This window comes from Rhizobium sp. CCGE531 (genome assembly GCF_003627795.1).
In the GTDB taxonomy this organism is placed as follows: Bacteria; Pseudomonadota; Alphaproteobacteria; order Rhizobiales; family Rhizobiaceae; genus Rhizobium.
In genome coordinates, this window is sequence record NZ_CP032684.1 from 225,001 (window position 1) to 449,264 (window position 224,264).

The 224,264-nt window shown below is 61.2% G+C and carries 216 protein-coding genes, 3 tRNA genes, 2 rRNA genes, 1 pseudogene and 1 riboswitch (1 of these 223 running past the window's edge); of the genes and pseudogenes, 100 read left to right on the forward strand and 122 right to left on the reverse strand.

Annotated features, from left to right (window positions below; all coding sequences use genetic code 11):
* The 5 genes from CCGE531_RS01085 to CCGE531_RS01105 form a co-directional block, all read left to right on the forward strand.
* Positions 1–2,617, forward strand: a 23S ribosomal RNA gene (locus tag CCGE531_RS01085) (it extends 316 nt beyond the left edge of the window).
* A gap of 281 nt (positions 2,618–2,898) precedes the next feature.
* Positions 2,899–3,013: ribosomal RNA gene (gene rrf / locus CCGE531_RS01090) — 5S ribosomal RNA — on the forward strand.
* Between the two features lie 381 nt (positions 3,014–3,394).
* Positions 3,395–3,471: transfer RNA gene (locus tag CCGE531_RS01095), tRNA-Met, on the forward strand.
* A gap of 740 nt (positions 3,472–4,211) precedes the next feature.
* The gene (locus CCGE531_RS01100) at positions 4,212–4,628 is read left to right on the forward strand and encodes an acyltransferase family protein (protein WP_120662529.1); all 417 of its coding nucleotides are present in this window, start codon (positions 4,212–4,214) and stop codon (positions 4,626–4,628) included.
* 101 nt (positions 4,629–4,729) lie between these two features.
* Positions 4,730–5,170 (forward strand): hypothetical protein, encoded by a 441-nt coding sequence (locus tag CCGE531_RS01105; protein WP_120662530.1) that lies wholly within the window; start codon positions 4,730–4,732, stop codon positions 5,168–5,170.
* A gap of 456 nt (positions 5,171–5,626) precedes the next feature.
* On the opposite strand, the gene CCGE531_RS01110 is transcribed toward CCGE531_RS01105, so the two are convergent.
* From CCGE531_RS01110 to CCGE531_RS01125, 4 genes are read right to left on the reverse strand one after another with little or no spacing between them, the layout of a single operon-like run.
* Complete coding sequence (locus CCGE531_RS01110) at positions 5,627–6,685, reverse strand: ABC transporter ATP-binding protein (protein WP_120662531.1); 1,059 nt, start codon at positions 6,683–6,685, stop codon at positions 5,627–5,629.
* Positions 6,686–6,691: 6 nt separating this feature from the next.
* Positions 6,692–7,480: an ABC transporter permease gene (locus CCGE531_RS01115; protein ID WP_120662532.1), complete on the reverse strand. Its 789-nt coding sequence runs from the start codon at positions 7,478–7,480 to the stop codon at positions 6,692–6,694.
* A gap of 1 nt (position 7,481) precedes the next feature.
* Positions 7,482–8,306: an ABC transporter permease gene (locus CCGE531_RS01120; protein ID WP_120662533.1), complete on the reverse strand. Its 825-nt coding sequence runs from the start codon at positions 8,304–8,306 to the stop codon at positions 7,482–7,484.
* A gap of 46 nt (positions 8,307–8,352) precedes the next feature.
* A complete protein-coding gene (locus tag CCGE531_RS01125; RefSeq protein ID WP_245459043.1) occupies positions 8,353–9,330 on the reverse strand; it encodes an ABC transporter substrate-binding protein in 978 nt (325 codons plus the stop codon).
* Between the two features lie 332 nt (positions 9,331–9,662).
* On the opposite strand from CCGE531_RS01125, the gene CCGE531_RS01130 reads away from it, so the two are divergent.
* From CCGE531_RS01130 to CCGE531_RS01145, 4 genes are all read left to right on the forward strand, one after another.
* Positions 9,663–11,540 carry an adenine deaminase C-terminal domain-containing protein gene (locus tag CCGE531_RS01130; protein ID WP_120666354.1) on the forward strand — a complete coding sequence of 626 codons (1,878 nt, stop codon included), beginning with the start codon at positions 9,663–9,665 and terminating at the stop codon, positions 11,538–11,540.
* A gap of 225 nt (positions 11,541–11,765) precedes the next feature.
* Positions 11,766–12,611, forward strand: coding sequence for a TIM barrel protein (locus tag CCGE531_RS01135; protein ID WP_245458950.1), 846 nt, complete (start codon positions 11,766–11,768; stop codon positions 12,609–12,611).
* Positions 12,612–12,945: 334 nt separating this feature from the next.
* On the forward strand, positions 12,946–13,734 hold the full coding sequence (locus CCGE531_RS01140; RefSeq protein ID WP_120662536.1) for an EAL domain-containing protein: 789 nt from the start codon (positions 12,946–12,948) through the stop codon (positions 13,732–13,734).
* Positions 13,735–13,893: 159 nt separating this feature from the next.
* Positions 13,894–14,340, forward strand: a complete 447-nt coding sequence (locus CCGE531_RS01145; RefSeq protein ID WP_120662537.1) for a MucR family transcriptional regulator — start codon at positions 13,894–13,896, stop codon at positions 14,338–14,340.
* A gap of 101 nt (positions 14,341–14,441) precedes the next feature.
* Here the strand turns inward: CCGE531_RS01145 and CCGE531_RS01150 are convergent, their stop codons facing one another.
* Positions 14,442–16,049 carry an inorganic phosphate transporter gene (locus tag CCGE531_RS01150; protein ID WP_120662538.1) on the reverse strand — a complete coding sequence of 536 codons (1,608 nt, stop codon included), beginning with the start codon at positions 16,047–16,049 and terminating at the stop codon, positions 14,442–14,444.
* Between the two features lie 240 nt (positions 16,050–16,289).
* Here CCGE531_RS01150 and CCGE531_RS34715 point away from each other — a divergent pair, with 240 nt between their 5' ends.
* Positions 16,290–16,592, forward strand: coding sequence for a hypothetical protein (locus CCGE531_RS34715; protein WP_120662539.1), 303 nt, complete (start codon positions 16,290–16,292; stop codon positions 16,590–16,592).
* 138 nt (positions 16,593–16,730) lie between these two features.
* Here CCGE531_RS34715 and CCGE531_RS01160 read toward each other — a convergent pair whose 3' ends face one another.
* The 3 genes from CCGE531_RS01160 to CCGE531_RS01170 all read right to left on the reverse strand — a co-directional run bounded on the left by CCGE531_RS01160 (position 16,731) and on the right by CCGE531_RS01170 (position 18,454).
* Positions 16,731–17,357 carry a hypothetical protein gene (locus CCGE531_RS01160; RefSeq protein ID WP_120662540.1) on the reverse strand — a complete coding sequence of 209 codons (627 nt, stop codon included), beginning with the start codon at positions 17,355–17,357 and terminating at the stop codon, positions 16,731–16,733.
* Between the two features lie 31 nt (positions 17,358–17,388).
* Positions 17,389–18,129 carry a CbtA family protein gene (locus tag CCGE531_RS01165; protein ID WP_120662541.1) on the reverse strand — a complete coding sequence of 247 codons (741 nt, stop codon included), beginning with the start codon at positions 18,127–18,129 and terminating at the stop codon, positions 17,389–17,391.
* 115 nt (positions 18,130–18,244) lie between these two features.
* Positions 18,245–18,454 (reverse strand): CbtB-domain containing protein, encoded by a 210-nt coding sequence (locus CCGE531_RS01170; protein WP_120662542.1) that lies wholly within the window; start codon positions 18,452–18,454, stop codon positions 18,245–18,247.
* Positions 18,455–18,511: 57 nt separating this feature from the next.
* A riboswitch (cobalamin riboswitch) is annotated at positions 18,512–18,584 on the reverse strand.
* Between the two features lie 109 nt (positions 18,585–18,693).
* On the opposite strand from CCGE531_RS01170, the gene CCGE531_RS01175 reads away from it, so the two are divergent.
* A complete protein-coding gene (locus tag CCGE531_RS01175; RefSeq protein WP_120662543.1) occupies positions 18,694–19,260 on the forward strand; it encodes a histidine phosphatase family protein in 567 nt (188 codons plus the stop codon).
* An 80-nt stretch (positions 19,261–19,340) separates the two neighbouring features.
* Here the strand turns inward: CCGE531_RS01175 and CCGE531_RS01180 are convergent, their stop codons facing one another.
* The 5 genes from CCGE531_RS01180 to cyoA form a co-directional block, all read right to left on the reverse strand.
* The gene (locus CCGE531_RS01180; protein ID WP_120662544.1) at positions 19,341–20,105 is read right to left on the reverse strand and encodes an SURF1 family protein; all 765 of its coding nucleotides are present in this window, start codon (positions 20,103–20,105) and stop codon (positions 19,341–19,343) included.
* Positions 20,106–20,296: 191 nt separating this feature from the next.
* Positions 20,297–20,701: a cytochrome o ubiquinol oxidase subunit IV gene (gene cyoD / locus CCGE531_RS01185; RefSeq protein WP_120662545.1), complete on the reverse strand. Its 405-nt coding sequence runs from the start codon at positions 20,699–20,701 to the stop codon at positions 20,297–20,299.
* Positions 20,698–21,327: a cytochrome o ubiquinol oxidase subunit III gene (gene cyoC / locus CCGE531_RS01190; protein ID WP_120662546.1), complete on the reverse strand. Its 630-nt coding sequence runs from the start codon at positions 21,325–21,327 to the stop codon at positions 20,698–20,700. The genes cyoD and cyoC overlap by 4 nt, the downstream gene beginning before the upstream one ends.
* Before the next feature lie 5 nt (positions 21,328–21,332).
* Positions 21,333–23,336, reverse strand: a complete 2,004-nt coding sequence (gene cyoB, locus CCGE531_RS01195; protein WP_120662547.1) for a cytochrome o ubiquinol oxidase subunit I — start codon at positions 23,334–23,336, stop codon at positions 21,333–21,335.
* Between the two features lie 47 nt (positions 23,337–23,383).
* Positions 23,384–24,502: a ubiquinol oxidase subunit II gene (cyoA, locus tag CCGE531_RS01200; protein WP_120662548.1), complete on the reverse strand. Its 1,119-nt coding sequence runs from the start codon at positions 24,500–24,502 to the stop codon at positions 23,384–23,386.
* 392 nt (positions 24,503–24,894) lie between these two features.
* Between cyoA and CCGE531_RS01205 the strand changes: the two genes are divergently transcribed.
* From CCGE531_RS01205 to CCGE531_RS01225, 5 genes are all read left to right on the forward strand, one after another.
* On the forward strand, positions 24,895–26,232 hold the full coding sequence (locus CCGE531_RS01205; protein WP_120662549.1) for an MFS transporter: 1,338 nt from the start codon (positions 24,895–24,897) through the stop codon (positions 26,230–26,232).
* Between the two features lie 6 nt (positions 26,233–26,238).
* Positions 26,239–26,454 (forward strand): hypothetical protein, encoded by a 216-nt coding sequence (locus CCGE531_RS01210; RefSeq protein WP_120662550.1) that lies wholly within the window; start codon positions 26,239–26,241, stop codon positions 26,452–26,454.
* A 98-nt stretch (positions 26,455–26,552) separates the two neighbouring features.
* The gene (locus CCGE531_RS01215; protein WP_120662551.1) at positions 26,553–27,569 is read left to right on the forward strand and encodes an iron ABC transporter substrate-binding protein; all 1,017 of its coding nucleotides are present in this window, start codon (positions 26,553–26,555) and stop codon (positions 27,567–27,569) included.
* Positions 27,570–27,779: 210 nt separating this feature from the next.
* A complete protein-coding gene (locus CCGE531_RS01220) occupies positions 27,780–29,333 on the forward strand; it encodes an iron ABC transporter permease (protein WP_245459045.1) in 1,554 nt (517 codons plus the stop codon).
* Entirely contained in the window at positions 29,330–30,391 is a 1,062-nt protein-coding gene (locus tag CCGE531_RS01225; protein ID WP_120662552.1) for an ABC transporter ATP-binding protein, read from the forward strand. The genes CCGE531_RS01220 and CCGE531_RS01225 overlap by 4 nt, the downstream gene beginning before the upstream one ends.
* Before the next feature lie 380 nt (positions 30,392–30,771).
* Here the strand turns inward: CCGE531_RS01225 and CCGE531_RS01230 are convergent, their stop codons facing one another.
* From CCGE531_RS01230 to CCGE531_RS01240, 3 genes are all read right to left on the reverse strand, one after another.
* The gene (locus CCGE531_RS01230) at positions 30,772–32,556 is read right to left on the reverse strand and encodes an adenine deaminase C-terminal domain-containing protein (RefSeq protein WP_120662553.1); all 1,785 of its coding nucleotides are present in this window, start codon (positions 32,554–32,556) and stop codon (positions 30,772–30,774) included.
* On the reverse strand, positions 32,553–33,476 hold the full coding sequence (locus CCGE531_RS01235; protein ID WP_120662554.1) for a nucleoside hydrolase: 924 nt from the start codon (positions 33,474–33,476) through the stop codon (positions 32,553–32,555). The genes CCGE531_RS01230 and CCGE531_RS01235 overlap by 4 nt, the downstream gene beginning before the upstream one ends.
* Before the next feature lie 135 nt (positions 33,477–33,611).
* A complete protein-coding gene (locus tag CCGE531_RS01240; protein WP_120662555.1) occupies positions 33,612–35,000 on the reverse strand; it encodes a M20/M25/M40 family metallo-hydrolase in 1,389 nt (462 codons plus the stop codon).
* Between the two features lie 199 nt (positions 35,001–35,199).
* On the opposite strand from CCGE531_RS01240, the gene CCGE531_RS01245 reads away from it, so the two are divergent.
* Positions 35,200–37,539, forward strand: coding sequence for an EAL domain-containing protein (locus CCGE531_RS01245; RefSeq protein WP_120662556.1), 2,340 nt, complete (start codon positions 35,200–35,202; stop codon positions 37,537–37,539).
* Positions 37,540–37,640: 101 nt separating this feature from the next.
* On the opposite strand, the gene CCGE531_RS01250 is transcribed toward CCGE531_RS01245, so the two are convergent.
* Complete coding sequence (locus CCGE531_RS01250) at positions 37,641–38,057, reverse strand: MarR family transcriptional regulator (RefSeq protein ID WP_120662557.1); 417 nt, start codon at positions 38,055–38,057, stop codon at positions 37,641–37,643.
* 439 nt (positions 38,058–38,496) lie between these two features.
* Here CCGE531_RS01250 and polA point away from each other — a divergent pair, with 439 nt between their 5' ends.
* Positions 38,497–41,499: a DNA polymerase I gene (polA, locus tag CCGE531_RS01255; protein ID WP_120662558.1), complete on the forward strand. Its 3,003-nt coding sequence runs from the start codon at positions 38,497–38,499 to the stop codon at positions 41,497–41,499.
* 223 nt (positions 41,500–41,722) lie between these two features.
* Here polA and phnN read toward each other — a convergent pair whose 3' ends face one another.
* The 15 genes from phnN to phnG all read right to left on the reverse strand — a co-directional run bounded on the left by phnN (position 41,723) and on the right by phnG (position 54,747).
* The gene (phnN, locus tag CCGE531_RS01260; RefSeq protein ID WP_120662559.1) at positions 41,723–42,328 is read right to left on the reverse strand and encodes a phosphonate metabolism protein/1,5-bisphosphokinase (PRPP-forming) PhnN; all 606 of its coding nucleotides are present in this window, start codon (positions 42,326–42,328) and stop codon (positions 41,723–41,725) included.
* Positions 42,325–43,464 carry an alpha-D-ribose 1-methylphosphonate 5-triphosphate diphosphatase gene (locus CCGE531_RS01265; RefSeq protein WP_120662560.1) on the reverse strand — a complete coding sequence of 380 codons (1,140 nt, stop codon included), beginning with the start codon at positions 43,462–43,464 and terminating at the stop codon, positions 42,325–42,327. The genes phnN and CCGE531_RS01265 overlap by 4 nt, the downstream gene beginning before the upstream one ends.
* A 16-nt stretch (positions 43,465–43,480) precedes the next feature.
* Complete coding sequence (locus CCGE531_RS01270) at positions 43,481–44,167, reverse strand: DUF1045 domain-containing protein (protein WP_120662561.1); 687 nt, start codon at positions 44,165–44,167, stop codon at positions 43,481–43,483.
* 188 nt (positions 44,168–44,355) lie between these two features.
* The gene (phnE, locus tag CCGE531_RS01275; protein ID WP_120662562.1) at positions 44,356–45,702 is read right to left on the reverse strand and encodes a phosphonate ABC transporter, permease protein PhnE; all 1,347 of its coding nucleotides are present in this window, start codon (positions 45,700–45,702) and stop codon (positions 44,356–44,358) included.
* A gap of 8 nt (positions 45,703–45,710) precedes the next feature.
* Positions 45,711–46,691, reverse strand: coding sequence for a phosphonate ABC transporter, permease protein PhnE (gene phnE / locus CCGE531_RS01280; protein WP_120662563.1), 981 nt, complete (start codon positions 46,689–46,691; stop codon positions 45,711–45,713).
* Between the two features lie 66 nt (positions 46,692–46,757).
* Complete coding sequence (phnD, locus tag CCGE531_RS01285; RefSeq protein WP_120662564.1) at positions 46,758–47,669, reverse strand: phosphonate ABC transporter substrate-binding protein; 912 nt, start codon at positions 47,667–47,669, stop codon at positions 46,758–46,760.
* A 95-nt stretch (positions 47,670–47,764) separates the two neighbouring features.
* The gene (gene phnC, locus CCGE531_RS01290; RefSeq protein WP_120662565.1) at positions 47,765–48,619 is read right to left on the reverse strand and encodes a phosphonate ABC transporter ATP-binding protein; all 855 of its coding nucleotides are present in this window, start codon (positions 48,617–48,619) and stop codon (positions 47,765–47,767) included.
* A 224-nt stretch (positions 48,620–48,843) separates the two neighbouring features.
* Positions 48,844–49,398, reverse strand: coding sequence for a pyridoxamine 5'-phosphate oxidase family protein (locus CCGE531_RS01295; RefSeq protein ID WP_120662566.1), 555 nt, complete (start codon positions 49,396–49,398; stop codon positions 48,844–48,846).
* Positions 49,399–49,504: 106 nt separating this feature from the next.
* Positions 49,505–50,122: a DapH/DapD/GlmU-related protein gene (locus tag CCGE531_RS01300; RefSeq protein ID WP_120662567.1), complete on the reverse strand. Its 618-nt coding sequence runs from the start codon at positions 50,120–50,122 to the stop codon at positions 49,505–49,507.
* Positions 50,119–50,826: a phosphonate C-P lyase system protein PhnL gene (gene phnL, locus CCGE531_RS01305; RefSeq protein WP_120662568.1), complete on the reverse strand. Its 708-nt coding sequence runs from the start codon at positions 50,824–50,826 to the stop codon at positions 50,119–50,121. The genes CCGE531_RS01300 and phnL overlap by 4 nt, the downstream gene beginning before the upstream one ends.
* 9 nt (positions 50,827–50,835) lie before the next feature.
* On the reverse strand, positions 50,836–51,612 hold the full coding sequence (gene phnK, locus CCGE531_RS01310; RefSeq protein WP_120662569.1) for a phosphonate C-P lyase system protein PhnK: 777 nt from the start codon (positions 51,610–51,612) through the stop codon (positions 50,836–50,838).
* Positions 51,609–52,535 carry an alpha-D-ribose 1-methylphosphonate 5-phosphate C-P-lyase PhnJ gene (locus CCGE531_RS01315; RefSeq protein ID WP_120662570.1) on the reverse strand — a complete coding sequence of 309 codons (927 nt, stop codon included), beginning with the start codon at positions 52,533–52,535 and terminating at the stop codon, positions 51,609–51,611. Before CCGE531_RS01315 ends, phnK begins: the two co-directional genes overlap by 4 nt.
* Entirely contained in the window at positions 52,532–53,641 is a 1,110-nt protein-coding gene (locus CCGE531_RS01320; RefSeq protein WP_120662571.1) for a carbon-phosphorus lyase complex subunit PhnI, read from the reverse strand. Before CCGE531_RS01320 ends, CCGE531_RS01315 begins: the two co-directional genes overlap by 4 nt.
* Positions 53,642–53,644: 3 nt before the next feature.
* Positions 53,645–54,271, reverse strand: coding sequence for a phosphonate C-P lyase system protein PhnH (gene phnH / locus CCGE531_RS01325; protein WP_120662572.1), 627 nt, complete (start codon positions 54,269–54,271; stop codon positions 53,645–53,647).
* Entirely contained in the window at positions 54,271–54,747 is a 477-nt protein-coding gene (gene phnG / locus CCGE531_RS01330; RefSeq protein WP_120662573.1) for a phosphonate C-P lyase system protein PhnG, read from the reverse strand. Before phnG ends, phnH begins: the two co-directional genes overlap by 1 nt.
* A gap of 101 nt (positions 54,748–54,848) precedes the next feature.
* Between phnG and phnF the strand changes: the two genes are divergently transcribed.
* Positions 54,849–55,583 (forward strand): phosphonate metabolism transcriptional regulator PhnF, encoded by a 735-nt coding sequence (gene phnF, locus CCGE531_RS01335; RefSeq protein ID WP_120662574.1) that lies wholly within the window; start codon positions 54,849–54,851, stop codon positions 55,581–55,583.
* A 7-nt stretch (positions 55,584–55,590) separates the two neighbouring features.
* Here the strand turns inward: phnF and CCGE531_RS01340 are convergent, their stop codons facing one another.
* The 9 genes from CCGE531_RS01340 to CCGE531_RS01380 all read right to left on the reverse strand — a co-directional run bounded on the left by CCGE531_RS01340 (position 55,591) and on the right by CCGE531_RS01380 (position 63,411).
* Positions 55,591–55,887 carry a type II toxin-antitoxin system RelE/ParE family toxin gene (locus tag CCGE531_RS01340; protein WP_120662575.1) on the reverse strand — a complete coding sequence of 99 codons (297 nt, stop codon included), beginning with the start codon at positions 55,885–55,887 and terminating at the stop codon, positions 55,591–55,593.
* Positions 55,884–56,174: a hypothetical protein gene (locus tag CCGE531_RS01345; protein WP_120662576.1), complete on the reverse strand. Its 291-nt coding sequence runs from the start codon at positions 56,172–56,174 to the stop codon at positions 55,884–55,886. Before CCGE531_RS01345 ends, CCGE531_RS01340 begins: the two co-directional genes overlap by 4 nt.
* Positions 56,175–56,387: 213 nt before the next feature.
* Positions 56,388–57,023, reverse strand: coding sequence for a 2,3-bisphosphoglycerate-dependent phosphoglycerate mutase (locus CCGE531_RS01350; RefSeq protein WP_120662577.1), 636 nt, complete (start codon positions 57,021–57,023; stop codon positions 56,388–56,390).
* Between the two features lie 122 nt (positions 57,024–57,145).
* Positions 57,146–57,970: a 4-hydroxy-tetrahydrodipicolinate reductase gene (dapB, locus tag CCGE531_RS01355; RefSeq protein ID WP_120662578.1), complete on the reverse strand. Its 825-nt coding sequence runs from the start codon at positions 57,968–57,970 to the stop codon at positions 57,146–57,148.
* 14 nt (positions 57,971–57,984) lie between these two features.
* Positions 57,985–59,778: an ABC transporter ATP-binding protein gene (locus CCGE531_RS01360; RefSeq protein ID WP_120662579.1), complete on the reverse strand. Its 1,794-nt coding sequence runs from the start codon at positions 59,776–59,778 to the stop codon at positions 57,985–57,987.
* Between the two features lie 211 nt (positions 59,779–59,989).
* Positions 59,990–61,012, reverse strand: a complete 1,023-nt coding sequence (locus CCGE531_RS01365; protein ID WP_120662580.1) for a glucokinase — start codon at positions 61,010–61,012, stop codon at positions 59,990–59,992.
* A 34-nt stretch (positions 61,013–61,046) separates the two neighbouring features.
* The gene (locus tag CCGE531_RS01370; protein WP_120662581.1) at positions 61,047–61,427 is read right to left on the reverse strand and encodes a methylglyoxal synthase; all 381 of its coding nucleotides are present in this window, start codon (positions 61,425–61,427) and stop codon (positions 61,047–61,049) included.
* Positions 61,428–61,523: 96 nt separating this feature from the next.
* Entirely contained in the window at positions 61,524–62,582 is a 1,059-nt protein-coding gene (mepA, locus tag CCGE531_RS01375; RefSeq protein ID WP_120662582.1) for a penicillin-insensitive murein endopeptidase, read from the reverse strand.
* Positions 62,583–62,841: 259 nt separating this feature from the next.
* Positions 62,842–63,411, reverse strand: a complete 570-nt coding sequence (locus tag CCGE531_RS01380) for an isochorismatase family protein (protein WP_120666358.1) — start codon at positions 63,409–63,411, stop codon at positions 62,842–62,844.
* A 36-nt stretch (positions 63,412–63,447) separates the two neighbouring features.
* On the opposite strand from CCGE531_RS01380, the gene CCGE531_RS01385 reads away from it, so the two are divergent.
* The 9 genes from CCGE531_RS01385 (at position 63,448) to pncB (ending at position 73,403) form a co-directional block, all read left to right on the forward strand.
* On the forward strand, positions 63,448–64,083 hold the full coding sequence (locus tag CCGE531_RS01385) for a TetR/AcrR family transcriptional regulator (RefSeq protein ID WP_120662583.1): 636 nt from the start codon (positions 63,448–63,450) through the stop codon (positions 64,081–64,083).
* Positions 64,084–64,192: 109 nt separating this feature from the next.
* Positions 64,193–66,031: an extracellular solute-binding protein gene (locus CCGE531_RS01390; protein WP_120662584.1), complete on the forward strand. Its 1,839-nt coding sequence runs from the start codon at positions 64,193–64,195 to the stop codon at positions 66,029–66,031.
* A gap of 170 nt (positions 66,032–66,201) precedes the next feature.
* On the forward strand, positions 66,202–67,293 hold the full coding sequence (locus CCGE531_RS01395; RefSeq protein ID WP_120662585.1) for a microcin C ABC transporter permease YejB: 1,092 nt from the start codon (positions 66,202–66,204) through the stop codon (positions 67,291–67,293).
* Positions 67,293–68,447: an ABC transporter permease gene (locus CCGE531_RS01400; protein ID WP_120666360.1), complete on the forward strand. Its 1,155-nt coding sequence runs from the start codon at positions 67,293–67,295 to the stop codon at positions 68,445–68,447. Before CCGE531_RS01395 ends, CCGE531_RS01400 begins: the two co-directional genes overlap by 1 nt.
* A 69-nt stretch (positions 68,448–68,516) precedes the next feature.
* Positions 68,517–68,807, forward strand: a complete 291-nt coding sequence (locus CCGE531_RS01405) for a hypothetical protein (protein WP_120764086.1) — start codon at positions 68,517–68,519, stop codon at positions 68,805–68,807.
* Positions 68,804–69,301 (forward strand): PIN domain-containing protein, encoded by a 498-nt coding sequence (locus CCGE531_RS01410; protein WP_120662587.1) that lies wholly within the window; start codon positions 68,804–68,806, stop codon positions 69,299–69,301. Before CCGE531_RS01405 ends, CCGE531_RS01410 begins: the two co-directional genes overlap by 4 nt.
* Entirely contained in the window at positions 69,298–70,926 is a 1,629-nt protein-coding gene (locus tag CCGE531_RS01415; RefSeq protein WP_120662588.1) for an ABC transporter ATP-binding protein, read from the forward strand. The genes CCGE531_RS01410 and CCGE531_RS01415 overlap by 4 nt, the downstream gene beginning before the upstream one ends.
* 11 nt (positions 70,927–70,937) lie before the next feature.
* Positions 70,938–71,897 (forward strand): glyoxylate/hydroxypyruvate reductase A, encoded by a 960-nt coding sequence (locus CCGE531_RS01420; protein WP_120662589.1) that lies wholly within the window; start codon positions 70,938–70,940, stop codon positions 71,895–71,897.
* 201 nt (positions 71,898–72,098) lie between these two features.
* Positions 72,099–73,403, forward strand: a complete 1,305-nt coding sequence (gene pncB / locus CCGE531_RS01425; protein ID WP_120662590.1) for a nicotinate phosphoribosyltransferase — start codon at positions 72,099–72,101, stop codon at positions 73,401–73,403.
* Positions 73,404–73,428: 25 nt separating this feature from the next.
* On the opposite strand, the gene CCGE531_RS01430 is transcribed toward pncB, so the two are convergent.
* A complete protein-coding gene (locus tag CCGE531_RS01430) occupies positions 73,429–74,391 on the reverse strand; it encodes a hypothetical protein (protein ID WP_120662591.1) in 963 nt (320 codons plus the stop codon).
* A 173-nt stretch (positions 74,392–74,564) separates the two neighbouring features.
* Between CCGE531_RS01430 and CCGE531_RS01435 the strand changes: the two genes are divergently transcribed.
* A complete protein-coding gene (locus CCGE531_RS01435; protein ID WP_120662592.1) occupies positions 74,565–76,742 on the forward strand; it encodes a mechanosensitive ion channel family protein in 2,178 nt (725 codons plus the stop codon).
* Positions 76,743–76,818: 76 nt separating this feature from the next.
* Here the strand turns inward: CCGE531_RS01435 and CCGE531_RS01440 are convergent.
* The 4 genes from CCGE531_RS01440 to CCGE531_RS01455 all read right to left on the reverse strand — a co-directional run bounded on the left by CCGE531_RS01440 (position 76,819) and on the right by CCGE531_RS01455 (position 81,410).
* Positions 76,819–77,767, reverse strand: a protein-coding gene (locus tag CCGE531_RS01440) for an IS630 family transposase (RefSeq protein WP_120662593.1) whose coding sequence is annotated in 2 segments (ribosomal slippage) — positions 76,819–77,430 and positions 77,432–77,767 — 948 coding nt in all. Because the reading frame shifts where the segments join, the coding sequence is not laid out codon by codon here.
* A gap of 393 nt (positions 77,768–78,160) precedes the next feature.
* Positions 78,161–79,348 carry an IS91 family transposase gene (locus CCGE531_RS01445; protein ID WP_120662594.1) on the reverse strand — a complete coding sequence of 396 codons (1,188 nt, stop codon included), beginning with the start codon at positions 79,346–79,348 and terminating at the stop codon, positions 78,161–78,163.
* 5 nt (positions 79,349–79,353) lie between these two features.
* Positions 79,354–80,217 carry a tyrosine-type recombinase/integrase gene (locus CCGE531_RS01450; RefSeq protein ID WP_120662595.1) on the reverse strand — a complete coding sequence of 288 codons (864 nt, stop codon included), beginning with the start codon at positions 80,215–80,217 and terminating at the stop codon, positions 79,354–79,356.
* A 134-nt stretch (positions 80,218–80,351) separates the two neighbouring features.
* Entirely contained in the window at positions 80,352–81,410 is a 1,059-nt protein-coding gene (locus CCGE531_RS01455; RefSeq protein ID WP_120662596.1) for a LacI family DNA-binding transcriptional regulator, read from the reverse strand.
* Positions 81,411–81,562: 152 nt separating this feature from the next.
* Here CCGE531_RS01455 and CCGE531_RS01460 point away from each other — a divergent pair, with 152 nt between their 5' ends.
* Positions 81,563–81,856, forward strand: a complete 294-nt coding sequence (locus CCGE531_RS01460) for a hypothetical protein (protein WP_120662597.1) — start codon at positions 81,563–81,565, stop codon at positions 81,854–81,856.
* Positions 81,857–81,990: 134 nt separating this feature from the next.
* Here CCGE531_RS01460 and CCGE531_RS01465 read toward each other — a convergent pair whose 3' ends face one another.
* The 4 genes from CCGE531_RS01465 to CCGE531_RS01480 all read right to left on the reverse strand — a co-directional run bounded on the left by CCGE531_RS01465 (position 81,991) and on the right by CCGE531_RS01480 (position 85,747).
* A complete protein-coding gene (locus CCGE531_RS01465; RefSeq protein ID WP_120662598.1) occupies positions 81,991–82,719 on the reverse strand; it encodes an SDR family NAD(P)-dependent oxidoreductase in 729 nt (242 codons plus the stop codon).
* The gene (locus CCGE531_RS01470) at positions 82,716–83,837 is read right to left on the reverse strand and encodes an alkene reductase (protein ID WP_120662599.1); all 1,122 of its coding nucleotides are present in this window, start codon (positions 83,835–83,837) and stop codon (positions 82,716–82,718) included. The genes CCGE531_RS01465 and CCGE531_RS01470 overlap by 4 nt, the downstream gene beginning before the upstream one ends.
* Before the next feature lie 136 nt (positions 83,838–83,973).
* Positions 83,974–84,780, reverse strand: coding sequence for an alpha/beta hydrolase (locus CCGE531_RS01475; protein ID WP_120662600.1), 807 nt, complete (start codon positions 84,778–84,780; stop codon positions 83,974–83,976).
* A gap of 85 nt (positions 84,781–84,865) precedes the next feature.
* Positions 84,866–85,747, reverse strand: a complete 882-nt coding sequence (locus tag CCGE531_RS01480; protein WP_120662601.1) for a LysR family transcriptional regulator — start codon at positions 85,745–85,747, stop codon at positions 84,866–84,868.
* A 98-nt stretch (positions 85,748–85,845) separates the two neighbouring features.
* Here CCGE531_RS01480 and CCGE531_RS01485 point away from each other — a divergent pair, with 98 nt between their 5' ends.
* The 3 genes from CCGE531_RS01485 (at position 85,846) to CCGE531_RS01495 (ending at position 87,993) form a co-directional block, all read left to right on the forward strand.
* On the forward strand, positions 85,846–86,595 hold the full coding sequence (locus CCGE531_RS01485; RefSeq protein ID WP_120662602.1) for a sulfite exporter TauE/SafE family protein: 750 nt from the start codon (positions 85,846–85,848) through the stop codon (positions 86,593–86,595).
* A gap of 70 nt (positions 86,596–86,665) precedes the next feature.
* Positions 86,666–87,115 (forward strand): Rrf2 family transcriptional regulator, encoded by a 450-nt coding sequence (locus CCGE531_RS01490; protein ID WP_120662603.1) that lies wholly within the window; start codon positions 86,666–86,668, stop codon positions 87,113–87,115.
* Positions 87,112–87,993, forward strand: a complete 882-nt coding sequence (locus tag CCGE531_RS01495) for an NAD(P)/FAD-dependent oxidoreductase (protein WP_120662604.1) — start codon at positions 87,112–87,114, stop codon at positions 87,991–87,993. Before CCGE531_RS01490 ends, CCGE531_RS01495 begins: the two co-directional genes overlap by 4 nt.
* A gap of 2 nt (positions 87,994–87,995) precedes the next feature.
* Here CCGE531_RS01495 and CCGE531_RS01500 read toward each other — a convergent pair whose 3' ends face one another.
* Both CCGE531_RS01500 and CCGE531_RS01505 read right to left on the reverse strand, forming a co-directional pair.
* Entirely contained in the window at positions 87,996–88,442 is a 447-nt protein-coding gene (locus CCGE531_RS01500; RefSeq protein WP_120662605.1) for a DUF1772 domain-containing protein, read from the reverse strand.
* A 62-nt stretch (positions 88,443–88,504) separates the two neighbouring features.
* Entirely contained in the window at positions 88,505–88,873 is a 369-nt protein-coding gene (locus tag CCGE531_RS01505) for an antibiotic biosynthesis monooxygenase family protein (protein ID WP_205586459.1), read from the reverse strand.
* A gap of 97 nt (positions 88,874–88,970) precedes the next feature.
* Here CCGE531_RS01505 and CCGE531_RS01510 point away from each other — a divergent pair, with 97 nt between their 5' ends.
* Entirely contained in the window at positions 88,971–89,447 is a 477-nt protein-coding gene (locus CCGE531_RS01510) for a MarR family transcriptional regulator (protein WP_120662607.1), read from the forward strand.
* 35 nt (positions 89,448–89,482) lie between these two features.
* Here the strand turns inward: CCGE531_RS01510 and CCGE531_RS01515 are convergent, their stop codons facing one another.
* On the reverse strand, positions 89,483–89,935 hold the full coding sequence (locus CCGE531_RS01515) for a helix-turn-helix domain-containing protein (protein WP_120662608.1): 453 nt from the start codon (positions 89,933–89,935) through the stop codon (positions 89,483–89,485).
* A 109-nt stretch (positions 89,936–90,044) separates the two neighbouring features.
* Here CCGE531_RS01515 and CCGE531_RS01520 point away from each other — a divergent pair, with 109 nt between their 5' ends.
* A complete protein-coding gene (locus CCGE531_RS01520; RefSeq protein ID WP_120662609.1) occupies positions 90,045–91,343 on the forward strand; it encodes an MFS transporter in 1,299 nt (432 codons plus the stop codon).
* Between the two features lie 33 nt (positions 91,344–91,376).
* Here the strand turns inward: CCGE531_RS01520 and CCGE531_RS01525 are convergent, their stop codons facing one another.
* Complete coding sequence (locus tag CCGE531_RS01525; RefSeq protein ID WP_120662610.1) at positions 91,377–92,210, reverse strand: helix-turn-helix transcriptional regulator; 834 nt, start codon at positions 92,208–92,210, stop codon at positions 91,377–91,379.
* A 93-nt stretch (positions 92,211–92,303) separates the two neighbouring features.
* Between CCGE531_RS01525 and CCGE531_RS01530 the strand changes: the two genes are divergently transcribed.
* A complete protein-coding gene (locus CCGE531_RS01530) occupies positions 92,304–93,200 on the forward strand; it encodes an SDR family oxidoreductase (RefSeq protein ID WP_120662611.1) in 897 nt (298 codons plus the stop codon).
* A 104-nt stretch (positions 93,201–93,304) separates the two neighbouring features.
* On the opposite strand, the gene CCGE531_RS01535 is transcribed toward CCGE531_RS01530, so the two are convergent.
* Positions 93,305–93,931 carry a TetR/AcrR family transcriptional regulator gene (locus CCGE531_RS01535; RefSeq protein ID WP_120662612.1) on the reverse strand — a complete coding sequence of 209 codons (627 nt, stop codon included), beginning with the start codon at positions 93,929–93,931 and terminating at the stop codon, positions 93,305–93,307.
* 171 nt (positions 93,932–94,102) lie between these two features.
* On the opposite strand from CCGE531_RS01535, the gene CCGE531_RS01540 reads away from it, so the two are divergent.
* Positions 94,103–95,650, forward strand: coding sequence for an FAD-dependent monooxygenase (locus tag CCGE531_RS01540; RefSeq protein ID WP_120662613.1), 1,548 nt, complete (start codon positions 94,103–94,105; stop codon positions 95,648–95,650).
* 26 nt (positions 95,651–95,676) lie between these two features.
* On the opposite strand, the gene CCGE531_RS01545 is transcribed toward CCGE531_RS01540, so the two are convergent.
* On the reverse strand, positions 95,677–96,570 hold the full coding sequence (locus CCGE531_RS01545; protein WP_120662614.1) for a LysR family transcriptional regulator: 894 nt from the start codon (positions 96,568–96,570) through the stop codon (positions 95,677–95,679).
* Positions 96,571–96,723: 153 nt separating this feature from the next.
* Here CCGE531_RS01545 and CCGE531_RS01550 point away from each other — a divergent pair, with 153 nt between their 5' ends.
* Positions 96,724–97,377, forward strand: a complete 654-nt coding sequence (locus CCGE531_RS01550) for a hydrolase (RefSeq protein WP_120662615.1) — start codon at positions 96,724–96,726, stop codon at positions 97,375–97,377.
* Between the two features lie 517 nt (positions 97,378–97,894).
* Here CCGE531_RS01550 and arr read toward each other — a convergent pair.
* The gene (gene arr / locus CCGE531_RS01555; protein ID WP_120662616.1) at positions 97,895–98,317 is read right to left on the reverse strand and encodes an NAD(+)--rifampin ADP-ribosyltransferase; all 423 of its coding nucleotides are present in this window, start codon (positions 98,315–98,317) and stop codon (positions 97,895–97,897) included.
* A 197-nt stretch (positions 98,318–98,514) separates the two neighbouring features.
* Positions 98,515–98,604, reverse strand: a tRNA-Ser gene (locus CCGE531_RS01560).
* Positions 98,605–98,836: 232 nt separating this feature from the next.
* Here CCGE531_RS01560 and CCGE531_RS01565 point away from each other — a divergent pair.
* From CCGE531_RS01565 to deoA, 9 genes are all read left to right on the forward strand, one after another.
* Positions 98,837–99,154, forward strand: coding sequence for a hypothetical protein (locus tag CCGE531_RS01565; protein WP_120662617.1), 318 nt, complete (start codon positions 98,837–98,839; stop codon positions 99,152–99,154).
* 371 nt (positions 99,155–99,525) lie between these two features.
* Positions 99,526–100,521 carry a BMP family ABC transporter substrate-binding protein gene (locus CCGE531_RS01570; protein WP_120662618.1) on the forward strand — a complete coding sequence of 332 codons (996 nt, stop codon included), beginning with the start codon at positions 99,526–99,528 and terminating at the stop codon, positions 100,519–100,521.
* Between the two features lie 80 nt (positions 100,522–100,601).
* A complete protein-coding gene (locus CCGE531_RS01575) occupies positions 100,602–102,113 on the forward strand; it encodes an ABC transporter ATP-binding protein (RefSeq protein WP_120662619.1) in 1,512 nt (503 codons plus the stop codon).
* Positions 102,114–102,120: 7 nt separating this feature from the next.
* Entirely contained in the window at positions 102,121–103,224 is a 1,104-nt protein-coding gene (locus CCGE531_RS01580; RefSeq protein WP_120662620.1) for an ABC transporter permease, read from the forward strand.
* A gap of 10 nt (positions 103,225–103,234) precedes the next feature.
* Complete coding sequence (locus CCGE531_RS01585; RefSeq protein WP_120662621.1) at positions 103,235–104,206, forward strand: ABC transporter permease; 972 nt, start codon at positions 103,235–103,237, stop codon at positions 104,204–104,206.
* Positions 104,207–104,209: 3 nt separating this feature from the next.
* Positions 104,210–104,602, forward strand: a complete 393-nt coding sequence (locus CCGE531_RS01590) for a cytidine deaminase (RefSeq protein WP_120662622.1) — start codon at positions 104,210–104,212, stop codon at positions 104,600–104,602.
* Positions 104,599–105,405 (forward strand): purine-nucleoside phosphorylase, encoded by an 807-nt coding sequence (locus CCGE531_RS01595; protein ID WP_120662623.1) that lies wholly within the window; start codon positions 104,599–104,601, stop codon positions 105,403–105,405. Before CCGE531_RS01590 ends, CCGE531_RS01595 begins: the two co-directional genes overlap by 4 nt.
* A complete protein-coding gene (deoC, locus tag CCGE531_RS01600) occupies positions 105,402–106,175 on the forward strand; it encodes a deoxyribose-phosphate aldolase (protein ID WP_120662624.1) in 774 nt (257 codons plus the stop codon). Before CCGE531_RS01595 ends, deoC begins: the two co-directional genes overlap by 4 nt.
* A 3-nt stretch (positions 106,176–106,178) precedes the next feature.
* Positions 106,179–107,486 carry a thymidine phosphorylase gene (gene deoA, locus CCGE531_RS01605; protein ID WP_120662625.1) on the forward strand — a complete coding sequence of 436 codons (1,308 nt, stop codon included), beginning with the start codon at positions 106,179–106,181 and terminating at the stop codon, positions 107,484–107,486.
* Positions 107,487–107,539: 53 nt separating this feature from the next.
* On the opposite strand, the gene CCGE531_RS01610 is transcribed toward deoA, so the two are convergent.
* The 9 genes from CCGE531_RS01610 to CCGE531_RS01650 form a co-directional block, all read right to left on the reverse strand.
* Complete coding sequence (locus tag CCGE531_RS01610; RefSeq protein WP_120662626.1) at positions 107,540–108,064, reverse strand: TIGR02281 family clan AA aspartic protease; 525 nt, start codon at positions 108,062–108,064, stop codon at positions 107,540–107,542.
* Between the two features lie 127 nt (positions 108,065–108,191).
* Positions 108,192–108,821 carry a uracil phosphoribosyltransferase gene (gene upp / locus CCGE531_RS01615; protein WP_120662627.1) on the reverse strand — a complete coding sequence of 210 codons (630 nt, stop codon included), beginning with the start codon at positions 108,819–108,821 and terminating at the stop codon, positions 108,192–108,194.
* A gap of 102 nt (positions 108,822–108,923) precedes the next feature.
* Complete coding sequence (locus tag CCGE531_RS01620; protein ID WP_120662628.1) at positions 108,924–109,229, reverse strand: HigA family addiction module antitoxin; 306 nt, start codon at positions 109,227–109,229, stop codon at positions 108,924–108,926.
* 10 nt (positions 109,230–109,239) lie between these two features.
* Complete coding sequence (locus CCGE531_RS01625; RefSeq protein WP_120662629.1) at positions 109,240–109,536, reverse strand: type II toxin-antitoxin system RelE/ParE family toxin; 297 nt, start codon at positions 109,534–109,536, stop codon at positions 109,240–109,242.
* 64 nt (positions 109,537–109,600) lie between these two features.
* Entirely contained in the window at positions 109,601–110,572 is a 972-nt protein-coding gene (locus CCGE531_RS01630; RefSeq protein ID WP_120662630.1) for an adenosine deaminase, read from the reverse strand.
* Positions 110,569–111,789 carry a phosphopentomutase gene (locus CCGE531_RS01635; protein WP_120662631.1) on the reverse strand — a complete coding sequence of 407 codons (1,221 nt, stop codon included), beginning with the start codon at positions 111,787–111,789 and terminating at the stop codon, positions 110,569–110,571. The genes CCGE531_RS01630 and CCGE531_RS01635 overlap by 4 nt, the downstream gene beginning before the upstream one ends.
* A gap of 152 nt (positions 111,790–111,941) precedes the next feature.
* The gene (locus tag CCGE531_RS01640) at positions 111,942–112,514 is read right to left on the reverse strand and encodes a TadE/TadG family type IV pilus assembly protein (RefSeq protein ID WP_120666362.1); all 573 of its coding nucleotides are present in this window, start codon (positions 112,512–112,514) and stop codon (positions 111,942–111,944) included.
* Positions 112,515–112,528: 14 nt separating this feature from the next.
* Positions 112,529–113,164, reverse strand: coding sequence for a TadE/TadG family type IV pilus assembly protein (locus CCGE531_RS01645; protein WP_120662632.1), 636 nt, complete (start codon positions 113,162–113,164; stop codon positions 112,529–112,531).
* 154 nt (positions 113,165–113,318) lie between these two features.
* Complete coding sequence (locus CCGE531_RS01650) at positions 113,319–113,741, reverse strand: pilus assembly protein N-terminal domain-containing protein (RefSeq protein WP_120662633.1); 423 nt, start codon at positions 113,739–113,741, stop codon at positions 113,319–113,321.
* Between the two features lie 404 nt (positions 113,742–114,145).
* Here CCGE531_RS01650 and CCGE531_RS01660 point away from each other — a divergent pair, with 404 nt between their 5' ends.
* The 10 genes from CCGE531_RS01660 to CCGE531_RS01705 all read left to right on the forward strand — a co-directional run bounded on the left by CCGE531_RS01660 (position 114,146) and on the right by CCGE531_RS01705 (position 123,891).
* Entirely contained in the window at positions 114,146–114,328 is a 183-nt protein-coding gene (locus CCGE531_RS01660) for a Flp family type IVb pilin (protein ID WP_120666366.1), read from the forward strand.
* 93 nt (positions 114,329–114,421) lie between these two features.
* A complete protein-coding gene (locus CCGE531_RS01665; protein WP_120662634.1) occupies positions 114,422–114,934 on the forward strand; it encodes a prepilin peptidase in 513 nt (170 codons plus the stop codon).
* Between the two features lie 161 nt (positions 114,935–115,095).
* A complete protein-coding gene (gene cpaB, locus CCGE531_RS01670) occupies positions 115,096–115,911 on the forward strand; it encodes a Flp pilus assembly protein CpaB (protein ID WP_120666368.1) in 816 nt (271 codons plus the stop codon).
* Between the two features lie 14 nt (positions 115,912–115,925).
* Positions 115,926–117,431, forward strand: a complete 1,506-nt coding sequence (locus CCGE531_RS01675; RefSeq protein ID WP_120662635.1) for a type II and III secretion system protein family protein — start codon at positions 115,926–115,928, stop codon at positions 117,429–117,431.
* Between the two features lie 54 nt (positions 117,432–117,485).
* On the forward strand, positions 117,486–118,220 hold the full coding sequence (locus tag CCGE531_RS01680; protein ID WP_120662636.1) for a CpaD family pilus assembly lipoprotein: 735 nt from the start codon (positions 117,486–117,488) through the stop codon (positions 118,218–118,220).
* A 37-nt stretch (positions 118,221–118,257) separates the two neighbouring features.
* Positions 118,258–119,529 (forward strand): CtpF protein, encoded by a 1,272-nt coding sequence (locus CCGE531_RS01685; RefSeq protein ID WP_120666370.1) that lies wholly within the window; start codon positions 118,258–118,260, stop codon positions 119,527–119,529.
* Positions 119,530–119,607: 78 nt separating this feature from the next.
* Entirely contained in the window at positions 119,608–121,089 is a 1,482-nt protein-coding gene (locus CCGE531_RS01690) for a CpaF family protein (RefSeq protein ID WP_120662637.1), read from the forward strand.
* A 9-nt stretch (positions 121,090–121,098) separates the two neighbouring features.
* Positions 121,099–122,106 (forward strand): type II secretion system F family protein, encoded by a 1,008-nt coding sequence (locus CCGE531_RS01695; protein WP_120662638.1) that lies wholly within the window; start codon positions 121,099–121,101, stop codon positions 122,104–122,106.
* Positions 122,107–122,127: 21 nt separating this feature from the next.
* A complete protein-coding gene (locus CCGE531_RS01700; protein WP_120662639.1) occupies positions 122,128–123,105 on the forward strand; it encodes a type II secretion system F family protein in 978 nt (325 codons plus the stop codon).
* 141 nt (positions 123,106–123,246) lie between these two features.
* Complete coding sequence (locus tag CCGE531_RS01705) at positions 123,247–123,891, forward strand: LysE family transporter (RefSeq protein ID WP_120662640.1); 645 nt, start codon at positions 123,247–123,249, stop codon at positions 123,889–123,891.
* Positions 123,892–123,925: 34 nt separating this feature from the next.
* Here the strand turns inward: CCGE531_RS01705 and CCGE531_RS01710 are convergent, their stop codons facing one another.
* On the reverse strand, positions 123,926–124,753 hold the full coding sequence (locus CCGE531_RS01710) for a tetratricopeptide repeat protein (RefSeq protein ID WP_120662641.1): 828 nt from the start codon (positions 124,751–124,753) through the stop codon (positions 123,926–123,928).
* Between the two features lie 149 nt (positions 124,754–124,902).
* On the opposite strand from CCGE531_RS01710, the gene CCGE531_RS01715 reads away from it, so the two are divergent.
* The 4 genes from CCGE531_RS01715 (at position 124,903) to CCGE531_RS01730 (ending at position 128,088) form a co-directional block, all read left to right on the forward strand.
* On the forward strand, positions 124,903–126,294 hold the full coding sequence (locus tag CCGE531_RS01715; RefSeq protein ID WP_120662642.1) for a M17 family metallopeptidase: 1,392 nt from the start codon (positions 124,903–124,905) through the stop codon (positions 126,292–126,294).
* 265 nt (positions 126,295–126,559) lie between these two features.
* Complete coding sequence (locus CCGE531_RS01720; RefSeq protein ID WP_092714672.1) at positions 126,560–126,904, forward strand: MarR family winged helix-turn-helix transcriptional regulator; 345 nt, start codon at positions 126,560–126,562, stop codon at positions 126,902–126,904.
* A gap of 16 nt (positions 126,905–126,920) precedes the next feature.
* Positions 126,921–127,775 (forward strand): NlpC/P60 family protein, encoded by an 855-nt coding sequence (locus CCGE531_RS01725; RefSeq protein WP_120662643.1) that lies wholly within the window; start codon positions 126,921–126,923, stop codon positions 127,773–127,775.
* 73 nt (positions 127,776–127,848) lie between these two features.
* Positions 127,849–128,088, forward strand: a complete 240-nt coding sequence (locus CCGE531_RS01730; protein ID WP_120662644.1) for a hypothetical protein — start codon at positions 127,849–127,851, stop codon at positions 128,086–128,088.
* 23 nt (positions 128,089–128,111) lie between these two features.
* Here the strand turns inward: CCGE531_RS01730 and CCGE531_RS01735 are convergent, their stop codons facing one another.
* A complete protein-coding gene (locus CCGE531_RS01735) occupies positions 128,112–129,077 on the reverse strand; it encodes a DMT family transporter (RefSeq protein ID WP_120662645.1) in 966 nt (321 codons plus the stop codon).
* A gap of 124 nt (positions 129,078–129,201) precedes the next feature.
* Here CCGE531_RS01735 and CCGE531_RS01740 point away from each other — a divergent pair, with 124 nt between their 5' ends.
* Positions 129,202–129,681, forward strand: coding sequence for an Lrp/AsnC family transcriptional regulator (locus CCGE531_RS01740; RefSeq protein ID WP_120662646.1), 480 nt, complete (start codon positions 129,202–129,204; stop codon positions 129,679–129,681).
* A 22-nt stretch (positions 129,682–129,703) separates the two neighbouring features.
* Here CCGE531_RS01740 and CCGE531_RS01745 read toward each other — a convergent pair whose 3' ends face one another.
* From CCGE531_RS01745 to CCGE531_RS01805, 13 genes are all read right to left on the reverse strand, one after another.
* Positions 129,704–130,231, reverse strand: a complete 528-nt coding sequence (locus tag CCGE531_RS01745) for a hypothetical protein (protein WP_120662647.1) — start codon at positions 130,229–130,231, stop codon at positions 129,704–129,706.
* A gap of 394 nt (positions 130,232–130,625) precedes the next feature.
* Entirely contained in the window at positions 130,626–132,017 is a 1,392-nt protein-coding gene (locus tag CCGE531_RS01750; RefSeq protein ID WP_120662648.1) for an amidase, read from the reverse strand.
* Between the two features lie 23 nt (positions 132,018–132,040).
* Entirely contained in the window at positions 132,041–132,907 is an 867-nt protein-coding gene (locus CCGE531_RS01755) for an ABC transporter permease (protein WP_120662649.1), read from the reverse strand.
* The gene (locus CCGE531_RS01760; protein WP_120662650.1) at positions 132,904–133,857 is read right to left on the reverse strand and encodes an ABC transporter permease; all 954 of its coding nucleotides are present in this window, start codon (positions 133,855–133,857) and stop codon (positions 132,904–132,906) included. The genes CCGE531_RS01755 and CCGE531_RS01760 overlap by 4 nt, the downstream gene beginning before the upstream one ends.
* A gap of 85 nt (positions 133,858–133,942) precedes the next feature.
* Complete coding sequence (locus tag CCGE531_RS01765) at positions 133,943–135,472, reverse strand: ABC transporter substrate-binding protein (protein WP_120662651.1); 1,530 nt, start codon at positions 135,470–135,472, stop codon at positions 133,943–133,945.
* 114 nt (positions 135,473–135,586) lie between these two features.
* A complete protein-coding gene (locus CCGE531_RS01770; RefSeq protein WP_120666372.1) occupies positions 135,587–136,588 on the reverse strand; it encodes a P1 family peptidase in 1,002 nt (333 codons plus the stop codon).
* 293 nt (positions 136,589–136,881) lie between these two features.
* Positions 136,882–137,076: a hypothetical protein gene (locus CCGE531_RS01775; RefSeq protein WP_112511403.1), complete on the reverse strand. Its 195-nt coding sequence runs from the start codon at positions 137,074–137,076 to the stop codon at positions 136,882–136,884.
* 512 nt (positions 137,077–137,588) lie between these two features.
* Entirely contained in the window at positions 137,589–140,516 is a 2,928-nt protein-coding gene (locus CCGE531_RS01780) for an aminotransferase (RefSeq protein ID WP_120666374.1), read from the reverse strand.
* A 134-nt stretch (positions 140,517–140,650) separates the two neighbouring features.
* The gene (locus tag CCGE531_RS01785; RefSeq protein WP_120662652.1) at positions 140,651–141,202 is read right to left on the reverse strand and encodes a hypothetical protein; all 552 of its coding nucleotides are present in this window, start codon (positions 141,200–141,202) and stop codon (positions 140,651–140,653) included.
* 114 nt (positions 141,203–141,316) lie between these two features.
* A complete protein-coding gene (gene purU, locus CCGE531_RS01790; RefSeq protein WP_120662653.1) occupies positions 141,317–142,201 on the reverse strand; it encodes a formyltetrahydrofolate deformylase in 885 nt (294 codons plus the stop codon).
* A 211-nt stretch (positions 142,202–142,412) separates the two neighbouring features.
* Positions 142,413–143,438 carry an acyltransferase gene (locus CCGE531_RS01795; protein ID WP_120662654.1) on the reverse strand — a complete coding sequence of 342 codons (1,026 nt, stop codon included), beginning with the start codon at positions 143,436–143,438 and terminating at the stop codon, positions 142,413–142,415.
* 38 nt (positions 143,439–143,476) lie between these two features.
* Positions 143,477–144,721, reverse strand: coding sequence for a hypothetical protein (locus CCGE531_RS01800; protein ID WP_120662655.1), 1,245 nt, complete (start codon positions 144,719–144,721; stop codon positions 143,477–143,479).
* A 106-nt stretch (positions 144,722–144,827) separates the two neighbouring features.
* Positions 144,828–145,910, reverse strand: a complete 1,083-nt coding sequence (locus CCGE531_RS01805) for a glycoside hydrolase family 5 protein (protein WP_120662656.1) — start codon at positions 145,908–145,910, stop codon at positions 144,828–144,830.
* 193 nt (positions 145,911–146,103) lie between these two features.
* Between CCGE531_RS01805 and CCGE531_RS01810 the strand changes: the two genes are divergently transcribed.
* On the forward strand, positions 146,104–147,774 hold the full coding sequence (locus CCGE531_RS01810) for a GumC family protein (protein WP_120662657.1): 1,671 nt from the start codon (positions 146,104–146,106) through the stop codon (positions 147,772–147,774).
* 213 nt (positions 147,775–147,987) lie between these two features.
* Positions 147,988–149,970, forward strand: coding sequence for a nucleoside-diphosphate sugar epimerase/dehydratase (locus CCGE531_RS01815; RefSeq protein WP_120662658.1), 1,983 nt, complete (start codon positions 147,988–147,990; stop codon positions 149,968–149,970).
* Between the two features lie 103 nt (positions 149,971–150,073).
* Here CCGE531_RS01815 and CCGE531_RS01820 read toward each other — a convergent pair whose 3' ends face one another.
* Positions 150,074–150,940: a glycosyltransferase family 25 protein gene (locus tag CCGE531_RS01820; protein WP_205586460.1), complete on the reverse strand. Its 867-nt coding sequence runs from the start codon at positions 150,938–150,940 to the stop codon at positions 150,074–150,076.
* Between the two features lie 233 nt (positions 150,941–151,173).
* On the opposite strand from CCGE531_RS01820, the gene CCGE531_RS01825 reads away from it, so the two are divergent.
* From CCGE531_RS01825 to ugpC, 6 genes are all read left to right on the forward strand, one after another.
* A complete protein-coding gene (locus CCGE531_RS01825) occupies positions 151,174–151,530 on the forward strand; it encodes a hypothetical protein (RefSeq protein WP_245458952.1) in 357 nt (118 codons plus the stop codon).
* A gap of 195 nt (positions 151,531–151,725) precedes the next feature.
* On the forward strand, positions 151,726–152,886 hold the full coding sequence (locus tag CCGE531_RS01830) for a Gfo/Idh/MocA family oxidoreductase (protein ID WP_120662659.1): 1,161 nt from the start codon (positions 151,726–151,728) through the stop codon (positions 152,884–152,886).
* A 13-nt stretch (positions 152,887–152,899) separates the two neighbouring features.
* Positions 152,900–153,784 (forward strand): sugar ABC transporter permease, encoded by an 885-nt coding sequence (locus CCGE531_RS01835; RefSeq protein WP_120662660.1) that lies wholly within the window; start codon positions 152,900–152,902, stop codon positions 153,782–153,784.
* Complete coding sequence (locus CCGE531_RS01840) at positions 153,781–154,638, forward strand: carbohydrate ABC transporter permease (RefSeq protein ID WP_120662661.1); 858 nt, start codon at positions 153,781–153,783, stop codon at positions 154,636–154,638. Before CCGE531_RS01835 ends, CCGE531_RS01840 begins: the two co-directional genes overlap by 4 nt.
* Positions 154,639–154,674: 36 nt before the next feature.
* Positions 154,675–155,904, forward strand: coding sequence for an extracellular solute-binding protein (locus CCGE531_RS01845; RefSeq protein WP_120662662.1), 1,230 nt, complete (start codon positions 154,675–154,677; stop codon positions 155,902–155,904).
* Positions 155,905–155,988: 84 nt separating this feature from the next.
* Positions 155,989–157,122 (forward strand): sn-glycerol-3-phosphate ABC transporter ATP-binding protein UgpC, encoded by a 1,134-nt coding sequence (ugpC, locus tag CCGE531_RS01850; protein ID WP_120662663.1) that lies wholly within the window; start codon positions 155,989–155,991, stop codon positions 157,120–157,122.
* A 175-nt stretch (positions 157,123–157,297) separates the two neighbouring features.
* Here the strand turns inward: ugpC and CCGE531_RS01855 are convergent, their stop codons facing one another.
* From CCGE531_RS01855 to CCGE531_RS01865, 3 genes are read right to left on the reverse strand one after another with little or no spacing between them, the layout of a single operon-like run.
* Positions 157,298–158,413 carry a D-TA family PLP-dependent enzyme gene (locus CCGE531_RS01855; protein ID WP_245458954.1) on the reverse strand — a complete coding sequence of 372 codons (1,116 nt, stop codon included), beginning with the start codon at positions 158,411–158,413 and terminating at the stop codon, positions 157,298–157,300.
* Between the two features lies 1 nt (position 158,414).
* The gene (locus tag CCGE531_RS01860) at positions 158,415–159,890 is read right to left on the reverse strand and encodes a M81 family metallopeptidase (protein WP_120662664.1); all 1,476 of its coding nucleotides are present in this window, start codon (positions 159,888–159,890) and stop codon (positions 158,415–158,417) included.
* Positions 159,891–159,901: 11 nt separating this feature from the next.
* A complete protein-coding gene (locus CCGE531_RS01865; protein ID WP_120666381.1) occupies positions 159,902–160,387 on the reverse strand; it encodes a hypothetical protein in 486 nt (161 codons plus the stop codon).
* A 274-nt stretch (positions 160,388–160,661) separates the two neighbouring features.
* On the opposite strand from CCGE531_RS01865, the gene CCGE531_RS01870 reads away from it, so the two are divergent.
* From CCGE531_RS01870 to CCGE531_RS01890, 4 genes are all read left to right on the forward strand, one after another.
* Entirely contained in the window at positions 160,662–161,525 is an 864-nt protein-coding gene (locus CCGE531_RS01870; RefSeq protein ID WP_120662665.1) for a MurR/RpiR family transcriptional regulator, read from the forward strand.
* 77 nt (positions 161,526–161,602) lie between these two features.
* Positions 161,603–162,379 (forward strand): SDR family oxidoreductase, encoded by a 777-nt coding sequence (locus CCGE531_RS01875; protein WP_120662666.1) that lies wholly within the window; start codon positions 161,603–161,605, stop codon positions 162,377–162,379.
* A 24-nt stretch (positions 162,380–162,403) separates the two neighbouring features.
* Positions 162,404–164,323, forward strand: a complete 1,920-nt coding sequence (locus CCGE531_RS01880) for a beta-N-acetylhexosaminidase (RefSeq protein WP_120662667.1) — start codon at positions 162,404–162,406, stop codon at positions 164,321–164,323.
* Positions 164,324–164,693: 370 nt separating this feature from the next.
* Complete coding sequence (locus tag CCGE531_RS01890) at positions 164,694–164,960, forward strand: DUF982 domain-containing protein (RefSeq protein ID WP_162943832.1); 267 nt, start codon at positions 164,694–164,696, stop codon at positions 164,958–164,960.
* 61 nt (positions 164,961–165,021) lie between these two features.
* On the opposite strand, the gene CCGE531_RS35165 is transcribed toward CCGE531_RS01890, so the two are convergent.
* The 3 genes from CCGE531_RS35165 to CCGE531_RS01900 form a co-directional block, all read right to left on the reverse strand.
* The gene (locus CCGE531_RS35165) at positions 165,022–165,150 is read right to left on the reverse strand and encodes a hypothetical protein (protein WP_281024439.1); all 129 of its coding nucleotides are present in this window, start codon (positions 165,148–165,150) and stop codon (positions 165,022–165,024) included.
* Positions 165,151–165,447: 297 nt separating this feature from the next.
* Positions 165,448–165,534, reverse strand: a tRNA-Leu gene (locus tag CCGE531_RS01895).
* A gap of 92 nt (positions 165,535–165,626) precedes the next feature.
* Positions 165,627–167,048, reverse strand: a complete 1,422-nt coding sequence (locus CCGE531_RS01900; RefSeq protein WP_205586487.1) for a phosphomannomutase — start codon at positions 167,046–167,048, stop codon at positions 165,627–165,629.
* 189 nt (positions 167,049–167,237) lie between these two features.
* On the opposite strand from CCGE531_RS01900, the gene CCGE531_RS01905 reads away from it, so the two are divergent.
* Positions 167,238–167,666, forward strand: coding sequence for a BA14K family protein (locus CCGE531_RS01905; RefSeq protein WP_120662671.1), 429 nt, complete (start codon positions 167,238–167,240; stop codon positions 167,664–167,666).
* Positions 167,667–167,691: 25 nt separating this feature from the next.
* Here the strand turns inward: CCGE531_RS01905 and CCGE531_RS01910 are convergent, their stop codons facing one another.
* Positions 167,692–167,985 (reverse strand): SelT/SelW/SelH family protein, encoded by a 294-nt coding sequence (locus tag CCGE531_RS01910; RefSeq protein ID WP_034514177.1) that lies wholly within the window; start codon positions 167,983–167,985, stop codon positions 167,692–167,694.
* 132 nt (positions 167,986–168,117) lie between these two features.
* Here CCGE531_RS01910 and CCGE531_RS01915 point away from each other — a divergent pair, with 132 nt between their 5' ends.
* A complete protein-coding gene (locus CCGE531_RS01915) occupies positions 168,118–168,852 on the forward strand; it encodes a type 1 glutamine amidotransferase (protein ID WP_120662672.1) in 735 nt (244 codons plus the stop codon).
* A gap of 86 nt (positions 168,853–168,938) precedes the next feature.
* A complete protein-coding gene (locus CCGE531_RS01920) occupies positions 168,939–169,394 on the forward strand; it encodes a GFA family protein (protein ID WP_120662673.1) in 456 nt (151 codons plus the stop codon).
* Between the two features lie 9 nt (positions 169,395–169,403).
* On the opposite strand, the gene lepA is transcribed toward CCGE531_RS01920, so the two are convergent.
* Positions 169,404–171,236 carry a translation elongation factor 4 gene (gene lepA / locus CCGE531_RS01925; protein ID WP_120662674.1) on the reverse strand — a complete coding sequence of 611 codons (1,833 nt, stop codon included), beginning with the start codon at positions 171,234–171,236 and terminating at the stop codon, positions 169,404–169,406.
* A gap of 171 nt (positions 171,237–171,407) precedes the next feature.
* On the opposite strand from lepA, the gene CCGE531_RS01930 reads away from it, so the two are divergent.
* Both CCGE531_RS01930 and CCGE531_RS01935 read left to right on the forward strand, forming a co-directional pair.
* The gene (locus CCGE531_RS01930; protein WP_120662675.1) at positions 171,408–171,980 is read left to right on the forward strand and encodes a helix-turn-helix transcriptional regulator; all 573 of its coding nucleotides are present in this window, start codon (positions 171,408–171,410) and stop codon (positions 171,978–171,980) included.
* A gap of 18 nt (positions 171,981–171,998) precedes the next feature.
* Positions 171,999–172,520, forward strand: a complete 522-nt coding sequence (locus CCGE531_RS01935) for a GNAT family N-acetyltransferase (RefSeq protein WP_120662676.1) — start codon at positions 171,999–172,001, stop codon at positions 172,518–172,520.
* Positions 172,521–172,887: 367 nt separating this feature from the next.
* On the opposite strand, the pseudogene CCGE531_RS01945 reads toward CCGE531_RS01935, so the two are convergent.
* A pseudogene (locus tag CCGE531_RS01945) lies at positions 172,888–172,959 on the reverse strand (HAD family phosphatase); the annotation flags it as partial.
* A 149-nt stretch (positions 172,960–173,108) separates the two neighbouring features.
* Here CCGE531_RS01945 and CCGE531_RS01950 point away from each other — a divergent pair.
* Positions 173,109–174,134: a histone deacetylase family protein gene (locus tag CCGE531_RS01950; RefSeq protein WP_120666382.1), complete on the forward strand. Its 1,026-nt coding sequence runs from the start codon at positions 173,109–173,111 to the stop codon at positions 174,132–174,134.
* Between the two features lie 98 nt (positions 174,135–174,232).
* Positions 174,233–175,147, forward strand: a complete 915-nt coding sequence (locus tag CCGE531_RS01955) for an EamA family transporter (protein WP_120662677.1) — start codon at positions 174,233–174,235, stop codon at positions 175,145–175,147.
* A gap of 93 nt (positions 175,148–175,240) precedes the next feature.
* Here the strand turns inward: CCGE531_RS01955 and CCGE531_RS01960 are convergent, their stop codons facing one another.
* Both CCGE531_RS01960 and CCGE531_RS01965 read right to left on the reverse strand, forming a co-directional pair.
* Positions 175,241–175,945, reverse strand: coding sequence for a CDP-diacylglycerol diphosphatase (locus CCGE531_RS01960; RefSeq protein WP_245458955.1), 705 nt, complete (start codon positions 175,943–175,945; stop codon positions 175,241–175,243).
* A gap of 276 nt (positions 175,946–176,221) precedes the next feature.
* On the reverse strand, positions 176,222–176,689 hold the full coding sequence (locus tag CCGE531_RS01965; protein WP_120662679.1) for a truncated hemoglobin: 468 nt from the start codon (positions 176,687–176,689) through the stop codon (positions 176,222–176,224).
* Between the two features lie 262 nt (positions 176,690–176,951).
* Between CCGE531_RS01965 and mbfA the strand changes: the two genes are divergently transcribed.
* Both mbfA and CCGE531_RS01975 read left to right on the forward strand, forming a co-directional pair.
* A complete protein-coding gene (gene mbfA / locus CCGE531_RS01970; protein ID WP_120662680.1) occupies positions 176,952–177,935 on the forward strand; it encodes an iron exporter MbfA in 984 nt (327 codons plus the stop codon).
* 233 nt (positions 177,936–178,168) lie between these two features.
* Positions 178,169–178,354 (forward strand): hypothetical protein, encoded by a 186-nt coding sequence (locus CCGE531_RS01975; protein WP_120666384.1) that lies wholly within the window; start codon positions 178,169–178,171, stop codon positions 178,352–178,354.
* A gap of 122 nt (positions 178,355–178,476) precedes the next feature.
* Here CCGE531_RS01975 and CCGE531_RS01980 read toward each other — a convergent pair whose 3' ends face one another.
* Complete coding sequence (locus CCGE531_RS01980) at positions 178,477–179,076, reverse strand: transglutaminase-like cysteine peptidase (RefSeq protein WP_120662681.1); 600 nt, start codon at positions 179,074–179,076, stop codon at positions 178,477–178,479.
* A 235-nt stretch (positions 179,077–179,311) separates the two neighbouring features.
* Positions 179,312–180,124, reverse strand: a complete 813-nt coding sequence (locus tag CCGE531_RS01985) for an alpha/beta hydrolase (RefSeq protein WP_120662682.1) — start codon at positions 180,122–180,124, stop codon at positions 179,312–179,314.
* A gap of 277 nt (positions 180,125–180,401) precedes the next feature.
* Here CCGE531_RS01985 and infC point away from each other — a divergent pair, with 277 nt between their 5' ends.
* The 5 genes from infC (at position 180,402) to pheT (ending at position 185,756) form a co-directional block, all read left to right on the forward strand.
* On the forward strand, positions 180,402–180,938 hold the full coding sequence (gene infC / locus CCGE531_RS01990) for a translation initiation factor IF-3 (RefSeq protein WP_184461881.1): 537 nt from the start codon (positions 180,402–180,404) through the stop codon (positions 180,936–180,938).
* Positions 180,939–181,259: 321 nt separating this feature from the next.
* The gene (gene rpmI, locus CCGE531_RS01995; protein ID WP_003544621.1) at positions 181,260–181,463 is read left to right on the forward strand and encodes a 50S ribosomal protein L35; all 204 of its coding nucleotides are present in this window, start codon (positions 181,260–181,262) and stop codon (positions 181,461–181,463) included.
* A gap of 37 nt (positions 181,464–181,500) precedes the next feature.
* Positions 181,501–181,905, forward strand: a complete 405-nt coding sequence (gene rplT / locus CCGE531_RS02000; RefSeq protein ID WP_120662683.1) for a 50S ribosomal protein L20 — start codon at positions 181,501–181,503, stop codon at positions 181,903–181,905.
* Between the two features lie 328 nt (positions 181,906–182,233).
* The gene (gene pheS, locus CCGE531_RS02010; RefSeq protein ID WP_120662684.1) at positions 182,234–183,316 is read left to right on the forward strand and encodes a phenylalanine--tRNA ligase subunit alpha; all 1,083 of its coding nucleotides are present in this window, start codon (positions 182,234–182,236) and stop codon (positions 183,314–183,316) included.
* 16 nt (positions 183,317–183,332) lie between these two features.
* Entirely contained in the window at positions 183,333–185,756 is a 2,424-nt protein-coding gene (gene pheT, locus CCGE531_RS02015; protein ID WP_120662685.1) for a phenylalanine--tRNA ligase subunit beta, read from the forward strand.
* Between the two features lie 256 nt (positions 185,757–186,012).
* Here pheT and CCGE531_RS02020 read toward each other — a convergent pair whose 3' ends face one another.
* The 4 genes from CCGE531_RS02020 to CCGE531_RS02035 form a co-directional block, all read right to left on the reverse strand.
* Positions 186,013–186,372, reverse strand: coding sequence for a nuclear transport factor 2 family protein (locus CCGE531_RS02020; RefSeq protein WP_120662686.1), 360 nt, complete (start codon positions 186,370–186,372; stop codon positions 186,013–186,015).
* Positions 186,373–186,449: 77 nt separating this feature from the next.
* Positions 186,450–188,534: a penicillin-binding protein 1C gene (pbpC, locus tag CCGE531_RS02025; protein ID WP_120662687.1), complete on the reverse strand. Its 2,085-nt coding sequence runs from the start codon at positions 188,532–188,534 to the stop codon at positions 186,450–186,452.
* Between the two features lie 8 nt (positions 188,535–188,542).
* A complete protein-coding gene (locus tag CCGE531_RS02030; protein WP_120662688.1) occupies positions 188,543–194,065 on the reverse strand; it encodes an alpha-2-macroglobulin family protein in 5,523 nt (1,840 codons plus the stop codon).
* Positions 194,066–194,319: 254 nt separating this feature from the next.
* Complete coding sequence (locus CCGE531_RS02035) at positions 194,320–195,315, reverse strand: aldo/keto reductase (protein ID WP_120662689.1); 996 nt, start codon at positions 195,313–195,315, stop codon at positions 194,320–194,322.
* Positions 195,316–195,445: 130 nt separating this feature from the next.
* On the opposite strand from CCGE531_RS02035, the gene CCGE531_RS02040 reads away from it, so the two are divergent.
* Positions 195,446–196,336: a LysR family transcriptional regulator gene (locus CCGE531_RS02040; protein ID WP_120662690.1), complete on the forward strand. Its 891-nt coding sequence runs from the start codon at positions 195,446–195,448 to the stop codon at positions 196,334–196,336.
* Positions 196,337–196,385: 49 nt separating this feature from the next.
* Here CCGE531_RS02040 and CCGE531_RS02045 read toward each other — a convergent pair whose 3' ends face one another.
* Entirely contained in the window at positions 196,386–196,880 is a 495-nt protein-coding gene (locus tag CCGE531_RS02045) for a ferritin-like domain-containing protein (RefSeq protein ID WP_120666388.1), read from the reverse strand.
* 148 nt (positions 196,881–197,028) lie between these two features.
* Between CCGE531_RS02045 and CCGE531_RS02050 the strand changes: the two genes are divergently transcribed.
* Positions 197,029–197,646 (forward strand): hypothetical protein, encoded by a 618-nt coding sequence (locus tag CCGE531_RS02050; RefSeq protein WP_120662691.1) that lies wholly within the window; start codon positions 197,029–197,031, stop codon positions 197,644–197,646.
* On the opposite strand, the gene CCGE531_RS02055 is transcribed toward CCGE531_RS02050, so the two are convergent.
* The gene (locus CCGE531_RS02055; protein WP_120662692.1) at positions 197,636–198,079 is read right to left on the reverse strand and encodes a GNAT family N-acetyltransferase; all 444 of its coding nucleotides are present in this window, start codon (positions 198,077–198,079) and stop codon (positions 197,636–197,638) included. The two genes, CCGE531_RS02050 and CCGE531_RS02055, sit on opposite strands and share 11 nt — an antisense overlap.
* Positions 198,080–198,093: 14 nt before the next feature.
* Positions 198,094–199,044, reverse strand: coding sequence for an aldo/keto reductase (locus CCGE531_RS02060; RefSeq protein WP_120662693.1), 951 nt, complete (start codon positions 199,042–199,044; stop codon positions 198,094–198,096).
* 272 nt (positions 199,045–199,316) lie between these two features.
* Between CCGE531_RS02060 and CCGE531_RS02065 the strand changes: the two genes are divergently transcribed.
* Entirely contained in the window at positions 199,317–200,303 is a 987-nt protein-coding gene (locus CCGE531_RS02065; protein WP_120662694.1) for a Gfo/Idh/MocA family oxidoreductase, read from the forward strand.
* Between the two features lie 8 nt (positions 200,304–200,311).
* Here the strand turns inward: CCGE531_RS02065 and CCGE531_RS02070 are convergent, their stop codons facing one another.
* Both CCGE531_RS02070 and CCGE531_RS02075 read right to left on the reverse strand, forming a co-directional pair.
* Positions 200,312–200,698: a GtrA family protein gene (locus CCGE531_RS02070; protein ID WP_120662695.1), complete on the reverse strand. Its 387-nt coding sequence runs from the start codon at positions 200,696–200,698 to the stop codon at positions 200,312–200,314.
* Entirely contained in the window at positions 200,695–201,708 is a 1,014-nt protein-coding gene (locus CCGE531_RS02075; RefSeq protein WP_120662696.1) for a glycosyltransferase, read from the reverse strand. The genes CCGE531_RS02070 and CCGE531_RS02075 overlap by 4 nt, the downstream gene beginning before the upstream one ends.
* 241 nt (positions 201,709–201,949) lie before the next feature.
* On the opposite strand from CCGE531_RS02075, the gene CCGE531_RS02080 reads away from it, so the two are divergent.
* Positions 201,950–203,788 (forward strand): hypothetical protein, encoded by a 1,839-nt coding sequence (locus CCGE531_RS02080; RefSeq protein WP_120666389.1) that lies wholly within the window; start codon positions 201,950–201,952, stop codon positions 203,786–203,788.
* Between the two features lie 106 nt (positions 203,789–203,894).
* On the opposite strand, the gene CCGE531_RS02085 is transcribed toward CCGE531_RS02080, so the two are convergent.
* A complete protein-coding gene (locus tag CCGE531_RS02085; RefSeq protein ID WP_120662697.1) occupies positions 203,895–204,122 on the reverse strand; it encodes a homogentisate export protein in 228 nt (75 codons plus the stop codon).
* 237 nt (positions 204,123–204,359) lie between these two features.
* Between CCGE531_RS02085 and xseA the strand changes: the two genes are divergently transcribed.
* Positions 204,360–205,970: an exodeoxyribonuclease VII large subunit gene (xseA, locus tag CCGE531_RS02090; RefSeq protein WP_120662698.1), complete on the forward strand. Its 1,611-nt coding sequence runs from the start codon at positions 204,360–204,362 to the stop codon at positions 205,968–205,970.
* Complete coding sequence (locus CCGE531_RS02095; protein WP_120662699.1) at positions 205,970–206,560, forward strand: NAD(P)H-dependent oxidoreductase; 591 nt, start codon at positions 205,970–205,972, stop codon at positions 206,558–206,560. Before xseA ends, CCGE531_RS02095 begins: the two co-directional genes overlap by 1 nt.
* Before the next feature lie 78 nt (positions 206,561–206,638).
* Here the strand turns inward: CCGE531_RS02095 and CCGE531_RS02100 are convergent, their stop codons facing one another.
* The 4 genes from CCGE531_RS02100 to CCGE531_RS02115 all read right to left on the reverse strand — a co-directional run bounded on the left by CCGE531_RS02100 (position 206,639) and on the right by CCGE531_RS02115 (position 209,106).
* Positions 206,639–207,892 carry an aminopeptidase gene (locus tag CCGE531_RS02100; protein WP_120662700.1) on the reverse strand — a complete coding sequence of 418 codons (1,254 nt, stop codon included), beginning with the start codon at positions 207,890–207,892 and terminating at the stop codon, positions 206,639–206,641.
* Between the two features lie 96 nt (positions 207,893–207,988).
* Positions 207,989–208,462 (reverse strand): Cys-tRNA(Pro) deacylase, encoded by a 474-nt coding sequence (ybaK, locus tag CCGE531_RS02105; protein WP_120662701.1) that lies wholly within the window; start codon positions 208,460–208,462, stop codon positions 207,989–207,991.
* Positions 208,463–208,489: 27 nt separating this feature from the next.
* On the reverse strand, positions 208,490–208,717 hold the full coding sequence (locus CCGE531_RS02110) for a toxin-antitoxin system HicB family antitoxin (RefSeq protein ID WP_120662702.1): 228 nt from the start codon (positions 208,715–208,717) through the stop codon (positions 208,490–208,492).
* 35 nt (positions 208,718–208,752) lie between these two features.
* On the reverse strand, positions 208,753–209,106 hold the full coding sequence (locus CCGE531_RS02115; RefSeq protein WP_120662703.1) for an ArsC family reductase: 354 nt from the start codon (positions 209,104–209,106) through the stop codon (positions 208,753–208,755).
* A gap of 153 nt (positions 209,107–209,259) precedes the next feature.
* Here CCGE531_RS02115 and CCGE531_RS02120 point away from each other — a divergent pair, with 153 nt between their 5' ends.
* The gene (locus CCGE531_RS02120) at positions 209,260–209,781 is read left to right on the forward strand and encodes a MarR family transcriptional regulator (protein ID WP_120662704.1); all 522 of its coding nucleotides are present in this window, start codon (positions 209,260–209,262) and stop codon (positions 209,779–209,781) included.
* Between the two features lie 158 nt (positions 209,782–209,939).
* Here CCGE531_RS02120 and CCGE531_RS35170 read toward each other — a convergent pair whose 3' ends face one another.
* The 4 genes from CCGE531_RS35170 to CCGE531_RS02135 all read right to left on the reverse strand — a co-directional run bounded on the left by CCGE531_RS35170 (position 209,940) and on the right by CCGE531_RS02135 (position 213,664).
* Complete coding sequence (locus tag CCGE531_RS35170; protein ID WP_281024440.1) at positions 209,940–210,062, reverse strand: hypothetical protein; 123 nt, start codon at positions 210,060–210,062, stop codon at positions 209,940–209,942.
* 9 nt (positions 210,063–210,071) lie between these two features.
* Positions 210,072–211,169 carry a succinylglutamate desuccinylase/aspartoacylase family protein gene (locus tag CCGE531_RS02125; RefSeq protein WP_120662705.1) on the reverse strand — a complete coding sequence of 366 codons (1,098 nt, stop codon included), beginning with the start codon at positions 211,167–211,169 and terminating at the stop codon, positions 210,072–210,074.
* Positions 211,170–211,246: 77 nt separating this feature from the next.
* Entirely contained in the window at positions 211,247–212,428 is a 1,182-nt protein-coding gene (locus CCGE531_RS02130) for an MFS transporter (protein ID WP_120666391.1), read from the reverse strand.
* A gap of 261 nt (positions 212,429–212,689) precedes the next feature.
* The gene (locus CCGE531_RS02135) at positions 212,690–213,664 is read right to left on the reverse strand and encodes a quinone oxidoreductase (protein ID WP_120662706.1); all 975 of its coding nucleotides are present in this window, start codon (positions 213,662–213,664) and stop codon (positions 212,690–212,692) included.
* A gap of 91 nt (positions 213,665–213,755) precedes the next feature.
* Between CCGE531_RS02135 and CCGE531_RS02140 the strand changes: the two genes are divergently transcribed.
* The gene (locus tag CCGE531_RS02140; protein WP_120666393.1) at positions 213,756–214,637 is read left to right on the forward strand and encodes a LysR family transcriptional regulator; all 882 of its coding nucleotides are present in this window, start codon (positions 213,756–213,758) and stop codon (positions 214,635–214,637) included.
* A gap of 103 nt (positions 214,638–214,740) precedes the next feature.
* Entirely contained in the window at positions 214,741–216,375 is a 1,635-nt protein-coding gene (locus CCGE531_RS02145; RefSeq protein WP_120662707.1) for a SulP family inorganic anion transporter, read from the forward strand.
* A gap of 28 nt (positions 216,376–216,403) precedes the next feature.
* On the opposite strand, the gene CCGE531_RS02150 is transcribed toward CCGE531_RS02145, so the two are convergent.
* Both CCGE531_RS02150 and CCGE531_RS34100 read right to left on the reverse strand, forming a co-directional pair.
* A complete protein-coding gene (locus CCGE531_RS02150; RefSeq protein ID WP_162943833.1) occupies positions 216,404–217,027 on the reverse strand; it encodes a 2'-5' RNA ligase family protein in 624 nt (207 codons plus the stop codon).
* A 66-nt stretch (positions 217,028–217,093) separates the two neighbouring features.
* Complete coding sequence (locus tag CCGE531_RS34100) at positions 217,094–217,501, reverse strand: hypothetical protein (protein WP_162943834.1); 408 nt, start codon at positions 217,499–217,501, stop codon at positions 217,094–217,096.
* A 13-nt stretch (positions 217,502–217,514) separates the two neighbouring features.
* Between CCGE531_RS34100 and CCGE531_RS02155 the strand changes: the two genes are divergently transcribed.
* Entirely contained in the window at positions 217,515–218,078 is a 564-nt protein-coding gene (locus CCGE531_RS02155; RefSeq protein WP_120662709.1) for a methylated-DNA--[protein]-cysteine S-methyltransferase, read from the forward strand.
* A 118-nt stretch (positions 218,079–218,196) separates the two neighbouring features.
* Here the strand turns inward: CCGE531_RS02155 and CCGE531_RS02160 are convergent, their stop codons facing one another.
* Both CCGE531_RS02160 and CCGE531_RS02165 read right to left on the reverse strand, forming a co-directional pair.
* Positions 218,197–218,700 carry a hypothetical protein gene (locus CCGE531_RS02160; protein WP_120662710.1) on the reverse strand — a complete coding sequence of 168 codons (504 nt, stop codon included), beginning with the start codon at positions 218,698–218,700 and terminating at the stop codon, positions 218,197–218,199.
* Positions 218,701–218,749: 49 nt separating this feature from the next.
* Positions 218,750–219,091 (reverse strand): hypothetical protein, encoded by a 342-nt coding sequence (locus CCGE531_RS02165; RefSeq protein ID WP_205586461.1) that lies wholly within the window; start codon positions 219,089–219,091, stop codon positions 218,750–218,752.
* Positions 219,092–219,228: 137 nt separating this feature from the next.
* Here CCGE531_RS02165 and CCGE531_RS02170 point away from each other — a divergent pair, with 137 nt between their 5' ends.
* Complete coding sequence (locus CCGE531_RS02170) at positions 219,229–220,140, forward strand: LysR family transcriptional regulator (RefSeq protein WP_120662711.1); 912 nt, start codon at positions 219,229–219,231, stop codon at positions 220,138–220,140.
* Between the two features lie 236 nt (positions 220,141–220,376).
* Positions 220,377–220,817, forward strand: a complete 441-nt coding sequence (locus tag CCGE531_RS02175) for a hypothetical protein (protein ID WP_120662712.1) — start codon at positions 220,377–220,379, stop codon at positions 220,815–220,817.
* A 263-nt stretch (positions 220,818–221,080) separates the two neighbouring features.
* Here the strand turns inward: CCGE531_RS02175 and CCGE531_RS02180 are convergent, their stop codons facing one another.
* The 4 genes from CCGE531_RS02180 to CCGE531_RS02200 form a co-directional block, all read right to left on the reverse strand.
* On the reverse strand, positions 221,081–221,308 hold the full coding sequence (locus CCGE531_RS02180) for a hypothetical protein (RefSeq protein ID WP_120662713.1): 228 nt from the start codon (positions 221,306–221,308) through the stop codon (positions 221,081–221,083).
* Between the two features lie 56 nt (positions 221,309–221,364).
* Positions 221,365–222,066 carry a hypothetical protein gene (locus CCGE531_RS02185; protein WP_120662714.1) on the reverse strand — a complete coding sequence of 234 codons (702 nt, stop codon included), beginning with the start codon at positions 222,064–222,066 and terminating at the stop codon, positions 221,365–221,367.
* A gap of 226 nt (positions 222,067–222,292) precedes the next feature.
* Positions 222,293–222,817: a hypothetical protein gene (locus CCGE531_RS02195; RefSeq protein ID WP_120662716.1), complete on the reverse strand. Its 525-nt coding sequence runs from the start codon at positions 222,815–222,817 to the stop codon at positions 222,293–222,295.
* Positions 222,818–222,899: 82 nt separating this feature from the next.
* Positions 222,900–224,012 carry an alpha/beta hydrolase gene (locus CCGE531_RS02200; RefSeq protein ID WP_245458957.1) on the reverse strand — a complete coding sequence of 371 codons (1,113 nt, stop codon included), beginning with the start codon at positions 224,010–224,012 and terminating at the stop codon, positions 222,900–222,902.
* Positions 224,013–224,264: the final 252 nt, after the last annotated feature.

Genomic DNA, 224,264 nt, shown 5'->3' on the forward strand with positions numbered 1-224,264 from the left:
GGTATTGTTATGAGGTATCTTCACCTGAATAAAATAGGGTGTAAGAAGCGAACGCAGGGAACTGAAACATCTAAGTACCTGCAGGAAAGGACATCAACCGAGACTCCGCAAGTAGTGGCGAGCGAACGCGGACCAGGCCAGTGGCAATGAGTGTTAAAGTGGAAGAACCTGGAAAGGTTTGCCGTAGAGGGTGACAGCCCCGTACGCGTAGATACACTTATTGTCCTAGAGTAGGGCGGGACACGTGAAATCCTGTCTGAACATGGGGAGACCACTCTCCAAGCCTAAGTACTCGTGCATGACCGATAGCGAACCAGTACCGTGAGGGAAAGGTGAAAAGCACCCCGACAAGGGGAGTGAAATAGAACCTGAAACTGGATGCCTACAAACAGTCGGAGCCCGCAAGGGTGACGGCGTACCTTTTGTATAATGGGTCAACGACTTAGTGTAACAAGCAAGCTTAAGCCGGTAGGTGTAGGCGAAGCGAAAGCGAGTCTGAATAGGGCGATATAGTTTGTTGCATTAGACCCGAAACCGAGTGATCTAGCCATGAGCAGGTTGAAGGTTGGGTAACACCAACTGGAGGACCGAACCCGCATCTGTTGCAATAGATTGGGATGACTTGTGGCTAGGGGTGAAAGGCCAATCAAACTCGGAAATAGCTGGTTCTCCGCGAAATCTATTTAGGTAGAGCGTCTGACGAATACCCCGGGGGTAGAGCACTGGATGGGCTATGGGGACTCACCGTCTTACTGATCCTAACCAAACTCCGAATACCGGGGAGTACTATCAGGCAGACACACGGCGGGTGCTAACGTCCGTCGTGAAAAGGGCAACAACCCTAACCTCCAGCTAAGGTCCCCAAGTCATGGCTAAGTGGGAAAGGATGTGAGGATCCCAAAACAACCAGGATGTTGGCTTAGAAGCAGCCATCATTTAAAGAAAGCGTAACAGCTCACTGGTCTAGTCAAGGGTCTTTGCGCCGAAAATGTAACGGGGCTGAAGCCATGCACCGAAGCTGAGGATTTGCAGCAATGCAAGTGGTAGCGGAGCGTTCCGTAAGCCTGTGAAGGGGTACCTGTGAGGGGCCCTGGAGGTATCGGAAGTGCGAATGTTGACATGAGTAACGATAAAGAGGGTGAGAGACCCTCTCGCCGAAAGACCAAGGGTTCCTGCTTAAAGTTAATCTGAGCAGGGTTAGCCGGCCCCTAAGACGAGGCGGACACGCGTAGTCGATGGGAACCACGTTAATATTCGTGGGCCTGGTGGTAGTGACGGATTGCTTAACTTGTTCACACTTATTGGATTGTGTGGGCGGGGACGCGGTTCCAGGAAATAGCTCCACCGTATAGACCGTACCCGAAACCGACACAGGTGGTCAGGTAGAGTATACCAAGGCGCTTGAGAGAACTATGTTGAAGGAACTCGGCAAATTGCACGCGTAACTTCGGAAGAAGCGTGACCCTTATGTACGCAAGTATGTGAGGGTGGCACAGACCAGGGGGTAGCGACTGTTTACCAAAAACACAGGGCTCTGCGAAGTCGCAAGACGACGTATAGGGTCTGACGCCTGCCCGGTGCTGGAAGGTTAAGAGGAGGGGTGCAAGCTCTGAATCGAAGCCCCAGTAAACGGCGGCCGTAACTATAACGGTCCTAAGGTAGCGAAATTCCTTGTCGGGTAAGTTCCGACCTGCACGAATGGCGTAACGACTTCCCCGCTGTCTCCAACATAGACTCAGTGAAATTGAATTCCCCGTGAAGATGCGGGGTTCCTGCGGTCAGACGGAAAGACCCCGTGCACCTTTACTATAGCTTTACACTGGCATTCGTGTCGGCATGTGTAGGATAGGTGGTAGGCTTTGAAGCAGGGACGCCAGTTCTTGTGGAGCCATCCTTGAAATACCACCCTTATCGTCATGGATGTCTAACCGCGGTCCGTCATCCGGATCCGGGACAGTGTATGGTGGGTAGTTTGACTGGGGCGGTCGCCTCCGAAAGAGTAACGGAGGCGCGCGATGGTGGGCTCAGACCGGTCGGAAATCGGTCGTCGAGTGCAATGGCATAAGCCCGCCTGACTGCGAGACTGACAAGTCGAGCAGAGACGAAAGTCGGTCATAGTGATCCGGTGGTCCCGCGTGGAAGGGCCATCGCTCAACGGATAAAAGGTACGCCGGGGATAACAGGCTGATGACCCCCAAGAGTCCATATCGACGGGGTTGTTTGGCACCTCGATGTCGGCTCATCGCATCCTGGGGCTGGAGCAGGTCCCAAGGGTTTGGCTGTTCGCCAATTAAAGCGGTACGTGAGCTGGGTTCAGAACGTCGTGAGACAGTTCGGTCCCTATCTGCCGTGGGTGTAGGAATATTGACAGGATCTGTCCCTAGTACGAGAGGACCGGGATGGACATATCTCTGGTGGACCTGTTGTCCTGCCAAGGGCATAGCAGGGTAGCTACATATGGAATGGATAACCGCTGAAGGCATCTAAGCGGGAAACCAACCTGAAAACGAGTGTTCCCTATCAGAGCCGTGGAAGACGACCACGTTGATAGGCCGGGTGTGGAAGTGCGGCAACGCATGAAGCTTACCGGTACTAATAGCTCGATTGGCTTGATCGTTCCCATTGCCAGTGCTCATCAGACGAACGTAAACGTTCATCTGCATTGAGTTTTGTCCTCACGCTGTCGCGATCTTCGATCGCTACGCTGCGGACGGCGCGCCGGACGTCCGGCGACGCGCTTTGCGCTTGCGGACTTTGTCCGGAAACGCACCAAAGACGTGTTCAAATAGACAAACGAAGTGAAAACTTCACCAGCTTCTCATCGCGCTAAACCCGCAAGGTTTAGCGTGCAGGGCATAAACCGCTGGCGCGGTTTAGCCCGAAGTTGCGCTTTGCCGACCTGGTGGTTATGGCGGGGTGGCCGCACCCGTTCCCTTTCCGAACACGGCCGTGAAACGCCCCTGCGCCCATGGTACTTCGTCTTAAGACGCGGGAGAGTAGGTCGCTGCCAGGTCTGCCAAACGCAACTTCACGCTAAACCGCATCGGCGGTTTATGCGTCGCTAAATTGCATAAGCAATTTATGCCTCACACAATCTTCTCATCACAAACGCGATAAACCCAAAAGGGTTACGCTGAAACGGCCTAGCCGTGTTACAATAGGCCGCTTCAAGCGGCCTTTGTCGCTTCTGAAAAGCAAGACATTACCCCTTACACACCTGAAATACGGTGCCACGGGCGCGACAAATCCTCCGGATTTGCGCTGAGAATACACGATAAACGGCTGAAGCGGTTTACGTGGATAAAGCATGAACCGCTTTGCGGTTCACGCAAGCGCGATAAACCCTTCGGGTTTACGCTGACGCGACAAACCGCAAAGCGGTTTGCGCTGGTGACGCGGGGTGGAGCAGCCCGGTAGCTCGTCAGGCTCATAACCTGAAGGCCGCAGGTTCAAATCCTGCCCCCGCAACCAATATCACCAAAGCCCGCCATCGCGCGGGCGTTCGTGTATTTGCTAACGGGTCGAGGATTTAACGCCTCATCACAAGCCCGTAAGCAGCCGGAGCCGACGCCGCGGCTTTTGCCGATATTGGATACGGCACGATCCGCCAGCACACCCTCCGAAACTTCAACAGTTTGTGAGCTGGGCAATCTGATATCGCGCTTCAGGTTCGTCTATCGAGGCCATGGAGGGAGAGTAGTAACCTCTCTTTGTTCCGTGCATAGGTTGAGCTATAAAAGGTAATTCAGAAATGAGAGCCGTAGCTCCTATAATATCTCGTTGATAAAATGATGAAAAATATCCGATTGTGGCCACGTATATTAAAACTTTTCGGAGAATAGTCTTTAAATTATTGAAAGATATAGAGGGCGACGGCCCGCATGGTCGCGGTCGGAAAAAGCGTACATAAAATATATTGGCAAATCTGAGCGTTACATTATCCTCCAGCCGCGCGACCGAGGGGGCGGGAGGGCGAGCAGAGTACACTTTAAACGGACGACTACAGCCGTTTTAAGAGCGCTGCCCGATGATAGCACCATCAACAACGTCATATTGCGTAACTCTAAAATAATGTCTGGAACTCTCATGTTGGGAGCGAATGAGCGTGGCTGTCCGCCTGGGCAGCACGCTGGTTAATCTGCTGCATCTTATCAAAGAATGCCTACCACATAGAAGATGACAGAGGAGAATTGGGAGGAGGGCTTTCCCAAATGCGGTATCATTCGTTGGACGCGATACGCGGTCTAGCCGCGATCGCAGTCGTGCATTTTCACATGGGCTTGATTTGGCACGTTGCGCCGTTTGGCTATCTGGCAGTGGACTTCTTCTTCGCGCTGTCGGGCTTTGTCACCGAAGTGGTTTACGGTCCAAGGTTCATGACCGGCATGACGACATCGCGTTTCGTCGTCACACGGCTTGAACGGCTTTATCCGGTTTTTCTCGTTGGCATTTTCCTTGGCGCCTTCGTAATAGTAGCGAAGGTGTTTGTGGGCGTTGACCGTCCACCGGCATGGGTCGTTCCGCTCAATCTGGCAATTCTGCCCGCGCCTGTTGCCGGCGACTATTTTCCGGTAAACGTTCCGTGCTGGACGCTCTTCCTGGAATTTACCGCCTACTTCCTTTACTGAGCGTGTCGACGCTACCTGACGGCACCGGTGCTCCTGGCAACGATTGCGGTTTCGGGTGTTGCGCTGCTGATCTCTGGTGAGGATCTGAATGGCGGCAGCACATGGAACACCATCCATATCGGTTTGGCGCGGCTTGGCTTTGCCTTCCTTTCGGCGTGCTGCTGGCGCGTCTTGGCGTCAGGCCCCGCTGGCAGACATGGCTCGCATTATTGCCGCCTGTTTGGCTTATGTTGATTTTCTATCAATCGAAGGCCAGCACCGACGTTGCGCTGTTGACCTTACCCATGTTGCTCGTCTGGTCCATCGCACTCGAAGTGCCGACGAAGTTGCAAGCACTGGCGCGTTGGCTCGGGGCAATTTCTTATCCGCTCTATGTTGTGCACTACCCTCTGCTTTCTGTTTTTCAGTTCCTTTGTCGCGAGATCGGTGCGGCAGGACCAGTCGCCCAGTTGGTCGGCACGGCGGTCCTTCTCTTAGCCGCGCATATGGTGGCATTTTGGAATGACCATTCTCGCACTCTGGTAGAGAGGGGCGGAGGTTGATCAGTGGAAATGACCTGAAGCTGTGATGCACCGGGTGGCCGGCGGCCCAGTGCCGCTAACGACCGCTTATTGCTGGATAAAACCCGCTTGAATGAATTGGCAAGGCAATGGCTTGGGATTTCGAAGTCGTGGTAGCCGTTATTGGCAGCCTTGGTGCGGCTGGCCTTGTCCTGTGGCAGTTTAGGGAGCTGCGCCGCAACAGAAGGGAGAAGCAAGAGCATAGCGACGGCACCAATGTGAGGGATGTGCGGCAAACTCGTATAGAAGGTGAGTAGAGCAATCCAGGAAAAGCGCGCAGCGATTTTCCTGGATTGCTCTCTAGGCCCGCGTCGCCCACCGGACTGGCGACACCACGAACAGCATAAAGCCTGCACGCAAAACCGATACAAAAAGCCCGTGCCGTACGAGCTTTTGTATCTGGTAACCGGTTCACCCGCGATGGCACGCGCCGCGCGACTACCCCTCCGGAGCAAGTATGCAGCATTGCTCGGGTACAGGCACGAGCACGGCGCTGCTTCCCGCCGCCATCGGCTCCGACAAAGCACCATTGGCGACGATAGCACCGGCCGCCGTTTCGCATTGATACTGATAGGAGCGGCCGAGATAGGTGCGTGTTCCCAAAAGCGCCGGCAAGCCGTTGCCTTCCCGCTGGACCGAGAGCCCGTCCGCGCGGCAGCCGAGAACGAAGCCGTCCGGAATGGGGCCGAAATCGTCCTGCGACAGCGCAATCCTGGCGCCGCCTGTGGCCTCGGCCACGATCAAGGCGCCGTCGCGCTCAACGGTTCGCAGCGGCAGCAGGTTTTCGAAGCCGACGAAACGGGCGACGAAGCTGTTGGCCGGTTTGCGGTAGAGAATCTCGGGCGTATCGAGCTGCATGATGCGGCCGGCATTCATGATGGCGACGCGATCGGAGATCGAGAAGGCTTCCTCCTGATCATGCGTCACATAAAGCGAGGTCGTGCCGTTGGCGCGCTGCAGCTGGCGGATTTCGACGCGCATATCGATCCTGAGCTTGGCATCGAGATTGGATAGCGGCTCGTCGAACATCAGGAGCGGCGGCTCGATGACGAGGGCGCGCGCCAGCGCGACACGCTGCTTCTGGCCGCCGGAAAGTGCCGAGGGCAGGCGGTCGCCGAGGCCGGAAAGGCCGACACGTTCCAGCATGCTGGCCGCCTTCTTCCGGCGCTCCTGCGTCGGCGTGCGGCGCTGCTTCAGGCCGAAGGCCACGTTTTCCATTACGGTGAGATGTGGAAACAGCGCATAGTTCTGGAACACCAGGCCGATATCCCTGGCATGCGCCGGCAGCGTCGTCAGATCGCGATCGCCGAGCTTGATGGTGCCGCTTGTCGGCTGCAGGAAGCCGGCCACGAGCCGCAGCGTCGTTGTCTTGCCGCAGCCGCTGGAGCCGAGCAGCGAGACCAGCTCGCCGGCGGCGACGGAAAGCGAAAGATCCTGCAGGACGGCCGTTTTGCCGTAATGGGCGCTGATGGAATCGATGGAGAGCGATACGGTCACGGGCGGCTACTTTGTCAGGAAGGTGAGGCCCAGGGTCGCCTCGACGATCGCCATGACGGCGACGGTCACGAGCATCAGCAGCACGGAAACCGAGGCGATGGTCGGGTCGAAGAACTGCTCCATATGGGCGAGGATCTGGATCGGAAGGGTGGAGATGCCGGGACCGGTCAGGAAGACCGAGACCGAGACATCGTTGATCGAGGTGATGAAGGCGAGAATGAAGGCGGCAATGACGCCGGCGCGGATGTTCGGCAGTACCACCGTCAGGAAGGCCTTCAAGGGCGGGCAGCCGAGGCTGATCGCGGCTTCCTCGATCGAGAAATCGAAGCTTGCGAGGCTGGCGCTGACGACCCGCACCGAATAGGGCAGCACCAGCAGCGCATGGCCGATCAGCAGGCTCGGGAAGATCGGCAGTCCGAGCCCGATGGTGATCGATTTCATCAGCGAAAAGCCGAAGACGATTTCCGGAACGAGGATCGGCAGGACGAAGAGCGTCGAAAGCCAGCGTGGGAGTTCGATCCTGTGCCGGCTGATGGCATAGGCTGCGGGGATGCCGATCAGCAGAGAAAGCGCCGTTCCGAGGAGAGCAAGCTCCAGGCTGGTGATCGCCGTCGTGCGGAAGGCCTCGATCTGGAAAATGTTGGAGAACCAGCGCAGCGTCAGGCCCTGTGGCGGGAAGGTGAGATAGGTCGTGTCGCTGAAGGCGGCGCCGATAATGATAAGGAGCGGCGCCAGCAGAAACAGGAAGACGAGAGCCGTGAAAGCGATGAGCGCGGGGTGGACTGTTCTTGTCATATCACACCGCCATCGGGTTCAGCCGGCGCGCGATGCGGCTCATGATCGCGACAATGCCGATCGTCACGACGACCATGATGGCGGCGATCGTCGAGGCGCCGACCCAGTCGAAGGTGACCATGGCGCGCTGATAGAGGAAGGTGCCCATCATCATCTGCTTTTCGCCGCCGAGCAGCTGCGGCGTGGCATAGGAGGTGAAACTGCCGGTGAAAACCAGCACCGCGCCGACGATGAGGCCGGGTGTTGCCAGCGGCAGGATGACTTGTCGGAACGTCGCGGCCGGCGTGGCACCGAGCGAGGTCGCCGCCTGGATGAGATCCTCCGGTATGCCCTCGAGCACGCCGACGAGGGTCAGGATCATCAAGGGCACGAAAAGATAGACCATCGCGACGATCACCGAGCCCTCGGTATAGAGCATCGAGAGCGGTTCGTTGATGACGCCGATCGAGAGCAGCATGGTGTTGAGAATGCCGTTCTTGCCGAGAATGATCAGCCACGCAAAGGAGCGCACGACGACGCCGGTCAACAAGGGGAACACGGCGGCGATGATCATCAGGCTTTTGGCGCGGCCCGGCATCTGCGCGATTACATAGGCGGCGATGAAGCCGATGATCAATGAGATCGCCGTCGTGATCAGGGCGATCTCGACGGTCCTGAAGAGGACCGTGCGGCGAAAGCCGCTGCTGAAGAAGGCGATATAGGGAGCAAACACGCCCTTGGCTTCGCCGAAGGTCGCCGCGATCGTAATGATGACGGGAACGAGCAGGAACAGCGTTACGGCCAGGATTGCCGGCGTCGCCAAACCCCATTTGACTAGATGCTTCATCAACCGAATTCCGCAAGAATGCCGCATGATTTTGCGGCATGGCCTGTTACATGCCGAAGATCTCGTTCCAGCGATCAACCCAGTCCGATTGCGCTTCGATCAGCTTTTGATAGTCGATGCGGCTGAGCTTGGCGATCATGTCGGCGCCGTAGGTCCAGAGCTTGGCCTTTTCGGGTGGCAGCACCACCTTGGTCGAGACCGGGGCGTCAACGCCCCGTTCGGCTTCCGCCTGCTGCACGTCCTTCGACAGGATGAAATTAATGAACTGGTGCGCAAGCTCGACGTTTTCGGAGCCTTTGGGGATATTGACCGTGTTGAGCACGGCGATATCGCCCTCCTTCAGGTCGGCCCAGGCCATCGTCGGAACGGCTGATCGCAGGGATGTCAGAACAAAATCCTGTGTCATCGCCACCTTGGCCTCGCCTGTCGAGATCAGGTTCACCAGCTCGGAGCCGGTATTGTAATTCTTGACGACATTCGGCTTCAGCGCCTCGATGGCTTCGAAGGCCTTGTCGGCGTCCTCGTAAGGATCGACGCCGGCATGCTTGCCGGCTTCGAGCACTGTCAGCGGTCCGCCCGTCGTTGTGATGCCCGGCAGCGAAATGGTGCCCTTCAGGTCGTCGCGCCAGAGATCGCTCCAGGACGTGATCGGCGGGTTCACTTTCGCCGTATCGTAGACGATACCAATGCGGCCGATCGTGTAGGCCGGGCCGTAGTTGCCCTGCGGTGCACGAGCGATGTCGTAGAGATCGGCGAGATTGGGGATCTTGCTGCGGTCGATTTCCTGAAACAGGCCCTGTTGGATGCCGGCCTGCGAGTAGCTGTCAGTGAGGTAGATGACATCGACGCCCTTACCCCCGCGCAATTTCAGCTTGTTGAGACGGTCCGCATTGTTGCCGGTCTCGAAGACGACATCGCAGCCGCAGATCTTCTTGAACGGCTCGATGATGTTGGCCTGCATCTTTTCGCCATTATAGCCCCACCAGGAAATGGTCAGCGTCTTTGCCTGGGCGTAGGCCGGCATGGCGGTCGCCGCGGCAAGGATGGCAAATCCCGCGGCGCGGGCAAGGGTGAGGCCTTTCATTCTCGAAATCCTTTTGGTCAATGAAATCGGGCATATGTTTCAAGCTTGCAGGATACTATTTTTCGAGCACCGGCTTTACAAGCCCAACAAATGGGCAGGATGGTGGTTTTTGCCTTTGGTGGGATGAAAATCCTGCGGCGTCATATTGCAGTGTTTGGCTGTTGCAAATGCTTGAGATCATTCGGCTTCCAGCGAACGAGCCAGCCGGCTTTACAGGCCGGTCCGCCATCTCTACCCTCGACCGATCGATTTTCCTGGCAGGCATGCGTCTCATGACATCCCCGAAAACAACCCTTCCCGACGATCTGCTTGTCAATGCAGCGGACGAAGTGCTGGTCCGTCAGGATCTGACTCTGACTGCGCTCGGCCGGCGGCCGGCGGATCGCCTGCTGCGTGTCGGACGGCTGCTGGATGTGCATAGCCGCAGCTGGCTGGAAGATCAGGAAATCGTCATCAAGGGCAGGCGGATCGCCTATGTCGGCCCGGCCGGCAGTTACGAGGGCGAGGTGAGCGAGCGGGTGCACGAGCCGCATCTGGCGGCTGTTCCCGGCTTCGGCGAGGCTCACAAGCATATCGAAAGCTCGCATTTGACACCGGAATGGGAAGCGGCTCTGGTCATGCCGCATGGCGTCACCTGGACTTGCGAGGCGAGCCACGAGTTTTCCAATGTAAACGGTGCGCGCAATCTGGAATTCTGGCTGGAGGCCCGACGCCGCGGCTCGCCGATGAAGATATTTCCCCTGCCCGGATCGGCCGTGCCGCCGACCGCCTATGAATGGGGCGGCGGTCATTTCGGCTATGACGAGCAGAAGGCCTTCTTGAGCGAAAGCCTGATGGTGGCCGGTCTCGACGAGGTCATGGACTGGCCCTCGGTCAGCAATCCGGAGAATCCGGCTTATGATCGCCTCTGGGGCATGATCCGCGCCACGTTCGAACAGCGAGGCGTCGTCGAAGGTCATGGCGCGGGCCTTCGCGATCTGGCGTCGATCAACGCCTTTGCCGGCGCCGGCCTTGCCTCCGATCATGAGGGCTGGTTCCTGGACGAGATCTGGGAAAAACTGACGCATGGCCTGTTCATCGAACTCAGGCCGCATTCCCTGCCTGAGGTCATCAAGGGGCTGATCGACAAGAGATTGTCCGATTGGTCGCAGATCGCCTTCGTCACCGACGATCGCAGCGCCACCGATACGCTGAAGATCGGCGCGACGGACTATAATGTCCGGCTTGCGATCGAGAATGGACTGGCGCCCGAAATCGCCATTCAATGCGTGACGATCAATCCCGCCCGGCATATGCGTCTCACGCCCTGGGTCGGCTCGATTGCGCCCGGCCGCTTCGCCGATATCGTTCTTCTTGATGATGTGAAGACGCTGTCGATCGCCAAGGTCTGGGCTGACGGCAGGCCGGCATCCGAAGGCAGGGCCTTCGTCGGCGTTCGGCCGGAGATCGACTGGCCGGACTGGGCGACGCGGACGGTCCGCATCGACAGGATCGTCACGCCGGAAGATTTCCGAATTGCCGCTCCATCGGATGCAACCATGGCAAAGGCGGCGCTGCTGCGGCCGTTCCACTGGGCTGATGATTTCATCACCATGGACCTGCCCATCAGCGATGGCGCGGTCCAGCGTGACCACGATCGCAACGTCACGAAATTCGCGATCGTCGACCGCTTCTCCGGCGAAGCCAAGGTCGCCCGTATGTTCTGGCTGGGCACGGGTCCGCGCACGCCGGATACCGCGCTCGGCGCCACGCTCGGCCATGACAAGCACAATATCTGGGTCGTCGGCTCCTCCGATGAAGCCATGGCGATGGTCGCCAATGCGCTGAAGGAACAGCAGGGCGGTTGGGTGCTGGTCTCAGGCGGCAAGGTCGTCGCCCGCGTCCGCTATGAGGTCGGCGGCCTGATGACGGCGCGATCGGCGGAAAAGCTGGATGCGGAGATGCAGGCGCTGTATAAGGCCGGGGCCGAGATCGACTGGATGTATGAGCCGACTTTCTCGCCGCGCTGGTGGCCCGGATTTCCCGAGCGGCTTTCCTTTGCGACGCTCACTTGCGCGCCCTGGCGCTGGGTTTTGGTCGCTCCCTCCGAAAGGGTGCCGGAAGGCTTCGTCAATGTCGCGACGGGTGAAACCCATCCCATCGTCTGGTGAGGATATCCGCCTATATTCGATTGGATATCCAATCTCTTAGATCGCCGTTTGGCTGGAATTGCCTCACCACGCAAGACGCGGGTGATCGAGCCTTGACGGCACGGGTCTGCTCCTTAATTATCCGTTTGGTTACTTGCGGCGCATTGCGATCGTGCAAGAGGACGGAGGATAATCGTCGACGCACATAGGCGGGCGCTATCGGGAAACCAGACGGAGGAGGGAACAGTGGTTACCGTTAACAACGAGGTGCCGCGGATCATGTCGGCATTTTCCACGCTAGGATGCGCGGAATTCGAATTGGAGGAAGCTCTCGGATTGGCGGCGCGCCGTGGTCTGGATGCCATCGAAATCCGCGCTCTTGGCGGGACGATCGACCTTTCTGCCTATTTCACCGACAGGTTCGGCTTTCCCGCCGGCCTCGCCAAGGCACTGAAAGCCTCTCCCGTAAGCGTATGCGCCTTCAATACCTCGCTGCGTCTTGTCGGTGCGACATCGCAGGCGAAGGAAGAGTTCCTGCGCTATCTTCCCTGGGCGGAAGCGGCCGGCGTCAGGTCACTGCGGGTTTTCGATGGTGGCGAAACCGGCGACGAGGGCGAAATTGCTGAAGCGCTGTCGACGCTGCAATGGTGGCGCGAGACTGCCAGGCGCGAAGGATTCCGTGCCGACATGATCATCGAGACACATGATTTCCTCGCGCTGCCGGATGCCATTCCCCGTTTCCTCGAAATGGCGCCCGATTGCGCGCTTCTTTGGGACACGCATCACACCTGGCGCAAGGGCGGGCAGGATCCTGTCGAGACCTGGAAGCAGGTTCGCAACAATACCCGGCATCTTCATGTGAAGGACAGCATCTCGAAGCCGGGGCCGAGGCTGCCATATAGCTATGTGCTGCCGGGCGAGGGTGAGTTCCCCATGGCTGCGCTGCGCGCCGTGCTTGCTGCGGATGCTTATGCCGGCGTCATGAGCCTGGAGTGGGAAAGACTATGGCATCCGGATTTACCGCCTCTGGATTTAGCCCTGCAGTCCGCACAGCATAATGAATGGTGGTTCCAAGCGCCGCGCGGTGAATAGTTGTTGAAGTTCACTAATATTTTAGCCTGACTTCATATAAGAAGGTCACGCGGTAGTTGACTTTATCGCGACTCGCTAATTAATATATTAGAAATAGTTAAATAATAGCCTGTCGTCATACAAGTGCCGGCTTGACTAAGATTTTCGGCGCAATGTTTCCAGCTCGATGAAGGGGACCTCGGTCATTTGGGGTTTGAGGGTTTCTGGAAGATGGAAGAAGCGGATTTTAGATACCGGAAATCCAATGCCTTGGGGGCATGCGCGCTGTTGTCAGCCGTCGCGCCCTATTTCCGAAGCGTCGACCATGGCCGGCTCCCCTGCGAAGGGAAATCTTATGAACGGTAATGCGAGCCGCGGAGACGAGGGGCATAGAGCCCTGATTTTGAAGGCGATCGCCGAAGGCGGCCTGGGTTTTGCGGCGCAATGGATCCATGACGCTGCAAATGCCGGCGAGGCCTTCTATGCGGAAAGCCTCGCGCGCGTAACAGATTCGGACGGCACCGTGCACACAGCCGGCACATTTGTCTCGTTCCTCGAGCGGCAGGATCGCTGGTTTGATCTTGATCTGCGTATTCTTGACATGGTGCTTTCCGCTTTGGCGGAGGATGAGACGCTGGTGCTGGGGTTCAACCTGAATGCCGCCAGCCTGTCCCGCTCGGATCGGTTTTCCGATGTTTTCGGTCGCATCAGCCGCAAGCCGGAGCTCGCCGCAAGGCTCGTCGTCGAGATCACGGAAAGCTATCCGGTCATCGGCGCCTCCATCGAGCGCATGAAGATGATCCGCGCTCTTGGCTGCCGCATCGCGATAGACGATTTCGGGTCCGGCTTTGCCACGCCGGCCTCGCTGCTGCAGGTGGCCGCCGATATCGTCAAGATCGACGCCGCCTTCGTACGGGACAACAGGCGCGGCCGCGACGGAAGCGACAGCCTCTCCCATCTTGTCGGCTTTGCCGCCTGCTTTGCACCTTTCGTCGTCGTCGAAGGCATCGAAACGAACTCTCAGCTCGAAGCTGCGCGAGAGGCTGGCGCAACGCATGCGCAAGGCTTTTTCCTGTCGCAGCCGGTGTCGTTGGCACAGCTTCGGCGCAGCAAGGGGAAGGCCGTTCTGCGGGGGGTGGGATGAGCATTGCTGCCATTATCCTGCCCGGTCACTGAACCGGGAAGCGAGCGCCCGAAAGACGGCGCAATTTGAAACGGCGGGATGTCCGGCAGCGGGCGTCACGTATGATGCAATTCGAGCGGGGCGGCGCGCGAGGAACCAAATGAAATCCGGGAAAAGATCATGGATTCTTTTAGCGAGAGAAAAGTCCCAGCCCAGCCACCGGCGCGTTACCTGTTCGAGGGCTGCGTAAAGATCGTTTCGGCCTATGTCAGTCACAATGCGATCCCGCTTCACAGCGTTCCCAGGCTGATCAAGGATATTCACGAAGCGCTGCAAGCCTTGGACACAGGCTCGGCTGTCGACCGCGGCAATCTGGTGCCGGCGGTGGAACTGAAGAAATCGGTGACGAACGACTACATCGTCTGTCTCGAAGACGGCAAGCGATTCAAAACGCTGAAGCGTCACCTGCGGGTGCATTATGGGATGACGCCGGAAGAATATCGCCAGAAATGGGGCCTGGCGCCCAATTATCCGATGGTTGCGCAGAACTATGCGCACCGCCGTTCGGAGCTGGCGAAACTTTCCGGTCTCGGCGCCAACGGCAGCAAGAGGGAAAGCATAAGTTAAAGCATGTCGCGCAAACCTGTGCGGCGGTTTTGCGATGCTGCAAGAATAATGGCGCCCTGTGAGGGGCGCCATCGCTTTCCGGTATGGTTCGATGCGGCAGGTCAGAAGACCTGACGCAGCACGATGAACAGCACGAAGGCCAGCGTGATCGAGGCCGGCAACGTCAGGATCCAGGCCATCAGCATGTTGCGCACGGTCGACCATTGCAGGCCGGAACCGTTTGCCGCCATGGTGCCGGCGACGCCGGAGGACAGGACATGCGTGGTGGAAACCGGCAGGCCGAGATGGTCGGCCGCGCCGATCGTCAGCATGGCGACGACTTCGGCGGCGGCACCCTGGCCATAGGTCAGATGCGTCTTGCCGATCTTTTCTCCGACGGTGACGACGATGCGCTTCCAGCCGACCATGGTGCCGAGGCCGAGTGCGAGAGCGACGGCGACCTTCACCCAGAGGGGAATGAACTTGGTCGCGTGATCGACGGCGGCGTGATAGCTGGTCACGGCCTTCAGGTCGTCGGCGCTCATCGGCAGCAGCTTCTGCTTGTCGATCAGCTTCAGCGATTCACCGATCAGGTAGATGTCGTTACGAACGTTGCCGACGAGGCCGTTCGGCAGCTTTTCGACGCTCGGATAAGCGGCGATCTCGGCGCTGGTGGCGTGGATATAGGCCTGGAGTGCCGGCGTCGTCGAGTCCGTCCAGGTCTTGCTCTTGACGGCGTCGCTGACCGCGGCCTTCGGATCGGCCGGCGCGGCAACGCCCGGCTTCACATATTTGCCGAGCACCGTCTCGACCTGTGCCGAGGCGGCCTTGTACGCATCGAGATAGTTGATGTCGGGCGTCTTGTTCAGCGCGAAAGCCGTCGGCACGAGGCCGATGAGGATGAGCATGATCAGACCCATGCCCTTCTGGCCGTCATTGGAACCATGGGCGAAGCTGACGCCGGTGCAGGTGAAGATCAGCAGACCGCGAATCCAGGCCGGCGGCGGTGCATTGCCCTTCGGCGCTTCATAGAGCTCCTTGTTGCGGATCAGCACCTTGGCGACCAAAAGCAGGATCGCGGCCATGGCAAAACCGATAATCGGCGACAGCAGCAGCGACATGCCGACGTTGCTTGCCTGCGCCCAGTCGACGCCGCTTGTGGCGGAGCCGGCGGGCGCCAGGAACTGGTTGGCGAGACCGACACCGATGATGGAGCCGACGAGTGTGTGCGAGCTCGATGCCGGCAGGCCCAGATACCAGGTGCCGAGATTCCAGATGATCGCGGCGATCAAAAGCGCGAAAACCATGGCGAGGCCGGAGCCGGAACCGACCTGGAGGATCAGTTCGACCGGCAGTAGCGCCAGGATGCCGAAGGCGACCGCGCCCGACGAGGTCAGAACGCCCAGGAAGTTGAAGAAGCCCGACCAGATGACGGCGAACTCAGCCGGTAGCGAACGTGTATAGATGACGGTGGCAACGGCATTAGCGGTGTCGTGGAAGCCGTTGACGAATTCGAAGCCGAGCGCGATCAACAGCGCAAGGCCGAGGAGGATCCACGGAACAGCGGCCGCATCGGCAAGGTCGCTGCCGAGGGCATAACCGACATAGGCGAGGCCGCCGAGCACGACCAGGCCGAAGAGCGGCAGAAACCACTTTGCCGAGCTTCCGGCGCCGTGAATTGGGTGATTGGCGTTGCCACCCTCGGAAGTGTTTGAAGCGAGGTCGACCATCCCAAACTCCTTTATGGTCATTGATATTGCCGGTGTAAGCCTCCTTCATGAAACTCTCGTGACGCGCGAGAAGGCGGATACCGGCCCTATTGGCGGGGATGCCGGGCGCTCTTTGCGGATATATGGCCGCGAATGTCCATCTTGATTTTGCCCCCAAAACGCCTTTTTCGGTTCAGCCGGCGTTCATGCGTCTAGGTGCTAAATCCTGCATGTAAGGGACTTGGATAGAGGGCCATCAAAATGAGATCGTCCGTGATTGCCATCGCTGCCTTGTTCGGCAGCCTGGTTGTATCTTCGGCAGAGGCAATGCCTATCCCAACCGTTGGGACAACAGCCTCCGTGCCGGTCGTGAAAGTTGATTATGCTTGCGGTCGTGGCTGGCATGTGACGCGTTGGGGCGAATGCCGCCCGAATCGCTGGGGTCCGCCGCCGCGGCGTTGGGGTTACTACAGACCGCCACCGCCGCCGCCATGGGGCTGGCGGGGCCGTCATCGCCATTGGCGCGACGATGACGGCTGGCGCGGCCGGCCAGGCTACTGGTGAAAAGACAAGCACCGCCGCGTTTTGCGGCGGTGTTTCCTTAGGGCGGTTCAGCTTTTTACGGAATCCCGGAACCGCCCTATCTCCTTGTTGTCTCGCAATTCCGGACGGAAAACCGGAGCGCACTTTTCCTGGATCGCTCTAAGGACGCGGCTGAGGCCTTAATGCGCGTGCCGCGAGCCATAATCCTGCGATAGCGGCAAGCCCCGCAGCCAGAATAGTCATGAGGCTCCCGGCGTGCAGCATGATGTCGGCGGGTTTGGGGCGGATGAGATCGGCCGTATTGAAGCTCTCGCCGCTGAATTTGCACAGGATGAGTGAGAGATTGTTGCGCACCAGCGCGGTGTCGATATCGGAGACGATGTCGCCGACGGCGGTCTTTTCCTCCTTCATCGTTCGCATCTGGAGCAGCACCGCCTTTACCGCCGCGAGATAGGCGTGCGAACACTCGTTGAACGGGCTTTCCTCGTCGCTGACGCTGCCGGGCATCATGCCCCAGAGGCAATAGGCCCGCTGAATCTGGGCGAAATTCAAGAGGCGCCGGAAGGTTTCGTCGGTGTCGGATGCGCTCTCGGCAAGCGAGACGATCCGCCCGTAGTAAGGCGCGATCACAGCCATTTCGCCATGGGTGAGGCTTGGTATCGGGATGCCGGCCTGGCTTCCGGAGGAGCCGCCGCCATGGGCGGCAACCATCGTCGGCCAGGTCGATAGCATGAGGCAGAGGACTGCGAGCAGGACGCCGCCTGCATGGTGGCGTTTCCCGCGCATGTGGTGCGCGGGAGGTGGTTTGCTTGACATCTCAGGCCCGACGCAGGGCCGCATTGCCGTAGCGTGACTGCGGCAGCTGGCGTTCCGCCCAGGCTCCGAAGGCAAGCCCGAGAGTGGCCCAGAGGATGGCGTGCATCCCCAGCGAGGCGATGCGGAAGCGCCAGAGCACGACGGCCGAGAATTGTTCCGGCACTTCGTTGATCGGCGGCAGCAGATACTGGATGAGCACGACGAAGACAATGTAGCCGATGCCGGCGATGATCGCACCGTTCCAGGAACCATATCGGACCGCCAGACGGCGGCCGAAGCCGACGGCAACGATAATGCCGACCACGGATGCGACCATCATGATGAAGAACAGTTCGGTTCTTGCGCCGATCGTGTCGGGATTGCCGACCGCCGGCGGGTTTGCCGGGTATTTGATGTAGGGGACCAGCGAAATCGTCACGAAGGCTGCAATTGCGAGCAGCGCTGCCGTGCCGCGCGCCCCGAGCGGGCTGACGCGGCCATAGACGAAGGAGAAGACCAGCGCGAACAATCCGCCGATCGCCGTCGAAAAGATCATGATGCCGGTAAAGAGGCCGATGCCGGACTGCGTGGCGCGGCTGACGATTTCCGGCTCCGGTGCCTCGCCGGCGGCCTGCGCGGCCTTTTCCTCAAAACCGATGGCCCAATCGACCAGCGGCTCGCCGAAAGTGTGGGCAAAGGCAAAAACGAGAATACCGGCAAAGGCCCCGACGATCATGCCGCGGAGCAAAAGACGTCCAACCATGTGTGCTCCCTTAAAGCATGTCGCGCAAAACTGTGCAGCGGTTTTGCGATAACGACATGCGCAAAATCAAAGATCTAAAGCGCGAGACGCGAATCTGAAAAGATCGCGACGCGCCTTAGTGGCAGGGGAAGCCGAGCAGGTGTCGGGCGTCATGCACGAACTCGTGCACGTACATGCCTGATATCAGAGAGGTTGCGCCTTCTTCCGCGCCGATAAAGTAGATCGCCAGCAGCATCAGCAGGCCGGCAAAGACGGCCCAGGGCAGAATCTGGCCGAGCGGGATCGGCTGCGGAATTGCGGACGGTGCGAAAGTGGTGTCAGACATTGTATTCCCTCTTCAAGAAAAGCGCGTTCCAATTACGGAAGGGTTCTTACGGGAAGGGTCTGGCTCTCAAGGGCGAAACTTTCGCCATCGATTACAGTGGCGCGACCGCGCCGGGATTACACCGGCTTCCACACCCGTACGCGTAAGTTTATATCTGTCTGTAAAGATAGTTGTCAATCAAGCGCCATTGCGATGTGAAATTGCGACAAGAGCGCGACGGGGATGGAGTTGGGAGCCTCATGAAGACACATCTGAGCTGGATTTGCCATGGGGCGACGCAAGCCAATCGAACGGGCTGTTTTCCGGATGACGAACCACTGGAAGTCAAGGCGGCACAGCAGGCTCAATCATTGTCCTTCGGGCTTGGTGCGATCGATCGGGTTTGGACGAGCCCGGCCTTGCGTGCCCGCCAGACGGCCAGCGTCCTTGGTCTCGACGCCATTCCGGACGTCGCCTTGCGCGAATGCGATTACGGCGACTGGCGCGGCCAATCGCTTGCCGAACTGCATGAAAGGGATGCGGAATCTCTGACGCTATGGATGACGGATACATCGGTCGCGCCGCATGGCGGCGAATCCCTGTCGGCGGTCATGAGGCGTGTCGGCGAATGGATGGGAAATCACCTTGACGATACCGGTCATATCGTCGTCGTTACCCATGCGAGCGTCATCCGCGCCGCCGTTCAGCATGTCCTGCAGGCACCGGCAGCCGCATTCTGGGCCGTCGACGTCGAGCCGTTCGGCATCGTCGAAATGACAAGCGATGGCCGCCGCTGGCAGCTTCGTTTCCCGAAGATGGCGGCATAGAGCAATTCCGTCCGGAATTGCTTGAAATAAAGAAACAGAGCATTTCCGTGATTCCGTTTAAAAACGGAAATGCTCTGGGGTCAGCGGGCAGCCTTCGTCCGCTGCCGTTCCAAATAGACGAGATAGACGGCCATGCCGAACGTCATCGCGGCCAGCCCGTACCAGGTGATGGCATAGACGAGATGGCTGTTCGGGAAGCTGATCTGCGTCAGCCCGCCCACGGGCAGTCCGCCCGGGTTCTTCGTATCGTCGGCATCGATGAAATAGGGCGCCACGTTCCGCAGGCCGCGGGCCTCGGCGATCGCAGCCACGTCGCGTGAATACCAGCGCTCTTGCGCCGGCAGGTTCGAGCGGATCAACGTGCCCTTCGGCTCGTCGATCCGCAACAGGCCGGTAACGGTCGTTTCGCCGCCGATCTGGCCCTCGGGGCGCGCGCCCGGATTGCGCTTCTCGGTCGGCACGAAGCCGCGGTTGACGATGACGATCGTGTCATCGGTGAGTTTCAGCGGCGTCAGAACCCAATAGCCCGCGCCGAGCGCGGTCGAGGCATAGACCTGCGCTTCCTTGTCGTTGAGGAAAGTGCCGTTCGCCTGCACATGCTTGTATTCGGAGCTTTCGGCGTTGATGCCAGCCCATTGCGCCGCACCAGGCGCCTCAACAGCAGGGGCATGCACGCGCGCATCGACCCGGGCGATCAGATCCAGCTTCCAGTGCAGCCGCTTCACCTGCCAGGTGCCGAGCCCGATGAGAAGCGCGGTCAAGAGCAGAAGTGACAAAACCCAGATGGCAAGCGTGAGCGCCGAGCGCGGCTTGCCCTGAGATGTGGTCGGGGGAATATCGGTCATGGCGCTGGTCTCCGGGGACGCGCTGCCGCATGATTTCGGGAGGATCGGCTCTCTTCGCTGAAGATCATGCGCGGTCTTAGAAAAAATCGGCTGCGATTTCGGGCGCTTTCAAGCATGCGCCATGCAGCGTCCGGCGGAACTCTCACCGGAAAGAGAGGGCGGGCCTTCGGCTGAAGGCCCGCCGCTCGGTCTTATGGCATGTTGCGCATCATCTCGGGCGACATGGGCATCATGTTCGCATTGAGGTGATGCATGACCCAGAGCGAGCCGGAGAGAGCGATGATGACAAGCACGATGGTGAAGATCAGTGCCATCATGTTCCAGCCGCCTTCCGAGCGGGTGTTCATGTGCAGGAAGTAGATCATGTGTACGATGATCTGGATCGCGCCGAGGATCATGACGATCGCGCCGGTGACGGCCGGATCGGAGAAGACCTTGCCCATGACCAGCCAGAAGGGGATGGCGGTCAGGATAACGGAGAGGATGAACCCCGTCATGTAGCTCTTGAAGGTGCCGTGCGCGGCCTCGTGGCCGCCATGATGGCCATGATCGTGGGCGGAGCCGGATTGATGCGAATGGTCTGCGTTCGAGCTCATCCGAGAACTCCCATGAGGTAGACGAGGGAAAACACGCCGATCCAGACGACGTCCAGGAAGTGCCAGAACATCGAAAGGCACATCAGGCGACGCTTGTTTTCCGCGATCAGGCCGTACCGGCCAACCTGCACCATCAGCGTGATCAGCCAGACGATACCGGTGGTGACGTGCAGACCGTGCGTGCCGACCAGCGTGAAGAAGGCCGAAAGGAACGCGCTGCGCTGCGGGCCGGCGCCGTCGAGGATCAGGTGATAGAACTCGTAAAGTTCGAAGAAGATGAAGAGCGCGCCGAAGATGCCTGTGATCGTCAGCCACATCAGCGTTCCCGACTTGTTGTCCTTCTCCATCGCCAGCATGGCGAAGCCGTAGGTGATGGAGGAGAAGAGCAGCATCGCCGTGTTGACGGCGACGAGCGGCAGCTCGAACAGGTCGGCCGGAGACGGGCCGGCCGCATAGCTGTGGCCGAGCACGGCAAAGGTCGCGAAGAGGACTGCGAAGATCAGGCAGTCGCTCATGATGTAGAGCCAGAAGCCCAGCAGCGTGCTGCCTTCCGGATGATGCTCTTCCGTCAGGTAGAAAGCGGGCGTTTCGCCATCCTTGGGAGCGTGTGCGGTTTGAGAGGTCATGGGTCTTATACCTGTCCTGCGAGCTGCTTCGTACGCTCGTTCTCGGTCTCCACGACCTCGTCGGCGGGAATGTAGAAGTCGCGCTTATAGTTGAAGGTATGGCCGATCGTGATGACGATCATCGCGGCGAAGGTAATGGCGGCAAGCCACCACATGTACCAGATCATGCCGAATGCGAAGCCGATGGAGAGAACGCCGAGGATGATGCCCGTGCCGGTGTTCTTCGGCATGTGGATCGGGATGAACCCCTCGGTCGGCCTGGCATAGCCGCGTTTCTTCATGTCCCACCAGGCGTCGTGATCGTAGACGATCGGCGTGAAGGCGAAGTTGTAGGCCGGCGGCGGCGACGAGGTGGACCATTCCAGCGTGCGGCCGTTCCACGGGTCGCCGGTGTGGTCGCGAAGTTCTTCGCGCTTCATGAAGCTGACGGCGAGCTGGATGAGGAAGCAGGCGATGCCAATGGCGATCAGGCCGGCGCCGAAGGCGGCGATGATGAACCAGATCTGCAGCGACGGATCGTCGAACTGGTTGACGCGGCGGGTGACGCCCATCAGGCCGAGGATATAGAGCGGCATGAAGGCGAACCAGAAGCCGATCTGCCAGAACCAGAAGCTCATCTTGCCCCAGAAAGGATCGAGCTTGAAGCCGAAGGCCTTCGGGAACCAGTAGTTGACGCCCGCGAACATGCCGAAGAGCACGCCGCCGATGATCACGTTATGGAAATGGGCGATCAGGAACAGGGAGTTGTGCAGCACGAAGTCGGCCGGCGGAATTGCAAGCATGACGCCGGTCATGCCGCCGATGGTGAAGGTCACCATGAAACCGACGGTCCACAGCATCGGCACCTCGTAGCGGATGCGGCCGTGATACATCGTGAACAGCCAGTTGAACAGCTTCGCCCCCGTCGGGATCGAGATGATCATCGTCGTGATGCCGAAGAAGGAGTTGACGCTGGCGCCCGAGCCCATCGTGAAGAAGTGGTGCAGCCAGACGAGGTAGGAGAGGATCATGATCACGCAGGTGGCGTAAACCATCGAGGCGTAGCCGAAGAGGCGCTTGCCGCAGAAGGTGGCGACGACTTCCGAGAAGACGCCGAAGGCCGGCAGGACCAGGATGTAGACTTCCGGGTGGCCCCAGATCCAGATGAGGTTGACATACATCATCGGATTGCCGCCAAGGTCGTTCGTGAAGAAGTTCGTGCCGGCGTAGCGATCGAGCGTCAGCAGCACGAGCGTCGCGGTCAGGATCGGGAAGCTCGCGACGATCAGGATGTTGGTGCAGAGCGACGTCCAGGTGAAAACAGGCATTTTCATGAAGGTCATGCCCGGCGCGCGCATCTTGACGATGGTGGCGATCAGGTTGATGCCCGAAAGCGTCGTCCCGATACCCGCGACCTGCAGGCCCCAGATGTAATAGTCGACGCCGACGTCGGGGCTGTAGGCGATGCCGGAGAGCGGCGGATAGGCCAGCCAGCCGGTCTTCGCGAATTCGCCGATGAACAGCGAGATCATGACGATGATCGCGCCCGCCGTCGTCATCCAGAACGAAAAATTGTTGAGGAAGGGGAAGGAGACGTCGCGTGCGCCGATCTGCAGCGGCACGACGAGGTTCATCAGGCCGGTGACGAAGGGCATCGCCACGAAGAAGATCATGATGACGCCGTGGGCGGTGAAGATCTGGTCGTAGTGATGCGGCGGCAGGAAGCCATCGGAACCATTGAAGGCGAATGCCTGCTGCATACGCATCAGCAACGCGTCGGAAAAGCCGCGCAGCAGCATGATCAGCGCCAGCACGACGTACATGATGCCGATCTTCTTGTGATCGATGCTGGTGAACCATTCCGTCCAGAGATAGCCCCAGAGGCGGAAATAGGTCAGCAGGCCGAGAAGGGCGATACCTCCGATGGCGACGCCGATGAAGGTCACGACGAGGATCGGCTCGTGATAGGGGATCGCGTCGAGCGTCAGCCGACCGAAGATGAATTTATAGAGGTCCGGGTTGGAAAACATGGATTGCCTCTGTCCCTTATGAATGTCTTGTTATGGAGCGGACCGGATCAATGACCCTGATGCTGTGCCGAACCGGTCGACGAATCGGAAGAAGAGCCGTTGCCCATATCCATGCCCTGCATCGAATTGTCTCCATGCTGCATGGTGTGGCCGGCGGCGCCATCAGCCTTGACGGGCGTGACTTCGGCCGAGCTGTTATCGCGATTGTCGTAGATCAGGCGCTCGCGGTTTTCGTGGCTCTCCTTGCCGCCGCCGCCCTTGGCGTCGATATGCATCATTTCGCTCATGCACATCTTGCTCGGATCGGCGCACATGTTGAGGATGGCGTTGTAGAGACCATCGTCGACGGCGTTGAAGTACTGCACCGGGTTGCGCTCGCTCGGCTTGGCAAGCGTCAGGTATTCCTGGCGGCCGAGCGCCGTGCCCTGGCCCTTGGCCTTCTGGACCCACTGGTCGAAATCGGCCTGGCCGAAACCGTGGAACTTGAAGCGCATGTTCGAGAAGCCGGCGCCGCTGTAATTGGCCGACATGCCCTGGAATTCGCCGGGATGGTTGATCACGGCATGCAGCTTCGTCTCCATGCCCGGCATGGCGTAGATCTGGCCTGCCAGCGCCGGGATGAAGAAGGAGTTCATGACAGCCGAAGCCGTGATCTTGAAGTTGATCGGCCGGTCGACCGGAGCGGCCATCTCGTTGACCGTGGCAATGCCGTATTCCGGATAGAAGAACAGCCATTTCCAGTCGAGCGCGACCACTTCCACCGTCAGCGGCTTCACGTCGGCGCTGAGCGGCTTGTCGGCGGCGATGCGGTCGAGGGGCCGATAGGGGTCGAGCTGATGGGTGCTGATCCAGGTCACCGCGCCGAGCGCGATGATGATGGCGAGCGGAGCGGACCAGATGACCAGCTCGAGACGCGTCGAATGATGCCAATCCGGCTCGTAAGTCGCCTCTTTGTTCGACTGGCGGTATCTCCAGGCGAAGAACAGCGTCAGGAAGATCACCGGGATGATGATGATCAGCATCAGCACGACCGAGACGATGATGAGGTCTCGCTGCTGCATGGCGATATCGCCGGAGGGAGCCATCACCACAAGATCGCAGCCGGAAAGCAGCAAAAACAATGGAATGACGGATAAACGGCTGAAAATCTTCGATAGTCTTAGCACGTCTTAAAGCTCTTTTTGTTTCGACCTTACCGCGACTAAAGGACGGCGGTCATGAACGATATGAGGTGTTTCGTCGCACCGCAGCAAGTCGGGTGCAATGCGGTATGGAATGCTGTCCCACCTATCGGGAAAACCCTGAGAAATCCAGAAGGTTTTCCGTGGGGCCCCTCGCTTTTGTCGCCGCCAATATACCCGGAACGGAACAAATGGCTATCGCTGGCGGTTCATGCTTGATCCTGAATGCGGCGCCGACGGCCGAAAAAGCCCGGCTTAATCGCCAATTTGCGAATTATTTCATGCTCGAGACTTGATATGTTCGCACGTTTGATCGACATTTTCATTACGCGCGAATTCGTGGAGGAATTCGTGCTCGGAGAGGGAGGCTCCCGCGCATGGTCAGCGTTACGCATGAAACATTAAATCCCACATCTTCAACGCTTGAGAGCGATGCCCGCAGCTTGCATGCGAACGGCAATGTCGCTCCCGGCAACATTGCCATCGGCGTGATCATCGGTCGCACGTCCGAGTTTTTCGATTTCTTCGTCTACGCCATTGCATCGGTCCTGGTCTTCCCGAAGCTGATGTTCCCCTTCGCGGACCCGCTGCATGGCACGCTCCTTTCCTTCCTGGTCTTCGCGCTCGCCTTCATCGCGCGTCCGATCGGCTCGTTCATCTTCATGGCGATCGACCGCGCCTATGGCCGTGGCGTCAAGCTGACGATCGCACTGTTTCTGCTCGGCGGGTCCACGGCGTCCATGAGCTTCCTGCCCGGCTATAGCGAAGTCGGCGTCTATGCGATCATCCTGCTCGCCTTCTTCCGCATCGGGCAGGGCCTTGCGCTCGGTGGCGCCTGGGATGGTCTCGCCTCGCTCCTCGCGCTCAATGCCCCGACGAAGCACCGCGGCTGGTATGCGATGATTCCCCAGCTCGGCGCGCCGATCGGCTTCATGCTGGCCAGCGCCCTGTTCGCCTATTTCGTCACGAGCCTCACGACGGCGGACTTCCTGGATTGGGGCTGGCGCTATCCCTTCTTCTGCGCCTTCGCGGTTAACGTCGTCGCGCTCTTCGCCCGCCTGCGTCTGGTGGCAACGGAAGAATTCGGCACTCTGCTGGAACGCCATGAGCTTGAGCCCGTGAAGATGACGGAACTGCTGCGCGTGCATGGCCGTGACGTCCTGATAGGCGCCTTCGTGCCGCTGGCAAGCTTTGCGACCTTCCATCTGGTTACGGTCTTTCCGCTCGGCTGGGTAACGCTCTACAGCGAGCAGAGCCCCGGTTCGTTCCTGCTGATGGAATTCCTGGGCGCGATCTGCGGCATCCTCGCCATCATCTGTTCCGGCATGCTCGCCGACCGGATCGGCCGCCGCAACCAGCTTGCCATCGGCGCGGTGCTGATCGCCTGCTTCGCTTTCGTCGCGCCCTGGCTGCTCGATGGCGGCGTCACCGGCCGTCATATCTACGTGGTTCTCGGCTTCACGCTGCTCGGCCTCTCCTTCGGCCAGGCGGCCGGTGCAAGTGCCTCGCGCTTCAGCCATAACTATCGCTACAGCGGCTCGGCCCTCGTGTCGGATCTGTCCTGGCTGATTGGCGCCGGCTTCGCCCCCTTCGTGGCGCTTGCCCTCTCCAGCCAATTCGGTCTCGTCTATACCAGCCTCTATCTGCTGTCCGGCGTGGTCTGCACGCTGGTCGCGATCTTCTTCAGCAAGACGCTGGAGACGCGAGACAACTGAGACCGAATGATCGAAATTGAAAAGGCCGCGGCGCGAAAGTGCTGCGGCCTTTTTGTTCAGATCGAATGTATGAGGCACGCAATCAGCGATGCCGCGTCAACATTCTTCAATCCCGCCGCCGGTATGGATTTGCCGGCTCGTAGCTTCATAAAGCTCGTCGGGCCGAGCATGCCTCGAAACTGCCTGTCATCAAAACTTGACTCTGTTTTCAAACTTTTGTGATAACTAGACCCAAGTGTAAACTTGAAAATAATGCTCAGGAAAAATATAGGCTACCGCATTGCCGCCCGGTGGTGGCGCTTTCCAAGCGAGAGGACTTAATGACTTTTTCCTTTTCTCATCTCACCAGCGCGCTGGCGCTTGCCGCGGGCCTTGCCGTAGCTCCGATGATGGCGAACGCCGCCGATGCCGAAGGTATCGTGGTCTACAATGCCCAGCACGAGGCGCTGACGCGGGCATGGGCGGATGGCTTCACCAAGGAAACCGGTATCAACGTCACGATCCGCAATGGTAGCGACATGCAGTTCGCCAACCAGATCGTTCAGGAAGGCGCGGCCTCTCCGGCAGACGTCTATCTGACGGAAAACTCTCCGGGCATGGCACTGGTCGGCGCCAACAAACTCTTTGCTCCGGTCGATGCAGCTACGCTGGCTCAGGTGCCGGAAACCTTCAAGGCTGCCGATGGCAACTGGGTCGGCGTTGCCGCCCGCTCCACCGTCTTTGCCTATGACAAGACCAAGCTGAAGGAAGCCGATCTGCCGAAGTCGATGCTCGATCTGGCCGATGCCAAGTGGAAGGGCCGCTGGGGCGCTTCGCCGGCCGGCGCCGATTTCCAGGCGATCGTCAGCGCGCTTCTGGAATTGAAGGGCGAGGATGCCACCCGCGCCTGGCTGAAGGCGATGAAGGAAAATGCCAGCTTCTACAAGGGCAACAGCGTTGCCATGAAGGCCGTCAATGCCGGCGAGGTCGAAGGCGCGGTGATCTATCACTATTATTGGTTCGGCGATCAGGCCAAGACCGGCGAGAACAGCAAGAACGTCGGCCTGCATTACTTCAAGAACCAGGATCCGGGCGCCTTCGTCAGTATTTCCGGCGGCGGCGTCCTGGCATCCAGCCAGCATCAGAAGGAAGCCCAGGCATTCCTGAAGTGGATCACCGGCAAGGGCGGTCAGGCCGTTCTGCGTGATGGCGACTCCTACGAATATGCCGTCGGCAATGGCGCTGCTTCCAACCCGAAGCTGGTGCCGCTCTCCGACCTGCAGGCACCGAAGGTCGAACCTTCGAAGCTGAACAGCAAGAAGGTCACCGACCTGATGACGGAAGCAGGGCTCATCTAAGATGAGAGCCCGCGCCGCAGCGCGTTTCGAGCGCTTTGGCACGGGCTTGCTCTTGCATCCCGGTCGCATGCCCTGCTAGGGGCATCCGAATGGCCTGAAGGCCGATCGATTGGGCAATTGCCGTCAGCGGCGGTTGCCTTCCTATTTCAGGGCGTGAAAGGCAGCTCGGATTTGCTGCAGAAGAACACATATGCCGGCGAAGCCGCCGCCATGCGAATGCCCCAGTTGACGGCTGCTCCCCGCGGCCGCGTTCGGCATGCCTCCGTCGTCGCCCTTGCTTCCATCGTTGCGCTCCTGAGCCTGGTGCCGCTTGGCTTCATCGTCTGGATCACGATCGATACCGGCTGGGCCGAAGTCATCGCCCTGATCTTCCGCAATCGCGTCGGCGAGCTGCTCGTCAACACGGTTCTGCTCGAAATCTGCACCATCCCGCTGTGCATCCTGCTGGCCGTCTCGCTTGCCTGGTTGACGGAGCGTACGAACATTCCCGGTGCCCGCCTTTGGTCCTGGCTGGCCGCGGCGCCGCTTGCCGTGCCCGCCTTCGTGCACAGCTATGCCTGGGTCAGCCTCGTGCCCGGCATGCGCGGGCTCTGGAGCGGCGTGCTGGTATCGGTGCTCGCCTACTACCCCTTTCTCTATCTGCCCGTCGCGGCCGCCCTGCGCCGGCTCGATCCGGCGATCGAGGATGCGGCGGCCTCGCTCGGCCTCGGCCCCTGGCGTGTCTTCTTCCGCGCGATCCTGCCGCAGCTTCGCCTTGCCATCTGTGGCGGCTCGCTGCTGATCGGCCTGCATCTCCTGGCTGAATACGGCCTCTACGTGATGATCCGCTTCGATACGTTCTCCACCGCCATCGTCGACCAGTTCCAGTCGGCCTATAACAGCCCGGCCGCCAACATGCTCGGCGGCGTCCTCGTCTTCTGCTGCCTGCTGCTGCTCGGCATCGAGGTGCTGGTGCGCGGCAACGAGCGCTATGCCCGCATCGGTTCGGGTGCCGCCCGCCCGGCCGATCGCCGCCGTCTCGGCTGGTTCGTCGGCCCGGCCGTCGTGCTGCCGGTCGTGACCGCCGTGCTGGCGCTCGGCATTCCCTTCGTGACCCTGGCACGCTGGCTTTATCTTGGCGGCACGGATATCTGGCGGATCGATACGGTCGGCTCCGCCCTGCTGCAGACCATTGCCCTGGCCATCGCCGGCGGCCTGCTCGCTACCATTGCCGCAACTCCCATGGCCTGGTTGTCGGTGCGCGCGCCGGGCCGGCTGCAGCGCGTTCTCGAAGCCTGCCATTATTATGTCGGCTCGCTGCCGGGGGTCGTCGTCGCGCTCGCCCTGGTGTCCATCACCGTCCGGCTGATCCTACCGCTCTATCAGACCTTCGCGACGCTGCTGCTCGCCTATGTCCTGCTGTTCCTGCCGCGCGCCATGGTCGGTCTGCGCGCCAGCATCGCCCAGGCGCCCGTCGAGCTCGAGCGCGCCGCCATGGCGCTCGGCCGCACGCCGGCGCAGGCCGTGCGGCAGATCACCATGCGCCTTGCCGCTCCCGGCTTTGCCGCCAGCGTGGCGCTTGTCGCGCTCGGCATCACCAATGAGCTGACGGCAACGCTGATGCTCTCTCCCAACGGCACGGAAACGCTGGCAACCAAATTCTGGTCGCTGACCAGCGAGATCGACTATGTTTCGGCGGCACCCTACGCCTTCATGATGGTCGTCCTGTCGCTGCCGCTCACCCTTCTTCTTTATGTGCAATCCAAGCGGACGGCCGGACAATGACCTTTCTGGCGATCAAGAATATCAGCAAGCACTATGGCCCCGTGCATGCGCTTGACAATATCGACCTCACCGTCGCCGCCGGTAGCCGCACGGCGATCGTCGGCCCGTCCGGTTCGGGCAAGACGACGCTGTTGCGCATCATCGCCGGCTTCGAGGTTCCCGATGCGGGGCAGGTGGTGTTGGAAGGCGAGACCCTTGCGGATGGAGAGGCGATCGTACCCGCGCATCGCCGCGGCATCGGCATCGTCTCGCAGGACGGCGCCCTGTTTCCGCATCTGAGCGTATCGGAAAATATCGGCTTCGGCATGGAGCGCGGCGCGCGTGACCGCGACCAGCGCATCAACGCCCTCATCGATATGGTCGAACTCGACCGCGGCATGCTTGACCGCCGCCCGCATCAGCTTTCGGGCGGCCAGCAGCAGCGCGTCGCACTTGCGCGGGCGCTCGGGCGCAAGCCGAAGCTGATGCTGCTCGACGAGCCTTTTTCCGCTCTCGATACCGGCCTGCGCGAGAATATGCGCAAGGCGGTCGCCCGCGTGCTGCAGATTGCCGGCATCACCGCGGTTCTGGTGACGCATGATCAGGCGGAGGCTCTGTCCTTCGCGGATCAGGTTGCCGTCTTGCGCGGGGGCGCGCTCATACAGGCGGGGACGCCGCAAGCCGTCTATCTCAGCCCCAAGGATCGCGAAACCGCGCTCTTCCTCGGTGACGCCCTCGTGCTGCCGGCCGATGTCGGCAGTGGATCGGCCAAATGCGCACTCGGGCACATTCCGGTTGCCGCCGAGAGCCGACACGGACACACCGACATCATGTTGCGGCCCGAGCAATTGCGCCTGACGGCCCTCGATGACGCCGGTGCGGGTGCGGCTTGCATCGGCAAGGTGACTGAAATCGAATTCGGCGGCGCCGTCTGCGCGGTGACGGTTGTCTTGTCCAATGCCAACGGTTCGGAGACATTGAACATCAAAAGCTCCGGCGTCGGCCTGCCCGAAATCGGCAGCATGGTTTCGGTGACCGTCATCGGAAATGCACATGTCTTCAACAAGCTCGGCGCTTGAGCCTCATTTGGGTTGAAGCCGGTGATTCCCGCCATCGACCGCCGGCGATGATTTAAACGGCGATGCGATCGCCTCGGAGGTGGCCTTCTGGAGGACGCTGGTTGAGCAGGAGTGGGGGCTGAAGCTGCTCCGAATATGACGCGCCTTCGTCACCCCCCTCTGTCGCTATCGCGACATCTCCCCCACAAAGGGGGAGATCGTTGGGAGTGTGCAGCCGTCACTCGTAAGCCAATGGATCGCAATTTCAGCATACTCGATGTTTGCTTGAGACGAGAGAGCGCCACGCGGTACCAATCTCCCCCCTTGTGGGGGAGATGTCGCGACAGCGACAGAGGGGGTGTGCACCATCCACGAACGCTTAGCCTACACACCCGAAGAACCTAAACCACCCCAAGCACCGGCGTCTCCGAAACCTTGCCGGTCGCCACATCGGCAATGCCGCGATCCGTCTGGTGTGGCCCGGCATTGCAGGCAAGCGTCGCGCCGAAGCAGGCCTTGAAGACGAGGTAGGGCGGGTTCCAGTCGACGATGGCGTCGATCGCCTCGCGAACGGCGCGGAAGGCGTTGGCGGTTTCCGCAAGCGGCGCATCGCTGACCAGTCCGGAGAGCGGCAGTGGCAGCAGCGCCTCGATCCTGCCGTTGCGTGCGACCGCAAGTCCGCCGCCGGCCGCGATGACGGCGTTGGCGGCAATCGCCATATCCGCTGCATTTCCGCCGAAAACCGTCAGGTTGTGGCTGTCATGCGAAACCGTCGTGCAGAAGGCGCCGCGCCATTCGCCCCAGCCCGTCAGGAAGCCGACGCGCGGCCGGCCGTCCGCCTTGCCATGACGATGGGCGACGGCGATCATCGCCGTTTCCGGCGGCGGCACGACAAAGCCGTCTTCCACGTCGGCCTCGATTTCACCCCATTGCGTGAAGCGAGGCTGATCGATGGTCGCAAGCCGCACGCGGTTGCCGGCGGCCGCCACACGGAAATCGTTTTCGCTGAACGATGTCAGCTTGACCGAATTGCGCAGCAATGCGGCGTCGGCCGGCTCGATCGGACCGATCATCCGGCCGGTCTCGGCGACTGCGGCGCCGTTGACGATCACATGCCGCGCCTTGAACCCCTGCAGATCTTCGAAGAGCACGATGTCGGCGCGCCGTCCGGCGGCGATCAGGCCCAGATCGCTGCGTCCTAGCCGCATGGCGGCATTCAGGGTTGCCGCCCGCAAGGCCCATTCGGGCTTGAGGCCACAGCCGACGAGACGGCGCACCACATCATCGAGGCCGCCGCCCTCGTGAAGCTCGTCGGGAAAGACGTCATCGGTGCAGAGCGTCACGGTCTGCGGCAGAAAGCCGAGATCGTTGATGACGTCGACGAATTCCGGCAGCAGATAATCGTGCGAGCCGCGCAGCTCGATGGCAAGGCCGGCCGAAAGTTTTGCCAAAAGGTCGGCGCCGGACGTCAACTCGTGGTCGGAGGAGACGCCGGCAGCCATGAAGGCATTGAGATCGGCGCCCTCGAGACTGCGCGCATGGCCGCAGACGATCTTGCCCGCATGCAATCCGGCATTGACGATATCGGTGGCGCGCGGATCGCCGTCGATGACGCCGCGCATGGTCATGACCTCGGCCACGCCGCCGATATCGGGCCATGCCAGCATCTCCGCCATATCAGCCGCGTCGAAATCGGCGCCCGCCAGCTCCAGTCCCGGCGCGGAAGGCACGCAGGATGGCGCCAGCGGTATCACCCGCAGCAGCAGTCGCCGTGTCGCCTCGATCGCCCAGCGCACGCCGTCGAGGCCGTGGACGTTGCCGAATTCATGCGGATCCCAGACGATGGTCGTCACGCCGCGCGGCAAAACGGCCTCGGCATAGGTCGCCGGCGTCACCATCGAGCTTTCGACATGCATATGCGTGTCGATCAGGCCGGGCGAAAGGAAGCAGCCTTCGGCATCGATCCTCCGCGTCGCATCGATGCAGCTGCCGGGCGCATGCACGCTTGCAATCAGCGGGCCGACGATGCCGATATCGGCGGCGCGGATCTGGCCGGTCACCATGTCGACAAGACGGCCGCCGGCAATCAGCAGGTCGAAGGGTTGATCGCCGCGCGCGGCGGTGACTGCACGTAAACGCAGTTCCGGAGCATTCAGGTCTGCCGGTTCGTCGCCATCCCTGTTCATTGGCCGGCCTCCCGCAGCAGCGCGTCGAATATGATCCGGCGTGCCTTCTCCGCATCGATTTCGGCGGCGAAATGGGCGTTGAACTCAGCATGCGAGGCGCGCGTTTCGACGACGGTACGTCCGCGCGTATGCTGCCCGTATAGTTCCGCGTCGATCCGGGCATGCCGGAGGGTTGCGATCCCCGGCTCGACGAAAATCGCCGCCGCCGTTGGATCGTAGATCGCCATGGCCGGCCTGCCGCGGCTGATGGCGATGTTGACATAGCCCTCCAGCAGGTCGGCGAGCAGCCGCGCGTTTTCGCCAGCGGTCTCGCGGAGGCGGGCGACATCTTCGGGCCAGGCCAGCACCTTGCGGCAGATGTCGAGATCGATCATGCGCAACGGCAGGTCATGCGCCAGCACGATCGCGAGCGCCTCCGGATCGGCAAAGGCGTTGAATTCGGCCGATGCCGTGTGATTGCCGGAAGTGACGCCTCCGCCCATCCAGGTCAGCTCATCGATGCGAGCGGCGAGGTCCGGACGCGCCAGCGCCACGGCGGCGATATTCGTCAGCGGACCAAGCGCGAGGATGCGTTTCGGCCCCGCGCCATCGGCAAGCCAGTCGCAGAGAGCGGCAAAGGCGTTGCTGAACGGAAGCGGATCGGCCGGCGGCAGGCTCCTGCCTGTCGTGGGGATGCCGGTCTGGCCGAGAATGCCCTGCGCCGTTTCCAGCTTGCAAAGAACGGGCAGTTCGCGGCCGGCATGGATCGGAAACGTCCAGCCGAAGACGGCGGCAGCACTCGCCGCATTGGCCTGAACATGGGACAGTGGCGCATTGCCGCTGACAAGCGAAACGCCGTCGATGGCGAGATCCGAATGCGCCACCACCAGGATGGCGGCGATATCATCGAATCCCATGTCGGTATCGATCCAGATTCCCATGTTTTATCTCAGAGATCGTGGCCAAAAGGCCGAAGGGCAGGCTTGCAGCCGCTCGTCCTTGGGCGATGGCTTAGACGCCATCGAAGCGGGAGTGGGTGCGGGGCGCGCAAGGGGATGCGCGCGCCCACTGATTGGTCAGGCAGCGAGCGCGTCGAGGACGCGGATCCAGGAGCGGATGCCCTTGTGGTAGGATCGCAGCTCGTATTTCTCGTTCGGCGAATGAATGCGGTCGTCGGAGAGACCGAAGCCGATCAGCAGCGATTCCATGCCGAGCATCTTCTGGAAATCGCCGACGATCGGGATCGAGCCGCCCATGCCGATGACGATGGCAGGCTTCGGCCATTCGTTGGAAAGCGCCGTCTTCGCCTTGGTCAGTGCCGGCGAATCGTAGGAAAGCTGGATGGCCGGCGAGCCGCCGTGCTTGTGGAATTCCACCGAGCAATCGGCTGGGATCTTCGAGCGCACATAGGCGCGGAAGCTCTCGCGGATCGCCGCAGGGTTCTGCTGGCCGACGAGACGGAACGAAACCTTCGCCGATGCCTTGGCGGCGATCACGGTCTTGAAGCCGGCGCCGGTATAGCCGCCCCAGATGCCGTTCACTTCGGCCGTCGGCCGCGCCCAGGTGAGCTCCATCACCGAGCGGCCCTTTTCGCCTGATGGGATCGACAGGCCCACTTCGCCGAGGAATTTTTCGGCTGTCAGCCCGAGCTTCTCCCATGATGCCTTGATGTTGGCCGGTGTTTCCTCGACGCCGTCGTAGAAGCCGGAAAGCGTCACGCCGCCGGTCTCGTCATGCAGGCCGGCGAGGATATCGGTGAGGATATGGATCGGATTGGCGGCAGCGCCGCCGAAAACGCCCGAATGCAGGTCGCGGTCGGCCGCGGTGATGACGATCTCCTCGCCCACAAGTCCGCGCAGGCCGGCGGAGATCGCCGGCGTTTCGCCATCCCACATGCCGGTATCGCAGACGAGGGCGAAGTCCGCCTTCAGCTCGGCGGCATTGGCTTCGAGGAAGGGCTTGAGCGAGGGCGAACCGGATTCCTCCTCGCCTTCGAACAGGATGGTGATGCGCACTGGAAGCGTGCCCCTGGTTTCCTTGTAGGCGCGCACCGCCTCGACGAAGGTCATCAGCTGGCCCTTGTCGTCCGAGGTGCCGCGGCCGGTCAGGATCTTGCGGCCATTGCCCATGTCCTTGATCTCAGGCGCGAAGGGATCGCTGTCCCAGAGCTCGATTGGATCGACCGGCTGCACGTCGTAATGACCGTAGAAGAGCAGATGCGGCGCATCGGTGCTGCCGGCATCGTGATGGGCGACCACCATCGGATGTCCGGGCGTGTCGCGCACGGAGGCCTTGAAGCCGAGGGAGTTCAGGTAGGCGACCAGCCATTCCGCCGCCTTGCGGCATTCCGCATTGTACTCCGGATCTGTCGAAATGGACTTGATGCGCAGCAGCTCGAAGAGATTGTCGAGGCTGGACGGGAGGTTCTGATCGGCGCGATCGAGAACGGGCGATAGATCGGTCATATCCGACTCCTTACATGAGATTTGGAGGGACGATAGACCAAAGCCCGGCTGGTTTCGAGGCGTTGAAACTGAAAATTTACCGCAGCTTGCCGCTTTGGATCGAGGTTCGCTGTTATGTGATTAGTTGCGTATGTAGTTTACAAGTTTTTTAGAGTATTAGAAATAACGTCAGTCCAGAAGAGTATTCTGGGGACGCGTAATGTTTTCAGTGATTGCATGCATTCGTGACGATCATGACTTCAGGCTTATTCTCGTTGCAGCGGTCATTTGCCTCATCGGCAGCCTTGCCACCATGCTTCTGTTATCCCGTGCGCAGGAATGCCAGTCGCATCAGCGTCGCTATTGGATCGCCGCCGCAGCCTTTGCCAGCGGCGTCGGCATATGGGCGACGCATTTCATCGCCGTGCTGGCCTATCAGAGCAGCCTTCCCATCTACTACGGTCTTTCGCTGACCGTGCTTTCTGTGGTTCTCGCAATCATTGGTTCCTGGCTTGCCATTGCCATCGCCTTCGAGTGGGATAACGGCGGTTCCTTTGCTGTTGGTGGCATCTTGATGGCGTTTGGCATTGGCGCCATGCACTTTAGCGGCATGCAGGCCATCGAGGCCTCGGCACAGCTTTCCTACGACTTGCAGCGCGTCGTCATTTCCATCGCCGTCGGTGCCGTTTTCTCCTCGCTGGCTTTCCTTGCATTTCGCAGCCTTCATGGCGTCAGGCGCATCATTGTCGGCGCCTTTCTCCTGCTGCTGGCAATTTGCTCGCTGCATTTCACTGCGATGAGCGGTGTGACGCTGACACCGGAAGCGGATGTGTCCGCCGCCGTCTCTATCGATCGAAGCATCCTTGCCGGCATCGTCACGGCTGCCGCGATGGGTCTCATTCTCATCGCCCTCGGCGCGATCTTCATCGATCGCCATCTTACCGACCTCCGCGGCTTCGCCAACGCTTCGCTCGAGGGATTGCTCATCATCCGCGACGGCCGAATAATCGATGCGAATGAGCGCTTCTTTGCCATTTCCGGATGGTCCGCCCAGCAGGTGACCGGCATGGCGCCCGACGCATTCCTGACGCTCGACATGGATGCTCATGCCGAGGCGGCCATTCCGCTCGAGACGACGCTTTCGGGATGCGACGGCAAATCGATCCCTGTCGAAACCGTGCGGCGCTCCATCACCTATCGCGGCCATGAATGCAGCGTGCTGGTCGTGCGCGACCTGACGGAACGGCGCCAAGCGCAGCAGATGATCGAGCATCTGGCCCATCACGATATCCTGACGGACCTGCCCAATCGCTCGCTGTTCGACCAGCGCATGCGCCAGGCGCTGCAGATGGCCAACCGCAAGGGCGGCGAAGTCGCCATTTTCTGCCTGGACCTCGACCGCTTCAAGGCGATCAACGACGTCTTCGGCCATGCCGAAGGAGATCGTATCCTTTGCAAGGTCGCCGGCATCCTGCAACGCATCATCGAAGAGGGCGATACGGTGGCGAGGCTCGGCGGCGACGAATTCGCCATCATCCAGCCCAAGCGCCAGCAGCCCGTAGGCGCCACGCGTCTCGCCGAGCGCATTCTTGCCGAATTCGCCATGGAGATGGATACGGCGCGCGATCCGACGGCCGTCGGCGTCAGTCTCGGCATCGCCATCTATCCGCGTGACGGCGCCAGCGCCGAGCAGCTGTATGCCAATGCGGATACGGCGCTTTATCGCGCCAAGCGCGCCGGCCGGGGCCACGCCTGTTTCTTCGACGCCGAAATGGACAAGGCCGTGCGCACGCGCCGCCAACTTGAGAACGATCTGCGCCAGGCCATTCTTCGCAGGCAGCTCTTCCTGGAATACCAGCCGATCTACGATGTCGGCAGCGACAGCGTCAGCGGCTACGAAGCGCTGTTGCGCTGGGCGCATCCGGATCGGGGCGTGATCGATCCGGAGACCTTCATTCCCATCGCCGAGGAGAGCGGGTCGATAGTGCCGATCGGTGAATGGGTGCTGCAGCAGGCATGCCAGGAGGCGATGCGCTGGAGCGAGCCTGCGAATATCGCCGTCAACCTCTCGCCGCTGCAATTCATGATCCCCACCCTCTATGACCAGATCGAACGGATTCTGCGAAAAACCGGGCTCGAGCCGCAGCGCCTCGAACTGGAGATCACCGAGGCGGCCCTGATGCGCGAACGGACAGTTGTCATCGCGACATTGCAGCGGCTGCACCGTCTTGGCGTCCGCGTGGTCATGGATGATTTCGGCACCGGCTTCTCCTCGCTCAGCAACCTGCGCGCCTTCCCCTTCGATAAGATCAAGGTCGATCGCAGCTTTACCGGCGCCCTTGAACACGATCCCGCGGCGCGTTCGATCGTCCGCGCCATCATAGGCCTCGGGCACAGCCTGAACATGCCCGTCGTGACCGAAGGCGTGGAAACGGAAATCCAGCGCCGCATCGTCATCGAGGAAGGTTGCGCACAGCTTCAAGGGATATTCTTCGGCAAGCCGGATGTCGGCCCCAGCCAGCACCACCCTGTCCTGGACAAGGCGGTCGGGCAGTCCTAGAGCTGCGTCGCGATCTTTCGGATTCGCTTCTCGCGCTCTAGGTCTTCGATTTTGCGCATATCGCTATCGCAAAACCGCTGCACACTTTTGCGCGACATGCTTCAGAGCTGCCTGGCGTTGTCCAGGACGCGCCGGATATATTCCAGCAGAAGCTCGCGCTCGAAATGGCGGAAATCTTTCAGGAGGTCCTTATCCGCGGCCATCGCGGCTTCGATAGCCTCCGCCTCCATCGCAGCCGCCCGGCTCGTCAGGAAAATCAGTTGCGCCCGCTTGTCCGAGGGATGCGGACGGCGCTCCACCAGCCCGTCGCGTTCCATGCGCGACAGGGTATTGGCCATCGTCGCCTGCTCGATATCGACCCGTTCCAGCAATTGTTTCTGCGTGAGCCCGTCTTCGGACCATAATTCCAGCAGGATCGGAAACTGACCGGGGGAAAAACCGAGTTTCGCCGCGCGTTGGTGTAACGAGCGAGCAAATCCCTTTGCCATCTGACTGGCAAGGTAGGCGGCGGAGTCCATCCGATTAAATCCCATGATTGCAAATATGCCGATAATTCAGAATCAAGACAATCGGCAATTTCTTGGGAAGGGGTGCTCGAAAATCAGCAACTTCAGGCGCTTTTTCCACGTTCCAAGGTTGCATTTTTCGGCATGAAAAAGCCGCCATGGCCTGGAGGTTCGCCATGGCGGCTCGTAAAAGGGGGGACAAAGGCCCGGAGAGGGGATAGGCCTTTGTCCAAGTCTGACATGGCGGGGGACAGGCCGGTTGTCAGACCCTCGGCAAATCAATCGCCGGTGAGTAAGATTTGTGAATCCAAATGTGGTTTTTCAAGGGAATGCGCAGATTAGATTGATTAAAACTTAGTAACGTTTCGGTGAGAGATTTGGCTCTTTCACAAGGCGGCAAAAACAGAAGTTTATATGGACGTTGGAAGTGCGCCACGCTATCCATGCTTCCATGAAAAAAGGTGATCATCTCTTTCTCGTCGACGGCTCCGGCTTCATTTTCCGGGCCTTTCACGCCCTGCCGCCGCTGACGCGCAAGTCCGATGGATTGCCTGTCGGCGCCGTTTCCGGTTTCTGCAACATGCTGTGGAAGCTGCTGACCTCGGCGCGCGATACCTCCGTGGGTGTGACGCCGACGCATTTCGCTGTCATCTTCGACTATTCCTCGAAGACCTTCCGCAAGGATATATTTCCGGAATACAAGGCCAATCGCTCGGCGCCGCCGGAGGAACTGATCCCGCAATTCGGGCTCATCCGCCAGGCGACGCGCGCCTTCAATCTGCCTTGCATCGAGACCGACGGCTTCGAGGCTGACGACATCATCGCCACCTATGCCCGTCAGGCCGAGGCGACCGGCGCCGATGTGACGATCATCTCGTCCGACAAGGACCTGATGCAGCTCGTCACCTCAATGGTCCACATGTATGACAGCATGAAGGACAAGCAGATCGGCATTCCCGACGTCGTCGAGAAATGGGGCGTGCCGCCGGACAAGATGATCGACCTGCAGGCGATGACCGGCGACTCCGTCGACAATGTCCCCGGCATTCCCGGTATCGGGCCGAAGACGGCGGCGCAGCTTCTGGAGGAGTTCGGCGATCTCGACACGCTGCTTGCCCGCGCGAGCGAGATCAAGCAGCAGAAGCGCCGTGAAAACATCATCGCCAATGCCGAGCTTGCCCGCATTTCCCGCCAGCTGGTGACGCTCAGAACCGATGTGCCGCTGGATTTGGCGCTTGATACGCTGATGCTGGAACCGCAGGACGGCCCGAAGCTGATCGGCTTCCTGAAGACCATGGAATTCACCACGCTGACGCGGCGCGTGGCGGAAGCCTGCGACTGCGATGCGGCGGCGATCGAGCCGTCCGTCGTCAAGATCGAATGGGGAGAAGCCGCCCATGGCCCCGATCTCGATATCGGCGAAAATGTCGATCTCGTCGCCGGCAGCACGGTCGAGGCCGAGGGCGCGACCGTCCCTGCACCATCCGCCAAGGCGCGTCTGGCTTTGGATGGCACGGCTGAACCCGAAGACCTCGCCAAGGCCCGCGCCGCGAGTTTCGCGAACGCGCCGATCGATCATTCGAAATATGTCACCATTCGCGATATCGCCGTTCTCGATCAATGGATCGCGGACGCGCGCGAGACGGGCATCGTCGCCTTCGACACGGAAACGACGTCGCTCGATGTGATGCAGGCGGAGATCGTCGGCTTCTCGCTGGCGATCGCCGATAACCGCGACGATCCCACAGGGGCGTCGATTCGCGCCGCCTATGTTCCGCTCGGCCACAAGACCGGCGTCGGCGACCTGCTCGGTGGCGGCATGGCCGACAATCAGATTCCGCTTCGCGATGCGCTGGCTCGCCTGAAGGATCTGCTCGAGGATACTTCTATCCTGAAGATCGCGCAGAACCTCAAATACGACTATCTGCTGATGAAGCGCTACGGCATCGAGACGCGATCGTTCGATGACACGATGCTCCTGTCCTATGTGCTCGACGGCGGCTCCAACGCCACGCACGGCATGGACAGCCTTTCCGAGCGCTGGCTCGGCCACAAGCCGATCGCCTACAAGGATGTTGCCGGCAGCGGCAAGTCCAACGTCACTTTCGACCTCGTCGATATCGACCGCGCCACGGCCTATGCCGCCGAGGATGCCGACGTGACCCTGCGTCTTTGGCTGGTGTTGAAACCACGACTTGCGGCAGAAAAACTTTCAGTCGTCTACGAGCGGTTGGAGCGGCCCCTGGTGCCCGTGCTCGCCCATATGGAGGAGCGAGGCATTACCATCGACCGGCAGATCCTCTCTCGCCTTTCCGGCGAGCTGGCGCAGGGCGCGGCGCGGCTGGAAGATGAAATCTACACGTTGGCCGGCGAACGCTTCAACATCGGCTCCCCGAAGCAGCTCGGCGACATCCTGTTTGGCAGGATGGGCCTGGCCGGCGGCAGCAAGACGAAGACGGGCCAATGGTCGACCTCGGCGCAGGTGCTGGAGGATCTGGCGGCCGCCGGCTTCGAACTGCCGCGCAAGATCGTCGACTGGCGCCAGCTCACCAAGCTGAAATCCACCTATACGGATGCTCTGCCAAGCTACGTCCATCCCGAAACGAAACGCGTTCACACCTCCTATTCGCTGGCATCGACCACGACCGGACGCCTGTCCTCCTCCGAGCCGAACCTGCAGAATATTCCGGTGCGCACGGCGGAAGGTCGCAAGATCCGCACGGCCTTCATTTCGACGCCGGGCCACAAGCTCGTCTCCGCCGACTACAGCCAGATCGAACTACGCGTGCTGGCGCATGTCGCCAACATCCCGCAGCTGAAGCAGGCCTTCGAAGACGGCATCGACATTCATGCGATGACGGCATCCGAAATGTTCGGCGTGCCGGTGGATGGCATGCCGAGCGAGGTGCGCCGCCGCGCCAAGGCGATCAACTTCGGCATCATCTACGGCATCTCCGCCTTCGGCCTCGCCAATCAGCTCTCGATCGAGCGTTCGGAAGCCGGCGACTATATCAAGAAGTATTTCGAGCGCTTCCCCGGCATCCGCGACTACATGGAAGGCGCCAAGCAGGCCGCACGCGACAGCGGCTATGTCGAGACGATCTTCGGTCGCCGCATCCATTTCCCGGAGATACGCTCGTCCAACCCTTCCGTCCGCGCCTTCAACGAGCGGGCCTCGATCAACGCCCCGATCCAGGGTTCGGCCGCCGACGTCATCCGTCGCGCCATGATCAAGATGGAGCCGGCGCTGACGGCGTCGGGGCTCGGTGATCGCGTGCGCATGCTTTTACAGGTGCACGACGAACTGATATTCGAAGTCGAGGATGCCGATGTCGAGCGCACGACGCCGATCATCGTCTCTGTCATGGAAAATGCCGCCATGCCGGCGGTGGACATGGCCGTGCCGCTGAAGGTCGATGCGCGCGCCGCACACAATTGGGATGAGGCGCACTGAGGTAGTCCGGGCATGGCGAGGAGATCAGCCCTCATGGTGAGGTGCGCAGGCCAGAATGGCCGGAGCCTCGAACCAAGAGGGCGGATAGGCTACTGTTGGGCCACCTCGTGCTTCGAGGCCTTGACGCTTGCGCGCCAAGGCACCTCAGCATGAGGCGGTGAGAGATCGGCGATTTGGCATGGATAGAGATACGTCTCGATGATCCGGGCCGGACACCGGATGCTTACTTCCCAATCAACGCTTCCAGCACCGAAACGATCGCGCGTTCGGCCTCTTCGAGCGTGCCGCTATTGTCGATATCGGCGACGTCGTAGCTGCCTTGAACCGTCAGCGCGCTTCTTTCCAGGCGCTTCAGCACATCTTCGCGGCTCTCGCGTCCGCGCGCCATCAGGCGCTCGGCCAACACCTCACGTGTAGCCGTGATATTAATGACCTTCAGCCGTGGAAATGCGGCCTGGAAGTGGTGCAAGGCCGAGCGCGAGCCATTGGCGATGACCAGATTGCCACGAGCAAGCTCATCGAAGACATCAGCTGGAATGCCGTATTTCAAGCCGTGTGCTTCCCAGGAGACGGCAAATGCGCCGGCCTGTTCCATCGCATCGAAGTCGGCCTCGGAAACGCTTCTGTGGTCCTCGTTGCCGGCATCGCCGTCACGCGTGATCACACGGCGGACGAAATGGACGTCGGGCCGGCCAGCAAAATGCCGGGCGGCGAGGTTCATCAGTGTATCCTTGCCGGCGCCGCTCGGGCCGACGACCACGGCGAGCGTGCCCGCCGTCGTATTCGCCAGGCCGACATTAGCCGGCTTGATATTGACGTCCGCGCTCATGCGACCCGCCGACCTTCCCGCCAGACAGACCGCGTGACGGGCACGCCATGATCGCGACGGACGCGCACGAGATCGGCGCGCAGGCCCTCGGCAATGCGGCCACGGTCGTTCAGGCTGACGGTCCTTGCCGGCGTCGCCGTGACCATGGCGATCGCCCGCGGCAGCGAAATGCCCTCGACTTCGTCCGCGAGGATGAAGGGCGCATGCAGCAGGCTGAGCGGCACGTAGTCGGAGGAAAGCACGTCCAGCACGTCGAGCTCGGCCAGATCGCGGGCGGCGATATTGCCGGAATGCGACTTGCCGCGCACGATGTTCGGCGCGCCCATCAGCACGCTCATGCCGGCGCCGTGCGAAGCCTTCGCAGCATCGATGCTGGTCGGGAATTCCGCCAGGCGAACGCCGTAATTGATCGCTTCGTCGACATGGGCGAGCGTCGCGTCGTCATGGCTGGCAACCGTAATGCCGCGCTCGGCACAGACCTTGGAGATCGCGTCGCGATGCGGCGTCGCGTATTTGGCCGATTCTTCCTGGCGCTTGGCCACGAAACGGGCGAAAGCCTCGTCGCTGAGCCCGCGCTTCTTCTGATAGTAGAAAATGTACTGATCCATGGTCTGGAACTGGCGCTGGCCCGGCGCATGGTCCATCAGCGAGACCAAGCGCACATACGGATCCTTCTCGAAATCCTGGAAATGATCGAGAACGTTGTCGGAGGAGACTTCGCAGCGCAGATGGATCAGGTGATCGGCGCGCAGGCGATCTTCGCTTTGAGCCGCCTGGATGGCGTCGGCCATATCACGCATCTCGCCTTTTTCGAAACCGCCGTCCTCGTCCGAGCCCATGCGCAGGCAGTCGAACACGGTCGTGATGCCCGAGGTGACGATCTGGGCGTCATGCGCCTGGATCGCCGCCGTCTTGTTCCAGCGCACGCCCGGGCGCGGCGAATAATGCGCTTCCAGATGGTCGGTATGCAGCTCGACCAGACCGGGGATCAGATAATCGCCCTCGAAATCCTCGCCGATAGCGGATTTGCCTTCGGAAATGCCGGCGATGCGACCGTCACGGATCAGCACGGAACCTTCGACGATCCTGTCTTCGAGGACGATGCGGGCGTTGGAAAGGACGGTTTCTTTGGTCATGTCGGGTCTTTCACTGTTAGGCGCCGGAGAGCGGCAGCCAGGAACGGACGGTAAAGGGAGCGCCACGCTCTTCTTCGATAAAGACGGCGAGGCCGGAAACGTCGAGCGGCTTGCCGGTATGGTCGGCGAAGCGCTCGCGCAGCACGTCGTGCATCTCGGCCTGGCGCTCGGCCGGAACGCGCCCGGTCAAGGTCATGTGGAAACGGAACTCGTCATTGACGTAAGGATAGCCCCAACGCAGCAGATTGGCACGCTGCGGCTCGGTCAGGCCCTCCGGCTGGCGCCGGCCGATATCATGATCCGAAAGCGGTGCGCGGAATGGTTCGAAGGTCTTGACCACGCGCGAGGCGAAATCCTGCAGCGGCTGGTAGAGCGAGCCCGGCACGAGCGCGAAGAAATGGCCGAGCTGGCCAAGCACCAGCTGCGGAATGGTGAAAGCCTTGGTCTGCGCGGCGAATTCGGCTGCCACCTCAAGGAGATCGCGCTCGGTCACCGAGCCGGCAAGCTCGAAGGGTGCCTTCAACGTGGCATGAAAGCCGTAGCGGCGCGGATCGGCCGTCAGTTCGGCATGGCCTGCCGGCACGGGGCCGATGGCCTTGTCGGAAAAAATCTCGTCGGAAAATGCGTCGCGTCCCAGCCAGAGAGCGGCAAGCGAAGTCAAAGGATCGTCTTTGGGCGGCGTGAAATAGAGAGCATAGCGCAAGGCTGCATTCCTTGGAAAAATCGGCTGCGCGGGACACTGTTGGGTGATTTGCGACAAACCGCAAGAGCAGCAAGGCAGCAACGGTTCGAATCCGGCTAAAGCCGGCTCGAACGCTACGGTCTTGCCGGCCTGCGCTACCGGATTCCCGTGACAGAATGATGATGCGTAAAGATTTTTCTTGGCTCTTTTTATCTCACCCGCGTACCCATCAGCCGCGAGCGCAAGGCGTTGGATGCGGCGTCGAACAGGAAGACGACGATCAGGATCAAAAGCACCATGTAGGCGACGTTTTCCCAGTTGGCGTTGGTGCGCATCGCTTCCCAAAGTTTGAGGCCGATACCGCCGGCACCGACGGCGCCGATGATGGTCGCGCCGCGTACGTTCGATTCCCACTGGTAGAGCGTCTGGCTGACGATGACGGGCACGATCTGCGGCACGATGCCGTAGCGATGCACGAGGATCGCCGACGAACCGGTGGATTTCACGCCTTCGCGCGGCTTGTTGTCGATATTCTCGAGGCCTTCGGAATAGAGCTTGCCGAGCGTGCCTGTTTCGGTGAGGAAGATCGCGCCGCTGCCGGCAAGCGGGCCGGGGCCGAAGGCGCGGGTGAGGAACAGCGCCCAGATCAGCATATCCACCGAGCGCAGGAAATCGAAGAAGCGCTTCAGCACCTGATTGAGCAGCCGGTTCGGCGTGATGTTGCGGGCGGCCAGGAAGGCGAGCGGGAAGGCGACCAGCGAGCCGAGCAGCGTGCCGAGGAAGGCCATGACGACGGTCTGGAACAGCTTGGTCCAGACGTCGCCATGCTGCCATGCGCCATTGTTCCAGATATTGTCGAAGGCCAGCGAGAGATTGGATTGGTCGGGCTCAAGCCGCGGCCCGGAGACGATCAGGCCGATGACCTCGCTCGCCGGCTTGTCGAAGAAGGGCGAATGCGTGTCGAAGACGAAATTGGCCCAGCCGATGAAACGCTTGCGGATCTTCACGCGGTCCGTGGAGATGCTGACATCGCCGGCGAAGCCCATGTTGGCAAGGATGTTGTCGTCATAGACGGTCATCCAGTTCGGCACAGGCTCAGAGCCGACGATCTTCGGCACGTCGCCGGTGATATCGATCGGGATGGTGGCGCCATGCGCCGTCAGAATGGCCTGGGTCTTGGTAATCGTAACGGTGCGGCTCGTGCCGCTGACCGAAACAGTCATGCTGCCGTCAGGCGCGGTCTTCACCCAATCGGGGTGCGGGTTGTCGCCCAGCGGCGAAAAGCGCGGATATTTGATGCTGATCTTGTCGCCGGAGATGCGGAATTCCGGCTGCACGTCATAGCTGATCCATTCGCTGAGATAGATGCCGACGCGCTCCCAATGCGCTTCCGCAATGACTTTCGGCAGGTTGAAGAACCACACGGCATAGAAGCCGTAGAGGATCACGCCGATGAGGATCATCAGCGCGCCGAAGCGCTGGCGGAAGGACCGGTGAAGCATCTCCGGATAACGCGCTTCGATTTCCTGCATACGGCTGGCGTCGATGACGGACATGGGCAACCTCAATGCTGCAAAAGGAAGGCATGTTCGCCGACGAGACGGCGGCGGAGCCATGCGGAAAACTGGTCGACGGCAATGATCGTCAGGAAGAGAAGCAGCACCAGCGCCAACGTCTTGGCGCCGAAGCCGCGCGAGATCGAAAGCTTCAGCTCCTCGCCGATGCCGCCGCCGCCGACGGCGCCGATGATGGTGGAGGCGCGAACGTTGATCTCGAGCCGCAGCAGCGCGTAGGACATGAAATTCGGCAGCACCTGCGGCAGGGCGGCAAAGCGGGCGCGCTCCGTCCAGCTCGCGCCGACGGCGCGCATGCCCTCGTCAGGCTTCATGTCGATATTTTCGACGACTTCGTAGAACAGCTTGCCGAGCGCTCCGATCGTATGCAGGCCGACGGCGATGATGGCGGCGATCGGGCCGATCGACAGGATCGCGGAAAACAGGCCGGCGATGACGATCTCCGGGAAGGCGCGCAGAAATTCCATGATGCGCTTCGTCACCAGGCGGACCGGATTGGACGGCGACATGTTGCGGGCGGCGAAGAAGCTCAGAGGCACCGCAAACACGAAGCCGATGATGGTCGATACCAGCGCCACGTTGATTGTAATGATCATCAGCTCGAAATATTCTGGAATATAAAAATCGCCCCAGACGTAGATGCGCCCCAGCGGAAAGTTGAACTCCTCGCCGCCGGCGCCGTTCGCGCCGTTGGGGCTCGCCAGGTCGAAGAGCGCCCGGTAGACATCGCTCCAATCCTTGGGGATGAGCCAGCTCAGGAAATCGAAGAGATGCGGCAGGCGGTCAAAGAAGTGTCCGGCATTGTTTTCGTCGGCGAAGCGGACGGAACTGACGAAGGCAACGAGCAGGACAACCAGGCCAATGCCGGTGTAGAGGCGGCGCTTGGCCACCATCTTGCTCCAGGCGTCACCGATATCCCTGGCACTCTGGGGCGCGCTTTGCATCTTCAGCTGCGTATCGGCGATCGTCATGAAATCTTGCCTCTGTGAATAGCAAAAGGGCGGCCGTCGCCGGCCGCCCAATTTTCGGAATGCGGATCAGCCGCCGATGGCAGCCTTACGAACTTCGATGACGGCGTTGTAGAATTCCGGCTTGACCTTGACGTAGCCCTTGAAGTCGCCGCCTTCGACGGCGTTGAAGCACTTGGCGTCGGTGGCCGGCAGCTTCAGGAAGAAGTCGGCCAGCTTGGCCTGCCATTCGGTGCCGAGCGCATTGCGAACGACGAGCGGGCCGTTCGGGATCAGCGGCGAACGCCAGACTTCGACGAGCTTGTTCGGATCGACTGCGCCCTTGTCGACTTCCTTGCGGAAGGTGCCGGAGGTGTAGCCGTCCTTGAAATCACCGATGCCCGAGGAATCGTCGACGGCGACGTCGACCTTGCCGTCATAGGCGGCGAGCAGGTTGTTTTCATGGCCGCCGTTGAACTGCGTCGAGGCGAAGAACTTGTCGTTCGGAGCGCCTGTGTCCTTCGGGATCTGCGTCAGCGGAACGAGATAGCCCGAGGTGGAGTCCGGATCGGCGTAGCCGAGCTTCTTGCCCTTGGCATCCTTGATGGTCTTGATGCCGGAGGACTTGAGCGCCAGGCCGATAGAGTAATAGCCGGTCGAGCCGTCGGATTGCTGCGTGGTCAGGATCGGGGTGACGGCCTTCGGATCCTTGATGGCGACGGCTGCATAACCGGAAGCGCCGAGTTCGGCGAAGTCGAGCGTGCCGCCGAGCAGGCCCTGGATAACGCCGTTATAGTCGGCGGCCGGGAACAGCGATACCTTTTCGAAGCCGAATTCCTTCTTCAGGTGATCGGAAAGGCAGGCATAGTTGCGCAGGCGGTCGGCTTCGTTTTCGCCGCCGAGAATGCCGACGCGGAATTCCTTGAGGTCTGCAGCGTTGGCAGCAGCGCCGGCTGCGAGCGCGACGAGCGCCGTAGCGGCAAAGAGTGCTTTCTTCAACATGGGTTCGTCTCCTGATTAACCGGTGTCCCCGGATGCCTTCGGTCTGGTAGAAGAAATGCGCCCTTGACGCGGGCCCTCGATCCCGGCCGTCCCTCTCAGAGACCGGCCAGTGCCAGCGGTTGCGGGCCGGCGGATTCAGTCGCCGCGGCTTGCGCGGCCGGATCGGCAATGGTGATGGAGGTCGACGTCATGGTTTCGTCGATGCCGGCGCCGTCCTTGTCGGTGCCGTAGATTTCCTTGACGGCGGCGGCCGTCAGATCGGCCGGCTTGCCGTCGAAGACGACGCGGCCGGCTGCCATGCCGACGATTCGTTCGCAATAGTTGCGGGCCGTATCCAGCGTGTGCAGGTTAGTGATGACGGTGATGCCTTCGCGCTCGTTGATATCGCGCAGCGCATCCATGACGATCTTGGCGTTCAGCGGGTCGAGGGAGGCGATCGGCTCATCGGCCAGCATCATCTTCGGCTGCTGCATCAGCGCGCGGCAGATGGCGACGCGTTGCTGCTGGCCGCCGGAAAGCGTGCCGGCCATCTGCAGCGCCGTCTGCTCGATGCCGAGGCGTTCCAGCGCGGCGATGGCCTCGATGCGCTCCTCGCGGGTGAAGACGGAAAGAAGGCTCAGCACGGTAGAGCGCTGGTTCAGGCGGCCGAGCATGACGTTGGTGAGCACGTCGAGGCGCGGAACCAGGTTGAACTGCTGGAAGATCATGGCGCAATCGCGTTGCCAGCTGCGCAGCGCGCGGCCGGTCAGCTTGGAGACTTCGACGCCGGAGAAATGGATGGAGCCGGAGCTCGGGTCGGCCAGGCGGTTGATCATGCGCAGCAGCGTGGATTTGCCCGCGCCGGAACGGCCGATGACACCGACCATCTGTCCCTGCGGTATGTCCAAAGTCACGGAATCGACAGCGAGCTTGTTGCCAAACCGGCGCGAGACATTCCTGAGTTCGAACATAGTGTTTCCCTTTCGCGGCTGCCTGGCTGCAAAATTTTAGCGGTACCGAATGCTAAGAATGGGCGCGTGCCCCTGTCTCGAAAGGAGTTTCGAGGGGGCTGGCGCCGACCACAAGGCAACCGATTAGTCCCGCTTCATGAAGCTCCAATGTCAGTTTTATGTAACTGCTGTTACAATTCCCGGCGATTCTGCAAGATTAGCCGGCTGAGAGCTTTCCCTTAAGTTTAGCCGTCAAACATGCCTGTCGGCAGGCCGTCCATGCTGAAGGCATTCTTCTCACGCCGGTATTCCTCAATGCCGTCGGGACCCTTGGCTCTGGCCCATTGATCAAGGCTCGACCTTTCGCCTTCATGGGTAAAGAGCGGCACGCCGAAACCGCAGGAAGTTTGTACGAGATCGATGTCCAGTCGCACGATCTGCCGCGCGCCCAACGGCTCTTCGTCGGCATAGTGATCATGCAGCAATTCCCGGTATTCGGCGGAGGGGCGATGGATGATCCGCCCGCGGCCGTAGAGGCGCAGGATCATCGGCGGTCCCTCGACGGCGCAGAACATGATGGTCAGCCGGCCGTCCGCCTTCATATGGGCCGAGGTCTCGTTGCCGCTGCCGGTGCGGTCGAGATAGATGGCGATGTTCGGGGAGATGATGCGCAGGCACAGCGTTTCGCGCGGCGAAACGTTGACACGGGAATCCGATGTTGCGGATGCCGTGAAGAAGATGTGCTGCCGCGCGATGAAATCGCGCAGCCGGTCGTCGATGCTGGAAAACTGCTTCGCCATGAAAACTCCTCTCGATCCCCAACTACAGGGATCGTCTGAAAGCTGGATCGCCCGTCAGTGCCTTGCAAGCGCGATTTGGATGGCCGGGTTTGGATGAAAACCGTTCTCAAGCGGCGTGGCGATCCAGAAAATCCTCCGCCGAGAGGGCGCGGAAATCCGCAAGCGCGGTGCGCAGGCGGTCGTGATCCCAATCCCACCAGGCAAGCTTGTCCATGCGCGCGCCGACCTCGGGCGTGAAACGCTCGCGGATCAGCTTGGCGGGCACGCCGCCGACGATCGCGTAGGGAGCGACATCCTTGGAGACGACCGCGCCCGCGCCGATGACGGCGCCATTGCCGACCTTGACGCCCGGCAGGATGGTGGCGCCGTGGCCGATCCAGACGTCATGGCCGATGACGACGCGATGGTCGCGCCGCCAGGTAAAGAAATCGCTCTCCATATCGGCATCCGGCCAATAGTCGGCGGCGCGATAGGTAAAGTGATGCAGCGTGGCGCGCCATGTCGGATGATTGGTGGCGTTGATGCGCACGGCGGCGGCAATGTTGACGAACTTGCCGATGGTCGCACACCAGACCGCGCCATCCTGCATGATGTAGGAATAATCGCCGATCTCGACCTCGTCGATGCGGCAGCGGTCGGAGACCTCGGTGTAACGGCCGAGCGCCGAATTGTTGACGCTCGCGGACGGGCTGATGTAGGGCGTCTCGCCCAATTTTCGGCTCATGCGGCGGCCTTCCGCGGCGAGAATTGCGAGACATCGAGAATGCGGCTGCCGACAGCCTCGCGCACCTCTTCGTCGTGGAAGATGCCGAGAAGGGCGACGCCCCCCTGCTTCTTCCGTTCGATCATCTCGACGACGACGGCCCGGTTGCGGGCATCGAGCGAGGCCGTGGGCTCATCGAGCAGCAGGATGCCGTGGTCGGTGATGAAGCCGCGCGCAATGTTGACGCGTTGCTGCTCGCCACCGGAGAAGGTGGCGGGCGGCAATTGCCAGAGCTCTTCTGGCAGGTTCAGCTGTGCCAGCAGTTCGGCCGCCCTGTCGCGGGCATCGCTCACCGATACGCCGCGCGCCAGCAGCGGTTCGGCGACGACATCGATGGCGGCGACGCGCGGCACGGTGCGCAGGAACTGGCTGACATAGCCCATCGTATGGCGACGGACGTCGAGCACGGTGCGCGGGTCGGCCGTGGCGAGATCGACGATCCTGCCCTTGTGCGTCACGAGGATCTGGCCGCTGTCGACGGCATAGTTGCCGTAGATCATCTTCAGGAGCGAGCTCTTGCCGATGCCGGACGGGCCGCCGAGCACGACGCATTCGCCCGAGGCGACGGAAAAGGAGACATCGGCGACGACGGGCAGGCGAAGGCCATCGCGCAGATGCATGGTGAAGCTTTTGAAGACTTCGGAAACGACGAGTGGGGTTGCCATGTTTCTTCCTCAGACCTGCAGGATCGAAGAGACCAGCAGTTGCGTATAGGGTTCGCGGGGGTCGTCGAGCACGCGGTCGGTGAGACCGTGTTCGATCACCTGTCCGTCCTTCATCACCATCATGCGATGCGACAGAAGCCGGGCGACGGCAAGGTCGTGCGTCACGATGATCGCCGACAGGCCGAGATCGTTGACGAGGCCGCGCACGAGATCGAGCAGGCGCGCCTGCACCGAAACGTCGAGGCCGCCGGTCGGCTCGTCCATGAAGACGAGGCGCGGGCCGGTCACCAGATTGCGAGCGATCTGCAGACGCTGGCGCATGCCGCCGGAAAAGGCGCGGGGCTGGTCGTCGATGCGGTCGGCGTCGATTTCGACCCGCCCCAGCCAGTCGATGGCCGTGTTGCGGATGTTGCCGTAGTGGCGGTTGCCGATGGCCATCAGCCGCTCGCCGACATTGGCGCCGGCCGAAACCGTCATGCGAAGGCCGTCGGCCGGGTTCTGATGCACGAAGCCCCAGTCGGTACGCATCAGGAAGCGGCGCTCGGCCTCGTTCATGCGGAAGAGATCGCGATAGGTCTCGTCGCGCATGTGATATTCGACGCTGCCTGTGGTCGGCAGCAGTCGCGTCGATATGCAGTTGAGCAGCGTCGTCTTGCCGGAGCCGGATTCACCGACGATGGCGAGAACTTCGCCGGGCCAGAGTTCGAAGGACACGTCGCGGCAGCCGATGCGGCTGCCGTAGAACTTCGAGATGTCCTTGACTTTCAGAAGGGGTGTGTCGGTCATTCGGCGGCCTCCTTGCTACCAGGCAGTCCATCGGCTGCAAGCCCATTTGGAGCCAGCCCATTTGACGCCAGCATGGTGCCGGCATGGCCGTGGGCGCGACGGTCCTCGCAGAAATCGGTATCGGAGCAGACGAACATGCGGCCGCCCTTGTCGTCGAGGATCACCTCGTCGAGATAGACCTGCTCGGCGCCGCAGAGCGCGCAGGGCTTGTCGAAGCGCTGTACCTCGAACGGATGGTCTTCGAAATCGAGGCTGACGACTTCGGTGTATGGCGGCACGGCATAGATGCGCTTTTCACGGCCGGCGCCGAAAAGCTGCAGCGCATCCGAAAGATGCATTTTCGGGTTGTCGAACTTCGGCGTCGGCGACGGGTCCATCACATAGCGGCCGGCAACCTTGACCGGATAGGCATAGGTGGTGGCGATGCGGCCGTTGCGGGCGATATCCTCGTAGAGCTTCACATGCATGAGGCCGTATTCCTCGAGCGCATGCATCTTGCGCGTCTCGGTCTCGCGCGGCTCCAGATAGCGCAATGGCTCGGGGATCGGCACCTGATAGACCAGCACCTGGTTGGGGCCGAGCTTGGCTTCCGGGATGCGGTGGCGCGTCTGGATGATCGTCGCCTCGTCGGTGCGGGTGGTCACGGCGACATTGGCGACCTTCTGGAAGAAGGCGCGGATGGAGACGGCGTTGGTCGTATCGTCAGCACCCTGGTCGATGACCTTCAGCACGTCTTCCGGACCGATGATGGCGGCCGTCAGCTGCACGCCGCCGGTGCCCCAGCCGTAAGGCATCGGCATTTCGCGGGAGGCGAAGGGCACCTGATAGCCGGGAATGGCGATCGCCTTCAGGATGGCGCGGCGGATCATCCGCTTGGTCTGTTCGTCGAGGTAGGCGAAGTTGTAGGTGGCGAGTTCGGTCATTCGGCTGCCTCCGTCATGGGGTCCATGCCGCTATCGCGGGCGACTTCGAATTCGCGGCGCATGCGCCGCACCAGGTCGAGTTCGGCCTGGAAGTCGACATAGTGCGGCAGCTTCAGATGTTCGACGAAGCCGGTCGCCTGCACGTTGTCGGAGTGCGAAATGACGAATTCCTCGTCCTGCGCCGGCGCGGTGATGTCTTCACCGAGCTCTTCGGCGCGCAGCGCGCGGTCGACCAACGACATCGCCATGGCCTTGCGTTCGCTCTGGCCGAAGACGAGACCGTAGCCGCGGGTGAACTGCGGCGGCACCTTGGCTGAACCCTTGAACTGGTTGACCATCTGGCACTCGGTCACCTGGATGCGTCCGAGCGAGACCGCAAAGCCGAGTTCCGGCACCTCGAATTCCACTTCCACTTCGCCGATGCGGATTTCGCCGGTGAAGGGATGGGTGCGGCCGTAGCCACGCTGCGTCGAATAGCCGAGCGCCAGCAGGAAGCCTTCGTCGCCGCGGGCGAGCGCCTGCAGGCGAAGATCGCGGGTCATCGGGAACTCTAGCGGTTCGCGCGTCAGATCGCCGATTTCATGATCGACTGGCATGATGCCGTCGCCTTCGATCAACCCTTCCTGGTCGAGAATTTCGGAAACGCGGATGACGCGGGCTTCTTCCGCCGGCCGCTGCATCGGCTCGTCCACCGGCTCATCGGTCAGAAGACTCGGATCGAGCAGGCGGTGCGTATAGTCGAAGGTCGGGCCGAGAAGCTGGCCGCCGGGCAGGTCCTTGTAGGTCGCGGAGATGCGGCGTTCGATCTTCATGACGGCGGTGTCGAGCGGCTGGGAATAGCCGAAGCGCGGCAGCGTCGTGCGATAGGCTCTGAGCAGGAAGATCGCCTCGATCATATCGCCGCGCGCCTGGCGGACGGCAAGCGCTGCCAGCGTGCGGTCAAAAAGCGAGGCTTCGGCCATGACACGATCGACGGCAAGCGCGAGCTGCGCGACGATCTGGTCGATACCGACAGCCGGCAGCGAGCGGTCGCCGCGGCGACGGTCGGCCAGAAGGCGGTGAGCATTGGCGATGGCGGCTTCGCCGCCCTTTACGGCAACATACATATGTCACATCTCCGTCGCGGTGATCTTGGTGGTGCGCGGCAGGCAGAGGAATTGCCGGCCCGCCGTCAGAACGAGATCGACGCCGCGCGGGAAAAGCGCGCGATTGTCGTTCCAGATGCGCAGCAGCGCATCCGGCAGTCCGATCGGGGCGATCATGGTCACATCCTTGATGCCCGGGCCGGAAAGCGCCAGGTCCTTGCCGCCTTCCAGGTTTTCGATCTCCAGCACGATCGTCGTCGAACGATCCGGATATTCCTGGGTTCCGATGCCGAACTGGCTGAAGGAGGAAAGCGCCATGCCGGCTTCGACGAAGGCGAAATGCGCCTCCAGCCTTTCCGAGATGACGGGCGCGCCCGTGTGGAAGGCCAGCCATTCCGGCAGGCTCGATCTTGCAAGGCTGGTGGAAAGCCAGACCGGCGTGTCATGGTCGCAAAGCGTGAGACCAATCGCACCGGCGGCGATACCGAGCGGTGCAGGCGGTGCGATGTCGGCCGTGACGGTCTGCAGGGTGCCTGGACGCGCCATGGCGTCCATCGTCATCTTGAAGACGCTCTGTGCGTCGAAGACCGGGTCGCTGAAGCCGCCGGTCAGGGCCTCGTTGCCGAAGGTTGGGGTGCTGAAAAGGCTCATCAATCTTCTCCGCGAACCATGGTGAAGAAATCGACGCGGGTCGCGGCCGTCTCTTCGGCGCGCTTGCGGTCATATTCGGCGATGCGCTCGGCGACTGGCTGCAGGATTGCCTTCTCGACGAAGTCCCTCGTGGCCGATTGCTGCCACAGGGCGTCGAAGACGGCCGAAAGCCTGGCTTTTTCCCGATCGGTACCGAGGGCATGCGAATGACCGATGGCGCCGGATGCCAGCCGGACAGTGGCGCGCGTCACCGTGACTTCGCCGAGGTTGAAGGGGGAACCGCCGCCGCCGATGCGGCCGCGCACCATGACAAGCCCCGTCTCAGGTCCGCGCACCGGCTGTGCCGCCGGCTTGCTCGGCAATGCTTCCCAGGCTGCCTCTAGCTCGTCGCGCTCTGCCTGCGCCAGAAGATCGGCGACGCGCTTGCGTTCCCGACGCTCCTGGGCGGCCGCTTCCTGCCTTTGTGCTGAATTCATCGCGCCTTCCTTCAAATGTCTATTGATATAGACAACCATACAAGATAGTCTTATATCTATTAGCGAGTCGTGACAAGCGTGTGACAGGGCAAGTGGGCGAGATGGCGGGGCAGAAGATACAGAGGCAGACGGGCGTGGCGCTCTGGCGGCAGATCGCCGACCGGATTCGCGTCTCCATCAATCACGGGGATTTCGACGAGACGGGCATGGTGCCGCCGGAAACGGCGCTGGCGCTGCAGTTCGGCGTCAACCGGCACACCATCCGAAGCGCGCTTGCGGCACTGGCGCAGGAAGGCATCGTCAGGGCCGTGCAGGGACGCGGCACGCTGATCGAGCGCAAGGAACGCCTGAGCTTCCCCATCTCGAAGCGGACGCGGTTCTCGCAAGGGATCGGCGATCAGGTGCGCGAGACCCGCAGCGTCCTGCTTGCCACGGGCGAAGAGGCGGCGAGCACGGAATTGGCTCGGCAGCTCAAGATCAAAACCGGCGCTCCCCTCGTGCGGCTGGAGACGCTCGGTCAGGCGGATCATCGCCCGGTATCGCGCGCCACCAGCTGGTTTCCGGCCGATCGCTTCGGTGACATCGCCGAGATCTATCGGACCACCGGATCGATCACGAAGGCGTTTCGGGAGCTTGGCGTTCCGGATTATGTGCGCGTCATCACCGAAATCACCGCGACGCATGCCGACGAGAGCGATCTCGCCGATCTGCAATTATCTCCAGGCGCCATTGTCCTGATTACGCAGGCGCTGAACACCGATCTCGACAATGTGCCGGTGCAATATTCGATTTCCCGCTTCGCCGCCGACAGGGTACGTTTTACGATCGAGAATTGACGCCGAGCTAGGAAATCGGCTGAAAATCGTTCGGCGGCCATTGCTGTGCTGCATGAAGAATACGGATTATGCGCACCATCTCGTCTGTGAGGTCGTAAACCAGCAGATAGTTTCTATGTACGACGAGTTCTCGTGTCCCGGATATGCGGCCGGGTCGGCCCGCCATTGGATGGGCAAGGAGCTGTTTCGACCGTTTGGCGAAGAGCTCGTCCAGAGCGATTGCCGCGGAGGCGTTCTCCGCCTCGATATAGGTATAGATGGCGCGTCGGTCAGCCCTTGCCTCGGGAGTCCAAGCAAGTTTCACGAAGAGTGCCCGCTGAGTTTGCGGCGTGTTTCCTCTCGCAAGGCTGCAAATTCAGCGTCTACGTCGTCGTCAGGAATGAGGTTGCCAGCATTGGCGGAAATTAGACCGGCCTGAACCTGCTGGCGAAACCAGGCGTCATATTCGGCCGCATTCTGCTGCTGTTTCACATAATCGCGCATAAAAGCCCGGAGCAACTGCGCGCCGGTTTGATCGTGCGCTTTCGCAGCTTCGCTGAAGGCCGCCTTCAGGTCTTCTTCAACCCGGAAAGTAAATGTCGCGTCTGTCATGTTCAGCCTATGTGTTACGTGCGAACTACAATGTAACACATCTCGGTCAGCTTTCTACCCTCATGCGACTGTCGAGGAGGAAAGACGCACCATCGTCGCATCTCAACCTCACAAGATTCGAGAGCTCTCCGTAGAAGAGGTCGTCCCCTCTCCCCGTTTACGGGGAGAGGGCTAGGGTGAGGGGCTATTCCGGGGATAGCTAGTCTGATGCGCTCAATGTGCGCCGGACATGTCGCCGAGGACTTCCTTCGAGGCGACGGTGGAATCGGCCTTGAGCTTGTAGACCATGGGCACGCCGGTCGCGAGGTTCAGCGCTAGGATCTGCTCCTTGTTCAGCCGGTCGAGAACCATGACGAGCGAGCGCAGCGAATTGCCGTGGGCGGCCACCAGCACGTTCTGGCCGGCAAGCACGCGTGGCAGGATTTCCGTCAGGTAATAGGGCCAGACGCGGGCGCCGGTGTCGCGCAGGCTCTCGCCGCCGGGCGGCGGAACATCGTAGGAGCGGCGCCAGACGTGAACCTGCTCTTCGCCCCACTTGGCGCGGGCGTCATCCTTGTTGAGGCCGGAGAGATCACCGTAATCGCGCTCGTTCAGCGCCTGGTCTTTGATGGTTTCGAGGCCCTGCTGGCTGATTTCATCGAGGATGATGTCAAGCGTGTGCTGGGCGCGCGTCAGCACCGAGGTGAAGGCGACGTCGTACTTGATGCCGTAGCCGGCCAGTGCCTTGCCGCCCGTTTTGGCTTCTTCGATGCCGAGCGCGGTCAGATCGGGATCCTTCCAGCCGGTAAAGAGATTCTTCAAATTCCAGTCGCTCTGCCCGTGGCGAACGAGAACGAGAGTGCCGCTCATAAAATTTCTCCTTGCTAGAGCAATTCCAGGAAAGGTGCGTAGCGGTTTTCCGTCCGGAATTGCGAGACAATAAAAGGCTGGAGCGGTTCAGCGGTTCCGTGCCGAACCGCTCCAGGATTGGATCAACGTGTGGAAAGCCCGAGGACATCGAGCATGGAATAGAAGCCGGGTTTCTTGTCGCGCGCCCAGAGTGCTGCCTGCAGCGCGCCCCGCGCGAAGAGAGAGCGGTCGCCGGCATTGTGCGACAGCGTCAGCCGTTCGCTCTCGCTGGCGAAGATCACTGAGTGATCGCCGACCACGCCGCCGCCGCGCAGCGTCGCAAAGCCGATCGTACCGGCGGGACGCGCACCCGTATGACCGTCGCGCACGTGCACCGAATTGTCGTTGAGATCGACACCGCGGCCTTTCGCGGCTGCCTTGCCGAGCAGCAGCGCCGTGCCCGAGGGCGCATCGACCTTGTGGCGATGATGCATCTCCAGCACTTCGATATCCCAATCGTTCGAGGGGAGTGCGCGCGCCGCCTGCTCGACAAGCACGCTCAGGAGATTGATGCCGAGGCCCATATTGCCCGATTTGACGATGCGGGCATGGCGTGCAGCCGCCGTGAGCTTCGTTTCGTCCTCGTCCGAACAGCCGGTCGTGCCGATGATATGGACGATGCGCGCCTGCGCGGCAAGGCCGGCAAAAGTGACGCTGGTTGCCGGCGTCGTGAAATCGATGACGCCCTCGGCATGGAGGAAAGCGGCAAGCGGATCGTCCGTCACGGAAACGCCGATCGGCCCCAGCCCGGCGATCTCGCCGGCGTCCTTGCCGATGAAGGGGGAGCCGGGACGGGCGACAGCTGCATGCAGGGCTACACCGTCGGTCGCGTGGATGAGGCGGATGAGAGCCTGTCCCATGCGGCCCGCCGCGCCAACCACCACCAGCTTCATCGCATCGTCGCTCATGTCGTCTCTATCGTCTATTTGCGGGAGTTGCTTGATATGGCCGGTAGCTGCAGGTTGTTGAGCCGAGCGTAGAGGCCATTGTCGGCCGTCGCAAGCGTCTCGTGGTTGCCTTCCTCGACAACCCGGCCGTTCTGCATGACGACGATCTTCTCGGCGCGGACAACCGTCGACAGGCGGTGCGCGATAACGACGACGGTGCGGCCGCTCATCGCCTCTTCCAGCGCCTTCTGCACGGCCGCCTCGGATTCCGTGTCGAGCGCCGAGGTCGCCTCGTCCAGAAGCAGGATCGGCGCGTTGCGCACAAGGGCGCGCGCGATCGACAGGCGCTGCCGCTGGCCGCCGGAAAGCGTCACGCCGTTTTCGCCGACAGGCGTATCGTAGCCCATCGGCTGCGCCTCGATGAAATCATGCGCATAGGCGAGGCGAGCCGCCTCCTTGATCTCGGCATCGGTCGCTTCCGGGCGCCCGTAGCGGATATTGTCGCGGATCGTGCCTTCGAAGAGATAGGGCTGCTGCGAAACATAGGCGAGCTGCTCTCGCAACGATTGTTTCGTCACATGCGCGATATCCTGCCCATCGATGAAGATGCTGCCGGCTTTCGGATCGTAGAAGCGTGGAATGAGATTGATGACGGTGGACTTGCCGGCGCCGGAAGGGCCGACCAGCGCCGTCGTCTGCCCGCCCTCGGCGGTGAAATTGACACCGGACAGGACGGCTTCGTCGCCATAGGCGAAATGAACGTCTTTGAATTCGATGCGGGCGTCGGTTACGACCAATGGCTTGGCATCGGGCAGATCGCGCTGGCGCGGTTCCATGTCGAGCAGTTCGTAGATCATCCGCGCATTGACGACCGCGCGTTCCAGCTGCACCTGCAGCTTGGCAAGGCGCCGCGCCGGATCGTAGGCGAGCAGCAGCGATACGATGAAAGAGAAAACGGCGCCCGGCGGTACGTTTTGGTAGATCGAACGATAGGCTGCATAAGCAAATACACCGGCAACGGCAAAGCCGGCGACGGTTTCGATCAACGGACCGTTACGCTCGGAAATACGGGCGATGCGGTTTTGCCGATTTTCCGCCGCCGTAATCAGCTTGTCGACCTTGCGCTCGAGCTCGCGTTCCATCGTGAAAGCTTTGACGATGGAAACCCCTTGAATCGTCTCCTGCATCGCGCCGAGGACGCGGCTGTTGAGGATGACCGCCTCGCGCGTGACGGCGCGCAGGCGCCTGGAAATGTGGCGCAAGGCAAGAAATACAGGTGGCGCAATGACGAAGAATATCAGGCTCAGCATCGGATCTTGATAGACCATATTGCCGAGTAGAAAGACGAATGACAAAAAGTCTCGCGCCGTAGATGTGATGACAAGGTTCATCACATCGCGGATACCGGAAACGTTCTGGCTTACCCGCGCGGCAACCTGGGCCGAACGGGCTTCGCTGAAGAAGCCCACCGACAGCGTCATCAGATGCGCATAGAGGCGCCTTTGATAGCGGGCAATGATGTCATTGCCGATCTTGGACAGAATGACCGATTGAAAATAACCCGCAAAACCACGTGCGATAAAAGCTGCGAGGATCGCGAGGCAAATTAGCCACATGACTTCGGCGCGGCGCTCGTAGAAAGCTCCGTTGACGATCGGCCTCATGACCGCGGCCATAGTCACCGTGGACGCCGCGACGACAACGAGGCAAAATATCGCGACCGAATAGCCCCAGATGTGATCGCGGCCGTTCTCAGCGACAATGCGCTTCAGCATCCCGGTGATGGCTTCGCTGTCGACGCTTTTGCTTTTCGGGTCAGGCAATTTCAATAATCGGCTTCCTGTCTTGAACCAAGCGAGCCGCATATGGCACGTGCTTCCGCGGCTCTATTAAAGAGTTAGCACGGCTTTGGCTAGACACGGCTTGCCGCGCTGGTTAAGGCCGATCACGGAGCCGAACCCATTATAGAGGAAGGCGGCCCCTTCAAAAAGGCATGGCGCGCCGGATGTTTTGGCGGGCCATCGGCTGTTTGGCAAGCGGTTAACCTCGCCAGCGACGGCCCTCTGTGGCAAGGCCGAAGCTCGTCGGCTTGCGGGCATAGGTCGCAAGGCCGGAAAGCGCCGCCAGCGGATTGATGACCACATGGGTCGGGATCGTCCTCATCATTTCCGTGTGCGGCGCCTTGTCCTCGAAGGCGGCGCGGAATTCCGGCCTCTGAAGCGCCGGCAGGATCTTCTGCGGGATGCCGCCGGAAAGATAGACGCCGCCGCGCGCCATGAAGATCATGGCGATATCGCCGGCGACGCGGCCAAGATAGGTGACGAACAGCGTCAGCGTCTCATCGGCCTGTGCATTGGTGCCGGCAAGCGCGTGGTCGGTGATATCAGCCGGTTCCTTCAGGCTCGGCTCGACGCCGTCAGCCGCGCAGATGGCATGATAAAGGTTCTGCAGGCCGCGGCCGCAGATCACCTGCTCGGCCGAGATTCGGCCTTCGATGGGTTCCAGATGCGGCCAGATCTGCAGGTCGCGTTCCGTGCGCGGCCCGAGATCGATATGGCCGCCTTCGCCCGGCACGGGCACCCATTGATGCTGGGTATGAACCAGGCCGCCAACGCCAAGCCCCGTGCCCGGCCCGAGTACGGCGCGCGAGGCGGTCATGTTGCCAGAGGCTTCGCCGATTGTCTGGCGATGTTCGTCGGAAATCTCGGCAATCGCCAGGGCCTGCGCCTCGAAGTCGTTGATGACGAGTACGTCCTCGATGCCGAGATTGGCGATCATCGTCTTCGGACGGATTACCCAGTCGCAGTTGGTCAGCGGAATTTCATCGCCCTGAACAGGCCCGGCCATGGCAAGGATCGCGGCGCGGGGGCGTATCTTGGTCTTCTCGAGAATCTGCTTGATCGCATCGTCGATCGTCTCGAAATTCGCCGTCTGGACGACCGGAAAATGCTCCTGTTCGGAGCCCGCATCGGCAAGGATCGAGAAACGCGCATTGGTTCCGCCGATATCGCCGATCAGGATTGGGAAAGGCAGGGGGGCATCGCTGTGATTGAGCTCGGGCATGGCCAGGTCCGTGGTCTGCCGCCGGCAAGGCGGATTAATGGTTCAGTGTTTTGATCAGCCGCTCGGCGGTGGATTCGTTGAGCGCCATCGGAATGTCGTAGAGAACGGCAAGCCGCGTCAATGCCTTCACGTCGACGTCGTGCGGCAATGGGGTGAGGGGATCGATGAAGAAGACGAGCATGTCGATCTCGCCGGTGGCGATGAGCGCGCCGATCTGCTGGTCGCCGCCGAGCGGCCCGCTTTTCAGGCGGGTGACCTTGAGGTCGGGGCAGGCATCAAGCACGCGACCGCCCGTCGTGCCGGTCGCAACGATCTTCCAATCGGCAAGGGTTGCCTGGTAGCGCCGCGCGAACTCCGCCATCGCATCCTTTTTCTGATCATGCGCGATCAGTGCGATGCATTTGCTGCCGGCCATGAATCTTGCTCCGCCCGTATTTTCAATCGATTTATCCGCCTTCTATACCAAGGAGGCCCTTTTTAAAAGACTACACCGGCAAGGAGGTTTCCGGCCTCATTGCTGCGGGATTTGGCCGGGCGGCATGTCGCCGGAGACAGATCCGGAGGCAGGCCCAGAGACAGGCAATGCGTCCGTTTCCGCTGCTGCATCGGCAGCTTTGGCGCCAAAGGTGGCGGCGCGAGCCGACGCGACCGATGGTGCCGCCACTATCGCCTGGCAGGCCTTGGGCAGATCGGAAACCATGACCTCGCGCGGCTTGACCGGAGGTTTCGTGCTTGGCTTTGGTTTTGCCCAGGGCTCGGGACCGAACCACCAGGCGAGCGGCTTGTCGCAGCCGTCGCCGGCGGCAACCGGCGCCTGCGGCGTGCAGCCGACGGAGCCGGCCGGGCAGCGGATGCGGATGTGGAAATGCGAGTCGTGCCCATATTCCGGCCGCAGCTTGCCGAGATTGGTGCGGTCACCCGTCCAGGTCTCGCACATCTTCCTCTTGATCGCCGGGTTGACGAAGATGCGCTCGACTTCGGGATAGCTCGCCGCCCGCATGAGCAGGCGGGCATGCGCCGGCGTCCATACCTTGTCGTTGATCGTCAGGAACTTGTCCTTGGCGAGCATGGTGGTGAAGGGCAGGGCTTCGCGCTCGTCGGCCGTCATCTTGCGCCGTGGCATCGGCGTCAGCCAAACGTCGGCATCGAGGCCGATCTGATGCGAGGCATGGCCGTTGAACATCGGGCCGCCGCGCGGCTGCGAGATGTCGCCGACGAGCAGACCCGGCCAGCCGTCATTCTTGGCCGCATCGCGCGACAGGCGCTCCAAGAGGTCGATCATCTCGGGCCGACCCCAGCGACGATTGCGCGACAGGCGCATGGTCTGCCAGGTCGGGCCGTCGGCGGGCAGCGCAACCGCGCCGCTAAGGCAACCCTTGGCATAGAAACCGATCGATTGCGGCGCCCCCTGCGTCGGCAGCGTCACGGCTCCGAAGACCGCCTTGGCGCTGCCGGGCGAGGGTGTTGCCTGCTGCGCCAGCGCATCGCCGGCGATAAGACCCATTCCAATCATGGTCGCGAGAGAGAATGTGCCGATTGTTCGAAGGGAGCGAGCCAGAGGTGAAGTCATGCATATCCTTGAAAGGCGGTCGGCGTGATCCGAAGTGATTTGGGCCGAAGTGATTTGCGGCGAGATTATCCTGAAAAAGGATGGAAGTTAATCCGCGGCAATCGCTAGAGTATCTCCGCTTTTCTTCGAATCGCGAAAACACTCTATCGTCTTGTTTTTACGCATTCCGGACAGAAAACCGCTGCGCACTTTTCCTGGAAATGCTCCAGTGGCCGACAAGCGACCACCTTCTCATGACCCTGCCGTCGCTTCGGACCGATCAGTTCTCCAGGATCTCCGCCGTCTTGCGAATGCGCGACAGCCGGGGCAGCACTCTCGTGCAGGCGAAATCCTGCATCTCCTGCGAAAGGGTCGTCACCGCATCTTCGGCGACGATCACGGCATAATTTGCCGCATAGCCGTCTCGCACGGTTGCTTCCACGCCGAAATTGGTGGCGACGCCCGTCAGGATCAGCGTCCTGATGCCACGGCGGCGAAGCTGCAGATCGAGTTCAGTGCCGTAGAAGGCGCTCCACTGGCGCTTGACGATGGCGACATCAGGCGTCAGCGCCGCCATCTCTGGGGGAGCTTCGAGCGCGGCCGGCGGCAAACCTCCTGGGGGAAGCGCGAAGGTTTCGTCAGTCGGCTGATTGACAGCGTCGGCATAGTCCGAGGAAAATCCGACCGTTACGAAAACGGTCGTCCCGCCATCGGCCTTCAGCTTGTTTGCGATGGCGACCGTATTGGCGACGATCTGCTCGGCAGGGTAGGGCGCGAGCGGCCGGCTGAGAACGAGACCTTGCAGGTCGATGGAAACGAGAGCGGTGGTTTTGGGATCGTAAAGTGACATCTGGGGCTCCGAGATAAACATGAGGGTATCCTCACAATGGAAAATATGAGGGCAACCTCACAAAAATCAAGTGAAGAATTGAAGACGCGCACGCCGAAGCGGCAGCGCGGCCATGAGCGCGTCGTCATTCTGCTGGACGCGGCGGCAAAGGTCATTGCGCGCAAGGGCTATGACGCGGCAACGATGACGGAGATTGCCGCCGAGGCGAATTCTTCCATCGGCTCGTTGTATCAGTTCTTTCCAACCAAGCCGCTGCTTGCCGAGGCGCTGCATATCGAACGCCTGGAGCGATTGAAGACCAGGCTTCGGGAAGTGGCGGAAAGCAGCGCCGGCCTTTCGGCAGCCGATTGCGGCGAGGCGATCTTCGATGCGCTCGGTGTCTTCATGGAGAAGTATCCAGAACTTTCGGTGCTTGCCGGCCGCCGCGATATTCCCAAGGAGCGCAAGGCACGTTCGCGCCTCGAGTTGAAGGAACTGATCGCGGGTGTCCTGCGGCAGGCCAAGCCGTCGATATCGGACGATGTTGCGCTGATGTCGGGCATCGTTCTCGAACTGCTGCGCATCGCCGTCGTCGTCGCCAACGAGCCGGAAGCTGGGGAGGATCGGCGCGTCGTCGGCGAATTGCGCCTGATGCTGCGCCGGCGCCTTGAAGAAGCCGCCTCCAAAACCTGATTTCGCCAATGGTCGATCGGTTGCGTGGCGAAGAGATGAGCAATTGCGTCCTGCTTTTTGCCCTCATTTGCCTTATGCTGATTCTCGGAAAAGCATCAGGAGATCATGAATGGCATCGACACGATTGAAAGCAGGCTTGGTAGTTTCTCTTATTTGCCTGCTGGCATTGCCCGTGTCCTCGAAAGCCGAAGAGCCGCAATTCCGCATCGGCACCGCCATTCTCGGTGACCTCAAATACCAGCCAGGCTTCAAACACTTCGATTATGTCAATCCGGATGCGCCGAAGGGCGGCGAGGTGAAGCTGTCGAGCAGTGGTACCTTCGATACCCTCAATCCGGTGCTGTCGAAGGGCAATGTCGCCGAAGGGATAGGGCTGGTCTACGATACGCTGTTGAAGAAAGCCGATGACGAGGCCAATTCTTCCTATGGCCTGCTTGCCGAAGGTGTTTCTTATCCCGACGACGTTTCAAGCGCCACCTTCCGGCTGCGCGCCGAGGCGAAGTGGGCCGATGGCACGCCGGTAACGCCCGAGGACGTCATCTTCGGCTTCGAGAAGTTCAAAGAACTCAATCCCTTGGGGGCAAGCTACTACGCGCATGTCGTGAGCGCCGAAAAGACCGGCGAGCGCGATGTCACCTTCCATTTCGATGAAAAGGACAACCGCGAGCTGCCCTCGATCCTGGGCCAGCTTACCATCCTGCCGAAACATTGGTGGGAGGCAACGGGTCCCGACGGCAAGCCGCGCGATATCTCCCGCACCACGCTCGAGCCGATCATGGGGTCCGGCCCCTACAAGATCGCTTCCCTGCAGCCCGGCTCTTCGATCCGCTACGAACTGCGTGACGACTACTGGGGCAAGAACCTGCCGGTCAATGTCGGCGAGAATAATTTCGGCGTGATGAATTATATCTATTTTGCCGACTACGACGTCGCCTTCGAGGCGTTTCGCAGCGGCACCATCGATTACTGGCAGGACAATTCGACAAGCCATTGGGTGACCGGCTATGATTTTCCAGCCGCCAAGGACGGCCGCGTCAAGCGCGAGGAGTTGCCCAACACGCTGCGCTCGGTCGGCATCATGCAGGCGCTCGTTCCCAATATGCGGCGTGATCGGTTCAAGGACGAGCGCGTCCGCGAGGCGCTGAACTACGCCTATGATTTCGAGGAACTGAACCGGACCCTTTCCTTCGGGAAGTTGACGCGCGTCGACAGCTTCTTTTTCGGCACGAAATTCGCCTCCTCGGGCCTGCCGCAAGCGGAGGAACTCAACGTTCTGAACGGCATCAAGGACAAGGTGCCCGCCGAGGTCTTCACGGCGCCCTATGCCAATCCCGTCGGCGGCGATCCGCAGAAGGCGCGCGACAATTTTCGCAAGGCGCTCGCCTTGTTCAAGGAGGCGGGCTGGGTCCTCAAGGGCAACAAGATGGTGAACGCGCAGACCGGACAGCCGTTCTCGCTGGAACTCCTGCTGAACAATCCATCGCTGGAAAGGTCGGTGCTGCCCTATATTCAGAACCTGAAGCGCATCGGCATCGATGCCAGCGTCAGGACGGTCGACCCCTCGCAATATATCAACCGCATCCGCAGCTTCGATTATGACATGATCTGGGTCGTGTGGGCGCAGACGTTGAACCCCGGCAATGAGCAGCTCGATTTCTGGGGCTCGACTTCCGTCGGCCGTCAGGGATCCCGGAACTATGCCGGCATAGCCGATCCCGGCATCGACGCGCTCATCCAGAAGGTGATCTTCGCGAAGGACGTGCCGGAAAAGGAAGCGACGGTCAAAGCGCTCGACCGCGTGCTGCTCGCCCATCACTATGTTCTGCCGACCTTCTATGGAACGACGACCAGGATAGCCTATTGGGACAAGTTCGAGCATCTGGCGGAACTGCCCTATTACTCCATCGGCTTCCCCGAAGTCTGGTGGTCGAAAAGCGCCGGAAAATGAGCCTCTCTTGCAATAAGGGGTTCGCTGGCTCCAAATGCTCGGGCTGATTCGGATAGTTTCAAGCTGAAATGACTGCGCCGGTTCGTATCCGGCGGAAGGGAATGTGATTTGATCGATAGATGGGTTGAGGCGAGGCGGAATATACCCCTCTTCGAGGGAGCGGCCGGCTGATGGGCGCCTATATCCTGAGACGCCTCCTGCTGATGATCCCGACCATCGTCGGCATCATGGCCATTTCCTTCACCATCGTGCAGTTTGCGCCGGGCGGCCCGGTCGAGCAGGTCATTGCGCAGCTGACGGGTCAGGGCGACAATGCCAACGGCCGCTTGTCCGGCGGCACCGACATGTCGTCGCAGCCGACTTTCGACGACAGCAGCTCGAAATATCGCGGCGCGCAGGGGCTTGATCCGGAACTGATCGCCAAGCTCGACAAACAGTTCGGCTTCGACAAGCCGCCGCTCGAGCGCTTCGGCCAGATGATGTGGAATTATATCCGCTTCGACTTCGGCGAGAGCTTCTTCCGCAACACCACGGTCATCGATCTTATCGGCCAGAAGCTGCCGGTGTCGATCTCGCTCGGCATCTGGATCCTGATCTTCTCCTATGCCATTTCCATCCCGCTCGGCATCCGCAAGGCGGTGCAGGACGGATCGACCTTCGATGTCTGGACGTCGGGCATTATCATCATCGGCTATGCCGTCCCGAGCTTCCTGTTCGGCATCATGCTGATCGTGCTGTTCGCCGGCGGCTCCTTCTTCGATTGGTTCCCGCTGCGCGGTCTCGTCTCGGATAATTTCGCCGACCTCAGCTGGTGGCGGAAGATCCTCGATTATCTCTGGCATCTGGTGCTGCCGCTGATTTCGCTGTCGCTGGCCGCCTTCGCCACCACGACGCTGCTCACCAAAAATTCCTTCATCGAAGAGATCAAGAAGCAATATGTCGTTACCGCTCGCGCCAAGGGGCTTTCCGAACGGCGCGTGCTCTATGGCCATGTCTTCCGCAACGCCATGTTGATCGTCATCGCCGGCTTTCCCGGCGCCTTCATCTCCGCCTTCTTCACCGGCTCGCTGCTGATCGAGAACATCTTCTCTCTCGATGGCTTGGGGCGCTTGAGCTATCTCTCCGTCGTCCAGCGCGATTATCCGGTGGTGTTTGCGACACTTTTCATCTTCTCGCTGCTCGGCCTCTTCGTCAGCCTCGTTTCCGACCTGATCTACACCTGGATCGATCCGCGCATCGATTTTGAGCGGAGGGAGGTATGATGGACGCCGCCAGCCATCCGGCATCTCCCGTAGTGGTGAAGCCGCCGCGCAAGGGCCTGTTCTCGCCGACCAATCTGCGCCGCTGGGAGAATTTCAAGGCAAATCGCCGCGGCTACTGGTCGCTCTGGATCTTCCTCGTTCTGTTCGTCCTCAGCCTTGGTGCCGAGTTCATCGTCAACGATCGGCCGATCCTCGTCTCCTATAAGGGCGAGATCCTGACGCCGATCTTCGTCGATTACCCGGAAGAGAAATTCGGTGGCTTCCTGGCGCAGACGGATTATCGCGCCCAGGACATTCAGGACGAGATCAATGCCAATGGCTGGATGATCTGGCCGCCGATCCACTATTCCTACCAGACCGCCAATTCCAACCTTCCCAAGGGACTGTCGGCGCCGACGCCGCCTTTCTGGGCGGTGAGCAAGGAACAGCGCTGCTCGGGCTATGCGCAAGGCGTTGCCGATCCGAACTGCAACTGGAGCAATTTCAACTGGCTCGGCACCGATGACCAGGCGCGTGACGTGCTCTCCCGCCTGATATACGGCTTCCGTATCTCGGTGCTGTTCGGCCTCGCGCTCACCATCTGCTCTGCCGTCGTCGGCGTCTGCGCCGGTGCGATACAGGGCTATTTCGGCGGATGGACCGATCTTTTGATGCAGCGTTTCATCGAGATCTGGTCGTCCATGCCGGTGCTCTATATCCTGCTGATCATCGCATCCGTCCTGCCGCCCGGCTTCTTCATTCTGCTCGGCATATTGCTCTTGTTTTCCTGGGTGGGGCTCGTCGGCGTCGTGCGCGCCGAATTCCTGCGGGCGCGCAATTTCGAATATGTCCGCGCCGCCCGCGCGCTCGGCGTCAACAACCGCACCATCATGTATCGCCACCTGCTGCCGAACGCGATGGTCGCGACGCTGACCTTCGTCCCCTTCATCCTGTCAGGCTCGATCTCCACGCTGACCTCGCTGGACTTCTTAGGGTTTGGCATGCCGCCAGGCTCGCCGTCGCTGGGCGAGATGATCGCCCAGGGCAAATCCAACCTGCAGGCTCCCTGGCTGGGGCTCTCGGCCTTCTTCACCATGTCGATCATGCTGTCGCTGCTGATTTTCATCGGCGAGGCCGTGCGCGATGCCTTCGATCCGAGGAAGACGTTCCGATGAGGAATGCTCGCAATTGGTCAGCGCACAAGGTAAACTGCGGTTGGCGACGACAGGCAACGGATGGATGCGATGAATAAGGTGGTATTGGAACATTATCCGGCGTCAAGGTTGCCGGACGATATTCGCGGCGATCTTCCCAAGGAGGCACTCGTGCGCGTTGTGGTAGAGGCGGAAGAGAAGGCCACCACCGACAGCCTTTCGCCATTTGCTTCGCTATCTCCGAAAAGTGCACTCTCCGCGAATCTCAAGGCTCTCTTGCGAGATCGCAAGGCGCACCCCGACAGATACGCCGGAAATGCCACGACTGAAGAGATTGTTGCCCGTATTCGCGAACTGCGCGATGAATGGGATGATAGATGACCGCACCACGGGGCATCTATTGGGACACGAATGTCGTTGTCGCGCTGATGGAGCAAAGCGGCATCGTTCACGATCTTCTCTGGGCTATTTTAGAAGTGATCGAGAAGAAACCCGTCTACGTCTCCACCAGTGCGCTGACTTTTGCCGAATTGAAGGTCAAGCCGCTGCAGCAGCGGAATTTCGAGCTTTTGCGAGCCTATGAAGAATGGTCGTCGTCGCGCTCATGGCTGGACATCTGGTCGATCACGCCGCCGATCCTTGATGGTGCGGCCTTGTTGCGGGCAACGCGTGCCGGCTTGAAATTGCCGGATGCGATCCACCTCGCCACCGCGCTTCATAGCCGTTGCACTCACTTCCTGACTGCGGACAAGGGGATCAGCGATATCACAGATCTTGTTCATCCCGTCTCGGGGCCTTTGGATATCACTCGCCTGACAATCCTCCGCCCCGATGAGCCCACTCTGGCATCCCTCCTGAAAAGCTTGGCCGAATGACCGAACCGCTACTCTCCGTCCGCAATCTGTCCGTCGCCTTTCACCAGGGCGGGCAGACATCGACCGCGGTCGATGGCGTTTCCTTCGATATCGCCAAGGGTGAAGTCTTGGCGCTGGTCGGCGAATCCGGCTCCGGCAAGTCGGTCTCGGCCAATTCGATTCTGAAGCTGCTGCCTTATCCAACCGCGAGCCACCCTTCCGGCGAAATCCTGTTCAAGGGCAAGGACCTGCTGAAGTCATCGGACAACGAGCTGCGTGGCGTGCGTGGCAACGACATCACGATGATCTTCCAGGAGCCGATGACCTCGCTCAATCCGCTCCACTCGATCGAAAAGCAGATCAGCGAGATTCTAGCTTTACATCAGGGCATGACCGGCGAGGCTGCCCGCAACCGAACGCTGGAACTCCTGAACCAGGTCGGCATCCGCGAACCGGAGAAGCGCCTCAAGGCCTATCCGCATGAACTATCAGGCGGCCAGCGCCAGCGCGTGATGATCGCCATGGCGCTTGCCAACCGTCCCGAACTGCTGATCGCCGACGAGCCGACGACGGCGCTCGATGTCACCGTGCAGGCGCAGATCCTCGAGCTGCTGCGCGATCTCAAGGGCACGCACGGCATGTCGATGCTGTTCATCACCCATGACCTTGGCATCGTCCGCAAGTTCGCCGACCGTGTTTGCGTGATGACCAAGGGCCACATCGTCGAAACCGGCACGGTGGAAGACGTCTTCACCAATCCGCGGCATGATTATACCCGCCATCTGCTGGCCGCCGAGCCGCGCGGCGAGCCGCCGGTAAGCGACGCCGGCAAGCCTGTCGTCATGGAAGGCAGCGATATCCGCGTCTGGTTCCCGATCAAGGCCGGCTTCATGCGCAAGGTCGTCGATCATGTGAAGGCGGTAGACGGTATCGATCTGAAGCTCAGGGCCGGCCAGACGCTCGGCGTCGTCGGCGAATCCGGCTCGGGCAAGACAACGCTCGGTCTCGCGCTCGCCAGGCTCATCTCCTCTCGCGGCCGGATCGCCTTTGTCGGCAAGGATATAGCCGGCTATTCGTTCCGCGAGATGCGGCCGCTCCGCAACCAGTTGCAGGTGGTCTTCCAGGACCCTTACGGCTCGCTGAGCCCGAGAATGTCGGTCGGCGAGATCATCGCTGAAGGGCTCAAGGTGCATGAGCGGTCGCTTTCGGCAGACGAGCGCGACAAGCGCGTCTGCTGGGCGCTGGAGGAAGTGGGCCTCGATCCGTCCACTCGCTGGCGTTTCCCGCATGAATTCTCCGGCGGCCAGCGCCAGCGCGTCGCCATCGCCCGCGCCATGGTGCTGAAGCCGCGTTTCGTCATGCTGGACGAGCCGACCTCGGCGCTCGACATGAGCGTACAGGCACAGGTTGTGGATTTGCTGCGCGACCTGCAGAAGAAGCACGATCTTGCCTACCTTTTCATCAGCCACGACCTGAAGGTGGTGAAGGCACTCGCCAACGAGCTGATCGTCATGCGCTTCGGCAAGGTCGTCGAGCAGGGCGCCTCCGCCGATATTTTCCGGGCGCCGAAAGAGGATTATACCAAGGCGCTTCTCGCCGCCGCATTCAACATCGAGGCGGTGCCGACCGCCGCCATCCAGCAATAAAGGCCACCGCCATGCCGGCCAAAAGCCCCGTTCTTGTCGACCTCAAATTCGATCCGGCGACCGTCGCCAGGTCGCTCGAGGCGGCCTTTGCCGATCGCGGCAGCATCAATCTCGCCGATCCTGCCAACAAGGGCGCGGATCTCTCCGGTGTCGATTATGCGCTTGTGTGGAAACCGGATGCCGATCTTTTTGAGCGTGCGCGCAATCTCAAGGTCATCTTCTCGGGCGGCGCTGGCGTGGATTCGATGATGTCGATTGCCGACCTGCCCGATATTCCGATCGTCCGCTTCGTCGATCGCAGCCTGACGGTGCGCATGAGCGAATGGGTGGTCATGCAGTGCCTGATGCATCTGCGCGACGTGCAAGGGCATTTCAGGAATCAGCGTCAACACGTCTGGGCACCGCAGAATGGCCCGGAAGCCGCCGACGTCACCGTCGGCGTCATGGGCCTCGGCGTTCTCGGCTGCGATGCCGCCGCCAAGCTGAAGGTGATGGGCTTCAACGTCATCGGCTGGTCGCGCGGCAAGAAAGAGATTGACGGCATGGAAACGTTCGACGCCAGCGGGCTGGATGCGTTTCTGGCACGCACCGATATTCTGGTCGGCCTGCTGCCGCTGACGCCGGAAACGACCGGGATTTACAATGCTTCGCTTTTCTCCAGGCTGCACCGCAACGGTCCGCTTGGCAAGCCGGTCCTCATCAATGCCGGCCGTGGCAAGAGCCAGGTGCAGGCCGATATCGCCTCGGCTGTTCGCACCGGCATTCTCGGCGGCGCCTCGCTCGATGTCTTCGCCGTCGAACCGCTCTCGGCTGACGATCCGCTCTGGGACCTGGAAAATGTCATCATCACGCCGCATGATTCCGCGGTGTCGGAGGAAAAGGCGCTCATGCGCCATGTCGAGGAGCAGATCGCCCGCTTCGAACGCGGCGAACCACTGCAGCATCTGGTGGATCGCGGCCGGGGTTACTAACTCTGATAGGGCGTGGAGTTAAGATGCTTCGCTTCGATTGCCGGCAGTCGAATGTAGCACATTTGCTCTGACATCAATTTTCTTTCAGTGACTGGACTTTCGCTCAACATTTTTTGATAACAAGGCGCTATACACGCACGCCGGCACATCGGCCGGCGAGAAGCATGACGTGTGCAGGGCAGGAGACGGGGCAGGAACGACATGACCAAGACGGATATTGCCACCCGCGTCTATAATCATACCTGGAAGCTCGATCCGATCGTCCGCAGCCTGATCGATACGGATTTCTACAAGCTTCTCATGCTGCAGATGATCTGGAAGCTCTATCCGGACGTCGATGCCACCTTCTCCCTGATCAATCGCACCAAAAGCGTTCGCCTTGCGGAAGTGATCGACGAGAAGGAATTGCGCGAACAGCTCGATCACGCCCGCACGCTCCGCCTCGCCAAGAAGGAAATGATCTGGCTTGCGGGTAACAGCTTTTATGGCCGCGCCCAGATCTTCGAACCCGAATTCCTCACCTGGCTGTCGAATTTCCAGCTGCCGGAATATGAGCTGTCGAAGCGCGACGGCCAATATATTCTCGACTTCCACGGTTCGTGGAAGGAAACGACGATGTGGGAAATTCCCGCGCTCGCCATCATCAACGAGCTTCGCTCGCGCACGGCGCTGAAGGCGCTCGGTCCCTTCACGCTCGATGTGCTCTATGCCCGCGCCAAGGCCAAGATGTGGGAAAAGGTGGAGCGGCTGAGGGAACTGCCTGACCTCCGTATCTCCGATTTCGGCACCCGCCGCCGCCACAGCTTCCTCTGGCAGCGCTGGTGCGTCGAGGCGCTGAAGGAAGGCGTGCCCCACGCTTTCACCGGCACCAGCAACGTGCTGCTCGCCATGGATTCCGATCTCGAAGCCGTCGGCACCAATGCGCATGAGCTGCCGATGGTCGCCGCGGCACTTGCGAAAAACGACGAAGAGCTTGGCAAGGCGCCCTACAAGGTGCTGCGCGACTGGAACCGACTCTATGGCGGCAATCTGCTTGTCGTGCTGCCCGATGCCTTCGGCACAGCCTCCTTCCTGCGCAATGCGCCGGAATGGGTGGCCGACTGGACCGGCTTCCGCCCGGACAGCGCCCCGCCCATCGAAGGTGGCGAAAAGATCATCGAGTGGTGGAAGAAGATGGGCCGCGACCCGCGCCAGAAGCTGTTGATCTTCTCCGACGGTCTCGATGTCGATGCGATCATCGATACCTACAAGCATTTCGACGGTCGCGTGCGCATGAGCTTCGGCTGGGGCACCAATCTCACCAACGATTTCGCCGGCTGCGCGCCCACCGAACTCAAGGGCCTCAGCCCGATTTCGATCGTCTGCAAGGTGATCGAGGCAAACGGCCGCCCGGCCGTCAAGCTTTCGGACAATCCGCAGAAGGCGACCGGCGAGCCGGCGGAAGTCGAGCGCTATCTGAAGTTCTTCGGCGCGGAAGATCGCGTCGATCAGGAAGTGCTGGTGTAATTTCCGGGAGGAATGTCCAGTTGCCTTAGTGGCGGACGTTGATCGCTTCCACTCGGGCGACGCGCCTGAACAGCGTCCATCGTCCATTTTCCCAGCGATACTGATCCGGCGAAATAACGTAGGGAACGTCGCTGAGATCGGCGCTGATCAGCTCCAAGAGCTGCAGGCCCTGGGTGTCGTTCTCATGCGTGAAGAACACCTTGTCGCGTGACAGGAACGCCGCGATCGGGGCGGCGCCGCCGGATTGTTCCTGCACCTGCGCCCAGAAATTCGGCAGGAAGGCGATGCTGGATTCGAACTGCCCGTCTACCTCGACATATTGGAACCGGCTGCGTTTGGCGATCTGAACGCCGGTCTTGGCGAGGAACTTCTGCAGGTTGGCCTGCGCCGTCTCGGCAAGCTCCCGGGCATCGATGCCCCAATCGTCCAGCGTGGTCGACATGACATAGCTGACGGTGGTCTCGCCGTTGACGACGAAAAGCTTGATCAGGTTTTCCGCTTCGTCGAGATAGACGAATTGCGGCGGGCTGGGTTCGTCCTTGACGGCATGCATCATCTGCTGGCGCGCCACCTCGACGAAATCGCGCGTTTTCAGCACCGGCAGGACCTTGGAGAGTTCGCTATTGCCCTCCATGGCTTCCGTCATGTTGAGATAGTTGAGCAGAGCCTGCGCGCGCGCCGGCCCTTTCTTTTCGCGCAATGCCAGCAACGCATTGCTGAGGAATTTCGTCATCGTATCGCCGTTGCGGCTATGCAGCGTCAGGCTGCCGGCTGAAGCGTCGTAATCGACGCGGATCAGGTCGCCGAAGAACGGCAGGCGCTCCTGCAGATAGGCAGCAAAGGTCGCCTCATCCTGCAAGGCTTCATCCGGAATGTTCAGATCGAGCGTCTTGACGGTCGTCGTGCTTTCGGGTTCGGGCAGTGTCTGCCCGCCGCGCGTGTCGGATCGACTGTCTCTACCGAAGAGCCTTTTCAGGAAATTGAACACGCGCGTCCCCGAGTACCGACCGGTATTGCGGCAGAACCTAGCGCGGCCACGGCTCCGGGGCAATGCCGGCCGGGCGATGGATTTGTCCGGTAAGCGCCTGCTTGCCCGGATAAAAAACGCGTATAGTCTGCGGGAACGGACCGGATGGTCCGATTGCGGGAAGGGCAGCGCATATGAGAAATTTTGGGGGTGGCAGGCTGTGGATCGGGGCTTTGCTTTTATGTCTTCTTGCTCCGGCCGCGCCCTTCACGGCGCTCGCGCAGCCCGCGCCGGCATCACAGCCCGCACCGCCGCCCGACAAGGTCCGTGAACTGATCCAGTTGATGAACGAGCCCGACGTCAAGCAATGGCTTGCCGCGCAGCTCAACAATCAGCCCACTTCCACCCCGACCTCCACGGCTGATGATCCAGAAGCCTCGGGAAGCGACCAGATGTCGGCGTTGTCCGGTTTGCTTGGCCACACACGTCACCACCTCGAAGTGGTGTCAGGCGCGGCGATGACGCTGCCCTACGAAGTCATGACGGCATCGGAAAAGCTCGAGGGCGAGGGCAGGGCGGTCGGCCTGCTCCGCATCATCATCCAGATCGTGATCCTCTTCTTCCTCGGGCTCGTGGCCGAGCTCGCTGCCGCGCGCTTCATCAATACCAAGCACATGCGGCGCACCGAACGGGCAGCCGGCGTCGAGACCGAGCTGCAGGCGGCGCGGTTCCAGTTCCTGGGCGGCGTTGTGCCCGCCATCATTCATGGTCTGGTGACGCTGGTTCCGCTTCTCGCTTTCGACTGGCCGCCGGTGATCGAAAACTTTGCCATCGCCTGCGTCATCGCGATTGTGTCGATCAGATTGGCGATCTCCATCGGCAAGCTTTTGATGGAACTGATCTCCATGCGCCGGACGGATGATGTTCTGGACGAGGATGGCGGTGCTGCCCGCATCGCGGAACGGCGGCTTGTCGCAAAATACTGGTATCGGCGATGCACGCTGTTTGCCACTTACTTTGCTTGCGGCTGGGCCATCATACAGGCTGTCGCGTCGCTCGGCTTTTCCGCCGGCGCGCGTGACTTCATCGGCTACGCGCTCGGCATCGGCCTGTTCGTGATCGCTGTGGAGGCCGTGTGGTCGAGGCCCGCCGTTCCGGGAAGCCGGGGAAAGCGGACGATCTCCTGGTTGCTGACGATCTACTTCGCAGCGCTTTGGGGCCTGTGGGTGGCCGGCTTCGATGGCCTGCTTTGGGTCGGTATCTATGCGATATTGCTGCCGCGCATTCTTTCGGTGTCCACCCGTGCGATCGAGGCGTTGCACGATGCGGCCGAGGGCATTTTCGGTGCCGGAAAATTGGCGACCGTTCTTCTCGATCGTGGCGTGCGTGCGGTGATCATTACATTCGCAGCCCTCTGGCTCGGTCGGATGCTGGGGGTCGAAGCTCATGCGATGATGAGCGGCAGTGAATCGAATGTCGGGCGTATCGCTCGCGGCATTCTTGGTGGCATCGTCATTCTGCTGATTGCCGATCTCGTCTGGCAGCTGGCGAAAACCTATATCGACGCCAAGCTGATGCAATCCCTGCCCGCCGTTAGCGATTCCGAGGAGATGAGGGCGAGCCGCGCACGGCTGCAGACGCTGCTGCCGATCTTCCGCAATATCCTGGCCGTCATCATCGGCATCATCGCCGTCATGATGGTGCTGTCCGGTCTCGGCGTTCAGATCGGGCCGCTGATCGCCGGTGCCGGGGTTGTCGGCGTTGCGGTCGGCTTCGGCGCGCAGACCATCGTCAAGGATGTTATCAGCGGCGTCTTCTACCTCTGGGACGATGCCTTCCGCATCGGCGAATATATCGAAAGCGGCAACCACAAGGGCGTGGTGGAATCCTTCAGCCTGCGCTCGGTAAAGCTACGCCACCAGCGCGGCCCGCTGGCGACGATCCCCTTCGGCTCGCTCGGCGCGGTCAACAACATGAACCGCGACTGGGCGATCGACAAGATCATCATCAAGGTCACCTACGATACCGATCTGGTGAAGCTGAAGCGGATCATCAAGGACATCGGCCAGCGCCTGCTCGAAGATGAGGACCTGGCGCCGAACATCATCCAGACGCTAAAGATGAAGGGCGTCGAGCAGTTCGGCGATTTTGCGATCGAGATCAGACTGGCGATTACCGCCAAGCCGAACGAACTCTCCGTCATCCGCCGCGGCGCGCTGGCGCTGATCAAGCAGTCCTTCGACGAGAACGGCATCCAGTTCGCCTTCCCGACCGTGCAGGTGGCAGGCGACAAGGATGCGGCCGCCGCCGCTGCCCGGCAGCTTATCGAGATGCGGGCGGCAAACGTGGAAGGCGCCCAACAGGCGGGTTAACGCCCGGAATATAACCAGGGCAATCCAACGCCGCCATGAATTTCTCGGGCTTTGCCGGCAGCGAGCCTAGAGTGTTTCATGTTTTGTTTGAAGCATAGCCAGCGTTGGCAAGATAGTTGGCACACTCGTCTGGGCCGATTGTCTGGACGAGTGAGCCAAGATATCGCCAGGTGTCGTCGATGGTTCTCATCTGTGCTTTTCGCATCCAATGCTTGATCTTGGCGAAGGCCTGTTCGATCGGATTGAGGTCTGGTGAATAGGGCGGCAGAAACCAGAGCCTTGCACCGGCGGCCTTGATCAACTGGCGTATCTGCCCGGATTTGTGGCTGCCCAGATTGTCCATGATGACGATGTCGCCTGGCTGCAGCGTCGGGACGAGTTGTTGTTCGACATAGGCCCTGAAGCACTGGCCATTGATCGGGCCGTCGAAGACGCAGGGTGCGGTGAGACAATCGGCCCGGAGCGCGCCGACGAAGGTCAATGTCCGCCAATGGCCGTGCGGGGCAAAGCCTCGCAGTCGCTTGCCCTTAACACCCCAGCCGTAAAGGGGAGCCATGTTGGTCTTGATCCAGGTTTCGTCGATGAACACGAGCCTTTGAGGGTCGAGCCGCGTCTGCCATGACTGCCAGCGCTTGCGTCGACGGGCGATATCAGTGCGCGCCTGCTCGAGGGCAAACATCGTTTTTTTTGAAGCGCAGCCCCTCGCGGCGCAGAAAACGCCAAACGGCGTCATGCGAGACGATGATGCCTCTCACCGCCAGTTCGTCCTTGAGGCCGTGCAGGCTGATCTGCGGCGTCTGAGCAATCCGCTCGGCTATAAAAGCACGATGCGGTTCCAAAAGGCGCTTGCGATGCCCTCCCATCTGACCGGGCGCAACCGAACCGCTGCGGCGATACCGCTGCGACCACTTCACGACAGACGACACCGAGACGCCGAACCGCGCGGCCACCGAGCGACAGCTCTCTCCCGCCGTGACAGCAGCCACGACACGTTCACGCAGATCATTCGAAAGAGGTGCGACCATCGATGCTGACCTCCTCTCAGCCAGCATCTTGAATCACATTCGAACCCAAAAGGGAATCTGGAGGGTTATTTGAGGGCGCATCAGGCGGTCCGGCGAATTCGGGCGACCTCATGTAAGCCGGATTGAACTAAGGCGCGGGTAGTTTGACGCTGCTATGGGGAATTTTAGAGCACGCCCGCCGGAGCGGTACCGGGAACAATTTAGCCACGGCCGGTCCATCGGGAAGATAGGTCGAATGTACGCTTTCAGGAGCGGTTTGCCGTACGTTTCGGGGATCTATTTGCGAAATGGGTCGGTACCGGCGGTCTTTTGACCTGGCTAAGGTCAAGCGATATCGCACGCTGGAGATGCGCTGGGTCTGTGGTCGTATAACGTGGCGCGGATTGTCGGGCGTCATGATGTATCGCACCGGAAGGATGAAGGTCGGAGGGGCGCAACTGGTGCAACGTTGACGCCTGTCCTACGCATGGGGCGCCGGCAGTCGGGGCATTCGTAGGAGTGCGTTTGCTGCGATTTGGCTGAATGGGGTTGCCCGCCTGTTGGTGATGGCTGGCCGAGGAGGCTTCTGCAGAGACTGATACGATCCCGCCGATGACAATTGGCGAGAAAGCCGAAGTGGCGCATGCGGTGGAAACCATCCGGAATTACATGAAGGAGAAAGCGCCGAATGAACTCGTAGGGACGAAGGCGCATGATCTTGTCACGGTCGCGACCATTGCCACGATAATCCTTCCATCGGAAGGCGACGTGGTCGCCATCGGCATGAACGATACGGCTGTTTGCGATAGCGACACGATGGGTGTAGCGGCCGAGATAGGCAAGCACCTGGTCCGGCCCACCGAAGGGCGGCTTGGCATAGACGACCCATTCGATGCTGCGAGCGCGCGAGAGATGGCAGGTGAATGTGTTGTCGTCGTTGAGATGAGCGAGTTCGTTGACGAAGTGCAGCTCACCTTGGGCGAAAGCTTCAGCGAGGGCGGTCAGAAAGAGTCGCCGAAACAGGCGTGACAACACCCGAACGGGTAGAAAGAAGCCCGGTCGGCACGCGACCCACCTTGATCTGTCTGGTGAAAGACCGCCGCCCGGCACGAGACAATGGGCATGGGGATGGTGGGTCATCGCCTGGCCCCAAGTGTGAAGGACGGCGGTGACGCCGATCTCGGCGCCCAGCCATTTGGGGTTGGCCGCGATGGTCTGCAGCGTCTCGGCTGAGATCCGCATCAGCAATGCATAGACGACCGCCTTGTTCTGGAAGGCGATCTCGGCGACGCCACGCGGTAGCGTGAAGACCACATGGAAGTATGGGACTGGCAAGAGATCGGCGACGCGTGCGTCGACCCACTCCTTGCGAGCCGCGCCCTGACACTTCGGGCAGTGGCGGTTACGGCAGGAATTGTAAGAGATGCGGGTCTTGCCGCACTCGTCGCAGGCATCGACGTGACCCCCGAGCCTGGGTGTCCGGCAAGCTTCTATCGCGCCCATGACGCGTCGTTCGCCGCGGCCAAGATGACCGACGTTCTCCCACCTATAAGAGTCCCCATGTCGCCGGAAGATGTCGGCGACTTCGAAGGTCGGGCGCAACCGATTTACGATCCCGGCGGCGTCACCTCCAGCTGCAACAGATCAAGTGGGCTGGCTGTTGATCGGATCGTGTCGGTGGAAACCTGCGTATAGTGTGCCGTGCTCGACAGATGGGCATGGCCGAGCAGGACCTGGATGATCCGGATGTCAGTGCCATTCTCCAGTAGGTGAGTGGCAAAGGAATGCCGCAACGTATGAACGGTGACGCGTTTTGAAAGACCCGTTGCGGCAACCGCCGATCGGCAAGCGGCATTCAAGACTGTCGGTTCGATCGGTTTGTCGGCATCACGCCCTGGAAAAAGGAATGCCGTGGGGCGCGATAGACGCCAATAGCTGCGCAGGATGCCGAGCAGTTCTGTCGACAGCATAACGTATCGGGCTTTGGCGCCTTTACCATGGCGAACATGCATCACCATGCGGGAGCTGTCGACATCCTCGACCTTCAGTCCGCAGACCTCACCGACCCTGAGGCCAGCAGCATAAGCCGTAGTCAGCGCCACGCGCGCCTTCAGACTGGAGACGGCCTCAAGAAATTGCACCACTTCGTCCGCCGACAGAATAACAGGAAGTTTCCGTGGCTCGCGCGCGTACGGGATCCGCTCGGGGACATCGTCCTGACCCAGAGTGATCCCATAGAAAAACCGAAGAGCGCATACAATCTGGTTCAACGATGCCCAGGATATCCCGGTTGAGACGAGGTAAACCTGGAAGCTACGAATATCGTCAAGATCGAGCCGATCAGGCGATCGGGCGAAATAGCGGCTGAACTTCCGGACTGCACTGATGTAGGATCGTTGGGTCGCCGGGGACAAATTGCGGACCGTCATGTCCTCAATCATCCGGCGGCGAAGAGGGCTCATCTCAGCCATCGGGGCCTCCTGTCTGAAGGGTGGGTTGCAACACAACCATCCTCTCAGTCAGGGCGCTCTCGTCAAAGCCTGCCTCAAATCGCCGCGATCAGCGGCTTAGTTCAATCCACGATTCTAACAAAGTCAGAAACGCTCTAGTGCTTCGGCGCGGCGGTGCTGCCGCGCACGACCAGGGTGACGTCGATCATCTCGCGCTCGGTGGGTATGGCGTCGGCAAGGACTGCTTCTACCGCGCGCTGCGCGATCTCGGCAAAAGGCTGGGCCATCGTCGTCAGGCCGGGCTCCACCATGCCGCCTTCCGGCACGCCATCGAAGCCGATGACGGAAATGTCTTGCGGAACCGAAAGGCCACGGGCGCGCAGCCAATTGATCGCCAGAAGCGCGATATTGTCGGACATGGCAAGGATCGCCGTCGGCGGTTCGGGCGCGGAAAACAGGTAGGCGAGCCCGGCTTCGACGCTTGGCTTGTCGTTGAGCGTCTCATAGACCGGCACGTCCTCGCGACTTATCCCGAACACTTCGAGCGCCTGCCAATAGCCGAGCGCACGATCGCGCGAGGTGGAATAGATCGCCCGCCCGATGTCGTCGACGCCGACCGGCCCGACATGATCGTCCGAGAGTTCGGTTGCGAGCACGCCGAAACGCCGGTGGCCCAATTCCGCCAGATGGCGTGCCGCGACGGCGGCACCTCCCAGATTGTCGACGCTGATCGAGGGGATCGACCCGTCCTCGTCATTCAAGGCGAGAGCGATGAAGGGCAATTGCCGTTCGCGCGTCAACTGCACCAGCTTTTCGCCGCCTTCCACGCAGAGCAGGATGAAACCATCGACAAGAGCGCTCTTGATGTTCCAGTCCAGCTTCTGCCGGTCCTTGGCGGAGACCAGGGCGAGGCCCGTGCCGCTGGCATCGCAGACCTGGGACACGGCCGCCAGGAGCGCTCTCGCCCAGGGATCGTCGAAGAAATAGGCAAGCGGCTCGACGGCGGCGACGCCGATGGCATTGACCTTTCCGGCCCGCAGCAGCCGCCCTGTCAGGCTCGGGCCGGCATAGCCGAGCCGTTTGGCCGTCTCGAGCACATGCTCGCGCACTTCCTCGCGCACCACTTCCGGCCGGTTGAAAACATTGGAGGCGGTTCCCTGCGATACGCCCGCCGCCTTGGCGACATCCGCGAGCCTGATGGTCCCCTTGGCCAATGAAATCCTCCATCTGTTTCAGGTGGATATTAGCACGAAGTTGTATCGGTTCAATTCTGCTTGACAGCAGATTTTTGAGGCGTACGATTGAACCGATTCAAGAAGTCAATCCGAGTCGAAATTGAATCGATTCAAAACGGAAAGATGAACCGATGCTGACCAACTATCTCTTCAAGGATCTCTATGATGATCGATGGGGCGATCCTGCCAATCCAAACGCGGTCGATCCGCCTTCATCCGGGGACAATCGCGGTGCTGGCGGGAAAGGTATCCTGAGCCGCGTGGCAGGGCTCTTCCGCCGCCGTCGCGCTCGTCCGTCGGCGTGGTCCTTCACGATTCCGAGCGAGACATCGGACACGGAAGGCGAGCCCGAAATCCGGCATCGCATCTGTGACGAAGACCCGAAATTCCTTGCCATCGCCAAGGCCCTGTCGCGGAATTGCTAGGGCAACGCCATGAGTTGCTCCAGAGTATTTCCGCTTTTCTTCGAATCGCGAAAACACTCTTTCTTCTTGTTTCGCTACGCATTCTGGACGGAAAACCGCTGCGCATTTTTCCTAGAACTGCTCCAACGCCGGCCTCAGAAGCTTTCCTTGTAGGGCCTGAGATCGAGCTCTTGGGTCCAGGCCGAAGGATGCTGGCGATGAATGTGCCAGTAACTCTCGGCAATGGCGTCGATGTTCAGCAGCCCGTCGGCATCCATATCCGGCCGGCGCGAGCGCAGCCGCTCGCCGTCTATGCCGCCATCGATGATGGTGTGGGCGACATGCAGGCCAAGCGGTCCGAACTCCCGCGCCATGCTCTGGCTGATCATGCGAAGACCCGCCTTGGCGGCGGCGAATTGCGCAAAGCCGGCCTTGCCGCGCAGGCTGGCGGAAGCGCCGGTGAAGATCACGGTGCCGCGGCCAAGCGGCGCCAGATGACGCGCCGCCTCGCGCCCGACCAGGAAGCCGCCGAAGCAGCAGACGCGCCAGAATTCTTCGAATTGTGCGGCCGTCAGATCGCGAAAGCCGATCTGACGATTGATGCCGGCGTTGAAAACGACCAGATCGGGCGGCGCGATGTCGTCACGCGGCGCGAAGGCGTGTTCGAACAGCCGGATGACCGCCGCTTCATCTGTAGCGTCGGTTTCGATTGCCTCGGCACTGCCGCCGGATGCCTTGATGGTGGTTGCCACCTGATCGATCTTTGCCGGTGTCCGCCCGGCGATGACGACATGGTAGCCCTTGACGGCCAGGAGCCGGCAGAGCGCAGCACCCAGGCCTTGCTCTGCTCCTACTCCGACGATGACGGCGCTCGGCGAGCTCATTCGGCGGCCTCCCTGGCATCGAGCCTCGGATAGTCGGTGTAACCCTCGGCGCCGCCGCCGTAGAAGGTGGGGCGGTGATAGGGGTTGAGGGGTGCACCCCGGCGGATGCGCTCCGGCAGATCGGGATTGGCGATGAAGAGACGGCCGAAGGCGATGGCGTCGGCATGGCCGGCGGCGAGCGTGGCTTCGGCAGTCTCCGGCCGGAAATTGCCCGCGGCGATCAGCGTACCCGACCACGCCGGCCGGAACAATTCCGCGGCCGATGGCACGTTCTTGTGGTCGACTTCGGCCTGGCCCGCACCGCTGGCGCGCGGCTCGATCAGATGCAGATAGGCGAGATTGAGCTGGTCCAGCTCGCGAATGACATGCCCGTAGAGACGCAACGGATCGTCCTCGCCGCTGTCATTGGCAATGCCGAAGGGTGAGAGACGAACGCCGACACGATCCGAACCCCAGACATCGGAAACCGCCTCGACCACTTCCAGCAGCAGCCGCGTGCGGTTCTCGATCGAGCCGCCATATTGGTCGGTGCGCTGGTTCGTGCGGGCCTGCAGGAATTGCTCGATCAGATAGCCGTTGGCGCCGTGGATTTCGACACCGTCAAAGCCGGCCTGCTTGGCATTGGCGGCGGCCTGGGCATAGACTTCGATTAGAAGCGGCATGAGATCGATATCGATCGCCTGCGGCGTCTCGAAGGGCACGCGGTCGAACGTAGCAGTAAAGGCTTCGCCCTTGGCGGCGATCGCGGAAGGGGCAATCGGCGGAGCGCTATCAGGCTGATGCGAGGAATGGGAGATGCGGCCGACATGCCAAAGCTGCAGGAAGATCCTGCCGCCCTTGCCATGAACGGCATCCGTTACGGCCTTCCAGCCGGCGATCTGCTCGGCCGTATGGATGCCTGGCGTTGCCGGCATGCCCTGGCCGGCACGGGAAATCTGCGAACCCTCGGAAATGATCAGCCCGCCCTTGCTGGCGCGCTGGGCGTAATATTCGGCATTCAGCGCCGAGGGCACGTTGCCCGGCTGGCCCGCCCGCATGCGGGTCAGCGGCGCCATGACGATGCGATGCGCCAGTTCATAGGGGCCGACGGAAAGCGGCGAAAACAAATCGATTGTCATAAAATTCTCCTGCCTGGAGCCAAAATTGCTCCCCGGAGCGGAAGGGCCTGTCAGCGGCGATTCGGTCTCGGGAGTTCGAATAAGATGATGGTCATCATTTATTCCAACAATCGGACGTGCGCAACTGAATCTGATGTCAGGCCGGAATCCGAGCGAGGAAGGCGAGTAGGGCGGCGTTGAACTGCGCCGGTCGCTGTAACGGGGCGAAGTGGCTGACGCCGGGCAGGAGGATCAGCTCTGCGCCGGGAATGTGCCGCACGAGATAATCGGCGTGTTCCCGCTTGATGAATTCGTCATGCTCACTCTGAACGATGGCGACGGGCACATCGATCTCAGCGAGATCGGCACTGGTGTAGTTCGGCTCCGTCCGCTGCATCAGCCCGACGGCCTCGACGAAGGCATCGAACTCGTCGGGCGTGGCGGAGAGGGCGGCATAATCCTTCGTGTGGCGGGAGAAGCAGCGCTCGATGATCGGCGTTGCCACGAATTCCTTCGTGCCGCTCGGATCCATGTTGCACGCAAAGAAGAAGACGCCGGAAATGCGCTCCGGGTGGCTTCGTCCAAGGATCATGCCCGTGCAGGCGCCGTCACTCCATCCGGCAATGGCCGCCTTGTCGATCTTCAGCCTGTCCATGACGGCGAGAACGTCTGAGGCCATCAGCTCATAGCTATAGGGCCGCTCGTCGCGTGTGCTGCGGCCATGACCTCGGCTGTCGATGGCGACAACCTGATGGCCGGCATCGACCAGGGGTTCTATCTGATAGCCCCAATTGCCGCTGTTTCCGAGCCCGCCATGCAGGAGGATCACCGGAGCGCCGCTGCCATAGGAGGCATACCAGATGCTGATACCATCATGATCGACATGGCCCTCCATCTCGGCATGCGGCAAGGGTGCAGCCCCTTCGGCTTCGAAGCGATGAAGCTCGTCGTCGTGAAATTCCATATCCACCTCCCATTGCGCCGTCTCCTCCCGACAGCCATGCGGCGAGACTAATCGATCCGACCCCATTTTTCCAACAGGGCAGAGGTCATCCAGTTGCCAGATGCTCGAAAAGATCCCGAGCCGGCGTCGGCACGTCTTCGAGCGAGCGGACACAGACCGAAAGCCGGCGGGTAGCCCAGCCGTCGGTAAGGCGCACAGCCGTGATTTTTGCGGATCGGCCGCAGCGGCGTGCCGCCGTTTCCGGCACGATGCCGAGACCGATGCCCTGGCCGGCCATATCGCAGATGCTCTCGAACGTCCGCATCCGCACGCGCATTTTCAACCGGGTGCCGAGCCGGGCGGCCTGTGCATCGATGTGATCCTGCAGAGCCCCGCCTGCCAAGCCGACAAAATGCTCATGCAGGATTTCCGCGAAGGCGATCTGCCTTGCCGCCGCAAGCGCATGATCGCGAGGCATCACCACCACCAGCCGATCGATCGCGAAGGGCCGCAATATCAGGCCCGGCGTGTCGACAGCGCTGGAGAGAATGCCGATCTCGGCCAGCCCGGCCGAAACAGCGCGCGCGATCTCGAAGCTTTGGCGCTCCTTGAGGTCGATATCCGTCCGAGGGTGTTTTGCCATCCATTCGGCAAGGCGCGTCGGCAGGTATTCGGCGATCGCGGCGGTGTTGGCAACAAGCCGGATCGTTGCCCTGAGGCCGCTCGCATGTTCGCCGAGCTCGCCGCGCATCTGCGCCAGCTGCCGCTGGATCAGCCGGGCATGATGGGCCAGCGCCTCGCCCGCCGGTGTCGAACGGATGCCGCGCCGGCCACGTTCCAGAAGCTGCACGCCGCCATTCGCCTCCATGTCGCGCAGCCGCTCGCTGGCGGCCGGCAGCGAAAGACCGACATCGGCCGCCCCATGGGTGATGCTGCCGGCATCGACGACGGCAAGGAAAAGGCGAAGGTCGGTCAGGTCGAAGCGCATGGAGTGGAGAATACCGTATCTCCAGCCTTCGGAATAGCCGAAGTCTCTCTTCGCATCATCCGCATTGTGCCCGACCTCGCATCTGCTAGTGAAAGGGCATGATGGATCATTCGATATGGCTTGTCGCGGCGATCTTCGCGACATTCTTCGTGGCCGGCATGGTCAAGGGCGTCACCGGCATGGGGCTGCCGACCGTGGCGATGGGCGTCCTGGGGGCGCTGATCTCGCCGCTCACGGCGGCCAGCCTGCTGATCGTCCCGTCCTTCGTGACCAATGTCTGGCAGCTTCTGGCAGGCCCGAGCTTCGGTGCGCTTGCCCGTCGCTTCTTCCTCTTGGCACTGGCCGTGTTCGTCGGAACCTTCGCCGGCTCATATTTTCTTGCCGCGGGGGATACGCGCGTGACGACGGCTGGGCTGGGTACCGCGCTCGTCGTCTATGCCGGCCACGCCCTTCTTGCCCGCCAACTCCATGTGCCCCCGGCGCTGGAGCCGCTGCTATCGCCGGTTATCGGCTTGATCACTGGCTTGTTGACTGGAGCGACCGGCGTCTTCGTCGTGCCGGCGGTGCCCTATCTGCAGGCGCTTGGACTGGAGAAGGAAGAGCTGGTCCAGGCGCTCGGCCTTTCCTTCACCGTTTCGACGGTGGCGCTGGCCGCCGCGCTCGCCTGGCATGGCGCCTTCCGCCTCGACAATCTCGCCCTATCAGCCCTTGCGATCGTCCCGGCACTCGCCGGCATGTGGTCCGGCCAGATCATCCGCAATCGCGTCAGCCCGGCCACGTTCCGCCGCTGGTTTCTGATCTGTCTCCTCGTGCTTGGCGCTGAGATGATCGTCAAAGCTTCTTTCTGAGGCGGTCTAAGGTCCCGCCTCTGCCGGGTTGTCCTTGAACGGCGCGCCGAATCGTAATAATTGAAGTTACATGAAACGCGATAGCCGACTTTCCTCCGTCCTCCATGCTCTGCTCCATATGGCCGGGCAGGATGGGCCGCTGACTTCCGAAACCCTGGCGCAATGCATGCACACCAATCCCGTCGTCGTGCGGCGCACCATGGGGCTCTTGCGCGAGGTCGGCATCGTCCGTTCCGCCAAGGGACATACCGGCGGCTGGACGATTGCGGCGGATCTTAAAACCGTCACGCTCCGCCAGCTGCACGAGGCGCTCGGCGAGCCTGCCGTCTTCGCCATCGGCAATCGCAACGAGACGCCGGAGTGCCTTGTCGAACAATCGGTCAATTCCGTGCTCGATGATGCTTTTGCCGAGGCCGAGGCGCTGCTGCTGAAGCGCTTCGAAAACATCACGCTTGCCGATCTCGTCGCCGAATTTGCGCGGCGCCATGCGCAATGGCGCGCAGAAAGGACCCTGTCATGAGCCATGACGTCATCGTCATCGGGGGCAGTTACGCCGGAATGGCGGCCGCCCTCCAGCTTCTCCGTGCCCGCCGCAAGGTGCTGGTGATCGATGCCGGCAAGCGCCGCAATCGTTTCGCGGATGCCTCCCACGGCTTTCTCGGCCAGGATGGTGTCCACCCCGGCGAGATCGCCCGCAAGGCGCGAGAGCAGCTTTCCGCCTATCCGACACTGACCTGGATCGACGGGACAGCCGAGCAGGCCGAGGGCGAGAAGGATGCCTTTGTCGTGACCACGGCAGACGGCGCGCGCCACCACGGCCGGCGTCTTCTCTTCGCGACCGGCGTCTCCGATGCATTGCCCGAGATCGAGGGCCTTGGCGAACGTTGGGGCCGAAGCGTTTTCCATTGCCCTTATTGCCATGGCTACGAGCTCGATCAGGGCCGCATCGGCTGCATCGCCACCGGCCCGATGTCGTTGCATCAGGCGCAGTTGCTGCCGGAATGGGGCAAGGTGACGCTCTTCCTCAACGGCGCCTTCACCCCCGACGGGGCACAGCGCGCCGATCTTGCCGCGCGCGGTGTCACGATCGAGGAAACACCGGTCGCAAGGCTCGAGGGAGATGCCGACGTGCGGCTTACCGATGGACGCCTGCTGTCATTTGCCGGGCTCTTCACCGCCTCGCGCGTGTCGCCCTCAAGCCCGATTGCCGAACGGCTTGGCTGCGTGCTCGAGGAAACGCCCTTCGGCATGCAGATCCAGACCGACGCCATGAAGGAAACGACCGTCTCCGGCGCCTTTGCCTGCGGCGATGCCGCGCGTATCCCGCATTCGGTGTCACTGGCCGTCGGCGACGGCGCCTGGGCCGGCGCGCAGCTGCACCGGTCGCTGGTGTTCTGACACTACCGGCTGACTGCGGCGATCCCGAGCACCGAGGCGATCGTGGCGAGTGCGATCCGCACATTGTGGATCATCAGCCATGTGTCGAGCCTGGCGGAAACCTCGTCCACGGGAATCAGCCTTGACGCGAATTGTGCGTTGGTCGGCAGGAACCAGGCGGCGGTGAGAACCAGAACGCCCGCGATGCACACCGTCGCGCCGATCCATAATGTTCTTGCCCCGCTCTCGCTCCAGCCCAACAACAGCGAGCCGGCCAGGCCGATGAGCGTCGGGACGACGACAAGGGGAATCGTGCGCGCGATGAACTTGCCGTTTTGGCCGAACCAGTCGAGGAAATCGGACGCCGGAAGGCTTTTCCAATATCCGCCGAGCGTAACCGCAATCGTCAGCATGACGCCGGCAAACATCGCCGAGCCCGTGATGGCGAGAATGTTGAATAGGAGCCGCATCGGAATTTTCCTGGTTTTCCTTTGAGTTCGATCCAATAGTTTGGGATCTTGCAGATGCGCGTTCATGCCACGCAGATGCCGGGGACCGCGACCTTCTGGAACAGGTGCGGGGAAGCAACGGCCGAGGACGGATAATCCGAGATCTTTGCCCTGAATTCCGGATGCGTGAACGCGGTGCGGAAATCCGCCATTGTCTCCCATACGGCATAGTTGAGATAGGTCGGGCTTTCGCCCACCGCCCTGTGAAGTTGCGTCGAGATGAAGCCCGGCTGCTGTTTCATGAACGCGGCGTCGTCGCGCCATGCGTCGAGAAAGATCTCTTCGTCTGCCTTATCGAGGGCGAAGATATTCACGAGAATGACAGGAGCGGCATCGATGCCGACCTGCCGCTCGATCGGGAAATCTGGGTCCATGGGGCGCATATGAGGCATGGTACACTCCATTCAATATGGTTATATGATGTCAATATGGTGCGGCGCAGACATAGTAAATTGACATGATGATGTCAAATACATTATATGGTGACAAATGAATGATATCGAACAAACTCCGGTCGGGCGTGCCTTGACAGCTCTCATTCTCGATCTGTTCAGGCTGCACAGTCGGGTACTCACAGCCGGTGATAAGCTCGTTGCCCCCCTTGGTCTGACAAGTGCACGTTGGCAAATCCTGGGTGCCATCATCGCAGCCGGTCGTCCGCAGCCGGTCGCGTGGTTGGCGCGCGACATGGGCGCCAACCGCCAGAACGTCCAGCGCATCGTCAATGATCTAGAAAAGGAAGGCCTCGTGGCCTTTGAAACCAATCCGCATCACCGGCGGGCGCAGCTCGTTGTGCTGACGGATAAGGGAAAGCAAACTTTCGATGCTGCCATGCGGCTGCAGGCGCCATGGGTCAATGAACTGTCGGACGGGCTGCGGATCGAGGATATCGAAACGATGCACAAGGTCATGCTGGCTTTGCGCGGCAAGCTGGAAGGAAACGGAGATGCCGAGGAGCAGGATTGACCGCTACGGCGCGGTTGCAGTCCTGCAGCTTTGCATCATTCCCCTTCGGGCACCTTCAGGATAACCGTTTCGTCCGGGCCTATCGACCGGCCGTCCTGTGCTCTGATGTCGAGGTGGACGGGCTGTCCGCTCGCTCGATCCACCAGCAGCGAATGGTCTTCCGCCGGAGCGAAGAGGTGGCGCTCGCCGAATTGCCTTAGCGCCACCATGACCGGGAAGAGATCCTTTCCCATCGCCGTCAGGCGGTATTCCATGCGCGTGCCGCCGTCGCTTGTCGGAGCCAGCTCCAGGATGCCGCTCGCGACAAGCGTCCGCAGACGGTCGGTGAGAATATTCTTGGCGATGCCGAGGCTTTTCTGAAACTCCCCGAAGCGCGTCAGCCCGTCGAAGGCGTCGCGGACGATCAAGAGTGACCACCAGTCGCCGATGACATCGAGCGAGCGGGCACTTGGGCAATAATCGCCTTTCAGGCTTTTTCGCGCCACCATCCGCTCAGCCTTCCCAATCTTTTGCCTGCGTAAATGGTTGCATGATTAAACCAATGATGTTAGCCGATTGATGGTTTCATTATTAAACCGAAGAATCGGGAGTTTTGCAATGACGATCGACCAGGACGCGCCGCCGGCTGGCAGCGCGAAGGATATTGCGCGTCTTCATTCCTCGCAAGAAAGCGCCGAATTCTCCCGAGAGGCCAAATCCCCGCTAACGCGTGCGACGATTCTCCTGTTTGCGGTCGCGAGCGGTCTCGCCGTAGCCAATGCCTATTTCGCCCATCCGCTTCTCGATGTCATGGCCGATGATCTCAAGCTGTCGCGCATGGTTGCCGGCCTGATCGTCGGCGCGACGCAGCTCGGTTACGGGCTCGGCCTCATCCTGCTGGTGCCGCTTGGCGATCTGGTCGACCGGCGCAAGCTCATCATCGTGCAATCGCTGCTGAGCGTGGCCGCACTCGTCTGTGTCGGCTATTCTTCCAGCGCTGCCATGCTGCTCGCCTCCATGGCCGCCGTCGGCTTTCTGGCCGTGGTGACGCAGGCGCTGGTTGCCTATGCGGCGAGCCTCGCGCATCCTGCTGAGCGGGGCCATATCGTCGGCATGGTCACGAGCGGCATCGTGTTCGGCATCCTTCTGGCGCGCAGCGTCGCGGGAACGCTGACTGATCTCTCCGGCTGGCGGACTGTCTATATCGTCTCCGCCGTGCTGACGCTGGTGATCGCGCTTCTCCTCTGGCGGGCGCTGCCGCGCCAGCAAAAGCCGAAGGGCGGTCTTTCCTATTACGGTCTCATCCGATCGCTCGGCACCCTGCTTGCCGAAGAACCGGTCCTTCGCATCCGCGCCGTGATTGCCATGCTGATCTTCGCCGATATCACCACGCTGCTGGCACCTCTGGTGCTACCGCTGACCGCGCCGCCTTACTCCTTGTCGCACACCGAAGTCGGCCTGTTCGGCCTTGCCGGCGCGGCGGGCGCGCTTGGCGCCGTGCGGGCGGGACGCTGGGCCGACCGGGGCCGCGGTCAGCAAACGACGGGCATTGCGCTTGTTCTGATGCTCCTTGCCTGGCTACCGATCTCGCTGCTGGACCGTTCGATCCTGTGGCTTATCGCCGGCGTTCTCGTCATCGATTTCGGCCTGCAGGCGACGCATGTCACCAATCAAGGCATGATCTATCGTGTGAGGCCGGAGGCGCAGAACAGGCTGACCGCCGCCTATATGGTGTTCTATTCCATCGGCAGCGCCGTGGGATCATCGACATCGACCATCATCTATGCCCATGCGGGCTGGCCGGGTGTCTGCCTGTCCGGCGCAGGCATAAGCCTGGCCGCGCTTCTTTTCTGGGCGCTGACCTTGCGCGCGACGCCCGAGGTGGCGACACGAAAGATTACTCAAGGTGACGTCTAGCTGTGGCCGCGATTTGTTGCCATCATCTCTGCCCTAAAGTTTGGGCAGCAGGGATTTGATCCGTTCGACGTCATCGGGCGTCGCAGGATTGTAGACGACCATGCTGAGATCCGTCCGGCCATCGACCGAGAAGGCCGAATATTCGAATGCGAGCGTGCCGAGAACCGGATGGCGTATATGCTTGACGGCTTCGGTATGGGTGCCGGGAACGTCGTTGTCGCGCCACATCGCCCTGAATTCCGGGCTGATGCGGCAAAGCTCGGCCACGAAAGGCTCGATCTCGGTTGCGGCACCTGCCCGAGCCGCGTCGACGCGGAATGCGCCCAGGGCGAAGCGCGCCACGCTTTCCCAATCATATTGCGCGGCGCGGGCACGCGGATCGAGGAAGATGTAGCGCAGGATGTTGCGCTCTTCCGGCGGCAGCGATCCGTAATCTATCAGCATGATGGTCGCCGCCTTGTTCCAGGCGATCACGTCCCAGGTGGCGGTTCGGATGAGGGCTGGGCAGGGGGTGAGGGCATCCAGCACGCGCTGCAGCCGCGGCGTTACGCCGTCATTTTTCCGATAACACGCTTCCGGCGGGCGGCCGAGGCCGAGCAGGAACAGGTGCTCACGCTCTACCTCGGTCAGCATGAGCGCCCGGGCAATCCGGTCGAGCACGTCGGCGGAGGGCGCCCCGCCGCGCCCCTGCTCCAGCCATGTATACCATGTCGGGCTGATATTGGCGCGCTGCGCCACTTCCTCGCGCCGCAGTCCGGGCGTACGCCGCCTTTCCCCAGCAAAGCCGAGGGCCGACGGATCAAGCTTGGCGCGCCGGTCCCTCAGATAGGTCCCGAGCAGGTTTTCCGTTTCGAGAAGATCAATCATCCTGTTAGTGCTTTTACTATGATAATGTCACTACTTTACCAGAATAACCGATAGGCTCAGATTTGTCTCCAACGAAATAAGGAGACAGTGCTTATGCGTGTATTCGTTACTGGCGCGACCGGAAACATCGGCTCGAATGTCGTGAGGGAGTTGATTGCCGCAGGCCACCAGGTGCTCGGCCTTTCCCGCTCGAAAGAGAAGGCGGTGGCGCTTGCCGCCGCCGGCGCCGAGGTCCTTCATGGCACGATCGAAGATCCCGAAATCCTGAAACGCGGCGCCTCGCAATCGGACGGCGTCATTCATCTTGCCTTCAACCACGACTTTTCGAGATTCGCCGAAAATTGCGAGGATGACCGCCGCGTCATCGCAACGCTTGCCTCGGCGCTTGCCGGTTCGGCCCGGCCGCTGGTCATCACGTCAGGCACGCCGATTGCCAATACGGTGCCGGGCGAGCCTGCCAGGGAAGACAATGCAATCATCGGTTCCGACGTGCACCCGCGCGCGGCCTCCGAGGAGGCGGGGATCCTCGCCAGCGCCATCGGCGTCAATGTCTCGGTCGTGCGGCTGCCGCAGGTGCATGATCTGGTCAGCCAGGGTCTCATTACGCCCCTGATCGAGATATTCAGGCAAAAGGGCGTCTGCGCCTATATCGGAGATGGGCTCCATCGCTGGCCGGCCGCGCATTTTTCCGACGTCGCCCGCCTCTATCGCCTCGTCGTCGAACGCGCCGAACCGAATGCCAGATATCATGCGGTTGCCGAGGAAGGCGTGCCGATACGCGATATCGCCGAAACGATCGGCCGGCGCCTGAACCTACCGGTCAAGTCCGTCGGCGCGGAGGAGGCCCAGGACCATTTCGGCTGGCTCTCCATGTTCGCAACGCGCGACATGCCGGCCTCCAGCGCCAAGACGCGGCAAAAGCTCGGCTGGGAACCGACCGGTCCGAAGCTGCTCGCCGATCTTGCCGAGTTGCAGATTTCCGGGATGTGATGCCGGCGTTAAGCATCTGAATTGCAAGTATTCAAAGGCCTGGCCGGCCCTGTCGGCCGAGTCTTGATCCGTTGTAGGCTATATTCTGGGGAATTCTTTCTGCATCAGATGTATGGCGTCCCCGCAAGTGCCGCCTCGACGCCCGCAAAGCCGCGCTCCATGACGCTCGACAAAGCCGTCTCGGGCTTTCCGTTCTCGCGAAAGACGCGAAGCGCCTCGCTGTAGGCGACCACCAGTGTTGCCATCAGCATGGCTCCCGCCAGACGCGCGTCGGGATCGGCGCGCGGTCGCCCCACCGTGTCGGACAGCATCCCCGAGAGATCATCGGCGAGCGTCACCTGCAGCGCGCGCGCATGCGCCGTCAGCGTCGGGCTATCCGCCACCATGCGCCAGAACTGGATGGGCCGCTCGGTGATCCTGAACAGCGGATGCTGTGTCTCCACCAGCATGCGCATCAGCGCCTGGAAAGCACCGATCGGCGATTGCCCGCCGCGCTCGGCGAGCGCTTTGCGCACCAGATCCCGCACTTCGTCCTCGCGATCGAAGACCAGGTCCTCCTTGCGGCGGAAATAGTTGAACACCGTTTTCCTGGCGACATCAGCCTCGTGGGCGATATCGGCGACGGAAATTTTGTCGAAGCCGTGTTCGACGAACAGGCGCGTTGCAATGTCGGAGATCGCCTGACGCGTCGCCTCCTTCTTGCGGTCTCGGAGTTTGATTCGGTTTGACATGAAGATATTTATACCATAAGTAAATTTATACTGGGTGTAAAAATCGTACCGCGATGATGAAGCCGATGAAATCTACACAGGCTGGACGGATGGTTCTCGTGATCGACCATCGTTTGCTTGAAGCCAAGATGCCGGACGCCCTGGAAGCGCCCCCGCTTGAGGAATTCTGCCTTGAAATATGATGTCCTGATTGCCGGAGGCGGACCTGTCGGCTTGTTTCTGGCCTGCGAGCTGCGCCTCGCAGACCTCTCGGTTCTGGTGCTGGAGCAAGCCGAAGACCCGCGCTCGCCCTTGAAGCGCCTTCCGTTCGGCATGCGCGGCCTTTCGGCTCCCACCATCGACGCATTTTATCGTCGCGGCCTGCTGAATGACATCGCGGCACTGCAACCTACCAAGGACGGATCGGGCGGCAGCGGCGCTTCGTCCGCCGCGCATTGGATGCGGCAGTCGCGCCGGCCGGGCGGTCATTTCGCCGGCATCCAGTTCTTTCACGACACCATCGACACCTCGAAGTGGCAATATCGCCTGCCAAGTCCGGCCGGCACCAGCATGATGGTCGAGATGGAGGCCCTTGAAGCCGTCCTGGCCGCGCGTGCAGGCGCCATGGGTGTCGAGATCAGGCGCGGCCTTAGCGTCGAGGATCTCGATCAGTCGGAGGAGGAGGTCGTTGTCCGCGCTGGGGGTGAGACTTTTCGCGGATCCTGGCTCGTCGGCTGCGATGGCGGCCGCAGCACCGTTCGCAAGGCCGGCGGCTTCGAATTCACCGGCACCGATCCCGAATTCACCGGCTATTCCGTCGAAATCGAAATGGCGGAACCCGATAGGCTTCGTTTGGGTCGCCATTATACCGCGACGGGCATGTACACCTATTCGCCGCCCGGGACGATCGGCATGGTCGAGTTCGACGGAGGTGCTTTCCATCGAACGCAGCCGATCACGCTTGACCATGTGCAGGCCGTGCTGCGGCGCATCTCCGGCACCGCTGTCACCGTGACGGCGCTCAAGCTCGCCACCACCTGGACGGATCGGGCCTATCAGGCGACCGCTTACCGCAAAGGGCGCGTATTGCTCGCCGGCGACGCGGCGCACATCCATTCCCCGCTGGGTGGCCAGGGCCTCAACCTCGGGCTCGGCGATGCGATGAATCTTGGATGGAAGCTTGCCGCCACCATCCGTGGCGAAGCGCCGGATGGCCTGCTCGATAGCTATTCGAGCGAGCGCCACCCGGTCGGGGCGCAGGTCCTCGACTGGTCGCGCGCGCAGGTCGGGCTCATGCGGCCAAGCCGGAGTTCGCGCGCGCTCGAAGCCATCATCCGTGATCTGATGGACACGCGCGACGGCGCGACCTATTTCGCCGAACGGGTATGGGGTGTTTCCCTCCGCTATGATCTTGGCGCCAGCCACCCGCTCGTCGGCCGCAGCGCTCCCGATTTCGAATTGGCCGACGGGAAGAGGCTCGGCGATCTCCTGAGAACGGGCAGGGGCCTGCTGCTGGATTTTGATGCCGGCGCGCCGCTTGAAGCGCTTGCAGGCTGCTGGGGTGGCCGCATCGGCTATGTCGCCGGCAAAGCCAAGGATCAGCTGGGCTTGAGTGCTCTGCTTATAAGGCCCGACGGCGTCGTCGCCTGGGCCGGCGAGGCTGCTGCCAGCATCGAGGACGTTGTTCGCGTAGCGTCGCAATGGTTCGGCGAACCCGATAAGGCGCACGGCGCTGTCTGAGACGGATGCCGTTTGATTGATAGCTTTCAGCGATCGACACCCGCGAGGTGCGGAGCCGGTGCGCAATACTCAATCAGCAATTCGGTGAGGACCCTTATCTTCCGTGCGGGATGCTGACCTGGCGGGCGGATGACATATGCGCCGGCCGGAGGTGGTGGATGACGCGTCATGACCGGGATGAGCGCACCGGACGCTATATGTTCATGGGTTAGGCAATCGGGCAGGTAGGCGATCCCTAATCCTGCTGTCGCGGCGGCAACCAGAGCTATGCCGTTGTCGGCCTTGAAGCGCCCCTGTGGACGAACCGTGATGATCTTGTCGCCATCCATGAGCTGCCAGCTTTCGGTGCCTTGCATGAGAGCCTCGTGCGCGACGAGTTCCTCCGGCGTTTCGGGCGACCCATGCGCCTTGATGTAGTCCGGGCTCGCGACGAGCTTCCCATGGATTGGTCCGACGCGCCTTGCGATCAAGTTGGAGTCCTGGAGATAGCCAACCCGTATCGCACAATCATAACCCTCGGTGATGAGATCGACGAAGCGATCACTGTAGCAGGTGTGGATCTGGAGCTGGGGGTGGCGCCGCGCCATTTCCGCGAGGATGGGAGCGAAATGAGTCGGGCCGAAAGAAAGCGGCACGGCAACGCGCAAGCGGCCGCGAAGCTCACCGGCGGGCAGGATCGTTTCCCTGGCCATGTCGATCTCGGCGCAGACTCTGGCTGCATAATCTCGGAAAGTGGCCCCGGCTTCCGTGAGAGCGGCGCCCCGGGTGGTCCGTGCAAGAAGCTGGACACCAAGTTCCGCCTCAAGCCGGAAGAGCCGCCGGCTGACGATTGACTTGGAGACGCCGAGCCGGAGCGCAGCAGGCGAAACTCCCCCAGCATCAGCCACTTCTACAAATGTCCGCAGCTCTTCGATGTCCATTTGGCGTTCCCCTTTTCGCGACACAGCTTGCCGTAGAAGGGTGCTACCGCATCTCGAACAGGAACGGCAATACTGGTTCCAGGCAACGTCGCACCTGGCGCATGTCTCCCGCAAAACCAATGCCGCTCATATGCGGCAGCAAAGGATGTGATAATGACCTTTCGTAACGGCCTTGCTTCGCTTCTTCGTCCCGAAGACTCGGTACTCGTTCTCATCGATCACCAGCCTTACCAGCTTGCGAACCTGAACAGCCACGATCCACAGATGGTGGTGAACAATACAACGGCGCTGGCGAAGGTGGCCAAGGCCTTCGGCGTCCCCACCATCCTGACCAGCGTGATTGCCGACCGGGGCGGTCTGCTCTTTCCCCAGATCACCGATGTGTTTCCTGGACAGGAGGTGATCGACCGGACGTTCATCAACACCTGGGAGGATCGGAAGGTCGTGGACGCGGTCAAGGCGACGGGCCGCAAGCAGCTGATCATCGCCGGCCTTTGGACCGAGATATGCGTCGCGATGCCGACGATCCAGGCTCTCGGCGAAGGATGGGACGTGACGGTCATCACCGACGCTTCGGGAGGGACTTCGGTCGAGGCCCATGAGGTCGCCATCCAACGGATGATCGCGGCCGGCGCGAACATGATGACCTGGCTGGCGCTGGCGTCCGAATGGCAGCGTGACTGGGCGCGCACCGAGCATGCCGCCGAGCTGACGGACGTGCTCAAGCACCATGTCGCCGGCAGCGGTATCGCGTATCTGTGGGAACAGCAGTTGCTCAACACGCCGGTGCCGAACACGGCGGGCTGATCTTCCGGGCTGATCTTGGCGGGGATGACGAGCGCTTGGAACGATCTGTTGCGAACGGAATGATTGTTCATCGAGTTGCGCCGTCCCCGTCCAACAAGCTGGCTGCCTATGCCTGAACGCGGGGCGGCCGGTGCGATCGACGGCCACTTTCCAGCCATTCCCGCACCGTCGATCTATCGCAGGCCGTTCACTAGCAGCCCGGCCTAATCGTCGTCATTCGCGGCTCAGCAGATGAACCGCAAGTAGTGATCGATCTCGAACAAAGGACCTTGCAAACCATCGACAACCGTTCGGCACGAGGTTGTCACCCATGTCTTAGGTACGTTCTGTTACCTATCTCTTCAGTATGGACAAAGGCCGATATGGCCGGCCAAAGCCGACGAAACGGAGAGCTACGTCTACGCCATAGCCCTACAAAATTAAGGCAAGAGCGAATGGCTACAATGGGGTGGTTTGCTGATCGTCTCCTTTTGGCGATTCGATCGCGTCATGGGCACAAGATGCGTGGGGCCACGCATCAGTTGATGATTTCGCCTCGTTCGTCTGAGCGCAGTGCGGTCAGTCGTTCTCTCCACACCTGTAGTGCTTCGGGCGTCAATCTGGTCCAATGCGTGATTTCGCCAATGACCCTGAGCGGTGCGCTGCTGCGATACGACCGAGTGGGATTACCGGGAAATTTCTTGTCGGTCACGTTCGGGTCGTTCTCGAATGTCCCGGTCGGCTCTACGACATAAACACGCGGGACTGCGCCGCCTACGATGAGTTCTACCGCGATTTCAGCGGCAAGCCCGGCACCGTCCATAATGGCAGTGAAGTAGATGTGGTTCATCACCACTTCAGGACGATAGTTCGACCGGTATCCTGCGGTGAGGAAATCACCCACGTGCAAATCCGCAATTGTGCCGTGAAAGAACGGTCCCTCGTCCAGCACTTCGGCCATTGTCACCGTCCTTATATTGTGAGTCTGCTTGTAGTCAGTGAGCTAAGCGGTGCCAACGTCCGCGATGAGGTCGCTTGCTACCGTTGCTGATCTTCAAGTCATGTCAGGTCGCAGCGGTAGAATCATCGGTTTTCAGCGCCGCTTGGTGATGCGGTGATCGGCGGCAATATCGCGCTATAGAGGGGAGTCGCGGTGAATGGCGGACAAGGTGGGATTCGAACCCACGGTACGCTTTCACGCACACACGCGTTCCAGGCGTGCGCCTTAAACCACTCGGCCACCTGTCCATCTGCACTTTCGCATCCGATAAAGGAGCTATTGTGGGAACGGCGCGATATATACCGATGAATTTTCTAGGATCAACCCGAATCTGACAGTTTTTTGACTTCTGGACAAAAAACTCTGCGTCTCATCCCCATTGCGCTTATTTCGCGCACAAATTATCTAAAGAGAAGATGAGGCGGCGTAAGACCGGCTGGCCCGAAAAGGCCGGGCATAGTTGAGTATCCGGAGGTGTTCATGCGTTTCCTGTTGCGGTTTGCCAGCCTTGTCGCGCTGGTGGTGGCGGTCATCGCCGGCACCATCGATTCCATTCAATCCGTTGCTGCTTCCGCCGTGGTGCTGACCCCGATGGGCGATGCGTGGAACGATGTCAGCCCTTCGTCGCTGGCAAGGGTTCGCTCGGTGATCGCCTATTACGTCCATCCCCGCTTCTACGACATGGCGATGCAGTGGCTGCTGTTTCAGCCGGCTTTCGCTGTCTTCCTGGTCCTCTCGCTGCTGCTGTGGATGGTCGCCTACAAGCGCCAGCCGGCAGCCGGGCGCTTCAGCGCATGACGGGATCGCGGAGCCAGTTTCGGCCTGTGCCATTCAGGGAAATCGACATTGTCGGAGAGCATCTGGCAACCGGCCTATAGCGTCGTCACAAACGGTAGAGCTCGGGATTGCACAGCGCCGATTGGCTGTTCTTCTGACCAATAAAATTGCAGTTTCAGGCCGAAATTGTTTAAAAAACGGGTCGTTCGAATGGGTTTTCGGCAATTCCCACAAATCTTTACCAACTGAAAAATTTCTCGTGAATTTTTCGTGCAGCCATGCAAGGATGCGCGCCAGCTTGGCCTCGGGGGAGGCCGGCAGTTCCGCAGACATGCCCGGTCAACGGGCTTGCGGGAGGACCCAACAAGATAGAAACAATAGGGCTGCAACTCATGAAAAAATCCCTTTTGACCCTTTTCGCCCTGGCTGCCATGTCGGCAACGGCGCTTGCGGCCGACATCAAGCCGGCAATCGTCTATGGAACCGGCGGTAAGTTCGACAAGTCCTTCAACGAGGCTGCCTATAATGGCGCCGAAAAGTTCAAGAAGGAAACCGGTATCGCTTATCGCGATTTCGAGCCGACGGGCGACACCCAGGGCGAACAGGCGCTGCGCAACTTCGCCAGCAAGGGCTTCAACCCGGTCATCGCCGTCTCCTTCGCTTGGACCTCCGCGCTTCAGAAGGTCGCAGCCGAATATCCGAAGACCGAATTCGTCCTGATCGACGACAGCCTCGACCTGCCGAACGTCCGCTCGGTCAAGTTCAAGGAAAACGAGGGCTCCTATCTCGCTGGCGTCATGGCCGCCATGGCTTCGAAGACCGGTAAGGTCGGCTTCGTCGGCGGCATGGATATCCCGCTGATCCGCAAGTTCGAGTGCGGCTATGAGCTGGGCGCACGCGCCACCAACGCAAAGATCGAAGTCTTCCAGAACATGACCGGCACGACGGGTGCGGCTTGGAATGACCCGGTTCGCGGCGGCGAGCTCACCAAGAACCAGATCGACCAGGGCGCCGACGTCGTTTACGCCGCTGCTGGTGCTACCGGTCTCGGCGTGCTGCAGACGGCTGCCGACAACAAGAAGCTGTCGATCGGCGTCGACAGCAACCAGAACTACCTGCATCCGGGCTCGGTTCTGACTTCCGTCGTCAAGCGCGTCGATCTCGCCGTCTACAACGCCTTCAGCGACGCCAAGAACGGCAAGTTCACGCCGGGCACGCTGGAGCTCGGCCTGAAGGAAGACGGCGTCACCGTTGCCATGGACGACAACAACAAGCCGCTGGTCACGCCGGAAATCCAGGCTGCCGTCGACAAGGCGCGTGCCGGTATCGTCGGTGGTACCATCAAGGTCCACGACTATACGACCGACAACGCCTGCCCGAAGAGCTGATATGAAACAAGGGCGTATGACGTAGCAAACCGTCATACGCCCTTTTCTTATCCGGAATCCGGTTTCTGGAGCCCCCTATAGTGAGCCAAGCGCCTGCCATCGAACTCGTGGGCATCGACAAAAAGTTCGGTGCCGTTCACGCCAACAAAGATATCAACCTGACCGTCGCCAAAGGCTCGATCCACGGGATCATCGGCGAGAACGGAGCCGGGAAATCGACTCTGATGTCGATCATCTACGGTTTTTATCACGCCGACGCCGGCGAGATCCGCGTCAACGGCACGCCGATCTCGATCCGCGACAGCCAGACGGCCATCGCCGCCGGCATCGGCATGGTGCACCAGCACTTCATGCTGGTCGATAATTTCACCGTCCTCGAAAACGTCATGCTGGGCGCCGAAGGCGGCGCGCTGCTCGCCAGGGGCGTAGCCGCCACCCGCGCCGAGCTGGACCGGCTGGAGAAGGACTACGGCCTGGAGGTCGATCCGGACGCGTTGATCGAAGAGCTGCCCGTCGGGCAGCAGCAGCGCGTCGAGATCCTGAAGGCGATGTATCGCGGCGCCGAGATCCTCATCCTCGATGAACCCACCGGCGTTCTGACGCCGGCCGAGGCCGACAATCTGTTCCGCATTCTCCGCGTGCTGCGCGACCAGGGCAAGACGATCATCCTCATCACCCATAAGCTGCGCGAGATCATGGCGATCACCGATACGGTGTCCGTCATGCGCCGCGGCGAAATGGTCGCCACCCGCAAGACGACGGAAACCACCGTCGAGGAACTGGCCGAACTGATGGTCGGCCGCCGCGTGCTGCTGCGCGTCGAAAAGGGCGCCCCCAATCCCGGCGAAGTTCTGCTGTCGGTGCGCAACCTCACCGTCAAGGACGGCCGCGGCGTCACCATGGTCGATAATGTCACCTTCGATATCCGCGCCGGCGAGATCGTCGGCATTGCCGGCGTTGCCGGAAACGGCCAGTCGGAATTGCTGGAAGCGATCGCCGGCATCCGCAAGCCTGCCTCGGGCGAGATCTACCTGCATGGCAAGCCGATCGGCACGGCCGATCCGGCCGCCCTTCGCGAACTCGGCCTTGCCCATATTCCCGAGGATCGCCATCACATGGGCCTCGTCCTCCAGTTCGAGGAATACGAGAATTCCATGCTCGGCTATCACCGCGACGTCAAATACGGGCGCGGTGGCATGCTCGATCTCGATGCCATGCGCAAGGATGCGATCGAGAAGATCGAGAAATACGATATCCGCCCGCCGAATGCGCGGCTGAAAACAGCCAATTTCTCCGGCGGCAATCAGCAGAAGATCGTCGTCGCCCGCGAAATCGAACGCGATCCCGAGGCTCTGCTGATCGGCCAGCCGACGCGCGGCGTCGATATCGGCGCCATCGAATTCATCCACCGCCGCATCATAGAGATGCGCGACGCCGGCAAGGCGATCCTGCTGGTGTCGGTGGAGCTGGATGAGATCCGTGCGCTCTCGGATCGTATCCTCGTCATGTTCGCCGGCCATATCGTCGGTGAGAAGTCGGCTGAAGCCGGTGAACAAACGCTCGGCCTGATGATGGCCGGCATTGCCGCGTGAGGCCTCGATGAGCACCGCTTCCGTTCCACTCCCCAATTGGATCAACTATGGTCTGATCCCCATTCTCAACCTGATCGTTGCCTTCCTGATATCAGGCCTTGTCGTCTGGTTCATCGGCGAGAGCCCGCTCGATGCGCTGATCCTGCTGCTGCAGGGCGCGCTCGGCAGCGGCGAAGGCATCGGCTTCACCCTCTATTACGCCACGAGCTTTATCTTCACCGGCCTTTCGGTCGCGGTTGCCATTCATGCCGGCCTGTTCAACATCGGCTCGGAAGGCCAGGCCTATGTCGGCGGTCTCGGCTGTGCTCTCGTGGCGCTGGCGCTCGATAAATACGTACCCTGGTATGTGACCATGCCGTTCGCGGTCATCGGCGCGGCGATCTTCGGCGCGCTGTGGGCCTTCATCCCGGCCTGGCTGCAGGCCAAGCGCGGCAGCCACGTCGTCATCACGACAATCATGTTCAACTTCATCGCATCGGCGATGATGAACTTCCTGCTGGTGCATGTGCTGATCGTGCCGGGCAAGATGGCGCCTGAAACCCGCACCTTCCTGGCGGGCGGTCAGCTGCCCAAGCTTGATTGGCTGATGGGCATTTTCGGCTCGACCATCGGTGCCGCTCCGCTCAACGTGTCCTTCCTGATCGCGCTGGTCATGTGCTTCCTCGTCTGGGTGCTCGTCTGGCGCACCAAGCTCGGCTATGAGATGCGGACGTTGGGCTTGAGCCCGACGGCCGCGGTTTATGCCGGCATTCCCTATGCCCGCACCGTGATCATCGCCATGCTGATTTCGGGTGGCCTTGCCGGCATGATGGCGCTCAATCCCGTCATGGGCGCGTCCGCGCGCCTGCAGGTGGAGTTCGTGCTCGGCGCGGGCTTCGTCGGCATCGCCGTGTCGCTGATGGGACGTAATCATCCGCTCGGCATCATCCTGGCGGCGATCCTGTTCGGCATTCTCTATCAGGGCGGCGATGCGCTTTCGTTCGATATGCCCAACATCACGCGCGACATGATCGTGGTGATCCAGGGTCTCGTCATCCTGTTTGCCGGCGCGCTTGAATACATGTTCCGGCCGGCACTCGTGCGCATCTACCAGCAATTCGCCAGGGCGTGAGGATCAGACCATGGAATATTACGATCTTCTCATCAGCATTCTTGGCTCGACCATCCGTCTGTCGATCCCGCTGATCTTCACCGCGCTGGCGGGCCTCTTTTCCGAGCGCGCCGGCATTTTCGATATCGGTCTCGAAGGCAAGATGCTGGCCTCCGCCTTCGCGGCCGCCTGCGTCGCCTCGATCAGCGGCTCGCCCTGGGCCGGCCTCGGCGCCGGTATCGTCATCTCGGTGATCTTCGGTCTGCTGCACGGTTTCGCATCGATCACCAACCGCGGCAACCAGATCGTCTCCGGCGTCGCGATCAACTTCCTGACGGCGGGCTTGACCATCGTTCTCGGTCAGGCCTGGTTCGGGCAGGGCGGCCGCACGCCGACTTTGCCCGGCACGGCCCGCTTTTCCGGCATCACCCTGCCGGGTGTCGACGCGGTGCGCAATGTGCCGTTCATCGGGCCGCTCTATGCCAATGTCATCTCCGGCAATAACATTCTGACCTATCTCGCCTTCCTCGCCGTGCCGATTTCCTGGTGGATCCTCTATCGCACCCGTTTCGGCCTGCGGCTGCGCGCCGTCGGTGAAAATCCCGGCGCGGTCGATACCGCCGGCATCTCGGTCGAATGGCTGCGCTACCGCTCGCTGATAGCAGCCGGCATCCTTTGCGGCTTCTCCGGTACCTATCTCGCCATCGCCCAGTCGGCCGCCTTCATCAACAACATGTCGGCGGGCAAGGGTTATATCGCGCTGGCCGCGCTGATCTTCGCCAAATGGAAGCCGGTGCCGGTCATGTTCACCTGCCTGCTCTTCGGCTTCCTCGATGCCTTCGCCAATTTCATGCAGGGCAAGGCGGTTCCGGGCATCGGCGAGGTGCCGGTACAGATTTTCCAGGCGCTGCCCTATATCCTCACCTGCGTCCTGCTTGCAGGCTTTATCGGCGTCGCCAAGCCTCCGAAGGCCGGTGGCGTGCCCTATACCAAGGAGCGCTAGTCCATGTCGCACGATCTGTTCGAGGCTGCTCGCGGGGCGATGGCTTTCGCCCATGCTCCCTATTCGAAATTTCCCGTCGGCGCGGCGATCCGCGCCGAGGACGGCAAGATCTATACCGGCGCCAATATCGAGAACCTGTCCTTTCCCCAAGGCTGGTGCGCTGAACCCACGGCGATCAGCCAAATGGTCATGGCCGGCGCCAAGAAGATCGTCGAAATGGCCGTCATTGCGGAGAAGCTGCCGCTCTGCCCGCCCTGCGGCGGCTGCCGGCAGAAGATCGCCGAATTTGCCAGCAAGGACACACGCATCTATCTTTGCGACGAAACCGGCGTGAGGAAGACCATGACCATGGACGAGATGCTCCCCTTCAGCTTCGAAACCGAGATGCTCGGATGAACGGGGCCGTCGACATCCTCACCGAAAAGCTTGGCGATCTGAAGCCGCGCTACGGCATCATCCTCGGCTCCGGCCTGGGTTCGCTCGTCGATCAGGTTGGTGATGCCCTGCGCATCCCCTATGCCGATCTGCCCGGCTTTCCGGTCAGCGCCGTCTCCGGCCATGCCGGCACGCTGGTCGCGGGCAAGCTCGGTGATGTGCCTGTCATCATGCTGTCTGGCCGGGTGCATTATTACGAAAAGGGCGACGCCAATGCCATGCGCACGCCGATCGAGACCCTGAAGGCCCTCGGCGTCGATACGCTGATCCTGACGAATTCGGCCGGATCGCTGCGGGAGGAAATGCCGCCGGGATCGGTGATGCAGATCACCGACCACATCAACTATTCCGGCATGAACCCGCTGATCGGCGAGGAAAGCGACAAGCGCTTCGTTGGCATGACCAGTGCCTATGATACCGACCTCATCATGCGCATGCGCAAGGCGGCGGAAAAGGCCGAGATCAAGCTGTCGCACGGCGTCTATATGTGGTTTTCGGGGCCGAGCTTCGAAACGCCGGCGGAGATCCGCATGGCACGCATCCTCGGCGCCGATGCCGTCGGCATGTCGACCGTGCCGGAAGTCATTCTGGCGCGTCTTTTCGGCTTAAGGGTTGCCGCTGCCTCCGTCATCACTAACTATGGTGCTGGCATGACCGGCTCCGAACTGTCGCATGACGAGACGAAGGATATGGCTCCGGTCGGCGGCGCGCGTCTCGCCGCCATTTTGAAAGAAATGATTGCGAACGAAGGAGATTCACAATGACGGGCCATTCCCTCAGAGAAACGGCAGCTGTTGCGCTTTCCCTTCTCGACCTCACCAATCTCAAGGATGACTGCACGCCGGCGCAGATCGAGACGCTGTGCGCCCGCGCGCAATCGCCCTATGGCAATACGGCCGCCATCTGCATCTGGCCGCGTTTCGTCGCTCAGGCTCGCGGCATTCTCGGAACCGATCATGCCGTGAAGATCGCGACCGTGGTGAACTTCCCGGCCGGCGATATGGAGGTGGCCGATGTAGCAGCCGAAGCGCGTGAGGCGATTGCCGACGGCGCCGACGAGATCGATCTGGTCATTCCCTATCGTGCCTTTCTGGCCGGCAACGAGCAGGCCGTCACCGATATGGTCGCGGCAGTGCGGGCCGAATGCAAGGGACCGGTTCTCCTGAAGACCATTCTCGAAACCGGCGAAATCAAGGATACCGCGCTGATCCGGCGTGCCTCCGAACTGACGATCGAGGCTGGCTCCGATTTCATCAAGACCTCGACGGGCAAGGTTGCCATCAACGCAACGCTCGAGACTGCCGACATCATGCTGCGGGCAATTCGTGCCAGTGGACGCAAGGTCGGCTTCAAGCCAGCGGGCGGCATCGGTTCCGTCGCGGATGCCGCGCTTTATCTGAGCCTTGCCGAAACTATCATGGCGCCCGACTGGGCCATGCCCTCGACCTTCCGCTTCGGTGCATCGAGCCTGCTCGACGACATTCTGAGCGTGCTGGCCGGTGGCGAATCCAAGGCGGCGTCCTCGGGCTATTGATCCATGATTCCGCAGGAAATCATCCGGAAAAAGCGTAACGGTGCCGCCCTTTCGACCGCCGACATCGATGGCTTCATCGGCGCGCTGGCACAGGGCGAACTGGCCGAAAGCCAGATTGGTGCCTTTGCCATGGCCGTCTGGTTTCGCGGCATGACGCGCGAGGAGACGGTGGCGCTGACGCTGGCCATGGCCCGCTCCGGCGATACCCTGTCCTGGGAAGGCATCGGCCGGCCGGTGGCCGACAAGCATTCGACGGGCGGCGTCGGCGACAACGTCTCGCTGATGCTGGCCCCTATCGCCGCCGCCTGCGGTCTCGCCGTGCCGATGATTTCGGGCCGCGGCCTCGGCCACACCGGCGGTACGCTCGACAAGCTGGAATCCATTCCTGGCTACGGAATTACGCCGGATGCCGCCCGCTTCCGCAAGGTCGTCGATGAGGTCGGCTGCGCCATCATTGGCCAGACCGGTGCGCTCGCGCCCGCCGACGGCAAGCTCTATGCGGTGCGCGACGTCACCGCGACGGTCGATTCCGTGCCGTTGATCACTGCCTCCATTCTGTCGAAGAAGCTGGCGGCGGGGCTGGAAACGCTGGTGCTCGACGTCAAGATCGGCAGCGGCGCTTTCATGACCTCGCGGGAAGAGGCCGAGACGCTGGCGCGCTCGCTGGTGGAAGTGGCCAATGGCGGCGGGGTCAAGACCTCGGCCCTGATCACCGACATGAACGAGCCTTTGGCCGATGCGGCCGGCAATGTGGTCGAGCTCCGCAATTGTCTGGATTTCCTGAAAGGCAACAAGGCGGGCACGCGGCTCGAAACGGTCGTCCTGGCCTTCGCTGCCGAGATGCTGGTGCAGGCCGGCATTGCCGCAAGTGCTGCCGATGCGGAGAGTAGGGCGCGCGAGGCTTTGGCATCCGGCAAGGCGGCGGAAATTTTCGGCCGCATGGTGCATGCGCTCGGCGGCCCGGCAGATCTGCTTGAACACCCGGATCGCCATTTGGTGAGCGCCCCGGTACGGAAGCCTGTTCTCGCCGCTGCCGACGGCTGGCTTGGTGCCTGCGATGCGCGAGGGATCGGCATGAGCGTGATCGATCTCGGCGGCGGCCGTCGCCGTCCGCAGGACAAGATCGATCATCGCGTCGGCTTCAGCGATATCCTGCCACTCGGCACGAAGGTGAGCAAAGGCGACCGTATTGCGACCGTTCACGCGGCGGACGAGGCAAGCGCGGAGAAGGCTGCTGCCGATCTCTCAGCCAATTATCGCCTCATCGACAAAGCGCCCACTGCGTCACCCGTTATCATCAGCAGGATCTAACGGACGGCAGCGCAACGGATGTCGTAGGCGGCTCCACATGGGGCTCGGCTATTCTACTGCTTCAACAGCAAATTGCCGTTCTGGACGCCGAAGGAGTTCAGCTTCTTCATGAAGCTCATGCCGATCAGCGTCGTACTCAATGCGCTGTCCTTCGCCACCACGGCATCGACATCGCGAACGCGGATCGTGCCGATCTCCAGACGGTCGAGTTTGACATGAGCAACCTTGGATGTGCCATTCGCCGTCTGGATCGGGTAGCGATAGTCGAGATCGACACCGCTGAAGCCGAGGCTGCGTGCTGTGCTTTCGTTGATCGCGACATAGGTGGCGCCCGTATCGATCATCCCGTGCACCGAGCGACCATTGATGGTGAAATCGCCTTCATAGTGGCCGCCTGCATTGGCGCGCAGCTGAACGCTGCCATAGGAAACGGGCGCCTCGGCTTTCGGCGGTGCAAGCGAGGCCGCTTCGACAGGCGCCGGCTTTTCGGCGCGCTCGTTGTAGCTATTCACCAGCATCGGCACCTGGGTCGCCGCAACGGCAATGACGCCGGCAAAGACGAGAACGCGAACGAGCATCGGCAGGCCCCCTCCTGCGGGCCATGCCATCTGTAAGCCAAATTTGCTGAAACGACGCTAAGGCAATCAGTAAAAGGCCCGGCAGTTGAACAACTGCCGGGCTTTATAAAGAGTATAATAGCGGATCTTACTTCGTGCCGTACATGCGGTCGCCGGCATCGCCGAGGCCAGGCACGATATAGCCCTTCTCGTTCAGATGGCTGTCGATGGCGGCGGTGAAGACCGGCACGTCCGGGTGCACGCTGCGGAAATTGGCGATGCCTTCCGGAGCCGCCAGCAGGCAGAGGAAGCGGATATTGTGCGCGCCGCGCTCCTTCAGCTTGTCGATCGCGGCAATCGAGGAGTTGCCGGTCGCCAGCATCGGATCAACGACGATGATCAGGCGTTCGGAAATATCCTCGGGTGCCTTGAAGTAATATTCGACCGGCTGCAGCGTTTCGTGATCGCGATAGACGCCGATATGCGAGACGCGCGCCGAGGGCACGAGGTCGAGCATGCCTTCGAGCAGGCCGTTGCCGGCGCGGAGAATCGAGGCGAAGACCAGCTTCTTGCCCTCGAGGATCGGCGCATCCATCGGCTGCAGCGGCGTCTCGATGGTCTCGATCGTCAGCTCCAGGTCGCGCGTCACTTCGTAACAGAGCAGTGTCGAAATCTCGCGCAGCAGCCGGCGGAAGCTTCCCGTCGACGTATCCTTCTTGCGCATGATTGTGAGCTTGTGCTGCACAAGCGGGTGATCGATGACAGTGACGCCGTCCATGGTTTCAGCCTTCCAGTAATTCCGTGATATGAGATGGTTCTTCCACGGAAATCGTCTCTGGTGCAAGAAAATAGGGAAAAACTCCCGATATCATCCCCAAACTCATGCTGCGGACAACGGACGGGCGCGCTCGATTCGCTCGCGCTCGTGCGGAGAGTGCATGACGTCCCACAGGTCATTGCGCCGTTGAACGTTCAGCCAGAACTCCGGGCTATTGCCGAACACGCGAGCAAGGATGAGTGCCGTTGCAGCCGTCACGCTGCGGCGATTATTGCATAGTTCATTCACATGCTTTCGCTGGACGCCCATGGCCTCGGCCAACGCACTTTGCGTCAGGCCCATGGGCTCCATGAATTCTTCGACCAATATTTCGCCGACACTTGCCGGCTTACGTTTTGTCATCAACATCGCAATTGCCCTACCGATAGCTATGGTCGTCCAGATAGATGCCCGTCGCTTCGCCACGGCCACCATCCCATTGAAAGATAAGCCGCCATTGCTTGTTGACACGGACGGAGCAAAAACCTTCGAGATTGCCGCGCAATTTTTCGAAATGATTGCTGGGGGGAATCCGTAGATCTTGGTCCGTCACCGCATCATCGATCATCTGGAGCTTGCGAAACAGCCGGCTATCCAGATCGGCCGGGACTTTCTTCGAGTGTACATCTTCGACAAAGAAATCACGCAGCCAATCATCTCGAAAGCTTACGATCATCCTTTGGCTCCCAACATGAGCTAATGTACCGCTCTATGGTACATATTTCAATCCTGAGCGTTGATTATTTTAGCCTCGCCAGCAATGCCGCCCGCGTCGCCTCGTCCACGAAGGCCGCCTCGATCGCCGTGCGCGTCATCGCGTCGATCTCGTCGTCGCGGAAACCGAAGGCTGTCGATGCCAGCTCGTATTCGCGCTTCAGCGAGGTGTGGAAGAAGGGCGGGTCGTCGGAGCTGATCGTCACCCGCACGCCGGCGTCGCGCAGCTTGCGCAGCGGATGCGATTGAAAATCCGGAAAGACGTTGAGCGCGACGTTGGAGCCGGGGCACACCTCCAGCACGGTGCCGAGATCGGCAAGGCGCCTGACGAGATCCATATCCTCGATGGCGCGCACGCCATGGCCGATACGCTGCGGGCGCACCAGGTCGACGGCATCGGCAACGGAAAAGGCGCCGCAGACCTCGCCGGCATGGATGGTGATGCCGAGGCCGGCCTCGCGCGCGATGTCGAAGGCACGGGCATAATCGGCCACCCGCCCCATGCGCTCTTCGCCGGCCATGTTGAAGCCTGATATCAGCGGATTGTCGCTCCTGGCCGCATATTCCGCCGCCTTCACCACCCGCTCGGGGCCGAAGTGACGTTCGCCGGTTACGATGAGCCGTGCCTCGATGCCGGTTCTTGCCTTGGCGCCGTGGATACCGGCCGAGACGCCGGCCATATAAGCATCGGCGCCGAGGCCGATGCGGTCGCCATGGTCGGGCGAGACGATGAGCTCGCTATAGATCGTCCCGATCTCGGCAAGCTCTTCCAGATAGGTTTCCGTCAGTAGCGCATAGTCTTCCTCGGTGCGGTAGACCTCGGAGACCTTGTCGTAGCAGACGAGGAACTCGGCAAAATCTTTCCAGAGGTAAACGCCATCCTTGAGGAAGGCGCTGGTATCGACGCCATATTTTTCCGCCTGTGCAAGCGTCAGCGCCGGCGGGGCAGCACCCTCCAGATGGCAGTGCAGCTCCACTTTCTTCAAATGCGATGTCAAAGGAAATTCCTCCCGTGCGGCCCAGCCGCAATGCCCAGATGACGCGCGACCGTCTCGCCGATATCGGCATAGGTCTGACGGATGCCGATTGCGCGCGAGCGGATGCCCGGTCCGTAAGCCATGACCGGCACGCGCTCGCGCGTATGATCCGTACCGCGCCAGGTCGGATCGCAACCATGGTCCGCCGTCAGAATGACGAGATCGCCGGCCTTCAGCTTCTTGTGCACTTCCGGCAGTCGCGCGTCGAAGGCTTCGAGCGCCGCGGCATAGCCCGGCACGTCGCGGCGATGGCCGTAAAGCATGTCGAAATCGACGAAATTGGTAAAGACCAGATCGCCGTCGGCGGCCTCGTCCATAGCCTTAAGCGTTGCGTCCATCAGCGCCATGTTGCCATTGGCCTTGATGACTTTGGAAATGCCCTGATGGGCGAAGATATCGCCGATCTTGCCGACGGCATGCACCGTACGCTCGGCCTTGACGAGACGATCGAGCAGTGTCGGCTCCGGCGGCGGCACGGAAAAGTCGCGGCGATTGCCTGTACGCTCGAATGTGGCAGCAGTCTCGCCGATGAAGGGGCGGGCGATGACGCGGCCGATATTGTAGGGATCGAGGAGGGCGCGCACGATCTTGCAGAGGCCAATCAGCCGGTCGAGGCCGAAATGCTGTTCGTGCGCGGCGATCTGGAAGACGGAATCGGACGAGGTGTAGCAGATCGGCTTGCCGCTGCGAATGTGTTCTTGGCCGAGCTTTGCAATGATATCCGTACCGGAGGCATGGCAATTGCCGAGAATGCCGGGCAGATCGGCCGCTTCGCAGATGGCTTTCACCAGCTCCGGCGGGAAGGCGTCGCCTTCGGTCGGGAAGTAACCCCAATCGAACATGACGGGCGTTCCGGCGATCTCCCAATGGCCTGACGGCGTGTCCTTGCCGCGGGAGACTTCGCTGGCACAGCCATGGAGACCATAGAGCTTTTCCGGCAGAGGCATGCCGGCGGGATAGCTGCCCGTTGCCGCCTTGGCGATCTCCAGGAGGCCGAGGCCGGACATATTGGGCAGCAGCAGCGGTCCCTGGCGCAGGCCTTCGCGGTCGGCGGCGCCCGCCGCGCAGAATTCGGCGATGTGGCCGAGCGTATCCGCGCCTTCATCGCCATAGCTTGCCGCATCCGGCGCGCCGCCGACGCCGAAAGAATCCAGAACGAAGAGAAAGGCGCGCGCCATACATCACCCTATAAGAATGTCGTCACCCGGAGGAGGTCTTCCGGGACATTGGACGTCACCCATATAACGGAGGCATCGCGTTGGCAATTTTCCGTTTTGGAATGGCCGGCCGAGGCACGGTCCCCAAAAGGTACGGTCCCGAGGACAGGCGCTCAGCAATCGCTGCAGCTGATCGAATTGCCGACGCGCTGACGATAGTAATATTGCCGGCTGATGGTGATCTGGTTGGTGCCGCTCGGCAGGAAATTGGCGCCGAAGCTGATGAGCTGGTAGGGAAGGGAGAGCTCGCTGCGCACCAGGAATGTGCTTGCCTGGTTCATGTTGGCCGGCACGGTGGTGGTCGTGCCGGAAGAATAGGGGGTCGTTCCGTCCTTTGCCCAGGACCATGCCACCGTGGCCTTGCCTGTTGCGTCGATCGCAATGCCGGTGATCTTCAACGTCAGGCCTGTCGTGGCGTAGGGCGCGAAGATCGCGCCCGCCACCGGGGGCATGGTGGCAAGCACCGACTTGGTGACGCTCGACTGCTGCGAGACGATATCGGCAATCGATCCCGCCGAGCGGCTGGCGCGCTTGGAGACATTGAGGCCGACGGTGAGCTCGAAGGCGCCAAGGTAAAGCATCAGCAGCACGGGAAAAAGAATGGCGAATTCGATCGCGCCGACGCCGCGCTCATCGCGGGCAAAGCGCCGCAGAATGCCCGAGGGCATCGTGTCCTTTTCGATCATGGTCGCAGCGCCGCTCACGGATAGTTCTCGTTCTGGAAGGCGGCTGTCGCGACCATGAGATAGACTGACGCCGAGCCGTCGGATGGACGTACATTGGTAAGATAGGGGCGCAGCAGATCCGTGATGATCTGCCAGCGGTAATAGGCGCGCACCATGTTGAGCGATTTGGCGCCGCCGGGTGCGAAAGTAAAACTCGAAGAATTAAGATCGGAATAGGGATCGGTCGACGATTTGCGGGGGATCGTCGTCGGCATCGATGCGAAGCTCGAATAGCTTTCCACATCGAGATAGAGGTTTGTCGGCGTCTGCAGTTCGGATGAGGAGCAGGTGATGAGCACGGCAATCTCGTTGCAGAACGCCTGACGGAACTGCTGTGACGTCCTATACGAGGTCTTGTTGGGATCGATCGTGATCTGCCCCGTTCTGATCTGCCGCGCCAGAGTATCGACGGCGTTTGAAACGACCTGCTCGGCAGTAAAGGCGACGAAGGTCTCGATAATGGCAAAGATGATCAGGAAATAGGGAATGGCAAGCATGGCGAATTCGATGGCCGCGGCGCCGTCCCGAGAACGCAGCAATTCGCGCAGGCTGCCTCGGGCACGTGGCCTGGCAGGGCTTATATTGGCGAGAAGATCACTATCTGGCGTCATGGGAAATCCGCGGCGATTTACACGCGGAGGACACTAGAATTGCTTTGTTGATAATCCGTTTCTCTTCTCTATTCATATTTAGAGGAAGCCGGGATTATTACTTGCCGCGTAATCTTTTGAAAGTAATTTCGAATATTTGCGCTGTCGAATGTAGTTACTGCCCGGCTGCCGTGGCTGTCGTCGCCGTGTTGTTCTGCTGGGCATGCTGTTCGCAATTGGGCGTGCATGACAATACGGCGCGATCCGTCTGCCGGAAAACGCGAACCGTATTGCCTTCATCGATCGACACCAGGATCTGCTCATCGACGATGGCGTTGCCGTCGGTGTCGAGCAGGATAATATTCGTCGTCCCGAAGCTGCGGCCGGTCAGCACGATGGTCTTTGGATCGGCAACGGTCGCGTCGGCGACCTGCGAATTGCCGACGATGACCTTGCTGACAGGGCGATCAAGCTTCAAGACGCGCGCGTGATCCATATAGACGCGCAGCAGGCTTTCTCCAGCGTTGGAAAGCTGCGGCGTCAAGCCGGCCATGGCGACGATGCCGGCAAGGAATGCGGTTCTGCCGCCGATTGGCATGGTTTGGCCTCTTGGAAAGCGTATGGCGAAAGGATTTGTCGGATAGAATGGGAAATATTGGTGAATGAACGATTAAGGGCGACGCCCTTCGTGTAGTTATGATGCAAATGTCCCGTAAATGGCTTTTACCTTCGGCGTTTATGTCCGATATGCGTTACTTTGAGACGAGTCGTATAAACTACTAATATTCATGCATCTAATAATTTTCTTTTAGCTGAAGAAGTTCTTTAAAAACGCATGGGAAGACATAAATTCGATATTTACTATTCTTTTTTGACTTCATTATTCAAAATTCATTAACCCAATTCCTTAAAGCGATGGAAACGGCGAACGACTACCGTGCAGTTCATCCGATCAACGGCAAACAGTTGACGGACGTGCTGTCAACAAAGTGGAGTTTATTCATGTCCAAGCTTTTCTCGCGTTTCCTGAAGGATGAATCGGGTGCGACTGCAATCGAATACGGCCTGATCGCTGCCCTGATCTCCGTCGCCATCATCACCGCTGCCACGACGCTGGGCACCACGCTCAGCAACACCTTTAGCTCCATCTCCAACAAGATGAACAACGCTGCTGCAAAGTACTAAGCGTTAACGATACGCGCTGTAGGTATATACGACAGGAAACCGCCCAAATATTGGGCGGTTTTTGGATTTCATAACTTAGCCCGGGCGCTCGAGATGATTGAAGCCGCGACATTGCTGATTTTCCCGCTTTGCATGTCGGTTGCGGCCATCTCCGATCTTCTGACCATGACGATACCAAACCGGATATCGCTCATTCTTCTCGGCACTTTTGCCGTGCTCGCGCTGCCGTTGGGATTGCCTTTGACTGAGGTCGGGATGCACGTTGGTGCCGCGGCTGTGGTCTTTTGCTGCTGCTTCGTGCTATTCGCCATGAACGTCATGGGCGGGGGCGACGCAAAGTTGCTGGCAGCATCCGCACTCTGGTTCGGCCTTGATCCTTCCCTTCTTGCTTTTCTGGTTTACGTCTCGCTCCTTGGTGGCGTGTTGACGGTCGTCGTTCTCTTGCTGCGCTCTCAATCCGATGTCATCACGGCAATAGGCTTGCCACTGCCGAATTCATTGCTGGGTGCCGACAAGATTCCATACGGTGTCGCTATTGCCATTGGCGGTTTCCTCGCCTTCCCAGCTTCGCCGCTCGTTATCGCAGCGACACAGCGGGTGCTCTAAACAGCAACGCGCGCGTACAATTTCTTCTTATGTGAAGAAAGCCTAATGTAAATCAAGTAATTATGGTTAAGTAATCATAAATGTAACCTACCATTAACCATAATTACACCAATTGCCGGTCATTCTACAGGGCGAAGAATCCTGTTCCTCAAGGAATGACCATGAAACCCGCTCGCATAATGATACTCGCAGTGGCAGCCGCCGCGGCCGGGATGGCCGGCCTGCTGGCGATGCGCCTGTCTGGTTCGCGCAATATCGTGCCCCAGCAGGTTGCGGCGATCGTGGAAAAGGAAGCAACGACCAATGTGCTGGTTGCGAGCGCCAATCTGCCTGTCGGCTCTCGTCTGAACGAAAAATCAGTTCAATGGATGGCATGGCCGGAAGGCGGCGTCGTCAAAGGTTTCATTACCCAGAGCGAGCGGCCCGATGCCTTGAAGGATCTCAACGGCGCCGTCGTTCGCCTGCCGATATTCGAGGGCGAACCGATCCGCGAGGAAAAGGTCGCCGATTCCAGCAGCCGCATCCTTTCTTCATTGCTGCCGGCCGGCAAACGGGCCGTTGCCACCGAGATTTCCGTCGCCACCGGCGCCGGCGGCTTCATCCTCCCGAATGATCGGGTCGACGTGATCATGGTCCGCAAGGGCTCGCAGCAGCAGCTCGTCACCGAAACGGTGCTGAGCAACGTCCGCGTCTTGGCCGTCGACCAGCAGATCGAGGAAAAGCAGGACGGAAGCAAGGCCGCGGTCGGCGCCACCGCGACGCTCGAGCTGACGCCGGACCAGACGAAAGTCCTGACCGTCGCGCGCCAGATGGCCGACCGCCTGACGCTGGCATTGCGCTCCGTCGCCGATGCGCAACAGCCCGATACGACGGCGGCCGACTATCTTCTGGCCGGCGACAATGGCGGCGGGCTCGTCCAGGTCATCAAGTCGGGAACGATCGTGACCGATGGCCCGACCGGGCCGAAGCCACAATGAGAAGGGGCGACATCATGGTCAAGACAAGCAACAAAGCCAGCCTTTCTCTCGCTGCAATCCTCTCTTTCTCGGTCGCCTTTGCGGGTCTGCCTCTGGCTGATCTTCCGGCCTTTCTGCGCACTCCCGCAGCGCTTGCGGACGGCTCCGACAGCATCGTCACCATCGCTGGCCTTGGCACGAAGCGCACGTTGAAGCTCGGCCTCAACAAGGCGCTCGTCGTCGATCTGCCGGCCGACGCGCATGATATCCTTGTTTCCGATCCCAAGATGGCGGATGCGGTCACGCGCACCTCGCGTCGTATTTACCTTTTCGGCAAGACGGTCGGCCAGACCAACATCTTCATCTTCGGCGCCGACGGCAAGGAGATCGTCAGCCTCGATCTCCAGATCGAGCGCGACATTGCCGGTTTGCAGGCCAATCTCAAGCGCTTCATTCCCGACTCCGACATCAATGTCGAGATCGTTTCCGACAATATCGTGATGACCGGCACGGTGCGCACGCCCCAGGATGCGACACGTGCCGAGCAGCTTGCACAGGCCTTCCTCAAAGGCGGCGAAGCGACGACTCGAAACCAGACTGCCTCGGGCAGCGGCGACAACAACTCGGTCGCTATTTTCGCCGAAACGCGGCAGACGTCACAGATCGTCAATATGCTGCAGATCGAAGGCGAGGATCAGGTGACGCTCAAGGTCACGGTCGCCGAAATCAAGCGCAGTGTGCTGAAGCAGATCGGCTTCGACAATCTCATCAGGAATTCTTCCGGGCTGACGGTAGCCCAGCTCGGCAGTCCTGTCTCGGATGCGACGGCGGCAGCCGGCGGCGGCGGTCTGGCCAGCTTGTTCAAAACCGCCATCGGCAAATACAATATCAGTACTTATCTCAATGCTCTTGAGCAGGCTGGCGCCGTCCGCACGCTGGCTGAGCCGACGTTGACGGCGATCTCCGGCCAGGCCGCGACCTTCAATTCGGGCGGACAGACGCTATACGCCGTCACGAACAAGGACGGGAGTGTCACGGTCACACCCTTCACCTATGGCATCAGTTTGGCCTTCACGCCTGTCGTGCTGTCTGCTGGACGAATCGCCCTGCATGTGCAGACTCAGGTTTCCAATCCGGTTGGCACGGCTAACGCCGGCACGGCAACCTACAACCAGCGTGCCGCTGATACTTCGGTGGAGTTGCCGTCCGGCGGCTCGATCGCTTTGGCCGGTCTCTTGAGCGATACCATTCAGCAGACCACCAACGGTACGCCAGGCGCCTCGAAGATTCCAATCCTTGGCGCGCTGTTCCGCCAGAAGAGCTTTCAGCGCGACGAAACCGAGCTGGTCATCATCGCGACACCTTATCTGGTGCGGCCTGTGGCCCGCAGTCAGCTTGCTCGTCCAGACGACAACTTCTCGCCGAGCAACGACGTCAGCGGCTTCTTCATGAACCGTGTCAACAAGATCTACGGCCGCAGGGATGGGCCGCCGGTCGCGGACGCCGATTTCCACGGCACCGTCGGCTTCATCTACAAGTGAGGGGCAGGGATCAAGATGCGCGCCTTTTTAACCGGATCAACGAGAAATCAATCGATGGCCAGCCTCGCCCGTAACGCGCTTCGCCCCCTTCGCCGCAGCTTCTCGGCACTGGCATTGATTGCACCGACCTTGATCCTCACGGCCGCCCTTGGCGGTTGTGCCGGTTCCCCGGATGGCATGAAGACGAGCGCCATCAAGGACGATTATCGCCAGCGCCATCCTATCGTGCTGACGGAAAAGGAACACAATGTCGACATACCGGTGGCAACCGGTGACCGGCAATTGACCGTGGGCATGCGCGACACCGTCCGCGGCTTCGTGCAGGATTATCGAGCATATGCAAGCGGCACGGTCGAAATCCTGGCACCGCGCGGGTCAATGAATACGCAGGCCGCGTCAGCCCTGCGTCAACAGATTCGGAAAGAATTGGTGGCGAATGGCATTCGCTCCAATCGTATCGTCGAAAGCTATTATGCAGCGGGTGATCCGGGCGACGCCGCTCCGATCCGCTTGCGCTTCACCGCCACGACGGCAGCCACCAATACCTGCGGCCAATGGCCTGACGATCTCGCCGACAACGCCATCGACAATCAGAACTACTATAATTTTGGCTGCGCGACCCAGCATAATCTGGCGGCGCAAGTCGCCAATCCAACGGACCTGATCGCACCTCGCGCCGTGTCGCCGATCGATACCGATCAGCGCAGCAAGGTAATCGACAATTACCGCAATGGCACAGTCCCGATCAGCACCGCTACCCTTGGTGGCTTCAGCGGAGCCGGTCAATGAGCATGAGGATTGCCCGCCGGCGGAACAGGATGAGATCATGAACGCCATCGAATACGATATTGGCTCGACTGCTGCGGAGGCTGAAGACGTCGCGCGCGGGGGCAATCTCGATAGTCTACGGCCTTTGCCGCGCATTTCCGTGCATGCCTTCTGCGAAAGCGAGCAGCTGCAGCAGGTGATGGACCAATGCGCCAATGACCGGCGCATGTCCAGGGTCAGCTTCCGGATCACCAGCGGCAACGCCACGGCGGCGGCAAACATGTTCGCTTCGGCGCCGACCCCCAATCTGATCATTCTCGAGACACGCGCCAATCCGCGCAATCTGCTGGCTGAACTCGAGCCTCTCGCCGCCGTCTGCGATCCGAGCACCAAGGTCGTCATCGTCGGCTACCACAACGACATTGGCCTCTACCGCGAGCTGATCCGCAACGGTATCTCCGAATATATCGTGCAACCCACCGACATGGTCGACCTGATGACGGCGATGGCGTCGATCTTCATCGATCCCGACGCCGAACCGCTCGGCCGCAGCATTGCCTTCATCGGCGCCAAGGGTGGGGTGGGCGCATCCACCATCGCGCATAATTGCGCCTTCGGCATCTCGAGCCTGTTCTCCACCGAAACCATTCTGGCCGATCTCGATCTGCCCTACGGCACGGCAAATATCGACTTCGATCAGGATCCGGCACAGGGGATTGCCGAGGCTGTCTACGCGCCGGAGCGTCTGGACGAAGTCTTTCTCGATCGATTGCTGACAAAATGCTCGCAGCACCTGTCGCTGCTGGCCGCACCCTCCATGCTGGATCGCGCCTATGATTTCGAGGGCCAAGCCTTCCTGCCGGTGCTCGACGTTCTCCAACGCAGCGCGCCGGTGGCGGTCCTGGACATACCCCATGTCTGGACGGAATGGACGCGCTCGGTGCTTGCCGCCGTCGATGAGGTCGTCATTTGCGCGGCCCCCGATCTCGCCAACCTGCGCAATGCCAAAAACCTGATCGACGCTCTGCGCAAGCTGCGGCCCAACGACAAGGGACCGCACCTCATTCTCAATCAGGTGGGCATGCCGAAGCGACCGGAAATCAACCCTTCGGAGTTCTGCGCGCCGCTGGAGACGGATCCGATCGCCATCATCCCCTTCGATATCAATTTGTTCGGCAATGCCGCCAACAGCGGCCGGATGATTTCGGAGACGGATCCCAAGTCGCCGATCGCCGAGACCTTCTCGCAGATATCGCACATCGTAACCGGCCGTGTCGCTTTGAAGAAGGCGAGAAAGGGCGGTCTGCTTGGCCTCCTGAAGCGGAAGTAATCGTTTGATTTCGCATGACTTTCCCGAAGGCGAGCCTTCATGAAAGTCATGCAGCAGCAGTAGAATTGGATCGAAAGCATGTTTGGCAAGCGCGGAAATGAAGGTCCTGCAAAAAGCGGCGGCACGACGCCTCCGCCGGCGCCGGCGCGTGCGCCGGCTGCAACCGCGCCCGCGGCATCGGCCGTGCTGATAGAGCCGTCGCGCGATTCCGCCCAGCAGCGCCAGCAGGTCGCCCCTCCGCCGATGCAGACGCCCAGTCGCCGCCGGCCGGCCCGCACCGAGGAATATTACGACACGAAGTCGCAGGTCTTTTCCGCGCTCATCGACACGATCGACCTCTCGCAGCTTTCCAAGCTCGGCCCGGAAGCGGCGCGCGAGGAAATCCGCGATATCGTCAACGACATCATCACGATCAAGAATTTCGCGATGTCGATCTCAGAGCAGGAGGAGCTGCTCGAGGATATCTGCAACGACGTGCTCGGCTACGGTCCGCTGGAGCCGCTTTTGGCCCGCGACGACATCGCCGACATCATGGTCAACGGCGCCGGCCAGACCTTCATCGAAGTCGGCGGCAAGACCGTCGAATCGGAAATCCGTTTCCGCGATAATTCGCAGCTTCTTTCCATCTGCCAGCGCATCGTCAGCCAGGTCGGCCGCCGCGTCGATGAATCCAGCCCGATCTGCGACGCGCGCCTGCCCGACGGTTCGCGCGTCAACGTCATTGCGCCACCCTTGGCGATCGATGGTCCCGCGCTGACCATTCGTAAATTCAAGAAGGACAAGCTGACGCTCGATCAGCTCGTCCGCTTCGGCGCCATCACGCCGGAGGGGGCAACGCTGCTGCAGATCATCGGCCGCGTGCGCTGCAACGTCGTCATCTCCGGCGGCACGGGTTCGGGCAAGACGACGCTCCTGAACTGCCTGACCAACTATATCGACCGCGACGAGCGCGTCATCACCTGCGAAGACACCGCCGAACTGCAGCTGCAGCAGCCGCATGTCGTGCGTCTCGAAACCCGCCCGCCGAACATCGAAGGCGAGGGCGAGATCACCATGCGCGATCTGGTCAAGAACTGCCTGCGCATGCGTCCCGAACGTATCATCGTCGGCGAAGTGCGCGGACCCGAGGTCTTCGACCTGCTGCAGGCGATGAACACGGGCCATGACGGCTCCATGGGCACGATCCACGCCAATACGCCGCGCGAATGCCTGAGCCGTATCGAATCGATGATCGCCATGGGCGGCTTCAGCCTGCCTGCGAAGACCGTGCGTGAGATCGTCTCCACCTCCGTCGACGTCATCATCCAGGCCGCCCGTCTGCGCGACGGTTCGCGCCGCATCACGCAGATCACCGAGGTGATCGGCATGGAAGGCGACGTAATCATCACGCAGGATCTGATGCGCTACGAGATCGAGGGTGAAGACGCGAACGGCCGCATCATCGGCCGGCATCTTTCCACCGGCATCGGCAAGCCGCATTTCTGGGATCGTGCCCGCTACTACAATGAGGAGCGGCGGCTCGCAGCCGCGCTCGACGAGATGGAACAGAAGGCGCAATAGGATTTCACGATGTTCGGTGTCGATCCAATAGTGCTGTTGATTGTCATGCTGACGGCGGTTTCGGCAGCCGCCGTCTGCTATGGCATTCTCTATTCGCGGATCGAGGCACAGAAGAAGGCCGCAAGCCGCGTCAACCGGGTCAAGCAGGCCGAGACCGACCGTGTGAAGGTCAAAGTGGCGCGCGATCGCGTCCAGGAAATGTCCAAGCGGCGCAAATCCGTGCAGGACTCGCTCAAGGATCTGGAGCGTCGCCAGTCCGAAAACACCAAGAAAAAGCAGTCGCTGAAGGCGCGTCTGGCGCAGGCCGGTTTGTCGTTGACACCGTCGCGCTTCTACGTTTTCAGCGTGCTGTTCGGCCTGTTCGCGGTGCTGATCTTTTTCATTGTCGGTGCTCCGCCCCTGGTCATCCTGGGACTGTTCTTTGCCGTCGCTTTCGGTCTGCCGCGCTGGATTCTAGGCTTCCTCGTCAAGCGTCGGCAAAATAAATTTCTCGAGGAATTTCCGAACGCGCTCGATCTCATCACCCGTTCCCTTCGCTCGGGCCTGCCGCTCAACGATGCGGTGCGGCTGGTGGCTGCCGAGGCGCGCGATCCGGTCAAGTCGGAATTCCGGCGGGTGGTCGAAGCGCAGCAGGTCGGTCTCAGCATGTCGGAAGCCTGCGCGCGCATGACAAACCAGATGCCGCTGCAGGAAGTGAATTTCTTCTCGATCGTCATCACCATTCAGGCCCAGGCCGGCGGCAACCTGTCGGAAGCTCTGGGCAATCTCGCAAAGGTGCTGCGCGACCGCAAGAAAATGAAGGCGAAGGTCCAGGCGCTGTCGATGGAAGCAAAAGCATCCGCCGTCATCATCGGCGCTCTGCCGTTCATCGTGATGCTGCTCGTCTACATGACATCCCCGCAATACATGATGGTCCTGTTCACCGATCCGCGCGGCCATCTGATCATGGTCGGAGCCGGTATCTGGATGTCGTTCGGAATCTTCATCATGCGCAACATGGTCAATTTCGAGATCTGAGCGGAAGGAGCCGCGTAGCCCATGTCCGATCTGGCCGCCAAACTGACCGATCCCGGCACTCTTCTCGCCGTTGTCGTTGCCATTGCCGTCTTTGCCACTTTCTATACGATCGCCATGCCGCTACTGGAGCGCGGCGATCTCAACAAGCGCATGAAGGCCGTGTCGACGGAGCGCGAGCAGATCCGCGCACGCGAGCGGGCCCGGCTGAGCGCAGATGGCGGCAAGGCATCGCTGCGCAGCCACAACAATCGAAACGCCAGACAGATCGTCGAGCGCTTCAATCTGCGAAACGCGCTGGTTGATGCCAATACCATGAATCGCCTGCGCGCCGCCGGCCTGCGGTCCGAAAACGCGTTGAACATGTTTCTGGTAGCGCGATTCTTCCTGCCGTTCCTGTTCCTGGCGGCTGCGATCGTGCTGGTTTTCGTTCTCGGCTGGTTTGCCGCAAAGCCCCTTCCGATCCGCCTGCTCGGCGTCATCGGCACCGCCTATCTCGGTTTCTATGCACCGAACATCTATGTTTCCAACCGGATGGCCAAGCGTCAGAAGTCGATCAAGCGCGCATGGCCGGATGCTCTCGACCTGATGCTGATCTGCGTGGAATCGGGCATCTCGATCGAAGCCGGCATGCACCGCGTGTCCGAGGAAATGGCAGAGCAATCCCCGCCGCTTGCCGAGGAAATGGTGCTGACCACGGCCGAACTTTCCTTCCTGCAGGATCGCCGCACGGCCTTCGACAATCTCGCCGCCCGCACGCAGATCGACCTCGTCAAATCGGTGACGCAGGCGCTCATCCAGGCCGAACGCTACGGCACGCCGCTCTCGCAGGCGCTGCGCGTCATGGCGCAGGAAGGCCGCGACGAGCGCATGAACGAGGCGGAGAAGAAGGCAGCCGCCCTGCCGCCGAAGCTGACCGTGCCGATGATCATCTTCTTCCTGCCGGTCTTGATGGCTGTCATCCTCGGCCCGGCGATCATCCAGGCCATGGACAAGTTCTGATCTGGCGGCTTGTCTATCGCGTGTGGACATGATTAATCTTCGATCCGACGTTGTGGACAGCCGGAATCGGAAATCCTCGGCACGCCCTGGAGGCTGCCGTCCATCGGCGAATAGATGTCCAGTCATATCGGGAGGTGTCGCATGTCGTCCATGGCAGTGTTTCTGAGCGTTATTGCCGCAGTCCTAATCGGCGCCGTCAGTCCCGGCCCGAGTTTCGTGCTTGTCTCTCGTATCGCCGTTTCCCGCTCGCGACAGGCGGGCCTCGCCGCGGCTTTCGGCATGGGGACGGGCAGCGTCATTTTCGCAACCTTGGCCCTGTTCGGCTTGAACGCCCTGCTGATGAAGGTCGAATGGCTGTATCTGGCGCTGAAAGTCGCCGGCGGTCTCTATCTGATCTATGTCGGCATCCGCATCTGGCGCGGCGCGGCGGACGATCTTCCGATTGATTCACCTGCGACACCGAAGGCAGCGGGCGCGGCACGCAATTTCCTCTTTGCGCTCGGGACCCAGCTCAGTAATCCGAAGACCGCCATCTTCTATGGCAGTATCTTTGCAGCCCTTCTGCCGGCGGTTCCTGCGCCCTGGCTGCTGGCGGCCGTTCCTCCGGCGGTCTTTCTGGTCGAGGCCGGATGGTACACGGTGGTGACGATCGCCTTCTCGTCGAACCGTCCGCGCGCAATCTATCTCGGTGCCAAGCTCTGGATCGATCGCGTGGCCGGCGTCGTGATCGGAGCGCTCGGAGCGCGGCTGGTGGCCGAAGGCCTGCCGCGTCATCTCTGGCGTTAAGGATCGAGGCGGCCGAGTGCTTCTTTGGCCGTGTTTATTCGACCGCTTTCCTGGCATCGCCGCCTGATGCAAGCTTCTGCCAGGAATTGCGCTGTGCCAGCATGCCCCTGAGGTAGGCGACGTTGGCATTCGCCTGCTGCGGCGTCAGCTCCTGGCGGGCAATCTGTTCCGCGTCGGCAAAACGACCCTGCAGGCCGACGACCAGCGCCAGGTTCTGCCGCACGCGGCTGTCGGCGCCCGGCTGCGAGACGGCCGAGCGAAGGTAGTTTTCGGCATTCTTGAGGTCGCCGGTCAGCACATAGGACATGCCGAGATTGGAAAGAATTGTCGGCTCGTTAGGGACCAGCACCAGTGCATCGCGATATTTGGCGCGCGCATCGGCGGAGCGCCCGAGTTGGTCGAGGATGGCACCTTGTGCGGAAACCAGACGCCAGTCCGGCCGGTCCGGCAGTTGTGCGCGGTCGATGGTCGACAGCGCTTCGGCGAGCTGGCCCGCAGCCGCCTGTGCCTTGCCGTAGGCGGCAAGCACGCCGCGATCGGTCGGATTGGCGATTGCCACCTGCTGCATGACGGCGAGCGCCTGGTCGTTGCGGCCACTCACGCGCAAGGCATTGGCATAATTGACCCCGGCATCGCGATCTCTAGGATTGGCATCATAGGCCTTGCCGAATGTTGCCGTCGCCTGTGCGAGTTCGGTGCCGTTCATCGTGTCGAGAGAATTCGACGTCTTCGGGATCGAACCGGTCGTCATCCGGTCTTTTCCGGTCGTCGTGCAGCTTGCGAGCGCTAGCGCCAGAAGTGCTGCGGAAGCGCCCCGGAAAAGAAAGATTCTGAGTGACGACGCGGTTGAAACGGCGGGCATTTCGCTTATCCCTGAATTCCATAAGTCTTGCGCGAGGCCTAGAATCGGAACAGGGAAAGGTTCGACGCAATGTTCGCTCCAGCAATAATCTGTTAACCCTAACAGACGGTTAACTCTCGATTCTCTGAACTCATCATCAAAGGATAGTCATGGCCCCCTACCAGTACATCGAGCGTGCGACGCCCTTCAATTCGAAGGGTGGTGCGACGCTGCCGATCTTTGCTGTCACTCCGGCACATATCGAGACCGGCACCATCGATCCCATCGCGCTCGATTGGGCCAGCAAGGCCGGTTACAAGGCGGAAAGCGGCTCGCTGCTGCTGATCCCGACGGCCGATGGACATCTGGGCGGGGCTTTGTTCGGGCTCGGCTCCAATCCCTCCGAACAGCCCTTCCTGACGGGAAGGCTCGCGCGCAGCCTGCCGGCGGGCGATTGGCATGTGGAAACGGCGCCGCTGACGGCGAACCGGCTTTCGCTCGGCTTCGGCCTCGGCAGCTATCGCTTCGAGCGCTACAAATCCGAAAAGGCGCCGGCGCCGACGCTGATGATCCCGCGCGATGCCGATGCCGCCGACATCAAGCGCCAGCTTGCCGGCGTCTTTCTCGCCCGCGATCTCATCAACACGCCCACCAACGATATGGGGCCGGAGCAGCTCGAAGCCGCCTTCCGGGCGCTTGCCGAACACTACAAGGCGGAGATGTCGGTCATCATCGGCGATGATCTCCTGAAGGAGAATTTCCCGCTCGTGCACACCGTCGGCCGCGCCAGCGCCGATGCGCCGCGCCTGCTGGAACTGCGCTGGGGCAAGAAGGGCCATCGCCGCATCACGCTGGTCGGCAAGGGCGTCTGCTTCGACACCGGCGGCCTCGACATCAAGCCGGCATCCTCGATGCTGCTGATGAAGAAGGACATGGGCGGTGCCGCGAACGTCATGGGCCTGGCGCTGATGATCATGGACGCGAAGCTCAAGGTCGACCTGCGCGTCATCATTCCCGTCGTCGAGAACTCGATTTCGTCCAACGCCTTCCGCCCCGGTGATATCTACACGAGCCGCAAGGGGCTGACGGTGCAGATCGACAATACGGATGCCGAGGGACGGCTGATCCTTGCCGATGCGCTTGCCTATGCCGATGAGGACGCGCCGGACCTGATGATCGACATGGCGACGCTGACGGGCGCTGCCCGCGTCGCGCTCGGCCCCGACCTGCCGCCCTTCTTCACCGACGACGACGATCTTGCCCGCGATCTGACCGAAGCGAGCCTGGAAACGGACGATCCGCTGTGGCGCATGCCGCTCTACATGGGCTACGACAAGGATATCCGCACGAAATTCGCCGATATCACCAATGCTCCATCAGGCGGCATGGCCGGCTCCATCACCGCCGCCCTGTTCCTCAAGCGCTTCGTGACCAGAACGCCGAGCTGGGCCCATTTCGATATCTACGGCTGGGCGCAGAGCGAGCGGCCGCATTCGCCCGGCGGCGGCGAGGCGCAGGCGATCCGCGCGCTGTACCATCACATCAGGCAGAGCGTTCGGTAGGATCGACGAACTGCCCGTCATCCGCCCTCGTGGTTCGAGGCTACGGTCCTGCGGACCTTCGCACCTCACCATGAGGGCTGCTCCTCTTGCCGGTTGCGAATTCGCTCCGCCTCATGGTGAGGTGCCTTGTTGCCGCAGCGTTAGCGTAGGCGGCAAGGCCTCGAACCACGGGGCGGCCACAGATCGTTTCGCCGTTAGTCCCCTTGAAACCGCCACGATCTTGGCTGAGGCTGGAACGGTAGCGTAACGAATTTTGGGGTTGCCCTTGCCGCTTGAACTCTCTGCCTCGCAGGCTCTAGGCCTCTGGCATGGCGTGACGCTCGCTCAGGTGCGCCGCGAGGACCATGATTTGACGCTGCGGCAGACGGCGATCCTGCTTCAGATTTATCTCGTGCCGCCGCCGCATACCGTGCGCGGCCTTGCCGCGACGCTCGGCGTCACCAAGCCGGTCATCACTCGGGCGCTTGACACCATGGGCGTGATGGGATTGGTCGATCGCGTGCGTGACGATCGCGACCGCCGCAACGTCATCATTAAGCGTACAGTCACCGGCGCGCTCTATCTTGAAAAACTCGGCGATCTCGTCATTGAGCACGGCCGCAAATTGTAATCTCAGGAATTTCGTCATGACGCTCGACCGCCGCCTCAATGCCTTCAGGCCCGATCTTGCCGAGGTCTCTCTTAAAGGCAAAGTCGAGGCCGAGCGCTTCATCGAGGGCAGCAGCGCACGCGTCGCCGTTCCCGTCGTCGCGCTTCGGCCCAAGCCGGATCTCGCCTCGGGCATCGATACCGAGCTCTTGATGGGTGAGGAGGTCACGGTTTTCGAACGCCACAATGGCTGGTGTTGGGTGAAGGCGCTCTCCGACGACTATGTCGGCTATCTCCCCGAAGCGGCGGTCAAGCAAGGCGCGGCGGCACCGACCCATGTCGTCATTCCCCAGCGCACCTTCCTCTACCCCGAGCCGGAACTGCGCAAGCCGCATGCCGCAGTCCTCTCCATGGGCAGCCTCGTGTGCGTTACCGGCACGGCGGAGGCGCGGGGCAATCACTATGTTGTCCTGGAGGACGGTACCGCCATCTTCGCCAAGCATGTGAAGCCGATCGGCGACAACCGGGGCGGCGACTTTGTCGACGTCGCCTTGCGCTTTATCGAGACGCCCTATCTATGGGGCGGACGCTCCGGGCTTGGCATCGATTGTTCCGGCCTCGTGCAGCTGGCGCTGTCGATGACGGGCCGCGCAGCACCGCGCGATACCGACATGCAGGCCGCAGGACTCGGCCGGCCGATTGCCCGCGACGAGCTGAAGCGCGGCGATTTCGTCTTCTGGAAGGGCCATGTCGCCATCATGGAAGATCCGGAAACCATCGTCCACGCCAACGGCCACACCATGACCGTCGCTCGCGAGAATTTTGCAGCCGCCATCGAGCGTATCGGTTGGCTTTACGGTCAGCCGACGGGTTATCGACGTTTCGTCGACTGATCCGCTCCGGAACCGCTCTTTCTCTCGCTCGTTATCTCTTTGATCGAGATATCCTATCGAGAGGAGAACACACATGCCCATCACGGCAATGGAAAAGACGGTCCGGGATATTCTGCTCGACAGCCACATGCGCAAGAGCGGCAAGATCGACAGGCTGCGCGAGCTGCAGAGCGAGGCTCGGGCTATCCAGCGTGCCGGCAGCGAAAGCGCCATGAGCGCGGATGATGGTCTTCAGGATGATCTGCGCGTGATCGAGAAGGCGTTGCACGATCTTCACGCCGATATCAAGGAAAAGGGTGCCGCCACCCTTTAGGCGACGGCACCCGAACGGTCATCTTACGGCGTGCGCGGTCGAGCGATCCAAATCCCGGCGATGATGACGATGCCGCCAAGGGCCTGTATCAGCGTGACGTTTTCGCCGAACAGGAACCAGGCGAAAAGCGCGGCTGCGATCGATTCCAGGAAAATGACGAGGGAGGAAAAAACGGTCGGCAGCCGTCCGAGCGCCACCGAAAGCAGGCCTTGTCCGCCGGCATGGCTGATGAGGCCCAGCGCCAGGAGAACGCACCATCCCGAAATCGACTGCGGCAATATCCGCGGCTCGAAGAAGAACGCGACCAGGAACAGGATCGTGGCGGTGATGATGCTGAGTTCGAAGGTGACGCGTGCTGCATTCGTTTTCGGGCGCGCCGCGCCGACCGCCAGGAAATAGAGGCCGAAGAACGCGCCGGTGATGATGGCAAGCGCGTCGCCGACGGCGCGGCTCGGATTGAATGCAAGGCTTTGCGCCACAAGCGCAGTGCCGCCGGCAAGGCAGACCAGAAGTCCGATGAGCGTGGTGCGATCGACCCTCTGCCGCAGAAGAAGCCAGCCGAAGATGACGACCCAGAGAGGCGCCATGGTCGCAAAGAACGTGGCATTGGCAATCGTCGTCCGCATGATGGCGAGGTGCCAGAAGAACAGGTCGCCCGTAAACGCGATGCCGGCGAGAATGATCGGCAGCGTAAAGCTGGCGCGAGGTGCCGTGACGTCCGAAGCCTCCGCATATCGCATCCAGATCCAGAGGATAGGCAGCGCCAGGAAGACGCGCCAGAACGCGCTGGCGAAAGGCCCGACATCGGCCAGGCGCACGAGGCTTGGGGAGATGCTCATGGCGAGCGCGGCAAGGAGCATCGCCACCACCCCGAAAAGGAATCCTTTCGAGGCGTCGGAACCTGTCTTGGCGGCAGCATGGCGGTTTGAACCTGTCCTCTCGCCAGGATCTGCGGCGCCTGTATCGTAATCGGTGTCCGGCTGTGACATTCTCGAGCCTTTGCAAGTCAGGTGATTTGTGGCGCAAAGCTAGTACATGCGGGAAGAGTATTTGGCTCCATTTTGGCGGTTTTCATGCAATTTTGTTTCCTCTTTGCGGTAAGGATGTTTTGAAATGCGCAAACCCGCCGATCTCGATGAATTCGACCTGGCGATTCTCGATCTTCTTCAGAAGGACAGCACCGTTCCGCAGCGCAAGATCGGTGAACTGATCAATCTCTCGGCGCCCGCCGTGCAGCGGCGCATCAAGCGCATGCAGGCCGATGGCGTCATTGAGGCGAATATCGCGGTCGTCGATCCGGCGACCGTCGCCTTGCCGATCACCATCATCGTCGAAGTGCAGATCGCCGACGAACGCTATGAGCTCATCAATGCGATAAAACGCAGCTTCCTGCAGGCGCCGGAAGTGCAGCAATGCTATCAGGTGACGGGCGAAGCGGATTTCGTTCTCGTCGTGATGGTCGCCAGCATGGTCGAATATCAGGTGCTCTGCCGCCGCCTTTTCCACGACAATCCGAATGTCACGAAGTTCAAATCACTCGTCTCCATGGACCGGGTGAAGATTGGCCTTTCCCTGCCATTGAGGCGGGACTAGGTAGAGCGCGCATCCAGCGAGGCTAAGCGCCGCTTCTCGGAAGGATGCTACGAACATCTATCGCATCCCAATGCGCCATGACTTTTTCTTGAAAGCGCGCTTTGTCAAATATGACTTCTCCATCGTCCTGGGTCCGAAAAATATCATCCTTGGACACAACAGCTTCTAGAAAGCGCGGCGACCGTTTGTTCAAATCATAAGAAAAGTGACTGTGCAGGTATTCAAAGGAGAACATTGCAACGCAATAGTTGTCGAATGCTTCATATTGCGAAAAGTTGGCTGTGGCACATTCGTCCAAGGTCATGACTGGATAGAAGTACCGTCCGCGAAAGCGCGAATTTGATTTGAAACGCTTGAGGACACCAACGTCTTCAAGCGCATCGGCTGGCCACTCCCAATTGCCCATATAGTCATGGCTGAACGCCTCACGAAGGACGCCGTTCTCATCAAGGCCCGAGTAAAAGTCTGCGTACTTTCGGTCGTCATCTATTTTCCGGTAAACCTCAAACAGGAACTCATACAAAAGCGCTGCCACGGTTGTATTCTGCAATTTCTGAATCTCCCCACCCTAGCTCGGCTTTTAGGACTATCCCGCAATTGTCGGGCTATGCACCTGGCGACTAGGTCGCACAATTCCGTGTCGCAAGTGCAAGTTAGGAACGGAGTCGTTTGAGCTTGCACGCTCCTTATGGCAGTCTCACTAACCCTGAACGATCGTGGCATCCCGGCATACGGTTCTCTCTTGGTTTTACTTTCGACGACCGGACCTGTTGCCCATCGAACCGCTCGCCTCGATCTTGATGACGTCATCCCTCAAAGTCCACGGGAATGTTGCTTCTGCGCGGAGAACAATGAACGTGATCTCCGCACAGATCGTCTGTCTTGGGAAGGCATGAAATCGTCTACCGAAGGGCAAACAAAATTCACAGACCAACGGCGGGGTGTCAACTCGGACGCTTCGGCCAGGTTGCGACGCCGCCGGTCCAATCCTCATAGGCTTTGGAGAGGCGAAGCACCAGCATGTCGCCGAAGCGCGGGCCGACGATCTGCAGGCCGATCGGCATGCCGGAGCGGGAAAAGCCGCAATTGATCGACGAGGCCGGCTGCTCCGACATGTTCCACGGAACCGTGAAGCCGATGTGCTCGAAGGGCAGGGCGGGGTCGTTGGTGGGGGAAGCCCATTCGGCGGGATAGGAGACGATCGGATTGGTCGGCGAGAGCACGGCGTCGACTTCGGTAAAGAGCTTGCCGCAGCTCTTGCGCATCTCGATCGTCTGGTTGAAGCCGCGAACGGCATCGACGCCGCTGACGTTGGCGCCGCCCTTCGCCCAGCTATGGATATAGGGCAGGATTAAGTCGCGGCGCTCTTCGCTCAATCCCATGATGTCGCCCCAGAAGCGCGCGCGCCAGAAGAGATCGAGCCCGTCGAGCATCTGCCTGGTCAGCACCGGGGCGACGTCGATGATGACGGCACCTGCTTCCTCGAAGCGCCTGGCGGCGGCCACGACCGCATCGCGCACCTCGTCATCGACGGGCAGCCCGCAGCCCGCGTCCAGCATCAGACCGATCTTCATGCCGCCGACATCGATGTCGAGATTCATCCAGTCGATGTTATCGGGCGGCAGGCTGGTGCCGTCGCGCCAGTCGGGACGCGAGAGCGTCGCCATGGAGAAGGCGGCATCCTCGACCGTGCGGGTCATCGGTCCGGCGCATCGGCCGAGATAGTAGGGATCGACAGGAATGCGGCCATGGCTGGGCTTAAAGCCGAAAATGCCGGTCCAACCTGCCGGCAGGCGCACCGAGCCGCCAATGTCGGTGCCGATATGCAGCGGTCCATAGCCGGCTGCGGCCGCCGCCGATGCACCGGCGCTGGAGCCGCCCGGATTTTGGCTGGGATCCCACGGATTGCGGCTGAGCTTGTGGAAGCTGGAGAGGCCGGAGGAGAGCATGCCGTAGTCGGGGCACGTGGTCTTGGCGAAAATCACCGCGCCGTCCTCGCGCAGGCGGGCGGCGATCGGCGCATCCTCGGCGGCGGGAACCAGCTCGACGGCCGCCGTGCCGAGCGGCACCGGCTGGCCCTTGGTGGCGATCAGCTCCTTCAGCGTCACCGGAATGCCGTCCAGGGCTCCAAGCGGCGTGCCCTTAGCCCAGCGCTCCGTGGAGGCGGCCGCCTGCTTGCGTGCATCTTCTGGATCATAGGCATAGAGAGCAGCGATTGTCGGCTCCCATGCCTCGATATGCTGTTCGAGCGCCAGCCAGTATTCGCTGGGGGACAGGCTCTTGTCGGCAAATTTGCGCCTGAGGTCTTGGATGGAAAGATCGGTCGGTTCGGTCATGATCTATACTCTTCATGTCTCAATCAGCGCGTCGCCTCGCGGGGGTCGAGGAGATCGCGCAGCCCGTCGCCGAGCAAGTTGAAGCCGAGGACTGACAGTGCGATGGCAAGACCCGGCAGCAGGGCCAGCCACGGCGCGACTTGGAAATAGGTCTGCGCATCGGCCAGCATCCGGCCCCAGGTTGGTGCCGGCGGCGGCACGCTCAGACCCAGGAAGGCAAGCCCGGCCTCCGTCAGGATCGCAAGGCCGAGCTGGATCGTCGCCTGGACGATGATGCTGCCCATGATGTTCGGCAGGACATGGCGCAGCGTGATCGCGAGCTGCGTGTTGCCGATCGCGCGCGCCGCCAGCACATAGTCCCGGCTCCAGGCCTGGAGGGCGGAACCGAGCGCGACGCGGGCAAAGACCGGCACCATGAAGACCGCAATGGCGATGATGGCCGTCATGCGTCCCGTCCCGAGAAATGCGCCGAGGATCATCGCCGACAGGATCGGCGGCAGCGCGAAGATCACGTCGCAGGCGCGCATGACCAGCGCCTCGAACAGGCCGCGTTGGGCGGCGGCGGAAACACCGATGATCGTGCCCAGCGTCCCGCCGATGGCGACGGCCGAAACGGAGATCGACAGCGAATTCCAGCAGCCGGCCATCAGCATTGACAGGACATCATGGCCGAGCTGATCCGTGCCGAGAAGCCCGAAGCCGAAGGGTGGTTGCAGCTTGTGGGCGATCTGCATCTTCGCCGGCGGTATCGGCGTCCAGAACAGCGAGACGATGGCGACGCAGGCAAGGGCGACGGTGATCAGGATGCCGACCATCAGGTTCGCGCGCCGCAGCGCTCGAAAACGACGGCGGGAGGGCTGGGCGGCGGCTCTGGTTTCGGCTGTAATCATCGCGCACCTCCCGCCCGCAGTCGGGGATCGATGGCAAGATAGGAAAGATCCACCAGGAAATTCACCACGATCACGAGGCCGGCAAAGAACAGCACCACGTCCTGAAGCACGATGATATCGCGTTGGCTGAGCGCCTGATAGGCAAGGCGGCCGAGGCCGGGCAGTGTGAAGACATTTTCGATCAGCACGGCGCCGGCGACCAGAAAGGTGAACTGCAGCCCGAGAATGGTGAGCACCGGCACCAGTGCATTCGGCACCACATGCCCCCAGAGCACGCGGCCGCGCGACAGGCCCTTGGCGACCGCCGTGCGGGCAAAATCCTCATGCAGCGTATCGAGCACGGCTGAGCGCGTGACCCGGGTCAGCACCGCCGCCTGCGGCAGCGCAAGCGCGACGGCGGGCAGCACGAGCGATTTCAGGGCTGGCCACACGCCGTTGCCCCAGCCGGGAAAGCCGCCGGCCGGCATCCAGCCGAGCGAGGTGGCAAACAAAAGCACCAGCAGCAGCCCCACCCAGAAGCCCGGCACGGCGATGCCCATCTGCGAAAACAGCGTTGCGAGGATATCGAAGAAACCGCCGCGTCTTGCTGCCGCCGCGGCGCCAAGCGGCACGGCGACGAGGACGGACAGCAGGATGGCAAGGGCTGCAAGCGGTAGGGTGACGGCGAGCCGCTCGGCAATCAGGCCGGCAACAGGAACGCCGTAGGTAAAGGATTTGCCGAGATCGCCCGTCAGCGCGCCGGCGAGCCACTGTCCGTAGCGGATGATCAAAGGCTGGTCGAGGCCCATCTCATGCCGGAGCGCGGCCAGCGTTTCCGGCGTCGCCGAAGTGCCGAGGGTGATGGCAGCCGGGTCGCCCGGCAGCAGCGCCATGACGGCAAAGACCAGCAGCGAGACGGCGATCAGCGTCAGGATCAGTCCGAAAATCCGGCGGGTGAGCAATACGATCATAGCATGTCCGTGGCCGATCAGCCGGCATCGAAATCTCTAGCGACGGGCGAAAAATCCGCCCGTCGGCATCGTCGCGCAGAAACGCTCAGTCTTCCCAGGAGACGTTGGTCAGCACGTTCGACGGGATCGGCTCGTTCTCCCAAAGACCCTTCAGCTTCTTGTCCCAGACGCCGAGCTTCGGCATGACGAAGAGGAAGAGGGCCGGCACGTCCTCGGCAAGGATGCTCTGCGCTTCTCCATAGAGCTTGTTCTGCTCGGCCGCATCGGCGGTAAGCTGGATCTTCTTCATCAGCTCGTTGAAATCAGGATTCTTGTAGTTGAAGTAATAGGGGTCGCGCGAATAGATATCGATATCCAGCGGCTCGGCATGGGCGACGATCGTCATGTCGTAGTTGCGGCCGCTGAAAACGTCCTGCACCCATTTCGCCGGAAATTCCGTCGGCTCGATATTCATCGTCACGCCGATATCGGCAAACATCGCCTGCATGACCTGCGCGCTGCGCGGGGCATAGGCCATCTGCGGTGTCTTGATGGTGAAGCTAAAACCGTTTGGATAGCCGGCTTCTGCCAGCAGCGCCTTGGCCTTGGCGGCATCGTAGGGCAGGGTGCCGGTCAGGTCCTTGTAGCCGGGATCGTTCGGCGTGTAGTGGCTGCCGATGGCGGTCCCCAGGCCGGACCATGCACCCTCGATGATCGTCTTGCGGTCGAGCGCCATCATCAGGGCCTGGCGCACGCGCTTGTCGTCGAAGGGTTTGCGCGTGTTGTTCATACCGGCCACGACCTTGAGCTCGGTATTGCCGATCTTGGTCGTGAGCCTGGGGTCGCCCTCGAAGGAATTCATGAGTTCCGGCGCGGCGAATTCCGGAAAGGCGTCGAGGTCGCCGGCCTTCAGTGCAGCCGCTTCCGCCTGCGGATCGGAAATGAAGCGGAAGGTCACCTTCTCAAGCTTCACGTCGACCGACTTGTTCCAGTAGTCCGGGTTCTTGACCAGGTCGACATGGTCGCCCTTGGCCCAGGCGGAGAATTTGAACGGTCCGGTGCCGACGGGCGCCGTCTTGTCGTTGGCGGAGGATTTCGGCCCGACCATGACAGAGCTCGGCCAGCCGAGCCAATAGAGCAGGCTGCCGGTCGGCGAGGAAAGATGCAGGATCAGCGTTTCCGCATCCGGCGTGTCGATGGAGGCTATGGTAGAAAAGAAGCGCTTCTGCGGATTGACGGATTGGCCGCCGCGGGCGCGATCGAGCGTGAACTTGGCGGTCGCCGAATCGAAGGCCTGACCGTCGTGGAATTTCACGCCAGTCCGCAGCTTGAAGGTATAGGCCAGGCCATCAGGCGAAATCTCCCAACTTTTTGCAAGCTGCGGAACGATCTTGCCGTTTTGGTCGATGGCAACCAGCCCTTCGAAGATGTTCTGCCAGGTGACCTGGCCTATCGCAACGGGTGCGGCGATCGTCGGATCGAGCCCTGTCGGCTCGACGCTCATGCCGAGATTGAGCGTCGTCTTCGCGGCCTCAGCCTGCGTCAGGCCGATCATCAGCAGGCCGGTAGAAAGTACAGCGCTAAAGGCAAGCTTGCGCGCGACAACGCTAGGGCTTGGGCATGAAAACTTCGTCATCTCTGTTCCCTTGCATTGCCCGCAAGGCCGGCTTCCCACCCGGCATGCGGTCTTTTTCACGATAGTGTCATCTCGCAGACGCACACACAATTCTGAAAATTTGTGCTTGTGCGCTCAGATGGCCTGCGGCTTGGCAAAGCGATCCCGCCATGCGGGCTGCCCACCCTCAATCGGCAGCGCCGTCGCCTCATAGACGCCGCGGGCAATCGCGCGGGCCATGACGATGGTGGCGAGGTGGCAAAGTTCCATGAAGCTCGGCATGTCGTCGCGGGCGTGCCCGCCGGTGGACGCGGCAAATACGGTATCGCCATCCAGTGGTAGGTGCGTCGGCAGCAGGGCGCGGGCAAAGCCGTCGTGAGCGCAGATGGACAGACGATGCGCCTCCGCCTTGGTCAACTGCGCGTCGGTGACGACGGCGCCGATGGTCGTGGCGGTGATGTTGGTGCCCTTCAGCCGCAGGCGCGAATCGATCACCTGCGGCATGCCGAGGCCGCCGAATTCGCCATTCTCCTCGAAGGGCGCCGCCCAGAAATGCGGGCCGTCGCCGATGGTGGCGGAGCCGAGCGCATTGACCGCGACGATCGCGGCGATCCTGTATCCCTTGCTGCTGACGGCGCTGGCGGACCCGAGCCCGCCCTTCGCTGTCGCCGTCGTGGCGCCCGTTCCCGCGCCGACCGTACCGAGCGCGAAGGAGCCCTTGCTAGCAGCCTTGAAGGCGGCATAGCCGAGGTCGCGATAGGGCGAATGCAGCCCCCAATCCTTGTTGCCGCCATTGATGAGATCGAAAAGGATTGCCTGCGGCACGATCGGCACCAGCGCATCGCCGACCTTGAGGCCGCGACCGATCTCCCTCAAGCCCGCCTGCACCCCGCCTGCGGCATCGAGCCCGAAGGCCGAACCACCCGAAAGCACGAGCCCATCCACTGCGCCGACCGTCATTGCGGGGTCCAGCAATGCCGTATCCCGCCCACCCGGCGCGCCGCCGAGAACGGTGCAGGATGCGACCGCCGGCTCATCGAAGATGATGGCGGTGACGCCGGAGCCAAGCGCAAGATCGGTGGCGTGACCGACGGCGACGCCTTCGACATCGGTCAGAAGATTGAGATGATCAGCCAATGAAAAATCCTTCGCCATTCAACGCGCGAGGTCGTCATGGGGATAGGATCGTAAAGAGGGTGAAAACACAAGACGGGTTTGTCGAAGGGAGTGTTGTCGGGGCCGACCCTCGTGGTTCGAGGCTCCGGCTTTCAGCCTGCGCGCCTCACCATGAGGGCGGGGAGATGCGGCGAAAAGCCTATGCGCCGGCTTGGTGCGAAAGACCAGTCCTCATGGTGAGGAGGCCCATAGGGCCGTCTCGAACCACGAGTGCGGGTGATTGAATTGGGTAAAAGCGTAGGCGAGCCGATCCATTAAACATGGATCGGCTTGGCCTGTTGACGGGAGAGGAGATCGCGGATCGCAAGCTTCACTTCGTCCGCGTTTCTGAAACGCTGCTCGTCCAGATCGTGGACATGGTATTTGACAGCGATGAACTTGAGCCGATCCTGGTCCGGAACGACGATGCCGACGGGAACGCCGGCGTATTCGATAACTTGCTTCTTCATAAATAGACTCCCACTGCGCACTCACGCGCAGATATGGCGAATTGACTGTTTGATTCCGGTAGGGAGGACGAACGTCACATTCGACAGCACGGGCGGGAGAGTGCGCCCGAGCGGTCATTGCCAAGCACGGACCGCCGAAGGATCGAAGCGATGACTTTAATATTCAGCATGTCACTTCCTCAGTTGGCGTTGTACTTGCTGGAGCTCCGATGACGGAGCGCCGCGGTCCGGTGAACTATTATCTACTATATTAGTCGATAATAGCGATTCCATCTTCAGAAACATATTCCGAAAGATGTCAAAATATCGACGATCAGGAAAATAAAATTCCGAGCCTGGCGGGTTACGAGGAAGGCTGTGTTAAATGCCTTCGCATTGCTACCCGTGTCGGCACGGCTCGCCGATCACCGACAGACAGATAGGAACTGGCGCGAGATTCGACAATGCCCGAGCGGCATTAAAATTCACGCGCCGCTAAAACACCTCAATGGTTAACGGCGCTCCAGGGCGCATCAAAATCCGTCTTCGAGCACCTTTTCCAGGGCTTTCACGAAGAAATCGGCGCTTTCCGGCGCAAGGCAGAGCGGCGGTTTGATCTTCAACACATTGAGGTGATCGCCGGTCGGCTGCATGATGACCCCGAGGTCGAGCAGGCGCTCGCAGATCGCAGCCGTCTCTTCCGTGGCTGGCATCAGTGTCTCCCGGTCGCGGACGAATTCCACCCCGAGATAAAGCCCCGTGCCATGCACGGCGCCGATCAACGGGAAGCGATCCATCAAAGCGATCAGCCCCGCCTTCAGCCGGTCGCCGACGACTTGGGCGTTTTCCTGCAGGTTCTCGTCTTTGAGGATATCGAGAACGGTCAGGCCAACGATGCAGCTGACCGGGCTGCCGCCGGCGGAGGAGAAGAAATAGCCTTCCTTTTCCAATGATTCGGCAATCTCGCGGCGGGTAATGACGGCGCCGAGCGGATGGCCGTTGCCCATGCCCTTGGCGATAGTGATGATGTCGGGCACGACGCCCTGCGTCTCGAAGCCCCAGAAGTGCTCGCCCAGGCGCCCATAGCCGACCTGCACTTCGTCGGCGATGCAAAGGCCGCCGCGCTGCCGAACGGCATCATAGACGCCGGCAAGATAGCCATGCGGCAATGCGATACCGCCGGCATTGCCATAGACAGGTTCCGCGATAAAGCCGGCAAGGCCGTCGCCCTTGTCGTCGATGGCTTTCAGTTTCGCATCGACGTCGTTGAGGTAGCCTTGCGCGGAATCGGGGCCGCGGAATGGGCCGCGATAGGTATTGGGCGACAGGACGGGATGCACCCAGTCCGGGCGTGTCGTCAGCGCCCGCGGATTGTCGGCAATCGAGGTGGAGACGGCGTCGCTCGCGACAGTCCAGCCGTGATAGGCCTCCAGCAGGCAGAGCATGTTCCTCTTGGCCGTGTGCGCCCAGGCGAGGCGGATCGCGAGATCGTTTGCTTCCGAGCCGCTGTTGACGAGGAAAACGCAGTCGAGCCCTTCCGGAGCGAGCATCGCCAACCGCTCGGAAAATTCGGCGACGGCGGCATAATGGAAGCGGGAGTTGGTGTTGAGCCGCGACCATTGCTGCGCGATCGCCCCAGTCAGCCGCGGATGGGCATGGCCGAGCGTCGTCACGTTGTTGACCATGTCGAGGTAGCAGCGCCCCTGCGTGTCGAACAGGAACTCGCGCCAGCCGCGTTCGATCTGCGGCGGCAGCTCGTAATAGTGCTTCTGCGGCTTGGCGAAGCGGGCATTGCGCAATGACAGCAGCGCGGACGCATCCGGTCTTTGCGCCTCGCAGGCGGCGTTGAGAAGGGCGACGGGCGAGGGGCAGATCGCCGACCAGCCGTCCACCTGATCCGCTGTCGCAAAGAGCGGCGGTACGAGATTGGGCACGCGGCAAAGCTGCACGCGTAATCCTCCGATCGCCGAACCCTCGCTGCCGATCGTGCCGACCGTCGCGCCCTGTTCGATGGCCGCTCCATCCTCGAGAGCGCTTTCGACGCCATCCAGATGAAGGCTCATGTCTTCGCCGGCAAGCACGAGATGCTGCCCCTGCCGTTGCAGAACGCCGGAGAAGGGGGCCGCAACTGTAGCGCCGGCCGGCAGGCAGATATCGCAATGCAGGGCGAAATTCTGCGGCGGCGCCGTGTTGAGCGGAGCGGCGAGGGACAGGCGGAATTCGCCGTAGCGGGTTGCCGCGGCACCCGATGTCATCGCCGTCTGGGCAAGCAGCCGCCAATCCATGTCGGGTTTTTGCCAGTTGCCGTCGGCGAAATCCGGCCCGGTGATGGAAAGATCGATCGCGGTGATCTGCGAGGAACCGATGTCAGGCAACAGCGGCGACCAGCTTTCCATGGCGATCGGGGCGACGTCGAAGCCGATCGTCTTCAGGATTGCGGCCTCCATCACATCCGGCTGCGCCCCGGTCGCGACGTCGAAAATCTCGCGTTCGAAATCGAGATTGCCGCGCACATAGTCATTGTCCGGGTCGATGGCGAGCTGCTGTTCGGTGCTGGCGGCCAGGATGACGGCGCGGGCGACGATCAGCGGCCACAGCGCCTTGGCCTCGACCTCTTCCAGCGGATAGATGGCATGATAGGCCTTGATGGCGGGAAGGATACGGAAGGGGTTGCCTTCCGCATGATGCAGCAGCGACGCGCAGGTAACCGCAAGATCGCCCACCAGCCAGCCCTGGATGATGTCGCCGAAATCGATGACGCCATCAGGCACAAGCTGCCCATGAGCATCGGGACGGCTGACGACATTGTCGTCGGTGACGTCGTGATGCACGGGCTGGACGCGTAAATCGGCTGCAAGCGGCTGGATGCGCTTGACGGCGGCCACCATCGCCTTGGCGATGCGGTCGCGCGCTTCATGGTCCGTAATAGCCGACAGGAGCTGAACTGCCACAGGTCCTGCCCGGCGCAGATCCCATTGCAGGCTTCGGTGAAGGCCGGGATGATCGAAATCGGCGAGATCGCGGGCAAGCCGGGCCGACAGCGCGCCGAGTCCGGCGGCTGAAGCCGGCGGCAGATGCTTGCGCCGCGTCAGCGTCTGGCCGGGGAGAAAGCCGAGCAGCCGGACGAGGTAATCCTGTTCGCGGAGGGTGATAGTCAGGATGTCGCGGCCGTTCAGCGCCGGCACGACCTCGGGCACGCGCGGAGAATCCGGTTTGGAATGCAGATGGCGGATAGCGGCATTCTGCGCCTCGAGCTCGACCAGCTCATATTCGGCCCGGCAAATCTTCAGCACATAGGCATTGTCGCCGGCATCGATGCGGTAGTTGCGGTCCTGCTGGCTGCCGAGCTCCGCCAATGTCCCGCTCAAGCCGTAATGCGTCCGCAGGATCTCGGCTGCCTCCTCCGGCGTCACGTCCGGTCTTGGCAGTTGCATACGATTCACAAGCGCGGCGTCGGCCATGGCATCCCCCGGATGGTTCATTTGCATCGACACTAAACCATTCCATCTTAAAGAAAATTACCCAAAACAGATAGGGTGGTCGCGCGATGGGCCGAAAGATAGGCCGCATAATGCAGCCGGCCAGGTATGATCGCCTACTCGACCTCGATGGAATAGCTGCAACCGGCCAGCGTCTTGCCCGGATGAGCCTCGTCGGTCGAGACGTTCAACGAGATGCGGGTGTGCAGCACGGTATCGGAATTTTCCCGCTGGTCCTTGCGCGACAGGATCTCCCTTTCGCCGAGGAATTTGTTCGGCCGGTCGACCGCGGCCGTCACGCCGAGCTGTTTCGCCAGGGGATGCGGATCGGCTTCGTCGAGCACGGCGAGCGGCCCGGTGGAGGCGAAGGCAACCCTGTTCGTCTGCCGTCCGAAGACGGTCACCGGCGCTGAAAGCCGGAATTCCCGCAGGAAGGGATTGTCCGACGGCAGCTCGCTGATGCCGAACAGCTTCATGGCCTTGGCGCTTTCCGGCCCGGTCAGCCACATGGCGAATTCGTTGTAGCTCGGCACGTCATAGGTCGTGCATTCGATCAGCTTGGCGAAATCGATCTTGGAGGGGTCCTGTTCGTCGGTCGCGGCATGAGATGCCGGAGCCCACAGGAGGAACGCCGCCAGCAGCAGCGTTCCATTGCAATAGAATGACATGTCCTCTCTTCTCCTTGATCTCCGGTGATCTCCGGAACGATTCGATGCCGGCGGTATCAAATCGTGCTTCCAGGCAAAAAGAAAAGGGAATTGGCGAAATCGACCGTCCGCGCCTCACCCCATGCGTTCGGAGGCGTAGGAGCCGGGGCTTGCCGGGAAGACGACGGTGCGGTTGCCGTTGAGGAAGGTGCGGAAATGGATATGCGCATGGATGGCGCGGGCCAGCACCTGGCTCTCGACATCGCGGCCGATCGAGACGTAATCGTCAGCCGACTGCGCATGGGTGATGCGCGCCGTGTCCTGCTCGATGATCGGACCCTCGTCGAGATCGGCGGTGACGTAATGCGCCGTCGCCCCGATCAGCTTGACGCCGCGCTCATAGGCCTGCTTGTAGGGGTTCGCCCCCTTGAACGACGGCAGGAAGGAATGGTGGATGTTGATGATGCGGCCCGACATCTTGCTGCACATCTGGTCCGACAGGATCTGCATGTAGCGCGCCAGCACGATGAGCTCGGTGCCGGTCTGCTCGACCACGTCCATGATCCGGGCTTCGGCCTGCGGCTTGTTGGCCTTGGTCACCGGAATATGGTGGAAGGGAATGTCGTGATTGACGACGACCTTCTGGTAGTCGAAATGGTTGGAGACGACGCCGACGATGTCGATCGGCAGGGCGCCGATCTTCCAGCGATAGAGCAGGTCGTTGAGGCAATGGCCGAAGCGCGACACCATCAACAGCACCTTCATGCGCTTCTTGCTGTCATGGATCTCTGAAACCATGGCAAACTTGTCGGCGATCGGCTTGAAGCCTTCGACCAGGGCGGCCTCGCCGACGCCTTCCTCGGAGATGAAGGAGACGCGCATGAAGAACATGCCGGTGTCGAGATCGTCGAACTGGCTGGAATCGACGATGTTGCAGCCTTGTTCAGCGAGATAGTTCGATATCGCCGCAACGATCCCGCGCGTCGACTTGCACGCCACTGTCAGTACATAGCTCGTCATGTCTCTTCCCTCGTAAAGCGGCTTGATCTTTACCGCTCGCTTATCGCAATCGACCGGCAGGGAAAAGTGTCCCCGATCCGAACGTGGGGCAAAGCTTATGATAGGCGGCGGAAAATTCCGTTCCTATTGCGCCGTCCAACCGCGTATCCCCGTCGTCCCGAGAGAAGACGGGGCGAATCTGACAGGAAGCGCGAATGTGATAGGACGATAGTCACGCGGCGACCGCGCGCTTCCTTCTCCATTTTCGCCAGCGGCTGGGCGTCGTCAGCTCGTGGACGATACCGCCGCCGATCGCCGAGCAGAGGATGCAGCCGGTGACGAAGACCGGGGCGTTCGCCAGAATGTCGATATTCAGGTGGACGCAAACGACGCGCAGCAATGCGAGCGTGAAGGCGTGGGTGATATAGATGCTATAGGAGGCGTCGCCCAGGTAATTCAGCGTGGCGATGACCGGAAGCCTCGAAAAGTCGATCGATATGGCCGAGTACAGGATGACAACGGCCGGGATGCCCCACATATAGGCGCGCGTGCTGGCGTCGCAGAGTGTCTCATTGATGAGCAGGAACGAGAATCCCATCACCAGCGCCGGCCAGGCAACGGCTTGCGGCAGGAGGATCTTGTCGAGATAAAGCTTGGCAAGAAGCACGCCCGCCAGAAACTCGTAGATGATCGGATCGCTATAGAACTTGGCGGCGGTCGTATCGCCAGGGAGAACGCGGCAGACGACAATGATCGCGGTCATCGCGACCAACAATGCGGCAAAGCGCCATTTTTCGCGCACGAGCAGCAGCAGGCCGAAGACGAGATAGAAGAACATTTCGTAGTTCAGCGTCCAGCCCGGCACGACGACGGGGACGGTTAGCGTGGGATCGGCCGGATTGCGCCAGGGAAGGAAGAACAGCGAGGCGACGAGATGCGGGAGATCGAAGACCGTCGACTTCAGCAGCGTCGGAGCCACCAGCGCCACGCTTGCGGCAAAAAGCGTCGCCAGCCAATAGAGCGGGACGATGCGCTGGATCCGGCGCCGGTAGAAGTCCAGCGGGCGGATTTCGCGGTCGGCCGTGGTCAGCCACATGACGAAGCCGCTGAGCACGAAGAATATGTCGACGCCGGTCTCGCCGAAGAGATGGAAAACCGTCTGGAAGCCGGGATCGACCTTCGGCACTTGCAGCACCGAATGAAAATAGACGACCATCAGCGCAGCGATGGCACGCAGATACTGCAACTGAACAAGCATCCCGATCCTCACGTGGCCGATGCCGACATGATGTCTGGTCAGCCCGGCACTCTGCTTTCGTTTAAGGTCTCCGACTGCGCCCGAACGGCGCGCGGTTTGTCGGAAACACGCATGTAACCGACGAGCAGCCAGAGCAGTCCGGCGATCTTGATGGAAAAGATTGCCGTACCGCCGATCATCATATTCAGAAAAATGAAAAGAGAGAGTGAATGCGCGCAGCGTCTTTGCGCCGCCGTCCTTCCCGCGGGATAGAGGCAGACGAAGAGCCAGAAAACGATCAGGCCAAGGATCGTCGACCCGTAGATGAGATAGACATAGCCGCTGTCGGCGAATTCGCCGATGCGCGAGATCGACAGGCCGAACATGGCCTGGATATCGAGCTCCAGCATCTTCTTGATCGTCACGCCGATGCGCCCGGTGAAATTGTCGCCGACCTCGTCCGGCTTCATGAAGTGCACGAAGAAGCCGACCAGGATGATGACCGGCATGACGATAAGGCTGAAACCCTTCGGGATCTTCGGAAACAGAAAATAGCCCGCGATGCTGACGCAGGAGAAGATCAGCATCGTGCGGGTGTCGTTGGTGAGCAGGATCAGCAGAGCCGTCGAGATGAACAGGGCTTTTTCGAGCAGGGCGAGCTTCGGCCAGAAGGAGAGCAGGTAGATGACGATGACGCCGCAGAAATTGGCGAGCGACACCTGCTCCAGGAAGATCGAGGACGAGCGGTGATCGATGAGGCCGAAGGAGAAGCGGCCCTGGAAACCGAGCGCATTGGCGAAGAGGCCGGTCGAGTTGAAGCTCGCCTGCTTGATCCCGCGCGTATTCTCGAAATATTCGCCGGGATGGAACAGGCTGACGTAGAAGGGCGTGCTGACGACTTCGCAGACGAGGAACAACAGCACCGCCGCGCTGGCGATCCGGAAGGCAAGCCTGACCGTTCGCTCGCTCGCCCAGCTGCCGATGCCGGCAAAGCAGAAGATGATCAGGATGTTGCGGAACTGGTCGATGAAGGTCAGGCGATTGAAGACAATGATGTAGATCGTGATGACAAGCGTGAAGACGAGAAAAAGGACGATCGGCAGATCTTCCTCGTAGATCCCCTTTTTCAGAATGAAAGCCACGCTGGAGATCATCATCAAGCCTTCGCAAAGCACGACATGCGAGACCGAAAGCGGCATGATGTTGTGATTGATATAGGCGAGGATGCAATTGTAGAGCACCGAAAACAGGGTGATCGCCAGGATCGGATAATCGACGCGCTGTTTATCGGGAAGGCTCTTCATCTGTCGTCCGGGGCTGCCGCATGCTTTGGCCGGCGCAACGATAGCAGTCTCATGATTCGCGACAAAGCGCCAACCGCCTGCTCTAGCCGCAGGCTCTCACCGTCGATCAGCTCGCCGGCTTCACGGCCGCGCAGCTCGGCGCCAGCGGCGCCTTCTTGCCGACGGCAGCCGTGATCGTCTTCATCTGCGGCCGGTCCTTGCCGTTGCGCGGCTGCACGTTCATTGGTTCCTCCGCCGGCCACCACTCACCCGCCGCCCAATAGCTCCAGCCGAGCCACGCGTCGCTATTATCAGCCATGATACCGAAGACCGCCTTCAGCCCGTCGAGGCAGGGCTGGGTGCCGGGTACGCCGAATTCACCGAGAAAGCCGCGCTTGCCGTTCTTGCGCAGCCAGTCCGTGACATCGAGCAATCCCTTTTGCGCGCTGTCGCTGCCGTCGCAGGCGGTATGTGTGCCGGAGCTGTCGGCATCGAGATACTGATGGAATTCGAAGGCGTAGAAATCGATCGGGTCCTTGACGCCGAGCATGACGGTGCCATTGGCGCCGCCGCCCAGAACGTCGGCGGACCAGCTATGCGCCCCCGTCCAGTTCGTGCCGGGCACGAGAACGAGGTTGCGCGCACCGACCGTTCGGATGCTGCGGATGGCCGCATTGGCCGCCTCCAGCCAGTCGGGCGCCTTGATGTCGTGCGGCTCGTTCATCAGGCCGAAGATGATGCCCTTCCGGTTGGCGAATTCGATCGCGAGCCGTGCCCAGAAGTCACCGAAGGCAAGGTCCGTCGCAGGCGCCTGCGTCAGCTGCGTCTTGTCGTAGTAGCCGAAATTGTGCGGATCGAGGAGCACGGCCATGCCGTGCTTCTGGATGAGATCGACGGCATCCTTCAGCCGCTGCAGCTCCGCGCCGTCGAAAGGTTGCCCCAGCACCGGCTGCAGGCGCTCCCAGCGGAAGGGCAGGCGCACGACATTCATGCCCTTGTTCGCGAAATAGCGCACCGTCTCTTCCGAGGGATATGTATAGTTGGCACCGAGCACCCCGTCGCGGTCGCCATACTCGGCGCCGGAAAGATTGATGCCGCGATAACAGAGCTGCGAGGCGGCAAAGCCGTCATCGGCTTGCGCGACAAAGGAAGCAATGGCCACCGCCGCGGCAAGCGCGCGATGCAGCAGTCTCGTCATCGGTCCGGTCATTGCAGGCTCCTGTTGGCGGCGAAGGCGCTGTTTTCATAAGGCTCGCCGCGTTGAACAATGATGAACGGGAAAAGGCTGCGGTTGCTGGTGTTTCGACTTCCTCCGAGTGTCCTTAATGGTCCGTTAGCCAAACATTTCTAAACTCCTCGCATCCGCTGGGCGCAAAAGGTCCTCGGAGCGTTGAAAGCCTGGCATGAGCTCAATGGAACGAAACAAGCGATCGGACCAACTTTCGGGTTGGCGCGGCATCGAGCCGTCTGACGAATACCGTCAGGGCCCGCGCTCGCGCAGCCCGCTGCTGCGTCCGCGCGATTTCGTTTCCGACGTCGAACCGGCCATGGCGGCGCAGCCGATCGATATGGCGACATATGGCGCTGGCAAGAGCGAGCCGTCACCTCGTGAATTTCAGCCCGACGCAAGACCGCAGCCTGTGGTCGAGCCGATCGCCGTTGTTGCCCCGGCGGTGGAAGCTGCTACGGTTGCCGCGCCTCCGGGCGCCGTCGCATCGCCGGCGCCGGCAGCGATGGCTGATATGCCCTTGCTCGATCTTCGCTCGGCCATTCGCTCGATCTGGGCGAAGAAACTCGTGGTCCTTGCACTGGTGGGTGTCGGCGCCGTGCTGGGCGCGGCCGTCATCCCGCTAATACCGCAGAAATTTACGGCCGAAACCAGCCTCTACTTCGATCCCCGCCCGGTCGGAGCTTCCGATTCCACCCAGCAGGCTCCCACGGCGCCGGAATTGATCATCACGATGATCGACAGCCAGACGCAGATCCTGTCTTCGGGCAAGGTGCTGGGCCGGGTCGTCGATGCGTTGAAGCTCGATCAGGATCCGCAGTTCGATGGCGGCGCCAGCGGCGAGGCGGCGAAATATGTCGCGGCCGCCACGCTGGCGAAAGCCGTGCAGATCGCCCGCGAGGCCAGCACCTATGTCGTGACCGCGAAGGTGACAACCGGCAACCCGCAAAAATCGGCTGAGATTGCCAATCAGCTCGTGGCCTCCTTCATGGAAGAGGAGAGCAAGGCGGCGGCAAACAGCTACAAGAGCAGCAATACCGCGTTGGATTCCCGCCTTGACGGTCTGCGCCAGCAGGTACTATCAGCCGAAAAAGCCGTCGAAACCTATCGTGCAGACAATGACATGGTGGCTGTCGAGGGAAATCTGATTTCCGACAAGCGCCTGACGGCGCTGAACGACATGCTGGTCACTGCCCAGCAAAAGACGATCGAGGCGAAGGCCCGCGCCGACGCGGCCGGCAAGCTGAGCTTCGAGGAAGTGGTCTCCAATAATCCTTCCTCCGGGATGACCTCGAACGCATTGAGCAGCCTGCGGCAGCAATATGCGGCGCTCGCCGCCAATGTCGGCAGCCTTCAAAGCCAGCTCGGCGCCCGTCATCCGCGCCTGCTCGCCGCCAAATCCTCCCTGGAAAGCCTCGCCGTGGAAATCCGGGCCGAGTTGCAGCGGCAGGGAACGTCGGCCCGTGCCGACTACGAACAGGCGCAGAAGGCCGAGCAGGATATCGCCAAGGAACTTGCGGTGCAGAAAGCCTCGCAAGTCAACACATCCGGCAAGCTCGTCGGCCTGAACGAGCTGCAACGCAAGGCGACCGCTTCCCGCGATCTCTATGAATCGCTTCTGAAGCGATCCGGCCAAGCCAGTGACGCGCGGGATCTGTCGCAGAGCAATATTCGCGTGATCTCCGAGGCGGAGCCGCCGCTGAAGGCGGATGGACCCAGCCGGAAGGTGATGATGGTCGCGGGCCTGATCGCCGGCGCGATGTTCGGTGCGGGTCTCGGCATGGCTTTTGCCATTCTCCTCGGCCTGTTTCGGCACCCGGTCATCCGCGGCTATTTCGGTAAATGAACTCTTTTCTGCATTTTTGCGTCGAGGCTTCTTCAGGATCGGGGATGCAATTGCGCGCCGCCTGTTCTAAATGTAAATCGGCTTTGGGAATGACTGGATCTTGCTAATGGAAGCGCGATGCAGCCATTAGGGGTCGTGTGGTACTTTGTGAGACAATCTATGCGAGAAAAGCGGTGTGCTGCTCCGATGACTGGCGCCGAGGAAAACTGACCGATGGTGCCCGCGGATAAGCTCGTTTTGCCGTTCCTGGCGCTGCCGCGCTCGACCAAGCGTGCGCTGGCGCTGCTGGTCGATGCCAGCCTCTGCGTGCTCACGGTCTGGTTCGCCTATTGCCTGCGTCTTGACGATTGGGTCATTCTCGAAGGCGTCGAATGGCTGCCGGCCATCGTCTCCCTGCTCGTCGCCATACCGATCTTCATCGTCCTTGGCCTTTATCGCGCCATTTTCCGATATGCGGGCCTTTCGGCTTTCGTGGCCGTCGTCAAGGCGATCGCGATCTATGCGCTCGCCTTCATGACCATTTTTACCGCAATCAGCGTGCCGGGCGTGCCGCGCACGGTCGGCATATTGCAGCCGCTGCTGTTGCTGATCGCGATCGGCCTGTCGCGCATGTGGACGCGCTACTGGCTCGGCAATGCCTATCAGCGGCTCCTCAATCGCAATCAGCTTGCCAAGGTGCTGGTCTATGGCGCCGGCTCTTCGGGTCGGCAGCTTACCGGCGCGCTTGCCAATAGCGCCGAGCTGAATGTCGTCGGCTATCTTGATGACGACCGCAACCTGCATGGCAGCATCATGGGCGGCCTGCCGATCTACGATCCGGCCGATCTGTCGTCGCTCGTGGTCTCGGGCGATGTCAAGGGCGTGCTGCTGGCCTTGCCGAATGCCACCCGGCAACGGCGCAATGAAATCCTCGAAAGCATGCGGAAGGCCCGCGTGACAGTCAGGACCATGCCCGATCTGACCGCGCTCGCCCAGGGTCGCGTTGCGGTCTCTGATCTGCGCGAGCTGGATATTGAGGACCTGCTCGGCCGCAATGTGATCGCCCCCGCCCGCGATCTGATCGAGAAGAATATACGCGGAAAGGTGGTCATGGTGACCGGAGCGGGCGGCTCGATCGGCGGCGAGCTTTGCCGTCAGATCCTGAAGAACGAACCCTCTTCGATCTTGCTGGTAGAACAGAGCGAATTCGCCCTCTATGCCATTCACGGCGAGCTGGAGAAATCGGCAGCCTCGGCCGGCCATGCCGATGTGCGCATCATTCCCTTTCTCGCCTCCGTCAGGGACGGCCAGCGGATCAGGCAGATCATGGCGGCATGGCGGCCGAAGACCGTCTACCATGCCGCCGCTTACAAGCATGTGCCGCTCGTCGAATACAATCCCGTCGAGGGCATCCGCAACAATGTGCTTGGAACGCTGATAACCGCCGAAGCCGCCCGCGATCATGACGTCGAGAGTTTCGTCCTCATCAGCACCGACAAGGCCGTACGTCCGACCAATATCATGGGCGCGAGCAAGCGCCTGGCGGAAATGGTGCTGCAGGCGATGGATGCGGGTCGCAAGCCAGGTACCGACAGCACCAATTTCGCCATGGTGCGCTTCGGCAACGTGCTGGGCTCCTCCGGTTCGGTCGTGCCGCTGTTTCGCCAGCAGATTCGCGATGGCGGGCCGATCACGCTGACCCATCCCGATATCACCCGCTACTTCATGACCATTCCCGAGGCATCGCAGTTGGTCATCCAGGCAGGCGCGATGTCGGCGGGCGGCGACGTCTTCCTGCTCGACATGGGTGAGCCTGTGCGCATTGCCGATCTCGCCCGTCGCATGGTGGAATTGTCCGGTCTGACGGTGCGCGATGCGGACGAGCCCGAAGGCGACATCGAGTTGGAAATCACCGGCTTGAGGCCGGGCGAAAAGCTCTACGAGGAATTGCTGATCGGCGACAACCCGCAATCGACGACCCATCCGCGCATCATGCAGGCGAAGGAAGATTTCCTGCCCTGGCCGGAGCTGTCGAAGCGGCTTGCCGCGCTGGAGGCTGCGCTGGACGAAAACGACATCCCCCTCGCCAGGGCGCTGCTGCAGAAGCTCGTCTCCGGCTATGCGCCCAGCAGCGAAGTTGTCGATCTCGTTTATCGCGAACGCGAGACGGATTTGACGGTCGACCAGCCGAATCTCGACAATGTCGCGCAGCTATAGAGGGGTCTTGAGGACTTGAACCGCCGCCGTTCCCTCGGGCTTAGAGCAATTCCAGGAAAAGTGCATAGCGGTTTTCCGTCCGGAATTGCGTAGAAACAAAAGGCTAGCGTTCGCGGAGGGTTGCCGCCGCTTCCTTGATGGCATAGCGCCAGCGGCGCAGCTGGTCGCATGTCCGGAACCAATGCGCCGTCAGCCGCAACAGGAAATGCCGCTTGACGGCGCGGTAGTGCACGCGCTTGCCGATCGTGGTGGCGGCGCGGTGCGGGCTGAAGTCGACAAGATTTTCAAATGTCGTGAATGTTTCCACGCCGGTCGACCAGCCGCGCTCAAGGGCGACGTCATAGGGAAGAAGCATGGGCTTCAACGTCGTCAGCAACTTCCTGGCGGCGTTGCGGTTGACGATATAACAGGCAGCCGACCCCTGCGGGCCATGCATGCAGCGGCCGACAACGTCGTTTTCGGTGGTTTCGCAGATCGACTTGAAGCCGACGAGGCGATGGTTGACGAGCTTGACGAGACGCGCGCCTTGAACGCTTTCCATGGCTGCGATCGCGCGTGGGATCAACCGCTCGTTGAGCTCGACATCATCTTCCATGATGATGGCCATCTTGTCGCCGCTGGCGACAAACTGCTCCAAAGCAAGCAGATGGCTGCGGTAGCAGCCGTATTCGCCGGCCAGAAGCTTGCGTCCGTTATGATAGATAAACGATTTCGGGTGGAAATCCCTGCGATCGCGCTCTGCGATCGCGCGACCGTCGACAGCCGGAATGCGCGTGATATCCAGGTCGTATTCCACTGCCTGGCTGCATAGGCGCTCCCAACGCTCGCGCGACCGATCGAGATTGATGACATAGATGCGAAGCTGCTGAGCGGCTTCGTCAGCGATGTCAGGATCAGCGAGACGGGGGATACGATTAATCTGTTCGAGAATGACTGTTACTCCTGCAAACAGAAATCGTGGCGACAGCAACTAGGAAGGCATTTTTACTACTATATAACATGCTTATGACTTGTCGCAAACGGGGACTGCACGCCCATGTTGTATTTGCGGATAAAAGCATTTTCTTTGGTGTAACGTAGCGTGAACGAATTTCCGTCGGTCCTGGAACCATCATTTGAACGCGATTTTGACGGGCCGCCTGTTGGCGTGCAACGGCGGCGTCATTATATTCAGAGTGTGGGGCGCTGGGATGCCGTATCCGCATGGATAAAGGATCGTCGCAATTCATGTTGACCAAATCGAAAATCGCCATTGCTGCGTTGTTTCTGGCGGGTCTCATGCCTATGACGGCCTTCGCCGATAACCCGCTTCTCCCAAAGCCATATGTCGCTCCCGTCTATCCTTACAAGAACCTGCCGGGCGTAACTGCGCCCAAAATGGCGGCCGACGAGAAATTTCAATGCCGCACGACCACGTTGTACGCGGATGATTTCCGTCAAGGTCTGTTTTACCGCAGCCTTCCGCGCCTCGGTTACGTCTGCGAGCGGGATGGTGTGATTTCCAGCAGCACCAGAAAACCGAACTATCAGTACTGGCAATACAACGGCCCGGACAGATAATGGCTCCCGGCTCTGCCGATATAAGCAGCAATCCAGTCAAATCGCGCGCAGCCTCATCCCTAGGGGTTGCGCTTTTTTAGGCGATAATCTGAAAATAAATTTCATGTTTTTGAGTAAATGCGCGAACGTCGTTGACGAATGCGAAAATTTGCCCCAAGCTTACGAAAATAAATTACGTAATGGGAACATAAAAGCATGCGAGTGGGAATCATTGGGCTGGGATTCCGCCTGGGATATCTGGGCTATGTCTTCAAGGCGATCGATGAAAGCTTCGAGATTGCCGGATATGTCGATCCGGAGCCCGCAGGCCTGCCCGGTTTGCTCGAGCAGGGCATATCAGCCGGAAAGGCCTATGCGACGCCTCGGGAGCTGATTGCCAACGAGAAAATCGATCTGCTGATGATCGGTTCGCCCAACCACATGCATCTCGATCACATCCGCATCGGCCTCGAGGCCGGCCTCAAGATTTTCTGCGAAAAACCGATCGTCACGACGATCAAGGACAGTATCGAGCTTGCCCGCCTGATGGCGAAATTCGGTCACGAGCGGCTGATGGTCGGTCTCGTGCTGCGCTATTCGCCGATGTACCGCGATCTGCTCGCCGCGCAGGCCGAGGGAAAGCTCGGCCATGTTGTTTCCATCGAGGCGGCCGAGCACATCGAGCCCTATCATGGCGCCTTCTTCATGCGCGACTGGCGCCGCTACGAGCATTATTCCGGCAGCTTCATGCTGGAGAAATGCTGCCACGACCTCGATCTTTATAATGGCGTGGTCGGTGCGCGACCGGAGAGGGTCGCAAGCTTCGGCGGCCGCAAGAGCTTCGTCCCGGAAAACGATCCCGCAAGGGAAGGCATCAACGATCTCGAACTTTTCCATCGCAAGCCGAGCGGCTGGATGGGATCGGACAAGGTCTTCGACAGCGACGGCGACATCATCGACTACCAGGTGGCGATCGTCGAATATGCCAATGGCGTCGGCATGAACTTCCACACCAACCTGAACGTGCCGGACCAGTTCCGCCGCTTTGCCATCATGGGCTCGCGCGGCATGGCCGAAGGCGATTTCATTCGCGGTTATTTCAACGTCCATGAGATGCTCACGGGCAAGAAGGTGATCGAGAAGACCTATGCGACGCGCACGACGCTTTCGCAGCACTATGGCGCCGACGAACAGATGGCGGCCGATATCATCTCGCATGTCAAATCGGGGCAGCATCTGCCGGTCTCGACGCTGAACGCGCTGGAAGCGGGCATTCTCGCGCTCTCGATGGACGAGGCGCGCATGAAGAGGGCCGTCGTGGATCTCCGTCCGATCTGGGACGAGTTCGACGAAGCTCTCTATTCAAGAGCCGCCTGAGGAGGGGCGCAAGATGGGTGTTCAACGCAGCACAATCATCTTCGCCTGGATCCTGCTTCTTCCGGCTCTCCTCTACGTCATCGTCATCGTCGCCTATCCGCTGGTCGACACCGTATTCCTGTCCTTCACCGATGCGTCGTTGAAGAAGGTGACGAATTGGGTCGGTTTCGAGAACTACGGCAAGATCTTCAACGAAACATTCGCATCGGTCATCGTCCGCACCTTCATCTGGACGTTCTTCTCCGTGTCGATCAAGATGATCATCGGCACCTTGGGAGCGGCGCTGCTGAATTCCGCGGTCCCCGGCCGCGCGCTTTTCCGCGTGCTGACCATGCCGCCCTGGATCGTGCCGATGGCAATCGGCATCTTCATGTGGGGCTGGATGTATAACGGCCAGTTCGGCATGATTTCGGGCCTGCTGCAGCGTTTCGGCATCGTCGACAGCCCGGTCGCGTTCCTTGCCTATGGCAGCTCGGCCTTCTGGGCGACGATCGTCACCGACGTCTGGATCGGCGTGCCGATGGTCACTCTTTATATGCTGGCGGCCATGCAGGCGGTCCCGCACGATCTTTACGAAGCCGCCTGGACCGACGGTGCCGGCCGTTTCTATCGCTTTCGCCGCATCACCCTGCCGTTGCTCGTGCCTTCGCTGGTCACGATGTCGATGCTCTCGTTGATCTCGACGTTCAACTCCTTCGACATCATCTGGATCCTGACCCGCGGCGGCCCGAACGGCGAGACGACGACGATGATCATCGACACGTATCGCACCGCGATCGGCTCCTATAAATATGGTGAGGGCGCGGCCCGCGCGGTGTTGATCTGCATCTTCCTGTCGCTCTTCTGCCTTGCCTATTTCCGCCTGACCAGCCGCTTTTCCGCAGGAGCCAAGCGATGAGCCAGCCCGCCATGATCAATCGCTACAAATGGTACGAGATCATCGGCATCTATGCCGGAATCCTTCTGTTCCTGAGTTTCGTGCTGGCACCCTTCGTCGAAGGGTTCCTGGTTTCGCTGAAGCCGCTGAGCCAGCTGTTTTCGTCGCCCTACCATTTCATCCCGGAAAACGGTTCGTTCGCGGCCTACCGGACGATGTGGACCAGCGTGCCGGGCTTCGGCTGGTATATCTTCAACTCATTCCTGATTTCCGGCTCGATCACCATCATCGTGCTGATCCTCGTGGTGCCGGCGGCCTATGCCTTTGCGCGTTTCGAATTCAAGGGCGCCGGCTTGCTGCTCGGCGCCTTTCTCGCCGTCAAGATGTTCTCCGGCGCCGTGCTGCTCATCCCGCTGTTCCGGCTCATGCGTTCCTTCGGCGTGCTGAACACCTATTTCGCCATGATCGTGCCGGGGGTGGCCTTCATCATCCCCACCGGCATCTGGCTGCTGCACACCTATATCAGGCGCATTCCGCGCGAGCTTGACGAGGCCGCCTATGTGGACGGTGCAAGCCAGTTCTACACGCTGCGCCGCGTCATCCTGCCGATCGCGATGCCCGGCATCACCGTGGTGGCGATTTCCTCCTTCATCGAGGCCTATGCGCAGCAGTTCATCTACGCGCTCACCTTCAATTCTAAAACGGAATACATGCCGCTGCCGGTGGGGCTGTTTGCCTATTTCGGCCGGCAGGAGGTCGTCTGGAACGAGCTCATGGCCGCAAGTTTCGTCGGCATCGCGCCGGCCCTGGTCGTGATCTTCTTCCTGCAACGGTATCTCGTCAGCGGTCTGACCGCCGGCGCGGTGAAGCAATAAAATCAATCAACCACCAGAGAAAACGGGAGCTTAAACGTGACATTCCATTTCAAGAGGGGGCTTCTCGCCCTTGCTTTGCTTGGCTCCACAGCGCTTGGCGCCGTGAATGCCCAGGCCGCCGACAAGGAGATCAGCTGGATCTATTGCGGCGACAGCATCGATCCGATCCACGTGAAATATATCAAGCAATGGGAAGACAAGAATCCCGGCTGGGCGGTCAAGCCAGAACTCGTCGGCTGGGAATTGTGCCAGGATAAGGCAACGACGCTTGCTGCTGCCGGTACGCCCGTCGCCATGGCCTATGTCGGTTCGCGCACGCTGAAGCAGTTCGCTGACAACGATATGATCGTTCCGATCCCGATGACGGATGACGAAAAGAAGACCTATTATCCGGGCATCGTCGATACTGTCACTATCGATGGGCAGCAATGGGGCACACCGGTAGCCTTTTCGACTAAGGCTCTCTACTGGAACAAGGACCTGTTCAAGAAGGCCGGTCTTGATCCGGAAAAGCCGCCGACCACCTGGGCCGAGGAAATCGCCGACGCCAAGGCGATCAAGGAAAAGACCGGCACCCCCGGCTATGGTCTCTCGGCCAAGACCTTCGACAACACCATGCACCAGTTCCTGCATTGGGTTTACACCAACAACGGCAAGGTCATCGACGGCGACAAGATCACCCTCGACAGCCCGGAAGTGCTGGCCGCCCTCCAGGCCTACAAGGATATTACGCCTTACTCGGTCGAAGGACCGACGGCCTATGAGCAGAACGAAATGCGCGCCATCTTCCTCGATGGCAAGGTCGGCATGCTCCAGGCCGGCTCCGGCGCCGCGGCTCGTTTGAAGGAAACGAAGATCAACTGGGGTGTCGCTCCGCTGCCGCTCGGCCCTTCGGCCAAGGGGCAGGGCACGCTGCTCATCACCGACAGCCTTGCCATTTTCAAGGGTTCTGGCGTCGAGGACAAGGCAGCCGAGTTCGCCAAGTTCATCACGTCTCCAGGCCCGCAGGCGGAATACGAACTGCAGGGCGGCGCCGGCCTCACGCCGCTGCGCCCGTCGCCGCTGGTGGACGAGTTCGTCAAGAAGGACGCGTCCTGGAAGCCGTTCATCGACGGCATCGCCTATGGTGGTCCCGAACCGCTCTTCAAGGATTATAAGGGCTTCCAGAACGTCATGATCGAGATGGTCCAGGCGGTCGTGACAGGCAAGGCCCAGCCGGCGGATGCCTTGAAAAAGGCAGCCGCGGATCTCGAGCAATACAAGTAAGCCTGCAAGTCACCGGGCCGCGCGCGTCGCGCGCGGCCTTTGTAGCCCTGCCCGCCAAGTAGCGGCGCCGCGCGGAGACAGAGTTTGGGAAAGCTGCACCTTCATCAGGTCAAAAAATTCTATGGTCATTTCGAGGTCATCAAGGGCGTCGAGCTCGACGTGACGGACGGTGAATTCATCGTCTTCGTCGGTCCGTCCGGCTGCGGCAAGTCGACCCTGCTGCGCATGATTGCCGGTCTCGACGAAGTGACCAGCGGCGACATCATGATCGATGGTGCGCGCGTCAACGATCTGCCGCCGGTCAAGCGCGGCATCGCCATGGTCTTCCAGTCCTACGCGCTCTATCCGCATATGTCGGTGTTCGAGAACATCGCCTTCCCCTTGCGGGTCGAGAAGATGCCGGAAGACAAGCTCAGGGCCAAGGTCGAGCATGCCGCCCGCATCCTCCATCTCGATCAGCGCTTGCAGGAGAAGCCAGGTCAGCTGTCCGGCGGCCAGCGCCAGCGCGTTGCCATCGGCCGCGCCATCGTGCGCGAGCCGAAGATCTTCCTCTTCGACGAGCCGCTGTCGAACCTCGATGCCGCGCTGCGCGCCGACATGCGCATCGAGCTGGCGAAGCTGCACCGGCAGCTGCAGGCGACCATGATCTATGTGACGCACGACCAGGTCGAAGCCATGACCATGGCCGACCGCATCGTCGTCTTGAATGCCGGCGAAATATCGCAGGTCGGCGCGCCGCTGCAGCTTTACCACAAGCCGGCCAATACGTTCGTCGCCCGCTTTATCGGCAATCCCAAGATGAACTTCCTGCCTGTCACCTGCACCAATGTCAGCGAGACCGGCATCGAGGTGGATTACAAGGGCCAGAAGGCCCTATTGCCCGTAGCGCCGCGCCAGGGCGTCGTGGGCAAGATGCTGACGCTCGGCATCCGGCCCGAACATGTCCAGCTTGCCGGCGGCGACCTGACCTTGACCATCGTTCCGAACGTTGTCGAGCATCTTGGCGCGCAGACCGTCGCCTATGCCGCGGCTGATGGCATCGACGAGAATTTCTGCGCGACCCTGCCGGGCAGCGCCGCCATCCGCATGGATGCGCCGCTCAAGACCGGAATCAGCGTCGGTGACTGCCACCTTTTCGACGAGAGCGGCCAGGCCTTCGAACGACGGGTGGAATTGACCGAAATCGACATGGGGTTGCTGAATTCGGCCGCTTCCTAAGGGCGGCGGCCCCGGAAGAACCATCCGCCCTCGTGGTTCGAGACGGCCCTTTGGGCCTCCTCACCATGAGGACTGATCATCTCGCCCAGCTTATAGCTTGCTCCGCCCTCATCCTGAGCCCGTCGAAGGACGAGGGTGGCCCCGGAAGCAACCACGAGGGCTGATGGAAGATCGCCTACCAGACCAGTCCGCGTGCAGCGACATCCTCGACACGCGTCACCACGCCGTCGCGATGAAACACCATCTGGTCGAAAAGGTTGGAGACGACGCAGGTGTGGTTCGGGATGATGCGGATCTTGTCGCCGATCTGCGGGCGCGGCCCGGTGCACTTCGACAGGTCGATGACGCCGTGCTCCTCCGAAAGCCCCTTGATGACGGCGTCGGGATAGCCGACCACCTGGCCGTAATCGGCAAAGCCGAGAAGATCCGAGGTGAGCGCCTTCGAACCGGCATCGATGACGGCCCGGTCTTCGGTCGGCCGCGAGACGACGGTGGCGAGGATATGCATCGCGCAATCCTCCTCGCGGCAATGGCCGGCCCGCACCATCGACCGGTCATTGTAGATGTATGTGCCGGCACGGTGCTCCGTGGCTGCGGTCACGAGATGCGCTTCGAACAGGCTCGGCGTGCCGCCATTGCTGACGATCGGGCTTTCGATGCCCTCGCTCTTCAACAGCGCCACGGATTCGGCGAGAAATGCCTGCGTCGCGGCGGCGTTGTCCGGCTTCGGATAGGTCATCAGGCCGGCGAAGGCGAGGCCAGGCTTGCCGGCGATATGCTTGCCGAGAGCGGCAGCCTCCGCAGGCGTTTGCACGCCGCAGCGCGCGCCGCCGGTATCGCATTCCACCAGCACGGTCAGCGGCTTGCGCTTGGCAAACCAGGCGGAGAGCCCGTCGACCGTGACGGTGCTGTCGGCCACGACCTTCAAGCCAGAAATGCGATCGTTCAAGGCCGAAAGCCGAACAAGCTTTTCGGGGCCGAGGATGTTGAAGGTGATCAGGATATCCTCGAAGCCCGCGTCGGCGAAGGCTTCCGCTTCGGTGATCTTCTGGCAGTTGATCCCCTTGGCTCCGGCGGCGACCTGCGCGCGCGCGAGGGCTGGAATCTTGTGTGTCTTGATATGCGGCCGGAAATTCAGGCCGTGCGCATCCATGTAGGATTGCACGCGCGCGATGTTGCCCGCCAGTCGGTCTTCATCGATGATCGGGCGCGGCGTCGAGAGCGCGTCGATCCCGTCGCCGGGCTTGGGGCTGATTTCCGAGGCGATGTCATGAGCGATGTGATGGGCCATGTCAGGCACCTTTCCGTTCTTCTGCAAAGGGATCCGCCACCATCGGCCAGATGTCCTTTCGCGCGCGGCGATAGGGCGTGCGCGCCGGATTGTTGGGATAGGGCGTCCCCGCGGAGCAGTAAAGGATCTGCGCAGCGATCTTGGAGAACGACGCATAGAAGTGATTGGTCGACTTGACGACCAGGATCTTCTTCGTCATCGGATTGATGCCCATGACGGAAAACAGGCTCGGATCGAAGCTTTGAGCCCGCGTCGAATTCAGGATGATGTCGATACCATCGAGCTGAATATGCGCGGCATCGCCGAAGGGCGCGAAGCTCTCGCCGAAGCGCATCTCCGCATTGGTGACGAGACGGATGATCTTGACGAGGCCATCGATGGGATTGCCCGTGCCCGGCGCTGATTTCGCGCCGAAGCGCAGCGGGATTTCCGCGCCCTCGCCGGCCGCCATGCAGATCTGCACGGCCATCGGATCCCAGATCGTGCCGATCGCCGTATCGGTGGCGCCGCGATCGAGCAGTTCCCGCAGAACGACCGTGGCGTCCCCCGCCGTGCCGCCGCCGGGATTGTCCCAGAGATCGGCAATGACGACCGGGCCCGAGGTTGCGGCCATCGCCTGGCTTACCGCCTGCTTCTCATCGATCTGCGGCATGATGAAGGTGCCGCGCTTGGAGAAGAGCTCCAGCCCGAGATCGCGGGCGAGGGCAAATCCCTTATCCGGCTTATTATCGGTGACGACAAGCAGCTTCGTGCCCATGTCCGGCACGTCGCCGGCCATGAAGCCGTGAATGACCGAGATCGACAGGATGTCGGCGTCGCTCTTTTCCATCGCCATGATCTTGTCGACGAAGGAGCGCATCGGCTCGCGCGATGTCGGAAAGACGTCGATCATGCGGCAGTCGAACACCGACATGACGGGCCTGACACGGCCTTCCAGCGTATCGATGGCGATGCGCCAGAGATCCTCGGCGCGATCGACGAAATCAGTGTGCGGGAATTCCTTGAAATAGACGAAGAAATTCGCGGCCGCGAGGCGTTTTTCTGTCAGATGGCTGTGCGGATCGAGTTCGGCGCAGACGAGGATATCAGGTCCGACGATCTCGCGGACGCGCGACAGGAAATCGCCTTCCGTGTCCTCGTAACCATCCGCGACCATGGCGCCGTGCAGCCCGAGAACGACGGCATCAACAGGCATTGCCGCCCGCAGCTGATCGAGGATTTCGTCCCGCAGCTCCTCATAGGCCCGGCGGTTTACCAGCCCGGCCGGATCGGCCCAGGTGGCGGTACCTTCGATTACGTCCCAGCCCTTTTGCGCGGCAATGCGCCGTCCCACGGTGATCGGCGCGGAACATAGCGTCGGCGTTTCGGGATGCATGCCGGGTGGCGCATAGAGAGAGGCTTCGAAAGCGCGCCGGTCGATGCAGATGGGGGAGAAGGTATTCGTCTCGGTCGCGAGGGTCGCGGTGAAAATGCGCAACGCTGTCGCCTCTATTCCATGGGGTTCGGCAGGTAGCCGGTGAAGCCGCTGATCTTCCAGCGCCCCTCATGCAGGCGGCAATAGTAAAGGGTCTGCCACTTCATCACGTCGATGCCGCCATCCGACTTCTTCAGGCTGCCATCGAATTTCTTGCGCACGAGAGCCATGTCGCCTTCGATCTCGATATCTTCAAGCGTCGTCGTGGTGAAAATGGCCGTGCGTGGATCTTCGGCGAAGGATTGCGTGGCGAAATCGCGCGCCTGGCGCAGCCACTCGTCGCGATAGGCAGATAGCGTCGGGAAAGCGAGGCGCCACTTGTCGGGGCTGATCTCGCGCCGGCCGTCGATGCCGATGAAGCCCTCCTCGACGAAATCGCCTGATACCATTGACCAATCGGCGGCAAGAAAAGCGTCGATATCGCGCGAAACGAGCATTTCCCAGATCGAATGCCTGATGGCATCGCTGGCAGGGAAGGGATTCTTGAAAGGATCACGCATTGCAGCCGCCGTCATTTAAATTCTTTTCATGATTTTCGATTTTCACTGGTCAAATTCTGCTTTCTATGGTCACTTGTCAACTTATCAAGAAAATAATTTGCAGGAACCGCATGGCGGCCATCACACGTCAAGGTTTCCGCTGGATGGGGACGAATGGCAACATGCGCCCGCTCGCAAGCCTGTCCACAGGCAATGGCGGGAATGGTGAGATTGAGATGGATTGCGTCGCTTACTACGTGTCAGACGTTTGGAAAACAGCGGCAAAGGGGGGCTGATGGATATCTTCACGACCATGCAGGACGAGAGGGGCCGACTTTCGCAATCGGAAATCCGCATCGCCGATATCGTCCTCAACGATTTCGAATTCGCTGTTAATGCTTCCATCGTTGAGCTTGCGGGCAAGGCGGACGTCTCGCCCCCGACGGTGACGCGCTTCTGCCGCCGCCTCGGCTGCGAAAGCTTTTCCGATTTCAAGGTGCAGTTGGCGCGCACGGCCTATGTCGGCATGCGTTATCTCAAGCCGGAGCCGAAGAGCGTGGCGCCGGCCGACGTTGCCCAGGACATTATCACCAAGGCGCAGAATGCGCTTTTCCTGCTGCATCGCGGCCTGGATGTCGCCGCTATCGAAGAGGCGGCAAACCGGCTTGCCGGCGCCGAGATGATTTATGCCTTCGGCTCTGGCGGCAATTCCTCGATGATCGCCAGCGAGCTGCAGAACAGACTGTTCCGGTTCGGCTTGCGGATTACGTCAAGTTCCGACCACAGCATGCAGCTGATGATGGCGGCGGCTGCGAAGCCGACGGATGTGCTGATCGGTTCGTCCTTCTCCGGCCGCAATGCCGAGCTGGTGCGCGCCTTCGCACTGGCGCGCGAAGCGAAGGTGCCGACCATCGCGCTGACGCAGAGCGGAAGCCCGGTGGCGCATGCCGCCGATATCACGCTGCCGGTCGATCTGCCGGAGGGCGACAATATCTATCGGCCGACGTCGACACGCATCGCCTATCTTGCCGTGGTCGACATTCTCGCCAGCCTGGTCGCCTATCGCATCCAGCCGCAGGCAACGGTGATATTGCGCCGTATCAAGCAACAGCTCGTGGCCCATCGCGACGGCGACGACCGCCAGCTTCTCGGGGACTAGACCGTCTGGAGCTACCGACAAAACAACAATAAAGGGCGGCACGGTTCGCCGCTCGGGAACTAATTAGGGGAAACCATATGAGCAAATCCGTTGCCATCGTCACAGGGGCCGCAGGCGATATCGGCCGCGCCATCGCCGAACGCCTGGCGGATGACCATGATGTCATCCTGCTCGTCGATATAGACGAGACGGCAGTGCGGCAGGCGGCGCTGGCGCTCGGCCCGGCCGAGCGTTTCGTGCCGCTCAAGGCTGACATCACCAGCGATGCCGATGTCGCCGAAATGGCCAAGGCGGCATCGGGATTGGGCGGATTGAGAACGCTGGTCAACAATGCCGGTGCCGCCCGTGCGGTCAGCCTCCACGATACGACGCCGGCCATATGGCGTGCCGACAATGCCCTCAATCTCGAGGCGGCGTTCCTGTGTTTCCGCGCCGTCGAGGACATGCTGAAGGCGTCGAAGGGATCGGTGGTCAATATCGCCTCCGTCAACGGCATGGCCGTTTTCGGTCATCCGGCCTATAGCGCCGCCAAGGCCGGGCTTTTGCATTTCACCCGGCTGGTCGCGGTCGAATACGGCAAGTTCGGCATCCGCGCCAATGCAGTCGCCCCCGGCACCGTGCGCACCCAGGCCTGGGAAATACGTGCTGCCGCCAATCCGAATGTCTTCGAGGAGGCGAAGCGCTGGTATGCACTGCAGCGCGTCGTCGATCCCATCGATGTCGCCAATGCCGTGTCCTTCCTCGCAAGCCCGCTCGCCTCGGCGATAACAGGCGTCTGCCTGCCCGTTGATTGCGGCCTGACGGCGGGGCAGGCGGAACTCGCCCACACCTTCTCTCAATCAGAACATTACTGACGCTCGTTGCCAAAGGGGAACATGATGCAGCCGGCCGCCTATCATCTCGAAAATACATGGTCTCCCGAGGGCGGAAAGCATGGTCGGCTGACCCTGACGCTTTTCAATTTCTCGGACGCGCCTCTTACGAATTTTCGGCTTGCCTATACGACGCTGACGCGCCTCGTCGATCCGCAAGCCTGCGACAACGCCGTCTTCCTGCGCCGCAACGCCAATTTTCACGAATTCGCGCCGCCGGCCGGTGTGTCCATCGCGCCCGGAGAGAGCTGGACGTTCACCGTCTCCGCGCTTCATAGGATCGCGCGGCATTGCACCGACGGTGCCAAATCCGCCTATGTGACGCTGGCGGACGGCACCCATGTCACGGTGTTTACATCGGATCTCCTGCTTGAGGGTCGCGTCAGCGAGCCGCCGCCGGTGCTGCTGCCGGAAGGCAGGCTGGAGCTTCCCTACGCCATCCAGCCCTGGCCGGCGACGATCGATGTCAAGCCGGGCGAAGATTTCCCGGTCGTGCTCTATCCGGCCAAGGGCTCCGATCCCGCAAGCGTGAAGGCGCTTGCCACGGCACAGGCGCTCTTCCGCCGGCTGTTTCCTTCCAATCACATTCCCTTCAGCCTCATTGCCGCGCCTGAGGGCAGGGCGCTGCGCTTCGTCGAACGGCCGGCGCTTGCCCGCGAGGCCTATGAGCTTTCCTTCTCCGGCGATGAAGTCGTGCTTGCTTTCTCCGCCGAGGCCGGCCGCCTTTATGGACTGACGACGCTGGCCCAGCTCCTCGATGGCGCGCGGCGCGAGCCCGGTAAGTTCCGCTTCCCGGTCGCGGGCGTAATCGCCGATCATCCGCGCTACGGCTGGCGCGGCTGCCATCTCGATGTCTCCAGGCAATTCACCCCCAAGGCCGATGTCCTGCGCCTGCTCGACATTCTCGCCTGGCTGAAACTCAACATTTTCCATTGGCACCTGACCGATGACGAGGCCTGGCGGCTGGAGATCCGCGCCTATCCGCAGCTGACCACGACAGGCGTGCTGCGTGGGCCGGACGAGCCGCTGCTGCCGCAGCTCGGCAACGCCGCCGAGCCTGTCGGCGGCTTCTATTCGCAGGATGATGTCAGAGAAATCGTCGCCCGCGCCACGGCGCTCGGCATCGAGGTGATCCCGGAGATCGATATCCCCGGCCACAGCACCGCCACCCTCGTTGCCCTGCCTGACCTCATCGATGGGCAGGAAGCACCGGACAGCTATCACTCCGTCCAGGGTTTCCCGAACAATGCGCTCAATCCGGCGATCGAGCTCACCTATGAATTCCTCGGCAAGGTCTTCGACGAAATGGTCGAGCTCTTCCCGTCCGAATATATCCATATCGGCGGCGATGAGGTCGCCAACGGGTCCTGGCTCGCCTCGCCGCTGGCGCGCAGGCTGATGGAGCAGGAAGGCATATCGGGAACGTTCGCGCTGCAATCCTATTTCCTGAAGCGCATCAAGGCCATGCTCACCCAGCGCGGACGCAGGCTTGCCGGCTGGAACGAAGTCGCCCATGGCGGCGGCGTCGATCCGGAAGGCACCTTGCTGATGGCCTGGGAAAAGCCCGAGGTCGGCATCGAGCTTGCGCGCGAGGGCTATGAAGTCGTCATGACGCCGGGGCAGGCCTATTATCTCGACATGGTGCAGGCCGATGCCTGGCAGGAGCCGGGCGCGAGCTGGGCGGGCACCGTGCCGCCGGCCCATACCTATGCCTATGAAGCCGAGGGTGATTTCCCGGATGAGCTGAAGCATCTCATGAAGGGCGTGCAGGCCTGCATCTGGCAGGAGAATTTCGTCTCCCGCGACTATTTCAATCGCCTGGTCTTCCCGCGCCTGCCTGCTATTGCCGAGGCAGCCTGGACGCCGAAGGCACAAAAGGATTGGCTGCGCTTTGCCGCCATCGTCCCGCTGAGCCCGAGGCTTTAGCTTACCCGGAGCTTCAGCTTAATTGTCGGAAGCGGATCAGCTCTCCACGATCGTCGGTTGATTACGCTTGACGCCGCCGAACGAGAGTTTCGGCGGCTTTTTCATGCCCGGCGGGCATCAAGGCGGCGGTTGGCAAGCGGGCCTGCTATCGCGCCGCCTCCCGCATTCGGCCAAACCCGATGAAGCCCAGGAAAATCTTGCCGGCACGCCTACAGCCCAGGAACATCTCGCCACCGCTCCCGTTATCGCCTAGTGGCGTCAGGAGAGGAGTCGATTTCATCGACTATTATATGATGATGGCCGCATGCGTCGGCGCTGGATCAATTCTGATCGCAGCGCTCGTGGCGCTCTATGGTTGAGGAGGATGGCCATGGAATACGGTGATTGGAACAATCCTGTCATAGTCGAGCTCGGCGGTGCTGGTCACTTCGCGATCATCACCAACGCGCTCGACGCGGCCAACTGCATGAGCGACGAGTGGCCGGTGAACAGTGGGCCTGCAGTGGATGAGGCCGTGCTGGTATGCCTCGATGCCGTTCTCGGCAAGGCGTCCGCCGAGGAATCGCGGCAAGCCTTCCTGGAAGCCGCGCAAGAGGCAGGGCTTAGCGTCAGGCCAGACGCTGAAAGCCTTCACTAGATCGATATGCAACACATGGCGGAAGTGATGAAGCGGCCCAGGACATTTGGACCGGAAACGCTCAGATCATCCAGAAGATCAGGGCGAGGATCACGATAACAGCGAGGATGAAACCCATCATCCTCCCAAGCCCTTCATTGACGTTGCCGTTGCCGACGATCAGATCGTACCAGTCGCTCTTGTGGTCCATTCAAAATCCCTCGGGGTTTCCCTTATTAGGTAGACCTCTTCGTCGGCAGTCAATGATTTAAAGATGATCCGAAGAACTTGGATGTCGGCCGTCGATCAAGCCTTCATCGCCTGCCGGCGACGGCAGCGGAGAACAGTTGGAACCGGTTTGTACGGAGATGCCGAAGGCGAGGATTTTAATCCGCCCGCCCCCATTTCAAGGCAAGCTCATGTGAGCTTCCGGCTAACCGGAAGCTGCATCACGTGCAGTTGCTAAGTCTTGAAATCCTTGAGAAATCACGTTTCTCAAAAAATGGAATGGTGCCCAGAAGAGGACTCGAACCTCCACACCCTTTCGGGTACCAGCACCTGAAGCTGGCGCGTCTACCAATTCCGCCATCTGGGCGACGGACACGCATGTAAGGGGGTGGCCGTCTGGTGTCAACAGGGTTTTTGAAGTTTTCGTGTCAATCTGGAAAAAAGCGGTTGAGGCCCGGGTCAGACCCGGGCTGCAGCCCATGCACTGATGAGGCCAAGTCCCTGTTCCAGCAGGGCCTTTGCTTCGCTTTCGCTTGATGCTTCCACATAGCAGCGCATTTCCGGCGCGTTGCCGGAGGGGCGGAAATGGATGATTCGGTTATCCACAAGCGTAACCCGCAGCCCGTCGATGTCGCTCTTGGAGGCGACGGTCGCGATGGACGTGAGGAAATCCGCCAGATTGGCATCGGAGGCGCGCAGATAGGCCATCAGCGCCGCGCTGGTCTCGACCGGAAAATTCTCCAGGCGGTCGGCGGCCGCAAAGGGCAGGCGGTAGCTGCCGGCAACGGCGGAAAGCGGCTTGCCCGCCTTTGCGGCGGCATAGAGCGTCGCCAGGATCGGCAGGAAGCTGTCGCGCGTCGGCAGCGGCTCCAAGGGTTTGCCCTCGACGGTGAAGCGGCTGGCCGTCAGCGTGCCGCCATTGGCCTCGAAGCCCATGACATTGGCCTTATCCGCGGCAACGGCTTCATCCATGCCGGCGATCACATAGGGCGAGCCGACGCGGGTGCGGGTGACGGCATAGGAACCGGCCGATTCGATGCCGGAATTGGAGGTGACCGGGGTTACCACGACTTCGGCACCGAGGAAGTTTGCGGCGATGAGGCCGAGCAGATCGCCGCGCAGCGGCTCGCCGGTTTCATCCGCCACCAGCGGCCGGTCGCCGTCGCCATCAGCCGAAACGATGGCATCCAGCCCATGTTCCGGTGCCCAGCCCTTCATGAGGCGGATGGTCTCGGCCGAGACCGCTTCGGTATCCACCGGGATGAAGCTCTCGGAGCGGCCGAGCGGCACGACGCGGGCGCCATAATGGGCAAGCACCTGACCGAAGAGATCGCGCGCGACCGTGCTGTGCTGATAGACGCCGATGGTGAGGCCGGCGAGGCTGCCTGATGGCAGCAGGCCCTTGTTGCGCTCCAGGAACAGCGCCTCGGTCTCGGCCGTGCGATTTTCCGCCTCGGCAGGCGTCTCGTCGAGCACCGAGTCACCGATCGCCAGGGCTTCCTCGCTGATCGCCACCTCGTCGCGCTTGTCGATTTCGCCATCAGGTCGGTAGAATTTGATGCCGTTGCGATCGGCGGGAATATGCGAGCCGGTGATCATCAGCGAGGCCGCCTTCAACCGCAGCCCGTAAAGCGCCAGCGCCGGCGTCGGCAGCGTGCCGCAGTCGATCGGCGTCAGGCCAGCGCGCTTCAGCGCGCCGATGCAGGTGGCGGAGATGGACGGGCTCGATACGCGGAAATCGCGGCCGATAAGGACGAGATCGCCCGATTTGGCACGGCCGCTCTTCAGTAGGTAGCGGGCAAAGGCCGTGGCATAGAGAGCGGATGCCCGTCCGGTGAGATCTGCGGATAAGCCACGAAGGCCGCTGGTGCCGAATTTCAAGCTGCTCACAGGCAATCTCCCTTGCAATGATCGGGCTGTTATGGAGCAAGCCGCGTTGCCGATCAACTGATTGCGAGTAGCTGGCTGCCGGAGCCGGTAGCACTGGTTTTGCGTTGTCTGCGACCCCAGATAGGTAACAGCTGCTGCGAAAAGCATGCGGTTTCGCCGCAGAGTGGATAGGAGTTCATCATGACTGTTTTCGGCAGGATCGCGCCCGGATGTGTTCTCGCACTCGCCTTGCTGGCGCAGGCGGATTTTGCGGCCGCCGCTTCGAATTCCCCGAAAATCCTCATTCCGCCGCGCAGCACGAATTCCGTCATTTGCGATTCCCGTGGCTGCTTCGGCTTCGGGGAACGGCAGTTTTACACCCGCCCCGGCCAACCGCTGCCGATTACGCCGCCCTATGCGGGCGGCGTGAACCGCTACGACGCTCCGCGAATTCAGATTCCGCCGCGTGAAACCTATACGCCGCCGAGGACGGTCTATCCTTCGCCGGCCCAGCAGCGCATGCGGCATCAGACATGGTGCGCCGAACGCTACCGGACGTATAATCCCGGCACCGACCTCTATTCCACCATCAATCGCGGCTTCCAGCCGTGCCGCGCGCCCTTCGACTGACGGCGCGGGCGGTACAAGGGTCGCTTTAGCTTTCCAGCGATGCGCGATCGGTATGGCCGAGATCGCGCTCGGGATCGATGACATCGCGCACCCGCTGCTTCAGCTCCTTCGGCCCGGGGAAGCCGCCGTCGCGCTTGCGCTCCCATAAAAGCTCGCCGTCGATACGGATTTCGAAGACGCCGCCGGTACCCGGTATCAGCGCCACTTCGCCGAGACTGTCGGTAAAGGTCTGCAGGAGCTCCTGCGCCATCCAGCCGGAGCGCAAAAGCCAGTTGCATTGGGTGCAGTAGAGAATGGTGATCCTGGGCTTGTCGCTCATCGCAGAGTCCTCGTTGTTTGCTGACATTTATGCTCAACTTTAGCCGACTGCAAGCCGGAGTCATTCTCGGCTCTTGCCTGTCTCGCCGCCTCATGCTCATCTCTGCCCAGGATATCGTTTGGGATCATCAGGATGCGCGTCGCCATTATCGAGAACATGAAAAATACCCCGCTCGGTGCCCTCGGCATCGCGCTCGAAGAGGCGAGGGCTGAGATCGAATGGTTCCGGCCATGGAACGGCGAAGCGCTGCCCGGGGATACGGTGTCCCACGATGCGCTTGTCGTCCTCGGCGGCGAGCAGAGCGCCCGCGACGATCACACCCATCCCTATCTGCCCGAGCTGGCGCAGCTCATGCGCAGTTTCGAGAGCGAGGACAAGGCCGTACTCGGCATTTGTCTCGGCAGCCAGATCCTGGCGCGCGCCTACGAGGCGGAAAATTTTCTCGGCACAGCTCATGAGTTCGGCTGGAAGACGGTCGGCCTCACCGACGAAGGCAAGGCGGATCCGCTGCTCGCCGATATCGGCGACGATTTTACCATCTTCGAATGGCATTCCGACACCTTTACCTTGCCGGCCGGCGCCACCCGCCTCGCGACCAACGGCGTGACATGCAACCAGGCCTTCCGCATCGGCCGCGCCACCTATGGCACGCAGTTCCACTTCGAGGCCAATGCGGCCGTGGTCGACCGCTGGCGCGAAGAATTCAAGGGGACCATCGAGCGCAAGGAGCCCGGCTGGCTGGAGGATTATCCGGAGCTTGTCGCGAAGCACGCCGCTGCGGCCGAGACTGCCGGTCTTGCCATCGCGCGGGCCTGGGTGCGGACGATAGAAGCACAAGTGGAATTTCCGCAGGCCGTGGAAGCCTGAGGACGGCGTACAATAATTACGCACCGCCGGCACATCGGGTCGCGATGTGCCGTGCAAGTAGATTTGAAATGGGAGGAGATGACATTATGAGCACGCTGGAACTACCCTGCGAAGGCAGCTGCCGTTGCGGACAGGTGCGGTTGAAGATCAACGCCAAGCCGTTGCTCACCATGGCCTGCCATTGCACAGGCTGCCAGCGCATGACGGCCGGACCTTATTCGCTGAGCGCCGCCATCCCCACGGAGGGTTTCGAGGTGACACAGGGCGAGCCTGTCATCGGCGGCCTGCATGGCGATGTCATCCATCACTATTTCTGCCCGCATTGCATGAGCTGGCTGTTCACGAAGCTGGATGGCATCGACTGGTTCGTCAATGTCCGCGCCACCATGCTCGACGACACCAGCTGGTTCACGCCCTTCATGGAGACCTGGACGAGCGAAAAGCTGCCCTGGGTGACGACGCCGGCGAAACACAGCTATGCGGCACTGCCGGCGATGGACGAGTATGAAGGCTTGATCGGGGAGTATATGGGGCAGGGGTGAGGCTGAGCCTCACTCATCCCCCATCTTTAGCGCGGCGATAAAGGCTTCCTGCGGGATTTCGACCTTGCCGAACTGCCGCATGCGCTTCTTGCCTTCCTTCTGCTTATCGAGCAGCTTGCGCTTGCGGGTGGCGTCGCCGCCGTAGCACTTGGCGGTCACGTCCTTGCGTAGCGCCTTGACCGTCTCGCGGGCGATGATGCGCCCGCCGATGGCGGCCTGGATCGGGATCTGGAACATGTGCTGCGGGATCAGGTCCTTCAGCTTCTCGCACATGACACGGCCGCGCTTTTCGGCGGCGGAGCGGTGTACGAGCATGGAGAGCGCATCAACCGGTTCGGCATTGACGAGGATCGACATCTTGACGAGATCGCTCTCGCGATAATCGGTCAGGCTGTAGTCGAAGGAGGCGTAGCCCTTGGAAATCGACTTCAGGCGATCGTAGAAATCGAAGACCACTTCGTTGAGCGGCAGGTCGTAGGTGATCATGGCGCGGTTGCCGACATAGGTCAGTTCGGTCTGGACGCCGCGGCGGTCCTGGCAGAGCTTCAGGATCGAGCCGAGATAGTCGTCCGGCGTCAGGATCGTCGCCTTGATCCATGGTTCGCGGAATTCGGCGATCTTGACGACGTCGGGCATGTCGGCCGGATTGTGCAGCTCGATCTCGGTGCCGTCGTTCATGGTCAGCTGATAGACGACGGAGGGCGCCGTCGCGATCAGGTCGAGATTGAATTCGCGCTCGAGGCGCTCCTGGATGATTTCCAGGTGCAGCAGGCCGAGGAAGCCGCAGCGGAAGCCGAAGCCGAGGGCGGCCGAGGATTCCATCTCGAAGGAGAAGCTGGCGTCGTTGAGGCGCAGCTTGCCCATGGCCGAGCGCAGGTCCTCGAAATCGGCGGCATCGACCGGGAAGAGGCCGCAGAACACGACAGGCTGCGCCGGCTTGAAGCCCGGCAGCGCCTCGGCGGTCGGGCGCTTGTCCTCGGTGATGGTATCGCCGACGCGCGTATCGGCCACTTCCTTGATCGAAGCGGTGATGAAGCCGATCTCGCCGGGGCCGAGGCTGTCGACGGCGACCATCTTCGGCGTCAGAACGCCGACGCGCTCGATCTGGTACTTCGCGTCCGTGCCCATCATGCGGATGGTCTGGCCCTTGGTCAGCGTGCCGTCGATGATGCGCACGAGAACCATGACGCCGAGATAGGTGTCGTACCAGCTGTCGACCAGCAGCGCCTTCAGCGGCGCCTTCTCGCCGCCCGCGCTCTTCGGCGCCGGCAGCTTGTTGACGATGGCTTCCAGAACGTCGGGGATGCCGAGGCCGGTCTTGGCCGAGATCAGCACGGCGTCGGAGGCATCGATGCCGATGACCTCTTCGATCTGGTCCTTAATGCGGTCGGGCTCGGCCGCCGGCAGGTCGATCTTGTTGAGGACGGTGACGATCTCGTGATTGTTGTCAATCGCCTGATAGACGTTGGCGAGTGTCTGCGCTTCCACGCCCTGCGACGCATCGACGACAAGCAGCGATCCCTCGCAGGCCGACAGCGAGCGCGAGACTTCATAGGCGAAGTCGACGTGGCCGGGCGTGTCGATCAGGTTGAGGATATAGGTCTCGCCATTCTGGGCCTTGTAGTGCAGGCGCACCGTCTGGGCCTTGATGGTGATGCCGCGCTCGCGCTCGATCTCCATGTTGTCCAACACCTGCTCCGACATCTCGCGTTCGGCAAGGCCGCCAGTCGTCTGGATCAGGCGGTCGGCCAGCGTCGATTTGCCGTGGTCGATATGGGCCACGATCGAGAAGTTGCGGATATGCGAAAGCGGAGTGGTGGAATTGGTGCTCATGCGCGCCATATAGCAGCGCCGCCCCGCGCCGCAAAGCGGAAAAGCGGGGCTTTGGCGGCTATCTTCACCTTATGTTAGCCTTTTCCGGCCCGCCATCAATGAACGCCGAAGCAGACTTGATTCCATCATGCGGTCGTGTATTTCTTATATAGTAGAATCGCGAAGCGTGAGATGTAGGCAATGGCGGATGATGATCTGGAACTGGCGATTGGCGCGCGCATCAAGGAGCTGCGGATCGCCCGTGGCCTGACGCTGGATGAGCTTGCCAACGCCTCGGCCGTCAGCCGCGCCATGATCTCGCGCATCGAGCGGGCGGAGGCGAGCCCGACGGCCTCGCTGCTGTCACGGCTCTGCGCGGCGCTCGGCCTTTCGCTTTCAGCCTTCTTTGCCGAGGAGGATGAGAAGGTGTCGCCGCTTGCCCGCCGCGAGCAGCAGGCGATCTGGCGCGACCCGGGAACCGGCTATATCAGACGCGCCGTCTCGCCGCCGGGAACGGGCTCGAAGGTTGATGTCGTCGAGGTCATCTTCCCGGCCGGCGCGCGCGTCGTCTTCCCGCCGAACACCGCAAGTCTCGGCATGACCCAGCATGTCTGGCTGTTCGAAGGCGAGATGGAGGTGACGCACCGCGATGTCACCCATCGCCTCTTGCCCGGCGATTGTCTCTTCATGGGCGTCGGCGACGGCCACGCCTTCCACAATCCCGGCGAGGGACCGGCGCGCTACAGCGTCATCCTCGATCGCGGCCGTTCATAGCCACCCAAGGATCTTTTCATGCCCGACATTCGCCTTCTCTCCGTAGCCGATGCTCGCGCCGTCCTGCCGGATCTCTGCGATGTGCTCGCCGATTGCGTCAATGGCGGCGCTTCCGTCGGTTTCATGCAGCCTTACGGGCCGGCCGATGCCATGCCCTATTGGCAAGGCGTCGCCGATAGCGTCGAAAGCGGTGCGACGCTGCTTCTCGTTGCCGTGATCGAGGGCAGGGTTGTCGGAACGGTGCAGGTGGGCGCCGCGCAGATGCCGAACCAGCCGCATCGCGGCGATCTCAAGAAGCTGCTGGTGCATCGCTCTGCGCGGGGCAAGGGGCTTGCCCGGCTTCTGATGGAGGCGGCGGAGCGCGAGGCCGCCCGCATCGGCAAGATCTTGCTCGTACTCGATACTGCGACCGGCAGCGATGCGGAGGCAATCTATCCGCGCCTCGGCTGGCAGCGCGTCGGCGTCATCCCCGACTATGCGATGTGGCCGGAGGGCGGGTTTTGCGACACGACCTTGTTTTATAAGCGTATCGCGGCCTGAAAGGGACCGCTCAGGCGGAGAAGGCGGCAATGGCATCCCGCAATGTCGAGCCCGATGTCCATTGCATCGCCTTCCAGCCGAATTGCCGCGCGGCCTGCTTTGGAGTTCGTGGAGGGCGGCTTACCCCCCTCTGTCACTTCGTGACATCTCCCCCACAAGGGGGGAGATTGGTAACCCGCTGCATCGACCTGCCTCAAACTAATATTGTGTCCGCAGACGCCGAAGGACATGTATTGTTGGGAGTAGCGGCGAACTCCCAATAATCTCCCCCTTGTGGGGGAGATGTCGCGAAAGCGACAGAGGGGGGTATCAAAGGTGCGGCAAGCTCGAGCCGCAATAATTGGACGACACATCAGCCCATGGTCATGAAAAGCGGCAACCCGTCGCTCGGTCGGCCATGGATCAGGACACCGTCGACATCGACCATCAGGAGTTTCATGCTGCTGCCCTCGATTCATCAAACGCAGGCGGAAGGTGCCGTCGTTTGCGATTGTCTTCAAGACGGCATCCCGCCCTTTTTTCTCCGCCGCGATGCATGTAAGCCTTCGTGTCATCAGGATAACCAAGCCGACAACGGAGGAGGCGACGATGCGGGTCATCTATTCGGTAGATCACAAGCTCAGGGATGCCAAGACCGAGCTGCATGATGGCCAGCTCGTCACGCCCTTCGAAGCGCCCTTCCGCGCCGAATGGATCCTCGCGGCCGTCAGGGGGGCTGGTTTTACCGATGTCGTTGCGCCGGAAGTCCATGGGCTGCAGACGGCGCGCAAGGTCCATGATCCGGCCTATCTCGATTTTCTCGGCGTGGTCTGGGAGCGCTGGGTCGCCGCCGGCTACAAGGGCGAGGCGATCGCCAATTCCTTTCCCATCAGGCGCACCAGCCAGCGCGTGCCTGACAATATCGTCGGCATGATCGGCCATTATGCCAACGCCGCCGATACCTCGATCACCAAAGGCACCTACGAGGCGGCGCTTGCCTCGATGCGCTGCGCCCTGACCGGCGCCGACTGGCTCCATGCCGGCAATCGCTTCGGCTTCGCGCTCTGCCGCCCGCCCGGTCATCACGCCGGCTTCGATCTCTTCGGCGGCTATTGCTTCATCAACAATGCCGGCGTCGCCGCACAACGCCTGCGCGATCACGGCGCGGCGAGAGTTGCCGTGCTCGATGTCGATTTCCATCACGGCAACGGCACGCAGGACATATTCTACCGGCGAAGCGATGTCTTTACCGCCTCGCTGCATGGCGATCCGATCCATGCCTTTCCCTATTTCCTCGGCCATGCCGACGAGGAAGGCGAGGGCGATGGGCTGGGCGCCAACCGCAATTACCCCCTGCCGCGCGGCACGCCCTGGGAGGTCTGGTCGGCAGCGCTCGACGATGCGCTTTCCCGCATCAAGGCGTTCGGCGCGGAGGCGATCGTGCTCTCGCTCGGCGTCGATACGTTCGAGCGCGATCCGATCTCTTTCTTCAAGCTGACGTCGCAGGATTTCATTCGCATGGGCGAGCGCATCGCTGCCGCCGGCCTGCCCGTTCTTGTCTGCATGGAGGGCGGTTACGGCGTGCCCGAGATCGGCCTCAACGTCGCCAATGTGCTGAAAGGCCTTGAAGGCTGAGAAGGTTTTGCATCAAAGCACCTGATCGCAGCATGAAAAGTTTGAATTTGTCAGTATGGGACCAGACCTCTACAACCGCCGTCTGATTGGGGGAGGTCATGGACCAGAAGCTTGTCGAAAGTGGATCGGATGGTGGCGCAGCATTGATGCCGCATCCGGATGTCGCGCCATCAACCGGCGGCATCGCCGCCGGCGTGCTCATGTGCGTCCTGTCCATGTCGTCAATCCAGTTCGGCTCGGCCTTGTCATCCCCGATCATCAACGCCTATGGGCCGGCCGGCGCGACATGGCTGCGGCTGGTCTTCGCGTCTGCCGCATTGGCGATCATCGTCCGTCCGAAGATCATGAGCTACAACCGATCGCAATGGCTTGGCGTGCTGGCGCTCGGCACCGTATCGGCGCTGATGACGACCTCCTTCTTCTCGGCGATCGCGCGCATTCCATTGGGTCTTGCCGTCGCTATCGAATTTCTCGGGCCTCTGCTGGTCGCGACCCTCGGCTTTGGGCTCAGCCGTCAGCTTCTCTGGCCTATCTTCGCCGCCATCGGCGTCCTGCTCTTGGCCTATGACGGCGAGGAGTGGGTCGGCAATCTCACAGGTGTCCTCTTTGCCATCGGCGCGGGGGCGGGGTGGGCTTGCTATATCCTGTTGACGAAGAAGGTTGGTAATGCCTTCCAGGGTTTGGAAGGCCTTTCCATGTCGCTGCTGGTTGCGGCCGTCGTTTCAACGCCTTTCGGCTTTGCCTCCGCCGCTCCTCACCTGACGGGTTTCGGCCTCCTCGAAATAGCCGGGCTGGCGCTGCTTGTTCCGCTGCTGCCCTATGTGCTGGAAATGGTGGCGCTGCGGCGCATGCCGACTTCATCCTTCGGCATCCTCATGAGCCTCGAACCCGCCATCGGCGCCTTTGCAGGCTTCGTCATCCTGTCGCAACCGATGACGCCATCGCAGATGTTCGGCACGGCGCTCGTTGTCTCCGCCAGCATCGGCGCGACGGTTTTTGCTGCGAAGGGTTGATTGGCGGCGGGTGAGAGGGCCTAGCATCGAGGTTCGAGTTTGCCGAGCCTCTGATACCCTCCGCGAGCTCAAATCCAAAATGCTCACTCATCCCTATCGTGACGCATCTTCCACTGTGCACTTGGGATCAATCATATCCTCCGCGGACCCGCGGGATTTGTTCTCTCCCATGACTCTCGCCAGAATATAGAAGCCATGCTGCCCGTCCGGCGATGTCGAGCCAAAGACGCCGACTACGACGTTTTCCATATTTGCGCGGGCTCCATCCACACCGTCCGCGACAAGCTTCAGCGGGTTCAAGTTTGAAAGATCATCGGCCGCCTCGAATGTTGCCCACCAACCGGCCTTGGTCCTCAGGCTTGTAAACCGGCCGCTGCCAATCTCTGTTGCGTGGGTTTTCAAGAGCGCGCGAAAGCGCGGCGTCTCGCACCCCATGTGGATATGCAGCCGATCTTGGGTGCGCCAGCTGGCGGCGTTTATCGCCAGCGCAAAATTCTGGGGCGACTCTTTCCAGGCACGCTGGCCTAGTTCGTCGGCCCGCTCTCTCCACGCCGCATCGAAATAGTTCGGTGCTTCCGCCGCCAGAAGGCGAGGGTCCTCGATCCCTGGCACGTCGGCGAGCGGCGCAAGAATGGTTCGCTCCTTATCGGCCGGCTCGCGAAGAACCGCGTAGGAAGATAGTGGATCCTCCGCCCGGACGACTTTGACGCACGGATACGGCGATCCTGTCAGGGCAGAATTGACCTCGCAGGCCCTGACGACCAGCCCCAAAGCAGAGCGGCTGGCGAATGAGCTCATGATGACGACGGCGATAACGAGGGAAATAGAGAGAACGACAAGCCGGTGCTTCATGTGTGATTTCGATTTCCTGCTGAGGAGCCGATCATTCCCGAAAACCTGCCTTTCATGACACCTTACCTATCGGCACATTGATATTTCCAGAAATGCTGCCTGGCAAAACAGAAAATGTTGAACTTGCAACGCGGCGGATGGACCGCCTACAGCGCAAACTTGCCATAACGATGTCACCGAGGTCGGCGGCATCATCGAGCGCGCATTTGCCCGCGAGGTGCTTTAAACGGTCTTCCTTGCGGGATCATCCAGTGCCGGATTGTAGAACAGCGAGAGCGTCAGGCTCTTGGCGATGCGTTCGGCCGTTGCCATGAACCAGTCCTTCGCCTGGTCGGAAGGCGCGATATCGGCAAGCGTCTGCGAGAAAAGCGCCAGCCATTCCGGAAAAAGATCGGCCGCCATGCCTTCGACGCCGAGATGCGCCTGCACCGGCTTGCCGCCATAGGCGCCGTTCTTGAAGGCGACCGACGACCAGAAGCGCTTCATCTTTTCCATATGATCGGGCCAGCGCCCGGCAAGGCGTCCATCGAAGACCGGTCCTAGCCGGGGATGCGCCTGCACGCGGCCATAGAATGTATCGACCAGCCTGTCGATGAAGGCGGCATCGATGCCCATGCGAGCCATCTCCGCCTCGGCCTTTTCGCGAATGCCGGCAAGATGAGCGGCGCGGGCCTGTATGTCGTTTTCCATGATGCACTCCGGGCGGTCCCGCATTGAATTCGCGGCAACCGGTTTTGTCAGCGTCTATGTATGCAATTTCCTGACGCAGCCAAGACGTCATGGAGATGTTGCGGCAATCTGTCAAAACTATCCCGCGATTTGCCGCCGCCTTATGCGATGGGCCGCGAATTTTCCAGCGCGATTTCCCTCCTTGCAACAGCGCTTCCCGCTTGACCGGCGCAATGGCTCATTTTAAAATTAGAATAATTCTAAAATTATAAGGTTGCCCCCGATGCTGTTAGGTCTATTCCGCCCGTCGAAACGTTCCTTCACCTCCCTGTCCGAGCAGGAGATCCTGGCCATCGCCATCGCCGCCGAAGAGGACGATTCGCGCATCTATCTTGCCTATGCCGACATTCTGCGCCCCAATTTCCCCGAGTCGGCCAAGGTCTTCGAGGATATGGCCGAGGTCGAGGATACCCACCGCAAGACACTGATCGACATGCATCGCCAGCGTTTCGGCGAGCGTATTCCGCTCATCCGGCGCGAGCATGTGCAGGGATTCTACGAGCGCAAGCCGGATTGGCTGCGCAAGAACCTATCGCTCGATGCCATGCGTGACGAGGCCGAGGCGATGGAGCAGCAGGCCTATCATTTTTATGTCGAAGCCGCCAAGCAGGTTTCCGATGCCTCGACGCGCCAGCTTCTCGGTGATCTGGCGCTGGCCGAGCAGGGGCATGAAGACGTTGCCCGCATGCTTGGCGACAAGCACACGCCGGAAACGGTCAAGCAGGAGGAAGACGCCCAGGCGCGCCGTCAGTTCGTGCTGACCTATGTGCAGCCGGGCCTTGCCGGCCTGATGGATGGCTCCGTCTCCACGCTCGCGCCGATCTTCGCCGCCGCCTTCGCCACGCAGCAGACATGGCAGACCTTTCTCGTCGGTCTTTCGGCGTCTGTCGGCGCCGGTATCTCCATGGGTTTCACCGAGGCGGCCCACGACGACGGCAAGATCTCCGGTCGCGGCTCGCCGATCAAGCGCGGCCTTGCCTGCGGCATCATGACGGCGCTTGGCGGTCTCGGCCACGCGCTGCCCTATCTCATTCCGCATTTCTGGACCGCGACGATCACGGCTGCCGTCGTCGTCTTCTTCGAGCTGTGGGCCATCGCCTTCATCCAGAACAGATATATGGAGACGCCGTTCCTGCGCGCGGCCTTCCAGGTCGTGCTCGGCGGCTCGCTCGTGCTCGGCGCCGGCATTCTGATCGGGAATGGGTGAGACGCGTTCGGCGAAGCCGACGAAACGATCCAGTGAATCGTTTCGAGCATCGAACGCCCTGAGCCCAAGCGAAGGGCCGGCGGGTGAGACATGGGTGATGTTTTGCACTCCCGGGGCAGGGCGGAGATCATCCATCATCACGAAATGTTAAAAATCGGAACGCCTGCCGTCGCCGCCGGTTAGCAACACGAGGCCGCTCTTGGCCTCGTATGCAAACCAAAGGAGATGATCCAATGGCAAATCAAGGTGGAACCCACGAGCAGCATGTGAAGGCTGGCCAACAGAGCCACAAGAACATGGAAAACGACACCAGGAATGCTTCGTCCACCAGCTCCCGCGAGCAGCACTCTGGCAATTCGCGCGGCGGCACCCACGAGCAACACGTCAAGGCAGGCCACCAGAGCCATAAGAACAGTTGACGTTCGTGGTGACGACCTATTCGTCCTTACCGGAGAGTAAGGAGCGTTCTTGCCACATGATGAAAAACGAAAGGCCGGTCCGATGGGCCGGCCTTCCTGCATGATGCAAATTGCTTTTCCGCTTACTTGACGGCGCCGACCAGAACGTCGTTGCCGTTCTCGATGGTGACCCAGCGCCCGGCATTGAAGCTCGCTTGACGCTTCATGTAGGAATAGGGGGTCTTGTACCAGACCTTGACCTGGTCCTCGAGGTTATCGAGGATATAATCGCCCTGCTTGGTGCGTAGCGTCAGCACCGCATGGCCTTCGCCATCCGGCTTGCGCACGACCGTCATCAGCAGGTTCGAGGCGGAAATGCCGCTCTGTATCAGGAGCTTGCGCTTCAGAAGGGCAAAATCCTCGCAATCACCTGCGGTCTTCGGATATTCCCAATATTCTTCCTGGCCGTAGACTTCCATGTCCGTTGCCGGTTGGATGGTCTTGTTGACGCGGAGATTGATCTGGGTGACCAGCGCCCAGGAAGCGGCGTTCATGTCGAGCGGACCGGCATTGCGGGTCGGGCCGCATTCGTCGGCATGCCTCTGGCAGAAATCATAGTGCCCGATCGGCTGGGAGGTCACGTTGCCAACCGTCATCGCTGCGCTCTGCTGAGGCGCCGGCACGGCCGACGACGACATCGCAACTATAGCAGCGAAGGCAATCAATACGCCCTTAATACGCACGCCCACTATCCTTGTATCGTCCCTGCATTTGTTAACAAATTGTTAATGTAGGGGGGCGTGGGAAGTCAATCGTTACTTAAGTGTTAACGCCGGAACCGGCTCATATGGTTAATTTCGGCACAATCCAGGGGATAGTTGCCACAATTCCATGCCTCTTATGATTATGGGAGCGCGCGCCAATATAGCTCCGGCAGCGATGCCGTGCTTGAAGTATTTCGCTCGTATCTGCTTGTTATTATGGCGTATTATGAAGAGCTAACGTCTCGGCGATATCAAGCATGCGCTCCAGATCCTGGGGACGCGACAGGCGATGGTCGCCATCACGCACAAGTGTTAACACCACATCGTCCGCCGGCAGGTGCTCGACGAGCTTTAACGAATGCGCAAAAGGCACGTCGGCGTCCTGCATGCCCTGCAATATATGCACCGGGCAGCCGGTCTCGACGATGCCCGTCAGCACGCGATTGGCGCGGCCATCCTCGATGAGGGCGCGGGTGAAGATGTTCGGCTCGGGGCTGTATTCCGAAGGCTCCTCGAAATAGCCGCGCTCCTCCAGCGATCGCCGCTCCGTCTCGGAAAGGTTCGGTTCAATGAGGTCGACGGTAAAGTCGGGGGCGGGCGCGATCAGCACCAGGCCCGCAATGGCGGGCGCCTTCTTGCGCTTGCGCAATTCCTGGATCACCCGAAGCGCGATCCAGCCGCCCATCGACGAGCCGACAAGAACGATCTTCTTCGGCTTGATGTGGTCGATGACGGCAAGCGCCTCTTCCAGCCAGCGCGAAATCGTGCCGTCGGTAAACTTGCCGCCGGATTGGCCGTGCCCGGAATAGTCGAAGCGAATGCAGCCGATACCCAGTCGCGCCGCCAGCGCATCCAGCTCCACCGCCTTGGTCCCGCTCATGTCCGACCGATAGCCGGAGAGCCAGACGAAGCTGACATTCTCGGCACCCTTGCCGGCCGCGCGCTGGACGACGGCGATCTGGCGTTCGCTCTCGCCCGTGCCGACGGGAAGGAAGATCGGTTGGATGGCTGCGGCTGTCTCGGACATGAAAACTCCCGGATTTTCTGCCCTATAGAACAGATTCGCGTTTGCGTGACCCGAAAAATCCTCGATCTTTGCGCAAGGGTTTCTATATTATCCGGGAACGATACTGTGTCCTTGGCGCATCTTGCGCCTCCAAGACATGCCCTCGACACGCGGGAGGTGTTTTTTTCCTGCTGTCATGCTATTGACTTCAACACAGCTTTTACGACATTTCCGTCAGTTGCGCCGACGGGGGACGAGAGGCTGCAGCTATCCGAAACAATTCGTGGAGAATACGACCATTCGCAGACCCTTTAAAACCGATGCGCCCGTAAAGGACGGGCCACGTTCCAACAGGGAAATTCGCGTTCCCAAAGTTCAGCTCATTACAGCTGACGGCCAGAATTTGGGCGTTGTGCCGATCGACCAGGCATTGAGAATGGCAGAGGAGGCCGGTCTCGATCTGGTGGAGATTTCCCCCAATGCGGAAGCGCCTGTGTGCAAGATCCTCGATCTGGGCAAGCTGAAATATGCCAACCAGAAGAAGGCCGCCGAGGCGCGCAAGAAGCAGAAGATCGTCGAAGTCAAAGAAATCAAGATGCGTCCCAACATCGACACCCATGACTATGAGGTGAAGATGAAGGCGATCGGCCGTTTCTTCGAGGAAGGCGACAAGGTGAAGGTGACCTTGAAGTTCCGTGGCCGCGAAATGGCCCACCAGGAACTCGGTATGAAGCTTCTTCAGCAGGTCAAGGAAGATACGCTCGAGATCGCCAAGGTGGAAGCCGAGCCCAAGCTCGAAGGCCGCCAGATGATGATGGTGCTTGCGCCCAAGTGAGGCGCAGGTTGAAATAAGAGGTCGGAGCCGTCCCATTGGGCGGCTTTTTCCTTTTTTGCAGTCGGGTCGCTCGTTGTCATCGATCTGCAAAGATTCACGCGCTCGGCCCGTTGCACTTCAAGGCAAGTGCGGTTATAAGCGCGCGTCCGAACTGACCGGCAGGGCATGCCGTGGCGGTTCAGAATGCTGGCGGGGCGGTTCATCACCGGATCCGCCGTTCAACAACAAACGCTCCGGCACCTTGTTGCAGCTCGGCCTGTCCGGATCTGTGGGAAGGGCTTTTTAGCAAAGCGCGCCAGGAAGCATCGAAGGAGTAGCAAAATGCCCAAGATGAAGACGAAGTCCTCTGCCAAGAAGCGGTTCAAGATCACCGCAACCGGCAAGGTCAAGGCAGCCGCTGCTGGCAAGCGCCACGGCATGATCAAGCGTAGCAACAAGTTCATTCGCGACGCCCGCGGCACCATGGTTCTCGCAGAACCGGATGGCCGTAAGGTTATCAAGAACTACTTGCCGAACGGTCTCTAAGACTATTCGTAACGCTATAGACTAAGGAGATCATGATATGGCACGCGTAAAAAGAGGCGTTACCGCCCACGCCAAGCACAAGAAGGTTCTGAAGCAGGCTCGTGGATTCTACGGCCGCCGCAAGAACACCATCCGTACCGCCAAGGCCGCCGTCGACCGTTCCAAGCAGTACGCTTACCGCGACCGCAAGGTCAACAAGCGCAACTTCCGCGCCCTCTGGATCCAGCGCATCAACGCTGCCGTCCGCGAATTCGGCTTGACCTACGGCCGCTTCATCGACGGCCTGAACAAGGCTGGCATCGAAGTCGACCGCAAGGTTCTCTCCGACATGGCGATCCATGAGCCGGAAGCTTTCGGCGCGCTCGTCGCTGCCTCCAAGAAGGCGCTGGAATACCTCAAGGACGCCGGCACGAAGAACGAGTTCGAAGCAGCCGTTAACTAACGCTGCCTCGCACGTCTTTCGTAAATTCATTATGAAACCCGCGCTGGCGAAACCGGCGCGGGTTTTGTGTTTTGCAGCATACGCTTTTCCATCGTGTCAGGCTGTCTTGTCGGGCGAGGCCCGAAAAACGGGCCGCGCATCAGGCGACAAGTGCCAAGGACCGCATTCTTGGCGTGTTTTTGTCATTTGCCCGGTTGATTGGCCGCTTGCACATGGATAGTGATCTGCAGCGCCTCATCGTTGCCACAAGCTGTCTGATGCGGGCGTTCATCCACTATTCCGCGGACTGAGCGGCGTTCCAAGCCCGCCGCCCGCAAGGCAGGACCAGATGACGGAACTCGTAACACTTGAAACCCAACTCATGGCCGAAGTGGCCTCGGCGACCGACGAACAGTCGATCGAGGCTGTGAGGGTCGCCGCGCTCGGCAAGAAGGGCTCGGTTTCGGAACTGTTGAAGACGCTGGGCTCGATGTCGCCGGAAGAACGGCAGACGCGCGGTGCTGCGATCAACGCCTTGAAGAATTCCGTCACCGATGCGATCAATGAACGCAAGGGCGCGCTGCGCGATGCCGCGATCGAGGCGAAGCTGAAGGCCGAGACCGTCGATGTCAGCCTGCCGGTCCGCTCATCGCCTGCCGAACGCGGCCGCATTCACCCGATCAGCCAGATCGTCGACGAGATCACCGCGATTTTCGGCGACATGGGTTTCTCGATCGCCGAGGGTCCGGATGTCGAGACCGATTACTATAACTTCACGGCGCTGAACTTCCCGGAAGGCCATCCGGCCCGCGAGATGCACGACACCTTCTTCTTCCAGCCGGATGAAAAGGGTGAGCGCAAGGTGCTGCGCACGCATACCTCGCCGGTGCAGATCCGCACCATGGAAGCGCAGAAGCCGCCGATCCGCATCATTATCCCCGGCAAGACCTACCGCCAGGATAGCGACGCGACGCATTCGCCGATGTTCCATCAGGTGGAAGGCCTAGTCATCGACAAGACCGCCAATGTCGGCAATATCCGCTGGGTGCTGGAAGAGTTCTGCAAGACCTTCTTCGAGGTCGACAATGTAACGATGCGGTTCCGCCCGTCCTTCTTCCCGTTCACCGAGCCGTCCTTCGAAGTCGATATCCAGTGCGACCGCTCCGGCCCGATCGTCAAGTTCGGCGAGGGCACCGACTGGATGGAAATCCTCGGCTGCGGCATGGTGCATCCGAACGTGCTGCGCTATGGCGGCCTCGATCCGGACGAATACCAGGGCTTTGCCTGGGGCATGGGCCTCGACCGCATCGCCATGCTGAAATACGGCATGCCCGACCTGCGCGACTTCTTCAACGCCGACGTCCGCTGGATGAACCACTATGGCTTCCGCCCGCTCGACATGCCGACTTTGTTCGGCGGTCTGAGCGCGTAAGGAAGGGATAAAGCACATGAAATTCACACTCTCCTGGCTGAAAGAGCACCTGGAAACGGACGCCACGCTCGATGAGATCTGCGCCCGCCTGACGATGATCGGGCTGGAAGTGGAGGAGGTCGACGACAAGGCGGCGTTCAAGCCCTTCGTCATCGCCAAGGTTCTGTCGGCTGAAAAGCACCCGCAGGCCGATCGCCTGAAGGTGCTGATGGTCGATACCGGCATCGGCGCGCCGGTTCAGGTGGTCTGCGGCGCGCCGAATGCGCGTGCGGGCCTCGTCGGCGCCTTCGCTGCCCCGGGTACCTATGTTCCCGGCCTCGACGTGACGCTTGCGATCGGCAACATCCGCGGCGTCGAGAGCCGCGGCATGATGTGCTCGGAAAAGGAGCTGGAAATCTCCGACAGCCATGACGGCATCATCGACCTGCCCGAAGATGCGCCCATCGGCACGAGCTTTGCCACCTATGCCGGCCTCGACGATCCGGTCATCGAGATCAACCTGACGCCGAACCGCCCGGATTGCACCAGCGTCTACGGCATCGCCCGCGATCTCGCCGCTTCCGGCCTCGGCACGCTCAAGCCGCACAAGGCACCGTCTTTCGCCGTCGAAGGCGAAACGCCAACCGAGTTGAAGATCGATCTGGACGATATCAGGCTTTGCCCCGGCTTCGCCCTTCGCCTCGTGCGCGGCGTCAAGAACGGCCCGAGCCCGAAGTGGATGCAGCAGCGCCTGCTCGCCATCGGTCTGCGCCCGATCAGCGCGCTGGTCGATATCACCAACTACATGACCTTCGACCAGGGCCGGCCGATGCACGTCTTCGATGCCGCCAAGGTCAAGGGCAATCTGGTCGTGCGCCGCGCCAGAGACGGCGAGACCGTGCTGGCGCTGGATGAGCGCGAATACAAGCTCAACCCCGGCAATGTCGTTATTTCCGATGATAATGGCGTCGAGTCGATCGGCGGCATCATGGGCGGCGAGCATTCCGGCTGCGACGAGAACACCACGGATGTGTTGATCGAGTCGGCGCTCTGGGACCCGATGAACATCGCCAAGAGCGGCCGCAGCCTCGGCATCATCACCGATGCGCGCTATCGTTTCGAGCGCGGCGTCGATCCGGAATACATGGTGCCCGGCCTCGAGCGCACGACGGAGCTGGTGCTTGCCAGCTGCGGCGGCACGGCCGCCAAGGCCCAAGTCGAAGGCTACAAGGGCTATGAGGCCAAGGTCGTCGATTTCCCGCTGTCGGAAGTCAAGCGCCTGACCGGCCTCGAAGTCTCGGCCGATGAGAGCAAATCCATCCTGACGAAGCTCGGCTTCTCGGTCTCCGGTTCCGGCGAGCGCATTTCGGTCGCCGTTCCCTCCTGGCGCCCGGATGTCGACGGCAAGGCCGATCTCGTCGAAGAAATCATGCGCATCCACGGCGTCGACAACATCAAGCCGCAGCCGCTTAGCAGCCATGCCGCCGTCAACGGCAAGATCCTGACAACGCTGCAGATCCGCACCCGCACGGCCAAGCGCGCGCTTGCCTCGCGCGGCATGCTGGAAGCCGTCACCTGGTCCTTCATTTCCGAAGACCAGGCCAAGCTCTTCGGTGGCGGCTCCACTGCGCTGAAGCTTGCCAATCCGATCGCTGCCGATATGTCCGACATGCGTCCGTCGCTGTTGCCGGGCCTGCTTTCGGCCGCGCAGCGCAACGCCGACAAGGGCTATGGCGACGTCGCGATCTTCGAAGTCTCCGGTACCTACGAGAATGACACGCCCGAGGGCCAGCGTCGCGTCGCCGGCGGTATCCGCCGCGGCACGGCAACGCTTGCCGGCGCCGGCCGCATGTGGTCGAACGCCGCCAAGGGCGGCGGCAAGCCGGTCGACGTCTTCGATGCCAAGGCCGATGCTCTCGCTGTCATCGAAGCCTGCGGCCTGCCGATCGGCAATATCCAGATCGAGCAGGGCGGCCCGGCCTGGTATCACCCCGGCCGTTCCGGCACCATCAAGATAGGCCCGAAGGTCGTGCTCGGCTACTTCGGTGAATTCCATCCGAAGACACTGGAAGCGCTCGACGTGTCAGGCGCGCTCGCCGGCTTCGAAGTCTATGTCGATGCCATGCCCGAACCGAAGAAGAAGGCGACGCGCACCAAGCCGGCACTGGAGCTGTCTCCGTTCCAGGCCGTCAAGCGCGACTTCGCCTTCGTGGTCGACAAGTCGGTAGAAGCCGGCGCCGTCATCCGCGCCGCCGTCGGTGCCGACCGCAAACTGGTGACCGGCGTCAACGTCTTCGACATCTTCGAGGGCGCATCGCTCGGCGAAGGCAAGAAGTCCATCGCGATCGAAGTGCAGATCCAGCCGGCCGAGCGCACGCTCACCGACGAGGATTTCGAGGCCCTGACGCAGAAGATCGTGGCGAATGTGACGAAGTCGACGGGTGGGGTGCTGAGAGCGTAATCGGCTGCTGTTGAGTTTGCGGAGAGTGCGATACCCCGCTCTGTCGCTGTCGCGACATCTCCCCCACAAGGGGGGAGATTGGTAACTCGCGGGCACGCCTTATCTCAAACGAATATCGAATCCGCTGAAATTGCCGTTTATTGTCTTACGAGGGACGAGCGGCAAACTCCCAACGATCTCCCCCCTTGTGGGGGAGATGTCACGATAGTGACAGAGGGGGGTATCAGAGGTGCGGCATAGTGAAAGCAGCCAGCACTCACCGATGCAGATGATACACCTTATTCACCACGCTCCACCGCCCATCGATTTTCACCAATGATAGATAGTCCGAAAACCGCATGCCGGCGAATTCGTCGACGACCTTGACGCTGGCCGCATCGCCTTCGATGTCGATCAGCTCGATTTCCATCAGCGGTATCGTGTCCGGGGGCGCGCTGCCTTGTTCGACGATGGCGGCAATGAATTCATCCCGCGTCATCCATTCCACCGCGCCTTGATAGTTGCCGATGATATCGGCTCGCGGATGGAAGGCTTTGCGCAGCGCCGGCTCGTTCGCGAATGCCATGCCATCGACATAGAGATGAACAACCGCACGGATTGCTTGCTCTTCCGACATCTCGTCATTCCTCGTTTGAGTATCCGGTAAACTATCACAGGTGAGTCCGGCTCGCAAAACTCGCGCCTGAAATCGACCTATTCCACGAAAACCCGCACGCTTGCCGCCCGTCCGGCCGCATCGATGACGGTCAGCGTCGAATAGCCGGCGCCGTCGGGCGTCCACTGGTTGGTGCGGCGGCGCGACATGTCGGGCAGCGGCTTGCCGTTGGCGAGCCAGCGGAACGGCGCCCGGCCTCCTTGCAGCTTCAGCGCCAGCGGCATGATCTCGTTGCCGCCGCCTGCGCCGAGATCGACGCGCGCCCCTTCCGGCGGATAGACGATCTGCGGTGCCGGCTCGCGGCTCGAAGCGGCCAGCAGCCCGGCGGCGGTGACGGAAAAGCGCCGCTGGCTGATCGGCAGTTCGGTCGGCGCGATACGCACGGCGCCCATCGGAGCCGGAGGGAAGGGGGTTATGGCGACGCCCGATTTGGCGAAGGCTTCGAACAGGATGGGGGCGGCCGAAACATAGCCCGCCAGCCCCGGCACGGCGCCATTGTCCGGCCGGCCGACCCAAACGCCGAGCACATGTGCGCCGTCATAGCCGATCGACCATGCATCGCGGTTGCCGTAGCTGGTTCCGGTCTTGTAGGCGATGCCCAGCTGCTTGCTGCCGCGCGGCGCGATGATGTCCGAGAGAATGTCGGTGATATTCCAGACCGCGATCGGCTCCATCAGGGGCTCGCCGTCAATCGGTCCCGGCTCGTCCTGGATGCCGTCGCCGATCCGCATCGCCTTGCCGCGATTGGCGAGCCCGGCATAGAGCTGAACGAGGTCCTTCAGCGTGACGCCAACGCCGCCGAGGCCGATCGCAAGGCCAGGCGCTTCGTTCGGCGGCAGCTTCGGCTTCACCTCGGCGCGGCGGAAGCGCACCAGCAGCCGCGTCGGTCCGACAGCGTCGAGCAGGCGCACGGCCGGCACGTTGAGCGACAGCTGCAGCGCCTGGCGCACGCTGACATCGCCCTGGTAGGTCATGTCGAAATTGCGGGGGCGGTAGCCGTAGAAATCGGCGGGGCGATCCTCGATGATCGTCTCCTGCGCCACATAGCCCTGCTCGAAGGCAAGGCCATAGATGAAAGGCTTCAGCGTCGAGCCGGGCGAGCGCAGCACGCGGGTCATGTCGACCCAGCCCGAGCGGGAAGAATCGAAATAGTTGGCCGAGCCGACTTCGCCGAGGATCTCGCCGGTCTTGGCGTCGGCCATGATCATGGCGACCGAGACCTTCGGTCCGAGCCGCTTTGCCGCCGTATCGGCAACGGCTTCCAGGCCCTGCTGCACGTCGCGCCGTAGCGTTGTCTTGTGCTTGATGATGCCGGGCTGTTTGCGGAGCGCCAGCTCGGCCAGATGCGCGGCATAGGCCGGCAATTGCCGCCGCTGAGCCGGAATAGGGGAGAGCGACGCCCGTTCCGCTTCGCCTTCGCCGATAACAGTGGCGACGGCGGCGCGCTCGAGGACGCGGTGGCGGGCGGCCTGGGCGGCGGCGAGGTTGCGGTCCGGCCGGCGCCTTTCCGGCAGCTGCGGCAGCGCCACGAGCAGGCCTGCCTGCGCGACGGTCAGGTGCCGCGGCTCCTTGCCGAAATAGGCAAGGCTCGCGGCTCGAACGCCCTCCAGATTGCCGCCATAGGGCGCGTGCGTCAGGTAAAGGTCGAGGATTTGTTCCTTGCTGAGCCGCCGCTCGATCTGGATGGCGCGGACGACCTGCAGCAGCTTCGCCGTCATCGAACGCTCGCCGCGCGGCTCGATCAGGCGCGCCACCTGCATGGAGAGTGTCGAACCGCCGGAGACGATACGGCCATGCGTGACGAGTTGCAGGATGGCGCGGCCGATCGCCATCGGATCGACGCCGTGGTGATCGTAGAAGCGGCGGTCCTCATAGGCGACCAGCATGCGCAGATATTGCGGATCGACATCGGCAACGCCGGTCTTCAGCCGCCAGCGGCCCTCGGGCGTGGCGAAGGCGCGCAGGAGATCGCCATTGGCGTCGAGCACCTCAGCCGAGACCACGCGGGCACCGTCCAGCGGCGGCGGATAGGCGCGGTCCGCAGCCTCAAGGCCGAAGACCAGCGCCACCGCCGCCGAGGCAGTGGCTCCGAAGCCGATCGCAATCTTCCATCGTCTCTTCATGACGGCTCTTACTTCTGTGCAGCAAGCACCTCCATGCGGCCCATCGCCGTGCGGGCCGAGAACTGCGGACGATACATGTCCTCGACGCTTGCGGCCGGATGATCGTAGACGCCGGGGGTCACCGCGCGCACGACATAGGCGAAGGTCAGGTCACGATCGGCGCCGGAATTCTGATCGAAGGCTGCGACGAAGCGGTCGTTGCGGAATTCGACATGGGCCGGCTGAACGTCGCTCAGCCAGTCGAAATTCGAAAGCTGGGCGCTGTTGACGATGCTCGGATTGTCGATCTCGAAGCCGGCCGGCAGGAGATCGGTCACCAGCAGGCGCTGCGGCCAGTCGTTACTCTCCGTCACATGCAGCACGACGACATAGCGCTCGTTCTGCTGTGCCTGGCTGACATTCGCCTCTTCGCCATCGAGCGTGTAGTACTTGCGCTCGATCTTGAAGCCGTTGCCGCCGGCCGGCAGCGGCGCAACCGGAGCCGCGACCGTGGTGACGGCTGCCGACAGTGGCTGGCGCGTGGTGTTGGTGACGGTCAGCGGATGGCCCATCAGCGCGTCGCCTGACATCTGCGCCATGTAGGTGCCGCTATGGGCAGCACCATTGACATCGAGTGTCAGGCCATCATCGCCATTCTGCAGGGCGCGGGCGGCAAGCAGCATCCAGGTCTGTTCCTGCGTGCTGGTATATTTCCGGCTCTGCCAATCCTTGGCGACGACGCTCGCGAGTTCGGGAATGATCGGCGGCACGGGGCGGCTTTCGGCGGCAAGCGCCAGCACGGCGGCACCATCGCGCAGCGAAGAACCGTAATCCGAGCGGATGAAGCTGACCTTGGTGACCGCCGCCTTCTGCGACATCTGCAGCGAATCCACGAAGATGTTGCGCGAGCGCTGCGCGTCTCCGTAAAGCGCCAGTGCCGCGGCCAGATGCGCCTTGGAGAGCGGCGTCGGGAAGTCGTTCAGCATCGTGTCCGCATAGTAGCGCAGATCGCTGATCGAGGCTTTCTTGTTGCGCGCCAGCACATAGAGCGCATAGGCGATCTCGTTGCCGTTGTCCTTGACGTTGGTATTGGCGCTCAACGAGTTCTGGAGGTTCTCCAGTGCCTGCACCATGGCCTGGTCCGGCACGTTGTACTTCTGCTCGCGCGCGCGGGTCAGGAAGTCGGTCACATAGGCGTCGAGCCAGAGATCGCCCGAGCCAGGGCTCCAGAGGCCGAAGCTGCCGGTCGAGGACTGGTAGGACATCTCGCGATAGATGGCATCCTGCACGCGCTTGCGGATCTCGCTATCATCAGCAAGGCCGTTTTTGACCGCCATGTCGCTGAAGTAGAGCAGTGGCAACGCGCTGCTCGCCGTCTGTTCCGCGCAGCCATAGGGATAGTGGCTGAGGCTCATCAGCAGCGCCGGCACGTCGAAGGCGCTGGAGCGGCTGACATTGACGCTGACCGCGGCGCCGGGCAGCACGCTGTCGGCAAGAAGGTCGGCATTGACCGTCAGGCTCTTGCCAGGTGCCAGCGCGATGATACGTCGTTCGGTGACCGGCAGCTGTGCCGGACGAACGGGAATATCGACCGATTGATCGAGCGACATGCCCGATGCATTCGACAACTTGATCGAGATCGTGCCGTCGCCGGGCTGTCCGCCGGTCAGCGGCAGCGTGATGTTGTATTTGCCGCCGGCCTGCAGGTTGACCTTCTGCTGGGTGGCGCTTGCGTCCACGTTCACGGCGTTGTTGCCGGTAGCCGCGAGCGTATACTCGCCGGCAGGCGCGTCGGTGTTGGCGACATCGAGACGCAGGTTCGCCTTGTCTCCGGGCGCCAGGAATTTCGGCAGGCTCGCGGTGACGACGACGGGATCGCGGATGATCACGTCCCGTGTCGCGTGGCCGACGCCGGCCTTCGACCAGGCAACGGCCATCAGCCGTGCCGTGCCGTTGAACTGCGGAATGTCGAAGCTGACATTGGCCTTGCCGTTGGCATCCAATTTGATCGAGCCGGAGAAGAAGGCGATCAGCTTTTCCTTCGGCGGGCTTGCCTGCAAGGCCGCCTGTCCGCCGTCGCCACCGGTGCGCAGCTTGCCGGTCGCCCCAAGCGAGCCGTCGATGAGGCGACCGTAGATGTCGCGGATTTCGAGGCCGAGCTGGCGCTGGCCGTAATACCAGTCGTCCGGTGCCGGCGGCTGGTAGCGTGTCAGATTGAGGATGCCGACATCGACCGCGGCGATCGTGACATAGGCGTCCTCGTTGGCGCCTGCGCCCGCGACCTGCAGAGCGACGTTGAGCGGTTGACGCGGCAGCGTCTTCTGCGGCGCGTCGATCTTGACCTGCAGCTTGCGCTCGCCCGGATCGACCGGCGCCCATTTGATGCCGATGGCGCGCATCGGCATGCGGCTTTCCTGGGCTTCGCCCGGACGGAAAAGTGTGGCCGTCAGATAGGTGCCAGCACCCCAGTCGGCGGTGACGGGAACATCCACTTCGCCGCCATTGGCGCCGATATCGGCGTTGGTGACAGAGATCAACGTTTCGGAACCCGCCGTCACCATCAGCTGGCCGGCATAGCGAGAGGTTACCTTGAGCTTGGCGGTATCGCCGACATGGTAGCTTTCCTTGTCGAGCGCGATCTCAAGCGCATCCGGCGTTTCCGTCGAGGTGGAGGCCACATACCAGCCGGCATTGAACTCGACGCTGGATTCCGGGCCGTTCGCATCGGCGGTCGACACTTCGAGGCGGTAGCGGCCCCAGGTGACGGGCATGGAAATCGCCGCACCGTCCGTCGTCGCATTGACCGTGCCGATCGCCACCTGCTTGGTGGAGATGATCGGCTCATACTTCCAGCTGCTGCCGTCGCGATACCATTGATAATTGCGCTCGATGCTGAGGAGCTTCCAGGTCAGGCCCTGCATGGCCTGCTTTTGGCCATTGGCATCGACAGCGATGACGTGGAAGTTGCCGACGGCATTTTCGCCGAGGTCGCCGTCGAATTCCGGCTTGATGCCGATGCGCGGCCCATCCGCCTTGACGGGCAGCGTCAGCGAGCGCTCGACGGCGCGGCCGCCGGCTTCCTGCATACGCACGGTGATATTGGCGTTCAACAGTTGCGTGGTCGAAGGCGTGTCGTTGATCGTGACGTTGAAGGTGGTCTTGCCGTTCTCATCCAGCGCTTGCAGGTCTTCGAGCGGCACCTGCGTGCTCTCGGCCTTGCTGTCGCCGCTGCTGCCGTCCTCGTCATTATTATCATTATTGTCCTTGCCCGCGCCTTCATCGGCGAGGCCGAACTGATAGCCCTTATAGGCGTCGCTCTGGCGCGTCGGCTTCAGCGACACTTCGCCTTCCAGATTGAGGCCGGCGGCCGGTGCGCCATAGAGGTAGCGTCCATCGACATTGACCGGCGTCGGCTGGCCGACCTCGATCTCCTTGGCGTCGCTCTTCATGTCGAATTCGATGCGATCCGGCACGAAGTCGTCGACGAGGAAGGTCTGCGAGCCGATGGAGGAGCCCTTCGGATCGGTGTAGATGTTCATCGTCCAGGTGCCGCGCATCGAGGTCTGCTGCAGCGGCAGGTCGACATTATAGCCGCCAAGCTTGCCGCCGTCGGTGACGATGCGGCGGTCTTCCACGCCATCCGGGCGCAGGAAGACGAAGGTGAGCGGCAGGCTTTCGACCGCCGTCGAGCTGACGTCGCGGGCAAGTGCCGAAGCATGCACTGTCTCGCCGGCGCGATAGATGCCGCGTTCCGTCCATGTCAGCAGGTCGATCGCGCCGGGCGCTGTTCTGCCAGCCACACCACGGTCGGAAAGATCGAAGCCGGCGCGCGTCATGTCGAGGAAGACATAATCCTGATCGCCGTTCTGGGCAGTGATGACGGCCGGCGTCATGCCCGCCGTGCCGCGCATCAGGCCAGCGCTGAAGGTGGCGCGGCCATTGTCGTCGGTCTTTGCCGTGCCGAGGATTTCATTGTTCTTGGCGAGCAATTGCAGCTGAATGCCGGCAAGCGGCTTGGCGCTGCCGAGCGAGCGGGCGAAAACGCTCAGCCCGTCGGTGCCGGCATAGGTGGTGACGCCGATATCGGAAACCACGAACCACTGCGTTGCCTGCGGGTCCCATTCATGGCCGCCGCTCTCGGGCGCAACCGCCGTCAGCACGTAGACGCCGGGCTTGCGTTTCGGCAACACCTCGTCGACCGGGAAGCTGGTCGCGACTTCCTTGTTGAGCTCCTGCTTGATCTCGATCGAACCCTGCCAGACCAGCTCGCCGTTGGTGTCCCGGACGGTCTGGGCGCTGTAGCTGTCCATCTGCGTCAGGAACTGCGAGCCGTTCAGCAGCTGCGGTATATTGCGGTCGCCGATGCGGTAGAGCTTGAGGTTGGCCGTATTGGCATTGACCGAAATGATCGGAATGCCGCGGCGTGCGGTCGAGGGCAGGACGAAATTGTCACCCGTGAAGCGCAGCGAAGCCGTGCGATCCTTGACGTAGACGTCGACATTGACCTGCGAGGGAAGATTTTCCTCCACCGAGGAGGGCAGGCCGGCGCGCAGCGAAATGCGGTAGTGCTGGCCGAATTCCAGGCCTTCGACGCAGATCTGGTTGTCCTTGGCATCGACGCCCTTCGGCGCGGCGTTATTGACGGTGACGAAGGGGGTATAATCGACGCCGCTCTTCACCAGTTTTTCGGAGAACTGCACGCAGGCGCGGGGCGAGGCGTTGTCGTTGTCGAGCGTATTGCCGGTGACGCGGAAGCCCTGGCGTGCCCTCAGGTCGTCATACGCTGCCTGGATGGCGGCCGAGCTGGTGAGTTCGAGGCTTGCCTTGTAGGCGCTGAGCGCCGGGCGATAGTTCTGTGCATTCTTCAGCGACTCGGCAAGCACGGCCAATGCATCGGCGCGGCTCGTTCTGGTGCGGGTCAGCTGGTAGCCGTTGAGCGCGGCGTAGGCGGCCCTCGTTGCGACGGAGGTATCGTTCGTGATCGTATTGGCGGCGCGCGCCATCTCGATCCACAGATCGCCATTATCGGGGCCGAGCGAGAGTGCGCCCTGGAAGGCGTTCAGAGCATTGTTGACGTTGCCCGAGGTCAGCTCGATGCGGCCGAGCGCGATCAGGCTCTCGACACCCTGGCCCTTCAGCTCGTTTCCGAGCGTCAGCGTGCTTTTCGCGTCGCGCGCGCTCTGGACGAAATTGTCCGAAAGGAAGGAAAGGGCGGGTGCCGCGCCGATATCAGGCTCGCTGGTGGCCGCCGTCTCGACGATCTTGCCGGCGATCGCGCCGGGGAAGCTGTTCAGCTGGTTGAAGTCCGACTTCATGAAGCACCACTTCACCTTCGGATTGTAGGTGAAGGCCTTGCAGGACTTGTCGCCGATACAGGAGGCCGAGCATTGGTCCAGCGTCACATTCTGCTCGGTGCGCAGATCGAAACCGAAGTAATCGCCGTCCTTCGTGGTGACCACCTGGCGCTTGACGTCGGCAGCGGCCAAAGGGTTCAGAGAGGCGAAAGTGGCGAGAAGAAAAGCAGAGAAGCCGATAAACGTGCGCTTAGACATAAGTCCCCCCGACACTGCCCATTTTTGATGGCGCAATCTTCAAATTTCGGACCCGTTTGTCAACCGAGCGTCGAGCTCCGGCGTGAGCTTCGCGCCAGTGACATTCTGCCTAGAAGTTTGAAAAGGCCCGCAATTCAGGCGATTCGCATGTTCAGCTGCTCTTAGGTAGGGCTTCATTTTTCTTTTTCAGTCCCAAAATGACACCGGCCTTGATGGCCGGTGTCTTCGTTAGGGCGGAAGGAGCAGCCCATTTGTCATATATTCGTCATGGCAAGGGAGGCATCCGTATACCGTTTGCCGGCGACCGTTTCGGGTGAGATGATGCTGCCGAGTTCCTTCAGCTCCCGCGGTGACAGCGCGATATCGGCAGCCGCCGCATTCTGCTCGAGATGATGCAGCTTGCGCGCCCCGGGGATCGGCACGATATCGTCACCCTGATGCAGCACCCATGCGAGCGCCAGTTGTGCGGCGGTCACGCCCTTTTCTTGGGCAAGCGCTTCGAGCCTGGCGACCAGGGCCGCGTTGGCATCGAAATTCTCGTCCTGGAAGCGTGGCAGCGAGCGGCGGAAATCATCGGCGGCCAGATCGTCGGTGTTGCGGATCGCACCGGTCAGGAAGCCGCGGCCGAGCGGGCTGTAGGGCACGAAGCCGATGCCGAGCTCGCGGCAGGTGGCGAGCACGTCCTCTTCCGGATCGCGGCTCCAGAGAGAATACTCGCTCTGCACGGCGGCGATCGGATGCACCGCATGGGCGCGGCGGATGGTGGCGGCACCGGCCTCGGAAAGGCCAAGTGCCCGCACCTTGCCCTCTCTCACCAGTTCCGCCATGGCGCCGGCCGTGTCTTCGATTGGCACGTTCGGATCGACGCGATGCTGGTAGTAGAGATCGATGACATCCGTGCCGAGCCGTTTCAGTGAGGCTTCGGCGACTTGCCTGACATGTTGGGGCCGGCTGTCGACGCCGACTATAGCGGCTGGGCCGCTTTTCGTGTGATCGAGCCTGAAGCCGAACTTGGTGGCGATGACCACGCGGTCGCGAACCGGCTTCAGTACGCGGCCAAGCAGCTCCTCGTTGGTGAAGGGGCCATAGACTTCAGCAGTGTCGAAAAAGGTGACGCCGAGCTCGACTGCCCGATGGAGCGTCTTGACGGATTCGGCCTCGTCGGTCGCGCCATAGGCAAAGCTCATGCCCATGCAGCCGAGCCCAACGGCGGAAACGGTGAGATCCTGACCAAGCCTGCGGGTTTTCATGGTGTGTTCCTCTTGAGACGTATGGAAGCGGCAGTGGTCGATGTTTGCTGCCTACACGCTCAAGTTAGGGTCCGACATAATGAATGAAAATCCATGCAAATCCTTACAGGCTGTTCTATAATTTAGATCAATGAATAGAACTCAGCTTTCCCAACTCGCGGTATTTGCCGCCGTCGCCGCCCATCGCAGCTTCCGCGCTGCCGGCAAGGAACTGTCGATCGCACCCTCCGCGGTCAGCCATGCCGTGTCCAGCCTCGAGGAAAGCTTGGGCGTGCGGCTGCTTGCCCGCACCACGCGCAGCGTGCTGCCGACCGAGGAGGGCCAGGCGCTGCTCCAGCGGCTGGCGCCGGCTCTGGAGGAAATCGATATCGCATTGGAGGATACGCTTGCGACCCGAGGCCGTCCGGCCGGCAGTCTCCGCATCACCGCACCGCGCTTTGCCTCCGATCTGCTGATGGCGCCGCGCATCGGCGATTTCCTCAATACCTATCCCGATATCACGCTGGAGATCGCCAACGAGGACGGCTTCAACGATATCGTCAAGGACGGCTATGACGCCGGCATCCGGCTCGAGGAAAGCATCGAAGGCGACATGATCGCGGTGAAGGTCTCGCCTGACATCCGCACCGTCATCGCCGGCTCCCCGGCCTATTTCGAGAAACATCCGAAGCCGCTGCATCCGCGCGATCTCGTCCATCATCGTTGCATCAAGCGCCGATTTACCGATGGCTCGATCTATCGCTGGGAATTCGAGAAGGATGGCCAGGAACTGGTCGTCGCCATCGATGGACCCTTGATCGTGATCGAGGATCGGCTCGGGGTTCTGGCGGCCGTCAACGGCGCCGGGCTTGCCTACCTGTTCGATATCCGCGTGCGGCAGGAACTGGCCGAAGGCAAGCTCATCCGCGTACTCGAGGACTGGTGCCCGCCCTATCCCGGTTTCTGCATCTATTATCCAAGCCGCCGCCAGATGCGCCCGGCGCTCAGAGCCTTCATCGATTTCTTCAAATACACCGGATGAGGCAGAAGGAAGCGGCCGGATCGCCCGGCCGCCTTTTGGATATCGCAATTCAGGCCGCTGCCTTCTGATTGACGCCGCTGTTTGCAAGCTTGGTCAGAGTCTTGTCGGTGTTGGTTTCCTGCTGCAGCGTCTGGTCAAGCAGGCCGACAGCCTCCTTGAGGCCGAGCGTCTGCGCCCAGGTCTTCAGTGAACCGTAGCGCGCCATTTCATAATGCTCCACGGCTTGTGCCGAGGAGATGAGGCCGGCATCGAGGGCGGGAGTACCCTTGAATTCCTCGATGATCTCTTCACCTTCGGCGAGTATTCCCTCGATCGCGTCACAGGTCTTGCCTTTGGCGCGTTTGCCCATCAGCTCGAAAATCTGCTCCAGACGCTCGACCTGCCCTTCGGTTTCCTCCCGGTGCTTTTCGAAGCCTGCCTTCAATTCGGGGGATTGGGCGGCGCGCGCCATCTTCGGCAGTGCCTTCAGGATCTTCCGCTCGGCATAGTAGATGTCCTGCAAAGTGTCATGGAAAAGGTCTTCCAGCGTCTTGTCCTTGGACATGGCTTCCATCCTCGTTTTTTGGGGTGTCACTGACGGTGACCCTCTTACAAGCGAACGGCAGCGCTATTGTTCCGAAGAAATCGGGTGGCCAAATTTTTTAAAAAGACGGAATGTTGAAGCATCCATGGGGAATTGGGGGGGCTTGCCGATGAGAAAACCGGGGTCGATGAAGGGCTTGGAGGATCTAGGTCGCGTCAGACTGTCGAAGAACTTCTTCTTCCGAGACTTTCTACATTCGGAGATCGCCGATTTCTATCGCATTCCCAATATCCCCGAAGACCCCGATCTGGCGATCGAGTCTGGCCGCAGGCTCTGCGAGGAATTGCTGGAGCCGCTGGAGACGACCTTTGGCCGGCTACATATCCGCTCCGGCTATCGTTCGCCCGAGGTCAATGCCTTCGGCAACAGGAACGGGCTGAATTGCTCGACCAATCCCCACACCGCCGCGCACCACATCTGGGATATGCGCGATCTTGACGGCTGCATGGGCTCGGCCGTCTGCATCGTCGTACCGTGGCTCATCGATCACCACAGCCATGAGGGCGATTGGCAGAAGCTCGCCTGGTGGATCCACGATCATTTGCCCTACGCTTCGCTCTGCTTCTTCCCGAAACTATGCGCCTTCAATATCCAGTGGCACGAGCGGCCGAAGCGGACGATTCAAAGCTTTGTCAGCCCACGCGGGATGCTGACCAAGCCGGGCATGGCCAACTGGGAGGGCGATCATTCCGCCCATTATGAGGGCTTTCCGAGGCTCAGAAGCTGACGCGGTAGCGGATATGACCATCGCTCTTCACATAGGTGTCGTAGAGCTTGCGGGCGGTCGCATTGCCTTCTTCGGTATGCCAGTAAAGCCGGGCCCAGCCGTTCGTCTTGCAGAGCGCGACGAGGTCATCCAACAGCGCCCGGCCGACGCTGCGGCCCCTAGCGCTTTCGTCGACGAACAGGTCTTCCAGATAGCAGTCGGGTGCGCGCACCCATGTGCCCTCATGCGTGAGAAAGAGCGTAAAGCCCTTTACCTCGCCGTCGACCTCGGCCACGCGCATGAAGATTGCCGACGCCGGATCGAAGACCCGGCGCCATGTTGCATCGGTGATGTCGGGCGCGATGCTGACGCCGTAAAAGGCCAGATATCCGTCCCACAACGCACGCCAGCGCGCTTCGTCTTCGGATCTGGCATCTCGGATCGTCACGGTCATCGGCCTGCCTCGTTTTAAGCGCCGGCTTCGTCGAGCAGGCGGATGGCATCATCGGAAAGCGAAAGCTTCGCCGAATTGATTAGCGCGTCGAGCTGGCCGAGGCTAGTCGCGCTGGCGATCGGCGCCGTAACGCCCCGCTTGCGCAGCAGCCAGGCAAGCGCGATCTCGGCCGGCTTCGCGCCGGTTTCGGTGGCGACCTTGTCGAGGGCTGCCAGGATGCGCAGACCCTTATCGTCGAGATAGGCGGCAACCCGGTTCTCGCGCGCCCGTCCCTCGGTATCCGCCTTGGTGCGGTATTTGCCGGTCAGGAAGCCGGCGGCCAGGCTGAAATAGGTGATGACGCCGATGTCTTCTTTGACGCAGAGATCCGCCAGCGGTCCTTCGAAGCTGTCGCGGGCATAGAGATTGTATTCGGGCTGCAGCACGTCGTAGCGCGGCAGGCCGGCCTTGGCGGCGGCATCCCGCGACGCCTGGAGCTGCGTCGCGTCGAGGTTCGAGCAGCCGACATGGCGGATCTTGCCCTGTTCCTTCAGCTTCGCATAGGCAGCCAGCGATTCCTCATGCGGCGTCTCGGGGTCCGGCCAGTGCGACAGATAAAGATCGATGTGGTCGGTCTGCAGCCGCTTCAGCGAGGCCTCGGCGGCTTCGATGATGTAATCAGCCTTGAGCCCCTTCTTGCCCGGCCCCATCTCCGATCCGACCTTGGTGATGATGATGGCCTTGTCGCGCGCAATGCGGCCCTGCTTCAGCCATTTGCCGATGATCTCCTCGGAATCGCCGCCCTTGTTGCCGGGAACCCAGCGGGAATAGACATCGGCCGTGTCGATCGTATTGAAGCCGGCATCGAAGAAGGCGTCGAGCAGTGCATAGGAGGTTTTCTCATCGGCCGTCCAGCCGAAGACGTTGCCGCCGAAAACGATGGGGGCGACAAACAGATCGGTTCGTCCAAGCTTGCGCATGTCCATGATATCTCTCCAAATCACTTGAGGGGCAGGCCGGCGAGCGGGCGCCGGCGCGAAGGGAGAAGGCAAGGCTATCGCCGCGAGCGGTGAAATTCCACTAACGATTTCTTTATTCCGCCGTCGATGGCGCTTTGCGGAACGGCGTTGCACCCTTGGCCGTCGCCGCTTAAGGTCACCGCCGTTGCGACGGCATAGAGTCGTTTGCCGGCCTTTCAACTTTGCCCGATCCGGGTGGCGCCCCTGCGCCCTGGATATTATGCTTCAGGAGAGAGATCATGCTGCGTTTCGGAATTCTGTCGACGGCGAAGATCGGCCGCGATCTGGTTGTGCCCGCCATTCAGGATGCGGAAAACTGCGTTGTCACGGCAATCGCCAGCCGCGATCTCGATCGTGCCCGGCAGATGGCCGACCGCTTCTCCGTACCGCATGCCTTCGGCTCCTATGAAGAGATGCTCGCCTCCGACGCGATCGACGCGGTCTATATCCCCCTGCCGACCTCCCAGCACGTCGAATGGACGATCAAGGCTGCCGATGCCGGCAAGCATGTGCTCTGCGAAAAGCCGATTGCGCTCAAGGCGGATGAGATCGACAGCCTGATCGCCGCTCGCGACCGCAACAAGGTCCTGGTGACCGAAGCCTATATGGTCACCTATGCGCCGGTCTGGCGGAAAATTCGCTCGCTGCTCGCCGACGGCGCCATCGGGCGCCTGCGCCACATCCAGGGCGCTTTCACCTATTTCAACCGCGATGCCGGCAACATGCGCAATATTCCGGCGCTCGGCGGTGGCGGCCTGCCCGATATCGGCGTCTATCCGACCATCAGCACCCGTTTCGTCACCGATCGCGAACCCCTGCGCATCCAGGCGGTGACCGAGCGCGATCCGGAATTCGGCACCGACATCTATTCCAGCGTCAAGGCAGACTTCGGCGACTTCGAACTGACCTTCTATATCTCGACGCAGATGGCCAACCGGCAGGTCATGGTCTTCCATGGCACCGAAGGCTTCATCGAGGTGAAGTCGCCCTTCAATGCCGATCGCTATGGCGCGGAAGAGCTGGAGCTGACCAATCGCGGCCATTCGGAATCGCAGATCTTCCGCTTCCCCGACAGCCGCCAGTACAGGCGCGAGGCGGAAGCTTTTGCTTCGGCGGCATTGGGCCAAGGCGCGGAAGTCGTGTCTCTGGAAAGCTCTAAGCTCAACCAGAAGGTCATCGACGCCATCTACCGCGCGAGCGAGAAGGATGGCTGGGAGCCTGTGTAAGAAATTTTTTAGGAGTTCTGTCGGTGGCGGAAGACGAAGCGTGAATAGCCGAAGAAGCTGAACGCCGTTGCCGCCGCCGAAGCAAGCGTCAGGGCGATGATCGGCCGCAGCGACGGTTCGGTCATCAGCAGCGAACTGAACAGGGCGTAGTTCAAGAGCGCCGAGGTCAGGCCGACCGAACCGTAGCGGAAGCCTTCCGACGCCAGCGACCGGTTGGACCGGCCGAAGGTGAAGTTGCGATTGAGAACCCAGGTGGCGAGCAGCGCAGTCGGGATCGAGACTGCCCGGCCGACGAAGGGGCCGAAGGGCGTGAACCACAGCAACAGATGCAACACACCGGCATCGACGACGAAGCCGACGCCGCCGGCGATCAGGAAGCGAAAGAGCTTCTTCATGCAGCCTTCGCCCTTTTCTTCCGGCTTGCGGGCTTTTCGAGTTCCGCCATATAGACCGTCCGGTCATCGCCGTTTTCGCGGGACGCCGGCTTGGCGAGGCTCATATAGTGGATGCGCAGCTGTTCGGCGCGGGCGCGGGCGACCGAATCGAGGATCAGGCCGGCCGTGAACAGCATGAAGGCGATCATCGTCAGCGCCACGGAGAGCACCCAGGTCGGCATGCGCGTCACCAGCCCGGTTTCGAAATATTCGACAAGGACCGGAATGCCAAAACCGATGCTGAGCTCCATGGCAATGGCGCTCAGGATGCCGAAGAAGGCGAAGGGCCGCGTTTCCTTCATCAGCATAGCGAACATCCAGAGGATCTTGCCACCATCGCGGAAGGTGGAAAGCTTGGAATGCGAGCCTTCCGGTCGCCGTCCATAGTCGAGTTCCAGCTCGCTGACGGGCAGCTTCAGCCGCGATGCATGCACCGACATTTCGGTCTCGATCTCGAAGCCGCCTGACACGGCCGGGAAACTCTTGACGAAGCGGCGCGAAAAGGCGCGGTAGCCGGAGAAGATATCGGTGAAATCGGCGCCGAAAATGGTGCGATAGAGCCAATTGAAGATGCGGTTGCCGAAGGCATGACCCTGCCGTCCGGCATCGCTGTGAACGTTGCGACGGGTGCCGACGACCATGTCGGATCCTTCCGCCAACAGCGTGCGGATCAGCTCCTCGGCGTCTTCCGGCGCATAGGTGCCGTCGCCGTCGGCCATCAGATAGATATCGGCCTCGATGTCGGCAAACATGCGGCGCACCACATGCCCCTTGCCCTGCCGGCGCTCGCGCACGACGGTCGCCCCCGCAAGCATGGCATGCAGCGCCGTGCCGTCGGTCGAATTATTGTCGTAGACGTAGACCGTTGCCTGCGGCAGCGCCTTGCGGAAACCGCGCACGACGTCGCCGATCGTCGCGGCCTCGTTGTAGCAGGGCAGAAGGACGGCGATGCTCAGCTTCTCATTCCACATGGTCTTGGCCGGTTGTTCCTACGCGTAAAGTCAAGTTGAGGCCTGACGGACGATCCGGACGAGAGCTTATCCCGCTGGCTGTTAATAAGACCCTATGGCTGCGCATTAAAAATGGCGGGATCTCGGCTCCGCGAAAAACATTATCGTGATGAATTCGGCCGCCCACAGGCGCTTTACTGTTTTTTGATGCGCAGCCGCTAGCGTATCGCCCGACTATCCTTCCAACATGGGGTTTATCGAGATGGCGCAGACGCTGGCAATGCCGCCCGAGGCAGCCGGAGCGGCAGTGAAGACGGCGCCACTGCGCTGGTCTCATCCTGCCTTGGTTGCGCTCATCTATGCCGTCGTCGTCGTCATCGCGCAGCTCGTCATTCACCGCCACCTCACGGACTATGTCGGCCCCGACAATGACGACGCGATGCGCCTTGTCGAAGTGCGCGATTTCCTCGCCGGCCAGGGCTGGTTCGACATGATGCAATACCGTCTCGGCCTCGAAGGCGGGACGCTGATGCACTGGTCGCGCTTCATCGACCTGCCGATTGCAAGCCTCATCCTCTTCTTCCAGATGTTCTTCTCATCCGAAGGCGCCGAAGCGGCGGCGCTCACCGTCTGGCCGCTCATGCTCATCCTGCCGCTGATGTTCTTCATGGGCCTTGCCGGCCGCCGCATTGCCGGCGTGGAAGGCATGCACTTCTCGCTGATCCTGACCGCCCTGTTCGTGGTCATCTCGCCTCGCTTCGTGCCGGGCTCCATCGATCACGACAATGTCCAGCTCGGCCTCGTCGCCCTCACCGTTGCCATGCTCGCCGATGAGACCTATCGGCCGCGCAACTTCGCCATCGCCGCCATCGCCCTTGCCATCCAGCTCGGTATCGGCGCGGAGACGACGCCCTTCGTTGCCGTCGCCTGCATGTCGGTTGCGTGCCTGTGGACTTGGAAGGGTGAAGCCTTCGCACCGGCTGCGAAGGCCTTTGCCCTGACGCTGACGATTGCCGTCAGCGCCGCCTTTTTCTCGCTGGTGCCACCGCGCCTCTATTCGACCGTTACCTGCGACAATCTCTCGCTCGGCTTTTACGGCATTACCAGCGCCGGCTGCATCGGGCTTCTGCTGTCGGCGCTCTTTGCCAGCCGGCTGTCGCGGCCGTGGCGCATTGCGGTTCTGCTTGCCAATGGCGCGTTCGTGATTGCCACGACCGTTGCGCTCGCGCCGCAATGCCTGCGCAATCCGCTTGCCGATCTGGACCCGATGCTGGTGGATCTCTGGCTGAGCAAGGTGACCGAGGCGCAATCGATCTTTTCGATCGCCCGGACTCAGCCCGATACGCTCGGCGCTTTCTATGCGACGAGCCTTCTGGCGATGCTCGTCTGCGCTATTCGCATGCTGCGTCGCGATCGCGGGAGCCTGCATGCGGTACTGATGGCTCTGGTTGCCATCAACTGGGTGATTACGCTCGTGCAGGTGCGCGGCGCGGAATTCGCCAACCTGCTCGCCATCCCGCCTTTGGCCCTGTTGATCACCGAACTCAGGCGCAACTACATGGCCAATACGAAGAACCTGCGATCGGCCTTGCTCTATGTGGTTGCTATGCTGGTTTCCGTCCCTGCCGTTTGGGCCGTCGGGGGAGCGCTTGCCAGCAAGGGTCTCAGTAACAGCTTTACCGTCGCAGAGCCCGCCAAGGCCGGGGAGACTGCCGGTTGCGCCTCGAAGGCGGCGCTGGCGCCGATCTCCAGCCTGGAACCTGGTGTGATCGTATCGGCTTCCAACATGGGCACGTCGCTCCTTCGCTTCACGCCGCATCGTGCTCTCTCCGGCCCTTATCATCGAGATCAGGCCGGGATGCTGGCCGAGCTGCATATCGCCCTTGCGGAACCACAGCAGGCGGAAACGCTTCTGCGCGAGGCGAAGGTAACCCTACTTGCCTTCTGCAAGAGCGATCCGCAGGTGGAAATGCTGTCCGAGATGAAACCGAAAGGGCTCTATGCTCAGCTCGGCGCAGGCCAGGTGCCGGTCTATCTGGAGCCGATCCCCGCACCGACGGATGCGGCGGTTCGCTTCTTCCGCTTCAAGCCGCGGGAGTGAGCTGGAGCAAGTCGCGCAAATGTGTGCGGCGGTTTTGCGATAACGACATGCGCGAGATCAAGTCACTTCGAGCGCAAGGCGCTAATCTGAAAGATTGCGATGCGCTTCAGGCGCGGCGTTGTTCCATCACATCGGCGGTGATGAGATAGCCGATGAAGCCGAGATTGTAACCGCCGAGCGCGATGAACAACGTCATCAGCGGCGGCGGAACCACCGACATCGCGACCGCCGCCATGAAGGCGATGCTCACCAGCGCCACGCCGAGCAGTGCGCCGATCGTCGTGCGCTGCAGGCCGGCGGCAATTCCGATGATCGTGGCGGTCGCGAATATCATCGCTCCATATCCTCTTTACCAAGAACCAGTTTGCACAGGTTTACGCATGGATGGCTAAGAAAGGCTTTGCCAGCAGGGTTAACGCTTGATGAACTAATAAGCTCCACCCCCTTTATGGGACATGCAAAGGAGGCGGCAGTACCTTAAATATGCGCACAATCCTTTCCTTCGATCGATTCAGACTTAAGGGGTATGCACCTGCTCCGCATTTACCGCGACATCAGGTAGAAAGAGGATATGAGCAGCTTTTTTGAGAATGATTCGCCTTCGAACCTGACGGAATATTCCGTCTCGGAACTGTCCGGATCGATCAAGCGCACGGTCGAGAATGCGTTCGACCAGGTGCGCGTGCGCGGGGAAATCTCCGGCTATCGCGGGCCGCATTCCTCGGGCCACGCCTATTTCTCGCTCAAGGATGACCGCTCACGTATCGACGCGGTGATCTGGAAAGGCACCTTCTCCAAGCTGAAATTCCGCCCCGAAGAGGGGATGGAGGTCATCGCGACCGGCAAGGTGACGACCTTCCCGGGCTCGTCGAAATACCAGATCGTCATCGAGAGCCTGGAACCGGCCGGCGCCGGCGCCCTGATGGCGCTGTTGGAGGAGCGCAAGCGCAAGCTCGGTGCCGAAGGTCTTTTCGATCCCGAGCGCAAGCGCAAGCTTCCCTTCATGCCAAAGGTGATCGGCGTCGTCACCTCGCCGACCGGCGCCGTCATTCGCGATATCCTGCACCGTATCTCCGATCGCTTCCCCGTGCATGTGCTGGTCTGGCCGGTCAAGGTGCAGGGGGAGGGCTCCGGTGACGAGGTGGCGAATGCCATTCGCGGCTTCAATGAATTTGCGCCCGGTGGACCTATCCCGCGCCCCGATGTGCTGATCGTCGCGCGCGGCGGCGGCAGTCTCGAGGATCTCTGGAGCTTCAACGACGAGGCCGTAGTCCGTGCCGCTGCTGCCAGCGATATCCCGTTGATCTCGGCCGTGGGGCATGAGACCGACTGGACGCTGATCGATTATGCCGCCGACATGCGGGCTCCGACGCCGACGGGTGCTGCGGAAATGGCCGTGCCTGTTAAGGCCGAGCTGGAGGCGCAGCTCGCAAGTCTTGCCGCCCGCCTGCAGGGCGGAATGGTGAGGCAGATGGATCAGCGGCGGCAGGCGGTGCGTGCGCTGCTGCGCGCCCTGCCTTCGCTCGATCAGATCCTCGCTTTGCCGCGCCGCCGTTTCGATGAAGCGGCCGCCGGTCTCGGCCGCGGTTTGGAGCTGAACACGCTGAACAAGCGCCGTTCCTTCGAGCGCATGGCCTCGCAGCTGCGGCCGGATATCCTGTCGAACAGGATCGCCGAGCGCCGCCAGCAATTGGGCGAGCGCATGACCCGGGCGGAGCGGACCATCGAGCGCATGCTCGACCGGTCCCGCGCCCGCATCGAACGGGCTGACGCCGTCTTCGCCACACTGCCATCGCGCCTTGAGGCGCAGACGGGCCGCGCCCGCGATCGTCTCGGCAATCTCGCCCGCCACGCCGATACCGCCATCCGTCATCAGCTGACCCGCTCGCGCAGCGAGCTGGTGGCGCAGGAGCGGATTCTGCAGTCGCTCTCCTACAAGAATGTCCTGAAGCGGGGATATGCCGTCGTGCGTGACGAGGATGACCGCCCGGTTTCGCTGGCGGCGGCGCTTTCGACGGGTGCGGCCATCTCGATCGAATTCGCGGATGGTCGCGTTGGCGCGGTAACCGGCGATGATGCCACTCCGCCGTCTTCATCCGCATCAGGCACTCCGCCCGCGAAGAAGCGCGCCACCAAGCCGGCTGAGCCTGCGGCTCCGTCGAAGCAGGGAAGCCTGTTCTGATGCGCATCCTGCTGGTGCTGGCCCATCCGCTGGAAGACAGCTTCACCGCCGCCGTGGCGAAACTTGCGCGGGAAACGCTTGCTGCCGGCGGGCACGAGGTCGATCTGCTCGATCTCTATCGCGAGGGTTTCGATCCCCGTCTTTCGCAGGCCGAGCGGCGCGGTTATTTCGACCAACCCTATGATACGTCCGATGTCGATGCCATCGTCGCGCGGCTGCGAGCGGCCGAGGGACTGATCCTGGTCTTTCCGCAATGGTGGTTCAATTTTCCGGCCATCCTCAAGGGCTTCTTCGATCGCGCCTTTGCGCCCGGAGTTGCCTTTACCCATGATCCGGCCGGCGGGCGCATCGTGCCGCAGCTCACGAATATCCGCCTGTTCTGGGCGCTGACGACGACCGGCTCGCCCTGGTGGATCGTGCATTTCTATATGGGCAATCCGGTGCGGCGCCTGCTGAAACGCGGCATCGCCGCCTTCTGCGCCAAACGGCTGAATTTTCGCATGCTGGCGCTGCACGATATGGACCGCGTCACCGAAGCCGGACGCAAGGTGCATCTCGAACGCGTCAAGCGAGCGCTGGCGACGATCTGATCCTACGCTTCCAGCCAAAAAAAGATGCCGCGGTAGGGGTACCGCGGCACGATGGCATTCGGGATATGCGAGCGTCCCTTACGACCACTCGCCCTTGCGCATGACGGGCACACGCGAGCCATCCGCATTGATGCCGTCGATATCGACCTTGTCGGAGCCGATCATCCAGTCGATGTGGATCAGGCTGGAATTGCCGCCCTGCGCCTTGATCTGCTCCTGGCTGAGCTTAGCGCCGTCGATGAAGCACTTGGAATAGCATTGGCCGAGCGCGATGTGGCAGGAGGCATTTTCGTCGAAGAGCGTGTTGTAGAAAAGGATGCCGCTCGCCGAAATCGGCGAGGAATGTGGCACCAGCGCCACTTCGCCGAGCCGGCGGGCGCCTTCGTCGGTGTCGAGCACCTTGTTCAGCACTTCCGCCCCGCGCGTCGCCTTGGCTTCGATGATCCGGCCGCCTTCGAAGCGCACTTGGATATTGTCGATCAGCGTGCCCTGATGCGACAGCGGCTTCGTCGACGAGACATGGCCTTCGACGCGCAGCGCATGCGGCGTGGTGAAGACCTCTTCCGTCGGGATGTTCGGGTTGCAGGTGATGCCGTTCTTGGCGGTGGAAGCGCCGCCATGCCATTCATGGCCATCCGCCAACCCGACGGTCAGATCGGTGCCCGGTCCCTGGAAATGCAGGGCGGCGAAGCGATGATCGTTCATCCATGTCGAGCGCTTGTGCAGATTGGCATTGTGCTCCGCCCATGCCGCGATCGGATCTTCGACATCGACGCGAGAGGCCGAGAAGATCGCCTTGGCGAGCTTGGCGACCGCGATCGCTTCCGGATCGTTCGGGAAGACCAGCTTCGCCCAGGAGGCGTTCGGATAGGAGACGATGTTCCAGTTGGTGTCGAAGTTCGAGATCTTTTCCAGCGCCGGCTTGTAGGCGGCCGAATTGGCGCGGTTGGCGCGCGCCACCTTGTTCGGATCCTGGTTGGAAAGCAGCATCGGATTGTCGCCGGCGATGGCGAGGCGGGCCGTATTGTTGGAGAAGGCCTTGGCCATGCCTTCATAGAGCCATGTCGCGGCGCGGTCGAAGCTCGCCTCCTGACCGTATTCGTAGCGGGCAAGCGTCGTCTCTTCGTCCGAATAGAAGGTGGAGACGATGCCGGCGCCGGCCTTGTAGGCCTCGCGCGTGATCAGCCGGACCAGCGGCATCGCCGCGATCGGCGCCGTCATGAGCAGATCCTGGCCTGCCTGCAGCTGCAACCCGACCCTTACGGCTACTTCCGCAAGCTTTTCCAGCTTGGCGTGATCGACGGGATAATGATTGGGGGAGGCTGATGTCATGACGAAACCTGCTTGGCTGATATCGAAAGAATGGTCTGAAGACTTAGACCGGTTTGCGGCGAAATTGAAGGCGGTTTGTCCGACTTTGGGAGATCGTCAGGCAATCAACGGCGCAGCCTTGGCCTTCAGGGCGGTCAGTGCGTCCTGTGGACTCAACCGCACCTGCAGGCCGCGCTGGCCACCGTTGATATAGACATAAGCTTCGGTCATCGCCTGCGCCTCGATCGCTGTCGGCACCAGCTTCTTCTGGCCGAAAGGGCTGATGCCGCCCACATGATAGCCCGTCAGACGCTCGGCATCGACAGGCTTCATCATGGCCGCCGACTTGCCGCCGAAGGCTGCGGCGAGCTTCTTCATGCTGACTTCGTGGTCGGAGGGCACGACGACACAGACGGGCTTGCCATCCACCTCCGCCATCAGCGTCTTCAGCACGCGATGCGGCTCCTCGCCAAGCGCTTCCGCCGCCTGTAGGCCAACACGCTCCGCATTCGGATCGTAATCATAGGCATGCACGGTGAAGGCGACTTTCGCCTGGATCAGCACTTGCGTCGCGCGGGTGGTTTTTGACATGGGACCAATATTTCCAGCCGCGCGGCTTTATCCGCGTTCAGAATGAACGCGGTCGAGCTTTTCGAGAATGTCCAAACCACGAGCTTTGTCGCCCTTGGCCGCCTTGAGCCGAAACCGCGTTTCGGCATCGAACTCTGTGAGTGCCTTTGTCGTCAGTTCTTCAAAAAGCTTGTTGAGACTCGTGCCGCGAGATGCAGCAAGAGCTTTCAGCCGTTCGTGCTGATCGCTTGGAAGACGAATTGTCAGCGTGCTCATGTCAAAGTTTCCTCCGAATAATATGCGGCTGTTGATTATGCCCTGCCGAATGCAGCCGCATAAATATCCGGCTTGAATCCAACCAGCAATTTGCCGTCCGCCTCCAGCACCGGGCGTTTGATCATCGAAGGCTGGGCCATCATGAGCGCAATGGCCCTGTCCTTCGAAAGGTCGGCGCGATCCGCTTCCGGCAGGGCCTTGAAGGTGGTGCCGGCGCGGTTGAGCACGACTTCCCAGCCAGCTTCCTTCGTCCAGCGCTCCAGGTGATCCCTGTCGATACCGACGGCCTTGTAGTCGTGGAAATCATAGGCGATGCCGTGGCCTTCGAGCCAGGTCCGGGCCTTCTTCATCGTGTCGCAGTTCTTGATGCCGTAAATGGTGATCGTCATGTCGAATCCGTCTCTCGCTGTCCGGTAGGGCATAGCACGCGAATAAAGCGCGGCGAAAGTCGACCACGGGGCAAAGCGGTTCCCTCGTCCATTGCCGTTGCCACCAATCATCCTGTAAATATGCAGCATGCACATTTACAGTGCGGATGGAGCATGATGGCGGACAAGGAAATATTACGGCTGGAGAACCTCTTCGGCGCCATGAGCCTTGCTCTGGTGGACAAGATGGAAAAGGCCTTTGCCGATGAAACCGGCCATGGCCCGAGCGCGATCGCCGCCATCGTCCAGATCGGCACAGAGCCCGGTATCACGATCGAGACCCTGCGCAGGATGATCGCGCTTTCGCATTCGGCCACCGTGCGCCTTGTCGATCAACTGGTGGCGTCCGATCTCGTGCTGCGCGCCGGCGGCGTCGAGGGTGACAAGCGCGCCCGCTCGCTGCAGCTGACCGAGAGCGGGCGGGCGCTCTTTGGCCGAAGCCTTGCCGCCCGCCGAGCCGTCATCGATCGAGCGTTCAAAGCGCTGAAGCCGGAAGAGACGGAACAGCTCGGCCGCCTCATCGAGAAACTGCTGCCGGCATTGGTCGATCTCGGGGACGATCAGGATGTGGTTTGTCGTGTTTGCGATCAGGGTGTTTGCGATCAGGACCGCTGCCCGATTGCCTTCATGTCATAGCGCACGAACAGCGACCTTGACATTTCTCTCTATTATATGCACACTGCATGCATATAATTTGAAGGACGTCTGGTCGCTTCCTTCGAGCGCTGAACATCGCCTACATCAATTCGATCGGAGGCATGATCGTGATAGTAAATCGTTCAATTCTTGCCCGGCTAACGGACATTGCGCACGCGGCCCTTGTGGGCGCGCAGGATCACGTCCGCCGCTTTGGTGCGCTTCTGCGGGAAGCGGCCGCAATCGCCTTCGCCATACGGTGCAAGATAATTGACGGCCATTAGGGCAAATCAGTCTTCCAGCGTTCCCGGCTTGCGGGCGACGGAGCTTGGCTTATCAGAGCCGATCTTCATCAGGTCACCGCGACGACGCACCAGCCGGTCGGAGACGCGGGTCACGATCAGGCCTGCTTGCGGTGCGCGGACGTCGATGGTCCCGTCTGCCACGCCGGGCCTGGTGATGATGGTCGCCAGCAGATCGCCTTCTTCGACCCGTTCGCCGATATTGCGATGGAAAAGCACCGTGCCGGCCTGTGGTGCGCGGATCATCTCGACATTGTCGAGCGGCACGGCCGGACCATCGAAGGGGCCGAGTACCACGCTTTCGTCCCGCACAGCGCCGCGCGCGGCCAGGAAGCACCAGAGCCCGGCAGCATCTTCCTTTGCCATCTCGGGATAGACATCGCGCGTGCCGCGCAATTCGACCGTCACCGAAAGCTTGCCCGGCAGCCTTGCCTTCTTTTCCCCGGGCACTTCGTATTTCCAGGCGAAGCTCACGGCCTCCTCGAAGGCCGAGCTTTCGCCATCCGACAACAAAACGGCATCCATCTTCAGCGCGGCGGCAAGATCGGAAGCCTCGGGCCAGAAGGCCTCGTCGATATAGGCATATTGCAGGGATTCATCGTCGCAATGCAGATCGATCACCAGATCGGCGCCGAGCGCCATGTGGATCAGCTGACGCTTCAGCCGGTCGACGGCGGGATAGCGTTCCAGATTTTCGATCAGCAGATCGCGGTCGCGGACCGAAATCAGCGGGAAATCGCGGTTGAAATTGGTGCGCGAGCCCAGGTCGAAACGGCCCTGCATCTCGCCGAAGTGCGATTGCGCCGCGCCAATGGGATTGGCATGCGGCACGACGGTGATATCGCTCAAAATGGCGCCTGTTTCTTCCGCCTGCCGCAGGCGCTCGCAGAGGAAATGCGCCAAGGCCGTGCCCGGCAGTTCGCCGGCATGCAGCGCCGCCTGAATGTAGATCTTCGGCGCATCGGCCTTGCTGCCGGCAAAATGCAGAACCGGTAGCCGCCAGGCGATCCCCGCAGTGTCGCCTTCGATGACGATTTCGGTAACGTTCATGGGCCGGCCTCCTGCTGATAATAGTGAGAGACGCATACCAAGCCTTGACGGCAGGCTGCAACCGTTTGTCGTCGCGCGCCGAAATCAGGATTGGACGAACGACGAAAATGGCGTCAGGGATTGCGGTTCCCGCGCAGGCAGAAACTCAGGATCAGGCTGAGCAGGACCGCGCCGACCCCAAAGGAGAAGGGGGCGGCATAGCCGAGATGATCGGCAAAAAGGCCGGCGATCGGTCCGGTCGAGCCGAGCGACACATCGAGGAAGATCGAATAGAGCCCGAGCGCGACGCCGCGGTTCTGCGGCGGGATGCGCTCCATCGCCTCGTTGCCAAGTGCCGGGAAGACAGGCGCGAAGCCCACGCCGGCCAGGGCCGCGCCGATGATGGCAATGGTCGGGGAGGGCGCAAGCGCAAGCGTTGCCAGGCCGATGATCTCGATGACGAGTGAAATGCGCACCAGCGGCAGGCCGCCGAAGCGGGCGACAGCCTGTGCAAGACCCAGGCGCACGCCCATAAAGGCGAGGCCGAAAGCACTAAGGGCAAACGAGGCGCCGTCCCAGTTGCGGCTATGGAAAAACAGCGCGACGAAGGCCATGACGACGCCGAAGCCGCTGGAGGCGAGCGCAAGCGCGACGCCGTACGGCGCCACACGGCTCAGGACCTGGCCGGTGCCGATGCCCTTTTCTTTCACGCCCGGAACAGGCGGACGGGTCTGCGCCAGCAAGAACCCGGCGACGGCGAAGAGGATGGTGACGACGCCGATGGTGAAGAAGCCATATTGCCCCTGCAGCCAGGCGCCGAACGGTGCGGCGAGCGCAATGCCGCCATAGGTGGCGATGCCGTTCCACGAGATGATGCGGACGGTTTCGCGCGATCCCATGAGGCCGATCGCCCAGGTGATCGCCGCGGTGCTCACCCAGCTTTCGCCGATGCCGAGCGCCAACCGGCCGGCCAGCAGAAGGGCAAGGCTCGCCGTTGGAACATGGACAGTGAACGTAGAGGCGATCGTCAGCGCGCCGGAAAGCCCGTAAGCGAGAAAGCCGAGAAAGACCGAACGGCGCGGTCCATATTGATCGCAGAGCCGCCCGACCTGCGCCCGGCTGACGATGGTTGCCACATATTGCGTGCTGACGGCGATGCCGGCCCAGACGACGCCGAAGCCGAGGCCGCTGTCGACATAGGTCGGCAGAACCGCGAGCGGAAGACCGATGGCGGCATAGCCGAAGAATGTCAGTGCGACGATCGAGAGGAGGGATAGGGTCGAGGTGGACCGGATGGTCTGGGAGGCAGTGTTCACGGGATATCGCCTGCGGACATCGGCAACGATGTCCATGCTGTTTGCCACGAAGGAACGGGGTTCGGTATCGGATAGCCATGACGGTGGCGGCCGGAGGGCCGTGCATCGCCACGGACAACCGGTATCAGGCAAAAGCAGGCATGGTCAACGAATTGCTGCCTTGCAGCAAAAGCGATTGACGGGATGAGTTGATTGTGCGTCGGAGCCGAAGCCGCGCATTGCGTAAGCGGGGCCGGTTTGCAGGCCCCGCTTGAAAGGACTTTACATCGTCAAGACGACACTCGCCGTCGTTCGCCCCGCCTCGAGATCGGCATGGGCTCTCGCCGCATCCTTCAGCTCGTATTCGGCGCCGATCGGGTTGACCAGTCCGGCCTGTAGCGCCGCCATCAGCGCTGTCGTGCCTTGGCGATAGAGCTCGGGATCGTTGGCGTAGGTCAGCACGCTCGGGCGAGACAGCCCAATGGCTCTGGGGGCGGTCAGCTCCTCTATCTCGATCGGCGGAATGGGACCGGCCGCCTGGCCGAGGCTTGCGACCATTCCGAAAGGACGGATGGCGGCAAACGTCTGCGACAGCATGGTGCCGCCGATCCCGTCGACGGCGAGATGCACGCCGCGCCGATCGGCAATGCGGCGCGTTTCTGCGACCCAATCCTCGGATGTGTGCAGGAGAACCGCATCGGCTCCGGCCTCATGGGCGAAGCCAGCCTTGGCTTCGGAACCGACCGTTGCGATGACGTTTGCGCCAAGCCGCTTGGCAAGGCGCGTGACGAGCTGGCCGAGGCCGCCCGCTCCCGCATGAACCAGCACCCATTCGCCCGCTTTCACGGGATAGACTTTTTGCAGCACCATATGCGCCGTCAGTCCGCGCAGCATGGTGCTGCCGGCGACACGCTCGCTGACGCCATCGGGCAGTTTCACCAGACGGGTGGCCGATAGCGTGCGCACCTCGGCATAGCTGCCGAGCGGATGGCCGATATAGGCGACGCGGTCGCCCACGCTCAGCTCGTTGACGCCAGGGCCGATGGCCTCGACGACGCCGGCGCCCTCGAAGCCGAGCACGCTCTGGCCGGGCGGCAGCGGATAGAGCCCGGACCGGACATAGATGTCGACGAAGTTGACGCCGGAAATGCTTTGGCGGATCCGGACCTGGCCGGGACCTGGTTCGGTGACGGGGAGATCGACGGCTTTCATGGCCTCGGGTCCGCCTGGGCCGGTAATGGCAATCGCTAGGGGCATGTGGAAGTCTCCTTTCAGGAGATCTTTGACCATAAACAGCGACTTGAATAAATTCGGTATGAGCTCACCGCATCTGTGCAATAATGCACAGATGATCGATTGGCAGGACCTTCTTCACTTTGCCGCCCTGGCGCGAACCGGTTCGCTTTCCGCGGCGGCGCGGGAGCTTGGCGTGGATCACGCAACGGTTGGCCGCCGCATTGCCGCGCTGGAGCGTTCGCTCGACCTGCGCCTGATCGATCGGCGGCCGCGCACCTCGCCGCTGACGGCCGATGGCCGCGCCATTGCCGAACTGGTGACCGGGATGGAGGAGAATGTCGAAGCGATCAGGCGCTATTCGAAGAGCGCCGTGACCGGACTTTCCGCTGCGGTCAAGGTCAGCGCGCCACCGTCGATCGCCGCCCATCTTCTTGCCCCGAAGGCGGCTCTCTTCCGTGAGGAGCATCCGGACATCACCTTGACGATTGCCGGCGTCACCCGCCGTGCCGCGCTCAACTACGGAGAGGCCGATATCGCCGTGCGCATGACACGACCGGAGGAGAGCGATCTCCTGGTTCGGCGTATCGGCATCATGCGCTTCGGCCTCTACGCCATTCCGACCGTGGCGCAAAGGCCCGAGGCGGATTGGGTCTTCATCGGCTACGATGCGGCAATGGAGCATCTGACGCAGCAGACTTGGCTTCGCAGCCTGCTGGAAGGCCGCCCGATCGTATTTCGCGCCACCGATGTCTTCGGCCAGCTGGAGGCGGCCCGCGCCGGGCTCGGCGTCGTGGCGCTCCCAGCCTTTCTGGGCGACAGCGAAGCGGGGCTGACGCGCCTGCCGGTGGCGGTTCCGTCACCCACGCGCGACCTCTGGCTCGTCACCTATCCCGATCTGCGCCGTTCGCCGGCCATCCGCGCGGTGATGGATTTCGTCAGCGACATCATCGGTGGAAGCTGCCCCCTGCGCGGCGACGCGGAGGCGGCTGCGTAAGGCTAAGTTCCGACTTGTATTTTCCTGTTGCGGCCCGGCGGCGAATCTCTATCCATAGATGGCTGGGCCATAGATGGACGGGCCTACTTACGGTCGGTGATCGATGACGAAGCTGGGCAGTTGGTTCGTGATGGACAGGGCGGATCTCGTCGCGGGCATATCGGTTGCAGGCCTGATGCTGCCCGAAGCGGTCGCTTACGCGGGCATCGCCGGCTTGCCGCCGCATCGGGCTATTCTCGCCGGCATTGCCGGATGTCTCGTCTATGCCATATTCGGCCGCAGCCGCTTTGCCATCGTCTCCCCCACATCCTCGTCGGCCGCCATTCTCGCTGCAACATTGGCGGTGGTTCCGGGCGATGCCACCGTCAGGGCGGGCCTTGCCACGGTTGCCGTGGCGCTTGCCGGCATTCTGTTCCTCGTTGCCGGCGCATTGCGCCTCGGTGGCATCACCGGCTTTATTTCGCGGCCGGTGCTGCGCGGCTTCGCGCTGGGACTGGCAATCACCATCATCCTGCATCAGCTGCCGATTCTGGTCGGCGTGCCCGTGCAGGGCTCGAATATCTTGACCTATGCGGCAGCACTGTTCAGCGCGGTCCTGCAATGGAATCCGATCAGTGTTGCCGTCGGCGTCGTCGCGCTGGCGGCACTGCTGCTGCTGAAGCGGTTGCCGGGCGTTCCCGGCGCCTTCCTCGTGCTCGCCGCAGGCATCCTCGCCTCCTACCTGTTCGCTCTGGAAGGCCATGGAGTGAAGCTGGTCGGCGCAATCGAGATCCTGCCGCAATGGCCGTCGCTGCCGGATGCTGGCTGGGCTGGCTATTCGCGCCTGGTGCAGTTCACGGTACCTCTGGTCCTCATCCTCTTTGCCGAATCCTGGGGAACGATGCGGGCCTTGGCGTTGCGCTATGGCGAGACGCTGGAGGTCAATCGCGAGCTTGGTGCGCTTGGCGCCGCCAACATCGCCAGCGCCGTCGTTCAGGGCATGCCGGTCGGCGCGGGTTTTTCCGCCGGCTTCGCCAGCGAGGCGGCGGGGGCAAAGACGCGGGCGACCACCGTCTTCGCCGCGATCGGCCTTGCGATCCTGATTGCCTGTGCCGGGCCGCTGGTTGCGCTTCTGCCCGAGCCGGTGCTCGCCGCCGTCGTGGTCGCGGCCCTGACCCATGCGCTCGATCCCAGCCCGATCCTGCGTCTGCGCCGCCTGCATCGCGATTTCTACGTGGCGCTGGGCGCCGCTGTCGGCGTGCTGGCCCTCGGCGTCCTCAATGGCATGCTGCTGGCGATCGCACTCTCGCTCGCCGCCATGATGCATCGCCTGGCCTCGCCGCATGTCGCTCGTCTCGGTCGGCTGAACGACAGCCATGATTTCATCGATGTCGGCAGGCACGATGATGCCTCCGAGATACCGGGCATTGCCATCTGGCGCCCCGGCGAAACCCTGTTTTTCGGCAATGCCGATACGATCTTCAGCGAGATATTGTTGGGCAGCCGCGGCGAAACCGGCTTGCGGGCGGTTATCCTCAGCCTGGAGGAGAGCTCCGATATCGACAGCACGGCGATGGACGCACTGATGGAGTTCGACAGCGCCATGCACCGCAGGGGTCTGCGCGTTCAGTTCGCCCGCGTGCATGACCGCGTCCGCGATCTTATGACGGCCGCCGGTGTTCCCGAGGTCGAGAACCGCTGCAGCTTCAGCGTCGATGACGCTGTGGCGGCGGTGATGGCGTCTTCGGGGGGCTGCTGAACCTGTTCTAAAATAGTAAACGCCGAATCTAGAACAGCGGCCAGTGCCAGACATGACCGTGTTCGCCGTCGCCTTGAAAGCTGTTCACCAGCGTGAAGTTTTCAACCGGCCACGTGACCGGCTCCTCCAACCTCATTTCGGGAAGAATGCGGTCGCAATAGAATAGCGTCATATGGGGTTGGAATGACCTGGGTATGCCACTTTCAAAGCCCATGCTTTGCATGCCGGCATCCAATTCCCGACGGAGTGTCGTTAGCCCTTCATTTTCTTCCCTGCACCAGAGGACATATTGACGGTTGTTGCCATTGCCGAATGTTCCCGCCCGATCGAATACCAAGGGAAACGATTTCAGGCAGATGGTTGATCCGGCCCCCAACGCAGCGAAGGTGGCTTCCTCTTGGGAGCGGGAGACAATATCGATAGGATAGATGGTGACATGGTAGAGACCATGCTTTCTTGGCGTGCGCGTGAGTCCGTTTCGCCGACTGTGGTCCACGGTCATTTCAGCGGCCAATTTAGCGATTTCCGGGTCCGGCAGCGCCGCAAAATAAAGAGCTTGTCCGCGCTTTGGCAGGCTTTTGCCTTTGCGCCTTATCGGCGGTTTGCCGAGATCCAATGACATTTGGTCCGCGCGCTGCATGGCTTTGTTCAAAGCCGTCCCGGCTTTGCCTCCTCCTGTCTCTCGATCTCGAAACCATAGTACTCCGCGGCCATGAATTCAAGAACAAAACATGAACGTATGTGTCAATGGATCTTTGCGGCCGTAAGCTTCACAAAAAAGGATCGAATAAAAGGGCGGCTTGATCCGTTCATTCCAGGTTCGGGCTTTCGTGCCCATTCTCACCAACAAGGAATGACAGCCATGTTCACCAGACCAGTCTTCGCGGCCATTTTTCTCGCTCTCATCGGCCTTGGTATTGCGTCTTGCTCCACCTCGGGCGAGCGCAATTCCGGTGGCGGCATGACGTTGAATACTCCTCCGACCGGCGGCGGATATTGATACCTGTGCCTGCGAGTGTCTCAGCATCGCTTCGCCGTCGTCAAAATGGTGGCAATTCTTAATCTTCGCAAGAATCGGGTTGAATTCGACGCCCCCGAGGACGATTTTCATGGCAAGTGGAAACACAGGAGCTTTCGTCATGAATGAGACAAAGCAGAATTATCTAATCTTCGAAACCGCAGGCGGCTTCTGCGGCATCGCGTGGAGCGATGTCGGTGTCATGCGCTTTCAATTGCCAACCAAGGATGCAGGGGCGACCGAGCGCCTGCTTCTGCGGCGCCTGTCGAATGCGCAGCCCGGCACACCGACGCTGGAGGTTGCGGAGACGATCGCCAAGGTGCAGCGCTATTTCGCGGGCGAGGAAATCGACTTTTCGGGCGTGCCGCTCGACCTCAGCGAACAGGACGCGTTTTTCAGGCAGATCTATGACGCCGCCCGGCAGGTCGGTTGGGGGCATACCACCACCTACGGGACGCTGGCAAAGCAGCTTGGCGTGGGGCCGGAGGCCGCGCGTGATGTCGGCCAGGCCATGGCCAAGAACCCGGTGGCGCTGATCATTCCCTGCCACCGCGTTCTGGCGGCGGGCGGCAAGATCGGCGGCTTTTCGGCGCCTGGCGGCTCGAATGCCAAGGCGCGCATGCTGGAGCTGGAGGGCGTTCAGCTCGCGCCGCCGAAGCCGGTGCAGCAATCGCTTGGGTTTTAGAGCAATTTCAGGAAAACTGCGTAGCGGTTTTCCGTCCGGAATTGCGGGAGAACAATAGCGTATCATTGTCGTTCAAGCGGATCGGCTTATGGCCGGATCGCGATCTTCCTGCCGCGCCTCATACCGCTTGTTCCGATGATCTCTTCCGCCACAGAATTGCGAAGGCAAGACCGTGATTGACGAGCAGCAATGGCACGTAAAGCGCTGGTATATAAATGCCGGCGCCAAAGAGGCCGGGATTTCCGATTTTCATTACGCCCAGATAGTAGGCGTTCAGAAGATCCAGGGTTCCCCAGATATTGAATATCCAGACAATCGGAACCGCGATTGGCCACCGCCAGGAAAGTGCCGCCATTGAAACAAGCGCGAGAACAGCTGCGATGAGATCACCCCATCCGACTTGATTGGCGAAATCCGGACTCAACTCCGAAGATACGAATCCGGATACCAGAAAGTTCATGCCGAAGAACCTGAACGCATGGAAAGCCGCGAGAAGTCTCAGCGCCTCATGGCGCGGCATGGCACGAACCGCTGGCCAGACATAGATGTAAGCCACCACCGAACTGGTCAGGAAGGCGCCGGCGACGCTGAGAACGAATGGAAGATTGAAGTCCGGCGGCATGCTCGGATTCCTTTGTATTTGTTGGATATATTTCGATATCTGAGGGTACTCAGGAATTGGCCATGAGCAAGCGGAGCGGCCAAAGCGGGCCGATTGCGATGTATTCGTGGTCCATGAGATTTTGCTTGGCTAACGGTAGGTCCTCCATGATTGCCTGTGCCTCGGCGACATCGCTGGAATCCAGCAGGAAGATGGCTCCGCGACCGTCGCCCCGCGAATACCATTCGCGAATCTTCCCACTGAGATAGAGCTGCACCGTCTGCTGGATTTCAGCGGGCATGACGGCCATGACTTGTTCGCGTGTGACGCCCGCCTTCACGGTAAGGATGATCATCACCCCGGTGGTTGCGGGCGAGATGGCCTGGGCCTGGGTAGGGGTTGGATGGGTCATGGAAGCAGCTCCTGTGAGAGGGGTCGGGAAGACGCCACCGATCGTTTTCACGGTCTCGTTTCGGCGACGTCCTGATTTGCAACTCAAAGATAAGACCGCTTTTCACGAGCGACTATTCTCGATAATGTCGACGAGTTATGAAGCAGAACTTCACAGTCAGGCAGGGTGCACTCGATGGCGTCGAGGCCTTCCTGAGTGTTGCCCAGCACCGCAGTTTTCGCAAAGCAGCCGCGGAGCTCGGGGTAACGCCATCGGCGATCAGCCAGGCGGTGCGCACTCTCGAGGCGCGTATCGGCGCGGCACTCTTTATACGCACGACGCGCAGTGTTGGCCTGACCGAAGCCGGCGAGCGATTCCTATCGCGCGCAAAGCCCGCTTTCGCGGAGCTTGTCGCCGCAAGCGAGGGCGCGCGTGACCTGGGGCAGCGGCCCGCCGGACTGTTGCGCCTCACGGTGCCGCGGGCAGTGGTGCCGATCCTGCTGGAGCCGCTAATCGCATCCTTCTGCCAGGCCTATCCCGAGGTCGAGGTGGAGATCGCCGCAAGCGCGGACCTGGTCGATATCGCCGCCGAAGGGTTTGACGCCGGCGTCCGGCTGGGCCAGTTCGTCGAGGCTGATATGATCGCGGTCCGGCTGACGCCGCCCTTTCCCTTCGTGGTCGTCGGCAGCCCCGAATATCTACGCCGGATGGGACGGCCGGAACTCATCGAGGATCTGCGTCAACATGCCTGCATACGCATTCGCCGTTCGAATGGGTCAATCGCGCCATGGTCGTTCGTCAACGGCAACAAGCCGATCGAGGCCATCGTCTCGGGGCCGCTAATTGCCCACGATTTCCCCACCATGCTTGGGGCGGCGGTGGAAGGTATGGGGCTTGTGCAAGTGCCTGAGCCGATCGCTGCTGGACCAGTGAAAGCGGGAGAACTCGTACACGTCCTGGAGCCGTTCGCGCCAATGGCGCCGGGTGTGTTTCTCTACTATCCCAGCCGCCATCAAGTGATGCCGAAGCTGCGGGCCTTCATCGATCACGTCAGGAGCCGCAAGCCTTAGGCTGCGCGTATCGGGAAAGGAACGCGTGATGCAATTATGCTATCGGTGCCTTCCTGGATGGAAGGTATCGCCGTTGCCCTCATCCCCGTTCGATTATTTCGATAGGTTCTAACGCTTTGTTATTACCTTGCTTTGGAACTAAAGGTCGTGCGAGATCGTTTATCTCTAACTTCGATACGACGCTGATGTCGTTCCCGGCCGGCTGGGTAAGCGGCGTTCTTTAGGGACATCTCATCATGAAGATTTCGTCTGGATTTCGTTCAGTCGCGGTTGCCGCCATCGCCGTCGCGGGGATTGGCTTTGCCAGCGCTGCGCATGCCGATAGCGGCACGATCCGTTTTGCCGTCTACAAGGCGGCTTTCTTCGTCGGTGGCTCCGGAGGGGAGGGTACGCTGACCTTCCATGGCCGGCGCTATCCCGTCTCGATCGGCGGCATCTCGGGCGGCCTCGCTTTCGGTGCCTCCAAGACCTATTTCAGCGGTACCGTGCGCCACATTCGCCGTGCCCAGGATGTCAGCGGCGTCTACGGCGCAGCCGGCGGCGGCGGCGCGGTCGGCAAGGGCGCCCAGATAATCGTCATGACCAATGACAAAGGCGCTGAGCTTGAACTCACGGGCCGGCAGGTCGGCCTGCAAGTCAACGCCGATATCAGCGGCATGAGCATCAGGGTGAAGTAAGGCGTTACTCCCTTCGTCATCCCCTGGATAGGCCCGATTTGCTGAATTAAAGCAATTCCAGGAAAAGTACGCGGCGGTTTTCCGTCCGGGATTGCGGAAAACAAGAGGATAGAGCCTTTTCGCGATTCGAAGAAAAGCGGAAGGGCTCTAGCAATCGGGCACCTCTGGGAAAGCCGCCCAGGGAGGACCGCTGCGCTTGCTCGTCACTCTGCGCCAATAGCTACCCTTGGCTTATTGCCGCCGACTGGATCTTCGGCGACGGGTCACGCCGCCCGATAGTTCTGCGCCACGACGCTCCCGGGAAAGGCCTTCGAGTTTGTCAGCTTGAGAGGCGTCGGCGCCGCCAACCCGTCGGTGGAGGTCGGCCACCAGGCGGTCATGGCTTCGAAGCTGTGGCTGCCCGTGATGGGCAGGCTGGCGTTCCATATGGTTTTTACGGCCCAGACTTTCTCCTCGTTGCGGTTCCAGCCCGAGGACGGCCAGATCGGCAACTTCCGACAGCTCGTGATTATTTTTGCCGCTGCCGCTCGCGAGGACGAGGATGCCGTCAATACACCATCTCAAAGGATTGGCCTGCGGCAACATTCGCTAGGAGCTGCGTTACGGCGGGGGAACCGCCGTGGTCCGCAATCCACTTGCTCACCCGGCAGGCGGCTTTCGCGTAGAGGCTGGTCGACGCCGCGCTTTCAATCCAAGCGCTCCTCGACGTCGGTAGCGCACCATCCGGTTCCACCAGGCAACGATCGGGCGATGACGTTGGCCTCAGGTAGCGGCTATCATCGGAAACGAGGACCGCAACGCCCTCATCGAACCATTGCGGCACATCACGACGGAAAGTCTTGATCAGTCCGATCCGGGTATGAAGTTCGATGTGCGACATCTCGTGTGATGCAATGGTGACGGTCGTTCCTTGGAGCGAGAGGAACAATGCGAGATTGAGGAGCGCCATGCCGCGCGATTTTCCGCCGCCGATCTTGCGGTAACAATTATCGTCGCCGCAGACGAAGATTTTGGGATCACCATCGATCGTCCCGTAGAATTGGCGGAGCCGGTCGCGAGCCGCGGCAATCGTCTGGAGCACGGCTGCCTGCTGCTGGGGAGCCATCCCATCCTCGACATAGACCTGACCCTGGGTCTTCTTGAACCCCAGGCAGTTCGGGCACGCTACAGCGGCCACCGTGGGATATGCGGCCGAGACGCCGGCGGCTGTCGTCGCAATCAGAAGGATTGCGAGTGTGGCTGCTTTCATCGATCTTGACACCATGCTCCTTCCAGTCCCGTGGGTATGAGTTCCTGCCATGGCTTTCATAACGTTACCGGTTGGCGCGCGAATGCGAAGCACAGAGCATCGTTTGAAAGGCAAGCGGAGAGTACTGGAGCAATTCCAGGAAAAGTGCGCAGCGGTTTTCCGTCCGGAATTGCTAGACAACAGAGAGATAGAGCGGTTCAGAGATTCCGTGAAAAACTGAACCGCTCTAGGATGCGGCCGTATCGCCGGCGAGGGAAGAAGCCATGTTCGATCGAGAACGCGCGAGCAGATAGAATGCCGCGAGGTGCGTGATCATCTGCAGTGGCATGTAGATGATCGGGAACGCGTACATGGCACCGAGTTCGCCTGCGACAGCAGGAAGGTCGACTTGAACCGCGTGGTAAAAGTCGAAGGCAACGTCGGCTACCCCTATGAGATTGAAGGCGAGGACGAGCAGCCAAAATAGCGGACGTATCCTGACCGCGAGCAGCGCCAGCATGGCCAGCAGCCCGGTCGCGAAGTTGCCGTAGGCGGCGAACGTGGCGAAGCCGGCGGGCAGATTGGCGCCAACCACGCCGGGAAGCAGGAAGGCGAGCCCGAAGAAGCGGAAGCTGTGCAGGGTCGCAATGGCTCGTTGCGCATCGGCGTGATCCATCACCTTGAGCCTCGGCCAGATGTATGCACCGAAGCAAAGCAGCCATGGGATATAGGCCAGGACGAGATGGGTTAGGAATAGGATTTGCGCCGGCATGTGCGCTCCTTTCAGGTGGTTTCGTTCGTCAAGCCGCGGCCTCCAACACCGCGGTCAGGATGCCGAGCCGGTCTTCCCTCGGTTAAAGGCTCCGAAGGAAGTCAATCATCGCGGTATTCACCTCCGGCGCACGTTCCTGCTGGGTCCAGTGGCCGCAGCCCGGCAGCATGATCGCCGGCCGGAGTTCGGGAACCATTGCCGACTGCTTGGCAATGATCGGCTGAAACACCTCGACAATGATGTCGCGATCGCCCGCAATGTAGAGCGCCGGAACGGTTACCGCCGCTCGGCCAAAGGCGGCCATGAGTTCCCAGCTGCGATCGATGTTGCGCCACCAGTTCAGGGCGCCGCGGAATCCGCTCCGCGAGAATGCCTCGACATAGACCTCGATGTCGGACTCGCTGAACCAGGAAGGCAACGACACCGGATTGGTGAGGAAATCGCCGTTCCGGGGCACCATCCCGGCGGCAAACCCTCCGGCGCCTGTCGGCGGCGGGCTGTCGCCCGAGAGGGAGTAGAACATCGAACGGAACGTGCGAGGCAGATCGCGCCCGAGCGCCGCCTCAGCTCCCGGGGTCTGGAAGTAGAGCTGGTAAAACACCGCGTCCTCGGTCTGCGGCATGAGCGTCGTCGGCGGTCCCGCGTCGCCAAACCCCCGCGAGCGGAATGGCGGGCTGAGCGCGATCACAGCGCGGAAGCGGTCGGGACGCAGAAGCGCCGTTTGCCAGGCTATCGCAGCGCCGATGTCGTGGCCGGCGATCACGGCTTGTTTGGCATCCAGAGCATCGATGAGCCCCAGCATGTCGCCGATGTCATGGAGAATCGTATATTCTTCCACTGCTTCCGGACGGTCGCTCCGCCCATAGCCACGCAAGTCGGGCGCCACCGCACGGAACCCGGCCTTCGCCAGTGCGTCAAGCTGATGGCGCCAGGAATACCAGCATTCGGGAAAGCCGTGACAGAGGATGACGAGCGGACCCTCACCTTGTTCGGCCACGTGCAACCGGATACCGTTCGCCTCGACCATGCGATGCGTAACCTCGGGCATCGCCGAATCCACCCAGGACGTCGGCTCGGGGTCAGCTCCGCCGAGTTTAGCGGCGGCGGCTTTCAGCGGCTTTCCGATAGCGGCACCGATGGTAAGCGCGCTCCCTGCGCAGAGGACCTCGCGTCGGGAAAATGTCACGTCTCGCATTGTGTCGCTCTCTCCTAATCGTCGCATCCGAGCCTCGATGGCTCCGGGGCTTCCGAAATGCGGCGTGCGTCCAGATTTGCACGCCGAATGTATGGCCGCTTCCAGCGATCGACTATTGGCGATAATGTCGATGGGCCATGAAGCAGAACTTCACAGTCGGGCGTGGGCGCGCTCGATGGCATGAAGGGGCACTTGAGCCCCAGCGCCGCAGCTTTCGCGGAGCGGTAAAGCTCAGGTGACGCTATCGGCGAT

Bases quoted from the DNA above. Each gene is read 5' to 3' on its own strand.
- CCGE531_RS01100 (WP_120662529.1), top strand. From the start codon at position 4,212: ATGCGGTATCATTCGTTGGACGCGATACGCGGTCTAGCCGCGATCGCA.
- CCGE531_RS01105 (WP_120662530.1), top strand. From the start codon at position 4,730: ATGGAACACCATCCATATCGGTTTGGCGCGGCTTGGCTTTGCCTTCCT.
- CCGE531_RS01115 (WP_120662532.1), bottom strand. From the start codon at position 7,480: ATGACAAGAACAGTCCACCCCGCGCTCATCGCTTTCACGGCTCTCGTC.
- CCGE531_RS01120 (WP_120662533.1), bottom strand. From the start codon at position 8,306: ATGAAGCATCTAGTCAAATGGGGTTTGGCGACGCCGGCAATCCTGGCC.
- CCGE531_RS01125 (WP_245459043.1), bottom strand. From the start codon at position 9,330: ATGCCGGCCTACGCCCAGGCAAAGACGCTGACCATTTCCTGGTGGGGC.
- CCGE531_RS01130 (WP_120666354.1), top strand. From the start codon at position 9,663: ATGACATCCCCGAAAACAACCCTTCCCGACGATCTGCTTGTCAATGCA.
- CCGE531_RS01140 (WP_120662536.1), top strand. From the start codon at position 12,946: ATGAACGGTAATGCGAGCCGCGGAGACGAGGGGCATAGAGCCCTGATT.
- CCGE531_RS01145 (WP_120662537.1), top strand. From the start codon at position 13,894: ATGGATTCTTTTAGCGAGAGAAAAGTCCCAGCCCAGCCACCGGCGCGT.
- CCGE531_RS01150 (WP_120662538.1), bottom strand. From the start codon at position 16,049: ATGGTCGACCTCGCTTCAAACACTTCCGAGGGTGGCAACGCCAATCAC.
- CCGE531_RS34715 (WP_120662539.1), top strand. From the start codon at position 16,290: ATGAGATCGTCCGTGATTGCCATCGCTGCCTTGTTCGGCAGCCTGGTT.
- CCGE531_RS01160 (WP_120662540.1), bottom strand. From the start codon at position 17,357: ATGCGCGGGAAACGCCACCATGCAGGCGGCGTCCTGCTCGCAGTCCTC.
- CCGE531_RS01165 (WP_120662541.1), bottom strand. From the start codon at position 18,129: ATGGTTGGACGTCTTTTGCTCCGCGGCATGATCGTCGGGGCCTTTGCC.
- CCGE531_RS01170 (WP_120662542.1), bottom strand. From the start codon at position 18,454: ATGTCTGACACCACTTTCGCACCGTCCGCAATTCCGCAGCCGATCCCG.
- CCGE531_RS01175 (WP_120662543.1), top strand. From the start codon at position 18,694: ATGAAGACACATCTGAGCTGGATTTGCCATGGGGCGACGCAAGCCAAT.
- CCGE531_RS01180 (WP_120662544.1), bottom strand. From the start codon at position 20,105: ATGACCGATATTCCCCCGACCACATCTCAGGGCAAGCCGCGCTCGGCG.
- cyoD (WP_120662545.1), bottom strand. From the start codon at position 20,701: ATGAGCTCGAACGCAGACCATTCGCATCAATCCGGCTCCGCCCACGAT.
- cyoC (WP_120662546.1), bottom strand. From the start codon at position 21,327: ATGACCTCTCAAACCGCACACGCTCCCAAGGATGGCGAAACGCCCGCT.
- cyoB (WP_120662547.1), bottom strand. From the start codon at position 23,336: ATGTTTTCCAACCCGGACCTCTATAAATTCATCTTCGGTCGGCTGACG.
- CCGE531_RS01205 (WP_120662549.1), top strand. From the start codon at position 24,895: ATGGTCAGCGTTACGCATGAAACATTAAATCCCACATCTTCAACGCTT.
- CCGE531_RS01210 (WP_120662550.1), top strand. From the start codon at position 26,239: ATGATCGAAATTGAAAAGGCCGCGGCGCGAAAGTGCTGCGGCCTTTTT.
- CCGE531_RS01215 (WP_120662551.1), top strand. From the start codon at position 26,553: ATGACTTTTTCCTTTTCTCATCTCACCAGCGCGCTGGCGCTTGCCGCG.
- CCGE531_RS01220 (WP_245459045.1), top strand. From the start codon at position 27,780: ATGCGAATGCCCCAGTTGACGGCTGCTCCCCGCGGCCGCGTTCGGCAT.
- CCGE531_RS01225 (WP_120662552.1), top strand. From the start codon at position 29,330: ATGACCTTTCTGGCGATCAAGAATATCAGCAAGCACTATGGCCCCGTG.
- CCGE531_RS01230 (WP_120662553.1), bottom strand. From the start codon at position 32,556: ATGAACAGGGATGGCGACGAACCGGCAGACCTGAATGCTCCGGAACTG.
- CCGE531_RS01235 (WP_120662554.1), bottom strand. From the start codon at position 33,476: ATGGGAATCTGGATCGATACCGACATGGGATTCGATGATATCGCCGCC.
- CCGE531_RS01240 (WP_120662555.1), bottom strand. From the start codon at position 35,000: ATGACCGATCTATCGCCCGTTCTCGATCGCGCCGATCAGAACCTCCCG.
- CCGE531_RS01245 (WP_120662556.1), top strand. From the start codon at position 35,200: ATGTTTTCAGTGATTGCATGCATTCGTGACGATCATGACTTCAGGCTT.
- CCGE531_RS01250 (WP_120662557.1), bottom strand. From the start codon at position 38,057: ATGGACTCCGCCGCCTACCTTGCCAGTCAGATGGCAAAGGGATTTGCT.
- polA (WP_120662558.1), top strand. From the start codon at position 38,497: ATGAAAAAAGGTGATCATCTCTTTCTCGTCGACGGCTCCGGCTTCATT.
- phnN (WP_120662559.1), bottom strand. From the start codon at position 42,328: ATGAGCGCGGACGTCAATATCAAGCCGGCTAATGTCGGCCTGGCGAAT.
- CCGE531_RS01265 (WP_120662560.1), bottom strand. From the start codon at position 43,464: ATGACCAAAGAAACCGTCCTTTCCAACGCCCGCATCGTCCTCGAAGAC.
- phnE (WP_120662562.1), bottom strand. From the start codon at position 45,702: ATGTCCGTCATCGACGCCAGCCGTATGCAGGAAATCGAAGCGCGTTAT.
- phnE (WP_120662563.1), bottom strand. From the start codon at position 46,691: ATGACGATCGCCGATACGCAGCTGAAGATGCAAAGCGCGCCCCAGAGT.
- phnD (WP_120662564.1), bottom strand. From the start codon at position 47,669: ATGTTGAAGAAAGCACTCTTTGCCGCTACGGCGCTCGTCGCGCTCGCA.
- phnC (WP_120662565.1), bottom strand. From the start codon at position 48,619: ATGTTCGAACTCAGGAATGTCTCGCGCCGGTTTGGCAACAAGCTCGCT.
- CCGE531_RS01295 (WP_120662566.1), bottom strand. From the start codon at position 49,398: ATGGCGAAGCAGTTTTCCAGCATCGACGACCGGCTGCGCGATTTCATC.
- CCGE531_RS01300 (WP_120662567.1), bottom strand. From the start codon at position 50,122: ATGAGCCGAAAATTGGGCGAGACGCCCTACATCAGCCCGTCCGCGAGC.
- phnL (WP_120662568.1), bottom strand. From the start codon at position 50,826: ATGGCAACCCCACTCGTCGTTTCCGAAGTCTTCAAAAGCTTCACCATG.
- phnK (WP_120662569.1), bottom strand. From the start codon at position 51,612: ATGACCGACACACCCCTTCTGAAAGTCAAGGACATCTCGAAGTTCTAC.
- CCGE531_RS01315 (WP_120662570.1), bottom strand. From the start codon at position 52,535: ATGACCGAACTCGCCACCTACAACTTCGCCTACCTCGACGAACAGACC.
- CCGE531_RS01320 (WP_120662571.1), bottom strand. From the start codon at position 53,641: ATGTATGTTGCCGTAAAGGGCGGCGAAGCCGCCATCGCCAATGCTCAC.
- phnH (WP_120662572.1), bottom strand. From the start codon at position 54,271: ATGAGCCTTTTCAGCACCCCAACCTTCGGCAACGAGGCCCTGACCGGC.
- phnG (WP_120662573.1), bottom strand. From the start codon at position 54,747: ATGAATTCAGCACAAAGGCAGGAAGCGGCCGCCCAGGAGCGTCGGGAA.
- phnF (WP_120662574.1), top strand. From the start codon at position 54,849: ATGGCGGGGCAGAAGATACAGAGGCAGACGGGCGTGGCGCTCTGGCGG.
- CCGE531_RS01345 (WP_120662576.1), bottom strand. From the start codon at position 56,174: ATGACAGACGCGACATTTACTTTCCGGGTTGAAGAAGACCTGAAGGCG.
- CCGE531_RS01350 (WP_120662577.1), bottom strand. From the start codon at position 57,023: ATGAGCGGCACTCTCGTTCTCGTTCGCCACGGGCAGAGCGACTGGAAT.
- dapB (WP_120662578.1), bottom strand. From the start codon at position 57,970: ATGAGCGACGATGCGATGAAGCTGGTGGTGGTTGGCGCGGCGGGCCGC.
- CCGE531_RS01365 (WP_120662580.1), bottom strand. From the start codon at position 61,012: ATGCCCGAGCTCAATCACAGCGATGCCCCCCTGCCTTTCCCAATCCTG.
- CCGE531_RS01370 (WP_120662581.1), bottom strand. From the start codon at position 61,427: ATGGCCGGCAGCAAATGCATCGCACTGATCGCGCATGATCAGAAAAAG.
- mepA (WP_120662582.1), bottom strand. From the start codon at position 62,582: ATGACTTCACCTCTGGCTCGCTCCCTTCGAACAATCGGCACATTCTCT.
- CCGE531_RS01380 (WP_120666358.1), bottom strand. From the start codon at position 63,411: ATGTCACTTTACGATCCCAAAACCACCGCTCTCGTTTCCATCGACCTG.
- CCGE531_RS01385 (WP_120662583.1), top strand. From the start codon at position 63,448: ATGGAAAATATGAGGGCAACCTCACAAAAATCAAGTGAAGAATTGAAG.
- CCGE531_RS01390 (WP_120662584.1), top strand. From the start codon at position 64,193: ATGGCATCGACACGATTGAAAGCAGGCTTGGTAGTTTCTCTTATTTGC.
- CCGE531_RS01395 (WP_120662585.1), top strand. From the start codon at position 66,202: ATGGGCGCCTATATCCTGAGACGCCTCCTGCTGATGATCCCGACCATC.
- CCGE531_RS01400 (WP_120666360.1), top strand. From the start codon at position 67,293: ATGGACGCCGCCAGCCATCCGGCATCTCCCGTAGTGGTGAAGCCGCCG.
- CCGE531_RS01405 (WP_120764086.1), top strand. From the start codon at position 68,517: ATGAATAAGGTGGTATTGGAACATTATCCGGCGTCAAGGTTGCCGGAC.
- CCGE531_RS01410 (WP_120662587.1), top strand. From the start codon at position 68,804: ATGACCGCACCACGGGGCATCTATTGGGACACGAATGTCGTTGTCGCG.
- CCGE531_RS01415 (WP_120662588.1), top strand. From the start codon at position 69,298: ATGACCGAACCGCTACTCTCCGTCCGCAATCTGTCCGTCGCCTTTCAC.
- CCGE531_RS01420 (WP_120662589.1), top strand. From the start codon at position 70,938: ATGCCGGCCAAAAGCCCCGTTCTTGTCGACCTCAAATTCGATCCGGCG.
- pncB (WP_120662590.1), top strand. From the start codon at position 72,099: ATGACCAAGACGGATATTGCCACCCGCGTCTATAATCATACCTGGAAG.
- CCGE531_RS01435 (WP_120662592.1), top strand. From the start codon at position 74,565: ATGAGAAATTTTGGGGGTGGCAGGCTGTGGATCGGGGCTTTGCTTTTA.
- CCGE531_RS01450 (WP_120662595.1), bottom strand. From the start codon at position 80,217: ATGGCTGAGATGAGCCCTCTTCGCCGCCGGATGATTGAGGACATGACG.
- CCGE531_RS01460 (WP_120662597.1), top strand. From the start codon at position 81,563: ATGCTGACCAACTATCTCTTCAAGGATCTCTATGATGATCGATGGGGC.
- CCGE531_RS01465 (WP_120662598.1), bottom strand. From the start codon at position 82,719: ATGAGCTCGCCGAGCGCCGTCATCGTCGGAGTAGGAGCAGAGCAAGGC.
- CCGE531_RS01470 (WP_120662599.1), bottom strand. From the start codon at position 83,837: ATGACAATCGATTTGTTTTCGCCGCTTTCCGTCGGCCCCTATGAACTG.
- CCGE531_RS01475 (WP_120662600.1), bottom strand. From the start codon at position 84,780: ATGGAATTTCACGACGACGAGCTTCATCGCTTCGAAGCCGAAGGGGCT.
- CCGE531_RS01480 (WP_120662601.1), bottom strand. From the start codon at position 85,747: ATGCGCTTCGACCTGACCGACCTTCGCCTTTTCCTTGCCGTCGTCGAT.
- CCGE531_RS01485 (WP_120662602.1), top strand. From the start codon at position 85,846: ATGATGGATCATTCGATATGGCTTGTCGCGGCGATCTTCGCGACATTC.
- CCGE531_RS01490 (WP_120662603.1), top strand. From the start codon at position 86,666: ATGAAACGCGATAGCCGACTTTCCTCCGTCCTCCATGCTCTGCTCCAT.
- CCGE531_RS01495 (WP_120662604.1), top strand. From the start codon at position 87,112: ATGAGCCATGACGTCATCGTCATCGGGGGCAGTTACGCCGGAATGGCG.
- CCGE531_RS01500 (WP_120662605.1), bottom strand. From the start codon at position 88,442: ATGCGGCTCCTATTCAACATTCTCGCCATCACGGGCTCGGCGATGTTT.
- CCGE531_RS01505 (WP_205586459.1), bottom strand. From the start codon at position 88,873: ATGCCTCATATGCGCCCCATGGACCCAGATTTCCCGATCGAGCGGCAG.
- CCGE531_RS01510 (WP_120662607.1), top strand. From the start codon at position 88,971: ATGAATGATATCGAACAAACTCCGGTCGGGCGTGCCTTGACAGCTCTC.
- CCGE531_RS01515 (WP_120662608.1), bottom strand. From the start codon at position 89,935: ATGGTGGCGCGAAAAAGCCTGAAAGGCGATTATTGCCCAAGTGCCCGC.
- CCGE531_RS01520 (WP_120662609.1), top strand. From the start codon at position 90,045: ATGACGATCGACCAGGACGCGCCGCCGGCTGGCAGCGCGAAGGATATT.
- CCGE531_RS01525 (WP_120662610.1), bottom strand. From the start codon at position 92,210: ATGATTGATCTTCTCGAAACGGAAAACCTGCTCGGGACCTATCTGAGG.
- CCGE531_RS01530 (WP_120662611.1), top strand. From the start codon at position 92,304: ATGCGTGTATTCGTTACTGGCGCGACCGGAAACATCGGCTCGAATGTC.
- CCGE531_RS01535 (WP_120662612.1), bottom strand. From the start codon at position 93,931: ATGTCAAACCGAATCAAACTCCGAGACCGCAAGAAGGAGGCGACGCGT.
- CCGE531_RS01545 (WP_120662614.1), bottom strand. From the start codon at position 96,570: ATGGACATCGAAGAGCTGCGGACATTTGTAGAAGTGGCTGATGCTGGG.
- CCGE531_RS01550 (WP_120662615.1), top strand. From the start codon at position 96,724: ATGACCTTTCGTAACGGCCTTGCTTCGCTTCTTCGTCCCGAAGACTCG.
- arr (WP_120662616.1), bottom strand. From the start codon at position 98,317: ATGGCCGAAGTGCTGGACGAGGGACCGTTCTTTCACGGCACAATTGCG.
- CCGE531_RS01565 (WP_120662617.1), top strand. From the start codon at position 98,837: ATGCGTTTCCTGTTGCGGTTTGCCAGCCTTGTCGCGCTGGTGGTGGCG.
- CCGE531_RS01570 (WP_120662618.1), top strand. From the start codon at position 99,526: ATGAAAAAATCCCTTTTGACCCTTTTCGCCCTGGCTGCCATGTCGGCA.
- CCGE531_RS01580 (WP_120662620.1), top strand. From the start codon at position 102,121: ATGAGCACCGCTTCCGTTCCACTCCCCAATTGGATCAACTATGGTCTG.
- CCGE531_RS01585 (WP_120662621.1), top strand. From the start codon at position 103,235: ATGGAATATTACGATCTTCTCATCAGCATTCTTGGCTCGACCATCCGT.
- CCGE531_RS01590 (WP_120662622.1), top strand. From the start codon at position 104,210: ATGTCGCACGATCTGTTCGAGGCTGCTCGCGGGGCGATGGCTTTCGCC.
- CCGE531_RS01595 (WP_120662623.1), top strand. From the start codon at position 104,599: ATGAACGGGGCCGTCGACATCCTCACCGAAAAGCTTGGCGATCTGAAG.
- deoC (WP_120662624.1), top strand. From the start codon at position 105,402: ATGACGGGCCATTCCCTCAGAGAAACGGCAGCTGTTGCGCTTTCCCTT.
- deoA (WP_120662625.1), top strand. From the start codon at position 106,179: ATGATTCCGCAGGAAATCATCCGGAAAAAGCGTAACGGTGCCGCCCTT.
- CCGE531_RS01610 (WP_120662626.1), bottom strand. From the start codon at position 108,064: ATGCTCGTTCGCGTTCTCGTCTTTGCCGGCGTCATTGCCGTTGCGGCG.
- upp (WP_120662627.1), bottom strand. From the start codon at position 108,821: ATGGACGGCGTCACTGTCATCGATCACCCGCTTGTGCAGCACAAGCTC.
- CCGE531_RS01620 (WP_120662628.1), bottom strand. From the start codon at position 109,229: ATGTTGATGACAAAACGTAAGCCGGCAAGTGTCGGCGAAATATTGGTC.
- CCGE531_RS01625 (WP_120662629.1), bottom strand. From the start codon at position 109,536: ATGATCGTAAGCTTTCGAGATGATTGGCTGCGTGATTTCTTTGTCGAA.
- CCGE531_RS01635 (WP_120662631.1), bottom strand. From the start codon at position 111,789: ATGGCGCGCGCCTTTCTCTTCGTTCTGGATTCTTTCGGCGTCGGCGGC.
- CCGE531_RS01640 (WP_120666362.1), bottom strand. From the start codon at position 112,514: ATGATCGAAAAGGACACGATGCCCTCGGGCATTCTGCGGCGCTTTGCC.
- CCGE531_RS01645 (WP_120662632.1), bottom strand. From the start codon at position 113,164: ATGACGCCAGATAGTGATCTTCTCGCCAATATAAGCCCTGCCAGGCCA.
- CCGE531_RS01650 (WP_120662633.1), bottom strand. From the start codon at position 113,741: ATGCCAATCGGCGGCAGAACCGCATTCCTTGCCGGCATCGTCGCCATG.
- CCGE531_RS01660 (WP_120666366.1), top strand. From the start codon at position 114,146: ATGTCCAAGCTTTTCTCGCGTTTCCTGAAGGATGAATCGGGTGCGACT.
- CCGE531_RS01665 (WP_120662634.1), top strand. From the start codon at position 114,422: ATGATTGAAGCCGCGACATTGCTGATTTTCCCGCTTTGCATGTCGGTT.
- cpaB (WP_120666368.1), top strand. From the start codon at position 115,096: ATGAAACCCGCTCGCATAATGATACTCGCAGTGGCAGCCGCCGCGGCC.
- CCGE531_RS01675 (WP_120662635.1), top strand. From the start codon at position 115,926: ATGGTCAAGACAAGCAACAAAGCCAGCCTTTCTCTCGCTGCAATCCTC.
- CCGE531_RS01680 (WP_120662636.1), top strand. From the start codon at position 117,486: ATGGCCAGCCTCGCCCGTAACGCGCTTCGCCCCCTTCGCCGCAGCTTC.
- CCGE531_RS01685 (WP_120666370.1), top strand. From the start codon at position 118,258: ATGAACGCCATCGAATACGATATTGGCTCGACTGCTGCGGAGGCTGAA.
- CCGE531_RS01690 (WP_120662637.1), top strand. From the start codon at position 119,608: ATGTTTGGCAAGCGCGGAAATGAAGGTCCTGCAAAAAGCGGCGGCACG.
- CCGE531_RS01695 (WP_120662638.1), top strand. From the start codon at position 121,099: ATGTTCGGTGTCGATCCAATAGTGCTGTTGATTGTCATGCTGACGGCG.
- CCGE531_RS01700 (WP_120662639.1), top strand. From the start codon at position 122,128: ATGTCCGATCTGGCCGCCAAACTGACCGATCCCGGCACTCTTCTCGCC.
- CCGE531_RS01705 (WP_120662640.1), top strand. From the start codon at position 123,247: ATGTCGTCCATGGCAGTGTTTCTGAGCGTTATTGCCGCAGTCCTAATC.
- CCGE531_RS01710 (WP_120662641.1), bottom strand. From the start codon at position 124,753: ATGCCCGCCGTTTCAACCGCGTCGTCACTCAGAATCTTTCTTTTCCGG.
- CCGE531_RS01715 (WP_120662642.1), top strand. From the start codon at position 124,903: ATGGCCCCCTACCAGTACATCGAGCGTGCGACGCCCTTCAATTCGAAG.
- CCGE531_RS01725 (WP_120662643.1), top strand. From the start codon at position 126,921: ATGACGCTCGACCGCCGCCTCAATGCCTTCAGGCCCGATCTTGCCGAG.
- CCGE531_RS01730 (WP_120662644.1), top strand. From the start codon at position 127,849: ATGCCCATCACGGCAATGGAAAAGACGGTCCGGGATATTCTGCTCGAC.
- CCGE531_RS01735 (WP_120662645.1), bottom strand. From the start codon at position 129,077: ATGTCACAGCCGGACACCGATTACGATACAGGCGCCGCAGATCCTGGC.
- CCGE531_RS01740 (WP_120662646.1), top strand. From the start codon at position 129,202: ATGCGCAAACCCGCCGATCTCGATGAATTCGACCTGGCGATTCTCGAT.
- CCGE531_RS01750 (WP_120662648.1), bottom strand. From the start codon at position 132,017: ATGACCGAACCGACCGATCTTTCCATCCAAGACCTCAGGCGCAAATTT.
- CCGE531_RS01755 (WP_120662649.1), bottom strand. From the start codon at position 132,907: ATGATTACAGCCGAAACCAGAGCCGCCGCCCAGCCCTCCCGCCGTCGT.
- CCGE531_RS01760 (WP_120662650.1), bottom strand. From the start codon at position 133,857: ATGATCGTATTGCTCACCCGCCGGATTTTCGGACTGATCCTGACGCTG.
- CCGE531_RS01765 (WP_120662651.1), bottom strand. From the start codon at position 135,472: ATGACGAAGTTTTCATGCCCAAGCCCTAGCGTTGTCGCGCGCAAGCTT.
- CCGE531_RS01775 (WP_112511403.1), bottom strand. From the start codon at position 137,076: ATGAAGAAGCAAGTTATCGAATACGCCGGCGTTCCCGTCGGCATCGTC.
- CCGE531_RS01780 (WP_120666374.1), bottom strand. From the start codon at position 140,516: ATGGCCGACGCCGCGCTTGTGAATCGTATGCAACTGCCAAGACCGGAC.
- CCGE531_RS01785 (WP_120662652.1), bottom strand. From the start codon at position 141,202: ATGTCATTCTATTGCAATGGAACGCTGCTGCTGGCGGCGTTCCTCCTG.
- purU (WP_120662653.1), bottom strand. From the start codon at position 142,201: ATGACGAGCTATGTACTGACAGTGGCGTGCAAGTCGACGCGCGGGATC.
- CCGE531_RS01795 (WP_120662654.1), bottom strand. From the start codon at position 143,438: ATGCTTGTTCAGTTGCAGTATCTGCGTGCCATCGCTGCGCTGATGGTC.
- CCGE531_RS01800 (WP_120662655.1), bottom strand. From the start codon at position 144,721: ATGAAGAGCCTTCCCGATAAACAGCGCGTCGATTATCCGATCCTGGCG.
- CCGE531_RS01805 (WP_120662656.1), bottom strand. From the start codon at position 145,910: ATGACCGGACCGATGACGAGACTGCTGCATCGCGCGCTTGCCGCGGCG.
- CCGE531_RS01810 (WP_120662657.1), top strand. From the start codon at position 146,104: ATGAGCTCAATGGAACGAAACAAGCGATCGGACCAACTTTCGGGTTGG.
- CCGE531_RS01815 (WP_120662658.1), top strand. From the start codon at position 147,988: ATGGTGCCCGCGGATAAGCTCGTTTTGCCGTTCCTGGCGCTGCCGCGC.
- CCGE531_RS01825 (WP_245458952.1), top strand. From the start codon at position 151,174: ATGGATAAAGGATCGTCGCAATTCATGTTGACCAAATCGAAAATCGCC.
- CCGE531_RS01830 (WP_120662659.1), top strand. From the start codon at position 151,726: ATGCGAGTGGGAATCATTGGGCTGGGATTCCGCCTGGGATATCTGGGC.
- CCGE531_RS01835 (WP_120662660.1), top strand. From the start codon at position 152,900: ATGGGTGTTCAACGCAGCACAATCATCTTCGCCTGGATCCTGCTTCTT.
- CCGE531_RS01840 (WP_120662661.1), top strand. From the start codon at position 153,781: ATGAGCCAGCCCGCCATGATCAATCGCTACAAATGGTACGAGATCATC.
- CCGE531_RS01855 (WP_245458954.1), bottom strand. From the start codon at position 158,413: ATGGCCCATCACATCGCTCATGACATCGCCTCGGAAATCAGCCCCAAG.
- CCGE531_RS01865 (WP_120666381.1), bottom strand. From the start codon at position 160,387: ATGCGTGATCCTTTCAAGAATCCCTTCCCTGCCAGCGATGCCATCAGG.
- CCGE531_RS01870 (WP_120662665.1), top strand. From the start codon at position 160,662: ATGGATATCTTCACGACCATGCAGGACGAGAGGGGCCGACTTTCGCAA.
- CCGE531_RS01875 (WP_120662666.1), top strand. From the start codon at position 161,603: ATGAGCAAATCCGTTGCCATCGTCACAGGGGCCGCAGGCGATATCGGC.
- CCGE531_RS01880 (WP_120662667.1), top strand. From the start codon at position 162,404: ATGCAGCCGGCCGCCTATCATCTCGAAAATACATGGTCTCCCGAGGGC.
- CCGE531_RS01890 (WP_162943832.1), top strand. From the start codon at position 164,694: ATGGAATACGGTGATTGGAACAATCCTGTCATAGTCGAGCTCGGCGGT.
- CCGE531_RS35165 (WP_281024439.1), bottom strand. From the start codon at position 165,150: ATGGACCACAAGAGCGACTGGTACGATCTGATCGTCGGCAACGGCAAC.
- CCGE531_RS01905 (WP_120662671.1), top strand. From the start codon at position 167,238: ATGACTGTTTTCGGCAGGATCGCGCCCGGATGTGTTCTCGCACTCGCC.
- CCGE531_RS01910 (WP_034514177.1), bottom strand. From the start codon at position 167,985: ATGAGCGACAAGCCCAGGATCACCATTCTCTACTGCACCCAATGCAAC.
- CCGE531_RS01915 (WP_120662672.1), top strand. From the start codon at position 168,118: ATGCGCGTCGCCATTATCGAGAACATGAAAAATACCCCGCTCGGTGCC.
- CCGE531_RS01920 (WP_120662673.1), top strand. From the start codon at position 168,939: ATGAGCACGCTGGAACTACCCTGCGAAGGCAGCTGCCGTTGCGGACAG.
- lepA (WP_120662674.1), bottom strand. From the start codon at position 171,236: ATGGCGCGCATGAGCACCAATTCCACCACTCCGCTTTCGCATATCCGC.
- CCGE531_RS01930 (WP_120662675.1), top strand. From the start codon at position 171,408: ATGGCGGATGATGATCTGGAACTGGCGATTGGCGCGCGCATCAAGGAG.
- CCGE531_RS01935 (WP_120662676.1), top strand. From the start codon at position 171,999: ATGCCCGACATTCGCCTTCTCTCCGTAGCCGATGCTCGCGCCGTCCTG.
- CCGE531_RS01950 (WP_120666382.1), top strand. From the start codon at position 173,109: ATGCGGGTCATCTATTCGGTAGATCACAAGCTCAGGGATGCCAAGACC.
- CCGE531_RS01955 (WP_120662677.1), top strand. From the start codon at position 174,233: ATGGACCAGAAGCTTGTCGAAAGTGGATCGGATGGTGGCGCAGCATTG.
- CCGE531_RS01960 (WP_245458955.1), bottom strand. From the start codon at position 175,945: ATGAGCTCATTCGCCAGCCGCTCTGCTTTGGGGCTGGTCGTCAGGGCC.
- CCGE531_RS01965 (WP_120662679.1), bottom strand. From the start codon at position 176,689: ATGGAAAACGACATACAGGCCCGCGCCGCTCATCTTGCCGGCATTCGC.
- mbfA (WP_120662680.1), top strand. From the start codon at position 176,952: ATGCTGTTAGGTCTATTCCGCCCGTCGAAACGTTCCTTCACCTCCCTG.
- CCGE531_RS01975 (WP_120666384.1), top strand. From the start codon at position 178,169: ATGGCAAATCAAGGTGGAACCCACGAGCAGCATGTGAAGGCTGGCCAA.
- CCGE531_RS01985 (WP_120662682.1), bottom strand. From the start codon at position 180,124: ATGTCCGAGACAGCCGCAGCCATCCAACCGATCTTCCTTCCCGTCGGC.
- rpmI (WP_003544621.1), top strand. From the start codon at position 181,260: ATGCCCAAGATGAAGACGAAGTCCTCTGCCAAGAAGCGGTTCAAGATC.
- rplT (WP_120662683.1), top strand. From the start codon at position 181,501: ATGGCACGCGTAAAAAGAGGCGTTACCGCCCACGCCAAGCACAAGAAG.
- pheS (WP_120662684.1), top strand. From the start codon at position 182,234: ATGACGGAACTCGTAACACTTGAAACCCAACTCATGGCCGAAGTGGCC.
- pheT (WP_120662685.1), top strand. From the start codon at position 183,333: ATGAAATTCACACTCTCCTGGCTGAAAGAGCACCTGGAAACGGACGCC.
- CCGE531_RS02020 (WP_120662686.1), bottom strand. From the start codon at position 186,372: ATGTCGGAAGAGCAAGCAATCCGTGCGGTTGTTCATCTCTATGTCGAT.
- pbpC (WP_120662687.1), bottom strand. From the start codon at position 188,534: ATGAAGAGACGATGGAAGATTGCGATCGGCTTCGGAGCCACTGCCTCG.
- CCGE531_RS02030 (WP_120662688.1), bottom strand. From the start codon at position 194,065: ATGTCTAAGCGCACGTTTATCGGCTTCTCTGCTTTTCTTCTCGCCACT.
- CCGE531_RS02035 (WP_120662689.1), bottom strand. From the start codon at position 195,315: ATGAAAACCCGCAGGCTTGGTCAGGATCTCACCGTTTCCGCCGTTGGG.
- CCGE531_RS02040 (WP_120662690.1), top strand. From the start codon at position 195,446: ATGAATAGAACTCAGCTTTCCCAACTCGCGGTATTTGCCGCCGTCGCC.
- CCGE531_RS02045 (WP_120666388.1), bottom strand. From the start codon at position 196,880: ATGTCCAAGGACAAGACGCTGGAAGACCTTTTCCATGACACTTTGCAG.
- CCGE531_RS02050 (WP_120662691.1), top strand. From the start codon at position 197,029: ATGAGAAAACCGGGGTCGATGAAGGGCTTGGAGGATCTAGGTCGCGTC.
- CCGE531_RS02055 (WP_120662692.1), bottom strand. From the start codon at position 198,079: ATGACCGTGACGATCCGAGATGCCAGATCCGAAGACGAAGCGCGCTGG.
- CCGE531_RS02060 (WP_120662693.1), bottom strand. From the start codon at position 199,044: ATGGACATGCGCAAGCTTGGACGAACCGATCTGTTTGTCGCCCCCATC.
- CCGE531_RS02065 (WP_120662694.1), top strand. From the start codon at position 199,317: ATGCTGCGTTTCGGAATTCTGTCGACGGCGAAGATCGGCCGCGATCTG.
- CCGE531_RS02070 (WP_120662695.1), bottom strand. From the start codon at position 200,698: ATGAAGAAGCTCTTTCGCTTCCTGATCGCCGGCGGCGTCGGCTTCGTC.
- CCGE531_RS02075 (WP_120662696.1), bottom strand. From the start codon at position 201,708: ATGTGGAATGAGAAGCTGAGCATCGCCGTCCTTCTGCCCTGCTACAAC.
- CCGE531_RS02080 (WP_120666389.1), top strand. From the start codon at position 201,950: ATGGCGCAGACGCTGGCAATGCCGCCCGAGGCAGCCGGAGCGGCAGTG.
- CCGE531_RS02085 (WP_120662697.1), bottom strand. From the start codon at position 204,122: ATGATATTCGCGACCGCCACGATCATCGGAATTGCCGCCGGCCTGCAG.
- xseA (WP_120662698.1), top strand. From the start codon at position 204,360: ATGAGCAGCTTTTTTGAGAATGATTCGCCTTCGAACCTGACGGAATAT.
- CCGE531_RS02095 (WP_120662699.1), top strand. From the start codon at position 205,970: ATGCGCATCCTGCTGGTGCTGGCCCATCCGCTGGAAGACAGCTTCACC.
- CCGE531_RS02100 (WP_120662700.1), bottom strand. From the start codon at position 207,892: ATGACATCAGCCTCCCCCAATCATTATCCCGTCGATCACGCCAAGCTG.
- ybaK (WP_120662701.1), bottom strand. From the start codon at position 208,462: ATGTCAAAAACCACCCGCGCGACGCAAGTGCTGATCCAGGCGAAAGTC.
- CCGE531_RS02110 (WP_120662702.1), bottom strand. From the start codon at position 208,717: ATGAGCACGCTGACAATTCGTCTTCCAAGCGATCAGCACGAACGGCTG.
- CCGE531_RS02115 (WP_120662703.1), bottom strand. From the start codon at position 209,106: ATGACGATCACCATTTACGGCATCAAGAACTGCGACACGATGAAGAAG.
- CCGE531_RS02120 (WP_120662704.1), top strand. From the start codon at position 209,260: ATGATGGCGGACAAGGAAATATTACGGCTGGAGAACCTCTTCGGCGCC.
- CCGE531_RS35170 (WP_281024440.1), bottom strand. From the start codon at position 210,062: ATGGCCGTCAATTATCTTGCACCGTATGGCGAAGGCGATTGCGGCCGC.
- CCGE531_RS02125 (WP_120662705.1), bottom strand. From the start codon at position 211,169: ATGCGTCTCTCACTATTATCAGCAGGAGGCCGGCCCATGAACGTTACC.
- CCGE531_RS02135 (WP_120662706.1), bottom strand. From the start codon at position 213,664: ATGCCCCTAGCGATTGCCATTACCGGCCCAGGCGGACCCGAGGCCATG.
- CCGE531_RS02140 (WP_120666393.1), top strand. From the start codon at position 213,756: ATGATCGATTGGCAGGACCTTCTTCACTTTGCCGCCCTGGCGCGAACC.
- CCGE531_RS02145 (WP_120662707.1), top strand. From the start codon at position 214,741: ATGACGAAGCTGGGCAGTTGGTTCGTGATGGACAGGGCGGATCTCGTC.
- CCGE531_RS02155 (WP_120662709.1), top strand. From the start codon at position 217,515: ATGAATGAGACAAAGCAGAATTATCTAATCTTCGAAACCGCAGGCGGC.
- CCGE531_RS02160 (WP_120662710.1), bottom strand. From the start codon at position 218,700: ATGCCGCCGGACTTCAATCTTCCATTCGTTCTCAGCGTCGCCGGCGCC.
- CCGE531_RS02165 (WP_205586461.1), bottom strand. From the start codon at position 219,091: ATGACCCATCCAACCCCTACCCAGGCCCAGGCCATCTCGCCCGCAACC.
- CCGE531_RS02170 (WP_120662711.1), top strand. From the start codon at position 219,229: ATGAAGCAGAACTTCACAGTCAGGCAGGGTGCACTCGATGGCGTCGAG.
- CCGE531_RS02175 (WP_120662712.1), top strand. From the start codon at position 220,377: ATGAAGATTTCGTCTGGATTTCGTTCAGTCGCGGTTGCCGCCATCGCC.
- CCGE531_RS02185 (WP_120662714.1), bottom strand. From the start codon at position 222,066: ATGAAAGCAGCCACACTCGCAATCCTTCTGATTGCGACGACAGCCGCC.
- CCGE531_RS02195 (WP_120662716.1), bottom strand. From the start codon at position 222,817: ATGCCGGCGCAAATCCTATTCCTAACCCATCTCGTCCTGGCCTATATC.
- CCGE531_RS02200 (WP_245458957.1), bottom strand. From the start codon at position 224,012: ATGCGAGACGTGACATTTTCCCGACGCGAGGTCCTCTGCGCAGGGAGC.